Origin of the sequence: Corynebacterium sp. ED61 (assembly GCF_015233855.1) — a bacterium.
GTDB lineage: Bacteria > Actinomycetota > Actinomycetes > Mycobacteriales > Mycobacteriaceae > Corynebacterium > Corynebacterium dentalis.
On record NZ_JADGIT010000002.1, the window covers coordinates 1 to 230,686 of the forward strand.

208 protein-coding genes, 2 tRNA genes, 1 pseudogene and 1 riboswitch are annotated in these 230,686 nt (G+C 60.0%); of the genes and pseudogenes, 85 read left to right on the forward strand and 126 right to left on the reverse strand.

Features of this window, described 5'->3' with window-relative positions:
- On the reverse strand, nt 1-276 hold a 276-nt coding region (locus IM764_RS02100), incomplete at its 3' end, for an exonuclease domain-containing protein (protein ID WP_255510430.1).
- Between the two features lie 532 nt (nt 277-808).
- On the opposite strand from IM764_RS02100, the gene IM764_RS02105 reads away from it, so the two are divergent.
- A complete protein-coding gene (locus IM764_RS02105) occupies nt 809-2,137 on the forward strand; it encodes an HNH endonuclease signature motif containing protein (protein WP_194186735.1) in 1,329 nt (442 codons plus the stop codon).
- Nucleotides 2,061-4,172, forward strand: coding sequence for an NAD-dependent DNA ligase LigA (gene ligA / locus IM764_RS02110; protein ID WP_194186736.1), 2,112 nt, complete (start codon nt 2,061-2,063; stop codon nt 4,170-4,172). Before IM764_RS02105 ends, ligA begins: the two co-directional genes overlap by 77 nt.
- On the opposite strand, the gene IM764_RS02115 is transcribed toward ligA, so the two are convergent.
- From IM764_RS02115 to IM764_RS02135, 5 genes are read right to left on the reverse strand one after another with little or no spacing between them, the layout of a single operon-like run.
- Complete coding sequence (locus IM764_RS02115) at nt 4,135-4,698, reverse strand: TspO/MBR family protein (RefSeq protein ID WP_194186737.1); 564 nt, start codon at nt 4,696-4,698, stop codon at nt 4,135-4,137. The genes ligA and IM764_RS02115 overlap by 38 nt on opposite strands.
- A 10-nt stretch (nt 4,699-4,708) precedes the next feature.
- Nucleotides 4,709-5,029, reverse strand: coding sequence for a hypothetical protein (locus IM764_RS02120; protein WP_159460935.1), 321 nt, complete (start codon nt 5,027-5,029; stop codon nt 4,709-4,711).
- Nucleotides 5,029-5,952 carry a hypothetical protein gene (locus tag IM764_RS02125; RefSeq protein WP_099297254.1) on the reverse strand — a complete coding sequence of 308 codons (924 nt, stop codon included), beginning with the start codon at nt 5,950-5,952 and terminating at the stop codon, nt 5,029-5,031. The genes IM764_RS02120 and IM764_RS02125 overlap by 1 nt, the downstream gene beginning before the upstream one ends.
- Nucleotides 5,949-7,076: a tRNA 2-thiouridine(34) synthase MnmA gene (gene mnmA / locus IM764_RS02130; protein WP_194186738.1), complete on the reverse strand. Its 1,128-nt coding sequence runs from the start codon at nt 7,074-7,076 to the stop codon at nt 5,949-5,951. Before mnmA ends, IM764_RS02125 begins: the two co-directional genes overlap by 4 nt.
- Before the next feature lie 10 nt (nt 7,077-7,086).
- On the reverse strand, nt 7,087-8,244 hold the full coding sequence (locus IM764_RS02135) for a cysteine desulfurase family protein (protein WP_370551535.1): 1,158 nt from the start codon (nt 8,242-8,244) through the stop codon (nt 7,087-7,089).
- A gap of 98 nt (nt 8,245-8,342) precedes the next feature.
- Between IM764_RS02135 and IM764_RS02140 the strand changes: the two genes are divergently transcribed.
- On the forward strand, nt 8,343-9,446 hold the full coding sequence (locus tag IM764_RS02140; protein WP_194186740.1) for an ATP-binding protein: 1,104 nt from the start codon (nt 8,343-8,345) through the stop codon (nt 9,444-9,446).
- Here IM764_RS02140 and IM764_RS02145 read toward each other — a convergent pair.
- From IM764_RS02145 to IM764_RS02170, 6 genes are all read right to left on the reverse strand, one after another.
- Entirely contained in the window at nt 9,397-10,092 is a 696-nt protein-coding gene (locus IM764_RS02145) for a hypothetical protein (protein ID WP_194186741.1), read from the reverse strand. The two genes, IM764_RS02140 and IM764_RS02145, sit on opposite strands and share 50 nt — an antisense overlap.
- Nucleotides 10,093-10,184: 92 nt before the next feature.
- The gene (locus IM764_RS02150) at nt 10,185-11,138 is read right to left on the reverse strand and encodes an electron transfer flavoprotein subunit alpha/FixB family protein (protein WP_194186742.1); all 954 of its coding nucleotides are present in this window, start codon (nt 11,136-11,138) and stop codon (nt 10,185-10,187) included.
- Nucleotides 11,139-11,185: 47 nt separating this feature from the next.
- A complete protein-coding gene (locus IM764_RS02155; protein ID WP_194186743.1) occupies nt 11,186-11,974 on the reverse strand; it encodes an electron transfer flavoprotein subunit beta/FixA family protein in 789 nt (262 codons plus the stop codon).
- 99 nt (nt 11,975-12,073) lie between these two features.
- A complete protein-coding gene (locus IM764_RS02160; protein ID WP_194186744.1) occupies nt 12,074-13,240 on the reverse strand; it encodes an SAM-dependent methyltransferase in 1,167 nt (388 codons plus the stop codon).
- Between the two features lie 3 nt (nt 13,241-13,243).
- Entirely contained in the window at nt 13,244-14,149 is a 906-nt protein-coding gene (locus IM764_RS02165) for an NUDIX hydrolase (protein ID WP_099297265.1), read from the reverse strand.
- Nucleotides 14,146-14,949, reverse strand: coding sequence for an ABC transporter ATP-binding protein (locus tag IM764_RS02170; RefSeq protein ID WP_228073287.1), 804 nt, complete (start codon nt 14,947-14,949; stop codon nt 14,146-14,148). Before IM764_RS02170 ends, IM764_RS02165 begins: the two co-directional genes overlap by 4 nt.
- Nucleotides 14,950-15,118: 169 nt before the next feature.
- Here IM764_RS02170 and IM764_RS02175 point away from each other — a divergent pair, with 169 nt between their 5' ends.
- Together IM764_RS02175 and glgB are read left to right on the forward strand one after the other, a co-directional pair.
- A complete protein-coding gene (locus tag IM764_RS02175) occupies nt 15,119-17,152 on the forward strand; it encodes an alpha-1,4-glucan--maltose-1-phosphate maltosyltransferase (RefSeq protein WP_194186745.1) in 2,034 nt (677 codons plus the stop codon).
- A 24-nt stretch (nt 17,153-17,176) separates the two neighbouring features.
- A complete protein-coding gene (glgB, locus tag IM764_RS02180) occupies nt 17,177-19,342 on the forward strand; it encodes a 1,4-alpha-glucan branching protein GlgB (protein WP_194186746.1) in 2,166 nt (721 codons plus the stop codon).
- Here glgB and IM764_RS02185 read toward each other — a convergent pair.
- From IM764_RS02185 to rho, 18 genes are all read right to left on the reverse strand, one after another.
- Nucleotides 19,339-19,611, reverse strand: coding sequence for a hypothetical protein (locus tag IM764_RS02185; RefSeq protein WP_370551513.1), 273 nt, complete (start codon nt 19,609-19,611; stop codon nt 19,339-19,341). The genes glgB and IM764_RS02185 overlap by 4 nt on opposite strands.
- A 215-nt stretch (nt 19,612-19,826) precedes the next feature.
- A complete protein-coding gene (locus tag IM764_RS02190; protein WP_194186747.1) occupies nt 19,827-20,684 on the reverse strand; it encodes a tetratricopeptide repeat protein in 858 nt (285 codons plus the stop codon).
- Nucleotides 20,685-20,705: 21 nt separating this feature from the next.
- Entirely contained in the window at nt 20,706-21,419 is a 714-nt protein-coding gene (gene nucS / locus IM764_RS02195; protein WP_194186748.1) for an endonuclease NucS, read from the reverse strand.
- A 19-nt stretch (nt 21,420-21,438) separates the two neighbouring features.
- Nucleotides 21,439-21,882 carry a DUF2550 domain-containing protein gene (locus tag IM764_RS02200; protein ID WP_370551514.1) on the reverse strand — a complete coding sequence of 148 codons (444 nt, stop codon included), beginning with the start codon at nt 21,880-21,882 and terminating at the stop codon, nt 21,439-21,441.
- A gap of 168 nt (nt 21,883-22,050) precedes the next feature.
- Nucleotides 22,051-22,422, reverse strand: coding sequence for a F0F1 ATP synthase subunit epsilon (locus IM764_RS02205; protein WP_099297280.1), 372 nt, complete (start codon nt 22,420-22,422; stop codon nt 22,051-22,053).
- A 12-nt stretch (nt 22,423-22,434) separates the two neighbouring features.
- On the reverse strand, nt 22,435-23,880 hold the full coding sequence (gene atpD / locus IM764_RS02210; RefSeq protein WP_099297282.1) for a F0F1 ATP synthase subunit beta: 1,446 nt from the start codon (nt 23,878-23,880) through the stop codon (nt 22,435-22,437).
- A gap of 2 nt (nt 23,881-23,882) precedes the next feature.
- Nucleotides 23,883-24,863 (reverse strand): F0F1 ATP synthase subunit gamma, encoded by a 981-nt coding sequence (locus IM764_RS02215; RefSeq protein WP_099297283.1) that lies wholly within the window; start codon nt 24,861-24,863, stop codon nt 23,883-23,885.
- Nucleotides 24,864-24,924: 61 nt separating this feature from the next.
- A complete protein-coding gene (gene atpA, locus IM764_RS02220; RefSeq protein ID WP_099297597.1) occupies nt 24,925-26,562 on the reverse strand; it encodes a F0F1 ATP synthase subunit alpha in 1,638 nt (545 codons plus the stop codon).
- A gap of 56 nt (nt 26,563-26,618) precedes the next feature.
- The gene (locus IM764_RS02225) at nt 26,619-27,437 is read right to left on the reverse strand and encodes a F0F1 ATP synthase subunit delta (RefSeq protein ID WP_194186749.1); all 819 of its coding nucleotides are present in this window, start codon (nt 27,435-27,437) and stop codon (nt 26,619-26,621) included.
- A gap of 5 nt (nt 27,438-27,442) precedes the next feature.
- Nucleotides 27,443-28,006, reverse strand: coding sequence for a F0F1 ATP synthase subunit B (locus IM764_RS02230; protein WP_099297287.1), 564 nt, complete (start codon nt 28,004-28,006; stop codon nt 27,443-27,445).
- A 100-nt stretch (nt 28,007-28,106) separates the two neighbouring features.
- Complete coding sequence (locus IM764_RS02235; RefSeq protein WP_099297289.1) at nt 28,107-28,355, reverse strand: ATP synthase F0 subunit C; 249 nt, start codon at nt 28,353-28,355, stop codon at nt 28,107-28,109.
- 97 nt (nt 28,356-28,452) lie between these two features.
- Nucleotides 28,453-29,253: a F0F1 ATP synthase subunit A gene (gene atpB / locus IM764_RS02240; RefSeq protein WP_099297291.1), complete on the reverse strand. Its 801-nt coding sequence runs from the start codon at nt 29,251-29,253 to the stop codon at nt 28,453-28,455.
- 293 nt (nt 29,254-29,546) lie between these two features.
- Entirely contained in the window at nt 29,547-29,990 is a 444-nt protein-coding gene (locus tag IM764_RS02245) for a hypothetical protein (protein ID WP_099297293.1), read from the reverse strand.
- Between the two features lie 41 nt (nt 29,991-30,031).
- Nucleotides 30,032-31,207, reverse strand: coding sequence for an MraY family glycosyltransferase (locus IM764_RS02250; RefSeq protein WP_099297295.1), 1,176 nt, complete (start codon nt 31,205-31,207; stop codon nt 30,032-30,034).
- A 5-nt stretch (nt 31,208-31,212) separates the two neighbouring features.
- Nucleotides 31,213-31,872, reverse strand: a complete 660-nt coding sequence (locus IM764_RS02255) for an L-threonylcarbamoyladenylate synthase (RefSeq protein ID WP_099297297.1) — start codon at nt 31,870-31,872, stop codon at nt 31,213-31,215.
- A 9-nt stretch (nt 31,873-31,881) separates the two neighbouring features.
- Complete coding sequence (locus IM764_RS02260) at nt 31,882-32,913, reverse strand: HemK/PrmC family methyltransferase (RefSeq protein WP_194186750.1); 1,032 nt, start codon at nt 32,911-32,913, stop codon at nt 31,882-31,884.
- 11 nt (nt 32,914-32,924) lie between these two features.
- Nucleotides 32,925-34,001: a peptide chain release factor 1 gene (gene prfA, locus IM764_RS02265; protein ID WP_194186751.1), complete on the reverse strand. Its 1,077-nt coding sequence runs from the start codon at nt 33,999-34,001 to the stop codon at nt 32,925-32,927.
- A gap of 17 nt (nt 34,002-34,018) precedes the next feature.
- Entirely contained in the window at nt 34,019-35,647 is a 1,629-nt protein-coding gene (gene rho / locus IM764_RS02270) for a transcription termination factor Rho (protein WP_194186752.1), read from the reverse strand.
- Nucleotides 35,648-35,909: 262 nt separating this feature from the next.
- On the opposite strand from rho, the gene IM764_RS02275 reads away from it, so the two are divergent.
- On the forward strand, nt 35,910-37,646 hold the full coding sequence (locus tag IM764_RS02275) for a long-chain fatty-acid--CoA ligase (protein ID WP_194186753.1): 1,737 nt from the start codon (nt 35,910-35,912) through the stop codon (nt 37,644-37,646).
- Here the strand turns inward: IM764_RS02275 and IM764_RS02280 are convergent.
- The 5 genes from IM764_RS02280 to argS all read right to left on the reverse strand — a co-directional run bounded on the left by IM764_RS02280 (nt 37,597) and on the right by argS (nt 45,155).
- Nucleotides 37,597-39,573, reverse strand: coding sequence for a YPDG domain-containing protein (locus tag IM764_RS02280; protein WP_143341731.1), 1,977 nt, complete (start codon nt 39,571-39,573; stop codon nt 37,597-37,599). The genes IM764_RS02275 and IM764_RS02280 overlap by 50 nt on opposite strands.
- Before the next feature lie 145 nt (nt 39,574-39,718).
- Entirely contained in the window at nt 39,719-40,642 is a 924-nt protein-coding gene (gene thrB / locus IM764_RS02285) for a homoserine kinase (protein WP_099297309.1), read from the reverse strand.
- 18 nt (nt 40,643-40,660) lie between these two features.
- Nucleotides 40,661-41,995, reverse strand: coding sequence for a homoserine dehydrogenase (locus tag IM764_RS02290; RefSeq protein ID WP_099297311.1), 1,335 nt, complete (start codon nt 41,993-41,995; stop codon nt 40,661-40,663).
- Between the two features lie 94 nt (nt 41,996-42,089).
- Nucleotides 42,090-43,484 (reverse strand): diaminopimelate decarboxylase, encoded by a 1,395-nt coding sequence (gene lysA, locus IM764_RS02295; protein ID WP_099297313.1) that lies wholly within the window; start codon nt 43,482-43,484, stop codon nt 42,090-42,092.
- A 6-nt stretch (nt 43,485-43,490) separates the two neighbouring features.
- The gene (gene argS, locus IM764_RS02300; protein ID WP_194186754.1) at nt 43,491-45,155 is read right to left on the reverse strand and encodes an arginine--tRNA ligase; all 1,665 of its coding nucleotides are present in this window, start codon (nt 45,153-45,155) and stop codon (nt 43,491-43,493) included.
- 128 nt (nt 45,156-45,283) lie between these two features.
- On the opposite strand from argS, the gene IM764_RS02305 reads away from it, so the two are divergent.
- Nucleotides 45,284-45,356: transfer RNA gene (locus tag IM764_RS02305), tRNA-Arg, on the forward strand.
- A gap of 20 nt (nt 45,357-45,376) precedes the next feature.
- Here IM764_RS02305 and IM764_RS02310 read toward each other — a convergent pair.
- From IM764_RS02310 to IM764_RS02325, 4 genes are read right to left on the reverse strand one after another with little or no spacing between them, the layout of a single operon-like run.
- The gene (locus tag IM764_RS02310; RefSeq protein ID WP_194186755.1) at nt 45,377-48,154 is read right to left on the reverse strand and encodes an AAA family ATPase; all 2,778 of its coding nucleotides are present in this window, start codon (nt 48,152-48,154) and stop codon (nt 45,377-45,379) included.
- A 4-nt stretch (nt 48,155-48,158) separates the two neighbouring features.
- Entirely contained in the window at nt 48,159-49,391 is a 1,233-nt protein-coding gene (locus IM764_RS02315) for a metallophosphoesterase (RefSeq protein WP_194186756.1), read from the reverse strand.
- Nucleotides 49,384-50,361 carry a hypothetical protein gene (locus IM764_RS02320; RefSeq protein ID WP_194186757.1) on the reverse strand — a complete coding sequence of 326 codons (978 nt, stop codon included), beginning with the start codon at nt 50,359-50,361 and terminating at the stop codon, nt 49,384-49,386. Before IM764_RS02320 ends, IM764_RS02315 begins: the two co-directional genes overlap by 8 nt.
- A complete protein-coding gene (locus IM764_RS02325; RefSeq protein ID WP_370551515.1) occupies nt 50,358-53,393 on the reverse strand; it encodes a DEAD/DEAH box helicase in 3,036 nt (1,011 codons plus the stop codon). Before IM764_RS02325 ends, IM764_RS02320 begins: the two co-directional genes overlap by 4 nt.
- Nucleotides 53,394-53,582: 189 nt before the next feature.
- Here IM764_RS02325 and putP point away from each other — a divergent pair, with 189 nt between their 5' ends.
- From putP to IM764_RS02340, 3 genes are read left to right on the forward strand one after another with little or no spacing between them, the layout of a single operon-like run.
- Complete coding sequence (putP, locus tag IM764_RS02330) at nt 53,583-55,184, forward strand: sodium/proline symporter PutP (protein ID WP_099297326.1); 1,602 nt, start codon at nt 53,583-53,585, stop codon at nt 55,182-55,184.
- A gap of 53 nt (nt 55,185-55,237) precedes the next feature.
- On the forward strand, nt 55,238-55,870 hold the full coding sequence (locus IM764_RS02335) for an HNH endonuclease family protein (protein WP_228073257.1): 633 nt from the start codon (nt 55,238-55,240) through the stop codon (nt 55,868-55,870).
- A 39-nt stretch (nt 55,871-55,909) separates the two neighbouring features.
- A complete protein-coding gene (locus IM764_RS02340; RefSeq protein WP_228073258.1) occupies nt 55,910-56,398 on the forward strand; it encodes a hypothetical protein in 489 nt (162 codons plus the stop codon).
- Between the two features lie 94 nt (nt 56,399-56,492).
- Here the strand turns inward: IM764_RS02340 and IM764_RS02345 are convergent, their stop codons facing one another.
- Together IM764_RS02345 and IM764_RS02350 are read right to left on the reverse strand one after the other, a co-directional pair.
- Nucleotides 56,493-58,715 carry a DEAD/DEAH box helicase gene (locus IM764_RS02345; RefSeq protein WP_194186758.1) on the reverse strand — a complete coding sequence of 741 codons (2,223 nt, stop codon included), beginning with the start codon at nt 58,713-58,715 and terminating at the stop codon, nt 56,493-56,495.
- Between the two features lie 104 nt (nt 58,716-58,819).
- Entirely contained in the window at nt 58,820-60,145 is a 1,326-nt protein-coding gene (locus IM764_RS02350; protein ID WP_099297332.1) for an FAD-dependent oxidoreductase, read from the reverse strand.
- A gap of 218 nt (nt 60,146-60,363) precedes the next feature.
- On the opposite strand from IM764_RS02350, the gene IM764_RS02355 reads away from it, so the two are divergent.
- Nucleotides 60,364-60,855, forward strand: coding sequence for a hypothetical protein (locus IM764_RS02355; protein WP_143341732.1), 492 nt, complete (start codon nt 60,364-60,366; stop codon nt 60,853-60,855).
- A gap of 15 nt (nt 60,856-60,870) precedes the next feature.
- Here the strand turns inward: IM764_RS02355 and IM764_RS02360 are convergent, their stop codons facing one another.
- On the reverse strand, nt 60,871-61,665 hold the full coding sequence (locus IM764_RS02360) for a hypothetical protein (RefSeq protein WP_099297336.1): 795 nt from the start codon (nt 61,663-61,665) through the stop codon (nt 60,871-60,873).
- A gap of 118 nt (nt 61,666-61,783) precedes the next feature.
- Complete coding sequence (locus IM764_RS02365; RefSeq protein WP_099297338.1) at nt 61,784-63,316, reverse strand: carboxylesterase/lipase family protein; 1,533 nt, start codon at nt 63,314-63,316, stop codon at nt 61,784-61,786.
- A gap of 148 nt (nt 63,317-63,464) precedes the next feature.
- Here IM764_RS02365 and IM764_RS02370 point away from each other — a divergent pair, with 148 nt between their 5' ends.
- From IM764_RS02370 to IM764_RS02380, 3 genes are all read left to right on the forward strand, one after another.
- Entirely contained in the window at nt 63,465-64,190 is a 726-nt protein-coding gene (locus IM764_RS02370; protein ID WP_099297340.1) for a hypothetical protein, read from the forward strand.
- Between the two features lie 24 nt (nt 64,191-64,214).
- Nucleotides 64,215-67,661 carry an ABC transporter ATP-binding protein gene (locus IM764_RS02375; protein WP_234990692.1) on the forward strand — a complete coding sequence of 1,149 codons (3,447 nt, stop codon included), beginning with the start codon at nt 64,215-64,217 and terminating at the stop codon, nt 67,659-67,661.
- Between the two features lie 158 nt (nt 67,662-67,819).
- Entirely contained in the window at nt 67,820-71,515 is a 3,696-nt protein-coding gene (locus IM764_RS02380; RefSeq protein ID WP_099297344.1) for a multifunctional oxoglutarate decarboxylase/oxoglutarate dehydrogenase thiamine pyrophosphate-binding subunit/dihydrolipoyllysine-residue succinyltransferase subunit, read from the forward strand.
- Between the two features lie 65 nt (nt 71,516-71,580).
- Here IM764_RS02380 and IM764_RS02385 read toward each other — a convergent pair whose 3' ends face one another.
- Nucleotides 71,581-72,174 carry a hypothetical protein gene (locus tag IM764_RS02385; RefSeq protein WP_194186759.1) on the reverse strand — a complete coding sequence of 198 codons (594 nt, stop codon included), beginning with the start codon at nt 72,172-72,174 and terminating at the stop codon, nt 71,581-71,583.
- On the reverse strand, nt 72,161-72,385 hold the full coding sequence (locus tag IM764_RS02390) for a hypothetical protein (protein ID WP_194186760.1): 225 nt from the start codon (nt 72,383-72,385) through the stop codon (nt 72,161-72,163). The genes IM764_RS02385 and IM764_RS02390 overlap by 14 nt, the downstream gene beginning before the upstream one ends.
- Before the next feature lie 73 nt (nt 72,386-72,458).
- On the opposite strand from IM764_RS02390, the gene IM764_RS02395 reads away from it, so the two are divergent.
- From IM764_RS02395 to IM764_RS02405, 3 genes are read left to right on the forward strand one after another with little or no spacing between them, the layout of a single operon-like run.
- Nucleotides 72,459-73,754: a magnesium transporter gene (locus IM764_RS02395; RefSeq protein ID WP_194186761.1), complete on the forward strand. Its 1,296-nt coding sequence runs from the start codon at nt 72,459-72,461 to the stop codon at nt 73,752-73,754.
- A 6-nt stretch (nt 73,755-73,760) separates the two neighbouring features.
- Nucleotides 73,761-74,309, forward strand: a complete 549-nt coding sequence (locus IM764_RS02400; protein ID WP_194186762.1) for a DUF1003 domain-containing protein — start codon at nt 73,761-73,763, stop codon at nt 74,307-74,309.
- A gap of 54 nt (nt 74,310-74,363) precedes the next feature.
- Nucleotides 74,364-75,494 carry an Mrp/NBP35 family ATP-binding protein gene (locus IM764_RS02405; protein WP_194186763.1) on the forward strand — a complete coding sequence of 377 codons (1,131 nt, stop codon included), beginning with the start codon at nt 74,364-74,366 and terminating at the stop codon, nt 75,492-75,494.
- A gap of 12 nt (nt 75,495-75,506) precedes the next feature.
- Here the strand turns inward: IM764_RS02405 and IM764_RS02410 are convergent, their stop codons facing one another.
- From IM764_RS02410 to sigE, 3 genes are read right to left on the reverse strand one after another with little or no spacing between them, the layout of a single operon-like run.
- Entirely contained in the window at nt 75,507-76,040 is a 534-nt protein-coding gene (locus IM764_RS02410) for a twin-arginine translocase TatA/TatE family subunit (protein ID WP_194186764.1), read from the reverse strand.
- A 42-nt stretch (nt 76,041-76,082) separates the two neighbouring features.
- Nucleotides 76,083-76,457 carry an anti-sigma factor gene (locus tag IM764_RS02415; protein ID WP_099297358.1) on the reverse strand — a complete coding sequence of 125 codons (375 nt, stop codon included), beginning with the start codon at nt 76,455-76,457 and terminating at the stop codon, nt 76,083-76,085.
- A gap of 23 nt (nt 76,458-76,480) precedes the next feature.
- Nucleotides 76,481-77,080, reverse strand: coding sequence for an RNA polymerase sigma factor SigE (gene sigE, locus IM764_RS02420; RefSeq protein WP_268803734.1), 600 nt, complete (start codon nt 77,078-77,080; stop codon nt 76,481-76,483).
- Between the two features lie 169 nt (nt 77,081-77,249).
- Between sigE and IM764_RS02425 the strand changes: the two genes are divergently transcribed.
- Entirely contained in the window at nt 77,250-77,930 is a 681-nt protein-coding gene (locus tag IM764_RS02425; RefSeq protein ID WP_194186765.1) for an O-methyltransferase, read from the forward strand.
- A gap of 6 nt (nt 77,931-77,936) precedes the next feature.
- Here IM764_RS02425 and glgC read toward each other — a convergent pair whose 3' ends face one another.
- Nucleotides 77,937-79,154: a glucose-1-phosphate adenylyltransferase gene (gene glgC, locus IM764_RS02430; protein WP_194186766.1), complete on the reverse strand. Its 1,218-nt coding sequence runs from the start codon at nt 79,152-79,154 to the stop codon at nt 77,937-77,939.
- A gap of 120 nt (nt 79,155-79,274) precedes the next feature.
- Between glgC and glgA the strand changes: the two genes are divergently transcribed.
- The gene (glgA, locus tag IM764_RS02435) at nt 79,275-80,459 is read left to right on the forward strand and encodes a glycogen synthase (protein ID WP_194186767.1); all 1,185 of its coding nucleotides are present in this window, start codon (nt 79,275-79,277) and stop codon (nt 80,457-80,459) included.
- Between the two features lie 23 nt (nt 80,460-80,482).
- Entirely contained in the window at nt 80,483-82,024 is a 1,542-nt protein-coding gene (locus tag IM764_RS02440; protein ID WP_194186768.1) for a hydrolase, read from the forward strand.
- Here IM764_RS02440 and IM764_RS02445 read toward each other — a convergent pair.
- From IM764_RS02445 to dapE, 5 genes are read right to left on the reverse strand one after another with little or no spacing between them, the layout of a single operon-like run.
- Complete coding sequence (locus tag IM764_RS02445) at nt 82,021-82,893, reverse strand: methyltransferase domain-containing protein (protein WP_099297368.1); 873 nt, start codon at nt 82,891-82,893, stop codon at nt 82,021-82,023. The genes IM764_RS02440 and IM764_RS02445 overlap by 4 nt on opposite strands.
- A 50-nt stretch (nt 82,894-82,943) precedes the next feature.
- Nucleotides 82,944-84,401 (reverse strand): M17 family metallopeptidase, encoded by a 1,458-nt coding sequence (locus IM764_RS02450; protein ID WP_194186769.1) that lies wholly within the window; start codon nt 84,399-84,401, stop codon nt 82,944-82,946.
- Nucleotides 84,398-84,706, reverse strand: coding sequence for a DivIVA domain-containing protein (locus IM764_RS02455; protein WP_099297372.1), 309 nt, complete (start codon nt 84,704-84,706; stop codon nt 84,398-84,400). Before IM764_RS02455 ends, IM764_RS02450 begins: the two co-directional genes overlap by 4 nt.
- Before the next feature lie 5 nt (nt 84,707-84,711).
- Nucleotides 84,712-85,611, reverse strand: coding sequence for a TIGR00730 family Rossman fold protein (locus tag IM764_RS02460; RefSeq protein WP_194186770.1), 900 nt, complete (start codon nt 85,609-85,611; stop codon nt 84,712-84,714).
- Nucleotides 85,612-85,632: 21 nt separating this feature from the next.
- Nucleotides 85,633-86,796 carry a succinyl-diaminopimelate desuccinylase gene (gene dapE / locus IM764_RS02465; RefSeq protein ID WP_099297376.1) on the reverse strand — a complete coding sequence of 388 codons (1,164 nt, stop codon included), beginning with the start codon at nt 86,794-86,796 and terminating at the stop codon, nt 85,633-85,635.
- Nucleotides 86,797-86,915: 119 nt separating this feature from the next.
- Between dapE and IM764_RS02470 the strand changes: the two genes are divergently transcribed.
- The gene (locus IM764_RS02470) at nt 86,916-88,331 is read left to right on the forward strand and encodes an amino acid permease (protein WP_194186771.1); all 1,416 of its coding nucleotides are present in this window, start codon (nt 86,916-86,918) and stop codon (nt 88,329-88,331) included.
- A gap of 52 nt (nt 88,332-88,383) precedes the next feature.
- Nucleotides 88,384-89,367 (forward strand): 2,3,4,5-tetrahydropyridine-2,6-dicarboxylate N-succinyltransferase, encoded by a 984-nt coding sequence (dapD, locus tag IM764_RS02475; RefSeq protein WP_194186772.1) that lies wholly within the window; start codon nt 88,384-88,386, stop codon nt 89,365-89,367.
- Here the strand turns inward: dapD and IM764_RS02480 are convergent.
- The 7 genes from IM764_RS02480 to typA form a co-directional block, all read right to left on the reverse strand.
- Entirely contained in the window at nt 89,364-90,239 is an 876-nt protein-coding gene (locus IM764_RS02480; RefSeq protein ID WP_228073260.1) for a pseudouridine synthase, read from the reverse strand. The two genes, dapD and IM764_RS02480, sit on opposite strands and share 4 nt — an antisense overlap.
- A 6-nt stretch (nt 90,240-90,245) precedes the next feature.
- Nucleotides 90,246-91,382, reverse strand: coding sequence for a succinyldiaminopimelate transaminase (gene dapC, locus IM764_RS02485; protein WP_194186773.1), 1,137 nt, complete (start codon nt 91,380-91,382; stop codon nt 90,246-90,248).
- A gap of 1 nt (nt 91,383) precedes the next feature.
- A complete protein-coding gene (fdxA, locus tag IM764_RS02490) occupies nt 91,384-91,704 on the reverse strand; it encodes a ferredoxin (protein ID WP_194186774.1) in 321 nt (106 codons plus the stop codon).
- Between the two features lie 117 nt (nt 91,705-91,821).
- Complete coding sequence (locus IM764_RS02495) at nt 91,822-92,280, reverse strand: hypothetical protein (protein WP_099297388.1); 459 nt, start codon at nt 92,278-92,280, stop codon at nt 91,822-91,824.
- A 5-nt stretch (nt 92,281-92,285) separates the two neighbouring features.
- Nucleotides 92,286-93,203 carry an N-acetyl-1-D-myo-inositol-2-amino-2-deoxy-alpha-D-glucopyranoside deacetylase gene (gene mshB, locus IM764_RS02500; protein WP_312589032.1) on the reverse strand — a complete coding sequence of 306 codons (918 nt, stop codon included), beginning with the start codon at nt 93,201-93,203 and terminating at the stop codon, nt 92,286-92,288.
- Nucleotides 93,203-94,969: an ABC transporter family substrate-binding protein gene (locus IM764_RS02505; protein WP_194186775.1), complete on the reverse strand. Its 1,767-nt coding sequence runs from the start codon at nt 94,967-94,969 to the stop codon at nt 93,203-93,205. Before IM764_RS02505 ends, mshB begins: the two co-directional genes overlap by 1 nt.
- A 27-nt stretch (nt 94,970-94,996) precedes the next feature.
- The gene (typA, locus tag IM764_RS02510; RefSeq protein ID WP_099297392.1) at nt 94,997-96,919 is read right to left on the reverse strand and encodes a translational GTPase TypA; all 1,923 of its coding nucleotides are present in this window, start codon (nt 96,917-96,919) and stop codon (nt 94,997-94,999) included.
- A gap of 324 nt (nt 96,920-97,243) precedes the next feature.
- Between typA and IM764_RS02515 the strand changes: the two genes are divergently transcribed.
- Both IM764_RS02515 and IM764_RS02520 read left to right on the forward strand, forming a co-directional pair.
- A complete protein-coding gene (locus IM764_RS02515) occupies nt 97,244-97,918 on the forward strand; it encodes a hypothetical protein (protein ID WP_099297394.1) in 675 nt (224 codons plus the stop codon).
- A 6-nt stretch (nt 97,919-97,924) separates the two neighbouring features.
- Nucleotides 97,925-98,479, forward strand: coding sequence for a DUF402 domain-containing protein (locus tag IM764_RS02520; RefSeq protein ID WP_099297396.1), 555 nt, complete (start codon nt 97,925-97,927; stop codon nt 98,477-98,479).
- A gap of 83 nt (nt 98,480-98,562) precedes the next feature.
- Here the strand turns inward: IM764_RS02520 and IM764_RS02525 are convergent, their stop codons facing one another.
- Both IM764_RS02525 and IM764_RS02530 read right to left on the reverse strand, forming a co-directional pair.
- Nucleotides 98,563-98,847 (reverse strand): hypothetical protein, encoded by a 285-nt coding sequence (locus IM764_RS02525; RefSeq protein WP_194186776.1) that lies wholly within the window; start codon nt 98,845-98,847, stop codon nt 98,563-98,565.
- 250 nt (nt 98,848-99,097) lie between these two features.
- Nucleotides 99,098-100,267, reverse strand: a complete 1,170-nt coding sequence (locus IM764_RS02530; RefSeq protein ID WP_194186777.1) for an acyl-CoA dehydrogenase family protein — start codon at nt 100,265-100,267, stop codon at nt 99,098-99,100.
- A gap of 269 nt (nt 100,268-100,536) precedes the next feature.
- Between IM764_RS02530 and IM764_RS02535 the strand changes: the two genes are divergently transcribed.
- The gene (locus IM764_RS02535) at nt 100,537-101,223 is read left to right on the forward strand and encodes a DUF4232 domain-containing protein (RefSeq protein WP_194186778.1); all 687 of its coding nucleotides are present in this window, start codon (nt 100,537-100,539) and stop codon (nt 101,221-101,223) included.
- Between the two features lie 74 nt (nt 101,224-101,297).
- On the forward strand, nt 101,298-103,046 hold the full coding sequence (locus IM764_RS02540) for a hypothetical protein (RefSeq protein ID WP_194186779.1): 1,749 nt from the start codon (nt 101,298-101,300) through the stop codon (nt 103,044-103,046).
- A 23-nt stretch (nt 103,047-103,069) separates the two neighbouring features.
- On the opposite strand, the gene IM764_RS02545 is transcribed toward IM764_RS02540, so the two are convergent.
- Entirely contained in the window at nt 103,070-103,969 is a 900-nt protein-coding gene (locus IM764_RS02545; RefSeq protein ID WP_194186780.1) for a cutinase family protein, read from the reverse strand.
- Nucleotides 103,970-104,188: 219 nt separating this feature from the next.
- Between IM764_RS02545 and IM764_RS02550 the strand changes: the two genes are divergently transcribed.
- Together IM764_RS02550 and IM764_RS02555 are read left to right on the forward strand one after the other, a co-directional pair.
- The gene (locus IM764_RS02550; RefSeq protein ID WP_194186781.1) at nt 104,189-105,115 is read left to right on the forward strand and encodes a DUF808 domain-containing protein; all 927 of its coding nucleotides are present in this window, start codon (nt 104,189-104,191) and stop codon (nt 105,113-105,115) included.
- A gap of 39 nt (nt 105,116-105,154) precedes the next feature.
- Complete coding sequence (locus IM764_RS02555) at nt 105,155-106,030, forward strand: patatin family protein (RefSeq protein ID WP_194186782.1); 876 nt, start codon at nt 105,155-105,157, stop codon at nt 106,028-106,030.
- 7 nt (nt 106,031-106,037) lie between these two features.
- Here IM764_RS02555 and IM764_RS02560 read toward each other — a convergent pair whose 3' ends face one another.
- Nucleotides 106,038-106,691 carry a hypothetical protein gene (locus IM764_RS02560; protein ID WP_099297411.1) on the reverse strand — a complete coding sequence of 218 codons (654 nt, stop codon included), beginning with the start codon at nt 106,689-106,691 and terminating at the stop codon, nt 106,038-106,040.
- Between the two features lie 84 nt (nt 106,692-106,775).
- Nucleotides 106,776-107,195, reverse strand: a complete 420-nt coding sequence (locus tag IM764_RS02565) for a DUF488 domain-containing protein (protein WP_099297413.1) — start codon at nt 107,193-107,195, stop codon at nt 106,776-106,778.
- 99 nt (nt 107,196-107,294) lie between these two features.
- Here IM764_RS02565 and IM764_RS02570 point away from each other — a divergent pair, with 99 nt between their 5' ends.
- Entirely contained in the window at nt 107,295-108,338 is a 1,044-nt protein-coding gene (locus tag IM764_RS02570) for an FUSC family protein (RefSeq protein ID WP_159460936.1), read from the forward strand.
- A 75-nt stretch (nt 108,339-108,413) separates the two neighbouring features.
- Nucleotides 108,414-108,911: a GyrI-like domain-containing protein gene (locus tag IM764_RS02575; protein ID WP_099297417.1), complete on the forward strand. Its 498-nt coding sequence runs from the start codon at nt 108,414-108,416 to the stop codon at nt 108,909-108,911.
- A gap of 2 nt (nt 108,912-108,913) precedes the next feature.
- On the opposite strand, the gene IM764_RS02580 is transcribed toward IM764_RS02575, so the two are convergent.
- Nucleotides 108,914-109,396: a DUF4395 domain-containing protein gene (locus tag IM764_RS02580; protein WP_194186783.1), complete on the reverse strand. Its 483-nt coding sequence runs from the start codon at nt 109,394-109,396 to the stop codon at nt 108,914-108,916.
- A 116-nt stretch (nt 109,397-109,512) separates the two neighbouring features.
- Between IM764_RS02580 and IM764_RS02585 the strand changes: the two genes are divergently transcribed.
- On the forward strand, nt 109,513-110,454 hold the full coding sequence (locus IM764_RS02585; protein WP_194186784.1) for a cation diffusion facilitator family transporter: 942 nt from the start codon (nt 109,513-109,515) through the stop codon (nt 110,452-110,454).
- A gap of 2 nt (nt 110,455-110,456) precedes the next feature.
- Here IM764_RS02585 and IM764_RS02590 read toward each other — a convergent pair whose 3' ends face one another.
- The 3 genes from IM764_RS02590 to IM764_RS02600 form a co-directional block, all read right to left on the reverse strand.
- Entirely contained in the window at nt 110,457-110,966 is a 510-nt protein-coding gene (locus IM764_RS02590) for a 2'-5' RNA ligase family protein (RefSeq protein WP_194186785.1), read from the reverse strand.
- An 815-nt stretch (nt 110,967-111,781) separates the two neighbouring features.
- Nucleotides 111,782-112,564: a glycosyltransferase gene (locus IM764_RS02595; protein ID WP_228073262.1), complete on the reverse strand. Its 783-nt coding sequence runs from the start codon at nt 112,562-112,564 to the stop codon at nt 111,782-111,784.
- 302 nt (nt 112,565-112,866) lie between these two features.
- Entirely contained in the window at nt 112,867-114,987 is a 2,121-nt protein-coding gene (locus tag IM764_RS02600) for a glycosyltransferase (protein ID WP_228073263.1), read from the reverse strand.
- Nucleotides 114,988-115,432: 445 nt separating this feature from the next.
- Between IM764_RS02600 and IM764_RS02605 the strand changes: the two genes are divergently transcribed.
- Both IM764_RS02605 and IM764_RS02610 read left to right on the forward strand, forming a co-directional pair.
- Nucleotides 115,433-116,326, forward strand: a complete 894-nt coding sequence (locus tag IM764_RS02605) for a WcbI family polysaccharide biosynthesis putative acetyltransferase (RefSeq protein WP_312096747.1) — start codon at nt 115,433-115,435, stop codon at nt 116,324-116,326.
- Nucleotides 116,323-118,605: a glycosyltransferase gene (locus tag IM764_RS02610; RefSeq protein ID WP_194186789.1), complete on the forward strand. Its 2,283-nt coding sequence runs from the start codon at nt 116,323-116,325 to the stop codon at nt 118,603-118,605. The genes IM764_RS02605 and IM764_RS02610 overlap by 4 nt, the downstream gene beginning before the upstream one ends.
- 136 nt (nt 118,606-118,741) lie before the next feature.
- On the opposite strand, the gene IM764_RS02615 is transcribed toward IM764_RS02610, so the two are convergent.
- A complete protein-coding gene (locus tag IM764_RS02615) occupies nt 118,742-118,927 on the reverse strand; it encodes a hypothetical protein (protein ID WP_194186790.1) in 186 nt (61 codons plus the stop codon).
- A 544-nt stretch (nt 118,928-119,471) separates the two neighbouring features.
- Between IM764_RS02615 and IM764_RS02620 the strand changes: the two genes are divergently transcribed.
- Nucleotides 119,472-121,118, forward strand: coding sequence for an NAD-dependent epimerase/dehydratase family protein (locus tag IM764_RS02620; protein WP_194186791.1), 1,647 nt, complete (start codon nt 119,472-119,474; stop codon nt 121,116-121,118).
- Nucleotides 121,119-121,164: 46 nt separating this feature from the next.
- Nucleotides 121,165-122,346 (forward strand): alcohol dehydrogenase catalytic domain-containing protein, encoded by a 1,182-nt coding sequence (locus IM764_RS02625; RefSeq protein ID WP_099297439.1) that lies wholly within the window; start codon nt 121,165-121,167, stop codon nt 122,344-122,346.
- 771 nt (nt 122,347-123,117) lie between these two features.
- On the opposite strand, the gene IM764_RS02630 is transcribed toward IM764_RS02625, so the two are convergent.
- Together IM764_RS02630 and IM764_RS02635 are read right to left on the reverse strand one after the other, a co-directional pair.
- Nucleotides 123,118-123,414, reverse strand: a complete 297-nt coding sequence (locus IM764_RS02630; protein ID WP_194186792.1) for a hypothetical protein — start codon at nt 123,412-123,414, stop codon at nt 123,118-123,120.
- Between the two features lie 81 nt (nt 123,415-123,495).
- A pseudogene (locus IM764_RS02635) lies at nt 123,496-123,872 on the reverse strand (PH domain-containing protein).
- Nucleotides 123,873-123,985: 113 nt separating this feature from the next.
- Between IM764_RS02635 and IM764_RS02640 the strand changes: the two are divergent.
- From IM764_RS02640 to IM764_RS02650, 3 genes are all read left to right on the forward strand, one after another.
- Entirely contained in the window at nt 123,986-125,380 is a 1,395-nt protein-coding gene (locus tag IM764_RS02640; RefSeq protein ID WP_194186793.1) for a threonine/serine exporter ThrE family protein, read from the forward strand.
- A gap of 216 nt (nt 125,381-125,596) precedes the next feature.
- Nucleotides 125,597-125,974 carry a DUF3253 domain-containing protein gene (locus tag IM764_RS02645; protein ID WP_200818321.1) on the forward strand — a complete coding sequence of 126 codons (378 nt, stop codon included), beginning with the start codon at nt 125,597-125,599 and terminating at the stop codon, nt 125,972-125,974.
- A 793-nt stretch (nt 125,975-126,767) separates the two neighbouring features.
- Nucleotides 126,768-127,310, forward strand: a complete 543-nt coding sequence (locus tag IM764_RS02650) for a DUF488 family protein (RefSeq protein WP_194186794.1) — start codon at nt 126,768-126,770, stop codon at nt 127,308-127,310.
- 275 nt (nt 127,311-127,585) lie between these two features.
- Here IM764_RS02650 and ychF read toward each other — a convergent pair whose 3' ends face one another.
- Nucleotides 127,586-128,671 (reverse strand): redox-regulated ATPase YchF, encoded by a 1,086-nt coding sequence (ychF, locus tag IM764_RS02655; protein ID WP_194186795.1) that lies wholly within the window; start codon nt 128,669-128,671, stop codon nt 127,586-127,588.
- A 236-nt stretch (nt 128,672-128,907) separates the two neighbouring features.
- Here ychF and IM764_RS02660 point away from each other — a divergent pair, with 236 nt between their 5' ends.
- The 4 genes from IM764_RS02660 to IM764_RS02675 are packed head-to-tail and all read left to right on the forward strand — an operon-like array spanning nt 128,908 to nt 133,106.
- On the forward strand, nt 128,908-130,536 hold the full coding sequence (locus IM764_RS02660; RefSeq protein ID WP_370551516.1) for a sodium-dependent transporter: 1,629 nt from the start codon (nt 128,908-128,910) through the stop codon (nt 130,534-130,536).
- Nucleotides 130,537-130,541: 5 nt separating this feature from the next.
- Complete coding sequence (gene metS / locus IM764_RS02665) at nt 130,542-130,706, forward strand: methionine/alanine import NSS transporter subunit MetS (RefSeq protein WP_099297453.1); 165 nt, start codon at nt 130,542-130,544, stop codon at nt 130,704-130,706.
- Between the two features lie 43 nt (nt 130,707-130,749).
- Nucleotides 130,750-132,333: an AI-2E family transporter gene (locus tag IM764_RS02670; protein ID WP_194186797.1), complete on the forward strand. Its 1,584-nt coding sequence runs from the start codon at nt 130,750-130,752 to the stop codon at nt 132,331-132,333.
- Nucleotides 132,334-132,344: 11 nt separating this feature from the next.
- On the forward strand, nt 132,345-133,106 hold the full coding sequence (locus IM764_RS02675) for a DUF6542 domain-containing protein (protein ID WP_194186798.1): 762 nt from the start codon (nt 132,345-132,347) through the stop codon (nt 133,104-133,106).
- 3 nt (nt 133,107-133,109) lie between these two features.
- Here the strand turns inward: IM764_RS02675 and IM764_RS02680 are convergent, their stop codons facing one another.
- Entirely contained in the window at nt 133,110-134,111 is a 1,002-nt protein-coding gene (locus IM764_RS02680; protein ID WP_228073264.1) for a 4-hydroxy-3-methylbut-2-enyl diphosphate reductase, read from the reverse strand.
- 98 nt (nt 134,112-134,209) lie between these two features.
- Between IM764_RS02680 and xseA the strand changes: the two genes are divergently transcribed.
- Together xseA and IM764_RS02690 are read left to right on the forward strand one after the other, a co-directional pair.
- Nucleotides 134,210-135,541, forward strand: a complete 1,332-nt coding sequence (gene xseA / locus IM764_RS02685; protein ID WP_194186800.1) for an exodeoxyribonuclease VII large subunit — start codon at nt 134,210-134,212, stop codon at nt 135,539-135,541.
- Nucleotides 135,534-135,806: an exodeoxyribonuclease VII small subunit gene (locus tag IM764_RS02690; RefSeq protein WP_194186801.1), complete on the forward strand. Its 273-nt coding sequence runs from the start codon at nt 135,534-135,536 to the stop codon at nt 135,804-135,806. The genes xseA and IM764_RS02690 overlap by 8 nt, the downstream gene beginning before the upstream one ends.
- Nucleotides 135,807-135,812: 6 nt before the next feature.
- Here the strand turns inward: IM764_RS02690 and IM764_RS02695 are convergent, their stop codons facing one another.
- Nucleotides 135,813-136,379: a DUF4245 domain-containing protein gene (locus tag IM764_RS02695; protein ID WP_099297461.1), complete on the reverse strand. Its 567-nt coding sequence runs from the start codon at nt 136,377-136,379 to the stop codon at nt 135,813-135,815.
- Between the two features lie 131 nt (nt 136,380-136,510).
- Here IM764_RS02695 and glpX point away from each other — a divergent pair, with 131 nt between their 5' ends.
- From glpX to IM764_RS02715, 4 genes are all read left to right on the forward strand, one after another.
- Nucleotides 136,511-137,545, forward strand: a complete 1,035-nt coding sequence (gene glpX, locus IM764_RS02700) for a class II fructose-bisphosphatase (protein WP_099297463.1) — start codon at nt 136,511-136,513, stop codon at nt 137,543-137,545.
- A 72-nt stretch (nt 137,546-137,617) separates the two neighbouring features.
- Entirely contained in the window at nt 137,618-139,021 is a 1,404-nt protein-coding gene (locus IM764_RS02705) for a class II fumarate hydratase (RefSeq protein ID WP_194186802.1), read from the forward strand.
- Between the two features lie 140 nt (nt 139,022-139,161).
- Nucleotides 139,162-139,926: a TetR/AcrR family transcriptional regulator gene (locus IM764_RS02710; protein WP_370551517.1), complete on the forward strand. Its 765-nt coding sequence runs from the start codon at nt 139,162-139,164 to the stop codon at nt 139,924-139,926.
- Nucleotides 139,927-139,936: 10 nt separating this feature from the next.
- A complete protein-coding gene (locus IM764_RS02715; protein ID WP_228073265.1) occupies nt 139,937-141,499 on the forward strand; it encodes an MDR family MFS transporter in 1,563 nt (520 codons plus the stop codon).
- Here the strand turns inward: IM764_RS02715 and IM764_RS02720 are convergent.
- The 3 genes from IM764_RS02720 to IM764_RS02730 form a co-directional block, all read right to left on the reverse strand.
- Nucleotides 141,465-142,049 carry a GNAT family N-acetyltransferase gene (locus IM764_RS02720; RefSeq protein WP_228073266.1) on the reverse strand — a complete coding sequence of 195 codons (585 nt, stop codon included), beginning with the start codon at nt 142,047-142,049 and terminating at the stop codon, nt 141,465-141,467. The genes IM764_RS02715 and IM764_RS02720 overlap by 35 nt on opposite strands.
- Before the next feature lie 100 nt (nt 142,050-142,149).
- The gene (locus IM764_RS02725; RefSeq protein WP_370551536.1) at nt 142,150-143,538 is read right to left on the reverse strand and encodes a PhoH family protein; all 1,389 of its coding nucleotides are present in this window, start codon (nt 143,536-143,538) and stop codon (nt 142,150-142,152) included.
- Nucleotides 143,539-143,647: 109 nt separating this feature from the next.
- Complete coding sequence (locus IM764_RS02730; RefSeq protein ID WP_228073267.1) at nt 143,648-144,250, reverse strand: LysR substrate-binding domain-containing protein; 603 nt, start codon at nt 144,248-144,250, stop codon at nt 143,648-143,650.
- Between the two features lie 28 nt (nt 144,251-144,278).
- Between IM764_RS02730 and IM764_RS02735 the strand changes: the two genes are divergently transcribed.
- Nucleotides 144,279-144,659: a DUF5997 family protein gene (locus IM764_RS02735; protein WP_194186960.1), complete on the forward strand. Its 381-nt coding sequence runs from the start codon at nt 144,279-144,281 to the stop codon at nt 144,657-144,659.
- On the opposite strand, the gene IM764_RS02740 is transcribed toward IM764_RS02735, so the two are convergent.
- The 4 genes from IM764_RS02740 to IM764_RS02755 are packed head-to-tail and all read right to left on the reverse strand — an operon-like array spanning nt 144,656 to nt 148,880.
- On the reverse strand, nt 144,656-145,462 hold the full coding sequence (locus tag IM764_RS02740; RefSeq protein WP_194186806.1) for an ECF transporter S component: 807 nt from the start codon (nt 145,460-145,462) through the stop codon (nt 144,656-144,658). The genes IM764_RS02735 and IM764_RS02740 overlap by 4 nt on opposite strands.
- Complete coding sequence (locus tag IM764_RS02745; protein WP_194186807.1) at nt 145,459-147,153, reverse strand: ABC transporter ATP-binding protein; 1,695 nt, start codon at nt 147,151-147,153, stop codon at nt 145,459-145,461. Before IM764_RS02745 ends, IM764_RS02740 begins: the two co-directional genes overlap by 4 nt.
- The gene (locus IM764_RS02750) at nt 147,150-148,253 is read right to left on the reverse strand and encodes an energy-coupling factor transporter transmembrane protein EcfT (RefSeq protein WP_099297481.1); all 1,104 of its coding nucleotides are present in this window, start codon (nt 148,251-148,253) and stop codon (nt 147,150-147,152) included. Before IM764_RS02750 ends, IM764_RS02745 begins: the two co-directional genes overlap by 4 nt.
- A 6-nt stretch (nt 148,254-148,259) precedes the next feature.
- On the reverse strand, nt 148,260-148,880 hold the full coding sequence (locus tag IM764_RS02755) for a hypothetical protein (RefSeq protein WP_194186808.1): 621 nt from the start codon (nt 148,878-148,880) through the stop codon (nt 148,260-148,262).
- 138 nt (nt 148,881-149,018) lie between these two features.
- A riboswitch (cobalamin riboswitch) is annotated at nt 149,019-149,153 on the reverse strand.
- 459 nt (nt 149,154-149,612) lie between these two features.
- Between IM764_RS02755 and IM764_RS02760 the strand changes: the two genes are divergently transcribed.
- Entirely contained in the window at nt 149,613-150,818 is a 1,206-nt protein-coding gene (locus tag IM764_RS02760; protein WP_194186809.1) for an acyl-CoA dehydrogenase family protein, read from the forward strand.
- 42 nt (nt 150,819-150,860) lie between these two features.
- Here the strand turns inward: IM764_RS02760 and IM764_RS02765 are convergent, their stop codons facing one another.
- From IM764_RS02765 to glyA, 3 genes are read right to left on the reverse strand one after another with little or no spacing between them, the layout of a single operon-like run.
- Complete coding sequence (locus IM764_RS02765; protein ID WP_194186810.1) at nt 150,861-151,655, reverse strand: enoyl-CoA hydratase/isomerase family protein; 795 nt, start codon at nt 151,653-151,655, stop codon at nt 150,861-150,863.
- A 25-nt stretch (nt 151,656-151,680) separates the two neighbouring features.
- The gene (locus IM764_RS02770) at nt 151,681-152,289 is read right to left on the reverse strand and encodes an isochorismatase family protein (RefSeq protein WP_194186811.1); all 609 of its coding nucleotides are present in this window, start codon (nt 152,287-152,289) and stop codon (nt 151,681-151,683) included.
- Nucleotides 152,290-152,291: 2 nt separating this feature from the next.
- The gene (glyA, locus tag IM764_RS02775) at nt 152,292-153,578 is read right to left on the reverse strand and encodes a serine hydroxymethyltransferase (protein WP_194186812.1); all 1,287 of its coding nucleotides are present in this window, start codon (nt 153,576-153,578) and stop codon (nt 152,292-152,294) included.
- Between the two features lie 119 nt (nt 153,579-153,697).
- Between glyA and coaA the strand changes: the two genes are divergently transcribed.
- Nucleotides 153,698-154,651, forward strand: a complete 954-nt coding sequence (coaA, locus tag IM764_RS02780; RefSeq protein ID WP_228073268.1) for a type I pantothenate kinase — start codon at nt 153,698-153,700, stop codon at nt 154,649-154,651.
- Nucleotides 154,652-154,654: 3 nt separating this feature from the next.
- On the opposite strand, the gene IM764_RS02785 is transcribed toward coaA, so the two are convergent.
- Genes IM764_RS02785 through mca form a run of 3 tightly spaced genes read right to left on the reverse strand, consistent with a single transcriptional unit; the run spans nt 154,655 to nt 156,737 of the window.
- The gene (locus IM764_RS02785) at nt 154,655-155,425 is read right to left on the reverse strand and encodes an isoprenyl transferase (protein WP_370551518.1); all 771 of its coding nucleotides are present in this window, start codon (nt 155,423-155,425) and stop codon (nt 154,655-154,657) included.
- A gap of 10 nt (nt 155,426-155,435) precedes the next feature.
- Nucleotides 155,436-155,840, reverse strand: coding sequence for a hypothetical protein (locus IM764_RS02790; protein WP_099297497.1), 405 nt, complete (start codon nt 155,838-155,840; stop codon nt 155,436-155,438).
- Between the two features lie 18 nt (nt 155,841-155,858).
- Nucleotides 155,859-156,737, reverse strand: coding sequence for a mycothiol conjugate amidase Mca (mca, locus tag IM764_RS02795; RefSeq protein ID WP_370551519.1), 879 nt, complete (start codon nt 156,735-156,737; stop codon nt 155,859-155,861).
- An 82-nt stretch (nt 156,738-156,819) separates the two neighbouring features.
- Between mca and IM764_RS02800 the strand changes: the two genes are divergently transcribed.
- On the forward strand, nt 156,820-157,260 hold the full coding sequence (locus IM764_RS02800) for a DUF4307 domain-containing protein (protein WP_194186815.1): 441 nt from the start codon (nt 156,820-156,822) through the stop codon (nt 157,258-157,260).
- Nucleotides 157,261-157,369: 109 nt separating this feature from the next.
- On the forward strand, nt 157,370-157,891 hold the full coding sequence (gene greA, locus IM764_RS02805) for a transcription elongation factor GreA (RefSeq protein ID WP_099297499.1): 522 nt from the start codon (nt 157,370-157,372) through the stop codon (nt 157,889-157,891).
- Nucleotides 157,892-157,965: 74 nt separating this feature from the next.
- Here greA and IM764_RS02810 read toward each other — a convergent pair whose 3' ends face one another.
- A complete protein-coding gene (locus tag IM764_RS02810; protein WP_194186816.1) occupies nt 157,966-158,868 on the reverse strand; it encodes a Bax inhibitor-1/YccA family protein in 903 nt (300 codons plus the stop codon).
- 182 nt (nt 158,869-159,050) lie between these two features.
- Between IM764_RS02810 and IM764_RS02815 the strand changes: the two genes are divergently transcribed.
- Nucleotides 159,051-160,637, forward strand: coding sequence for a succinic semialdehyde dehydrogenase (locus IM764_RS02815; protein ID WP_228073269.1), 1,587 nt, complete (start codon nt 159,051-159,053; stop codon nt 160,635-160,637).
- Complete coding sequence (locus IM764_RS02820; protein ID WP_194186818.1) at nt 160,637-161,377, forward strand: methyltransferase domain-containing protein; 741 nt, start codon at nt 160,637-160,639, stop codon at nt 161,375-161,377. Before IM764_RS02815 ends, IM764_RS02820 begins: the two co-directional genes overlap by 1 nt.
- Here the strand turns inward: IM764_RS02820 and IM764_RS02825 are convergent.
- Nucleotides 161,364-162,074, reverse strand: a complete 711-nt coding sequence (locus IM764_RS02825; protein ID WP_194186819.1) for an SDR family oxidoreductase — start codon at nt 162,072-162,074, stop codon at nt 161,364-161,366. The genes IM764_RS02820 and IM764_RS02825 overlap by 14 nt on opposite strands.
- Nucleotides 162,071-162,937 carry an NAD(P)H-hydrate dehydratase gene (locus tag IM764_RS02830; RefSeq protein ID WP_194186820.1) on the reverse strand — a complete coding sequence of 289 codons (867 nt, stop codon included), beginning with the start codon at nt 162,935-162,937 and terminating at the stop codon, nt 162,071-162,073. The genes IM764_RS02825 and IM764_RS02830 overlap by 4 nt, the downstream gene beginning before the upstream one ends.
- Before the next feature lie 54 nt (nt 162,938-162,991).
- On the opposite strand from IM764_RS02830, the gene IM764_RS02835 reads away from it, so the two are divergent.
- The 3 genes from IM764_RS02835 (at nt 162,992) to IM764_RS02845 (ending at nt 166,363) form a co-directional block, all read left to right on the forward strand.
- Nucleotides 162,992-163,870: a PPK2 family polyphosphate kinase gene (locus IM764_RS02835; RefSeq protein ID WP_194186821.1), complete on the forward strand. Its 879-nt coding sequence runs from the start codon at nt 162,992-162,994 to the stop codon at nt 163,868-163,870.
- 94 nt (nt 163,871-163,964) lie between these two features.
- Nucleotides 163,965-165,206, forward strand: a complete 1,242-nt coding sequence (locus IM764_RS02840) for an acyltransferase (protein ID WP_194186822.1) — start codon at nt 163,965-163,967, stop codon at nt 165,204-165,206.
- Between the two features lie 80 nt (nt 165,207-165,286).
- Nucleotides 165,287-166,363, forward strand: coding sequence for a glycerophosphodiester phosphodiesterase family protein (locus IM764_RS02845; RefSeq protein WP_194186823.1), 1,077 nt, complete (start codon nt 165,287-165,289; stop codon nt 166,361-166,363).
- 6 nt (nt 166,364-166,369) lie between these two features.
- Here IM764_RS02845 and IM764_RS02850 read toward each other — a convergent pair whose 3' ends face one another.
- Both IM764_RS02850 and IM764_RS02855 read right to left on the reverse strand, forming a co-directional pair.
- A complete protein-coding gene (locus IM764_RS02850) occupies nt 166,370-167,587 on the reverse strand; it encodes an HNH endonuclease signature motif containing protein (RefSeq protein WP_194186824.1) in 1,218 nt (405 codons plus the stop codon).
- A gap of 172 nt (nt 167,588-167,759) precedes the next feature.
- Complete coding sequence (locus IM764_RS02855; RefSeq protein ID WP_370551521.1) at nt 167,760-169,502, reverse strand: cation:proton antiporter; 1,743 nt, start codon at nt 169,500-169,502, stop codon at nt 167,760-167,762.
- 123 nt (nt 169,503-169,625) lie between these two features.
- On the opposite strand from IM764_RS02855, the gene IM764_RS02860 reads away from it, so the two are divergent.
- From IM764_RS02860 to IM764_RS02875, 4 genes are all read left to right on the forward strand, one after another.
- Nucleotides 169,626-169,817, forward strand: a complete 192-nt coding sequence (locus IM764_RS02860; protein WP_228073270.1) for a hypothetical protein — start codon at nt 169,626-169,628, stop codon at nt 169,815-169,817.
- Between the two features lie 232 nt (nt 169,818-170,049).
- Complete coding sequence (locus IM764_RS10330; protein ID WP_228073271.1) at nt 170,050-170,226, forward strand: carboxymuconolactone decarboxylase family protein; 177 nt, start codon at nt 170,050-170,052, stop codon at nt 170,224-170,226.
- A 384-nt stretch (nt 170,227-170,610) separates the two neighbouring features.
- Nucleotides 170,611-172,110, forward strand: a complete 1,500-nt coding sequence (locus IM764_RS02870; RefSeq protein ID WP_228073272.1) for a DNA/RNA helicase domain-containing protein — start codon at nt 170,611-170,613, stop codon at nt 172,108-172,110.
- 120 nt (nt 172,111-172,230) lie between these two features.
- On the forward strand, nt 172,231-172,641 hold the full coding sequence (locus tag IM764_RS02875; protein ID WP_194186826.1) for a thioesterase family protein: 411 nt from the start codon (nt 172,231-172,233) through the stop codon (nt 172,639-172,641).
- A 4-nt stretch (nt 172,642-172,645) separates the two neighbouring features.
- Here IM764_RS02875 and IM764_RS02880 read toward each other — a convergent pair whose 3' ends face one another.
- Nucleotides 172,646-173,602 (reverse strand): Sir2 family NAD-dependent protein deacetylase, encoded by a 957-nt coding sequence (locus IM764_RS02880; RefSeq protein ID WP_194186827.1) that lies wholly within the window; start codon nt 173,600-173,602, stop codon nt 172,646-172,648.
- Between the two features lie 26 nt (nt 173,603-173,628).
- Between IM764_RS02880 and IM764_RS02885 the strand changes: the two genes are divergently transcribed.
- The 3 genes from IM764_RS02885 to IM764_RS02895 all read left to right on the forward strand — a co-directional run bounded on the left by IM764_RS02885 (nt 173,629) and on the right by IM764_RS02895 (nt 175,378).
- The gene (locus IM764_RS02885) at nt 173,629-174,222 is read left to right on the forward strand and encodes a GNAT family N-acetyltransferase (protein ID WP_194186828.1); all 594 of its coding nucleotides are present in this window, start codon (nt 173,629-173,631) and stop codon (nt 174,220-174,222) included.
- An 80-nt stretch (nt 174,223-174,302) separates the two neighbouring features.
- Nucleotides 174,303-174,602 (forward strand): hypothetical protein, encoded by a 300-nt coding sequence (locus tag IM764_RS02890; RefSeq protein ID WP_194186829.1) that lies wholly within the window; start codon nt 174,303-174,305, stop codon nt 174,600-174,602.
- Nucleotides 174,603-174,637: 35 nt separating this feature from the next.
- Nucleotides 174,638-175,378, forward strand: coding sequence for an NAD(P)H-dependent oxidoreductase (locus IM764_RS02895; RefSeq protein WP_194186830.1), 741 nt, complete (start codon nt 174,638-174,640; stop codon nt 175,376-175,378).
- 243 nt (nt 175,379-175,621) lie between these two features.
- Here IM764_RS02895 and IM764_RS02900 read toward each other — a convergent pair whose 3' ends face one another.
- From IM764_RS02900 to eno, 6 genes are all read right to left on the reverse strand, one after another.
- Entirely contained in the window at nt 175,622-176,020 is a 399-nt protein-coding gene (locus IM764_RS02900) for a hypothetical protein (protein WP_194186831.1), read from the reverse strand.
- Nucleotides 176,021-176,137: 117 nt separating this feature from the next.
- Nucleotides 176,138-176,211: transfer RNA gene (locus tag IM764_RS02905), tRNA-Leu, on the reverse strand.
- A 78-nt stretch (nt 176,212-176,289) separates the two neighbouring features.
- Nucleotides 176,290-177,261: a Ppx/GppA phosphatase family protein gene (locus IM764_RS02910; protein ID WP_194186832.1), complete on the reverse strand. Its 972-nt coding sequence runs from the start codon at nt 177,259-177,261 to the stop codon at nt 176,290-176,292.
- A gap of 3 nt (nt 177,262-177,264) precedes the next feature.
- Nucleotides 177,265-177,810 (reverse strand): DUF501 domain-containing protein, encoded by a 546-nt coding sequence (locus IM764_RS02915; protein WP_194186833.1) that lies wholly within the window; start codon nt 177,808-177,810, stop codon nt 177,265-177,267.
- A gap of 39 nt (nt 177,811-177,849) precedes the next feature.
- Entirely contained in the window at nt 177,850-178,428 is a 579-nt protein-coding gene (locus tag IM764_RS02920; protein ID WP_099297533.1) for a septum formation initiator family protein, read from the reverse strand.
- 42 nt (nt 178,429-178,470) lie between these two features.
- Entirely contained in the window at nt 178,471-179,748 is a 1,278-nt protein-coding gene (gene eno, locus IM764_RS02925; RefSeq protein ID WP_194186834.1) for a phosphopyruvate hydratase, read from the reverse strand.
- 278 nt (nt 179,749-180,026) lie between these two features.
- Between eno and IM764_RS02930 the strand changes: the two genes are divergently transcribed.
- Complete coding sequence (locus tag IM764_RS02930; RefSeq protein WP_194186835.1) at nt 180,027-180,209, forward strand: hypothetical protein; 183 nt, start codon at nt 180,027-180,029, stop codon at nt 180,207-180,209.
- 13 nt (nt 180,210-180,222) lie between these two features.
- Here IM764_RS02930 and IM764_RS02935 read toward each other — a convergent pair whose 3' ends face one another.
- Nucleotides 180,223-181,134: a lytic transglycosylase domain-containing protein gene (locus IM764_RS02935; protein WP_194186836.1), complete on the reverse strand. Its 912-nt coding sequence runs from the start codon at nt 181,132-181,134 to the stop codon at nt 180,223-180,225.
- Nucleotides 181,127-181,642, reverse strand: coding sequence for a FeoA domain-containing protein (locus tag IM764_RS02940; protein ID WP_194186837.1), 516 nt, complete (start codon nt 181,640-181,642; stop codon nt 181,127-181,129). Before IM764_RS02940 ends, IM764_RS02935 begins: the two co-directional genes overlap by 8 nt.
- Here IM764_RS02940 and IM764_RS10520 point away from each other — a divergent pair.
- Nucleotides 181,641-182,078, forward strand: a complete 438-nt coding sequence (locus IM764_RS10520) for a metal ABC transporter solute-binding protein, Zn/Mn family (protein WP_370551522.1) — start codon at nt 181,641-181,643, stop codon at nt 182,076-182,078. The two genes, IM764_RS02940 and IM764_RS10520, sit on opposite strands and share 2 nt — an antisense overlap.
- On the opposite strand, the gene IM764_RS02950 is transcribed toward IM764_RS10520, so the two are convergent.
- Nucleotides 181,973-183,193 carry a MazG nucleotide pyrophosphohydrolase domain-containing protein gene (locus tag IM764_RS02950; RefSeq protein WP_194186838.1) on the reverse strand — a complete coding sequence of 407 codons (1,221 nt, stop codon included), beginning with the start codon at nt 183,191-183,193 and terminating at the stop codon, nt 181,973-181,975. The two genes, IM764_RS10520 and IM764_RS02950, sit on opposite strands and share 106 nt — an antisense overlap.
- A 23-nt stretch (nt 183,194-183,216) precedes the next feature.
- The gene (gene mfd, locus IM764_RS02955; protein ID WP_194186839.1) at nt 183,217-186,942 is read right to left on the reverse strand and encodes a transcription-repair coupling factor; all 3,726 of its coding nucleotides are present in this window, start codon (nt 186,940-186,942) and stop codon (nt 183,217-183,219) included.
- Nucleotides 186,943-187,581: 639 nt separating this feature from the next.
- Between mfd and glmU the strand changes: the two genes are divergently transcribed.
- From glmU to IM764_RS03015, 12 genes are all read left to right on the forward strand, one after another.
- Nucleotides 187,582-189,063 (forward strand): bifunctional UDP-N-acetylglucosamine diphosphorylase/glucosamine-1-phosphate N-acetyltransferase GlmU, encoded by a 1,482-nt coding sequence (gene glmU / locus IM764_RS02960; protein ID WP_194186840.1) that lies wholly within the window; start codon nt 187,582-187,584, stop codon nt 189,061-189,063.
- A 58-nt stretch (nt 189,064-189,121) separates the two neighbouring features.
- Nucleotides 189,122-190,129, forward strand: coding sequence for a ribose-phosphate diphosphokinase (locus IM764_RS02965; protein WP_228073273.1), 1,008 nt, complete (start codon nt 189,122-189,124; stop codon nt 190,127-190,129).
- A 271-nt stretch (nt 190,130-190,400) separates the two neighbouring features.
- A complete protein-coding gene (locus tag IM764_RS02970) occupies nt 190,401-191,087 on the forward strand; it encodes a 50S ribosomal protein L25/general stress protein Ctc (protein ID WP_194186841.1) in 687 nt (228 codons plus the stop codon).
- Nucleotides 191,088-191,185: 98 nt separating this feature from the next.
- Nucleotides 191,186-191,752 (forward strand): aminoacyl-tRNA hydrolase, encoded by a 567-nt coding sequence (gene pth / locus IM764_RS02975; protein ID WP_194186842.1) that lies wholly within the window; start codon nt 191,186-191,188, stop codon nt 191,750-191,752.
- 51 nt (nt 191,753-191,803) lie between these two features.
- Nucleotides 191,804-192,475 (forward strand): aminoacyl-tRNA hydrolase, encoded by a 672-nt coding sequence (gene pth, locus IM764_RS02980; protein ID WP_370551523.1) that lies wholly within the window; start codon nt 191,804-191,806, stop codon nt 192,473-192,475.
- Between the two features lie 48 nt (nt 192,476-192,523).
- A complete protein-coding gene (locus IM764_RS02985) occupies nt 192,524-193,948 on the forward strand; it encodes a TrkH family potassium uptake protein (RefSeq protein ID WP_370551524.1) in 1,425 nt (474 codons plus the stop codon).
- Nucleotides 193,941-194,636, forward strand: coding sequence for a TrkA family potassium uptake protein (locus tag IM764_RS02990; RefSeq protein WP_228073274.1), 696 nt, complete (start codon nt 193,941-193,943; stop codon nt 194,634-194,636). Before IM764_RS02985 ends, IM764_RS02990 begins: the two co-directional genes overlap by 8 nt.
- A 35-nt stretch (nt 194,637-194,671) precedes the next feature.
- Nucleotides 194,672-196,321, forward strand: a complete 1,650-nt coding sequence (locus IM764_RS02995; RefSeq protein WP_194186843.1) for a peptide chain release factor 3 — start codon at nt 194,672-194,674, stop codon at nt 196,319-196,321.
- A 120-nt stretch (nt 196,322-196,441) separates the two neighbouring features.
- On the forward strand, nt 196,442-198,841 hold the full coding sequence (locus IM764_RS03000; protein WP_194186844.1) for an MMPL family transporter: 2,400 nt from the start codon (nt 196,442-196,444) through the stop codon (nt 198,839-198,841).
- A gap of 67 nt (nt 198,842-198,908) precedes the next feature.
- Nucleotides 198,909-199,463, forward strand: coding sequence for a TetR family transcriptional regulator (locus IM764_RS03005; protein WP_194186845.1), 555 nt, complete (start codon nt 198,909-198,911; stop codon nt 199,461-199,463).
- A gap of 157 nt (nt 199,464-199,620) precedes the next feature.
- Nucleotides 199,621-200,265, forward strand: a complete 645-nt coding sequence (locus IM764_RS03010; RefSeq protein WP_228073276.1) for a TetR/AcrR family transcriptional regulator — start codon at nt 199,621-199,623, stop codon at nt 200,263-200,265.
- 109 nt (nt 200,266-200,374) lie between these two features.
- On the forward strand, nt 200,375-201,112 hold the full coding sequence (locus tag IM764_RS03015; RefSeq protein WP_194186846.1) for a nicotinamide riboside transporter PnuC: 738 nt from the start codon (nt 200,375-200,377) through the stop codon (nt 201,110-201,112).
- Here the strand turns inward: IM764_RS03015 and IM764_RS03020 are convergent.
- Together IM764_RS03020 and ppk2 are read right to left on the reverse strand one after the other, a co-directional pair.
- Nucleotides 201,091-202,149 carry a 3-hydroxyisobutyryl-CoA hydrolase gene (locus tag IM764_RS03020; protein WP_194186847.1) on the reverse strand — a complete coding sequence of 353 codons (1,059 nt, stop codon included), beginning with the start codon at nt 202,147-202,149 and terminating at the stop codon, nt 201,091-201,093. The two genes, IM764_RS03015 and IM764_RS03020, sit on opposite strands and share 22 nt — an antisense overlap.
- An 82-nt stretch (nt 202,150-202,231) precedes the next feature.
- Entirely contained in the window at nt 202,232-203,326 is a 1,095-nt protein-coding gene (ppk2, locus tag IM764_RS03025; protein WP_370551525.1) for a polyphosphate kinase 2, read from the reverse strand.
- Between the two features lie 792 nt (nt 203,327-204,118).
- Here ppk2 and IM764_RS03030 point away from each other — a divergent pair.
- Nucleotides 204,119-204,775 carry a hypothetical protein gene (locus IM764_RS03030; protein WP_228073277.1) on the forward strand — a complete coding sequence of 219 codons (657 nt, stop codon included), beginning with the start codon at nt 204,119-204,121 and terminating at the stop codon, nt 204,773-204,775.
- 232 nt (nt 204,776-205,007) lie between these two features.
- Here the strand turns inward: IM764_RS03030 and IM764_RS03035 are convergent, their stop codons facing one another.
- From IM764_RS03035 to metG, 10 genes are all read right to left on the reverse strand, one after another.
- Entirely contained in the window at nt 205,008-206,462 is a 1,455-nt protein-coding gene (locus IM764_RS03035; RefSeq protein ID WP_194186849.1) for an L-serine ammonia-lyase, read from the reverse strand.
- Nucleotides 206,463-206,518: 56 nt separating this feature from the next.
- Nucleotides 206,519-206,842 carry a putative quinol monooxygenase gene (locus IM764_RS03040; protein WP_194186850.1) on the reverse strand — a complete coding sequence of 108 codons (324 nt, stop codon included), beginning with the start codon at nt 206,840-206,842 and terminating at the stop codon, nt 206,519-206,521.
- A 73-nt stretch (nt 206,843-206,915) separates the two neighbouring features.
- Nucleotides 206,916-207,491, reverse strand: a complete 576-nt coding sequence (locus tag IM764_RS03045) for a YdhK family protein (RefSeq protein ID WP_194186851.1) — start codon at nt 207,489-207,491, stop codon at nt 206,916-206,918.
- A gap of 30 nt (nt 207,492-207,521) precedes the next feature.
- Entirely contained in the window at nt 207,522-207,731 is a 210-nt protein-coding gene (locus IM764_RS03050) for a heavy-metal-associated domain-containing protein (protein WP_194186852.1), read from the reverse strand.
- 77 nt (nt 207,732-207,808) lie between these two features.
- Nucleotides 207,809-209,692, reverse strand: coding sequence for an ABC-F family ATP-binding cassette domain-containing protein (locus tag IM764_RS03055; RefSeq protein WP_194186853.1), 1,884 nt, complete (start codon nt 209,690-209,692; stop codon nt 207,809-207,811).
- Between the two features lie 30 nt (nt 209,693-209,722).
- Nucleotides 209,723-210,718, reverse strand: coding sequence for a 4-(cytidine 5'-diphospho)-2-C-methyl-D-erythritol kinase (locus IM764_RS03060; protein ID WP_194186854.1), 996 nt, complete (start codon nt 210,716-210,718; stop codon nt 209,723-209,725).
- A 3-nt stretch (nt 210,719-210,721) separates the two neighbouring features.
- Complete coding sequence (gene rsmA, locus IM764_RS03065) at nt 210,722-211,681, reverse strand: 16S rRNA (adenine(1518)-N(6)/adenine(1519)-N(6))-dimethyltransferase RsmA (RefSeq protein WP_194186855.1); 960 nt, start codon at nt 211,679-211,681, stop codon at nt 210,722-210,724.
- Nucleotides 211,682-211,805: 124 nt separating this feature from the next.
- Complete coding sequence (locus IM764_RS03070) at nt 211,806-212,960, reverse strand: transglycosylase family protein (protein WP_312587494.1); 1,155 nt, start codon at nt 212,958-212,960, stop codon at nt 211,806-211,808.
- A gap of 277 nt (nt 212,961-213,237) precedes the next feature.
- Nucleotides 213,238-214,113, reverse strand: a complete 876-nt coding sequence (locus IM764_RS03075; RefSeq protein WP_194186856.1) for a TatD family hydrolase — start codon at nt 214,111-214,113, stop codon at nt 213,238-213,240.
- Between the two features lie 27 nt (nt 214,114-214,140).
- Nucleotides 214,141-215,985: a methionine--tRNA ligase gene (gene metG, locus IM764_RS03080; RefSeq protein WP_194186857.1), complete on the reverse strand. Its 1,845-nt coding sequence runs from the start codon at nt 215,983-215,985 to the stop codon at nt 214,141-214,143.
- A 374-nt stretch (nt 215,986-216,359) separates the two neighbouring features.
- Between metG and IM764_RS03085 the strand changes: the two genes are divergently transcribed.
- On the forward strand, nt 216,360-216,821 hold the full coding sequence (locus tag IM764_RS03085) for an Rrf2 family transcriptional regulator (protein ID WP_194186858.1): 462 nt from the start codon (nt 216,360-216,362) through the stop codon (nt 216,819-216,821).
- 108 nt (nt 216,822-216,929) lie between these two features.
- On the opposite strand, the gene IM764_RS03090 is transcribed toward IM764_RS03085, so the two are convergent.
- Together IM764_RS03090 and rsmI are read right to left on the reverse strand one after the other, a co-directional pair.
- Complete coding sequence (locus tag IM764_RS03090; RefSeq protein WP_194186859.1) at nt 216,930-218,837, reverse strand: BCCT family transporter; 1,908 nt, start codon at nt 218,835-218,837, stop codon at nt 216,930-216,932.
- Nucleotides 218,838-219,012: 175 nt separating this feature from the next.
- The gene (gene rsmI, locus IM764_RS03095) at nt 219,013-219,891 is read right to left on the reverse strand and encodes a 16S rRNA (cytidine(1402)-2'-O)-methyltransferase (RefSeq protein WP_194186860.1); all 879 of its coding nucleotides are present in this window, start codon (nt 219,889-219,891) and stop codon (nt 219,013-219,015) included.
- Nucleotides 219,892-220,071: 180 nt separating this feature from the next.
- On the opposite strand from rsmI, the gene IM764_RS03100 reads away from it, so the two are divergent.
- A complete protein-coding gene (locus IM764_RS03100; RefSeq protein ID WP_194186966.1) occupies nt 220,072-221,532 on the forward strand; it encodes a dolichyl-phosphate-mannose--protein mannosyltransferase in 1,461 nt (486 codons plus the stop codon).
- A 16-nt stretch (nt 221,533-221,548) separates the two neighbouring features.
- Here IM764_RS03100 and IM764_RS03105 read toward each other — a convergent pair whose 3' ends face one another.
- From IM764_RS03105 to IM764_RS03130, 6 genes are all read right to left on the reverse strand, one after another.
- Nucleotides 221,549-222,343 (reverse strand): zf-HC2 domain-containing protein, encoded by a 795-nt coding sequence (locus IM764_RS03105; RefSeq protein WP_194186861.1) that lies wholly within the window; start codon nt 222,341-222,343, stop codon nt 221,549-221,551.
- A gap of 18 nt (nt 222,344-222,361) precedes the next feature.
- A complete protein-coding gene (locus IM764_RS03110; protein WP_194186862.1) occupies nt 222,362-222,781 on the reverse strand; it encodes a DoxX family protein in 420 nt (139 codons plus the stop codon).
- A gap of 15 nt (nt 222,782-222,796) precedes the next feature.
- Nucleotides 222,797-224,152 (reverse strand): gephyrin-like molybdotransferase receptor GlpR, encoded by a 1,356-nt coding sequence (glpR, locus tag IM764_RS03115; protein WP_194186863.1) that lies wholly within the window; start codon nt 224,150-224,152, stop codon nt 222,797-222,799.
- A 137-nt stretch (nt 224,153-224,289) separates the two neighbouring features.
- The gene (locus IM764_RS03120; protein WP_194186864.1) at nt 224,290-224,976 is read right to left on the reverse strand and encodes a GNAT family N-acetyltransferase; all 687 of its coding nucleotides are present in this window, start codon (nt 224,974-224,976) and stop codon (nt 224,290-224,292) included.
- A gap of 86 nt (nt 224,977-225,062) precedes the next feature.
- Nucleotides 225,063-226,370, reverse strand: coding sequence for a gephyrin-like molybdotransferase Glp (glp, locus tag IM764_RS03125; protein ID WP_194186865.1), 1,308 nt, complete (start codon nt 226,368-226,370; stop codon nt 225,063-225,065).
- 72 nt (nt 226,371-226,442) lie between these two features.
- A complete protein-coding gene (locus IM764_RS03130) occupies nt 226,443-227,390 on the reverse strand; it encodes a UTP--glucose-1-phosphate uridylyltransferase (RefSeq protein WP_194186866.1) in 948 nt (315 codons plus the stop codon).
- Nucleotides 227,391-227,530: 140 nt separating this feature from the next.
- Between IM764_RS03130 and IM764_RS03135 the strand changes: the two genes are divergently transcribed.
- The 3 genes from IM764_RS03135 to mscL all read left to right on the forward strand — a co-directional run bounded on the left by IM764_RS03135 (nt 227,531) and on the right by mscL (nt 229,712).
- Nucleotides 227,531-228,466, forward strand: coding sequence for a hypothetical protein (locus IM764_RS03135; protein ID WP_228073278.1), 936 nt, complete (start codon nt 227,531-227,533; stop codon nt 228,464-228,466).
- A 2-nt stretch (nt 228,467-228,468) separates the two neighbouring features.
- Entirely contained in the window at nt 228,469-229,107 is a 639-nt protein-coding gene (locus IM764_RS03140; protein ID WP_194186867.1) for a 5-formyltetrahydrofolate cyclo-ligase, read from the forward strand.
- Between the two features lie 119 nt (nt 229,108-229,226).
- Nucleotides 229,227-229,712 (forward strand): large conductance mechanosensitive channel protein MscL, encoded by a 486-nt coding sequence (gene mscL, locus IM764_RS03145; RefSeq protein WP_194186868.1) that lies wholly within the window; start codon nt 229,227-229,229, stop codon nt 229,710-229,712.
- A 299-nt stretch (nt 229,713-230,011) separates the two neighbouring features.
- Here the strand turns inward: mscL and IM764_RS03150 are convergent, their stop codons facing one another.
- Nucleotides 230,012-230,593, reverse strand: a complete 582-nt coding sequence (locus tag IM764_RS03150; RefSeq protein WP_194186968.1) for a molybdopterin-binding protein — start codon at nt 230,591-230,593, stop codon at nt 230,012-230,014.
- Nucleotides 230,594-230,686: the final 93 nt, after the last annotated feature.

The following is a 230,686-nucleotide window of genomic DNA, read 5'->3' on the forward strand; positions in this document are numbered from 1 at the left end:
GCCCTCCCACCCTTGGCGGATGCGGCGGATGGTTTCGGCGAGCACTTCATCGTGCGGCTTGCCATGCTCTCTGGCGTATTCCGTGGTGATGCCATGCACGGCGGAGGCTTGTTTCGGGATTTCGATCCCGGGATCTGCGAGCATTTCCAGGTCATCGCGCTCTTTACCGCGAATACTCACCAGGGCACTGGTGACGATTTTTGCCGTTTGTGGATCGACTCCCGTGGTTTCGAGGTCGAAGCTCAGCATGTGGCTTGGATCAAAATGCCCGTTCATGTCCCCCACTCTATATGGGGCTTAGACAAGCATGTCGTCGGCAATACGATCAGTGTTGTCCGCTTCGATGAACAGTGCTTCGTCGTCGCCGAAGAGGTAGTTGTTTGCGGAGGTGTCTGGGAAGAGAAACATTGTGGTGCTCCTTGTTTGGGTTGGTGTCAGTTGGACGGTTTTCACGCTAAAACCAACTGACGGCGCACGTCGACCCTGGACCCCCATGTAATTTCATCAGTAGAGTACCATTTTTGCAGCTCACGCCAGATCATCGACACCCCAGTTGTTATATTTTTCCGAATCACCCACTCCCCCTATTGTGGCGCAGCGCACACATTTAACCGCTGGTGAACTCCTGTTTTCATGGTTATCTCGCTAGAATTTTCCAGTTTTGACGTTCCTCTTGACAGCCCCTCCCCATGTACTATAATCGAACATATGATCTAATCTAGCGGGGGATTTTCAGAACTTGTCTCGCTCCCAAATACTCTGTTTTTCAACACTTCATTCACCACCACATCACGTCCTCGGGGGACTCGTGAACACAGAACAACCGTCGTGGCGCGTCTGCGATGCCACCGATCCACTCAGCCTCGCCACCGTCCAACGCAACATACTCGACCTCGCCATCGCCTCAAGCTGCCTTCCCGATTGGGAAGAATGTGTCGATGACGTGCGCTCCCGTCTCGCCGTCCGCATGGGTCTGACGGAAACAGTCGCCATGTATTTTGTCGACGCCAGCCTCATGCTCACCCGCTTTCCCCTCCTCGCCCAGCATCTGTCTGATGGGCACATGTGCTTTGACTCCGTGCGGCGGCTAGCCGAGTATCTCGAAGCCGTGCCTGACGAGCTCATTTCTACGGTTGAAGAGGACCTACTCAAGGAAATCGCGCCGAAGAAACCTCAGCAGTCCGTCCCCACCGGCCGCCGCTTGCGTGCAATTTGCCAGCGGATCATGGACAAACGTTGCCCACCTGCGCGCCCCAAGGAGGAGAAGGATTCGCCACCTCCACCTCCGGATGAGCGAGATCCGCTTCTGCACGTCGATGCCCGCAAGGACACGGTCACGGATTTCATCCTTCGTCTCAACAAAGCCGAGGCGCACGAGGTCACCCTCATGCTGGACTACGTCTGCCGCGAGCAGTTTTGCGACCGCGGCGAAGCCTTCATGCGCTTGCTACGCGGAGAGTCCCGCCCGGAGATCACGCTCAACATCTACCGCTCCGCAGACAGCGAAGACGGACAGATTCAAATCGCTGGGCACTGGCTGCACCCGCTTATCTCCCAAGACTGGATGCGTCGGGTCACCCACGTTTTCGCACCTGGCTGGGCACGATGCGAGGGTTACCAACCCACGCCGGGCATCCGGGCGTCGGTCATGGGACGCGACGGACACTGCCGCTTCCCCGGCTGTGACGTCCCCGCGGAGCGCTGCGACCTCGACCACGTGCAGCGCTGGGAGTCCGTTACCTCAACCGACAATCTTCACTGCCTTTGTCGCACCCACCACCGGCTTAAAACGGCTGGTCAATGGGATGTCACGCTCCGCCGGGACGGTACGGAAGAATGGACGTCGCACGGCGATGGACACACAGTCATTACCGAGCCAGGTGGCGTGCTGCAACGCGAAACCTTTGAACACCGAGCGGTTCGCCGCACCAAGGTACTCGCGGATTACAACCAACAGCGGGTCATCAATGAGGAGTGGAATTCTCGGGCGGCGTGTGCTGCCCGGATGGCGGCAAAGTTGGATGCAAAGGCAGACGAGACATCGCCTTCCCAGGTCATCGATGCTCTCGCCGCCGCGTACGAAGACAAATACGGCCCACTCCCCTCCAAGCTCCAGCGAGTATTCAGCTGCGGATAGACTCAGAAAGGTGACTAACTACGCAGAACAGTGGCAGCAGTTGGCGGACGAAGTGCGCACGCACCGCGACCGCTACTACTACGGTGACCCCACGATCACCGATGAGGACTTCGACGCTCTGTTGCGCCAGCTCAAGCAGCTAGAGGAAGAGCACCCCGAAGCTATCACGGGCACCAGCCCCACCGAGGAGGTTGCCCCTGCCCCGCCGGAATCCAGCCCGTTCCGCAACGTTCACCACCGCGAGCGCATGCTCAGCCTGGACAACGTCTTCGACAAGGAGTCGCTGCAGGGTTGGCTTGAGCGAACCCCGGCGAAAACGTATCTCACCGAGCTAAAGATCGACGGCGCCTCCATCAACCTGCTCTACGTCAACGGGACGCTCGAACTCGCACTGACCCGCGGCGATGGCACCACCGGCGAAGACATCACCCACAACGCCCGCACCCTCAAAGACATCCCCGACCAGCTCAGTGGCGACTTCCCCGAACTCGTGGAAATCCGTGGCGAGGTATTCATCACGGTCGAGGATTTTGCCACGATGAACGCCCAGCGCCAGGCCGAGGGCCTCAAGATGTTCGCCAACCCCCGCAACGCTGCGGCGGGTGCGATGCGCCAGAAGAATCCCGAAGATACTGCCAAGCGCCCACTGCGATTGATCTGCCATGGCATCGGCGCGCGCGAAGGTTTCAACGTCTCCAGCCAGCACGAGGCGTACAAAGCCATCGAGTCCTGGGGTCTGCCTGTCAGCCCGTATACCAAGCAAGTTCACACGGCGAAGGAAGTCGTTGACCAGGTCACGTACTGGGGCGAGCACCGCCACGACGCCGCCCATGAGATGGACGGGCTCGTCATCAAGGTGGACTCGCTGGACGAGCAGCTCGAACTCGGTACCACTAGCCGCGCTCCACGCTGGGCGATTGCCTACAAGTACCCGCCCGAAGAGGCGATGACCACCCTGCGCAATATCCGCATCGGCATCGGCCGCACCGGTCGCGCCACGCCTTATGCCGTGATGGAGCCCAAGTACGTCGCTGGCTCCACGGTGTCCATGGCCACGCTGCACAACCCCACGGAGGCCCACCGCAAGGGAATCCGCTTGGGCGATACCATCATGATCCGCAAAGCTGGTGAGGTCATCCCGGAGGTCCTGGGCCCCGTGGAGGATGCCCGCGACGGCTCCGAACTGGAGTTCGTCTTCTCCAGCATCTGCCCAGAATGCGGCACCTCGCTGGCCCCCACCAAAGAGGACGACGCAGACTGGCGCTGCCCCAACACCCGCTTCTGCCCTGGTCAGCTACACACTCGCCTGACTTACCTCGCCGGACGTGGCGCTTTCGATATTGATGCGCTGGGAGAAAAGGCCGCGTACGACCTCATCCACTCAGGGGTGCTCACCGACGAATCACGCCTGTTCAGCCTCACCCGCGAAGACCTCGAGCGCACCTCCGCGTACTCCACCAAGGCTGGCAACCTCAACAAGTCCGGCGAGACGCTGCTGGAGAAGCTCGAGGCTGCCAAGACCGTCGACCTGTGGCGCATCATCGTAGCACTATCCATACGCCACGCAGGTCCCACCGCAGCAAAAGCCCTGGCCAGGCACTTCGGTTCCATCGAGGCTATCCGCAACGCCTCCGCTGAGGACATGTCCGGCATCGAGGGCGTGGGCCCGATCATCGCCCAATCCGTGGCAGATTGGTTCACCGTCGATTGGCACCAGGAGATCGTTGATCGATGGGAGGAGGCTGGGGTTCAGATGTTTGTTCCCGACGCCGACTCTTCCGCTGATCTCCCCTCCCTAGAAGGTTTGACCATCGTGGTGACGGGCTCACTTGAGGAGTTCGACCGCACTCAAGCCAAGGAGGCGATTGAGGAGCGGGGCGGAAAGGCATCGGGAAGTGTTTCGAAGAACACGGACTACCTAGTGGCGGGCGAAAAGGCTGGCTCAAAACTCACCAAGGCCCGCGATCTCGGCGTGACGGTGCTAGATGAGGAGGGCTTTAAGAAGCTGCTCGCCGAAGGAATTCCGGCCGATTAAGCCACCAGATGGACCCAGTGAGGACGGTCGCGAAGCCCGTCCACGCCACATAGGGTCCCAGCGCCAAGGCGCGGGTGGGCTCCACCTGGCGGCTGCGCAGCATCAGGTCCACGGTCGAGCCGAAGAGCAATGCGGACTCGATGGTGGACAAAAACGGTGCATGGCCGCGGAAGAAGAGCAAGCTCCACCCCGCGTTCAGTGCAATGTTCGCGCCGAAAGATTCCTTGAGCTCGGTGAAGTGCTGTGCCTTGCCTTCGCGCTCCTCAAGGTCAGCGAGGCTATGCCCCACAACATGCCCGGTGGCCAGGAAAATGGGGTTCCATACCAGCGGAAACACCCAATTCGGCGGCTGGATGGCCGGCTTTATTAGGCTCCGGTACCACGTAGAATTCGGATCGGTGGCGACGATCCCGATGCCCGCGTTTGCGGCGATGGCCAAGGCGGTCGCGGTCAAGGTGCGGTGACGTCGACGCTGCTTGATGGGGCCGGTCTGAAACTTGTCGATGAATGAAGCCAAGGGGTTCATTGGCACCAGCCTAGCGAATGGCGCAGGATTCCTCGCCCACCAGAGGCCCCAGCTTGTGTCGGTTGATGGCCACCAATCGGTACGCACCGGCGAACAGCGGGGATAGCGGGCGGAACAGCAACACGGTACCGGCCGCACGAGACCATCTAGCCCGCCCGTGCTGCTTGAGCACAGCACCAATGGCCTTGTGGCCAAGCTCCTTGGAATCCCCGTTCTCGTAGACAGCAAAGTCATCGAGGCGCGCAGGTTTGACCTCCACATCGGCTAAGCCAGTGAGCTTGCGCGCGGACCACTGACAGAATCCGCAATCACCGTCATAGTAGAAAGCCATCAGTTCCTCCAGAGCTTCGCCGCTGCATGTCGTGCTATAGCAGCCAAGGTACTCGCTTCTGCAGGCGTGCGGACAGCCTCCGGAACCACGAAGTTCACCAGCTCCGGCAGCTGCTCGGCGGGCAAAGTCCACTGCTTCCACAAGCTCATCATGGACTTCGCCAGCTCGTCAGAGCTCATCCCGGATGGCACCCTCACGCCGAGCCGCTTGCCCTCCCCCAGCCGAGCGCCCACGGCATCCTTGATGGCACTGTCCTGCAAGGAATGGAGGCTGACGTCGGAATGAGAAAGCAACACGTCCACCTCAACCTGCTCATCGAACCGACGCCACACCGCCTCCACAATTTCCCGATCCACCGGATCCAGCTGGTGAAACTGCGTAGCCCCTGGCAGGCCCTCCAGCACATTGTTGACCTCCGGCTCGTGAACCCGAACCGCCACTTCCGCGCTAACGGCCCTGCTCAGGCGCTCGCAGTACTCGTGCACAGCGTCGCCCAAAGTCAGCGCCATGTCCTTAAACGCCGGCCGGTCCGCAATCACGGAATGCCCGCGGTACTCCACCTGCGCGCCCAAACTCCACGGCCCCAACACGTGCACCAGCACGCGCTCCACGCGCCCGGGCAGGATTTCCTCCGCCAGGTCCCACTGCTCCCGCAGGTACCCGGCCGTCCGCCGCGATTCCAAGCTCGGGTGCGCAGATAACTCCCACCCACGCGGGGTGGTGTGCAGCGGAATCTGCGCCATCGCTGCGGTGGTTGCGGCCAATTGTTTTCCGACGCCACCACTGACCCGCGGCAACGATAGAGCCGGAGCCACACCGATGTCTTCATCCACGTCCACTGTGCGTGTCAGCGCGCTGGCATAGGCAGCCCGCAGGTCAGTGTGGGTGGTGACGGTATCCTCCCACCAGCCGTAGCGGATCATGCCGTGGCGCGGATGGTTCCGGAGCCCAGCAGGATGTCTCCCTCGGGATCGCGTTGGTAAACCACAGCTGCCTGTCCGCGGGCCACGCCCTCCAACGGCTCCAGCAGCTCCAGCTCCATGCGCCATGGGGCTTCGTCTTCGCTCTTCTCGCGGCCGGCTGCCGTGACTGGTTCCGGGTCATCCACCAGCCGAGCTATCGCGGGCACCACACCACCGTGGGCGCGCACCTGCACGTCACACTCGAACTCGCGGCCGTGCTTGGCCGGGTCCAGACGCTTGAGGCGATCCGCCACAATCTCACGGACCTGCAGGTCTTCGCGCCGTCCAACCGTCACCGTGCCGGTGGCCGCGTTAATGTCCGTAACGAAGCGCGGCTGCCCATCCAGCTCTTCGCGCGGCAGGCCCAAGCCCTTGCGCTGCCCGATGGTGAATCCGTACACGCCCTCGTGCTCCGCCACGGTTTCCCCGGATGCGTCCTTCATAAGCCCTGGTCGCAGGCCGATCTTGTTACCGAGGAACGCTTGCGTGCGTCCGTCCGGAATGAAGCAGATGTCGTGAGAATCCGGCTTGGAGGCCACCCCGAACCCAGCGTCCTTGGCCTCTTCGCGAATCTCTGGCTTGATCGTGTCGCCCACGGGGAACATGCAGTGCTCCAGCTGCTCGTCAGTGAGCACGCCGAGAACGTAGGACTGATCCTTGTTGGCGTCGATCCCACGACGCATCACCCCGCCATCCAGACGCGCATAATGCCCGGTGACCACCGCATCGAAACCCAGCGCGATGGAGCGATCCAGCAACGCTTCAAACTTGATCTTCTCGTTGCAGCGCAGGCAAGGATTCGGGGTCTCGCCGATGGCGTAGGAATCCACGAAATTATCGATCACGTCGGCCTTGAAACGGTCGGAGAAGTCCCACACGTAGAAGGGAATGCCCAGCTTATCGGCCACGCGGCGGGCATCTGCAGAATCTTCGAGGCTGCAGCAACCGCGGGAACCGGCACGCACCGCCTCAGGGCTTTGGGACAGCGCCAAGTGCACGCCGATCACCTCGTGGCCCTCTTCCAAGGCTCGGGCCGCTGCTACGGCGGAATCAACCCCGCCACTCATCGCTGCTACAACTCGCATACGAGGCACCCTACGCCCCCGATGCCATACCGGCCAACCTGGCTTGCTCCACGATGCGCGGCAGCTTTTCCGCCAGCTCAGCAGCCTCTTGTTGGGTCACGTGTGGACCGAAAGTCAGGCGCAGCGCCCCGCGCGCCACATCCACGTCAACGCCCATTGCTGTGAGCACATGCGACGCCCGATTCACCCCCGCGCTGCACGCCGACCCGGTGGACGCATCCACGCCAGCCGCGTCCAGAAGCATGATCAGGCTATCGCCCTCCGCGCCGGGGAAGCTCATATGCAGGTGGCCAGGCAGGGCGGGCTCGTTGGTCCAGATCCGTACGTCGGGGATGTTTTCAGCCGCGGTGCGCACGAGGTCGCGTGCTGCGGCCATCTTCTTGTTTTCTTCCTCCATGTTCTTAAATGCCGACGCCAAGGCTGCCGCAGCTCCCACCGCTCCCTGCACGTTGACCGTGCCCGAACGTAGCTTGCGCTCTTGCCCACCTCCGCGGACTGGACTGAGAATCGTGGCGTCGCGGCGGGCCAGCAGAATACCGAGGGACTTCGGCCCTCCGAACTTGTGCGCGCTAGCGGCGAGCGTTGCCGCGCCGAGCTCGTGGAAATCGATGGGCAGGTGGCCGACAGCCTGCACGGCATCCGTGTGAAAAAGGATACCGTGGTCTGCGAACTGCTGAACGGGTTGGATATTTCCGGTCTCATTATTGGCCCACATGCACGTCAGCAAGGCAATCTCTTGCGGATCCAGCTCACTCGGAAGCTGGACGCGGCCGTCGGCATCCACCGGCAATCGCTGCTGTGTGAATCCGAAATCGATGGGCCCGTCGCATATCCAAGAGACGGATTCCATGACCGCGGGATGTTCAATATTTGCGCTTGCAATCACCGACGCACCGCGTTGCGCCTTGGATCCAAACGCTAGGCCCTGCACGGCAATGTTGTTGGCCTCCGTGCCGGATCCAGTGAAGATAACCTCCGCGGCATCGGCGCCGAGCAGCTCGGCGATCTGCTCGCGAGCATCTTCGAGGTGGCTGCGCGCGGCACGTCCCGTTGCGTATTGGCCTGCGGGATTGCCTTGGGCAGCCATGGCGTTCATGGCCTCCAGAGCCTCGGGGCGCAGTGGCTGGGATGCGGCATTATCTACGTACAGACGGTTCACGGTTGCCACCTTAGTCGGGGGATCTACAGAATCGCTCAACCGCTCGAAGATCTATCAGATCTACTCCGCCCACGAAGATCTATCAAATCTCTACTAGAGTGAGGGGCATGCGTAACCCCTTCCGCCCCAGCTTCGGCGCCTCACCCTACTTCCTCGCAGGTCGCGGAGAACTTTTGCGAGACTTCCAGCTGAGCCTCATGGAAGGCCCCGGCTCCCCCAACCGCGCACTTCTGCTCAGCGGCGTTCGTGGCGTGGGCAAAACGGTGCTGCTCAATGAGCTCGAAGATACCGCAGCTGCACAGGGATGGATCACGCTGCGCAGCTACCCGCGCTCCAACATGATCGAAGAACTAGTCAACACCACCATCCCCCAGACCATCTCCACCCTGGATCCACAAAAGGAGCGGACGGTATCCGGCGGCAGCATCGCGGGCGTTGGCGGTATTCGCACGTCAGACAATCCCAAGTTCTTGGAGTCCGCGCCCACTCTGATCACCAGACTTCGCGAACTCGCGGAACACAGCACCGGAATACTCATCACCTTGGACGAGCTCCAAGCCGCCCAACCAGAGCCTCTGCATGAACTAGCCACCGCGGTGCAGGACCTGATCCGAGACGAGTACGAGATAGCTATTGCGTGCGCTGGTCTGCCACATGGCGTCGAACAATTACTGCAACACGAAGGCACCACCTTCATGCGCCGAGCAACGCGCATTGACCTGCACGCGGTGGCCGATGACGACGTTTCTGAGACGCTGCACACCACCATCACCGACGGCGGCAAGACCATCGAACCTGCAGGTCTCGCACGCGCGACGGCGCTGTGCAAGGGCTACCCATACTTGATCCAGGTGGTTGGGTCGCTGGCGTGGGCGCAGGCATCGTTGGACGAAGCGGACACCATCACCGACCATCATGTTCAGACCATCGAGGCGGACGCCATCAAGCGCATGATGAGCCAAGTTCACCGCCCCGCCCTCACCCAGGTGCCCGACGGGGAGATCGCGTTCCTGCAGGCCATGGCCAATTACGGTGAGGATGACGTGCCAACCGCGGAGATCGCCCGTGCGCTAGGCACTTCGCCGAACGGTATTTCAGCCCGACGACAACGCCTAATCAATCGGGACTTGATCGAAAGCGCCGGCTTTGGCGCGGTTCGGTTTACTCTTCCGTATTTGGATGAATACGTTCGCTCTCATAGCGCCAAATAGCATGCTCGAACTCGATCAGCGAGGCGGTATTGCCGTCCTGCTTGAGCCATTCTTCGTGAGCGGCAATGATCTGCTCACGGGCCCCCTTATCGGTTCCAAGTGAACGCTCCACGAAGCGGTTGATCATGCGATCCGCCTTGACCCCGGGGACTCCCAGCAACATCAGGAAATATTCGAAAGTCACTTTGCCCAGGCCCACAGGTCCGGTATAGGCAGACATCAACTTGTTGCCGTTGTCCTCGCTACTAGTACGAAATGCCTCAAGGTCTTCAGCACTAACGATTCCTAGATCGACAAAGTTCTGCGCAGCTTCCAAAACAGCTATGGATTTAAAGCGCTCGTCATTATGCCCCGGCACAACTTTGCCTTCACCCATCACTGCTCGGATAGGCTCTTCTCCCAATTCCAACAGACGTACGAGATTGTTTGAAGGATCAGTTTCGTTGTCCATCCACCCGTTGCTAAGTGCAACGACTCGTGGACCAACGCCCTTGCCATTAGCGGTCTCATAACGCGCGCCCATGCTGAAAACAGCATCAATCAACGCAACAGAAATGCGACCTTCCCAACCGCCTCCATACTTCGTGAAGTTGTCTTTGGGAACTAGCTCCAGGCTTTGCAGCAGCTTCTCGGTGTCCGTAGTCATCTTTACCTCGCTCAATCTGAAATTCGTACCTACTAAGAGTACGAAAAAACCCGCCCCAAAGGGCGGGTTTCCAATTTTAAGAAGGCTAGGGCTTACTTACGGCCCTTGAGCTCCTCGGTAGCCTGTGGGGCAACCTTGAACAGGTCGCCAACCACACCGAAGTCGGCGATCTCGAAGATGGAAGCCTCTTCGTCCTTGTTCACAGCGACGATGGTCTTCGAGGTCTGCATACCAGCCTTGTGCTGGATAGCACCGGAGATGCCCAGTGCGATGTACAGGTTTGGAGACACGGTGGAACCGGTCTGTCCAACCTGGAACTTGCCTGGGTAGTAGTCGGCATCCACAGCGGCACGGGAAGCGCCAACTGCAGCACCGAGTACGTCGGCCAGAGGCTCGACGGTGGTCTCGAAGCCTTCGGCACCTGCAACACCACGGCCACCGGAAACCACGATCTTCGCCTCGGTCAGCTCTGGGCGGTCGCCACCCTCAGCTGGGGAGAAGGAGGTGATGGTGACGGCGGTTGGGCCTGCACCTGGCAGCTCCACAGCCTGCACGGTTCCTGCAGCAGCTTGTGGCTCTGGGTCCACAGCGCCTGGGCGCAGGGTGAAGATTGGGGATGCGCCACCAGCGGAGGTGGTCACAGTGTAGGAACCACCGAAGATGCTGACCTGCGCGTTGCGGTCTGCGTCCACGGAGGAAGCATCGTAGATCACACCGGAAGCAACGCGAGCGCCGGTACGACCAGCGATCTCGTTGCCGGTGGCGGTGGCGGACACCAGTGCAGGAACCTGCAGGTGAGCAGCCAAGGCGGACAGTGCGTCCACGGATGGGGTGACCAGCAGGGAATCTGCATTGTCGGACTCAGCTGCGTAGATGGTCTCAGCCCCAGCCTCAGCCAGAGCGGACTGCAGCTTCTCGGTGGTACCAGGGTTGCCCACTACAACAGCACCGACGGTGCCGAAAGCACGAGCTGCGGTGATCAGCTCGAGGGTGGTGTTCTTCAGCTCACCCTCGACATGGTCTACCAGAACCAAAACGTTGGTCATGAGGTTTACCTCTCCTATTTCGAATGTGTACTTGGGGGTGAACTGGCCTAGACCAGCTTTTCCTTGACCAGGAACTCGACGAGCTTCTTGCCGCCATCGCCTTCGTCGGTGATGATCTCACCGGCGGACTTTGGTGGCTTCGGGTTGTTGGCGGACACGGAGGTTGCCGCGTTTGCCAAGCCCACGTTTGCAGCGTCCACGCCGATGTCGGCGAGGGACAGCTCCTGGATCTTCTTCTTCTTTGCAGCCATGATGCCCTTGAACGCTGCGAAGCGAGGGGTGTTGGCCTTCTCCGTCACGGAGACGATGGCTGGCAGTGGAGCTTCCAGTCCGAACTTGCCTTCGTCGGTAACGCGCTCGCCGGTGACCTTGCCACCCTCAACGTTGAGGGTCTGCATGTGGGTCAGGGCAGGGATCTGGCGGTACTCGGAGAGCAGGCCAGGGATGGAACCGGCGCCACCATCGGTGGATGCATTACCGGCGATGATGAGCTCGATGTCATCGATCTGGTTCAGGGCGTTGGACAGGGTCCATGCGGTGCCCAGAACGTCGGAGCCTGCGAGAGCATCGTCGGTGACGAGGATGCCTTCATCAGCGCCGAGAGACAGTGCCTTGCGCACGGCCTCGGTGGCGCGAGATGGGCCGACGGACAAAACGATAACGTTGCGGGAGCTATCTGCTTCCTTCAGCTGGAGGGCTGCTTCCACGGCGTTTTCATTGATTTCATCCAGAACCGCATCTGCATTGTCACGATCCAGGGTGAAGTCATCGTCGGTGAGCTTGCGCTCGGAGTAAGTGTCCGGCACCTGCTTGACGAGAACAACGATGTTCGACATTCGTTGGCCTTTCCTGCTTGGGTTTACTTTTCCCAATCCACTATATAGATGTTTAAGTAACCGCCACCACAATAGTAGCAATATTTTTATAATCGCCAGCTAATTCACAGGTCGGCACACATAGGCCATGGCGTTAGATCCCACCCGGGTGATCACCACGGACCACGCTTGCTTCGGTCCTGCCCCACTTTTGAGCTTGAGTTTCTTGCGCAACTGGTCCGGATCCACGTCCACACCGCGCACCAAAATCTCCACGCTGGTGGCCCCCAACCCGTGCAGAGCAGCCTTCAACTTTTTCAGCTGCGCCTGCTCTACCACCTCGAACGCACGTAGCCCCGTCAGCCCCGCGGGCACGGCATCACCCGTCAGGTAGGCGATCCGCGGATCCAGCTGCCACAGGCCGTGCTTGTAGGCCACGTGCCGAACAAGTCCCGCGCGGACTATCGCACCGTCGGCGTCGAAAATAAAGGAACCAGCGGGCCCATCACCCACGTCATCGGGCATCGCGGAGGTCAACGTCAGCTCCTCCGCGCCACGAAGCACCACCGCTCGGCGCACGTTCCCCACCGACAGCCCCGGGGTATACACGCAGGATTCTTTGACGTCGCCGTCCACGCTGACCACGTCGATCTGCCCGGCCCAGTCCGCCACGTCCGCGAAGTCGATGCCCGGCGCGCACTTGACCGCCAGCTCTCGCCCGCGATGCGCTTGAACCAGCTCGGGCAGCGGCGGCATCAGCTGATTGATGTTGTGAATCCGCCCCGAACTGCCTCGACGCGCCGGATCCGCCACCACAACGTCCGCATCGATCACCGGACGCAAAGCATCCGCGCACACCACCGGCACACCCGGCACGTTGGCCCGTGCCATCCGCAGCCGCACCATGTCCAGGTCCGCGCCCACGGCATCGATCCCGGCGCGCTGTAGATGCGCCAGCTCGGTGCCCACGGAACACGTCACGTCCGCCACCCGGCGCGCGCCCATCTGCTGCAGGTGCTTCACGCGCACCTGAGCCACCGCGCTGGGCGTGGCTTGCTGCGCGCTGGGGCCATCGAGCAGCCACTCTGCTCCCCCGTCGATCTTTTTCGACGCCAAACGCCTCGCCTTCACCAGTTCCACCAACCCCCGGGCGTTCTCTCCGTACTGGTTGCGCAGGCTGGTCACGTTCGCCAGCTCGGTCTTCTTGCTCAGCTCCAACTGTTCCGCGTCCGCCACTGCCTCGGGGTGACTGCGCAGAAAGTCCAGCTCGCCTAAGGAATACGGCATGGCCTACTGCAGGTAGGAGCCAGGAAGGCTCTTGAAGGGATGCTCCGGCAGATCCGCTGGGTCCACCGCGAATTTCATGCCCGGCGCGAAGTGCCTGCGCGGGGTTCCGAACATCTTGGTTTCCATGAGGTAGTACTCGGCCATGTAGGGCTCGTCCACGGGTTCCTCCAACACGGGGTCAACGGAGAGGTTCGCGCTGAACTCCATGATCTCCTCCACCGTGCGGAAGGTATCCAGCAGCTTGAGCTGCGCCCAGGTGGGTGGCATGAGGTTGATCTTCCGGCTGCGCCATCCGTCCAGCAGCGTGGCGGGGCGGAACCATCCGGTGGAGGTGGCCTCGCGGGTGTCTCCGGTGGTGATCTGTCCCTGGGGCAGCTGGGCCACAAAGAATGCCGTGTCGTAGCGGATAGGCTGCTCCTTGGGGGTCACCCAGTTGGCCCAGGGGCGCAGCAGGTCCGCGCGCAGCACCAGATCATTGGCATCCATGAAGTCAGAGAAGGACAGCTGGTGGTTCTCCAGCTGCTTGCGCTCCTGCTGGAACACAGCGGTATCCGCCACGACCTTGCCGTCGGGTGTGCCGGCCAGCAACGTTCCGGACTCCTCGAACGTCTCCCGCACCGCAGCACACACCAACGCGCGTGCCATCGCGGGATCCTTTAGCAGGCGCTGGCTCCACCACTGCAGGTTAGGGCCTTGCCACTGCAGGCCGGGGGAATTGTGTCCGTCCTGATCCACGTCGCCGGGCATATCGCGGGCATCCACTCCGCCGCCGGGAAACACGGTCATCTCCGCGCAAAAGGACATGGTGGACGCACGCTCTTGCACGTAGACCTCCGGGCCGGAGAGCGTATCGCGCAGCAGGATCACGGTGGAGGCATGGCGGGGCTCCACGGGGCCAAGCATGTTCATCGGGCGCTCCTCCTGCTGCGGTGGGATCCGCCTCGTCGGGTGCGGCGGGCGAACCACCGTCCGTCGTCCTGGGTTACGCTAATTGGCTGGTGGAAGGCCTTGGTTAGGTGCTCGGAGGTCATCACGTCCTCCAGCACCCCCTGCGCCACTACTCCGCCTTCATCCAGCAGCATGCCGTGCGTAAAGCCGGGCGGGATCTCCTCCACGTGGTGCGTAATCATCACGATGGCGGGCGAATCCGGATCCTCGGCCAGCTGGCTCAGCAGGTGGATCAAGTCCTCGCGCCCACCCAAGTCCAAGCCAGCGCCGGGCTCGTCCAGCAGCAACAGCTCTGGATCCGTCATCAGCGCGCGGGCAATGAGGGTGCGCTTGCGCTCGCCCTCACTCAAGGTGCCCCACTTCTGATCAGCCAGGTGGTAGGCACCCACCTGCTCCAGGATCTCAATGACGCGCTCGCGGTCCATGTCCGCGTATTCCTCGCGCCAGCGCCCCAGCACGTCGTAGCCAGCAGAGATCACGATGTCCGAAACCATCTCGTCGTTCGGAATGCGCTGCGCCAGCGCGGAGGAGGACATGCCGATCGACGTCCTAATCTCGCGCAGATCCACGCGCCCCATCTGCTCGCCGATCAGCGTTACGGTGCCGGTGGTGGGGAACATTTGCGCGGCGGCCAGCCTCATCAGCGTGGTCTTGCCGGCCCCATTCGGGCCGATGATGATCCATCGTTCGTCCAGCTCAACCTGCCAATCCACCGGCCCGAGGATGGTCCGTCCTTCGCGCACTACGGAGACCCCGGCCATGTCGATGATGAGATCTTCGGCCACGGCGGGCGCGGTTGCGGGTGCAGAAATCAGAGGGTTGTTGGGATGCGTCACGCACTCCATGTTGCACCACCTGCAGAAAACACGCCACGCCTTTAATCTTGGGGGTAGCTGTCCATCCATTTCTTGTTTGAGGAGCCACCCTTCCATGCTCGGACGTCTTGGCGTTGACAACGTCTCCCCCGTTATTTCCCTCGGCCAGGTTCCCGCCAAAGCAACCGTGGGGCAGGTCTTCCCCGTCTCCGCGCAGGTCTGGCGAGAAGGCCATGACGCCATCTCCGCCACCCTCGTCGTCCGCCGCCCCGCTGGCAGCGAGGGCGGGCGCGCCAAGATCACGATGACCGCCGAGGAAGGCGACAACGTGGACGTGCGGCACGCGCTGTTCGTTCCTGATGTGCCGGGGTTGTGGACCTTTCGTGTCGACGCCTGGTCCGATCCTTTCGCCACCTGGTTCAATGCCATCACTAAGAAGGTCGACGCGGGGCAGGACGCTGCCTTGTTGGCCAACGATCTAGAGACCGGCGCCCGTCTGTTTGAGCGGGCCAAGGAGAAGGTCTCCCGTGGGCACGTCGCCACCATCGACAGTGTCATCGCCGCGCTGCGAGACGAGTCCCTCCCCCTGGAAAGCCGCATCGAGCAAGCTTTGTCCCCGCAGGTTCGCGCGGCGCTGGAGCGCCGCCCAGTGCGCGATATGCTCACCCGCGGTCAGGAATTCCAGGTGCTGGTGGAACCGCTGGAATCGGCATTCGGCTCCTGGTATGAATTCTTTCCGCGCTCGACAGGCGGAACTGATCACGCGGGGAATCCCCTTCACGGCACGTTCCTGACGTCGGAAAAAGACCTCCCACGCATCGCGGCGATGGGGTTCGATACCATCTACCTTCCTCCCATCCACCCGATCGGCAAGATCAACCGCAAGGGTAAGAACAACACCCTCACGCCCACCAAGGAAGATGTGGGCTCGCCGTGGGCCATTGGCTCGGACGAAGGTGGTCACGAGGCGATCCACACGGAGCTGGGAACCGTGGAGGACTTCGCGCACTTCGTGAAAACCGCCGAAGAGCTGGGCCTGAAGGTGGCGCTGGACTTGGCGCTGCAGTGCGCGCCGGATCACCCGTGGGCCAAGGAGCACCCGGAGTGGTTCACGGTTCTGCCTGACGGCAGCATCGCCTACGCGGAGAACCCGCCGAAGAAGTACCAGGACATCTACCCGCTGAACTTCGATAACGACCCAGACGGCCTGTACCTGGCAGTGCGCGACGTGGTGCGTCTGTGGATCCAGCGGGGCGTGCGCGTGTTCCGCGTGGACAACCCTCACACTAAACCCACGGAGTTCTGGCACTGGCTGATCAACGACATCCACCGCACGGACCCAGACGTGGTGTTCCTCGCCGAGGCATTCACCCGGCCGCCACGCTTGTACGGCTTGGCGAAGGCCGGATTCACGCAGTCCTACAGCTACTTCACGTGGAAGACCAGCAAGGAAGAGCTGGAGGAGTTCGCCACGGACGTGGCCGAGGGCGCGGACGTGTTCCGCCCCAACTTGTTCGTCAATACTCCGGACATCCTGCACGAATCCTTGCAGACGGGCGGGCGCGCGGTGTTCGCTATTCGCGCTGCGCTGGCGGCCACCATGTCTCCGCTGTGGGGCGTGTACTCCGGCTACGAGCTGTTCGAGCACGTCCCCGTGCACGAGGGCTCGGAGGAGTACATTGATTCAGAGAAGTACCAGCTCCGCCCGCGCAATTTTGCGCAGGCCGCGGCCGATGGCGATTCCCTAGAGCCGTGGATCACGTCGCTGAACAACTGGCGCAAGACCAACCCGGCTCTGCAACAGCAGCGAAATCTGCACCTGCACGAGACCACCAACGAGAACGTGCTGGCCTATTCCCGCATCGATGCCGTCAGCGGCAACGCCGTGCTGGTAGTGGTCAACCTAGATCCGCATAACGTCCAGGAAGGCACGATCACGGTGGATCTGGAGGTCGTGGGATTGGATCAAGGCGCGAACTACGAGGTGCTGGATCTGCCCACCAACCAGATCTTCCAGTGGAGCGAGGAAAACTACGTGCGCCTGGATCCGGACTTCCAGGTGGCACACATCCTGCGCCTGCCGGATGTACACGAATCCCGCCGCGCTGCCCTGGCCTTCCGCGACGAAGACTACGACCCGCGAGGCTAAACATTCCGGACTAGGCTGGTGGGCATGATCGAAACCCACCAACCCCTGCTGGATGTCTTCGACCGCGCTCGCCTGGTGCAGCGCAGGCACTATGCGCCGCACGATGTCTTGGGCAGGCACTCTGCTGATGGGCACTCCGTTTTCCGCACGGTGCAGTGCGGAGCAGACTCGGTAGAGGTTGTCACTGGTGGACAATCCATCCTCATGCACAACATCGGGGATGACATCTTTGAGCTGGTCACGCCCGCCTCCGAGGGCAAATACTCCTTCCGCGTGACGTGGGGACAGCACTCCGCCGAGGTGCAGGATCCATATAGCCACTGGCCCACCGTAGGCGAGTTGGATCTGCACCTGATTGGCGAAGGTCGCCACGAGCGTCTGTGGGAAGCACTCGGCGCGCGCGTCATGGACGGCGGCATCGCATTTTCCGTGTGGGCACCCAACGCTGCGGGCGTGTCCGTGATTGCGGACTTCAACGGGTGGAACCCCCGCCAGCACCCCATGCGCTCCCTGGGATCCACGGGGATTTGGGAGCTGTTCATCCCTGGGCAACGGGCAGGCGCGCACTATAAGTTCGCAATCACCACCGGCGACGGCGTGCAGTTAGACAAGGCCGATCCCATGGCGCGTTTCGCAGAACCGGCACCTGCGACCGCCTCGATCGTGGTGGAACGAGATTCCTACGCGTGGCAAGACTCCGCGTGGATCGCACACCGCGAATCCCAGGACATCCTGCACCAGCCCATGAGCGTCTACGAAGTGCACCTGGGCAGCTGGCGCAAGGGTCTGACCTACCAAGAATTGGCCACTGAACTGGTGGAATACGTTACGGAGAAAGGCTTTACCCATGTGGAGCTCATGGGAGTCTCCGAGCACCCCTACGAGCCCTCCTGGGGATATCAGGTCACCTCGTATTACGCGCCGAACAATCGCTACGGCTCCCCGGATCATTTCCGTGCCTTTATCGACGCCCTCCACGCCGCGAACATCGGCGTGATCATGGACTGGGTGCCCGGTCACTTCCCCCGCGATGCGTGGGCACTGGCCCGCTTCGATGGACAGGCCTGCTACGAGCACCCGGATCCCCGCCGCGGAGATCAGCCGGACTGGGGCACGCACGTGTTCAACTTTGGACGCAACGAAGTGCGTAATTTCCTGGTGGCCAACGCGCTGTATTGGTGCCGCGAGTTCCACATCGATGGCCTGCGCGTGGACGCAGTAGCCTCTATGCTCTATCTGGATTACTCCCGCAACGAGGGCGAATGGCTGCCGAACATCTACGGAGGCCGCGAAAACCTGGACGCAGTGGCATTCCTGCAGGAGATGAACGCCACCGTGCAGCGCGATGTGCCGGGCGTGCTGACCATCGCCGAAGAATCCACCTCCTGGCCGGGCGTGACCAAGCCCACCAGCGAGGATGGCCTGGGCTTTTCCCTGAAGTGGAACATGGGATGGATGCACGACACCCTCGAGTACATCCAGCGCGACCCCGCTCACCGCAGCCACCACCACGGCGAGATCACCTTCTCCATGGTCTACGCCTACTCCGAGAACTACGTGCTACCCATCAGCCACGATGAAGTGGTGCACGGCAAGGGCTCGCTCTGGCAGCGCATGCCCGCGGACTCTTCATGGGACAAAGCCGCGATGCTGCGCACCCTGCTGGCATACATGTGGACCCACCCCGGCAAGAAGCTCCTGTTCCAAGGCCAAGAATTTGGCCAGATCCAAGAATGGAACGAATCCCGCGGCGTGGACTGGGCAGATCAGGACGGCTGGGAAGGCGAATACCACCGGGGCTTGAGCCAACTGACCGCGGAGCTCAACGCGCTGTACACCGACAAGCCCGCGGTGGGCACCGACGACCACTCCCCCGACGGCTTCCGCTGGATCGCCGCCGACGATGCCGCCAACAACGTGCTGAGCTACCTCCGCCGCAGCGCCGACGGCAGCCAATGGATGGCCTGCGTGATCAACTTCTCCGGCTCCACTATCGACAACTACCGCATCGGCCTACCGGCAGCCGGCACCTGGCGGCAAGCCTTAAGCACAGACGCCGCCCGCTTCGAAGGCGCCGACCGCGCTCAGTGCAACCTCATCACGGCCACGCAAGGCTCGCATGGGTTCGCCCAATCCGCCGTGCTCACCGTGCCAGCGCACAGCGCTCAGTTGTTTATTTTCGACGCCTAGATGCGGATACCGAAGCCTGCCAGCCAGGTCTGCAACATCTTGAATAGATCCGGTACCGCCACGGTTCCCACGGCAGGAACGTTGACTACCTGAGCCACGGGAGCTCCAGGGATGACCTGCACGGCGAGAGGAGCTGATGCTGGATTGGTTGCTGGGGCACCACCGCCCTTGAGACCGCAACGGTTAGCGGCCTCATCGATGCGGGCAAGAGCAGCCAAAATGCGCGGACCACGAGGATCCACCAGCGCGAGGGCGCGGGCCTGAGCCACCTTGTTGTTATAGTCCGCAGTATTCGTCCAGTAGCTGCGGGCTTGCTGGCAGCTGATCTGTCCGGCCGGAAGAGCATTGAGCGCACGGTCAACTGCATCAGCGTTGGCAACGGCGGGAGAAGTGGAACACAGGACAGTGGCGAGCGCTGCGGAGGCTGCGAAGCGTTTGGTTTTGTTCGTAAACCCAAGTTGTCACACCACGGGCAGCCCCGCAACTAGAACAGTGCGCTGGAAAGCTTTGTGCGGGCGGCGATCACGTCCGGATCCCCGGCATCGAACATCGCGAACAGATCGAACAGCCGCTTCTTGGCTTCCTCGCGTTCGTCGCCCGTGGAATTCTTGATCTCCTCGATCAACAGGTCAAACGCTTCCGCGTTGCGGCCCTCTAGGAGCAACTTGTCCGCATCGTGAGCCTGCGGATCCTGCGCACGCTGCAACAGTAACGCGTTGGCGCGGGCCGCCTTGGCCTCTGCATGGCTTGGATCCTCCGCCAAAATCTCGTCATACGCCGCGATGGCCGCATCCAGATCGCCAGCCTCCAAGTGGGCTTCCTCTTCCACCATGCGCGGATCCGCAGGAGCTTCGCCGCTGCCCGGCAGTCCGGCAAGCTTGCCCTCGGTGGCCTCGAGCACGGCGTCGATCCACTGCTGCACCTGATCCTCCGGCTGACCACCCTCAAACTGCGCCAACGGGCGACCGGCAGCCAACGCTACCACGGTCGGCACGGCCTTGACCTGAAGCGCTTGGGCAATCTCGCCGTTGGTGTCCACATCCACATAGCGCGCCACCCACTGCACCGGCTCCTGCTGCATCTGCGCCAACCGGCCCAGCGTGGACTTCAGCTGCTCACTGGACTCCGAACGCGCGGTACCCAGCAACAAGACCACGGCCACCTGAGTGGAACGGACCACCAGATCCTGCTCGAAGGTCACCGGCGTCACCTCGGCAAAGCGAGCCACGTCACCGCTGTCCTCGGTCTGATTCGGCTGCGGACGGTTCTTCAGCTCGCCGAGGTCAATCGCGCCTCCAACAAAGCTAGGGCCAGAGTTCTGAGGATTCTGCGGAGAAGTCATGCCCCCATCCTAACCAGCCGGCTAGAACAGGCGGAACTCGGAATCATCCGTGCCGCGCATCGCTGCATAATCCAAGGTCACGCAGCGGATTCCGCGATCCTCGGCCAGAGTGCGAGCCTGCGGCTTGATCTCCTGGGCGGCAAAAATTCCCGTGACGGGACTGAGCAACTCATCACGGTTCAGCAAATCCACATAGCGGGTCAGCTGCTCCACACCATCGATGCCACCGCGACGCTTGATCTCCACGGCCACCGTCGTGCCATCCGCATCGCGGGAAAGCAGATCAACAGGGCCAATAGGCGTGGGATACTCGCGACTGACCAAGGTATAACCATTTCCCAGCAGCTCAATCTGCTCCGCCAGTAGCTCCTGCAGATGCGCCTCCACACCGTCCTTCACCAAGCCTGGGTCCTCCCCCAGCTCGTGCTCGAAGTCCGAGTGCACCGCGAAAAGCCGGATGCGCAACTGCTCCGCAGCTTTGTTCTCCACGATCCACAAGCGCTCGACACGCTCATCCTCGAACTCGGGATGCGTGCTTGCGTCGGGCGACGAAGGCGTCAGCTCCGTTAAAGAACACGGCGAGGTCATCCAATTCAACGGCTTGTACGCACGGTCGTCGGCATGAATCGACACAGAACCATCCGCCTTGACCATGACCAAACGGTCAGCTTCCGGCAAATGGGCCTCCAACCGGCCCATGTAATCCACACTGCAACGAGCAATTACTAAACGCATTACCTCAGGATACCGCTCGCTAGATCGGGCGCGGACGGTTGTACGCCGAATGACTATCGCGGCGTGCCGAAGGACCCGATTCCAACCACGCCACCAGCGCAGTATCCCCCGCACTATCCAGCGCCAGCTCCCACTCACGGTCCCGATGACGTACGCGAATCACGTGCATCGACCGCTCCAGAAACTGCGTCTCGCGCTCAGAGATCTCCCTACGCTGCACAATCTCTGTACCCAAACGAGTCAACGTCACATTCGACTCCGGACGAATGCTGCGCAGCTTATAAAACTTCGCGGACGTGGCACTATAAACCAAAACCCCGTGGCGCCAGTGCCGGCCATCTTTACTATCAGCCGGACGCATCACCACGGGGTAACCCTGAGAACGGAGCGTGAAAAATCGCCACAGACCCAAGGCGCAGACAAGCAAAACCATCACGGTCAGAATCGCCATAACGATCTCCACAGGTACGCCTCCCTCCATCGGGTCCCAAAAGCATCCAGTGAAAGTAAATCTACGCGCCCGCTCGCATATTGCAAACGGCAAGGGGGTACAAGCAAAGCCCGCCGCCGTTCATCCTTTTGCAAGGAATCACAGCGGCGGGCTTAACCACCAGTCAAGTAGCGCGAGCTACTAGTCCTGAAGTCGCTTCACAGCGCGCAACTCGGACTCAGCCTGTGCCTTATCGTGCTCATTTTCAGCACTCTGTACACGAGACTCAGCGTCCGCGGAATCGACCTCATCGGCCCAAATCGCGGAGTCCGCCAAGATGGTGATCTTGTCCGGCGAGACGGAAAGGAAACCTCCCTTTACCGACGCCACCTTCTTCTCACCCTCGCTGGTCCGAATGACCACTACGCCGTTCTCGACCAACTGGCCGAGCAGAGGCTCGTGACCGGGGAGCACGCCGATCTCGCCTTCGGTCGTCTGCGCGGTAACGGACGTTGCGGTACCAGACCACAGCGCACGCTCCACAGCGACCAATTGAGCGGCAATCTCAGCCATGTGCGTCTCCCCTTACTTTTCGTTGAGCTTCTTGTAGGCAGCCTCAACGTCATCCAGACCACCGAGGCCGTTGAAGGCCTGCTCTGGGTAGTGGTCGAAGTCGCCGTTGCAGATGCGCTCGAAAGCGTCAACGGTGTCCTTCAGTGGGACGTAGGAGCCCGGAATGCCGGTGAACTTCTCTGCGACGAAGAAGTTCTGGCCCAGGAAGCGCTCGATACGACGTGCACGCTGCACGGTGACCTTGTCTTCCTCGGACAGCTCGTCCATACCCAGGATGGCGATGATGTCCTGCAGTTCCTTGTTCTTCTGCAGGATGTTGATCACTCGCTGAGCGATCTCATAGTGGCGGTCGCCGACGATACCTGGCTCGAGGATACGAGAGGTAGAGGTCAGTGGGTCCACTGCAGGGTAAATACCCTTGGAAGCAATCGCACGGTTGAGCTCGGTGGTTGCGTCCAAGTGGGCGAAGGTGGTTGCCGGAGCAGGGTCCGTGTAGTCATCGGCAGGCACGTAAACGGCCTGCAGAGACGTAATGGACTTACCCTTGGTAGAGGTAATGCGCTCCTGCAGAACACCCATCTCGTCAGCCAGGGTTGGCTGGTAACCCACTGCGGACGGCATGCGTCCCAGCAGCGTGGAAACCTCAGAGCCAGCCTGGGTGAAACGGAAGATGTTGTCGATGAACAGCAGCACGTCCTGGCTCTGCACATCGCGGAAGTATTCCGCCATGGTCAGGCCGGACAGAGCCACGCGCATACGAACCCCTGGTGGCTCGTCCATCTGGCCGAACACGAGGGCGGTATCTTGCAGCACGCCCATCTCTTCCATTTCCAGGAAGAGGTCGGTGCCCTCACGGGTACGCTCACCAACACCTGCGAACACGGAAGTACCGGAGAACTCGCGAGCGATACGGGTGATCATTTCCTGGATCAGCACGGTCTTACCCACACCTGCGCCGCCGAAGAGGCCGATCTTGCCGCCCTTCACGTACGGGGTGAGCAGGTCGATGACCTTAATACCGGTTTCCAGAATCTCGGTCTTGCCCTCGAGCTGGTCGAAGGCTGGCGGCTCGCGGTGGATGCTCCACTGCTCGCCGTCGCGGCCCAAGCCTGGCTCGTCGATGCAGTCGCCCAGTGCGTTGAACACGTGGCCCTTCACGACATCGCCCACTGGGACGGAAATTGGCTTGCCGGTGTCCTTGACCTCCGCACCGCGGACAAGGCCGTCGGTAGGAGCCATGGACACGGCGCGCACGAGGTTGTCACCAAGGTGCTGTGCAACCTCGAGCGTGATGGTCTTAGCCACTGCTTCGAGGGTTACCTCGACCTGCAGGGCGTTAAACAGAGCCGGCTGCTCGCCGCGTGGGAACTCCACGTCGACAACCGGGCCGATCACTCGGACGACGCGGCCCGCAGCAGTCGGCGCAGCGGTGCTCTGCTCCTGAGTTGCTGTAGTCATAATTAGTCACTTTCTCCGCTATCGCCGAGTGCCGAAGCACCACCGACGATCTCTGTGATTTCCTGGGTAATCTGTGCCTGACGAGCCTGGTTGGCCACGCGAGAGAGCTGCTTAACCAGGTCAGTCGCGTTGTCAGTTGCGGCGCTCATTGCGGTGCGTCGAGCAGCAGACTCGGAAGCTGCAGCTTCCAACATGGCAGCAAAGATGCCACGGGAAACGTACTGCGGCAACAATGCCTCAAGCAGCTTGTCTGGATCTGGCTCGAAATCGTATTCAGCTCCAACGTGATCAACCTTATCGCTGACCAGGTCATCGCCGGATTCGATCTTCTCCTCTTCCACAACAGTCTCAATTGGCAGCAGGCGGGTGGCATGGGCCTTCTGAGTCAGCATGGACTCGAACTCCGTGTACACCATGTGAACCTCGTCGAAGCCCTGGATGCTGTCTCCCTCGGAACCAGCGACGCCTTCGCGCCACTCGGTGGATCCTTCGGAGCCAGCCAAAAAGCCTTCGATGAGATGATGACGAAGATCAGAGATGGCAGCGTAATCAGGGTCCTGAGAATAACCAGACCACGATCCTCCGAGAGGCTCCTCACGGAAGTTGTAGTAGGTAATTCCCTTGCTGCCGGAGACGTACAAGACGACCTCTTTGCCCTGCTCCTCAAGCAACTTGCGGAGCTCGGCGGTCTTCTTGAACACGTTGTTGTTGTAGCCACCGCACATGCCACGGTCACTCGAAATCACGAGGATTGCAGCTCGCTGTGCGTCCTCCTGCTCCTGCAGCATCTTGTGCTGCAAGGTGCTGACGGAGGCCAGACGCTGGATCACCTGGGTGATCTCATCAGCGTATGGCTGGGATTCAGCAACGCGAGCTTGCGCCTTCGTGATCCTCGAGGTGGCGATCAGCTCTTGGGCCTTGGTGATCTTCTTGGTTGAGTTCACAGACTTAATGCGTGTTCTCAGTTCGCGAAGATTAGCCATCGCTATCGCCTCCCTTCTTGTCCGTTAATGGTCATTGTGGTCACAATCCCTGTCTTTTCGCTTACTTGACCTTGCGAGAGACAGTGATCTGGGACTTCTTGACCTCGTCCTCACCCAGGGCGTCAGCCTCAGGCTCGTTGACGATGGTGTGGCCCTCGGTGGTCTGGAAAGAGCGCTTGAAGTCAGCAATGGCGTTCTTCAGCTCAGACTTAGACTCGTCGCTGAATGCCTTTCCGCCATCAATCTGCTCGTAGACACCAGCGTGGTTGGCATGCAGATCCTCCCACAGCTCGGCCTCGAACCGACGGACGTCCTCAACTGGAACGTCGTCGAACTCACCCTCGCCAGCCAAGTAGATGGAGACCATCTGATCCTCGACGGACTGTGGCTTGGTCTCGGTCTGCTTCAGCAGCTCCACCAGGCGCTTACCGCGCTCCAGCTGAGCCTTGGAAGCGGAGTCCAAGTCAGAAGCGAAGGCGGCGAAGGCCTCCAGGTCACGGTATGCAGCCAAGTCCAGACGCAGGGAACCTGCGACCTTCTTCATGCCCTTGGTCTGTGCAGCACCACCCACGCGAGACACGGACACACCGACGTTAATTGCCGGACGGACGCCCTGGTTGAACAGGTCGGACTCCAAGAAGACCTGGCCGTCGGTAATAGAAATCACGTTGGTTGGAATGAAGGCAGACACGTCGTTTGCCTTGGTCTCGATGATCGGCAGTGCGGTCAAAGAACCGCCACCGAGCTCATCGGAGAGCTTTGCAGCGCGCTCCAGAAGACGGGAGTGCAGGTAGAACACATCGCCTGGGTATGCTTCGCGGCCCGGTGGGCGACGCAGCAACAGGGAGATCGCACGGTAGGCCTCAGCCTGCTTGGTCAGATCATCGTAGATCACCAGAACGTGCTTGCCCTCGTACATCCACTGCTGACCCAGTGCTGCACCTGCGAAGGGTGCGAGCCACTTGAAGCCAGCGGAATCGGATGCTGGCGCAGCCACGATGGTGGTGTACTCCAGCGCGCCGTTTTCCTCGAGGGTCTTGCGGATGGAAGCGATGGTCGAGCCCTTCTGACCAATCGCAACGTAGATACAACGTACCTGCTGGGTGGGATCACCAGTCTCCCAGTTGGCACGCTGGTTCAGAATGGTATCGATACAGACCGAGGTCTTACCGGTCTTACGGTCGCCAATGATCAGCTGGCGCTGACCACGGCCGATAGGGGTCATTGCATCGATAGCCTTGATGCCGGTCTGCATTGGCTCTTCCACTGGCTGACGCTGCAGCACAGAGGGAGCCTGCAGCTCCAGCACGCGGTCGGAATCGGCTTCAATAGCGCCGAGACCATCGATGGGCTTGCCCAATGGGTTGATAACGCGGCCGAGGAAGTTGTCCCCAACCGGAATGGATAGAACCTCGCCGGTCCGCTTGACCTCGTCGCCCTCCTTGAGGGACTCGTAGTTACCCAGGACCACGACGCCGACCTTGTCGGTATCGAGGTTCTGCGCGACACCAATGATGCCGCCTGGGAACTCGAGCAGCTCGTTGGCCATCACAGAAGGCATTCCGCTCACCTGGGCGATACCGTCTGCTGCCGTCGTAACCACGCCGACCTCCTCACGGGAGGCCTCCGGGGAGTAGCTCGAGGTGTAGTTCGCAATCGCGCTACGGATCTCGTCGGAGGAGATCGTCAGCTCCGCCATGTTGTTCCTGCTCTCGGTGTTGTCTTCCAGCATTGCTACTAACAGTTCAGCCCGTCTTAGACGAGGGAGCGACGAAGCCTGCGCAGTTTACCTGCGGTGCTTCCGTCGATCACTTCGTCACCAACGCGGATCACGGCGCCACCGAGGAGGCTGGAGTCAACCTCGGAATGCACCGCAATCTTACGGCCGTAAATCTTTTCCAGCTTGTCCGCCAGACTGGACTGCTGCTCATCACCTAGCGGTGCAGCACTGCGAACGCGAGCAACCTCGCGACCACCCAGTGCGGCAACCTCGTCGCAGAGTGCATCCAAATCTTCCACCGGACGCTTCTGCACGCGACCCACGGCCTGCAGTGACAACGCCTCGGTCACAGAGGTGACCTTGCCGTACAGCACCTTTGCTAGCAGATCTCGGCGCGCATCAGAAGATACGGCCTTGTCAGCCAGCAGCAGTTCAAGTTGTGGTTCGCGCTCCACGATGCGTGCGAGTTGGTAAAGCTCATCCTCGACACGATCGAGCTGACCCTGAGCTTCCGCAGAACGAAGCAGGGCACGACGGCCCAAAGCAATCAATCCATTGCGGAAGTCACGAGTGTCAGACCAGGTCTGGGTCACAGCAGCGGACACGATCTCCTCGGTAGAGGCAGATACCTTGCCGGCCAACAGGCCCTTAATCAGAGCAACGCGCTGCTCCGGCTCAGCTGCAGCATCGACTAATGCGACGCGCAGGCTGCGATCGGAATCGAGAACGTCCACGACGTCAAACAATTCAGTTCCCGTCGTTGCTCCGATTTCAACCGTGTTGTCAGACTCGCGAAGGCCCTGATCCAGGGTCTCGTTGAGTCGTTCCAATGCCTCTCGGCTCGCTGCGTGCATACCAATCACTTCCTAGAGGTGCCGACTCGATCGAGATCGGCCAGGAAGGAATCGATGGTGCCCGAACGCTTCACATCGTCCGAAAGCTGCTCGCCCAGCAGGCGCTCAGCCAAGGAAATGGAGTTTTCGCCCATGTCCTTACGGAGATCAGATACAACTGCGGCACGCTGTGCCTCCAGCTGCTTGTTTCCGGATTCCACGATCCGGTTGGACTCGTCAGTAGCCTGAGCCTTCATATCAGCGATGATCTTCTGTCCCTGAGAACGAGCATCGTCGCGGATCTGAGCGGCTTCAGTGCGAGCCTCTGCGAGTTGGGCGTTGTACTTTTCCAGTGCAGCCTTGGCCTCAGCCTGTGCGGCCTCGGCGCGCTGGATGCCGCCTTCGATCTGGTCCTCGCGCTGGTGCAGAACTTCCTGGAACTTCGGAAGAATGAACTTCCAGAAGACGATCAGGATGACTGCGAACGGGATGAGGGACCAGACGACGTCGTACAGCGGCGGAATGAGCGGATTAATCTGCTCCTCCATTGGCAAGCCACCTTCGGCTGCCAGCAAAAACGTATTCGTCATAGTCTCCAGCTTTCGCTCTTATGCGTGTGTCGTAGTTGTAATGCGGTCGTGAATTCATTCGCACGGAACGTGGAATTTCCCACCACCGCGCACAACACGATTAGCCGAACAGGAAGCCGGCGACGAGACCGATCAGGGCGAGCGCCTCGGTGAAGGCGATACCCAGGAACATGGTGGTACGCAGCTGGCCGGCCATCTCTGGCTGGCGTGCCATAGCTTCAGCGGTCTTACCTGCGACCAGACCCACACCGATGCCTGGGCCGATAGCTGCCAGGCCGTAGCCGATGGAGCCGAGACCGGTCAGGGTGGTGGTGGAGGACTCCTGTGCCAGAAGAATGAGGTCGTTCATGAGTTTTACATTACCTTTCTGGTGACCGACCAGGATGAATATGTAGTCAAGTTAGGTTCCTGGTCGAGCGTTATGTGGTTGATAGTTACCCGGTGGCTTAGTGATCGTCTGCGTGCAAAGACAACTCGATGTACACGGCCGCCAGCAGAGCAAAGATGTATGCCTGCAGGAAAATGACCATGAGCTCGAAGAAGGAGAATGCAATCGCAAAGAGGATTGTGCCGCCAGCCAGCAATGTCCAGCCGTTGAGCTGCCAGAAGAAGAAGTTCGTGGCGCTAAACAGCATGACGAGGATGAGGTGTCCAGCCAGCATGTTGGCCATCAAACGGATGGTCAACGTGAGCGGACGAAGGACGAAAGTAGAGAAGAATTCGATGGGTGCCACCAAGAAGTGAAGGAAGGTGGGCAGCCCAGGAATAATCAACGAGGACTTCACGAACTTGCCGAAACCGTGACGCTTCACACCGGCGTAGATGAATGCCACGTAAGCGACGAGGGCCAGCACCAATGGCAGGCCGATTCGCGCACTAGGCGAGATATTCAAAAACGGTATGATAGTAGGCAGGTTTACTGCGAGAACGGTGAAGAAGATCGCCGCGATGATTGGAAGGAAGCGACGTCCTTCCTTCTTCCCCAAAATGTCCTCCGCGATGTGAATGCGGACGAAATCCAGAGCGAGCTCTGCGAAGTTCTGTACGCCACTAGGGATCAACTTCGGCTTGCGCATAGCAAAGAAGAAGAATGCAGTGACAACAAGAATCATCAGGATACGAATGAGCATCAGACGGTCAAGCGCGAACGCTCCACCGAGAAACTCGTCGAACCAGAGGCTATCCGGATTCACTTGCCCCGGGAAGAATTCGTGTTCCAATGAAGGGCTGTGAAACTCACCCTTCATGGCCAAGGTTGTTACGCTCAGCGTTCTCTCCCGTGATAGGGCCGCGGGACATGGGTTATGTCAAGCGGTGCGATGGAGGTCTGAAGTCGAGATATCTATCGGCATTAATGGGACTCCGTCGCACGTCCCTGTGTCATGCCAATAGGCGCCGCTCTTGGTGGCTCTAATCCACCTAGATGGCCCTCATGCACTTTATCAGTTCTTGATCTATTGTCGCTAAGCGACTTTCAGCCAGTCCCCCCGACTTTTTCACGCTCGTGCCACCTTCCTACAAGGAGAGGCACTGCGGATCGCTACACATAGACGCTCTGTGCCTTGGTCACGGACCACGTTTCGGCAGCTAGAAGCACAATCAGGCTGATCACAACGGTGCATGCAAGGGCCATTGGATCATAAAAATCCAGGTTCTTAATGGACAGCAGGATCACCAAGACCACGGCGATCTTTGCCAGCCAGCTACCCAGCACCACGGCCATGGTGGTAGCCGGGCTGGAATTCGACGTCATGAGCGTGACCACCACGGTGATCAGCATGAATGCGCCACCGATGGCCAGCCCCAACAGGGCTCCCCAAATACCCTCAGTGTCCTTGGCCCATCCCCACACAGCCAGGGAACCGATACCGATGATGACCAGAGCAATCGCGCTAATGCGCAATGCTCGGCGCAGCGGCCAGTTGTGGTCATCAGCGTGGGAGACGTCGTTTAGCTCTGGGAGTTCGTTTTGATCACTAGTCACGGCCAACCAGTGTATCGGTCAGCACCAACAAAGCGCGAAACTCAAAAGTTCTTCCACGAGTGGTCTTTCCACATTGGCACCACCGTCACCGCCGTGACGATCACCAGCGCCAGGCCCAGCAAAAGCAGCGTCAACTGCGGCGGAAGAACAGTGGAACCGACAGCACCGAAGGCAACCACAGCCACCCAGCTGTAGAGAACCAGAACCACGCGCTTATGGGTATGCCCCAAACCAAGCAGCCGGTGATGGAGGTGCTTTTTGTCGGGGGCGAAGGGAGATTTGCCGTTAGCTAGGCGTCGAACAACAGCCAACAACAAATCCAACAACGGGATGGACAGCGCGGCCAGCACCACGATCATCGGAGAAAGCAAAGCGAACATGTCCGCAGTGCCATACAGAGACATGTTGATGCGGCCGGACGCGGACACGCACGCAGCCGAAAGCAGCAGGCCAATGAGCATAGAACCCGAATCCCCCATGAAGATTCGCGCAGGCGAGAAATTGTGCGGCAAAAAGCCCGCACACATGCCCAGCAACACCGCGGAAATGATAGCGGGCGGGTACGCAGAGACCGTGCCACCTTGATCGTGCAGGATCGTCAGCGAATAAATCAGGATGGTCCCTGCCGCGATCGCACCCAGACCGGCAGCCAAGCCGTCGAGGCCATCGACGAAGTTCATCGCGTTGACAATGGTCACGGTCAGCAGCGCAGTCAAGACAGTGGACTGGACTTGATCCAGAATCAACGTGCTACCACCGCCTACCGGCACGCTCACGAGATACCACGAGAGCCCCATCAGGCTCATCACCACGGCACCACCCACCTGGCCGCCCAGCTTCAACATCCACGAAATGTCATAGAGGTCATCGATCACACCCACCACCACAATGATGAACGCCGCGGCCACCACCGCAGCCATATCCGGAGTGATTGGCGGAAAACCGCGAGTCAATGCGGGCAGCTGACTAGCGGTGATGATCGCAATAATCATGCCCGTAAACATCGCCACCCCACCAAGCCGAGGCGTGGGGACCTGGTGCACGTCGCGCTCACGCGGCGCATTGACCTGACCAAAGCGCATCATGATCGTGCGCACAATTCCCGTGGCCAAATACGTGATGGCACACCCCACGAACAGAACCAGAGCCAGCTCGCGCAAAGGCACACCAGCGCCGGCGCCGGACTGGGCGAGGTACGTAACGTCAGGGGTGGACACGGGTACTAGATCTGTCCTCGCAATTGAGCTGCGGACATGCCGAGCACTTCCCCGATCTTCTCGGCGGTGGTCGCGCCCTCACGAAGGATGCGTGGCTTGCCGCTGGACAAGTCCACGATGGTCGAGGCCTCACCAATGGTGGCTTCTCCCCCATCCACATACACGCCAACTGTCTCGCCGAGCTGTTCCATGGCCATATCCACGGTGGTCGCAGGGGGCTGACCGGAAATATTGGCCGAGCTCACGGCCATGGGGCCGGTCTTGTCCAAGAGTTCGAGGGCCACCGGGTGCATCGGCATGCGCAGCATTACCGTTCCCCGGGTATCGCCCAGGTTCCACGGCAGGCTCGGAGCTTGGTGGACCACCACGGACAGTCCACCTGGCCAAAAAGCCTCCACCAGGCGGCGCATGTTGAAGCTGTAGTCCCGCACCAGCCCTTGGACGGTGTTCCAGCTACCCACCAGCACGGGCACCGGCATGTCCGGGCCCCGGTGCTTGGCGCGCAGCAGTGCTTCCACGGCCTGGTTATCGAAGGCATCACAGCCAATGCCGTAAACAGTATCGGTGGGGATCACCACCAAGCGGCCACCCTTGACCGCACTTTCTGCTGTGGCGATGGCCGCATCCCGATCCTGCGGATTCGTTGCGTCTACGCGTTGCGCCATGTTGTGCCTCTAAGCCCCTTCACGATCTGTTGTTGCTGTATTCACTCTATCGTTGCGCTGTGCCCATGGGTCGTAAGTGGGGATATGACCTGGGTCTCGCCTAATGGTTGCGGTGACAAAGCGGTCCCGGTCCGCAAAGTCGTGGTCTTGAGCTACCTCCACCATTCCTGCCTCGCGCAGTACCTTTTGTACCTGCGGGCCGGTCGCATCATCGTGCTCCACGGCCACGCCCGCGCCTACCCGCGCCAGCAGGTCGATGAAACGCGCGAGGTCCGGCATCAAGCTCATCCCGTCCGCGCCGCCGAACACGGCATCGTGGGGATCTTGCCGCACTTCCACGCTGATGTGCCCCTCGTCCAGCGCCGTCTCCGGCACGTACGGCGGGTTGCTCAGCACCAGATCAGCCGTAGCAACCAGACCGTGACGTCCCAGCATTACTGGCTCCCGCACATCCATGCGCAGAAATTTCACCACGACAGAGTCCGCGAGCAAACCCCGGCGCCGCAGCTGAGCTTCGTTATCCCGCGCCAGTTGGATCGCCGCTGGATCTTTTTCGATTCCGATGATGGTCACTGGTGGCGTCGACAAGGAAGAAAGACGGTGCGCCAGTGCCAGCGCGATGGTTCCCGGCCCGCTGCACACGTCCACCACCGTGACGGGGTGTTCAAAGCCACGCAACCAGTGGTCCGCCCACTCCACCAGCAATTCTGTCTCCGGGCGGGGAATGAATCCAGCCGGCGAGGACAGGAAATCCAGCCCATCGAAGCTGGCCGAACCCACGATGTGCTGCATCGGTTCGCGGTCGATGCGCCTGCGCAGCCACTGTTGGTATTGCTCGGGAGCAGGTTCGTCGGCTCGCATGAACAAGTCGGTCGAGCTCACTGGGACGCGTGGGTCACCGAGTTTTGGTTCCGACGCCAAGGCGTAGCCCATCAGCGCTTTCGCCTCCACTGCCGCGGTTTTAATCCCCGCGTCACCCAAAAGTTGAGCACCCGCACGCACGGCCATGGAGACCGTGAGGCGGGTGTTTTCGCTAGTCATAAACGCGGTGTCTAGTCTTCCGCTTCCAAACGACGTGCGCGCTCGGAATCCTTTAGCGCCCCGAGCAGCGCCTCCAGGTCTCCACCCAGCACGGCGTCCAGGTTGTTCGCCTTGTAGCCGATGCGATGATCGGATACGCGAGACTCCGGGAAGTTGTAGGTGCGGATGCGCTCCGAACGGTCCATGGTGCGGATCTGCGCGGCGCGACCCTCGGCGGCCTCGGCCTCTACTTCTTCTTCCTTCATCTGCTGTAGACGAGCGGCCAGCACCTGCATGGCGCGGGCCTTATTCTGAATCTGGGAACGCTCCTTCTGACACGTGACCACCACGCCCGTGGGCAGGTGGGTGATGCGCACGGCAGAGTCCGTGGTGTTCACGCCCTGTCCGCCCTTGCCGGAGGATCGGTAAACGTCCACGCGCAGATCCTTGTCATCGATCTGCACGTCTTCTACTTCATCCGGCTCTGGGTAGACCAGCACGCCAGCGGCAGAAGTCTGGATGCGTCCCTGTGACTCGGTCACGGGCACGCGCTGCACGCGGTGCACGCCACCTTCGAACTTAAACTCGGACCAGGCGCCGTCGCGGGACGGCTGCTTGGAGCGGATGGACAAGGTCATGTCCTTCACGCCGCCCAGATCGGTCTCGTTGAGGCCGAGGATCTCGGTGGCGTAGCCGTGGCGCTCGGCGTAGCGCTGGTACATGCGCGCCAGCTCTCCTGCGAACAGTGCCGCTTCTTCGCCGCCTGCACCGGACTTGATTTCCATGACGATGTCCTCGCCATCATGAGGATCTCGAGGTGCCAGTAGGTCAGCGAGCTGCTCTTCCAACTGCTCGATCTCCGGCTCGAGGCGCTTGGCCTCTTCCGCAAATTCCGCGTCTTCGCTGGCCATTTCCAGGGCAGCTTCGCGGTCGTCCTTGGCCTGAGTCAGGCGCTGGTGAGTCTGGATGATCGGCTGCAACTCGGAAAAGCGCTTGCCAACCTTTCGCGCGGCGGCGGGATCATTGTGCAGTTCAGGATCACTCAACTGCATTTCCAGTCCTTGGTACTCGGACAGGATGTCATCGACCATTGATGGTGAATCAGCCATTGCTCTTCAGCAGCTCCTTACTCGTCCTCGTCCTCACCGGCGAGCGGTGCGGAGCTAGCAATCTGCAACATGAAATCGCGATTGGTCTTGTTCTTACGCAGCTGCTTGATCAGCAGATCGATGGCCGCCTGGGAATCCAGGGCGGACAAGATACGGCGCAGCTTGTGCAGGATGCGCGCCTCGTCCGGACCGAGCAGTAGCTCGTCCTTGCGGGTGCCGGACGGGTTGACGTCCACGGCAGGGAATACGCGACGCTCGGAGATCTTGCGATCCAGCTTCAGCTCCGCGTTGCCCGTGCCCTTGAACTCTTCGAAGATCACTGTGTCACCGGCGGAACCAGTCTCCACCATGGCGGTGGCGATGATGGTCAGCGAGCCTCCATTTTCGATGTTTCGCGCCGCACCGAGGAACTTCTTCGGTGGGTACAGTGCGTTGGAATCCACGCCACCGGACAGGATGCGACCGGATGCTGGCGAGGAGTTGTTGTAGGCACGTCCCAGGCGAGTGATGGAATCCAGCAGCAAGACCACGTCCTTGCCTTGCTCCACCAGGCGCTTTGCGCGCTCCACGGCCAGCTCAGCCACGGCGGTGTGCTCCCCTGGCGGGCGGTCGAAGGTAGAGGCAATGACCTCGCCCTTCACGCTGCGCTGCATGTCCGTAACTTCCTCGGGACGCTCGTCCACCAGCACCACCATCAGGTAGCACTCGGGGTTGTTGACCGCGATGGCGTTCGCAATGTCCTGCATGATCGTGGTCTTACCGGCCTTGGGCGGAGACACGATCAGCGCGCGCTGACCCTTACCAATCGGCATCACCAGATCGATCACACGAGTGGTGAGGACCTTGGGTTCCGTCTCCAAACGCAGTCGCTGGTTCGGGTACAGCGGGGTGAGCTTGGTGAACTGCGGACGCTGGTTCGCCTCCTGCGGGGACAGTCCGTTGACGGACTCCACGGAGTGCAGCGGCGTGTACTTCTGCCGGTTACGACCGCGGTTGCCGCGGTTGTTGTGGTGATTATTGTTGTTCTCATTACCGCGCGGGCGGATAGTTCCCACGATGGCATCTCCGTGGCGCATACCGAACTTGCGCACCATGTTGATTGGCACGTACACGTCCGTGGCTCCCGCGTGGTAGCCCGTGGTGCGAATGAACGCAGTGTTGGCATCAGCGAAGTCCAGGATGCCGGCCACGTTCGTCAGCTGCTGCTGTTGCTGCTCATTGTTGTGGTTGGTCTCGTGACCGCGATCGTCCTGCTCGTTGCGGTTATCGTGCCGATTACCGCCTCGATTGTCGTTGCGGTTTCGGCGATTGCGCCGGTTACGACGATTCCGTCGGTTGTTTCCCTGCCGGTCGTCCCCGTTGTGGCGACGTTGCTGATCGTTGATGTTGCGTTTGTTATCTTCCGACGCCACTTCTGCCTCCTCACGCTCCTGGCGCGCAGGTTCCTGCTGCTTGGGTGGCTGCGGCTGCTCCTGCTGGGAACGGCTGCGACCACCAGCGGTTTCAATAGCTGCGATGAGATCCCCCTTGCGCAGTCCAGAGGTGCCCTTGAGACCCTGGGCGGCTGCAACTTGGCGCAGCTCCGGCAACTTGAGAGAAGCTAAGCCGCCTGTTTCAGCCCGGGTGAGAATATCGGACAGGCTCACGAAAGTCCTTTCACGTTGCCGCCGTCAATGAACGTGCGGACGAAAATCGTCGCAGCGCGTGGCAACACGATGAGTAGATAAATCTTCAGATTGTGTGCTCCCCATACTCAAGTGGAATGGGAGCCTGTGGCGTTAGAGGTGGCGTCGAAAAAAGAAAGAAAGATAGACACACGGCCACGCTTCGCCCAAAAGAAAGGTTGCGAAGTTGCGTTCATCCTAACACCACTCCGGTAACAAAATCACAACGGTAGTCTTGTGAGTCATGAAGTCCACCATGCAGGAGATACCGTTTTCCGTAGCTCGCATCCTCGAGTTCGGAGCCACAGCCCACAGAAACACCACTGTGGCCACGTATTTCGGCAAGGACGCGGAAATCACCACGTTTGGCCATATCGCCGCCCGCGCGGGTGCACTAGCTAATGCGCTGCGGGACGTCTACCGCATCGAGATCGGGGACCGAGTGGGCACCTTTCTCTCCAATTGCGCTGAGCATATGGAATCCATGTTGGCGGTGCCTTCGATGGGCGCGATCTTCCATCCGCTGAATCGCTATCTGATGAATGACCAGATCATCCACGTCATCAACCATGCCGAAGACAAGGTCATCATCTGTGATCCGGCGTATAGCGAGCGCCTGATCCCCATGCTGACCCACTGCCCCACGGTTCGCGCCGTGATTCTGACTGGCTCGGACGTACGCTCGGTACAACTGGCCCGTGCGCTGGCACGAGAATTAAGCCATAACGTGCAGGTTCGCGCCTACGAAGAGTTGCTGGACGGCCGTTCCACCGAATACGCGTGGCCGGTGCAGGAAGAAACTGCTCCCGCGGCAATCTGCTATTCCACCGGCACGGAAGGCGCACCCAAGGGCGTGGTGTACAGCCACCGCACGTTGTGGCTGCATGCACTAAATCTCCGTACCGCCGATGCGTTCGGCATCCGCAACGGACAAAAGTTTCTCTGCTGCGTGCCGATCTATCACATCTTGAGCTGGGGCGTTCCGCTGGCTGCGTTCATGTGTGGCGCGCCGTTGGTGTTCACCGGGCGCTCGGCAACACCGGCACACATCGCTCACGTGATCACGGACGCGATGCCCCGAGCGGCACACGGCTCGCCAGCGGTGTGGACGAGCTTGCTGGAGTACTACTCCACGCATCCGCCCAAGAAGATGAGCTTGCAGGAAATCTACTCGGGTGGCCAGCAGGTTCCCCCGTCGCTGATCGACGGATGGGAGGAGCTCTACGGCGTGGACATGATTCACACGTGGGGCATGACGGAAACGGCTTCCCTCGGCACGGTTGCCCATCCGCCTGCTGGTGTCAGCGGTGAGGCCAGGGCCCGCTACCGCTACTCGCAGGGCAGGTTCCCCGCCTCCTTGGAGTACCGACTGGTGGATCCACAGGACAACGTACTGGAGATCAATGACCGCAACTCCGGCGAGCTGCAAGTGCGCGGCAATGCGGTGACCGCGGAGTACTACCACTCCCCGGTCCAGTCCGAGTTCCGCGGCAAACCAGTGGAAGACGCACCGGCGCGCTTCACCGAGGACGGGTGGCTGCGCACAGGCGACGTGGCCACGATCAACGAGGATGGATTCCTCACCGTCCACGATCGGATCAGCGATTCCATCCGCAGCGGGGGCGAGTGGATCTACTCCCCTGCCCTGGAAAACTATTTGATGGAATCCGAGGCCGTAGTGGAAGCCGCAGTGGTGGGAGTCCCAGACGACAAGTGGGGACAACGACCCCTGGCCGTGATTCGCCTCAACAAGAGCTTCGAGCCCACCGAGGAGACTGCACGGTCCCTCCACGCCGAGGTCGGCGCAAAAGTTCCGCGGTGGATGATCCCTGACTATTGGGTCTTCGTACCGACAATCTTTAAGACTTCAGTGGATAAATACGACAAGAAAGAACTACGACAGGCTTATGCCGAAGGCGAGTTCGACGTGCTTAGGATTCGGCGACGCGAATCTGACCAGAACGAATCCGCTCCAGAATAAACGGCAGTCCGGTGGCCACTAGATCCAGCATTCCGTCGAGCGTCACCAAGATCACCCGGTCACCCTCCGGCTTGACTGCTTGCCCATTGCCCGAAGCACCGAAGCCCGCGTGAATGCGATCTTCCACGTCATCCGGCAGTTCTTGGATGAGCTTGCCCGTGGTTGGATCCACGTAATCAGTCAGACCCAGACGATCGATGACCTCCGCCATCGATTGCTCGACCGGTTGCTGTGCGGGCTCTAGTTCCATCGCTGACTGCGTAGCGTGCGTGCCCGTTGCGAACTCAGCCTCGACGGTGGTTGCCGAGCGGTCCGGGAAAATCACCCGTACGGTGATGTCCTTGTTGTCTTCCGCGTCCTCGTTTTTAGGCGACGCCACGGTGAGCTGTCCGTGCTCGTCGATCTCCGCAGTCCACCCATCCCCCGGCTGCTCCACGATGTCAAAGGTGGTTTCCGCGGGTGCGCCTTGGATTCGAGCTTGTGCCTGCTCGCCGAATTCCATGGCGGTGGACGGATAGCGCAAACGCATATGTCCCGCGAGGTCCGTGACCTCGACGTGCACGTAGACCGTATCCGTACTGTCGTCCGAATAGGTGGCTTTCACTGGAATTTCGGTGGAGACGTCCACGATATTGTCGTGCACACGCACGTCCAACTCGCCAGAGTTTTCATCGACCGTCCAGGTCCAGCCCAAAGGTGCATCGCCTTCGACGGAGAACTCAGTTCCCGCCGGGACGTCCTCTTCCGTGCGCAGAGTGATCTTCTGCCCGAAAGGCACGTAGCCATTCGGGTATGACGGATCCACCCGCCCCGCGATGGAATGAGAAGGATCAATGATCGAAACCTGTGCCGAAGTAACATCAGCAGAACCGTCGGGGTAGCTCACTTCCACCATCACGCGCTTCCGGAGGCCGGGCTTGGCGGAGGAGTTGGGGATCAGCGTGAGCCGGCCGGTGTTGGCGTCGATAACAGAAGAAACCGGACCTCTGCGATCCGAAATAATACGGAAGAACGTTCCGGTTGGAAACGGCCCGCCCTTGACCTGGGCGGTCGCCAAATGGTCCGGTGACATGACCACGTCGCGCACTGTGGGATTCAGACGAGAAGCAACCGAACCGGGCTTGGCGGGAGGGGCGGTAGAAACCGTGGCATGCAGCTCGAGGCGGGATGTCGAGCCATCGGCGAACGTCACTCGAACCGGAACAGACGCCGCATCGCCCGCGGGCAAGCGATCGGAGGCGCCAATGCGTGCGGCACCGGTGGACTGATCCACTGTGATGGACCACAGCGCGGGAGGATCGCTGAGCAGGTCAAATGTTGCACCTTCGGGGGCCGATTGCCCTTGCCACTTCGGGGCGATTTCAGTGCCCTGACCTGGGTCAACACTCACCCGAGAGTACGCCGCCTGAAAACGCTGGCTATCGGTCCGCTGACGAGCGGCCACCACAAAGGCGGCGATAGCGGTATCCGAGCTGCCATCCGGATAAGTCACGTCAATGCGCTGCTTCAGCGAGGTTCCTTCAGCGAGCCGGGAATCCGTGGAAGCGGTGACGGCGCCTGAAAACGAATCGATGGATACGGTCCATCCGCCAGGCGGCTGCGAAGCTAATTCGAACCTGGCTCCTGCAGGAAAACTGGACCTCACCTCGGACGTCGCGGACTGTCCGGCTATCACCGTGGAGTTGGAGTACCGGGGCGAATACTCCTCGTCCATTGGACGTTCGGACTCGGTTGTATCCACAGGGGTCTCTTCGGTCGAGTCTTCTGACTCTTCCGGAGTTTGATAGAGCGTGACCTCTGGTGGCTGCTCAGCTTCTTCGGGGGTGCTGGTTTCCGCAGTGGTATCAGCGGTGGTCTCCGAAAGTTCCTGCGCCGTAGCATGCGGAGCCACGACGATGGAAAACACCATCACCGCACTGACTGCCACAGAAGGCAGTTTCCGCTGGAACACGAGAGCGCCCTTCTGAAGGCAACAGCCACGTAAATAGAAGTTGAAAACTTAGGCTCAGCTTACACTGAGGTAAAGCTGAGCGATAGGCGAACAGCCAGCGGAAGGTCGCAGATCACATCGTCTAGTTGACAGTGACCTCGACGGCCTGCGCGACCTCGAATTCCATCACTTTGATACCTCGTCCCCTCGCCTCTTCAACATGTGACTTATCAACCTTTTCCGTGGACAGAACCATGATGGTAGGGCCCGCTCCGGAAAGGAAGGCGGGATAGCCCTGGTTACGCAGACGATTGACCCATTCCGAGGTCACGGGAAGAACTTCCGCACGATACGGCTGGTGCATGCGATCCCTGGTGCCTTCCCAGAGCAACTCGGGATTATCGCGCAATGCCACGGTCATGACAGCAGTACGGGAGACGTTGAACCGAGCGTCCCGGTGGCTAATGTCTGTGGGAAGCACGCGCCGCACGGCTTCGGTGGAGGCATGGAAATCTGGCACAAACGCCGTGATCAAAATGTCTTTGTGCACATCGATGCGAGCTGCTGCGTACTGAGGGGCAGTATGACCATCGACGGGGATATTCGTCCATGAAACCACGGCGTTGCCCAGGATCGAGGCCGCCGCATTATCTGGGTGGCCTTCGAACGTTGATGCCAGCTGGATAAGCTGCGCATCGGTCAAGGTAAAACCTGCCAGTCCATTAGCCGCGGCAACTCCCGCCACAGCCGCAGCTGCAGAAGAACCCAGGCCGCGGGACTGCGGGATGGAGTTATTACACCGCACACGCAATCCAGGCACGGTGACATCGGCTGCACGGAGACCTTCGCGGATCGCGCGGACCACAAGGTGACGCTCGTCGAGTGGAACTTCCCCGCTGCCCTCACCGGTGACCTCAATATCCAGGCCAGATTCGATGACCTCCACGTCAACGTGGTCATAGAGGCCAACTGCCAGCCCGAGAGTGTCAAACCCTGGGCCGAGGTTGGCAGACGATGCCGGAACAGAGACGTGAACGGACTTTCCGACTGGAATTTCCACACTCATGGTTCTTACGCGCCCTTCCTAGCCTTCCATGCGGATGACGGAACGTACGGACTTCACCGCATCCAGTTCCTTCAGGTGCGCGACCGTTTCTTCCAAGTTGCGCTCCTTGGCCACATGCGTGATCACCACGAGGCGAGCGCCGTCTGCCAGACCCTCCTGGCGAACCGTCTTGAGAGAGACACCATTATCCGAGAAGGCGTTTGCCACCTCAGCCAAAACGCCCACGCGGTCTTCGACTTCCATGTCCACGTGGTAGGCAGTTTCTACTTCGCCGAAGTCCGCAATCGGCAGCTCGGCGTACGTGGATTCACCGGGGCCGCGTCCGCCCAAGACAATGTTTCGAGACACGGCAACAACATCGCCGAGCACGGCAGAGGCAGTTGGGCCTCCACCGGCACCATTTCCGTAGAACATGAGACCGCCTGCAGATTCGGCTTCAACGAATACCGCATTGTAGGACTCGGAGACGGAAGCCAGTGGATGAGAAAGAGGAACGAGAGCGGGGTACACTCGAGCGGACACAGATTCCTGTCCGGACTCGTCCTTGAGACGCTCGCAGATGGCCAGCAGCTTGATCGTGGAGTTCGCTGCCTTGGCCGCCTTGATGTCATCGATAGAGATCTCACGGATACCCTCGGTGTGGACATCGTCGCTGGACACACGAGTGTGGAAGGCGATGGAGGCCAGGATTGCTGCCTTGCTGGCAGCGTCGAAGCCGTCCACGTCGGCGGTGGGATCCGCTTCCGCGTAGCCCAGCTCCGTGGCCTCGGCGAGCATCTCGTCATAGGAAGCGCCACGGTTGTACATGGCATCCAAGATGAAGTTGGTGGTTCCGTTGACGATACCCATCACGGCGTCCACCTTGTCGCCAGCCAGCGAACGACGCAGCGGACCGACTAGTGGGATCGCCGCGGCCACAGCAGCCTCGAAGAATAGGTCTACTCCGGACTCATCGGCGGCAGCCGAGAGCTCGTCTGCGTGTGCTGCAATCAACGCCTTGTTCGCGGTCACTACGGACTTACCGGCTTGCAGAGCAGCAAGCACGACCTCGCGCGGGTAATCAATGCCACCGATAACTTCGATGACCAAATCAATGTCATCGCGCTGCGCCAAGCTCAGGGCATCGTCGGTGAGCAGATCAGGAGAAACGCCTGGACGAGGCTTATTGATATCGCCAACGGCCACGCCGCGAACTTCCAAACGGCCGCCAATGCGGGCGGCAAACTCATCGCCGCGCTCTTCGATCAAGCGCATGACTTCCGCGCCGACAGTGCCCATACCCAGCAGAGCCACACCAACGGTGGAGCCTGCGCCCTTGCCTGGGCGGAAAGAATAAGTCGACGCTTCAGTCATGTTTCTTCTCCGTTTTCTTTGAGAGTTTGTTAAGCAGGTGCTTTCCGTAGTCTAGCGTGATCCCCATCTCATGCAGTCAAGCGGGAGGGGCGCGCTACTCCTCCAGTGCCAGAGCATCTTCGATCGTCTCGCGACGAATCATCACGCGCGACTGCCCTTCGGAAACCACAATCACGGGCGGACGCAGCATCATGTTGTAGCGCGACGCCATGGAATAGCAGTACGCACCCGTGGCTGGAATGGCCAGCAGATCGCCGGGCACGAGGTCATTCGGCAGCGGAACGTCATTGACCAAAACATCGCCGGACTCACAGTGCGATCCCACAACTCGGGAGGGCACCAATTCGCCAGCTAGCTCACGGTTAACCACGCGCACGTCGTATTCCGCCTGGTAGAGAGCTGGTCGGATGTTATCCGCCATACCTCCGTCTACCGAGACGTACCGCCGCACTGCACGATCCGACGTTTCTACGTCCTTGACCGTGCCCACTGTGTACAACGTGACCATCGATGGGCCAGCAATTGCCCGGCCAGGCTCCACGTTCACCACGGGGCGAGGAACGCCCATCTTGTACGCGGCCTCGGCGACCTTTTCCAGCAGTTCTGCAGCGACAGCTTCCACATCAAGCGCTTCGTGATCCGGCATGTACGCGATGCCGTAACCGCCACCCAAGTCCAGAGTGTCCAAGGCCTTGGCCTGCTCCCCCTGCAATTCCTGAAGCAGCCCCGCCCACAGGCTAAGCAAACGCTCCGCTGCCAGAACAAAGCCATCGGCCTCGAAGACTTGGGAACCCACGTGGCAATGCAATCCGCGCAAGGTGACAGAGGTGGCGTCGACACACGAAAGAGCAGCACGACGCGCGGCGCCGGAGGCCAAAGAGAAACCGAACTTCTGGTCCTCGTGGCTGGTCGCGATGAACTCGTGCGTATCCACGTGCACGCCCGGGGTGACGCGCACCAGCACATCTTGCGTGCGACCGCAGCTGGTCGCCACTTCAGAAAGCGTGCCGATTTCCTGCAGGGAATCTACGACGATCAGCTCAACCTCGGCCTCGACGGCGGCGGTAAGAAACTCGCGGGACTTGTTGTTGCCGTGCACGGTGATGCGGTTGGCAGGGAACCCAGCCGCCAGAGCGACCTGCAGCTCGCCGTGGCTCGCGACGTCTAGGGACAGGCCCTCATCCTCGACCCACTTGCACACGGTCTTGGAGAGAAACGCCTTGGACGCATAGTGGACGCGTTCTCCGCCGCCAAACGCGGTAGCGAGCCGACGACAGCGATTTCGAAAATCAGCTTCATCCAGTACAAACGCGGCGGTGCCGTATTGCTGCGCAATGTCCGTCAGCTTCACGCCAGCAATAGATACGGCGCCGTCATCCTCGCGGGTGGTGTGCTCCGAGAACACGTGTGCCGGAATCTGGTTGAACTCCGCGGTGGTCTCCGTGCGGTGACGCAACGGGACGGGGCGGAGGCTGGTTTCAATATCCATGCGGAATTACATCCTCTCCGGTGCGCTGACGCCCACCAGCTGCAACGCGTTGGCCAGAGTCTGCTTGGTAGCAGCCGCCAGAGCAAGGCGAGCCCGGAACAGTGGATCGGCCTGCTCCCCGGTGGGTTCCTCGCCCTTCGGCAGGATCTGGCACGCATCGTAGAAACGGTGGAACGTGCCTGCCAGCTCCTCGGTGTAGCGAGCAATGCGGTGTGGTTCGCGCAGTTCAGCTGCGGTTCCCACCACCTTCGGGAACTCACCCAGGGTGCGGATCAGATCACCTTCGCGCCCATCGGTGAGCAGTGACAGATCTGGATCGGAATAGGTCACGCCCAGCTCTGCGGCCTTGCGGCCGATAGACGCGAGGCGGGCGTGACCGTACTGGACGTAGAACACCGGGTTGTCAGAAGTCTTGGAAGACCAGAGAGCCATGTCGATATCTAGCGAAGAATCCACAGAAGAGCGGATCAGCGCGTAGCGAGCCGCGTCCACACCGATGGCTTCCACCAGGTCATCGAGAGTGATGACGTTTCCTGCGCGCTTGGACATGCGCACGGCCTTGCCGTGCTGCACGAGGTTGACCATCTGTCCGATGAGAACCTCGACCTGGTTCGGGTCATATCCCAAGGCAGCGGCAGCTGCGCGTAGGCGGGCGATGTATCCGTGGTGGTCGGCTCCGAGCATGTAGATGCAGAGGTTATGCCCGCGCTCGATCTTGTCCACGATGTAAGCGATATCACCCGCAATATAGGCGGCATTGCCGTCGGACTTAATAACCACCCGGTCCTTGTCGTCTCCATACTCGGAAGACTTCAACCACCACGCGCCGTCGGCCTCGTAGAGGTTGCCGTTGGACTTGAGAGTGTTGATCGCCTTGTCCACTGCCCCGGACTCGAACAGCGAGTTTTCGTGGAAGTACACGTCAAACTCCGTGCCGAACTCAGCGAGCGTGCGCTTGATGTGCGCGAACATCAACTCCACGCCCTCGGAGCGGAACAATTCCCGAAGCTTCTCTTCCGGCAGTTCACTCCACTGCGGGTTCGCGGTGGTGACCTGCTGGGCGATATCGTGGATGTAGGCGCCGCCGTAGCCGTCTTCTGGGGTGGGCTCGCCCTTGGCTGCGGCGATTAGAGAGTTGGCGAAACGGTCGATCTGGGTGCCGTGATCATTGAAGTAGTACTCGCGGGTCACGTCTGCGCCCCGGTGTCCCAGCACGCGGCCGAGGGAATCACCCACGGCAGCCCAGCGGGTGCCGCCCAAGTGGATGGGGCCGGTGGGGTTGGCGGAGACGAACTCCAGGTTGATCTTCTGTCCTGCGAGCTCCTCACCCTTACCGAAGTCCGCACCGGCGGCGAGGATCTCTGCGACGATCTTGCCCTGCGCCGCAGCGGCCAAACGGATATTGATGAAGCCGGGTCCAGCCACGCTGGCCTCGTCGATGGCCTCTTCTTCGGCGAGGGCCTCTGCCAGCCAGGTTCCCAGCTGCCGCGGATTCGTTCCGGCGCGCTTGGCTACCTGCATGGCGATGTTGGTGGCGTAATCGCCGTGCTCAGAGTTGCGGGGACGCTCTACGGTGGCCGTTTTTTCGACGACGTCACTATCCAGCCCTTGGGCTTCGAGCACGTTACGGGCAACATCGGTAATCAGTGAGGAAAGTTCTGCAGGAGTCACACGGGCTAGCCTAGCAAGCGCCAAGGCAGGTATATGCACGGCGGTTTGGGATAGCGGATGGCGATTTATTGGCGGCCCGCGCCCGAGTGCTAGACTTTGCCCTCGTACTCACTTGGATGTGGGTGCGCGCCCTCGTAGCTCAGGGGATAGAGCACTGGTTTCCGGTACCAGGGGTCGGAGGTTCGAATCCTCTCGAGGGCACATTTTTATGCGTGCGTCTCCTAGACGGACTTCACGCTCTCGATAGAGTGCTGGGCAGCCCCGGCGATACTATCGAAGCGATCAACATCGCAGGTCAACACAATGATCTGATGATCTCTGCCTAGGCGTCCCAGCACCGCGTTCATGCTCTTCATACGGTGTGGATCCGAGAAGCCGAGCGCGTCGTCGATGAATATCGGCACGCTGTCTCCCCCACCAACCAGGGTCGCCACAGCGAGGCGCGCCAGCATCATCATCTGCTCTTGGGCACCGCCGGACAACGCGTCCGCCTCGATGTCCACGCCGCCTCGCACGCGCTTCTCAATGCTCAGATCCGTGCCAAAAGTGAAGCTTGTGCCATTGCCGAACACCGCTCCAGCCAAGCTCTCGAAGGCCTGCTTGAAGGGCTTTTCGTACTGCGCGCGAAGAGCTGCCCGCGCGCCCTCGATGGTCTCGTGGAGTAACTTCGCCGCCGCCCCCTGAGCTTGAACTTTCTGCAGCGCCAGTTCCTGAGTTTTCAGTTCCCTGTCTGCTTCTTCCTTCTCCGAGGCAGCACCATAACCGCGTTCGAGTTGGCCCTCCCGCTGCGCGCGATCCAGCTTCAGCTGCTGAATCCGATTGTCGATTTGCTGCACTCGAGCTTCCGCGCCGTCAAACTTCTCCCGCACCAATTGCACAGAGTCCGCGCCACCGCTTTGTTCTGCCTGCTCAAGTGCCTGTTTGGCTTGGCCAAAAGCTTCTGCCGCGGCCTTGTGCTCCTGCTCTAGATCCTCGTCGGAAGAGTCTTCTCGTGCAATGGAGAGAGTCTCCGCCTTGGAATGGTGCGAGGCTTGAACCTGTTCCAACCCCGCTTCCAAAGAGAAGTACTTCTTTTGCACTTCGGACATTCCACCGTCACGTTCTGGAAGGCTCCGCACAAAGTCTTTGACCTGGACGTTCCATCGCTGAACCTCCTCGCGAGCCGCGTTCACGTCAAAGCCTGACTCCTCGGACAGCTGCGTGATAGCTGCACTCCGCTCGACTGGATCAGTGTTCGTGTCCTTTACGGCGTACAGCTTCCTTGCATGCTTCAGAAGATCGTGCGGTTTCTCTACCTCCAGCTCGTCATACTCAGTGACCAACTCCTGCAGTGAATCGAGCGAACGCGCCATCGACTCCGCTGCATCCTCAGCCCTAGTTCCGACGTTCTCTTCTCCTCGGTCACCGACCTTCGAAGCCAGCTTGTTTTGCAGTTGCTGTAACTCTTCGGCTGCCTTTTCTCGGAGCGCAGCTTTGCTTTCCGCCGGTCCGAGTTCTGGAGATTCCAACCCCAATTCCGCGCACAGCTTGTCCACGTCCTTTGTTGCGCGCTGCACGTCGGTCTCGCTCTGAGACAAGTCCTGCGAAGGCGTGACGGTCACGGTGTATTCGCCCAGCGAGAGCTTTCTCCGAGAAGTGACGTGAATCTGCACTCCATCTTCCGCTAGCTCTAAGTCTTCACCTGCTTCATCGCCGATCGTCGCTCCGGACGGGCCATCAATGTGCACGCTGGTGGCCACAGAATCTCGGAAACGCTCCGCTGTACGCAGCTGAGCCACCGTTTCCCGGAAAGACGCCAGCTTCTTGGGTGTTGCAGGGTTTCCGTCTACTGCCTCCTTAACCTTCGCGCGCTGCTCCATCAGTTCGGCAATCTCCACAGATAGGCGATGCGCTGCAATCGCCTGGTGCGCGCGCTCCTGCACTTCCTCCACACCAGATACCACTGCTAGCAGGAGCTCGGACTCATCCAGCTCACGCATCTTAGCCTCGCGCCGTTGCGCCTGCTCGCGAGCTGATTGTTGTTCAAAATCAAACCTTTCTCGCGAAGCGACGAGCCCAGATTCCAACTCGCTGATCTTCTCGCCGAGTGCACCCACGTCGGCAATCAATTCCCGCCGAGCTACCACCCTGGATTCTGCAACTTCCCGCTGGCTCTCCGCTGCTCGCGCAATAGCTTCCAACTTCTGTCGCTTCTGTTCCACTGCCTCGGCTTCTGCAAGTTCCAGCTTCCGCTTTTCCAGCTCCTGGTGCGCAGCCGGAATGTTAGCCTTTTGCTCTTCGATGCTCTGGGTCAGTTGATCAATTGCTTCAATGTGACCTTGCGCCGCTGCATAGTTTTGTTGGGCTACGTCGGCTACCTCTTGGGCCTCTTCCACTGCCCGGCGCGCTGTCCGCAGCTCGCCCTTATTCGACTCTGCACCACCGTCGGTGAAATATCGTTTGTATTCCTTGTACACCCGGTTCAGCAGTTCCGAAGAAGCATCGGCAGACTGTGGCGCGCTGTCCACGGCGTCATCGTCTTCCAAGGCCTGTGCAAGGGAGTCCACGTCCGCAGCTACAAACGTCTCCAGGCTTTCGCCCTGCCGGATCGTCAGGGCATCGCGCAGCGTCCGGTCCATCCCTTCGGACAAGATCTCCTGTAAACGTTCCTCTGCTTGGCGTCCCGTCAGATTTTCCACCTGCGGTGCGCTGACTTGCAGAGTGGCGTGCCCCGCACGCTGCTTATACATCTTGGTTACCCGCAGCTCATAGTCGCCCACCGTCATCTCGGCGCTGATCTCCGGGGAGACATCTGCTTGCCGGGGATACATCCACTGCACGGCTTTGGCGCTACTGCCCACCTTGATGTCTCTCAGCAGGGTTTCGAAGGCCTTGAGAAGCGTGGTCTTTCCCGCCTCATTGGGACCATAGATCACTGAGACCCCGCGCTCGGCTAGCTCAATCCGGGCTGCATCCACTCCTGCCACATTCTTCAGGGTCAAACTGTGCAAGATCAGCATGGCCTCATGCACCTTCCTTTCGCACAGATGAGCTCAGCCGGTACAGCAAGCGCAGTGCATCCGATGCCGCCTGCTCCTCATTGCGCGCGCGTTCCAGCAGTTCCCTCGCTGCCGCATCTACGAATCCTTCACCAAAATTGGCCTCGGCCAATTCATCCATCTCCGGTACCACGTGCAAGTCCATCAGCCGTTCCCGCGCGTAAAGCCGCGCAAATCCGAGTGAAATATCTGCTAATTGCTCGTCCATCCACGCGGCAGTGTCCAAGTCCACCGTCCCCCGCAGCGCGTACTTCGCCACTGTGGTGCGCTTGTGCGGCAGATCGTTCAATTTCTCGACGAAAGCCTCCGCATCTTCCCGCGAATTGATCTCCGCCTCCAGTGCGATAAACGCCCACTGGCCCACATGCACTTCTTCTACCTGTACTTCGGCTGCGTCGGAGCCATCACCGGCGGTGATATCCACCACCAGTGCCTTTCCGGAATTGTTCTCGCCTCCCCCGTGTGGCTCCAGAAACGCCGTGACTTCGGGCGCTCCCGAGTACCACACGGTCCCTTCGGTGCCCAGCTTCATCGCCGAGTGTGTATCCCCGAGGGCCACGTAATCAATGACTCCGTCTGCGCATGCGCGCTCCGCGGCGGCCACGTCAACCTGGCTCAGGTCAAGTACGTCGCCGAAGGAACTCACATTTCCGTGTCCCACCAGTACGCGGATGTCAGCTTCATCATCCCGTTGTGCACACTCGGCAATAGCCTTCGCCACCAAATCCTCGTTGGGCTTCTTCGTCAACAACGGAGCCCCCACAATCTCTACGCGACCCTGCTCACTGTCTCGAACTACGCGCGGAGCGCTGTCATCCAGCACCACCACGGCAGCACCGTTGCCGCTGCCTTCTGCGAGCTCTGCAAACTCGGGCTTGCGATAGATGCTGGCGGCGTCGAATGGATCATGATTGCCCGGCAACAAGAACACAGGAACCGGACTGCGGCGCAGCACGTCCATGGCGCGGCGGTACACCTCGGGGCGCAGGAGGTTGTCATCAAAGACATCCCCTGCCACCACAATCGCCTCACACTCACGCTCAACTGCTAGCGCGAACAGCTTTTCCACCGCAGCGAGGCGCGCCTCGGCAAAACGAGCGCGGGCTTCATGATCTAGGTATTTCGTGGGCATACCCAGCTGCCAGTCGGAGGTGTGGAGGAAGCGGAACGTGGCGGTAGCGCCTTGGTTCTCAGTCATGCTGACCATTTCTAGCATCCAGCCCAGACAGCGGATCCTCGCTCCACGGGGGATTATCGAACACCAGCTGTGAATCAGTCAGCGTCTCATAGCATCGCTCCAGCTCATGGCGGATATACAGCTGATCCACGCCAGTGAAGGACACAGTCCGCAGTGCACCCATTAACGCCTGCTCGTCGCCCTTTTCCATCCCCCACTCCTCTGCGAACGGCTCCCAGGTCACATCGTCAGCACCCTCGCCCCAAAACGCCTTCGTGTCCACGATCTCCGGGGTTTCATCCGCAGCATCTGTCTTCAGTGAATCTTGCTGCTTCTCCGTCTCCGCACCGCGTGCCAGCGGCACCACTCCCGCCGCATGATCTGCCTGCCCCAGTTGCTGCAGCAACGGCGCCGGGTCAATCCCCCGCAGACGCAGAATGTGCAACGGGTAGCGAGTCAACCGCGCAGACACCGCGTACATCACACAGACCACGTGCTTACACACCGCAGATTTGTCCGGACAGGTACAGGAAAGCTGCCCAATGTGATCCCGGCGCAACAGGATGGACGCCACGTCATCGCCCGGCGCGCTACCTCGGGCCAAGCTGCGCATGTGCGAGGCATCCATCAGCAGTTCTTGCTTCACAAACTCCCGTTGCCTATCTCCCAACGGCCGCAGACGCACAGTGACATCGAAAGGCTCTAATTGCGTGCCCGCCACCAGCCCGCTAATCATGTTGGCCAGTAGCTCGACACCCAGCACTTTGTCCGCGCGGTAGTACTCGCGCCCACGCGCCAGCCTTCCCGAGTCCGCGTTCTCCGCCACTGCTTCCATGAGCAGGTTCGCCGCCCAACTTTCCGTGTCCCGATGGGGAAACTTTGGTTCGGCTTTTCCTGCGGCCATTTCGCGCCTGCGTCGGGCACCAAAATCTGCGAGGACAACGTTGTCACCCCAGGTGGCGTACTTACGTCCCTTTTTCTTCTCACTCATGGTTGCCCCTCGCTCGCCTCTTCGGATGCGGACTTCAATCTCCACAATTCACGCAGATCGGCATCGTCCAGGTTGGCGATCCAGCCCTCACCCGCCCCAATCACGGCGCCGGCGAGCTCTCGTTTACCCACGATGATGTCATGAATGCGCTCATCCAATGTGCCCTTGGACACCAACTTATAAACGGTGACGTCCTTATCCTGCCCGATGCGATACGCCCGGTCCGTAGCCTGGTCTTCCACCGCCGGATTCCACCAGCGGTCGATGTGGATGACCACCGAGGCCTCCGTCAGCGTGATGCCGGTACCACCCGCACGGACAGACAGCACCATGATCGGCGGCCCTTCCGGAGATTGGAAATCCTCCACCATCTTCACGCGCGCAGTACGTGTCAGCCCGCCGTGCAGCATGGGCACGTCCACCTCGTAACGCTGGTTCATTTCCGGAATCAGCATCCGCCCAAAGGACGGGAACTGCGTAAATACCAGCACCTTGCGCCCGGAGGCTCGCGCCTCGTCGATGATTTCAAACATCCGCTTGACCTTGTTCGAGCGATGCCTGCCCAACCGCAACAGCGCGGAACCATCCCCGGCGAAGTGCGCGGGGTGGTTGCAAATCTGCTTGATTTTGACCAAAGCCCCAAGGATTAGCCCGCGTCGAGATTCCTCCCGGTCCCGCAGTTTCTGTTCCATGTTGTCCGTGTACGCCTTGTACAGCGCGGCCTGCTCGTTGGTCAGTGGGATCAATTCCACGTGGTCGCGCTTGGTGGGCAGGTTGAGGCCCACTCCCTCGTCGGTTTTTAGTCGACGCAATACAAACGGCTGCACCACGCGCTGTAAACGATCCCGCGCGGCCTCGTCTTGGTAGCGCTCCACGGGGATAGCCAACCGGTTTTGGAATGCCGCGGGGCTGCCCAGAATGCCCGGGTTGGCGAAGTCCATGATCGCGTACAAGTCCGAGAGCCGGTTTTCTACAGGCGTTCCTGTCAGCGCGATCCGATTTCGAGCGTGCAAACTCCGCACTGCCCTGGACTGCTTGGTTCCCGGATTCTTAATGTTCTGTGCCTCATCGGCAACCACCCGGTGCCATTCCAGCTGTTGGTAGCGCTCCGGATTCCGCGAGACCGTTCCATACGAGGTCACCACCACATCGTGGCTCCGCGCATTCTCTTCGAATTCCGCATCGGCGACCTTAACGGAACCGTGGTCCACCAGCACGGTCAGTGACGGCGTATGCCGTTGCACTTCCCTGCGCCAGGATTCCAAGACGCTAGTCGGTGCGATCACCAACATGGGGTCGACGGCTTTTCCCGCGGCCTTTTCGCATGCCAGCAGTGTCAAGATCTGCAGCGTTTTACCCAGACCCATGTCGTCGGCCAGAATCGCGCCGAGCTGGTGCTGGCTCATCCACGCCAGCCAATTCACGCCGCGCTGCTGATGATCGCGCAACGTCGTGACCACTGTGTCCGGCACCGTCACCGACTGCGGTGGCTCTACGGGTTGGTCGGACATCAGCCGTTGCATCCATCCGCCAGCCTCCACTCGGAAGTGGTGGTCGCCGTTTTTTTCTTGGAAGTCCGACGCCAAGGCGTCCGCCTCCATCACGTCCCGCAGTGTCACCTGGGATTCGCCGTCGGTGGACTCCTCCGAGTCCTTATCCCCTTCCTGCTTTTTCCGCACTGCTTCGATCCACCCGCGAGCACGAGTCAGAGAGCTGGTGTCTAGAAATACGAATTGCCCGTTAACCGCCACGATATTGCTTGCGGAATTCAATAGCCCTTGTCGTTCTTCTTCACTCAGGCTGGCGCCCTCTACGGACACGTCCCATTCGAAGTCCACCAGCTGGTCCATCCCCAGCTTGCCCGAGCCCGGTCCGGTTCCCACGGGATTGACCGCTACGTTCACCCGGGGCACCGCCCTGGTCCAACCACGGGGGACCATCACTTGTACTCCTGCTCCGCGCAGGGTCCGCACGCCCTCGGCTAGAAGCTGCTCCACCTGGCGAATCGTCAGCGCCAGGGATATCGTTCGGGTGGCATAGAGCTGCGGCTGCCACACGCCGGTGGCAAACCACTGCTCCACCGGCGCAATCATCTCCGCCAGCGGCGTCCACGAGGCACGCATGTGGCTCAGCGCGCGGTAGAGGCGCGTGGACTGTGCTTCTGTCACTTCCGCGGGGACTAGTACTTCGACTGGCCCGTCATTCATGCTCAGGCCAATGTCCAAGCGCCAACGCACGTCGTCTAGGTCCACCTCGTCAGCATCCAACTGGGCGAGGGTCTCGGAGTGGCCGGAGGAGGCGAGTGTGGCGTCGGAAGGAGAAGAAAGAATAAGGACCACGTTGCTGGCGGCGTCGGCGGCGGAGACTCGCCACCGATTCAGCATGGACACCGTGTCTGCTGTCACCCGGCGCGCGGGCTTTCCCGCAAGGATTGCACGCATGAACGGAGTATCGATCTCGTCGCTGGCCCCCAAGTGGTCACGGAGGATGCGCACGGTCATCCAATGCACCAGCTCATCAACGGCATCCCCCACCACATCGCTACTGCCGTTGAGCTCCAGCACCTGCGGCACACGTTCCCGGAGCTGCTGGATCACTCCGTGGTGGGAGCCTGCGGTGGACGGCATCCATCGCGGCATCCATTCCTGATCCACCCGATCCATCCGCAGCATCACACGGCCGGCGCGGACAATATCGAACGCCAAACGATACAAAGTAAGAAGAAATTGAACGTCTGCGCCCCACACCACGCCCGCATCGGAGAAATTCTCAGAATTATTTTCCACCGATTCTACGGCCCACTCATTTAACTGATGCAAAACCGCCAAAGATTGCTCTGGCGTATACGCAACGGTGGGCACAGAAATCTTCTTCAGCTTGCCCTTCGGCGTGGCCAGACTCACCGATCCCCGATGACGAAAAGGCCTGACCTGCACCAATCGAAGCACCTCGCGAGGCAAGTCGGTTTCAGTGAGATCTCCCGCATCAGCGATGACCACGTGTCCGGCCACTCGTTCGACCCATAAGTGCACGCCGCCTTGAGGCGGCAACAAGATGTGCAGCCGACAGTCGAATTCCATGTGTCGGTTTTACCATGTGGCTGTGACGGCAGTCTCTTTTAGCTACGGTGGGATGGCACACATATTCATTGGAGTTAGCTGAACCCCACACAGGGAATTTTCAGCTGCTGCGCAATTGACGATTCAAGGAGTGTCAAGAACGTGTCAGACTTAACATGGTTTGTCATAGCCATGGTGATCTATCTGATCGCTATGCTCCTCATCGGTTTGTATTCCTTTAAGCAAACTGACGAGTACGAAGATTTCATGCTCGCCGGACGCAATCTTCACCCTTTCCCCGCCGCACTGTCGGCCGGAGCCTCGGATATGTCCGGCTGGCTCCTCATGGGTCTCCCCGGTGCCCTGTATGTCTCCGGCTTCTCTGAGATTTGGATGGCTTTGGGCTTGCTGGTGGGTGCAACGCTGAACTGGTGGCTGACCGCCCCACGTCTGCGCGCCTACACCGAGGTCGCGAACAACTCGATCACCCTGCCCTCGTTCTTCGAGAACCGCTTTAACGATCGCACCCATACGCTGCGCATCATCGCCGGCATCGTGATTCTGGTGTTCTTCACCTTCTACGTCTCCTCCGGCATGGTAGCTGGCGGTCGTTACTTCCAGTCCACGTTCGAGGGCGATTACATCACCGGCCTGATCGTGGTGGCTGCGGTCACCGTGGCCTACACCTTCGTGGGCGGCTTCTTGGCTGTGTCCTACACGGATACCGTCCAGGGCATCATCATGTTCATCTCGCTGATCTTGGTGCCAATCATGGCCCTGCTGCACATGAGCGATCCCGGTGCCATCTGGACCTACCAGACCGAGAATGCCTACGGCGTGGGCACCATCGAGCCAAACCCACACTGGTTCTCCTTGTTCACCGGTGTGAGCTTCGTGGCCATCGTTTCCAACCTCGCATGGGGCTTGGGCTACTTCGGCCAGCCACACATTATCGTGCGCTTCATGGCACTGCGTACCCCATCGGATGCCAAGGCCGGCATGCGCTACGGCGTGACCTGGATGTTCTTGTGCCTGATCGGCGCCATCGCCGTGGCGATCATCGGACCTGCATTCTTCGGAATGGATCCAAGCATCGCGATCACTGACCAAGAGAATTTCGAGACAATCTTCCTAGATATGGGACGCATCCTGTTCCACCCACTGATTGCTGGTCTGGTTCTGACCGCTGTGCTGGCTGCGATCATGTCCACCGTTTCCTCCCAGCTGCTGGTGGTTTCCTCCGCGCTGATCGAAGACATCTACAAGGGCCTGATCAACAAGAATGCCGACGACTCTTCCCTGAAGAACCTGTCCCGCGTCTCCGTGATCGTCGTGGCTCTGCTGGCCGGTGTGATCGCGTGGAACCCAGATTCCGGCATCCTCAAGCTGGTGGAGTTCGCATGGGCTGGCTTCGGTTCGGCCTTCGGTCCTATCGTGGTCGGAGCGCTGTACTGGCGCCGTCTCAACGCTGCAGGCGCTGCAGCCGGCATGTTCGCTGGTGCGGTCGTGGCGTTCATCTGGGGCGGTCTTCCAACCTTCGGCATCATTGACAAGCCATTTGGTTTGTACGAGATGATCCCTGGCGTGGCAGCAAACATCATCGCCATGGTGATTGTCACCTACGCCACCAAGGAGCCTTCTGAGGCAGTGACCTCCACCTTCGACAAGGCCGTGGCTCTGTCCCACGCTGCGAAGAAGGATCCAGAAACGGACTTCGAGGAAGCTGCGAAGTCCGACGAGGTTCGCCAGGCTGGCACCGTCTAGTCTCCCCAAGAACCTTCGGCCCCTCGGCGGAGTCTGATGCTCATGTGTTGTTATTGAGCGTCAGCGCCCATCGCCGGAGGGCCTTTTTCTATGCCGTCATCGCCGCCTCGTTGTTGGTTACGTGCGTGCGTTTGCCGTGGTCTTTGTCCTCTTTTCCCGACGCCAACTCCGTCGCCTCCGCCTTGAGCCAGCTGCAGGTGGTGGCCTATCGGCCGCGCGTGCTGGGCTACTCCCGAGATCAGTTCGGCAACGGATGGGCCATGCGGCTTTCCTCAGACGGCGATTATCTGGACACCCGAGACATCGTCCTGCGTCAGGCCGCAGTGGGTGCACAGCCTAGGCAAAATCCTGCCGAGGCTACGGACGGATACACGGGAGCCACGGAATTGGCGTCGACAATGGAGATCGACCACGTCTACCCCCTGGCTGCCGCGTGGGACATGGGCGCATGGAGTTGGGAGGCAGAGCAGCGGCGCCGGTTCGCTAATGACGTCGACATCAACTTGGTGGCCACGGCGGGGGCGATTAACCAGGACAAATCGGATAGCACCCCAGGGCTATGGCTGCCTCCCCCAGCGGGCGGGCACTGCCACTACGTTTCGCAGTTTCTCACGGTGGCGCTGCACTACCGCCTCGCCATCAGCTCGGCGGACGCACAAGTAGCTCGGGATGTCTGTGGGCTGTAGATGTGCCGATCTGACAAAGCCAGGCAACTCTGATTGAGTATGGGTATGGAAACAATTGTTGTCGGACTGCACGTTATAGCAGCAATCATGTTGATGGGCCCCGTGATGGTGGCCACGTCAATGTTCGCCCCACAACTGCGCAAGGTCACCGCAGGTAACGAATCTGCAGGCACTCTGCGCCTGCTGCACAAGATCACTCGCGTCTACGGCTTGGCTTCTGCCATCGTGCCCGTTCTGGGCGTCATCGCCATGTTTACCTCTGAAGGTGCCCTGAAGGACGGTCGCTTCCACGCTTCCATCCTGCTGGCCGTCATCGCATGGGGCTTGCTGGTCTTCCTGGTGATCCCTCGCCAGCGCCTGGGCCTGGTTGCTGCCAACGCGCTGCAGCCAGCTGACGACCCCGCCACGGAGAAGGAAACTGCCGCGGTTCAGAAAACCGATGCTTCTAAGCTGCCTGGTCAAGCAGCAATGTTCGGTGGCATCTTCAACCTGCTGTGGGTCATCATCGCGATCCTGATGGTAATCTAGCGTCCACTTTCATCACAAACGCCCCGCACCGGCAGCCACTCTCCACGAGAGCGAGCACCAAGTGCGGGGCGTTTATTGTACGGGGACTCGCTGTTTAGCGATCCCACTTTCCACGGCCGCGTCCACCGCGGTCACCACGGAAGTTGTCCTGACGGTCGTTGAAACGTCCGCCTCGGCCACCGCCACGGCGATCATCGCGACGGTCATCACGATCGTTGAAGCGACCACCACGGCCACCGCCACGGCGGTCGTCACGACGATCGTTACGGTCGCCATCGCGTCGACGGTCGCCGCGGAAATCTCCACGCTTACCGCCACGGTCACCACGATCTCGGTCACCACGATCTCGGTCACCACGATCTCGGTGGCTGGCAGGGCGACCATTCGGTGCCCCCGGATCCGGCTCAATGTTGATCAGCTGACCGGACACGCGCGTGTCATCCAGCTGACGGAACACGTCTTCCGGCAGATCCGCAGGCAGTTCCACCAGTGAGTGCTCAGCGAAAATGCTGATACGTCCGAAGTCGCGGGAGTTCAGGCCACCTTCGTTAGCCAAAGCGCCCACGATGGCACCCGGGCGAACGCGCTGGCGGTGTCCCACGCTGAGGCGGTAGACGGCCAGTTCGTTGCCATTGCGATCCGCAACCTTAGGAGCTTCCTTGTTGAAACGCTCCTTGAAGTCGCGGGCAGATCCACCACCGTTGCGACGGTCATCGCCGTAACGATCATCGTCCCGACGGCGCTGCGGACGCTCGCTCTTGGGCTGCTCCTTCATCAGGAACTTCTCGCCAGCCTGCAACTGGGTAGCCAACGCTGCAGCGATGTCTTCCATCGGCACGTCGTTTGCAGCCGCGTACTGAGTAACGAGCTCGCGGAAGACCTGCATCTGCGGGTCACCGAGGGACTCAGTCAGCTGATCGTTGAACTTTTCCTTGCGCGACTCGTTGACCTCGTCAACGGAAGGCAGCTGGATCTCGTTCAAGCGAGACTTGGTCGCACGCTCAATAGCCTTGAGCAGGCGTCGTTCACGAGGGGTAACGAACAGCACGGCGCGACCGGTACGGCCAGCACGGCCGGTACGGCCAATGCGGTGCACGTAGGACTCGGTATCGTGCGGGATGTCGTAGTTGAACACATGGGTGATGCGATCCACGTCCAAGCCACGGGCTGCCACGTCGGTAGCAACCAGGATGTCCAGACGGCCATCCTTGAGCTGGTCAACGGTGCGCTCGCGCTGCGCCTGGGCAATATCGCCATTGATCGCTGCAGCGTTGAAACCACGAGCACGCAGACGTTCTGCCAGCTCTTCGGTCTCATTCTTGGTACGCACGAACATGATCATCGCGTCGAACTCAGTGACCTCGAGGATACGGGTCAAAGCGTCCAGCTTTTCGCGGTGATTCACCAGCAGGTAGTCCTGCGTGATGTTCTCCGAGGTACGCTGCGTGGCCTTGACCGTGACTTCCACGGGGCTCTTCAAGTACTGCTTGGACAGGCGACGAATGCCGTTAGGCATGGTCGCGGAGAACAGAGCAACCTGCTTGTCCTCTGGCGTGTCCTCCAGAATGCGCTCCACGTCTTCCTGGAAGCCCATGTTGAGCATTTCATCGGCCTCATCCAGCACCATGAAACGCAGCTTGGAGATATCCAGGCTGCCCTTCTTCAGGTGATCGATGACACGGCCCGGGGTGCCCACCACGATGTGAGCGCCACGGCGCAGCCCGGACAGCTGCACGCCGTAGGCCTGACCACCGTAGATAGGCAGCACAGAAATGCCGCCCAGGTGCTCAGAAAATGACTGGAAAGATTCCGCGACCTGCAGTGCGAGCTCACGGGTTGGGGCCAGCACCAACGCTTGCGGGTGGCGGTCCTTCGGATCGATCTGGGACAAGATGGGCAGTGCGAATGCGGCGGTCTTACCCGTACCGGTCTGCGCCAGTCCCACTACGTCCTGACCATCCATCAAAACTGGAATGGTCTCCGCCTGGATAGGTGATGGCTGTTCGAATCCAACCTTCTTCACCGCTGCCAGGACTTCCTTAGGAAGACCCAGACCCTCGAAACGAGGGCCCTTATCGGCCTTCTCCTGGACATCTTCAGCTTCTTCGGCTTTCTCAGATGCTCCTGCGTTCACATGCTCCGTGGTGCTGTGTGCTTCCTCAGAAGGCACAACTGCTTCGGGTTCTCGCCCGAGCACATCGACCACGTCCAATGGCTTTGCGCCATTGTCCTCACCGTGCAGATTGTTCTGAGATACCGACTTATCGTCTTCCACCGGCTGGTTTACGTCGCCGGCGACGTTTTCAGTATCACTCATTGCCTGCTTACCCTACGCGATTGCGCAGCTAAAAGCGATTTTGCAGCGTCCGGGAGTGAGCAAACTGATCCCACAGCCCCCAAGTGAGTGCTAGATCACTTAAGCTATGAGCCCATTAATTCAATGACCTTTTGGGCCGCGCGCTGCCCACTACGCAGGGCGCCGTCGATGGACGGAGTGGCATGTTGTGCCCCGGCCAGGATGACACCACCATCCACCACCAGATCCTCCTCGGCGCTATGCGCCGCACGCTCTGGGGTCAGCACGGGGAAAACATCTGTGATTCTTTGACGAGTCACTAGTTCCCATCCACTGGTGGGTACGTCCAGAATCTCGCCCATGTACCTGCGCATCTCCACCTCGTTGGGGATCGCTCCCGGCTGCAGCGCACGTTGGCTTCCGCCAAAAGCAACAGTTCCTTGGATGAGGTGACGGCCGGGCGCATAAGAGGGAGCTGCGGCGGTGAGTTCGGCCACGCTGGCAACCGGTGTCCTGCCGGTGCCGTCTACGGTGATGACCGGCCGCTTTCCTATTGGCTCGTCGGAGACAAACCAAAACGTTTCCATGCCCCGAGCAGGCAATACTGGTCGGTCCAGCAATTCTGCTTCCATCTTCTGTGGCAGAGCCAACACGACATAGCGGAAGGTCTCTGTGCGGTCATGCTCACCGAAGTGCAGGGTCACCCCAGCGGATTCCGTGGAATTTCCCGGATTGGTTTTTAGCGCGGTTACCCGTGCGTTCGTCTCCGTGATCACGCCAGTGTTCCGCCCCAACAGGTTAGCCACATCGCCCATGCCTTGCGCTGGAACCGTCGGTGCTCCACGCAGCAAGGTGGCAAAGACCCACTTCGCCGTGATCGCGGAGGTCTCACCGTCCGTGTCCAGCAAGAATGCTCGCATCGCAGGGTCCGCAGCCGCCGTGCGCATCTGGCGGGTCACACCGGACTTATCAAGGCTTTCGCACACCTTCGAGTCCTTGGCTCGCCGCTTTTCACTGATCTTGCGCATCTCCAACGAGGAACGATGGGACAGCTCGGAACCGAACCACTTGCGCAGACCCATGATGTCTCGGAAGCTCATCGCTGAGCGGGAGTTTTTGCTCAGCAGCTCACCGAGTAGACGTGGGGTGCGGACGGGGTCACCAATGAACACCTGGCCCTGCGACGTGTGCGTTTGAAATCCCGATTCGAAGTTGCACTGGTTGAGCGCAGCGTATTCGCCATTGCTGAGCAATTCTTTCAAGGACGGATACCAGGAGTTCAACAGCTGGAAACCGTTGTCCACGGTGATGTCCCCGAAGTGCTGGGAGCGCGCTCGACCACCCAATTGATCCGAGGCTTCGAACAGCGCGCACCTCACTCCCGCGTTTCGGAGTGTGCGGGCAGCTGCCAGGCCCGGCAGTCCTCCGCCGATGATCGCCACGTCGCTCATTGCTGTCCACCTTGATCGCTTCTTAGTGCTTTAAACATAAGCCATGCTAATTGTCCGCAGTCGGTTGCGGTAGTTGTTTGCCTCCCGGTATGTTTAGAACAATTGTTCGATTTATTTTCCGACGCCACCCTCTCCCTGTCTCACCCCTGTCCTAGATTGACACTCGTCACTCGGCCTACCGGGCCTAGCTCACCACTTACATTGATAGGAGATAGCCGATGTTGAACCTTCGTATACCCACTGTGTCCCACAAGGCTTTCCCGTTGTCCAACCTGGCACCTACTTCGCTGATCAGCGAATACGGAGAGCAGATGAAGGCGCTGTTGCGGCATCCCCGCAGCCGCATCCGGATCACTCCCGGTTGGCGCGCACCTTATATTTCTGCGGAGCTCAACTCTGCGGACGCTCTGGTTCACGTATCTCGCCACCGCGTCACACCCGTGTTGTGGGAAAAGCTCAACGGAGTTGAAGCCCCCAGTGAGCAACCCATGTTTTTGGTCACTCTAAGCGCCACGGTGGATGCGGATTCCGTCTCGGGAAGCCTCGCGAGCGTGACGTCGGAAATCCATTCTCTGTTTCGCGCGGTCACCGGAGAAAGCTGGACGCAGCGCGAACACGTGGGAGACAACCTGACGTGGACGTGGCACAGCCTGATGACACAACGTGACCTCGATGCCGACACAAAACACGCGCAGCCGCACGTCGCTTAGTCACTCACCCAGGTTTTAGTCTTCTGATTCGTCCTCGAAGTAGTCATCGTCATCGAGATCTTCCTCGTCGAGGTCCTCGTCAAAATAGACGATGCCACGCGCGCCGTCGTCCAACGGAACCAGCATCTCCTCCCACTCGTAGGCCTGCTGAGAAGCCACGGCAAGGGCGTCAAACATCAATTCGAAATCGTCGAAAGTGCCCAGTTCCAAGACCTCACGGGTCTGCTCCCCCACGTCTGCGACTGCTGAGCGGAAAATCTCCTGCTTTTCACTCTCAGTGACTTCATCATCGGCCTCGATCAGCTCTTCAGTGGCCTGTTCCAGCAGCTCGTCGAAATCATCGCCATAGGTCACGAAGCTGACGTTGCCAGTGGGAGCGATTCCCTCGGGATCCAATTCCACCGTCAGAACGGAGCCTTCTCCCACCGAGGCGTAGACCACGAAAGGTTCAGACGGATCCTGCTCAAATTCAAGCTCTTCGAGCCGCTCGTCCTCGCCCTCCAGCAACTCGTTGAGCACACTGATCACATGGTCAGTGGCCATGTAACTGGCCACTTCTTGCATGGCAGATTCCACGGAAAAGACCACGCCCACCAGCGCGGCATCGAACTGTTCATCCTCATCGGAGACATCAGCCATGGCCACAAAAACATTGGCAGCCTGAATGGACTGGGCGGCCCCCACGCCGTGAATCTGAACAAACTGGATTTCCAACTCCGGAGCGATCGGGACGAACAGCGTGTCCTCCGCGATCCTGGACTCGATGCCCTCTAGATCTAGCGCATCAGCAATGTCTTCATAGAAACCCACAACAGGTCCCTTCCTACGGGTCAATTCCGTGTGTTGTGACAGTCACCCCGGCAAGCACCGACGCTACGACCTCATCGTAACCGCGCTAGCCCGCCGCTGCTAGTGCCCCTGAGTATGACTACCGGCCAGGACGAGGCAGCGGGATCCCCTCCGGCGTGCCCATCCAACCCTGCATGCGAAAACTCTCCCACGCCAAGCGATGTTCCCGGCGCGGATCGTTCTCCGTGTGAGAACTGCGTTCGATGATGCGCGTGGCCCGGGTATCTTCGGTGTACTTCTCCCAACCTGGAGAGTCGCCCCAGATGAAGCCTGCCCATGCTTCCTGCATTTCCTCAGTGACTTGCTCCATCTCCGCGCCCAACAGCACCCGGGCCTTGGAGGCATGCGCATCGCCGAATACCGCGGATAGCTCCATGGAATGCATCGCGCCCACACCCAGCCTGCGTAGCAACGCGGGGGCGTAATCGAAGCGATACATCCACACGTCCAGGCCCGCTCGAGCGTGCAAGTCTGCTAGCCGCACCGACTGCGCCCAAAAGACTGCATCCGCCATCAGCTGGGCAAATGCCTGTCTGGATCCCACATCGCCGTATGCCGCTTCCACCTTCTCGGCCAGCTCTGGATCGTGCGCACTCAGCATCTTTCGCACCGCTTTGGCACGCTTGCCCTTGGAGAAGAACAACACTTGGGCAGCGCTGAGCTCGTCGTCGTTAGTACCAATGAGCATGGGAACGCGATGTTGATGCACGTTTTCAAACGCGGTCAAAGGATGTTCCGGAAGCAAATCCCCGTCCACCGCGTTGCTGAAACAAGAGTTGAGCTCCCACAGCCCTCTGCCTCGCCACAGCATCTGCTGCCCGGCGCGCACCAAGTCTCCTGCCGCCATGCTCTCTAGGTCCCGAACCTTCACCGTGCGGGGAGTAAGTCCTGCGTACTGCACCAGCTTCTTAGACCAAATGCGAGATTGTTCTCTGCCGTGAACCGTCAGCACGGGGGCAGATTGCAGGATCGCTCGATGAAACAGGCCATTCGCGGAAGGAGTTGCCATCAGCGCCGCAATGGCCGAGCCCCCAGCGGACTCTCCCATTAGCGTGACTCTATCCGGATCCCCACCGAACGCGGCAATGTTCTTCTTCACCCAGCGCAGCGCCAACATTTGGTCGCGCAACGCGGGATTTGGCTCATAGTCCTCTGCGCCCTCCACTCCCAGTGAAGACATGTCCAGGTACCCAAACACACCCAGGCGAAAGTTCACCGCCACATAAACAGCATTGACTCGCTTGGCAAAAGAAAAGCCCCGCAGCACGGCTGTGTGGCTGGCACCAGCGAAGAACCCACCGCCATGCAGGTAGACCACCACGGGCAAGGTTTCCTCGGTGTCCGGACGCACCACATCCAGGTTCAGGCAGTCTTCGTCCCCCACCACATCATCTTTCAGGGTGTAAGTGGTTTGCGGTGCCACGTTGCCGTACTCGTCTGCCTGCCACACCCCCTCCCACTCCACGGGGCGCGGTGCTTTCCACCTGTCTGCCACTCCATAGGGCACGCCCCGCCAGGTACGCACGCCCTCGGTAACCAGACCGCGGAGGGCTCCTCCGTCCACGGTGGCGTCGATAAAATCCCCCTCTGCGCGCCCGTCGACTGTGTTCATGAGAGTCGATAGTAAGTCCACCGCGCCTCCAACGCAGCTATCTTCAGCCTTTTCACACGCATTCGATTGTTGCATTAGTGTTGCAATGCATAGACCAGCACCATTCGGTGGTCAGCTCACTGGCAATAAGACAAGGAATGTAGGACTCATGGGGATCTTTTCCAAGAAGGACAAAAAGCAGGAATCGACGAACCTGGCGGATCGCTCGGATTACCCTAGCGGCCCCATCGCCGGTCGCTTCTTTTCGGCCGTTGATAGCGCGGCGTCCGTCCAGGGTCCTGCCGTGCGCTCGTATGTCAAGAAGCTGGAATCCAAGCACTCTGCAAAGTCGCTAGAGGAAAAGCAGCAGATCCTGGATAAGCACTTCCGCACCCTGGCCACCGGTTCTGGCCTGGGCACGGGTGGTCTTGCGGCGATGCCGGGAATCGGCACGCTGCTTTCTCTGGGAAGTATCGCTGGCGAGTCCGTGGTTCTTTTGGAGGCCTGTGGCCTCTACGCTCTGGCTTCCGCACAGCTGCACGGAATCAACATCGATGACGAACAGCGCCGACGCACCATCATCCTCACCGCAGTATCCGGCGCCTCGGGCAACGAGCTGGTCCAGGCGCTCACGGAGGACGGTGCCCTTACTTCTATCAAGTCGCTGCGCGGACTGAAGAACGCCTCGGGCAAGGATCTCCTTGCGGTGAACTCCATGCTCGGTCGCATCGCGTTCAAGCAGATGCGCAAGCGCTTCGGCGGTGCCTTGGTGCGCAAGATTCTGCCATTCGGTGTGGGTGCTGTGCTGGGTGCACGCGCTAATCGTAAGATCGCCGACGGCATGATTTCCCAGGTCCGTCGCTTGATGAGCGAGCTGGACTCCTCTGCTGCCTAGAGCTGCATGTAACGTCTTTCCATTGTGACCCGCACCCTTCTGGACTACCTCAAGCAGCATCCGTGGCTGTTCGCGTGCGTTACCATATTCAGCGCACTGGTTCCCATTGCTGCGGTGGCCTCGCCACTGTTTGCGGGTGCGGCGATCGATGGGAAGCAGGGTGCCATCGGTGGGCTGTTAATCGCAGCTACCGTCCGCTTCGCCGTTCACGGTTCGAGGCGTTTCCTCGCCGGCACGCTCTCAGTGCGTGTGCAGCACACGCTGCGCATGTCCGTGATGCGTCGGCTTCTACACATCGATGCCATCCAGGCAACGTCTCTGCGCACGGGTCATGTGGTGTCGCGGACGATCTCTGACCTCAATCAGGTCCAGTCGATGCTTGCCACTCTGCCCATCATCGCCTCGGGGCTCTTCGAGGTGGTCTTGATCATCGGCATCGTATTGTGGATGTCCGTCCCTGTGGGGCTTCTGGTGCTGGCCCACGTGCCGCTCATGTTTGTGGTTGCCGCGCGTTCCCGCCGCAGGCTGTATCCCGCCACGTGGCGCGCTCAGCAACAGACAGCGGACATCGCCGCCCACATCGAGCAGTCCGTGGCGGGCGTCCGCGTGGTGAAGAACTTTGGCCAGCAGCAGCGCTTGTATGAGCGCTTTGCGGTGCTCGCGCGGGAGTTGTTTGGCTTGCGCATGGTGGTCAGCCGTATCACTGCTACGTTCCAACCGCTGCTGAATACGCTGCCCAACGTGATGCTGGTGGGAATTATCGTGGTAGGTGGTTGGATGGCCATGCGCGGGCATTTGTCGGTGGGCGAGTTCCTTGCCACCGCGACGTTTGTCACGATGCTCGCACGGTTGACTCGCATGACTGCGGCGATGCTGGTGGAAGTCTTTGTGGCTCGCGCCTCGATGCGACGGATCGAGGATCTGTTGGCCATGGACGCTCGTCCCACTCCGTCCGGCACGTCACACCGCGTGGTGGCTATCGAGGGCTGCCTTGACGGGCTTGATAGCAGCCTCCTTCAGGTTTCCGTTCCCGCAGGCCAGACCACGGTCATTAACGGTGATCCGGCAACGGGAAAGACGTATCTCGCGCAAGCGCTAGCGGGCTTGAATTCGCAGGCCGCACGGGACTTCACGGCAGTCTTGTCCGACGGCACCCGCACCCCACTATTGGACGTCCCCGAGTCCGCTCGCCCGGTACTGGTGGTGGACGAGCCCTTCCTGTTTTCCAGCAGCATCCGAGACAACGTCGCGCTTGGCTTCGCCGCCTCCGACGAGCAGATTTGGGATGCTCTCGCCGTGGCGTGTGCGTTGGATTTCGTCGCCGAGCTCGGCGGACTGGACACGGTGGTTGGCGAGCGCGGGCTCACCTTGTCCGGCGGTCAGCGCCAGCGCATCGCTCTAGCGCGTGCGGTGTTGCGCCGGCCGTCGTTCCTCATTCTCGACGACGCCACCTCCGCCATCGACACTGTCACCGAACGCCGCATCATGGCTGCCGTGGCGGAGTCTGGCCCGATGACTCTGGTGGTGATCACCCATCGTCAGGAAACTCTGGCCTCCCCCAGCTCTACTCCCGCGCACACTGTCCAGCTTTCCCCGGCAGCCGAGCACGAGCTCTGGCCCGCAGACCCTCCTGCTCCCCTCGAACCCGCCCAAGACATTCCGCCCGGCGCCACGGAGATCGATCCCCACGGCTCAGAACCCGCGGTAGCTGACTACACCGCGGCCTTCAGTCTGCGCTCGTTGATCGCGCTGATCCGCGTTCCGCTGATCGCGGTGGTGGCAACATTGCTGGTCACCGTCCTGGCAGACATCACCCTGCCCAGCTTCATTCGCTACGCACTCGATGCGGGTATCGCTCAGGGCAACGAATCCGTGGTCTATTCCACGGCCGCGGTCGCCCTACTGGTGGTGTTGCTCTGTTGGGCTGCCCTGGCCGCCAACACCGTGCTAACGATGCGCGCGGGCGAAAGCCTGCTGTATGCCCTGCGTTTGCGCTGCTACCGGCACCTCAATCGCATGGACATCAGTTGGTTCGAGAACAACTCTTCCGGCCACATAATGACACGCCTGACCACGGACATCGATTCGCTGTCCCGATTCCTCTACAACGGCCTATCCCAGACCATCGTCAGCCTCACCGTGTTGCTCGGCGTGCTGGGCATGTTGCTGTACACGGATATCACGCTCACGCTGATCACCGCCGCGTTTCTTCCCGTCATCGCGGTGGCTTCGTGGGTATTCAAGCGCACGGCTGCACGCTTGTACACGTTGTCCCGCACTCAGGTCAGCCAAGTCAACGCCACCTTCCAGGAATCTATTTACGGCCTGGTGACCAGCCAGGGCTACGGCTATGGATCCACGCTACAATCGCGTTTGGATGCCGAATCCGCTGGCTACCGTCGCCTACGCACACAGGCCCAAGCCGCGGTGAGCGTATTTTTCCCCGGCATCAACTGGCTCACAGAACTTGCTCAGGCCAGCATCTTGGCGGCGGGCACGTCACTGATCGCCGAGGGCCGCACCACCGAGGGTGCGGTGGTGGCTTTCAGCCTTTACTTGTCGATCTTCTTCGGCCCGGTTCAGCAGCTGTCACAGATCTTCGACAGCTTCCAGCAGGCCTCCGTGGGCCTGTCTCGCATTGGTGATTTCCTCCGCACCGAGCCCCGCGTGGTCAATTCTTCCTCGCCGCGGTCCGTTCCTGCCGGCAGTGCTCCACGTCTTTGTTTCGACGCCACGCGCTTCTGGTATTCCTCTACTTCCCCAAATATGCGTCCTGAGTTGGATATCGACACGACTTTCACGGGTACCACGGCGGTGGTCGGAGCCTCGGGCGCGGGAAAGTCCACGCTGGGCAAGCTGGTGTCCCGCTGGTACGACCCACAACAAGGTGCTGTGGTGGCGGAGTTCCGTGACACGGGGCAGTCGCATGTCTTGCCGGTGAAAGAGGCGGATATTCGGCAGTGGCGTCGAGAAATAGGAACGGTGCCGCAGGAACCCTACTTCTTCCCCACCACGGTGGCGCACAACATCGCCTTTGGGCGACCGGATGCCACCCGCGAGGAGATTGAACAAGCGGTCAAGGACATTGGTGGCCAAGAAATCCTCGCCAGCATCCCCGGGGGCTTCCTGGCGCCGCTGAACGAACGAGCGCACAACCTTTCGGCCGGACAGCGACAGATCGTGGCGTTGGCTCGCGCCCAACTGCTGGGGCCATCGATCATGGTGCTCGACGAAGCCACCTCGACCCTGCCTTCGGAGGTGGAGCGAGCGGTGGTCTCCGCGATTTCCAAGGCAGTGGCAGGACGAACGGCCATCATCATTGCCCACCGACTCTCCACGGCGGTGCACGCGGACCGCGTGGTGGTGATGGACGGCGGAAAAATCGTGGAATCCGGCACCCACGGCGAATTGCTGCGGCATAAAGGTGTCTATGCCGACCTTTGGGCTAGCCATATGGGACTCATCACCTAAGTCTTAACGCAGGTGACTTGTTCTGAGAGCAAAAGTCGCCATTCATCTGCACATATATACATAAATTCCTCGCCCCCTGCCCCGCGGCGGAGTCTCTGATTTGTAGTAGGGTGGGGCGACGAGACTGAAGTCATTAAGAAAAGAGGCGAGGACCTGCCGTGAGCAGCGCGAATTTTGGTCAGAATGCATGGCTGGTGGATCAGATGTACCAGCAGTACAGCAAAGACCCACAATCAGTGGATCCAGAATGGCGCGACTTCTTCAAGAAGAATCCTCAGGGGAACGCAGAGGTCAGTTCTGCCGAAACCCCCAAGGAATCTGCCGGAAGCCGGGTGTCCTCTGAGGATGCAGTACAGCAACAAACAGTTGCCCAGGCTGCCTCTGAGGTCATTCCAGATTCAAAGAAGCAGCAACCCGAGCACACCAAGCGCTCGGTCATTCCAGAACGCAAGGCACCACCTGCACCTAAGGACGTGGTGGATGCTCCGGAGGCTGGTAAGTCTGTCATCCGTGGTGCTGCCAAGGCCGTGGTGAAGAATATGGATCTGTCTTTGGAGATCCCTACCGCGACCTCCGTGCGTGACATGCCAGCCAAGCTGATGTTCGAAAACCGCACGATGATCAACAACACCCTGCGTGCACGCGGCGGCGGAAAGATCAGCTTCACGCACATCATCGGCTACGCGCTCATCCGTGCGGTCATGGCTCACCCGGACATGAACAACTCCTACGAAGTCGTGGATGGCAAGCCCACCCTCGTGACCCCGGAGCACATTAACCTGGGACTTGCCATCGACATGGTGGGCAAGAACGGCACCCGCTCCCTCGTGGTGGCAGCCATCAAGGAATCCGAGACCCTGAGCTTCTCCCAATTCGTGGAGAAGTACGAGGACATCGTGGACCGTGCTCGCCACGGCAAGCTGACGATGGACGACTTCTCCGGAGTCACCATCTCGCTGACGAACCCAGGTGGCATCGGTACCCGTCACTCCGTACCTCGCCTAACCAAGGGCCAGGGCGCTATCATCGGCGTGGGCTCCATGGATTACCCAGCCGAATTCGCCGGTGCATCCGAGGATCGCCTCGGCGAAATGGGTGTAGGCAAGCTGGTGACCATCACCTCTACCTACGATCACCGCATCATTCAGGGTGCTGAATCCGGCGAATTCCTGCGTACCATGAGCCGCCTGCTCATCAACGATGAGTTCTGGGATGACATCTTCAAGTCCATGAAGGTGCCTTACGCTCCTGTGCGCTGGAGCCAGGACCTGCCAAACGCCGGCGTGGACAAGTCCACCCGCGTGATGGAGCTGATCGAGTCTTACCGCTCCCGTGGTCACCTGATTGCAGATATCGATCCCCTGCACTGGACCCAGCCGGGTCTGCCTGTGCCGGATCACTCAGACCTGTTCATCGAGAACCACGGTCTGACTCTGTGGGATTACGACCGCACGTTCAACGTGGGCGGATTCCTTGGTCGCGAGACCATGACCTTGCGCGAGGTGCTCGCAGCACTGCGCAAGGCTTACACCCTCAAAGTCGGCTACGAGTACACGCACATCCTGGATGCCGAGGAGCGCTCTTGGTTGCGCGAGCGCATCGAGGCTGGTCAGCCTCGCTACTCCCAGGCCGAGCAGAAGTACATCCTGCAGAAGCTCAACTCTGCCGAGGCGTTTGAGAACTTCCTGCAGACCAAGTACGTGGGCCAGAAGCGCTTCTCCCTCGAGGGCGCTGAAACCCTGATCCCGATGATGGATGCCGCCATCGACCGCGCCGCTGGTGCGGACTTGGATGAAGTTGTGATCGGCATGCCACACCGTGGCCGCCTCAACGTCCTGGCCAACATCGTCGGCAAGCCATACTCCAAGATCTTCACCGAGTTCGAGGGCAACATCGACCCAGCGTCGGCTGGCGGTTCCGGCGACGTGAAGTACCACTTGGGCTCCCGTGGCCACTACCACCAGATGTTCGGCGAGGGAGACATCGAGGTCTACCTGGCAGCCAACCCATCCCACCTCGAGGCTGTCGACCCAGTCATGGAGGGCATCGCCCGCGCCCGTCAAGATCAAATTGATCGAGACGACGAGCGCACCGTGCTGCCTATCATGCTGCACGGCGATGCCTCCTTCACTGGCTTGGGCATCGTGCAGGAAACCCTGAACCTGGCCAAGCTGGACGCTTACGAAGTGGGCGGCACCGTGCACATCGTGGTGAACAACCAGATCGGCTTCACCACCACCCCAGATGCTGGCCGCTCCACCCACTACGCCACCGACCTGGCCAAGGGCTTTGATTCCCCTGTCTTCCACGTCAACGGCGACGATGCCGAAGCCGTAGTCTGGGTTGCTCAGCTGGCTGTGGACTATCGCAACCGCTACGGCAAAGATGTGTTCATCGACCTTGTGGCCTACCGTCGTCGCGGCCACAACGAGGCCGACGACCCATCGATGACCCAGCCGCTGATGTACAAGATCATCTCCGAACTGCCGACCTCCCGCGCGCAGTACACGGAAACCCTCATCGGTCGCGGCGATCTGTCCGAAGAAGATGCCGAGCGCGTCCAGCGAGACTTCCACGAGCAGCTGGAGACAGTGTTCAACGACGTTCGCCAGGCGGAAAAGGGTGCAAAGCCCAAGGAACAAACCGGCATCACCGGCTCGCAGGAACTCCCGCACGGCTTGGACACGTCCATCTCCAAGGACCTGATCGCCGAGATCGGTGACAAGTTCTACAACACGCCTGATTACCTCAAGATCCACCCTCGCGTGGCTCCGGTAATTAAGAAGCGTAAGGAGATGTCCGAAAAGGGCAATATCGACTGGGCTTTCGGCGAACTCATCGCCTTTGGTTCGCTCGTAGAGCGTGGCAGGTTGGTCCGCCTGATCGGTGAGGATACGCTGCGCGGAACCTTCACCCAGCGCCACGCCGTGCTGTTCGACCACGAAGATCTGGATAGCTACAACCCACTGCAGACCCTGGCCGAAGAGGCCGGCAACGGCGGATCCTTCCGGGCCTACAACTCCGCACTCAGCGAGTTCGCTGCCGTGGGATTCGAATACGGCTACACCGTGGGTAACCCGGATGCCGTGGTGGCATGGGAAGCTCAGTTCGGCGACTTCATCAACGGTGCCCAGACCATCGTCGATGAGTACATCTCCTCCGGCGAGGCCAAGTGGGGACAGAAGTCCTCCCTGATCCTGCTGCTACCACACGGTTACGAGGGACAGGGACCAGACCACTCCTCTGCTCGCATCGAGCGCTTCCTGCAGATGTCCGCCGAGGGTTCGTGGACGGTGGCTCAGCCCACCACCCCCGCGAACTACTTCCACCTGTTGCGCCGTCACGCGCTGGGTGGCCTGAAGCGCCCACTTATCGTCTTCACCCCGAAGTCCATGCTGCGCAACAAAGCCGCGGTGTCTTCCATCGAGGACTTCACCGAGGTCAAGAAGTTCCAGTCGGTGATCGATGATCCAAACCAGAACGGCGTCAATAAGGACATCAAGACCGTCCTAATGTGCTCCGGCAAGGTCTACTACGACCTCGAGAAGAAGCGCGAGGCCGATGGCCGCGACGATGTCGCCATCGTCCGCGTGGAGATGCTGCACCCTGTTCCTTACAACCGGATCCGCGACGCGCTGGGCAACTACCCGAACGCCACGGAAATCCGCTGGGTACAGGATGAGCCAGCAAACCAGGGCGCATGGCCATTCCTGGCTCTGCAGTTGCCTGAGTACCTGCCTGGCATTCAGCTCAAGCGCGTATCCCGTCGCGCTCAGTCTTCCACTGCAACTGGTGTGGCCAAGGTCCACCAGATGGAGCAGAAGGCGCTGATGGAAGAGGCCTTCGAGGACTAATACCCCGCCCCCTCACCCGCTTGCTGGTTCTCCAGCAAGCGGGTTTTTCCTTTGCCTTTAGGAAGCTAGCCCTTGTCCGCAAACGCTTCCTCAGATGTGCCGCCCGCCACGTTGTTCAGGGCTTGAGTGTCCTCGCGATCAATATCCACCGCGCGATACACCGCAACGATATTCTGCGGCAGAGTCTCGTCTTCACACACTTCGGCGATACCTGGATTGGACAGCGTCACACCGCCTGGCATCGTGCCCAACAGCGTGGAATGGACGGCGTCGCGCCAGGTCACTGGATCCGGATCCTCCTCGGCGGCGTACTCGGAGCGGAGACGATCGGCCGCATTGGCGTCGGCAAGATCTAACAACTCACCCACACACCCGAAGGTCACATCCACCTGCCCGTTACGGACGTCCTCGATGCGCTTGGCATCAGTGACCGCCATGGAACGAACCGGATGGTCTGTGCCTTCCAACTTCTCCACGTAGGTGGCGCGGATGCCCGGCAACAGTGACGGCTCGATGGTGTCCGAATCAGGCACTCCGAGGATTAGACCGGCTTTGGGATCAGGCGCGGTGTCGTCGGCCATCTGCATGCCGCACCCCGCGAGTCCATGAACGCTGACCGCAACGACGGCGCTGCACACGTAGAGCTTAGAACCACGCATAGAAATACACCGCAATCAGAGCGATCACCGGCACCACCAACCACAGGCGGGAACTACGGCCCTGCCGCTCCCCCACAGCGGCAATCATCACGGCAACAAAGGACACGGCCGCAGCCACCGCATGGGCGATCCACATGGAATGGCCAAGCACTGCCAGCACGCACGCAAAACCGACTAATCCACCGGTGATCAATCTGCTGAGAATCTTCATCGCGCACCGACCTCCATGCGTACCAACCTCCATCAAACCTACGACACAACCACATTACCCGCGTGCAGTAGTCTTGAGCGTTATGACTGGTATGCGTGTGTTTGCCGGCCGGCTTGCCGGCATGGTGGTGTTAGGACCCGATGGCGATTCCGTCGGACGCGTGCGTGACATGGCCGTTTCCATCTACGAAGACAAGGCCACTGCCTTGGGGGTTGTCGTAGAGCTGGCCACAAAGAGGAAGATTTTCCTTCCCATGCTGCGCATCGCGGCCATAACGGAAAACGAGCTGACCACGGTCAGCAGTACGGTCAATCTTCGTCCCTTCAAACCCCGTTCCGGCGAAGTCTCCCTCATGGATGACCTCATGGGTGCGAAGGTGCATACTGACGATCCCGAGCACCCTGAACTACACGGCAAGGCCGTGGAAATCGTGGACGTGGAGATGGAGCGCAACCGCACCAGGGATTGGCGTATTCGCCGCGTTGCGGTGGCGCAGCGTTCTCGTTTGGGTCGACGCACACGCGTGACGATTATTCCTTTGGATCGTATCCAGGGTCTGCATGCCTCGGGTACGGGCACGGTCAACCCTGATGCGGAGCTGATCGCCTCCTTCAACGAGATGCGCAACGCAGACGTGGCAAACACTCTGCACGATCTCCCCGAAGATCGCCGCGTGAAGATCGCCCAAGAGCTCGACGATGAGCGCCTGGCGGACGTGCTGGCCGAGATGCCAGACGATTACCAGGCGGACATCCTCAGCCAGCTGAATATCGAGCGCGCCGCCGACGTGCTGGAAGAAATGGATCCGGATGACGCGGCAGACGTCCTGGCCGAGCTGGGTGAGGATAAATCGGACGTGCTGCTGGAGCTGATGAATCCCGAGGATTCCGAACCGGTGCGCCGATTGATGACGTTCTCCCCGGACACGGTAGGTGCTTTGATGACCCCGGAGCCCATCATCTTGATGCCGCGGGCCACTGTGGCAGAGGCGCTGGCGCACGCCCGCAACCCCGAGCTTCCTACTTCTCTGTCCTCGATGATTTTCGTCGCGCGTCCTCCGCAGGCCACGCCCACCGGCAAATACCTCGGCTGTGTCCACCTCCAGAAGCTGCTGCGCGAACCCCCATCCACGCAGATCGGCGGCATCCTGGACCTCGAGCTTCCCGCCCTCTACGCCGAGGACAACCAGGAGACAGCGGCTCGGTACTTCGCCACGTACAACCTGGTGTGCGGCCCCGTGCTGGATCAGGACAACCACCTACTGGGTGCTGTGGCTGTGGACGACCTGCTGGATCACTTGCTGCCTGAGGACTGGCGCCAGCAAGATTGGCGCGTGGACACCACCGACCAGATGCGAAAGGAGGCCTAGTCCCCTATGGCCAACAACTACAAGAAGGCCGATCTGGACACACCGGTTCAGTCTGTACGGCGCAAGAAATTCAGCCTCAATGGCGACAGCGTGGGACGTTCTGCAGAAAAAGTAGCCCGCTTCCTCGGCACCGGCCAGTATCTGGCGTGGCAGTCCATCTTCGTGATCGTGTGGGTGCTGCTCAACGCAGGAATGTTCGCGTTTGCCTGGGATCCGTACCCGTTCATCCTGTTGAACTTGGCGTTTTCCACCCAGGCTGCTTACGCCGCACCGCTGATCCTGCTAGCCCAGAACCGCCAGGATGACCGCGACCGCGTCTCCCTGGACGAAGACCGCCGACGCGCCGCAGAGACAAAGGCCGATACAGAATTCCTCGCCCGCGAGCTCGCCGGCGTGCGCATCTCCGTGGGTGAGACGGTGACCCGCGACTACCTGCGTCGAGAATTGGAAGAACTCACGGACCTGATGCACCGCATCGAGGACAAGCTCGAGGACACGCGCCACGACGAAGCCTCGCTGCAGGATCCACCGCAGGCCGACGACCGGCAACGATAAGGGTCGCCACGGAAGTTTAAGCACGCTCTGGGGCTGCGTTAGGATGGATTCATCATGTCTGTTGTCACTGAATCCGCTGTCCGCAGCGCGCTGTCCCGCGTAGAGGATCCCGAGCTCAACCGCTCCATCACCGATCTGGGAATGGTAAAATCCATTGACATCGACGGCTCGTCGGTCGCCGTAGAGATCTACCTGACCATCGCTGGTTGCCCGATGAAAACGCACCTCACGGAATCCACGCGCGAGGCAGCCCTCGGCGTGGAAGGCGTGGAGGACGTCACTGTCACCACGGATGTCATGAGCGACGAGCAGCGCCGCGAAATCCGCATCAAGGTGCGTGGCGAATCCGCCGAGCCAGTGATCCCTTTCGCACAGCCGGACTCCACCACGCGCGTCTACGCCGTGGCCTCCGGCAAGGGTGGCGTGGGCAAGTCGAGCGTCACCGTGAACCTGGCCGTTGCGCTGGCGCAGCGGGGGTTGAATGTGGGAATTGTCGACGCAGACATCTACGGACATTCCGTTCCCCACCTCATGGGTTCTACGGACAAGCCTCATCAGGTGGACGAGATGATCATGCCGCTGCAGGCGCACGGCGTGAAGCTGATTTCCATCGGCCACTTTGTGGACGATAACTCCCCGGTGGTGTGGCGCGGTCCGATGCTGCACCGCGCGATTCAGCAGTTCTTGGGCGATGTGTTCTGGGGCGATCTAGACATCCTGCTGCTGGATCTTCCACCGGGAACCGGCGATGTTGCCATCTCCGTGGCTCAGCTGGTTCCGAACGCGGAGCTGCTGATTGTGACGACCCCGCAGGTGGCCGCGGCTGAGGTGGCGGAGCGCGCTGGTTCAATTTCTCAGCAGACTCGCCAGCGCATCGGTGGCGTGATTGAAAACATGAGCTGGATGGATCTGCCGGACGGCTCCCGCATGGAGCCTTTTGGCTCTGGTGGTGGACAGTTCGTGGCGGATCGCTTGAGCCAGCTGACTGGCTCGGAGATTCCCCTGCTGGGACAGATTCCGCTGGATCCTAATCTGCGCGTCGGCGGAGATGTGGGTAACCCCATCGTCAAGGCTGAACCGCAGGCGGAGGTCACTAGTGCCTTCGGAAAGATCGCGGATCAGCTGGCCAAGCGCCGGGATTCTTTGGCAGGTAAGTCGCTGAACTTGGGCGTGACAAACAACTAGAAGATTGCTGGCCTAGGTGACATCGTCCCAGTTGCCGGCGATTCTTCCTTGGCCTTCGGCGGACGAGAGATCCTGTGTCATATCCTGCGCTGCGGACTGAATGGGACGGTCCGCTGCTTGAGATTCGCCCGCGGCGGCTTGCTGCTGGACGGGCACTGCGCCATCGGAGCTGCTATTTTGTGGGCTGCGCAGAGCGTCCCGCAGGTTCTTCTTGCGTACGCCATCGACGGTGCTCTTCACGTCATTCTTCGTGGAATCGAAGCTGGTCAGGAAGGAATCATCTCCGTCTAGCAACGTCTTGGTGATGAATCCACGCGCACCCATTTGGCGCACGCTGTTGAGCTCTGAGATGGGCTTGGAAAATTGCTTGAGTTCATCACCAAATTCGCCGTCCAGCTGCTCTTTGGCTTCGCCTACCGCGTTGCGGATTGCGAGCAACACAGCGCGCGCTTCGTTGATGAGACCGGGCAGCCGCTCTGGTCCAATGACCAGCAAGCCCACCACTAGGAGAACAAGAACTTCTCCCCATCCGACACTTGAAAACACCCGTTTACCTTATCGCACTTAGGCCCCATCGGGGCGGTCAGGTTACTTCGAACGTCGTGGCAAGCGTTGCAGCTTGCGCACCCAAAGATCCACGCTGTCCACAAACGTTTCCGGGTGACGGCACCCGTCTACACCGAAGTCTCGTGAGCGAGGCGATTCCCCGGCCGCTTCTGGAATTCGGGACAGTCTTTCGATCAGGCTCCCAGAGGCCTTGACTTCGCAGTTATCGCGCAACCTTTCAGAGGCCTCTCGCTGCCTGGTCACTTCTTCTCGGCAAGTCACGCAGTGCACGAGGTGCACCTTGGCTCGATGCTCAGCGCGGCGGGACAGCTCACCATCGGCCAGTGCGGCGATCGCCTCGCATGACAGGTGCTCCACGGATAACTGAGTATCTGGATTTTCTACATGAGATGTCATGGTTTCCGATGCTCTCCTTCCGTTCAGCTTCCGATGTAGCTCAGGTGTCCAAGCTCAACGTCCCGCTCCAGCATGTCGCGCAGTTGTGCTCGTGCTCGGTGGATTCGGGAACGCACAGTTCCCATTTTTACACCGAGTGTCTGGGCAATTTCATCGTAAGTCATGCCGAGCACGTCACAGAGCACCACGGCGACGCGGAAATCGGGCGCGAGTTGGTCCAGCGCCTTCTCTAGCGCCGGGTCCAGGTGGCTCATCGCGAAGTGCTGTTCGGGATCGGCCAGGTTGCCTTCGATCCGGTCGTAATCCTCGGGCAGCGCTTCCATCCGAATGGAGGAGCGGTGGCGCACCATGTCCAAAAAGAGGTTTGTGGTAATGCGGTGCAGCCATCCCTCGAACGTTCCGGGGCGGTAGTTCTTGAGGCTGCGGAACACGCGCATGAATGTGTCTTGAGTGAGGTCTTCGGCATCGTGCTGATTTCCGGACAGCCGGTAGGCCAAGCGGTACACGCTATCTGCGTGCTGCTCCACCAGCTCGCTCCATGAAGGCATCGCGCCGTTTCCGGCGTCGAATTCAGCGGTGGAGGCAGGTTCGTGTGAGGACATACTCATCATATTGAACCACACATGTGCGGTTGTTCTCTCTTTCCGCTGTACGTTTGCTGTGAATGATTTTGCCACGTGAACCGTCGTGTTTTTGGTCACTGCTTTCACACGCGTTTACTCTCGTTTCTTTTTTTCGACGCCACCCCTGACACTCCGGCTCACCACCCCCACATGCAGCAGGTATTCCCCTATGGTTGCCGTTGTGAATGCTGCTCAGAACTCTCCCCTCGATGCGATCCGCTCTTTCGTCGACCGCACTGCGCCCAACGATGAGAACATCGATGCTGCTAACGAAGCCGCTGCGGAATTCGGACTGTCCACCCCGGACACGATGACCACTGAATTTCTCACCTTCTTGGCAGCGCGCGCTGCGGGAACGAGTACGCAGACGGGGCACACCCCTACCGCAATCGTGATGTCTCCAGCGTGCGGAGTGATCGGACTACATTTGTTCCGCGGTCTCGGCGCTGGCCACGTAACGTGCATTGAGCCGGAGGTGCAGCACCAGCAGCTGGCGCGCAATGCTTTCCAGTCCGCCGGTGTGCGCGCGAACATGTTCCGCTTCCTGCCCAGCGCTCCCCTGGATGTCGTTGGGCGCCTAGCGCAGGATAGCTACGACATCGCCATCGCCGACGCCGCGGAAGAAGATCTCCTGCGCACCGTAGAATCCACCCTCCCCGCACTGCGCCCCGGTGGCATTTTGGTGCTGCTGGACTCTCTCTTGGATGGCCTGATCGCGGATGAATCGCGCACTGATCGGCAGACCACCGCTGCCCGCGAGGCCGATGCTGCACTGCAGGAGATGGATGGCATCAGCGTCAGCCGCCTGCCACTTGGCGCAGGCCTGACGCTGATCACCAAGTCAGCTTAAGTCAGGCTAGACCACTTCGTTCTTGCCCACGCACACCACTCCGCCTTGGGAGACGGTGAAGCGCTGCTCGTCGAGTTGACGATCCACGCCCACGATCTGCCCGTCGGTGATCTGCACGTTCTTGTCGATGATGGCGTGGCGAACCACCGCGCCCTTACCCACGCGTACGCCCGGCATGAGTACGCAGCCTTCGACGGTCGCACTGTCCTCCACGATCACGTTCTCTGAGATCACGCTGTTGCGCACGGTACCTGCAGAGATGATCGATCCTGCAGCCACCATGGAGGACTGGGCGATACCACCCTTGACGAACTTGGCGGGAGGCAAATTACCCGTCTCTGCGGTGTGAATCGGCCACTTCAGGTTGTAGAGGTTAAACACTGGGTGCACGGAGATCAGGTCCATATGCGCCTCGTAGAAGGCATCCACGGTTCCCACATCGCGCCAATAGCCCTTATCGCGTTCCGTCTCGCCCGGCACGTAGTTGTCTGAGAAATCGTAAACGTAGGCCTCTCCGCGGTCCACGAGCATCGGAATGATGTCTCCACCCATATCGTGGTTGGAGCTTTCATTTTCCGAGTCCTCCTTGAGCGCGTCAATCAGCGTCTGCGCGGTGAACACGTAGTTGCCCATGGAAGCAAAGGCCACGTTCTCATCATCCGGAACGCTCGGAGGGTCGGCAGGTTTTTCCAGGAATTGCTCGATGCGGTTGTCCTCACCTGCTTGGATCACTCCAAACGCCGTGGCTTCCACGCGAGGAACGCGCAGGCCCGCGACGGTGACTCCGGCGCCCGAGGCGATGTGTGCCTCGACCATCTGCTCTGGATCCATGCGGTAGACGTGATCCGCACCAAAGACGATGATGTATTCCGGCTGTTCGTCGTATACCAAGTTCAAGGACTGCAGGATGGCATCTGCGGAACCGGTGAACCAGCGGCGTCCCAACCGTTGCTGTGCTGGAACTGGGGTGATGTACTGCCCGGTCAAGCCAGACAACTGCCAGGACTGGGAGATGTGGCGGTCCAGCGAGTGACTCTTGTACTGGGTGAGCACGCAAATCTTGTGGTAGCCCGCGTTGACCAGGTTGGACAAGACAAAGTCAATGAGGCGGTAGTTGCCGCCGAAAGGCACGGCTGGCTTGGCGCGGTCTGCGGTGAAGGGATACAGACGCTTTCCCTCGCCGCCCGCAAGGACAATGGACAGAACGTTCGGAGTAGTCTTCACACCTCCTACGGTAGTGAGAATCAGTGACGTTCGCCGGACAACTTTTCGGGCTGCTCTCCCCGATCTACCCCAGCACTGATTGCACGGACAGGTCTGCGCCCGCGCACTACTGTGGGTTTTATGCGAATCGCGATGCTGACCAAGGAATATCCCCCAGAGATCTACGGTGGCGCTGGCGTACACGTCACAGAGTTGACTCGTTTCATGCGAGAACTCGAGCCCGTTGACGTGCATTGTATGGGCGCACCTCGCGATGAGCCCAACGTTTACGTGCACGGTGTGGATCCGGCTTTGGAGGAGGCGAATGCATCCCTGAAGACACTGTCTACCGGTCTGCGTATGGCCAATTCCTTGGGCGATGTAGACGTTGTTCACTCCCACACGTGGTACACCGGCTTGGGTGGCCATGTGGGCGGAAAACTGTGGGGAATCCCACACGTTGCTACTGCGCATTCGTTGGAGCCGCATCGCCCGTGGAAGCGCGAACAATTGGGTGGCGGTTACGAGGTGTCTTCGTGGTCAGAGAAGAACGCCATGGAACACGCGGATGCGGTCATCGCGGTATCCGCCAAGATGAAGCACGCCATCTTGGATGCCTACCCGGCAATCGATCCGGAGCGCATTCACGTAGTGCTCAACGGCATCGATTCTCAGCTCTGGCAGCCGCGGCCTACCTTTGCTGTCGCTGCTGAAGAAACCGGACGAAGTGTCTTAGGTGAGCTCGGCGTGGATCCGAACCGTCCCCTGATCAGCTTTGTTGGCCGCATTACTCGCCAGAAAGGTGTGCCCCACCTTCTCAAAGCAATCCGGCAGATGGATCCGGAGATTCAGGTGGTGCTGTGTGCCGGTGCTCCTGATACCCCGGAGATCGAGGCCGAGGTCACCGAGCTGGTACAAACGCTGCAGGCCGAGCGTGACGGCGTTCACTGGGTTAAGAACATGCTGGACAAGCGCTACTTGCAAGAGATCCTCACGGCCTCAGATGCGTTTTTGTGCCCGTCGATCTACGAACCGCTGGGCATCGTCAACCTGGAGGCCATGGCTTGTGGCACTGCTGTTATCGCCTCGGACGTCGGCGGTATTCCCGAGGTTGTCGTGGACGGGCAGACAGGAATCCTCTGCCACTACGAAGAATCCGATCCTGAAGGGTTCGAACGCAGTCTCGCCGAAGCCACCAACGCCCTCGTCGGGGACTCTGCCAAGGCCAAGGCATTCGGCGAGGCGGGGCGCGAGCGAGCCGTCACCACGTTCTCTTGGGAGAACATCGCTGAGCAAACCATCGAGGTCTACCGCTCCCTGATGTAAATTTCGCTGGTACAAAAGACGGTATGTCAACTTCCTCTGTTCAGCCCCAAGCAGAAACCTCCACCAGCCGTCCGGAACTTCACGTCACCGCGGAGCTGGGTGTTTTGGAAGCACCCGCTGGAGCGATAGTTGCCGATGGAAACCTCCACGTCTTCCACCAGTTCCGCCCCCGCGCGGACGAAGGATCCCGTTGGGCTCACCAAGTGGCCTCCGAGGTTCCTTATGACTGGGATGTTTGCGATGACGTGCTCACTCCTGCAGGCAACGAGGTGGATGTCCTCGCCGGTTCGTCCGTTTTGTTGTCCGCAGACCCTCAGGCGGCAGGCGCCGAGGACAACAATGCGGTGGAACTGTTCTTCGTGACGTCGACGCCAAAATCAACCGGTTCCGCTTCCCCTGATCTCTTGGGCAATCGCATCCACCACGGGGATCGGGGCGATCGTTCATTCCAGATTCAGCGCGCTTACATCCCCGATGTCGCAGACATGCTGGATGTGTCTGATGATCCGACCGAGGCGGATAGCCGGGTGGAGCGCTTGGGTGCTATCGATATCGATGACAGCGCCTACCCCATCGAGGACTTGGTGACTCCAAACGTCCTCTTTCACGAGGGATCCTGGCTAATGATCGCACTGAGCCTGTCCGGCGAGACCGATGCCGAGATCGTAGTACTTCGCTCAACTGACCGTCAGCACTGGAAGGTAGTGGGCCCGCTGCAGATTGCTGGTGAGGCCAATCTCCCGGCGGTGCGGCCATTCTCACCCCGCATGGTCTCCATGACGGACGAGTCCACGGGCGAGGTTCGCGACGTGCTGTTTGTGACATACCCAGAAACCAGTGGGTCGTCTGAGTCCACCGGCTATGTTGTGGGCACGCTCCAGGAAGCGGAATTCACGGTGTCCACTGCGTACACGGTGCTGGATCACGGTCACAATTTCACTCGGCCCCGCGTCATTTCCGGCGACCAACCGCTCCTCTTCGGACTGGTGGGCGCGCATCCAAATCTGGATAGCTTGTGGGCTAACTGCCTGACCTCCCCGCGCTATTTGAGCTTGGTGGACGGTCACGTCTACCAAGACATCGTGGGAGCACCTCGCGCAGTCAAGGGATACTCCGATCGCGCGGTCATTTGGACCGGCCAGTTGGATTGCACCGATGGATCAGTGACTGCGGACGTGGTGGACAAGGAAGGCAATGCCCTCGTGCACATCACGCACGACCAATCGTCTGTCTCCGTCACCCGCGGCGAGGACGATACTGTAACCGCTCAGCTTGGTGATACCAGCTCCTCCAGCTTGGCTATCTTCGTGGATGGCCCACTGTGCGAAGTCTTCGTGGATGGCGGCGCCACCTCCCTCACCAGCACCATCCCCGAGGGAGCGACGGACGTGCAGGTAGAAGTCTCCGGTGAAGCCAGCATCATCAATTCCATGGTCACCGTGGGGCAAGAGCTGCTGCTCACCCGGGTGGGCTTGGATTCCCCCGAAGCCCAGGAACGATTCATGGCAGAAGCGCTGGTCGCCGACCGCGAAGTTGCTGAAGGCTTGTTCTCCGAAGACGACTAGCGCAGCGGCTTCAAGCGCGTAATCGCGGCGCGCGCCGTGACTTCCATCGAGTCCGGCAGCTCCGCGATGCGCTCGCGCAGCACGTCCGGATGGATGTGACGGGCCGAAGGGCTCATCCCAATCTGCGCGGCGATGGATGCCTGATCCAAGTTCATCGTGAACTCAACGATCTGTGAGGACGCCACGGGCTCCAAGTGGCCAGATGCCTGGGCAATCATGCGCTCCACCTTGCCCTTTTCCACGTCGATGATGCCCAAAGGCTCGCGCAGCTCAGCCAGGTGGCCGGCATCCGCAGTTAGCACCACCACCTCGCCCTTCGGCGAGAGCACGCGCGCGAACTCAGCGGCGTTACGCGGAGCGAAGACTACCATGATCGCGTCGGTGCTGGAATCACGCAGAGGCAGCTGAGACCATGCGTCGGCAACAACGGCACCGACCCGAGGATGCGCCGAGGCTAAACGCTTCGCCGCCGCAGTGGAGACATCCAAGCCCACGCCGCGAGAGTTCTCCACCGTATCCAGAGTGTGCGAGAGGTAGTAGCCAGTACCTGCGCCCACCTCCACGATCGCAGGGCGAGCATCGGCGCCGAGGGCAGCATCGTCCAGCACCGCTTCCACGTTGTGCGTCACGCTCTCCACGAACGGCGCGAAGTGACCGCCAGACAGGAAGGTCTCGCGGGCATCGATCATCGAGGCATCGTCGCCCGAGTAGCGCAGCCCGGATCCGCCAACCAACGTGACATAGCCTTGGCGGGCGACGTCGTAGCTATGTCCTGATTCAGAGACCACCGTGCGCCATTGCTCATCGCCAGCAGACAAATCCGTTCCATCCACTGGATCGGCAAGCAAGTCAATGACATCCGAAAGCACCGGCTGCACTCCTTAGAAAGTAGTAATGATGGGGCGCTGGTGAAGAGCCTCTAATGTGACAACCACTGTACAAGAGTGCGCGCGGCGAATCCGGTTCCCACTGGGTTAACCTCATCGAAGGTAGATTCCGCCCGCCCGGGGCCGGCGATATCCAGGTGGATCAGTGGCGAATTGCGGGTAAACCGGCGCAGGAACATCGCCGCCGTGACAGCCCCTGGACCACTTGGCGCCTGCTTAACGTCCGCGACCTGGGAGTCCACGTTGTCCTCGAGGTAGTCCAGCATCGGCATCGGCCACCAGCGCTCGCCCACTGCAGCGCCTCGGCGCGCAACTTTCACGGCTCGCGACCACGTCGGTGCGAAAACAGCGCCCGTGCGGGTTCCCAGCGCCACCTTGGCCGCACCTGTGAGCGTAGCTACCGTCACCACGGTTGACGGGCGGAACTTCTTGCATCCGTAACTCAACGCATCGGCAAGAATCATCCGGCCTTCTGCATCCGTATTGGCCACCTCAGTGGTGATTCCACCGTAGTGCTCCACCACATCGCCCGGACGGTAGGAATTGCCGTCCACCATGTTTTCCGCAGCCGGAATCAGCGCCACGATCTTGCGAGGAACTTGGCGTTCCGCCAGCAGTTTGAATGCGGCAATCACGGATGCACCGCCGGTCATGTCGGTGCGCATCGTATCCATTCCCGACGCAGGCTTGATGCTAATTCCGCCAGTGTCGAAAGTGACACCCTTGCCCACCAACAGCACGGTGTTGCGGCGGCGCTTCTTGCCTACTTCTTCTGGGTCCCACACCAACTGGATCAGGCGAGGCGGACGCGTGGAGCCATTGCCCACCGCGAGGACTCCGCCGAAGCCCTTGGATTCTAGCCACTGTTCGTCGCGGATCTTGACCTTGACTCCAGCGACGTCACGGACAGCGCGCTTTGCCTGGTCAGCCAACCATTCTGGTGACTTGACGTTCGATGGGGTGTTGGCCAGATCGCGGCTGAGACACGTGGCTGTGCCCATGTCTACGCCTTCTTCCACCGCCCTGTTCATCGCATCCACGTTCAGCGCAGAGGCCGCAACGATATGGATGCTGCGCACTCGCGCTGGGCGCTTGCGATTGGTGCTGACAAAGGAATGTCCGCCGACGGTCAGGCCAATGGCCAGATTGCGTAGGTTCTGCGCACTGGTGGTGGCGGGCAGGGAGATTTGTACCACGTGCTTCTTGGCGCGCACTGGGTGGCCCTCGATGATGGTGTTGATACGTCGCACCAGCGAGGCGCCCGCTCCACGCCAGCCTTCCTCAAAGAATTCTGGATTATCGGAAAGATCCACTAGTTGCGTCGGCTCTTCATCAACACCGACCTCCCACGTACCGTCGGCTTGCAACTCCACACCGCGAGCACCGGGAACGATGCGCACATCAATGACCTCGCTGCCCTCAATCCGCGTGGAGGGCTCGCCGTAGGTCACGGTAGGAACGGGCTGGGGAATGCTGGGAATCGGGGTCATTGTGCTTCTCCTCGGATCTCGATCGCGGTGTCCCGCGCCTCGTACTCAGCCAGACGCGCCGAAATGCGGCGCAGATAGGCATCAACTTCCTGCTGGTTATAGCCTCGCACAGCGGTGGCGAATCTCACGTTGTCCACGCTATCTGCAGACACTGGGGCCTGCTCCAATTGTGCGCGGTGTTCTGGCTCCAACGGTCCTCGGGTGGCGGGAGGCAGATCCTCGCCGCGCCCGAAAGAGGTGGATAGCAGGTAGGTGAGCAATGCGCCCACCAAAACAGCTCCGCCGAAGGAAAACAACCAGTACATGGCTCTTAATCTACCTGCCGGTTAAAGCGATCGATCTCCCGGTCCAATTCGGCGGACTCTTGGCGCAGCTCCTCGCGACGCTCCAGGAGATCATCCATACGCTGCGCATGGGCCTGCACGCAGAAATCCACGGCCTCCTTCGGGTCATCGGTGACGAAAAACAGATCTGGGTCATCCGCGTTGATCATCTTCTCGTCCACCAGGCGGGCGCGAATCCAGTCCACCAGGCCGGACCAGAACTCGGTGCCGATGAGGATGATGGGGAAACGCTGGATCTTTTCGGTCTGCACCATGACCAGCGCTTCAAACATCTCGTCCAAGGTGCCGAACCCGCCCGGCAGGCAGATATATGCCTGGGAGTACTTGAGGAACATGGTCTTGCGCACGAAGAAGTAGCGGAAGTTTAGGCCCAGGTCCACCCAGTGGTTGAGCCCTTGCTCCATGGGCAGCTCGATGCCCAAGCCGATGGATAGACCGCCGGCTTCGCTTGCTCCGCGGTTGGGGGCTTCCATGAGCCCTGGTCCACCGCCGGTGATGGTGGCATAGCCTGCTTCCGCGATGAGCTTGCCCAGCTCCAAGCCGGTTTCGTAGTACGGGTGATCCGGCCTCACGCGCGCCGAGCCGAACACGGTGATGGCCTTGGGGATCTTGGCCAGAGCGCCGAAACCGTCCACGAACTCGGATTGAATACGCATGACGCGCCAGGGATCCGTGTGCAGCCAATCCACGCTGGTCTGCTCGCCCAAGAGGCGCTGGTCCGTGGTGGATTCCTGCTTGCTTCCCAGTTGGCTGCCGCGTAAGACAACCGGTCCACGTAGGCCAAATTCACTGCGGTTGTCCGACCGCTGGGCGTTGGAATCTTGGTCAAATTTCGGCTTGTCGTTCACTGATTTTTCCTCGTTCATGTTGGTGATTGTGTGCTCTGTCTAGGCAGTGGTGAGGAACTTCAGTAGCTGATCAGAAACGGTGGTTATCTGTTCCACGGGACACCGCTCATCCTTGGTGTGGGAAAGTCCTGGGTCGCCCGCCCCAAAGTTCACCGCAGGAATTCCCAGTTCGGTGAAGCAAGCAACGTCGGTCCATCCAAACTTTGGGTGGACTTGGCCTCCTGTGGCCTGCACCAGCGCCTGCGTGGCGGGCTGATCCAACCCGGGTAAGGCTCCGCTCGCCGTGTCATCAATCTCAATGGTGAATCCCTCTGCGGGATCTTCCGAGGTACCGATGCCGAGCACCTCGTAGGTGTGCGCGAGTGCTTCGTCCACCGTGCGGTTCGGGGCGAAGCGGAAATTGACGAAGGCCCATGCCTCGTCCGGGATGGTGTTGGTGGCCACTCCGGACTCTGCGACCACGAAGTTCAGCCCCTCGCGGTAGGTCAATCCGTCAATCTCCACTGCGGCAGCCTCATAGTCAGCCGCCCGCACCATGACGCGAGCTAGCTTGTGTAGGGCATTGTCACCCAGCCAGCTGCGTGCTGAATGGGCGCGCTGGCCGTGGGCGGTGACGCGCAAACGCAGCGTGCCTTGGCAACCCGCCTCGATCTGTGCGTTGGAGGGCTCTCCCAGCAGCGCCACGGAACCATCAAAGAGCTCCGGGTTAGTGCGGACCAACCGGTGCAACCCGTTGTACTTGGTGGAGACTTCCTCGCACTCATAGAGCACCAGGGTGAGGTCCCGTCGCAGATCTGGAGAATTCGCCAGCGTGGCAAATGCGTGAATGTAGCAGGCTGCGCCGGACTTCATATCCACGCTACCCAGGCCGAACAACGTCTCCTGGCCGGTTTGTTCGTCCACTCCGATGCGCGAAGGCAGGTTGTTAGCAGGCGGCACGGTATCGATGTGCCCGGCGAGGATCACACGGTCGCCGAGGTCACGCTGCGTGCGGGCGATAATCGTGTGTCCTTGCCGAACCACCTCAACCTCTGGGATCTCCCGCAAGGCGGTCTCGAGGACATCGGCAATGACCTGCTCATTGTGGGATTCACTGTAGATATCCACGAGCGCTGCGGTGAGCGAGATTGGGTCATCCGTCAATGTCAGAGATCCGGTGCCACGGAACTGATGATAATCGGTTGGTTGCTCATTAGTAGCCATCGGGTTTCATCGTATAGATAAGCCAGACATCGCACATGGGTGACAGTGTGCCCCCGAATTTTTTGCGCGAAAACCTAACTTTTCCTTCAACGTCCTGCTCGTGTGCGACAATTCTCGCTATGACTACACCTACAGCAGAGTCTCGCGGGCAACTTGGCCACGGTCTAAAGACTCGACACCTCACAATGATGGGCTTGGGATCTGCCATCGGCGCGGGCCTCTTCCTCGGCACCGGCGTTGGTATCCAAGCCGCAGGTCCGGCAGTTCTCCTGTCTTATATCGTCGCCGGCATTCTGGTGATCTTCGTGATGCAAATGCTCGGGGAGATGGCGGCTGCTCGTCCGGCCTCAGGCTCCTTCGCCACCTACGGCCGTCTGGCCTTCGGTGACTGGGCCGGATTCTCCCTCGGCTGGCTGTACTGGTTCATGCTGATCATGGTGATGGGTGCGGAAATCACCGGCGCTGGCGCCATCATGGGTGAATGGTTCGGAGTCCCCGGCTGGATTCCCGGCTTGGTCGCCGTCTGCTTCTTTACCGTGATCAACCTGGCCGCCGTGCGCGGTTTCGGCGAGTTTGAGTACTGGTTCGCCTTCATCAAGGTGGCCGTATTGGTTCTGTTCCTCATCATCGCCGCAGGTCTGCTGTTCGATCTCTTCCCGAACTATGAGTCCCCGGGCATGTCCAACTTTGAAAACTTCATGCCGAACGGCATTTCCGGCCTGGCTGTCGGCTTGCTAGCCGTGGCGTTTGCTTTCGGCGGCATCGAGATCGTCACCATCGCCGCTGCTGAGTCCGAAAAGCCCGGCGAGTCCATTGCGGCTGCTGTGCGCGCCGTGATCTGGCGCATCTCCGTGTTCTACTTGGGCTCCGTGTTCTTCATCGCTGCGCTACTGCCTTCCGACTCTCTGGGCGAAGCATCCAGCGCTGCCGAGTCTCCCTTCACCCGCATCTTGGCGTTCGCTGAGATCCCTGGTGTGGTCCGCTTCATGGAGATCATCATCGTGATCGCGTTGCTGTCCGCGTTCAACGCTCAGATCTACGCCACCTCGCGTTTGGTCTACAGCTTCTCCCACCAGGGCTTCGCACCGAAGTTCTTCCAGAAGCTCAATTCTTCCCGCGTTCCAACCCTTGCGGTCATCTCTTCCCTGGTGTTCGGCTTCCTGTCCGTGGCTCTGCAGGTATGGGGACCGTCCAACCTCATCGGCGTACTGTTCAACGCTGTGGGTGGCTCTCTGCTGGTGATCTGGGCCATGATCACGCTCTCCGCAATCCGCTTGCGCCCACAGTTGGAAGCGGCTGGCCCCATGCCAGTACGCATGTGGGGCTATCCAGTTCTGCCGTGGATCACGTTCGTCATGGTTCTCGGCTTGGGACTGCTCATGCTGTGGGATGAAAGCGCTCGCATGCAGGTGCTCACGGTCGCTGTGGTCTTCGTAGCCCTGTCTGCTCTGGGCTGGCTCATCACCCGCGGGCGCACGGCTCCGGCCTACGATGATTCGCTTTCGGACCGCGTAGACACCTCCGCCACCTCTTAAGCGACCACCTCCCAGACGTCCCTGTCTCGAACATTCTGTAGGATTTCCCACTATGACAGCTGCAATTGGTAATGGATTCGCAACTCTGACCGAGCAGGGCACAGTCCTGGATGCGTGGTACATCAACTTTGATCTCACGGACAGCCCCGAGGGCTCCGTGGGATCCACCGAGGTGGAGCCTTCTGAGATCGACCCACAGCTGGCTGAGCTGGCTGGTGTGGATGAGGTTCGCCAGGTTCGCCGCGTTGCCGTGCGTACCGTCATCGCTGATATCGACGCAGCACCTGCCGATGCCTACGATGCCTACCTTCGTCTGCACCTGATCTCCGGTCGCAAGCTGCAGCCGCATGGATGCAACCTGGACGGCGTTTTCGGCCTGCTGACCAACGTCGTGTGGACCAATCACGGACCGTGCGCCGTGGAGGGCTTCGAGACCACCCGTGCGCGCCTGCAGGCTTCGCGCGGTGCTGTGAGCGTGTACTCCATTGACAAGTTCCCTCGCATGGTGGATTACGTAGTCCCCACCGGCGTGCGTATTGGCGATGCAGACCGCGTTCGTCTCGGCGCTCACCTGGCTGAGGGCACCACCGTGATGCACGAGGGCTTTGTGAACTTCAATGCCGGCACGCTCGGCTCCTCCATGGTGGAAGGCCGCATTTCCGGCGGCGTTGTAGTGGGTGACGGCTCCGACATCGGCGGTGGCGCGTCCATCATGGGCACCCTGTCCGGTGGCGGCAAGCAGGTCATCTCCGTGGGCCAGGGCTGCCTGTTGGGCGCTAACTCCGGCGTAGGAATTTCCTTGGGTGACAACGTGACCGTAGAGGCTGGTCTCTACCTCACCTTCGGCACCAAGGTCACCGCTCGCGGCATCATCGCCGAGGAAGCAGACGTGGAAGACGGCGGCCTGGTCAAGGCCTCCGAGCTCTCCGGCAAGTCCAACATCTTGTTCCGCCGCAACTCTGTTTCCGGCGCTGTGGAGGCCGTTCCTGCAGCAGGCCTCGGCGTGCAGCTCAACGCTGACCTGCACAAGAACTAAATTTCCCAACTCCCGAGCTGACCATCGGGAAGCTTCAGCTCCAGCCGCACTGCCCGCAGCTGGAGCTTTTTCGCGTCTGCATCCCAGAGGTCTGCGTCACGCACGTGGGGATATGTGTCATCGCCAGCAATCGGCATGCCCAGATGATTCATGAGCACGCGCAGCTGGTGCGTGTGCCCCGTGCGTGGCTCCAACGCGAACTCCCTGTCCCCCACTCGTGTCACCCACGTCTCGGTCATCTTTCCATTTGGGTGCACGCTCACGTGCGGGTTTCCTTTGTCCTTGCGCATTGGGAGGGTCACCCTCGTTCTTTTTCCCGACGCCACCGCTGCCCCCACGTCCGTCCTCGTGCCCAGCACTGTGTCCACGTCCACTTCGGTTCGCGCTCGGTAACACTTGGACACTTCATGCCTTTGGAATTGGGTTTGTAGGAATCCGCGGGTGGGTTGGCGTCGAGAAAAAAGAAGAAGACCACCCGTCAACCGATCCAGGCGGTGCGCGGCGACCAGATCTGGCTCCTCGCGCCTAATGCGCAACAGGGTCTGCGCGGTGGCTCGCATGAGGCGCCCGTTCGGTGTGGAGGGCAGGCCGTGGGGCTTGTCCACCACCAGCACGTCCGGAGTTTCGCCGACGATGGGGGCATCACTGTTGAGCAGGTGCGGGGGCTCGTCGCCGGTGGTGGGATGAAACCAGGCGGGAATCGGATGTCCCAGAGGGGTGCCGGGTTCCAAAGGCTCGCCGGGGGCAAAGGGAGAGTCCCCGGCTGCAGCGGCCAGGTAGGCCACGCCGTCGTCCGGGACGCAGCCGGAAAGCTTCACTCGCTGGGCGGAAATACCCTGTCGAGGAGTGGGCGACCAGCGCTCAAGAGGCATCGGAGTTTAGCGGGAAGCCGCCCCGAAGGCCTCTGCAATGCGTGTGGCGGCGGCCTCGATCTGCTGATCGGTGGCAGTCAGGCCGACACGCACATACTGGGCGCCATTCGGGCCATAAAACTCGCCTGGAGCACAGAGAATGCCGATCTCCGCCAAACGGGACACGGTCTCCCGGCCGTCGCGGCCTTCTGTGGCCCACAGATACAAGCCCGCCTCGGAGTGTTCGATGGTGAATCCGGCCTCGGTCAGGGCAGAACGCAGGATCTCGCGGCGGTGCCGGTAGAGCTCCTTCTGCAGCTGCTCGTGGCCATCTTCCTCCAGCGCGGCCACCATGGCGGCCTGGATGGGGCCGGGGTTCATCAGGCCAGCGTGACGGCGCACTTCCAACAGCTCCTGAATGAGCTGCGGATCGCCCGCCAGCCAACCAGCGCGGTAGCTGGCCATGTTGGACGTCTTGGACAGGGAATGCACGGCGATGAGGTTGGTGAAATCTCCGTCGCAGACCTCTGGATCCAGAATGGAGCGCGGACGCTCCCTTTCCCAGCCGAGCCCCAAATAGCACTCGTCTGAAACCACTATGGTGCCGCGTTCGCGGGCGAACTCCACCATCTTGCGCAGGTGCTCCACACCCAAAACCTTGCCGTGCGGGTTCGCCGGGGAGTTGAGGTAGAACAGCGCTGGCGCAGAAGGCCCCAAACGAAGGGTGGAATCGCTCCGCGTCACCTCGGCACCCGCGAGCTTCGCGGAGACCTCATAGGTGGGATATGCCAGCTCAGGGATAACCACCTGGTGACCCTCGCCCACACCCAGGAGGGTAGGAAGCCAGGCGATGGCTTCCTTGGTGCCGATCACCGGCAGGACGTGCTGATCCGCGTCCAGTCCCGTCACGCCAAAACGGCGCTCCATCGCTTGAGCAGTGGCTTGGCGCAAGCGAGGCGTTCCCTTGGTCTGCGGGTAACCCGGCACCGCCGCTGATTCCGCGAGTGCCAACTGAATGTTGGGAGCTACAGGATCAATAGGTGTACCTACGGACAGGTCGATGAGACCTTCCGGGTGAGCCTTCGCCGCTGCGGTGGCCTCTGCCAAGGAGTCCCACGGGAAATCTGGCAGCCGTTGGGATACAGGGACGCGGGACTGGGCCATGCTACTCGGCCTGGGGAGGAAGCTTGGCGATCAGCTCGGCGTCGAAGTCCTGAGGACCCAACTTGGCCGCACCGCCCGGGGAACCGAGATCGTCGAAGAACGCCGCGTTGGCGTCGTTGTACTCTTCCCACTCCTCGGGCACATCATCTTCGTAGAAGATGGCCTCAACGGGGCAGACTGGCTCACAAGCACCGCAGTCCACGCACTCGTCTGGGTGGATGTAGAGCATGCGCTTGCCCTCGTAGATGCAATCGACGGGGCATTCTTCAACACATGCGCGGTCCAAGACGTCCACACAAGGCTGCGCAATGGTGTAGGTCATCGTCGTTTACCGACCTTTCTTTCGCTGAGCGTTTCGCAAAAGTGATTCGTCACTCCGTTCAGAGTCACCTGAACAGATCTGTCTATTTAGTGTATACCGCAATTTTAAACCAGTGTCCTATTGTTCCACCGTAGGGGGGTCAAAGGAAAACCGAGTTAACAGGGGCAATGATCCACCCACCATGCCAAAGATCATCAGCAGCATGGACCACAGCGAGCCCGGCACCACGGTATCTCCACCTAATGGAAGAGCTGGCCACGCGGCGAGGATCACAAACCCGCCCACCCAGGCGGCCAGAGGAATTCCGGCGATCAGCTTATTCTCGGTCCACAGCAACGCCGTGGAGCTCAAGACATACAGCATGAACGGGGCAAAGAGGATCGGCCAGGGAACAGGAATATTGACCGACCCAAACGTCATACGAGTCCCGATGTACAGCACACACACGAACAGGCAGAACAGTGCGCCGATGGTCAGCCACGCGATGCCAGAAATCCGCTCGGCCTGAGTGGTGTCACGTCGTACCTGGGATTTCGTTGGATGCCCCCAGTTGGGTTCGTCTGTCTCTATGCTCATGACGCCTAAAACCGATCGATTCCAAGTTGTTGGACGGAATAGTCTTGGCTGATTCCCTCCGCGGTATATCCCACTGAATAGCATTCGGTATCCAGCAGCGGTTGGGCAATCAAATTACTCAGCGCCCACAGCATTGGCGAACCCTCTGGTACTGCAACGGTATGGGGCTGCGCCGGGCTGGGTTGTCCGTCCGCGAACCAGACCTGTGTGGCGTGCGCCCGCATGGCGCGATGCTTGGTTGCTACGTCCGCTGAACTTCCCTGCACTCGCAGCGACGTCTCGGACTTATCTACGCTGGCGATGTCTCCGTCCGCAGGAGCACTCCACTCCTCCGGAACGTGTGCTCCCTGCATACCGTCCTGCACATCCTGAGTCACGGTACGAGGCCACAAGATCTGCTTAACCGACGGCACACCCCCATCACTGACTGCCGCGTGCGTGATCTTGTGGGCACGAATGTGATCCGGGTGGCCGTAGCCGCCATCCGGCGCATATGTCAGCACGATGTCTGGCTGTATGCGCTGCAACGCAGTAGTCAGGTGCTCGACTTGATGGTGGAATGCTTCCCCATCCTCCGGGTTGGCAAAGGCACCGGCGCGTTGTATTGAGTCAGAACCGGCCATGCCGGAATCTTTCCACCGGCCCACTCCGCCCAGGAAATCCGGCTGTGGCTGCGCACCCAAGGCTTCCAGTGCTCGCTCCAGCTCCGCAATGCGATAACCGCCGAGCAGCCCGGTGTGTTCTTCCACCAGTGCTTGGTAATCGCCAATGACTTCGCCCTGCTCCCCCATCGTGCAGGTCACCACGTGGGTGCGCGCCCCGCGCCGCGCTAACTGTGCGAGCAGTAACCCCGTCCAAATGGACTCGTCATCTGGATGGGCATGCACCGCCACCACCGTCAGATTGTGCAGGTCTTGTGACACTACTGCTCCCCTTCCAAAGATTCGCTCGATTCATCCAAATTGAGCTTCTTCCAATCCGGTGCGGAGACCATCACGCCGCTCAAAGGATCCGCCGCCCACTGTTCGAGCGCAGGAGCAGCTCCTTCGATCGCCGGGCCTGTGGCCACCACTTGCGTATCCCGCACCAAGGGGACCACGACGTTGGCCTGCGCAATGCGCTCATTGAGCTTGTCTTGCTGAGCGGCGAAGGCCGTTTTTCCTTCGATAGTGTCCAACAGACCCTGATACAGCTCTTCACTGCAGTAGCCAGTGATGTTTCCGGACAATGGAATGAGACTATTCCGCTCCGCATCCGCACCCTCAGTGCTAGTTCCGCCCTGCTTCGGTGAGCAATAGAACTGGTTGAAGTAATCCGTGCTGCTCTCTGGGGTCTTCTGCCAACTCACTACGGCATCCACGGTTCCCTCAGGAATATCCTTAGCAAACAGTTCCGCTTCGTCTTTCGTCACCACGCGAGTAGTGATACCTGCGGAGTTCAACTGATCGGCAGCCACGCGTGCTGCTGCCACGGCCCGATCGTCGTCCGACGGTGCACCGATAACTACCGCCCCGTCGCCGCTGAGGCTACCGAGGGCACGCGCGGGGTCATTCGTTTGCTCATTCGTCGATTCCGTCGCCGCACCTCGGACCGCAGCCGCCTCAATCGGCGGGTTCGCTGGCCGGACCGTGTGGGTACTTTCCGTGGCTATCTGCGCGATGCGGTCTGGGTTCAATGCCTGCATGATCCGTGCGCGATAATCAGTCATAGCCATAGTTGAGCTGTGGGTATTCAACAAAAAGCTCAAATCCACGTGACGTTCAATAGCTCGATATTGCACGCCCGGAATCGATTCGAGGGCAATGGTGCTGATATCGCTGGGCTCCGAGACCATCATCTCGATCTGGCCGGTACGCAGCATCTGCATGCCCGTCGGAAGATCCGGAATCCGATCGAAAATGAGCCGGTCCGTGGCCGCGGGAGTATCCCCCCAGAAGCGGTCGTTCCGGCGCAGTTCAATGCGTCCGCGGCCTTCATCGATGCTGGTGACGGCATACGCGCTGGCAGAAGCAGCCAAATTACCGTCCATCATCGTGGCAAACGGCTGATTCTCAGCACCGTAGATATGGCTGGGCAGCAGATGCCGAAACAGCGACTGCCACCCAGCAAACGGTTGGCTAAACGTCACTTCGATCTTCCCGCCGGACACCGGCTCGATGGACTTGATCAGTTCATACGAGGCAGCTTCAGCCGTGGAAGGATTCTGCACGATCTGCTGGCGGAGATAGCGGAAATCGCTAACGTTTACCGGCGTGCCGTCTGACCACTGAGCCGACGTGTTCAGCTGATAGGTGACCTTTATAGGAGTCTGTGGATCGTTGGGAGTCACACTTAGAAGCAGATCAGAGTTCATCTCCCACGCGCCGTCGCGCAGGTTGTGAGTGCTGGGCAGAGTGAGATCTGCGATGCCCATCACCGTGGCACTAACATTGCCCGTCAGGTGCGGGTTGAGATTGCCGGTAAACGAGCCGATGCCCACATGCAGCTGCAGGTCATCTTTATCGGGAGGAGCTGTCGGCGGTGCGGATTCAGCGGTCGAATCCACCTGCTCAACAGTCGGAGCGTCACCGGGATTAGCTTGGCAGGCAGCAAGCATGACGGCCAGAAGTGGCGTCGCTAAGAAAACACCACGTCGTCGCCAGCTCACCCGAGCCTCTGCTCGCCCACCGTCACCAAAAAACGCTCCCACGCGCGTCTCACCTGCCGCTATGTCGCTTTAGGACTGAGCGGCCTGGTTGCGCTGCTTCTCGCGAGAACGAGCACGACCACGCTCGGTAGCGTTCAGAATCACCTTGCGGACGCGCACGGTGTCTGGAGTTACCTCAACACACTCGTCAACACCACAGAACTCCATGGCCTCTTCCAAGGTCAGGTTCTTAGCCTTGGCCAGCGTCACGGTGGCATCAGCCGTTGCGGAACGCATGTTGGTAAGCTTCTTTTCCTTCGTGATGTTGATGTCCATGTCCTCATCACGGTTGTTGGCGCCCACGACCATGCCCTCGTATGCATCGACGCCAGGCTCAACGAAGAACGAGCCTCGGTCAGCCAGCTGCATGAGTGCATATGCGGTGATCTGACCGGTGCGGTCTGCCACCAGGGATCCAGAGGCGCGATCCTTGATCTCGCCTGCCCACGGCTGGTAGCCAGCGGAGTAGTTGTTGGCGATGCCGGTGCCGCGGGTTTCGGTCATGAACACGGTACGGAAACCAATCAGGCCACGCGCAGGCACGATGAAGTGCATGCGGATCCAGCCGGAGCCGGAGTTGTCCATGCTCTCCATGCGGCCCTTGCGGGCGGCCATCAGCTGGGTAACTGCACCGAGGTGCTCTTCTGGCACGTCGATGATTAAGTTCTCGTATGGCTCGTGCAGGGTGCCGTCGATGGTGCGGGTAACCACCTGTGGCTTACCCACGGTCAGCTCGAAGCCTTCACGTCGCATGGTCTCCACGAGCACTGACAGTGCCATTTCGCCACGGCCCTGGACTTCCCAGGCATCCGGACGGTCGGTGGGGAGAACGCGGATGGACACGTTACCGATGAGCTCTTGGTCCAGGCGAGCCTTAACCACGCGGGCGGTGAGCTTGTCGCCGCCACCCTTTCCGGCCATCGGGGAGGTGTTCACACCGATGGTCATGGAGATAGCTGGCTCATCCACGGTGATGCGTGGCAGCGCCTGAGGATCTTCTGGATCGGCCAAGGTATCACCGATCATGACGTTATCGATGCCAGAGATTGCGGCGATGTCACCGGCGATAATTTCCTCAGCAGGGATTCGGGTCACACCGACGGTACGCAGCAGCTCTGCGATCTTGGCGGTCTTAATGTGTTGGTTGCCTTCATCGTCGTAGTGAATCCATGCAACCTGCTGGCCCTTGCGGAGCTTGCCCGCGAAAATGCGGACCAAGCCGATTCGTCCCAGGAAGGACGAGGAATCCAGGTTGGTGACGTGTGCTTGCAGAGGAGCGTCGATGTCTGCAGAAGGCTCTGGGAGGACATCGTAGAGAACGTTGAACAGTGGCTGCAGGTCCTCAGAATCGGGGACGTTGCCGTTGCCTGGGTTTTCGGTGGAGGCCTTGCCTTCGCGACCGGAAGTGTAGAGCACTGGCAGATCCAGCAGCTTCTCGGCTGCAAGGGCTGCGTCTTCGTCCTCGAGGGTAGAGGCCAGCTCCAGCAGCAGGTCCTGCGCTTCTTCCACCACATCGTCGATGCGCGCATCCGGACGGTCAGTCTTGTTCACGCAGATGATCACGGGAAGCTTGGAGGCAAGTGCCTTGCCCAGCACAAAGCGGGTCTGAGGCAACGGGCCTTCAGATGCGTCCACCAGCAGAACCACGCCGTCCACCATGGACAGCGCGCGCTCCACCTCGCCGCCGAAGTCGGCGTGGCCTGGGGTGTCGATCACGTTGATGATCAGATCCTGACCATCCTTGCCGGCTCCCTTGCGACGGATGGCGGTGTTCTTGGCAAGGATCGTGATGCCCTTTTCCTTTTCCAAGTCACCTGAGTCCATCACACGATCTTGCACTTCACCGTGGGAGTCGAATGCTCCCGACTGGTGCAACATGGCGTCCACGAGGGTGGTTTTGCCGTGGTCAACGTGTGCGACGATGGCGACATTACGGAATTCAGTGAGGGTCACAGATCCAAAACTTCCTGATAGCTAAAGCGGGTAACGGTTAAATGCTACTCTCTTCCGCCCCAAACCTCTCATCCGGAGCATCACGAAGAGGTAATTGTCAGGGGAATTCAGGAAAACCTACGGGAATTTACCGTTTCGCTACAGTTGTAGTTTTAGTAGTGATACCATATTGCCATAGCAACGAAGGTTGTTATCAATGTGACATTTGTTACTGGTGTGACTATTGTTAATTCGCGATATGTCATTTGAGCTGCACATTTGCTCAGCACTAGCGCGAATTCATACGCTTTACCCACGATTTTCAAAGGACATGAAAGGTTGACCGTGGCTATTTCACGACGCACCTCACGAGCAGTCGCTTCCATCACCACTGCTATCGCCCTGGCCGTTCCCACCCTGTTTGCCCCGGCAACCGCTGCAAGCCCACTCGATGAACTGGGTCGCCCCAACGAGCAGATCCTCACCCAGATGGAAAACCTGGCTGAGAATCCAGCGACCCCAGAGAGGCTGCAGCCAATCCTGAAGCGCCTGGTTGGCTTCTTCCGTGGCGATGGCGAGCCTGGCGTCGACATCCCACAAAACGGCCCTGTGTTCACCCAGTTTGGATGGCCAACCATCGCCGGTTCCTGCATCGACGGCAAGAACAACGCCGTCGGCACCGCAGCCGCCGTGCCTGGCCCTGCCGCACTGCCACTGCCCGGCGTGGGTCGCGGCGAAGTCAACTTCGTCTTCACTGCCCTGGGCACCGGAACCGTCGCTCAGCGCCAGACCACCCAGATGAACGTCCAGTGGGTCAACATCAACAACGGTCGCATGGGCACCACCCGCTTGGGCTACAACGGCATCAACCCTAAGGGTCCGGCAACCGTCAACGGCGCAGCCAAGACTGGCAGCGGCACCGTGCTGGCTGTCGTTACCGGTGGCGTGACCACCAACAATGACAACGGCCCTTCGAACTGCAACTTCCTGCCTACCGCAGCAATCATTCCAGTTCGCTAAGCACCCATGGCCGATCTGCACCCAGTCAAGCTGGAGTCATTTCAGATCGCCGAGCAGGTCAACGTAGACCCCAAGGGGTTTACTCACCCCGTGGATCAGTTTTCGATCCAGCGGGGCGCTTTGTATATGGCGCGGCCGGCTGATCATCCTCGATTCCACTATCTAGAATCCTGGCTCTACCCGAGTCTGGATATCCGCGTGACCTGGTTTCACTTTCGCGAACAGGCCCGCAAGGATGTGCCCACCCAGGAGATGTACGTAGACATCGCCACGGTGGACAATTCCGATCCAGACAATTGGACAACGCGGGACCTCTACATCGACGTGGTCACACATCGTGGCGGAAGGTTGGAAGTGCTAGATCTCGACGAGCTGGGCCTTGCGCTCGCCGCCGGATACATAGACGCCGAAGAGGGCAACCGAGCGCTACACGCCACCCAGCAGCTGTTGGACGGCATTAATACCCACGGCAATCTCCACTCGTGGCTATCGCGGCATGATTACCCGCTGGCCTGGCACCAGGACATTCCCCGCGAGTCCGACCACCCACCCAAGCCGTAATTCGATCGACTCGCCGAACACAAAAATAGCCGGCCTATCCACAGCGACTTGCTGCAGATAGGCCGGATTTGTGCGTTGAGCTATTAGCCAGCAGAGCCTAGGATGGAAGGCAATGACAGGCCGCAGATGTTCTGGTCACCATTGCTGGAGCCCAACTCAGGAGCGAAATCGCCGAAGCTGGAGCCGAAGTTCTGATCACCGAAGGAAGAACCAAAGTTCACGTCACCAACGGTCTCAGGACCAACCTGAACGTCTACCGGAGGCAGCTGAGGAGCGGGAGGCAACTGGAACAGCGGGCCGGTGATCTCGAGGAACAGGTCCTTGATTGGACCGGAGACAATTTCCTGGATTTCGAGGATGAGAGACATTGTGTACTTCCTGTCAAAATATGAACGGTATAAACATTTATCTACCGCGATACCCTGAGTTTTTGCTACACCCTACCGAAAAATTCTTACCCCCGGGGGGGGTTTCTATACACCGCTTGCATGGCGAAACTAACTTTTTCATGTTGCGTAACGATTTGCATCAGGGTGTACACTTCCCCATTTCCTCGGTAACGACAAAGCCGGCACCCTCCTTCAGGAAGATCCCGGCTCGTGTTATTAAAAGTCCCTGCTAGCCGAGGATCTGGCGGCCCATGACCATGCGGCAGATCTGGTTGGTGCCTTCGTAGATCTGGGTGATCTTCGCGTCGCGCATCATGCGCTCCAGTGGAAAATCACGGGTGAAGCCGTAGCCACCCAGCAACTGGACTGCATCCACGGTGACATCCATGGCCACGTCAGAGGCAAAGGCCTTGGAGCCTGCTGCCAGCAGACCCAGCTTCTCTCCGCTTTCTGCCTCGCCGCGCTCAGCGTTGGACGCTGCGGTGTAGATCATCAGGCGCGCAGCATCGATCTTCATCTTCATGTCTGCCAGCATGAACTGTGTGTTCTGGAAGTCCGCGATGGCCTTGCCGAACTGCTTGCGCTCCTTGACGTAAGCCACGGCGTTATCGAATGCGCCCTGAGCAATACCCAAAGCCTGCGCGCCGATGGTTGGGCGAGTGTGGTCCAAGGTCTGCAGAGCAGTCTTGAAGCCACTTCCCTCTTCGCCGATCATGCGGGAGGCGGGGACACGGCAGTCCTCGAAGTACAGCTCAGCTGTCGGGGAACCCTTGATGCCCAGCTTGTGTTCCAGTCCGCCCACGCGGAAACCTTCGTCATCCTTGTGCACCATGAATGCGGAGATGCCGCGAGCGCCAGCATCTGGATCAGTCACGGCCATGACGGTGTACCAGCTGGAGCGTCCGCCGTTGGTGATGAAGCACTTGGAGCCGTTGATGACGTAGGAATCGCCATCGCGCACCGCGCGGGTCTTCATAGCACCGGCATCGGAGCCGGCCTCACGCTCGGTCAGTGCATAAGATGCCATCTCGCCGTTGGCGATATCTGGCAGCACCTCACCCTTGAGTTCGTCGGAACCGTTGAGGATCAAGCCCATGGTTCCCAGCTTGTTCACTGCGGGGATCAGAGAGGAAGATCCACACACGCGAGCCACTTCTTCAATGACGATGACTGCGGCCAGGGAATCTCCGCCCTGTCCACCGAACTCATCTGGAACGTGGATAGCGTTGAAGCCAGAGGCGTTCAGAGCCTTGAGAGCCTCTTCCGGGAAGCGCTCGTTTTCATCAACATCCGCAGCATAAGGAGCAATTTCCTGCTCTGCGAGGCCACGGATGGCGCTGCGCAGCTCCAGGTACTCGTCGGGAAGGCGGAAGGGCTCGAAATCCGGGTTAAAACCCATAGTGGTGAACAACCTTTCGTAAGATCTGTCGTTTGTGGCCGGACAGAACGCCACCTGTCGAGGGTGCGTGTACCGGCAATTGTGCACGAGAACGGACGTACTCCAGTGTAGCCGGAGCGGCTGACGATATATTCTGTTCCCCGTTTCTTTATCTTTCCGCGCCATCTCAGCCGGTTTTCATTACAAATTGGAATCAATTTGCTCACTTTGCAGGGTGAACGCCCCTTTTCACTTTTATCCCACTGGCCCCTCCTATTAACGTATGGGACATGAATACACGGTTGCAGTCCGTTTCCTCCTCACCCAGCACAGCCCCTCGTGCCAAGCGCCCCGTGCGTTCCACTCGGAAGGCAGCGCTGGTTTTCGCCGCACTCACCGCCTTATCGAGCACCGCTTTGGCCGCTTGCTTCCCCGAAGATGGCACGAGCTCAGATTCTTCGTCAGAGTCCACCAAGTCTGCCGAGTCTTCCGATGCACAAACCAATGCAGCGCTGACAGCACAGGGCGGTCAGACGTCGGAAACAAACGATGACAACATCTGCGCCACCAACGCCCTCGATATCACCACGACCGAGCCACACGGCGCCGCCGGATCCACTCTGTTTTCCATTAAGTTCACCAATAAGGGCGATGCCCCGTGTGTCCTCAACGGCTTCCCCGGCGTCTCTTTGGTGACAGATAACAACGGAACTCAGCTGGGCGCCTCGGCGACGCGGGAAAAGAATGTTGAGTACCAGCCGGTGACCATCGACAAGGGTCAATCTGCAACCGCGGACCTGAAGGTCACCTCCACCGGCCCGCTGGATCCTTCCGAGTGTGATCCCACCAAGGCGGACGGACTGCGCGTCTACCCTCCAGCGCAGACCTCTGCTGCTTTTATTGCTATGGAAAACCTCGAAGGTTGTGCCGGCGATGTGCCAGTATTAAGCATTCAGCCTGTCGTCGAATCTGAGTAGTTCCTGCTACTCCACTTGTGCGCCGGGTGCTTGGCTCTTGGCGTCGACGATATTTGAGGAACAACCCGCACATCATGCCCACCATCAAGTCCCGTTCCCCGTGGGTATGGCTCACGGCCATTGCGATCGCCGCGCTGTGCCTGCGGATTTATCAACTCTCGCAACGCACGTTCTATTGGGATGACTTGGTTATTCCGGCTCGCTTCCGGGACGCGAGCTTCACGGATTTCTTCCAGTCTTACGACGGTCATGTGATGCCGGGCGCGATCGGCATTCAGGTTCTGGCTGATGCGATTGCCCCGCTGAATTTTGTGTTTCCAGCGTGCGTCATCGTGGTGATGACCGCGGCGACGTATGGCTTTTTTGCCGCCGCGTTGACTCGGCTGTTCCCGCGGCAGAAGTCTCGTGACCTGCGCGGACTGTACACGCTGACGTTCGTGGCGTTAACATTCTCGCCGTTTTTGATGACCGCCTCCGGCTGGTGGTCCGCGGCTCTAAATTCTTTGGGCTGGCAGCTGGGCTTTGCGGTGACTTTGTGGTGCGCCAGCATCGCCGTGAATTCTCCTCACCGCCTGGTGTGGCCCTCAGTAGTGGCTTCCCTCGCCGTCTTGGGCGCTCTGACGCTATCCGAAAAGTCCTTGTCCATCGCTCCGCTGGTGGCCTTTACCGTGTGGATAATGCATCGTCGCATCAACTGGCTGTTCTGGTTGGGCCCGCTTGCATTGTCTATCGCGTGGGCCTTTGTCGTCTTTAGCAACACCACCGTGTTCCGTTCGGATTCCCCGCAAAACCTGATGGATTTCCTGCCCGAGACTCTGGGCAAAGCCGTGATACCGGGAATGCTGGGCGGCCCGTGGGTCTGGGAAAGGTGGACTCCATCGCAGGCCTTTGCGAGCCCTCCCACCTGGCTGCTGATATTGGCGGTGGTTGTGGCAGCGGTCCTGGTCATCGGATGGGTGTTTCGGCGCCCTCGCCGCGGTGCAGAGTTGGTTGTTTCCTTGGCCTTTTTCATGGTCCTGATGTGGGTGTTGGGCAATGCGCGCACGGGCCCTGGTGCTGCCGACTTGCTGACGCGTACGCTGCACTATTACGCCGAGTGGTGGACGTTGAGCGTCCTGATTCTGGCCGCGGGAACGTATCGTTGGCCTTCTTCCCGACGTCACCTCCCCCACCTACGCATTGTTCTCGCAATCCTGCTCGCTGTTTCTTCCACGATCACCACGGTGTCCTGGGTCAACGCGTGGAAGGATGACCCCACAGGTGACTATCTAGCGAACCTCCAGCGTTCTCTCGACCAGACTCAAGAACCAATCCTGGATCAGCCGGTTCCGCTGGAAGTGCTCACTCCGCTGATGCATCCCTACAACACCATTTACTCGGTCACGGGCAAGGAGAAGGAAAACCTCACCACTCGCCCGCAGGTCATCGATGTGCAGGGCAATGTAGTGCCCGCGGCGGTTTTGCCTGCAGCACGCACGGAACACGGCGATGCTGAACAGTGTGGGATCCGCGTGCAATCGGGACAGTGGAAGATCGTGAAAATCGATAATCCGCTTCCATTTGGGCTGTGGGTGTGGGAGCTCAACGCGGTGGCGTCGACTCCAGGGACCACGATGACCATCACCACGCCGAACGGGCTGGAGACTGCCGAACAAACGAGATCTCGGGCTGTTACCGTGCCGGTCAGCACGGATCTTCAGCCCGAGTGGGTTAGCGTGCCCGGTGGCGGCGGCACGATCATGGTTGAGGTTCATGGGGCGGATAGCAACGCCCATATCTGCCTGGGGGCGGGAAACATCGGGCCGATGGTGCCGCAGGGCTAGCCCAGAAAACTATGCCCTGAAAACTAAGCCAGGTGGCTGCGGATGTAGTTGGCGGACAGGCCCGTTCCGTTCACCGCCGCGTAGTCGATGTGGATGGGGAATCCCGTGATCAGCGCTGGCGCTGCGACCAGCTTGTCTGCAGGGCTCAGGCTGTTGATGGAGGTCAACGCCGCGCCCAGGTTGGTGTGGGAGGTCAAGATTGCGGTCTTCGCCAGCTGCTTTGCCACGGTCGACGTTGCGTGTGGCGTGTCGCAAACGATATCTCCACGGCGGCAGATGTCCACCGCGCGGTCGGTCGCTTCGCCGTAGCCGCCGGGCAGCGCGCCGAAGGCACCTTCGGTGTGGCCAGGAGCTCCACCAAGTTGTTCGACGCCAGGCACGCCGCGGTTCGGGCTCGCCATGAAGACAGCAGAGCTGAGTCGGTCAACGGGAATTGGTCCCCGGCCATGGCCAATGTCGCGAACCAGCAAGGAAGCCACGTCAGCTCCTAGGGAGTAGCCGTAGATGCTGAACTTGGCGTCTGGGCACTTGGCTGCATCGCGCGCGATCAGGTTCCGGGCGGATTTGAGGGCACCGTTGCGGACGGTCTCATAGTTACGGAATCCGCCGGGCAGAGAATCGAAGGACGCGTAGTGGTCCACGACTCGGCCACCCGTGGTGTTGCGCAGCTGCGGGCCCACGTCGGTGGTGTACAACCCGTGCGGCACGTTGTCTGGAACTCGTGCACTGGAGTTCGCTCCACCGGGAACGCTAATCACCATGTTGGCAGCGCACTGACGACTGCTCAGATCAGGAAGGCCGACATTGGAACTGCCCAGAGTCTGCGCGGAGGCGGCGGCGGTTCCGCCAGCCACTGCAGTGACGGCGAGAGCGAGAGTAGCGCACGCTCGGGCAAAACGGTGCTTCATGTGTGATCCGATCATGGGTTTCTAATTTTTCCTCTTTAAATCGAGTTAATAATAGATGCAGTTGCGACTAAGCGCGAGGAGAGGAAGTAAATCTGTGACAGATTCCTCTCTTTAAGGGGGCATCATTTATTATCTGAAGACTCGTTGGTGCCCAAGAGCCACAGTTAATGCCGTATCTTTGAACAGATTGCACTCCCCTGTTGTAACAATTTTCGGAGATCGGAGCCCTCGCCCATGGCCATTGGTCTAGCCGCCCTACTCGACGATGTGGCACTCATTGCAAAAACCGCCGCTGCCAGCGTGGATGACGTGGGGCTGGCAGTGGGCAAAACATCCGCGAAGGCTGCCGGTGTGGTGGTCGACGATGCAGCCGTGACTCCACGGTTCGTGGCGGGAGTCAAGCCCAACCGCGAGCTGCCCATCATCTGGAAGATCACCAAGGGCAGTCTGCGCAACAAGCTGCTGATCATCCTGCCGATCGCCCTGATTCTGAGCTGGCTTGCCCCGTGGGCGCTGACTCCTCTGCTGATGTGTGGTGGCACGTATCTGTGCTTCGAGGGTGCGGAGAAGATCTGGGAAAAGCTTCTGCATAAGGATGCCGCAGAAGATGCGGAAGAGGAAAAGGCAGCCAAACCAGAGTCCGAGATTGTCCGCGGAGCAGTGATGACGGACTTCATCCTCTCTGCGGAAATCATGGTCATCTCCCTCAACGAGGTAGCGAACCAGCCTTTCCTCAACCGGGCAGTGATCCTAGCGATCGTTGGTTTACTGATCACTCTGGTGGTGTACGGAGCTGTGGGCGCGTTGGTGAAGATGGACGATATCGGCCTAGCCATGGCGCAGCGAGACTCGGAATTCTCGCAAAAGGTCGGACGGGGCCTAGTCAAGGGTATGCCTTATGTCCTGCAAATCATCGCCGTGATCGGCACCGCAGCCATGCTGTGGGTTGGCGGCCATATTCTGGTCGAGGGACTCTATGAGCTGTTCTGGCAGTGGCCTCATGAGCAGATCCACCACGCGGAAGAAGCGGTCGGCGACAATGCTGCCCTCCGGTGGATCGTGAATACATTCTTTTCGATGATTTTCGGATTTATCGTGGGTAGTATCGTGGTCGCGATCGTGCACTTCTTGCCTTTCAAAAGCAACAAGCACGAAGAATAAATTGCAGGATTAACCTGCCCCACACGTCTGAGGTTTCCCATGGTTGATGCCCCTAATGTAGCCCTCGTCTTCGAAGGTGGAGGGATGCGCAACAGCTATACGGCTGCCTGCGTGGATCAGCTCATCGTTCATAATGTGTCCTTTGGCTGGGTCGGTGGAATCAGCGCCGGCGCCACTCACTCCGCAAACTTCCTCTCCCACGACCGGTGGCGTGCCACGCACAGCTTCGTGGAATTCGGGGCAGATCCTCGCACTGGCGGGGTGCGCAGTCTTCTGCGCGGCACCGGCTACTTCAATGCGGAGTACGTTTTTGAAATCGCGGGCGCGCCAGGCGAAGATTTGCCCTTTGACTGGGAGACCTTCGTTAATGACCCCACGCCCCTGCGCATCGGCGCCACCCGGGCAGATAACGGAGAGACGGTCTACTGGGGACGCGAGGACTTTAACGATCTCAAGGATTTCATGCGCCGCATGCGTTGTTCCGGCACCCTGCCGGGCCTGATGCCCACGCCCACGATCGACGGCGTGGATTACGTGGACGGCGCCCTTGGCCGCTCCGGTGGTTTGGCCGTAGACGCCGCGATGGATGACGGCTTTGAGAAGTTTCTCATCCTGCGCACCCGGCCTCGCGGTTTCCGCCGCACGCCCCCGCGCAGCCCGCGGCTGATTCGCAGGTTGTTGCGCTCCCGTCCCGCCGTAGCTGAGGCCATGCTGACCCGGCACGAGCGCTACAACCACTACGCCGAAGTTATTGAGCAGCTAGAAAGCGACGGCAAAGCACTGGTGTTTTATCCGGATGACATGCGCATCCAAAACACCGAACGCAACCTGCAGAAACTCAAGCAGTCTTTCAACGCAGGCATGGCCCAAACCGTGCGCGAATGGGACAGCTGGATGGAATTCCTGCAGCAGTGATCCACCACTAAAGGTACAGGATGCCCAGCAGGATCAATACCACGGCCACGACATATCCCGAGGCCGCAATGGTGGCATCCTTGTGCGTCCCAAGCCGCTCGATGAATAGAGCGACGGGGGAATCAGGGTGGCGTCGAATAAAACCAATGAGTAACCCGAACAGGGCCGGAAGACTCAGCGCCAAGCTGGCGTACATCACCACGCCGAGGTAGCGCGACCAGGTGGCAAGCCCAGAATCGCTCAAGTACGCAAGGCCCACAAAGAACGGAATCGACGTCACGGACTGGATCAACCCCAGGCTCATGCCGGTGAAGAATGTTTTGCGCGAGGCGGTCTGCAGGGGTGCGGACACTCGCTGGATCATGGGCGTGGGGTCGCCGCCGCGGAAGGTCAGCACCGCACTGAGCAGGCCGGTAGCGATCAGCAAGACACCCAGGATCGGCGAATGGAGGAAGCGCTGGACGAGGTCGCCGATGCCGTCGAACACCAACATGGTGAACAGGGAGAGGATGAATACGCCGAACCAGTCCCCGGCGATCAGCAGCGTGGCCACCTTGCCGTAGGTCGGCTTCCGCGCGTGGAGAACCGCAGCGGCAAACAGGACCCCGATGAGCAGCACATTGAGCGAATCGATCAGCGCGAAGCTCACGGCGTGCAGCATGTACTACGTTCTCCATCCGGTGGTAGTTGCGGGGACAGTCTCCAGAGATTGTAGCGCGAGCCGGGACGATGTCCGCACGCTGCGCTACTTCTGTTTGGTCAGCCAGTCTGCCAGCACGTTCGCATGATTTATCTTGCGATCCTTCGCCGCGTACACCAGTACCAACGGCGTGGTCTTGCTGGACTTCTTAGCCAGCTTCAATAGCGTGTCTAAATCCTTCGCGGCATCAGAGAGGTCCTCGGAGTCTGCAGAATCGAGCTCTTCTGCATGCTCGTCCAGCTCCGAGCGGTACTTCTTGCTAAACGCGGCGAACTTGTCCTTCTCGTGGTCAAACCACTTGCGGAGATCCGGCGACGGGGCAACATCTTTCAGCCACTCCTCCAGATCTACGTCGTCCTTGGCCACTCCCCGAGGCCACATCCGGTCCACCAGCACGTTGGTGCCGTGCGGATCGTCCTCACCGGAGCGCAGGTCATGGATCTTGACTGTTTCGACGTGGTACATATCCTCCAACGTAGCCGTGTCGCCGGAGCGGTGCGTTCCTGCGATTCCCAGAGGTCTACCATCGACGACGTTGAGGACAAGCAGAGTAAAGGAGCGCGCATGCAGTTTCGGGAGTTGTTCGGCCTTGCCCCAGCGAACCGAGATCACATTCCCGCTTTCCGCATCGCCTTCGGCGTGGCCATCCCGCTGCTAATTCTTCTCGCCACGCATCGTCTTGACCTGGCCATTTATGCCACCTTCGGCGCTTTCACTGGCATCTACGCACGTCACGAATCGCCGCAAGCGCGCTTCTTTAAGCAGTCCCTGGCCGGCGCGTTGCTCACGATGTGTGTGACGGTGGGCGCCACGCTCAGCTGGTTCGCCGCCGGGCCGTGGATCGTCATGCTGGTGACCTCCGTGTTATCAAGTTTCACGGCGATGATGGCGGCTCGTTTCGCTCTGGTTCCTCCGGGTTCCGTGTTCTTTATCTTTGCGACGGCAGCAGTGGGCAGCGTCCACGGTGGCGTTCATCCTGGATTGGCCTTCCTCATCGCGGCCGCATCCGCGGCCTTTTGTGTGGTGCTGGGATTGGGCGCACATTTGATTGGAGAAGGTCGTGGCATTCCCGAATTACCCACGCCCGCTCCCCTGTCCACGAAGGAAATCCGCAGCCATGGGCTTCGTTTCCTGATCGCGCCGTTAATCGCGGGAACCATCGGAATACTCTCTGTACAGGGCATTCCTGGCTTGTCACATTCCTATTGGGCGATGGTGGCGGCGGTCGCGCCGATTACTCCGCCGCGTCATCGCGACAGGTTTGTGCGCTCTCTGCACCGCATTTTCGGCAGCTTTGGCGGCGTGATGCTCGCTGGCTTTTTGCTTTCTTTTCCCATCGATCCGTGGCAGTTCGTGGTGTGGATCATCATCTTGCAGTTCTTAGGAGAGCTCTACATCGCCCGTAACTATGCGCTGGCGTTGCTCTTCATCACTCCGGTGGCGCTGATGATGACGCAGATCGCTGCTCCCGTGGACGTGCCGGATCTGCTTCTCGCTCGCTTTGTGGAGACGGTCATCGGCGCCACCGTGGCCATCGGTGTGGTTGCGTTTGGCTATTCGGCGGAGAATCCGGAGAAGTTCCCCTTCACGCGCTTGCGCAAGACGTAACGTGCTTGAGCCTCTGCCGCGGTCACCGAAGTCTCGCTACCCTCGAACGTGACCTCTCACCGACAAGGAGCATTCATGAGCACCATTGATCCAATCCAAACCATCGATTTCCCCGGCATGTCCACGGTGGTCGTCCGCGTGGAGGACTGGCCGATGGCGCGGATTCATGAGATTTTCGACGCCACTTTCACCGCCCTTGGTCAGGCCATTTCTCAAGGCAAGTTCACACCCACGGGTCCGGCGTTCGCGCGCTATGACGCTCCCCCAACGGATACCGCGACGATGGAAATCGGCTTCCCAGTCAACGACGGTCTGACGGAAGACATTGCTGCTGGAGATTTCACCATCAGCAATTCTTCTCTCCCGCAGGGCCGGATTGCCATCACCAAACACCGTGGAGGCTACGACGGTCTACCGCAGGCATGGGAGGATTTCCTCGGCGAGATTCACACGTCCGGCATGGAATTCGGTGCGCCGTCCTGGGAGGCCTATGACACGATGCCCACCCCGGAGACGGATCCCGCCGATCTGATCACTGGCCTCGCGGTTCCCGTCACCGGCGAGACGGAATAGTTCTAGATGGCGCAGGTCTCACAGGCATCGGGAGGAAGGATGCCTGCGCGCTGGGCGTGGCGGTAGATCCAGCAGCCAGCGCAGAAACCAAGGAAGGCCTCGGCGGAGGCTGCGGCGACGAGCAGAATGAGGGTTACTGACGTCGCCACAAAAAGACCAGAGACGCTAAACAACAGGGCCACCACGGAGAACACCAGGCCGATGCCCTGGGCGAACTGCTTGGGCGCGCCGGAGACGATGCGCGGCTCCCCGAACGCGGCGCTGGCTAGGTAGCGCACGGACAGCTGGCCGAACAGCGAGTACTTTGGCCCTGCCCACAGGCGTAGCGCGAAACCGATCACCAGCAGCAGGTTCAGGGCGATCGTCACACCACCTTGAATCGACAGCGCACAGGCAATGGTGACCACGGCAAGCGCGATGACGAGCATGGCGGTGGTGCGGGCTGCGTGCTCGTTGACTCGTTCAGGGAACTCTCCAAAAGGCATTCTCTCACCATAGACCGATCTGTCTGGTTTGCAAAGCGACGCTCGGCTGTTTCACCCGTCATCGCCCAGTGATATAATCACCGCAGATAAGAAGCTGTTGCAGAAGGGAGCTTCACTTGAGCGCCGGACATTCTCACGATCACGGAGCTGCGGACGCCGCAGGCCCCGGCGACCACCGCACCAAGCTGTGGATCGCGTTCGGCATCACTGCGGGCATCGTGGTGGCACAGGCCATCGGCGCGCTCCTCACTGGCAGCCTCGCCCTGTTAACCGATACCGCGCACGCACTCACGGACGCTTCCGGCCTACTCATCGCCCTGATAGCAGCCAACCTGATGATGCTCCCGGCCGATCCGCAGCGCACGTGGGGATTCCGTCGCATTGAGGTGATCGCTGCCCTCGGTCAGTCCACATTGCTGCTGGTGGTGGGTATTTACGCTGCTGTCGAGGGCATCAAGCGGCTTTTCTCCCCGCCCGAGGTTCCCGCCACCGAACTGCTGATTTTCGGCGTGATCGGCCTGTTGGCCAACGTCGCCGCCATCGTGGTGCTCTCCTCCTCCCGCGGCGCCAATTTCAACATGCGCGCCGCGTTCCTCGAGGTCCTTGCGGACGCGTTGGGATCCCTCGGTGTGATCATCGCGGCAATTGTGATGGCGACCACCGGGTTTCTTCAGGCCGACGCCATCGCGGGTCTCTTTATCGCATCTCTCATTGTTCCCCGCGCAATAAAAATCATGCGGGAGACCACCGCGATCCTCATGGAGTTCACCCCTCAGGACCTAGATCTTTCCGAGGTCCGGGAGCACATAATGGGCATTGATCATGTGCTGGACGTCCACGATCTACATGCCTCCACGGTGGCCACGGGCTTGCCGACAATTTCGGCGCACATCGTGCTGGCGGACGAATGCTTCGCTGATAGCCATGCTCCCGAGATCTTGCGGGATATCCAGAACTGCGTAGAGCACCACTTCCCTATCTCCATCGCGCACTCTACGTTCCAGTTGGAAACGCAGTCCGCCAGCGAGGCCGAGAGCCCCGCAATCCGCCACGAATAGCCCTACGCCTCACTGTGGGCGAAGACCGTCAGCTCCTGGGTGCGTGGCCGCCACAGGGAAGCTCTGGTGGCGGTCATGTTTTTGAAGTGCGAGGACGTTTCCTCGTCGAGGGCCATGATGTATTCGCCGACCAAGTGTCGCGGGATGCGCAGACCCATGGTCAGATGTGGGATCCACTGCTTTCCTCGGCCGTCAGGGTTGGCGGCACCGACTTCGCGCGCAGCCTCTTCCACCTCCTCGGAGGTTTCCAGCAGCCAGGCGATCGTCTGCTTGCCCTTGGTCCCAAACACCACGGTTCCCGCGCGACGAAACTGTGCCGGGATTACCGGCGGAAGCAGCTCCGCAGCGCGCTCAACAGCTTTATCGCTCATGAACGGCGAGAAAGTGATGGTGATGTGCGGTGTCTGCCGTTGCTGGGGAAAACCACGCTCGGACATAGCAGCGAAGATTGAACGCACCTGTTGTTCCTCATCTTTTGACAGGTGGAGCAGTATGTTATCGGGTGACGTCATGGGTTCTTAACTAACCACAACCCACACATTGTGTTCGCACCGAATGGCACCCGCCGCCGCAAACTCATCCAACCAGCCACGCATGGGCCACTGACCCCACTTATCGTGAAATCGGTTTGCATTGGTAACGATATCCTCCAAGTGTTCCCACGGTGGCGAGGACACTGAATGCCACATATGGAACGCGTCCGCGCCACCCACCCAGCAGAGAGATACGTCCATGGCCCGAAGATTCCAGGCAAAGTCTGTGTCCTCGCCTCCATACCCCGTGAACTGTTCGTCAAAGCCAATGCCATGATCCCGGAGGGTTCGCCAAAATTGGGCGCTCACACAAAAGTTTAACGACCAAAAGAGATCATATTCACCGTGGGTAGCTTGGCGAACCTCGCCCGGTTCGAGGTCAGGACGGGCTGGGTGAGGATTCCTCAACTCGTGTAAACGCTCTGGCTCCGTAAGAGCATCCTCCGGCAAGTACGTAACGGGGCCGCTCAGCACGCTGTTTGGATACTGGGAGAGGGCCTCCAGATACCATCCCTGGAGCTGTTCGGCTGGGAGACAATCAACATCGAGAAAAACTATGGCCTCCCCACCTGTACTCGCTTGAGTTGCTGCCCAATCGCCTGCCAAGTTGCGAGCCCGAGAAAGGTTGACTGGAGTGTCCTTCACGTGAGCGATGCATTCCACGCCCGCGATATCCAGCGATTCCTTTCCGAGAATGACGACGCCATGCTTGACGCTCGGCGAGCCCAGCTCAACATGCCTGCGCTGTTCAGCTAACCGCTGTGCCCGGTCGGCACTAGCGATACTAACGACGATCATGTCCAGTTCTCCTTACCCAGGCGGGCAGAAGAACATAATTCCAAGATCACGCATGCCGCTCGCCTCGCTGCACCCTCAACCCGCCATAGCACCCATTCCGGATTCATGCTCACGGCTTGCTCTAAAAGTGAAGGGAATTCGTGCGGTTCAGGCAGATCCGCACACTGTAAAGCAAGACCGAGTCGCGCTACAGCGGAGGCAGTGGCATGCTGCTCATGAAATGCTCTGTCCTGAGGAATCAGAATGCAGGGCTTCCCGGTGAGGGCGATATCAGCCACTGAATTTTGCCCAGCGGCACTAACAACCACATCAGCACCGCCCATGTCACGTAACGGGTTGTCACTGAAAACTCGGCCACCGAGGAAATTGAAAGTCCACCCAGGACAAGCTCGTTGCACGTCTATCCAGTATTTTTCCGTCCATTGCGTACCTCCCGCTCCTTGAAGAACCACAACACGACGTGCGGAGATGTCACGCGGGGTGTCTTTTGCGGTCGGACGGGTAGGCGTGTCGAATCTACTTATTCCACCGACACAACTCACCACATTTCTATATTCCTGCAGATGTGCGGGCACACCAACATCTTCTGGCCACGCAGCAATGATCGCAGCAGCCTGCTTATAAGCCATTTGATGAGTCCTGTCGACTCGCTGCCCGGGCATAGCAAGAGTCACAACGGGAATCCCGAGCAAACGGATGAATAAAGCGACCTCAACTGAAACATCCACATAGAACACTTCCGGGTGATTCTCGGCAACCCACGCTGCCAAAGCCAACATCCGCCGTGTATAACCGGGATGGTCCGTGGGTGCCCAGTGTAAAGTTCCATGGGCCGTGGGATCTTCAGCCGGAGGCCCCTGGGTTGAGACATCTTCCGCTCGGTCAACATCCAGTGGGATAAACCGTTCCTCATAAGGTCGTCTGTCAGGTGCGCTGTCGTACGCGGTCCGTGGAATGGCAGAGGAAAAGATAGTGACTTTAGCTCCCCTCGCAGCCAATTCACATGCGATGGTTCTGCACCTGTGGAGGTGCCCTGATCCCTGGTGATGGGAGTACATTCCAACGACCGGTTGCTCGCTTGTCATTGCGTCACCTGCGAACTGAAAGCCACTGTTTCAAGGATCTCTGTGTAAATGTTCGCTAAACGGCGGCCGCTGAAGTTCTGACGGGACCACTGAGCCCAGTCCTCCCGCCTGAACGACATCACGTAGCGAGCGGCTCTGACCAGTTCAGCGACCGGATTGGCGGGGTCGGCTAGGGCTTGCGGGAAATCCGCCAGGATTTCCGCAATTCCCCCGCGCGCCAATGCAGCCACAGGCGTCCCGCAAGCCAATGCTTCGACCACAACCAAACCGAAGGGCTCGTCCCAAACAGGGGTTACTAAACACAACTTACTGCCGCCCACCAATGCAGAGAGAGTTTCCTGTGAGGATTCACCTACCCAGTGGGTGTCCGAACCTAGCCGTGGAAGAATTTCCTCTTCGTAATAGCTCTCATTTCCAATTCGTCCGGCAATGTCCAATTCCAATCCAAGTTCACGGGCAGCGTCGATCGCGAAATGCAGCCCCTTTTCCGGCACGACACGACCGAACCACACAGCGCGCTCCCCACCAGCCCCCGGCATCCAGATGTTCTCATCGAAGCCGTTAGAGACAACAATTGGCTCTTCCGGCAGGTCCCACGTTGATGATGCTGCCCTGCTAACTGAAGCAAAGGCACCCGCCCCACGCGACCCGCGCTCAGAAACAGCGGTGCTGATTGCGTTCTGCATGCGTTCATCCACCGGGGTGTGAATCGTGGTGAGCATGGGCAGGGGCCGCTTAGTCTGAAATGGGGCGGGGTGGAGACAGTTGTTGTGAATAACATCGTAAACACCCGCTTCGACCGCCTGCTCCAAGTGGGCGATAGTACGGGCAAAAGCCGCATCTTCTCGATCCATTTCACCAGGCGGGTACGTATGGTCAGTCCGAAACTTTTCGTAACCCGACCAATTAACGCCAGGGAATTCCCATTCCCGCTGGTGGCCATCCGAACCGGCGGCGGCATAGAGGTCTACTCGGTGCCCGAAGTGCCGGTACGCCTGCACCATCATCGCGCAGAATGCTTCCAAGCCTCCCGCATAGGGCTGGGCGATTGGGAAACGGGCAGGTGCGATGAGGGCGATATTGAGTTTGGGTGTGGACATCGCCCGATAAATCTGCTCATGCACATCGAGAACGAACGAACGTTGGGCTTGGCGATCTACAGCCAGCGGGGCTGAACCCGCCGAAGCTAAACGCACTGCCGCATCGGCGGCTGAGCAAGCATCGGCAACCCGGTATGATTCACCTGCGGAGGAATCATCCAGTTGACTGAAATAACATCCACAATCCGGGTAAGCCACAGGCACACCTAAGTCACGGCACATCTCTAACCACCCAGAATGCGTACCTCGAAGATACGGCAGGATGACAGTGGAACACTCTGCCACTGTGCTGAAGAGGGTGGCGTCGGAAAAAGGTTCATGGAGTACAAGGTGCACTGCGGGGGAATCGGAGAGCAATCGATGAAGAACGGTGCCTTCCTGATCGCGGTGGAGGAAGACGGTGACACGACGGCCCTTCTCGACACAACGCTCCGCAATGCGGATATAGAAGTCCGCATCCGTAACCACGTTGGCACGCACCGATTTCAGGAATATCCCAATGTCCGTTCCCATCTGTGCTGCCACCACCGATTGTGGATCCTCAATAATTCTCGGGTGAGGAACGACGGTTATGCGTTGCGGGTCGATCCCAAAGTCTCGGGTCAAGCGGACCCGGGCAGCCTCAGTGAGTGTAAGAATGCGGGCCGCATCGTCTGAAAGAATTCGCAACTGCGCATGAAACGCCTGCTGATCAACCACGTGAGGGTTGTCGATATCGTGCACCGTCAAGACCAACGGAATGCGCCGCATGCGAAGCAATTCCACAAAGTCCCGAGTCTGGTGAACCGTCAAGTGCTCAAAACCGAAGTGCACGTGAACGAGGTCAATCCTCTCCGAAGTCCCTATACGCTCCCGATCCAGCCACCAATGTGCGTGGAAAGCGGGATGAGGCCACCACTGGGCAGGTTTATCCGGATTGACCACAGGGTCCGGCAACACATGCGTAAACGACCACCCACCACGAGGCTGAATGGATTGGACGTAAGGGTGCGCGCTAGGTATGGAAAGGATTGCCATGAACCGACTCCTCCCACACTAGGCATATACGCTTTCTTAAGCCGAGTGCCCACGAAAGGCCCTCGGCTTAAGTAAGTACATTAGCGGAAAACATGCACGCTGTATGCAGCCGGGTTGCCGTGGAGCTAACCCTACGGCAACCGGTTGCTGCTAGTAGAGAATCGCTACAGAGCGCATACTTGAAGTAAAGAAAGCCTCCCGAAGTTATCAAGACTCCCCTGCAAGGATGCAAGCAATCGACACGCCAGCTACACCCCCATCAACCGCTGATTCTGTCACCGCGTCCGGTGGCGCACCTAGGCGACCCATTCTCTCCTCAGGAGTTACGGACCGGACTCGCCACTACGGGCAGTTCTACGGACTCCTTCCGCTACCGGGTTCCACAGACGCGGCCGGTACCTCTAACGCTACGTCTACGGCCACTGCCCGCCCGCGAGTTGTAGTGGTGGGAAATTGCCAAGCGGAGTCCCTCCGCATCGTGTTAAACAGTTCAGAACCTATCGACTCATTCCGGATCCCGCCGATCCACGAATGGACGCAGGAAGATATGCCGTTTGTGCATCACGCACTCCGGTGGGCAAACGTTCTCGTATCCCAACCAGTACGGGACAATTACCGCGGCTTGCCCTGCGGCACAGCTCAGCTTGAAAAGATGCTCCGCGCGCAGAATATGGACAATGAAGGCGAGGCACAGGTCATCCGTTTCCCAGTTTTGCGATTCAGCGCGCTCAATCCAACGTGGGTCATTGTGCGCTCCCCCGCAGATACCTCCCTCAACCCGCCAGTTGTTCCATACCACGATATAACTATCCTCGCGGAGCTGGGTGGATTGACTCGAGTGAATCCCGCTGACTACCCAGGCATTCTTGATTTAAATGTGAAACAAATGGGAGAGCGCGAACGCGCACATGGCACGGTCATCATGTCCGATTACCTCAGGACGTGCCCCACATGGCACACCCTCAATCACCCGGACAATGCCACGTTGGAACGACTCGGTGTGCAGGTGCAGCAGGCAATCGCAAAGCGGAGAATAGAATGGGCACATCTCGCCGAACCCTCTGACCAAGTCAGTGCCCCGATGGATCGAGAAATGCTGGGCCACCTACGCGAACCTGTCGATACTGCTGCCTGGGAAACACTCGTCCCGAATAACCCACAGGTACCCGCTGACCGCGATTCTTGGACCCTGCACGGCAGACCCCTAGACCCCGAAGAGATCGCCTTCGCTCACCGCCGCTTCTACACCGATCATCCAGAATTCGTAACCTCAGCCATGACGCGCCACGCCACCCTCCTTCGACTACTGGGTTATCAACACGAGGGGGCCCGGGCATGACTTTGCCTACTCATCTCATCGTTGGCCCAGAACAGCACGGGGTGGTTGAATACGGTCTCCTCCTCGCTAAGCACGCTGGGGGACGCGTTGTGCGATTCGACAATTGGACTGCTCTGCCCACAGATCCTCGTGAATTTCCAGCTGGGCCGCTACAGATCTACTTCACCGATCACCTCTTCGGCAGTTCACCGTCTGAGGCGCTCACCCGCGTCCTTAACTTGGTGGGGAATCACCCACTCAGTGTTTCTTTTCATGATGTCCCCCAACTAGAGGAGGGAGCTGACCGCTTTGCGCGCCGAGCCAAGGCCTACGTTGAGCTCGCTCAACGCGCCGATGCAGTGGTGGTGAATTCGCAGCACGAGGCTCGATTCTTCACCCAGCGTCTTACCCAGAATCCACACCCAGCACTGCGTGTGGTTCCGCTTCCTCTTCCGCAGCGCGTCACCACTATAAAGCCCTCATCCTCCACCCCCCCTAACCCTCCGAGTATTCACGATGACATTGCCATCATGGGATTCATCTACCCGGGTAAGGGGCATATGGAGCTCCTAGATTCTCTATCGAAGAACCCCGCACATGGCATTCACAGTCTGAGAGCTCTGGGCCGCATAGCCGATGGCCACGAGTGGCTGGCTGATGACTTACGTTCGGCCAGTATGCGCGCCGGCGTCGACCTTGAGATCACGGGCTTTCTCGATCCGGAAGAACTCGAACAAGAAATGCTCCGGGCGGGCATTCCGGTCTGCGCGCATCGCCATTTCAGTGCATCCGGTTCTTTGATGAAGTGGATTAGTTTGGGACGTAGAGTTCTCGTGGCGGACGGTCCCTACCCTCGAGAGTTGCGGGAACGGTGGCCAAATTTCATAGTTCTTGTGAAAGACGACGCCTGGCCTGAAGCTATCGCTGCTCTTCCTTCAGATTTCTGTGATCCTTCTGACCCGCCGAGCGACTGGACGTGGGCGCAGGTGGCTTCTTCCTATCACCAGGTGTGGATGAAGGAGCCTTTTGATGTGATGAAGAACTACCCGCTGGTGGGAAGAAACCCAGAACATTGGCCACTGGTGAGCGTAGTGATCCCTTACTTCGACAACCCGGAGGGATTGCGGGCAATCCTGCGCGCACTTGCGGAGCAAGACTATCCCGGCGAATTTGAATGCGTGGTGGCAGATGACGGCTCTAGCTCTCCCCCCACCTTCATCCCAGAGGAGTACAGTTTCCCCATCCGGGTTGAGCGGCAAGCGGATCAGGGATTCCGAGCGGCTGCTGCCCGGAATTTGGGTGCAGGTGGTGCCCGCGGTGAGGTTCTGGCGTTTGTCGACGGAGACACGATTCCGAGTCGCGCTTACCTACGCGAAGCTGTCCGATTACCCGCGCTCGATCCACGCGGTTTAGTGGTGGGTCGGCGGGTACACGGTGAGGTGGGGGACGGCAATGCTCAGGAGCCCGCCTGGTTGCGCGACGCGTGGCTTCGTACTGGCAATCTAACAGGTGCTGATGACACCTCGTGGCGCTTCATAATCTCCGCAGTGTTGACATGCCACCGGCAGTTGTTCGATCGTGTGGGGGGATTCGATACCACCATTGTTGGATATGGAGGGGAGGACTGGGAGTTCGGATGGAGGGCTTGGAATGCAGGCGCACTCTTCCACCACAACCCCGCGGCACTTGCATTTCATCCAGAACCGGATTGGTCGGGTCGGCAAGCTGGGTGGGAAGAAGCGTGTTCCCAGAAGAATCCGGAGACGCTCGCTCTGGCGAAGAGGATTACTCACCCCTTAGCCCGACCAGAGGGTGTGATCTTCGACGACGCTGACGTTCTCGTTCAGTTGCCCGACAACGCTGGAGAGTGGCCGCCCGGGGTTGCCATCGCGGTGATCACCGGATGGCTGGCAATCCCCTACGTCCACGTCGTGGTGCCCGCTAGCGCATTGCATTCGGAGGAGACGGGCTTATTCGCAGATGACCCGAGAGTGAGAGTAGTGGACCAACGTCCGGCCCTGGGCCGCATCAACGTGGACTTACAGCAAGCGGCCTGGCCGACGGATCGTTCGTCCGCTCAGTGCATCTTTGGAGTTGATGGCTTAGGGGGAAAGTGCACGGTGTACACCAGCTCCGGCCGTAGCGGTCAGGAAGAAATTCAGGTCGGCACGATCACCACTGCTCGATATAGATCGCTGGAGGTTGCGGGGCATCTTTCCTCTACTGCCACTGACGTGTTCGTGACGTGGAACACGGCCCGCGAACCTATCCGTTTGGAACGACAATTTGCGGGCTGGTGAGGGGGTCTTGCTGCGGCTTATGTTTCTGTTGGGACTGGAAAGCTAACGAGGCAAGCCAGCGAGAAGTGGGTGGGGAATTAAGAGGGACTTGTACAGAACCCTGGTTCGTTGGGCACGCCACGCAACCAGTGAGGGTCTAAAAGTCGCCTGCCAGACCCCATTCGCCCTCACGTTCGACGGGGGTATCGCCAAGAACACGGGCGGTGGAGTTAGGGCCGGCCACGGCAAGTGCCAAACCTGGCTTTACTCCCCATGCTTCGGCCCACAAATTCTGGCCAATGGAGACGGCTGCCGGTGCAGAGAAGTTCTTGGCGTTAGTCACTGCAGTTCCACCCTGAACGGAAACCCCCAAGGCGATGGCGTCCCACGCTTGGGCTTGAGTCTTGCCTTACTGAGCTGACTGCTGCGGCAAAGCGCCCGCAAAATCCACCCCGTTAACGGTTGGTTGTGGAAGCGGAGACACTGCCGGGGCAGCTCCGGCGGCTCCCATTCCGAAAAGGAGACGGCGGGGATAGTGAAGAGTCCTGCTGCGATGCGCGAAGAGCGAAGCGTCGGAGACATGGGGGATTCCTTTCAGAGTGAGCGCCGTGAGGCGGTTCAGTTGAACGTAGGTGATGCACCGGTGAGATTTTCCCGCCTGCACAAGGCTGTTCGAAGCTGAATCCACTGGGTGGGTTCATTTCGAAGCGGGCCACCCATACGGGGGTACTGGAGCAAAGACTGGTCATTTCAATTCGTGTTTTAGCAGGCAGAGGGCTGGATGGACCTGATTGTCGGCGCGGGCAAGGATGCTTCGTCGGCGTGTAGTCTTGGGCCAACCCACTTACACACCAATGCACGTGCAAGCCGTGCCGAGGGAGCAAGAAATGCGCATAGCAGTCATAGGCGCCACCGGAAATGCGGGCACGGCTGTCCTCCGTGCGCTCCAACGTCGGTCGGAGGTCACGCATGTGTTGGGCATCGCCCGCCGTCTCCCCGATCACACCGTCGAGCCTTATGATTCGGCCGAATGGGCTTCCATCGATATCGCGGCGGCTACCGCTTGCGACGAGGCCATCGCGGAGCTGACAGAAAACCTCCGAAACTACGACGCAGTCATTCACTTGGCTTGGCTAATCCAGCCCAATAACCGACGCGAGTTGCTCCACCGAGTCAATGTGGAGGGCACCCGGCGCGTGGCCGAAGCGGTCGCAGCGGCCGGCGTACCGCACTTGATAGTCGCGAGCTCTGTAGGTTCTTACTCCCCTGATAATGCCCGGACGACCGCCGGAGATCTCCCTCTTCGTGATGAATCTTTCCCTACGGAAGGTATTAATTCCTCGCACTACAGCTCCGATAAAGCTGATCAGGAAGATGTTTTGGATGCTTTCGAGGCCGCCCACCCTGAGATTGCAGTGACTCGTCTGCGGCCAGCTCTGATTTTCCAACGGGACGCAGCCAGCGAAATTCAACGCTATTTCATCGGTTCTGCGGTGCCTGGCCGCAAACTACGGCCCGGAGCTCTGCCTTCGCTTTTACTACCGAAGGGATTGCATATTCAGGTGATTCATTCCGATGACGCTGGTGAGGCGTATGCCGCAGCTGCGGTGACGGGTCGTGGCGGGGCGTTCAACATCTGTGCCGACGATATCCTCTCCCCACGAGATCTAGCCACCATTCTCACTGGTTCGGACTCCGTTGCCGAGGCACCCGCCGCACTGGTTCGTGCTGCCATGGTTACCGCTCATGCCACCGGAGCGGTCCCGGCCGACGCCGGGTGGCTCGATATGGCCATGGGTGTCCCCATGATGGACAACTCCCGCGCTAAGCGAGAGCTGGGGTGGACTCCCCGCCACGGTGCTGCCGATACAGTTCGAGAGATCCTCGACGGGATGGCAGACGGTGCTGGACACTCCTCCCCTCCTCTGCAGCCGCGAGATGCGGGCCAGCGCAATGTGCAGGCCATACATGAAAACGCGGAGGAAGGTGCCAATGCAGGAACGGGAACATCCGCTCCCAAGCCACTGCCGGAGACGATTGGCCATGATCTCTTGGAGCTGTATCTATCCGACCACCTCACGGGAGCAACCGCTGGGGTCAACCGAATAAGCCGCATGGCAGCGGACTTCATCGACACTCCCGTTTATGGGCTGCTCGGGCAAATGGCTGAGCAGATCACCGCCGAGCGCGATTTTCTTGCGCAGCTCATTAATGATCTGGGAATGCAACGCAAGCCTTATCGCCAAGCTGTGGCGTGGGTGGGCGAACGTGTGGGTCGGTTGAAGCTCAATAAGCGCGCTGTGGAGCGCTCACCCATGACGTTGCTTCTCGAAGCCGACCTTATGCGCGGCGCAGTGCAAGCCAAGATGGGCGGGTGGGAAGCCTTACTTTCACACGCTGAGGACTTGGGACTGGATCCCGGTGTATTTGAACAGCTCATTGACGATGCGAAACAACAGCTAAAGAACCTCGAAGAAGTCCACGCCTATGCGGCGCCGCGCGCATTCACAGAAGACGGCACTACGGACCGTTAAGAAAAACTCTCCCACCACCACAAAGACCAAAGGATAAGAAGAAAAAATGAAGGCTCTTACTTGGCAAGGAAAGCGGAAACTCAGCGTTGAGACCGTTCCTGATCCCACCCTCCAGCAGGATACGGATGCAATCATCGAGGTCACCTCAACGGGTATTTGCGGTTCCGACTTGCACCTCTACGAAGTTCTCGGCCCATTCATGACGGAAGGTGATGTCATCGGCCATGAACCAATGGGTCGCGTAGTTGAAGCGGGCAGCGCATCCGGGCTCACCGTGGGTGACCGCGTGGTAGTCCCATTTACAATCTCTTGCGGTTCATGCTGGATGTGTCAACGTGGACTCTTCTCTCAATGTGAGACCACTCAGGTTAAGGACTTTGGCTCTGGTGCTCAGCTCTTCGGGTACTCCAAGCTGTACGGATCCGTTCCCGGTGCGCAGGCACAGTTCCTCCGCGTCCCTCACGCGGATTTTGGTCCGGTCAAGGTGGGAGAAGAACTCCCCGATCACCGCTACCTATTCCTTAGTGATGTTCTCCCCACCGCATGGCAGGCAGTCGCTTATGCCGATGTGAAAGAAGGTGAGACGTTAGCTGTTTACGGTCTCGGACCCATCGGTCAAATGTGTGCTCGTATCGGACGCCACCTAGGCGCGCGAGTGTTCGGCATCGATCCCGTTGTGGAACGCAGGAACATGGCAGCTCGTCACGGGATTGAGGTATTCGACGGTGGTGAAGATACCGCTGACGAAATCCGTGATGCCACGCAAGGACGTGGTCCTGACGCTGTGGTTGATGCGGTGGGCATGGAAGCTCACGGGTCTCCGGTGGGTAAGTTTGCGCACGATGTCGCTGGTCTTCTTCCCGACGCTATTGCCGAACCCTTCATGCAGAATGCCGGCGTGGACCGCCTCGCTGCTTTGCACTCCTCCATCGATTTGGTACGCCGCGGCGGAACCATTTCCCTTTCTGGTGTCTACGGAGGCACAGCCAGCCCTATGCCACTGTTGACAATGTTCGATAAGCAGATTCAGCTTCGAATGGGGCAGTGTAATGTCCGTAGCTGGATTGATGATTTGCTCCCGCTCGTTGAAGACAGCGCCGACCCGCTAGGTCTGAATGATTTCGTTACGCACCGCATGCCTCTTTCTCAGGCGCCTGAAGCATACGACATGTTCCAGGAAAAAGAAGACGGTTGTGTGAAGGTAGTTCTCGACCCAACCGCTGGTTAAAACGAAATCGCTTCTACCATGAGTCTCCGGCTCTCCTCGGGTAGGTTGTTCCTATGGAGAGCCGACATTATTCATGTGTAGTTAATTAATGTCCCGGCCAGCGATGTATACGAGTTCGTTGCCACACCTGGCCATTTACTGCAATGGGCAGCGGGCCTAGCGCTCTCACAGGTGGAGATCGATGGGGCTGACCTTCTCGTAATGTACCCGATGGGGAACGTTCGCGTTGTTTTGTGCCACGGGATCTTTTTCTTATTGCAGATCACGACGTCATGCCCCCACAGGCATAACTGTCACCAACCCCTTGCGGGTTATGCACCATCCTCACGGGTGCGAGGTAATTTTCACGGTACGGCAGCTTCGATTCGGCGATCAGGAGTTTGCCCGAGATTGCGAGATGGTGGCTGGCGATTCAGCTGCGCTTAAAGATATTCGCGAGAAAAAGGCCGATTAGACGGGCAGCAGGATGTAGTTAGTTTGGTTCAACGCGATTCGCACGAGTGCTGCTGACAGCCTGGGAAGATCTTCCGTATTCACCATTTGCCCAAGGGTTTATGGGCCTGCGGAATGCCAAAGTCTTTTGGCGCCTTGAATTGCTTTGGTATTTAGTGCCGGTGCGAGTGCCGGCCACACGGCTTGGACGTTGCGGGCGAACATGTCTGCGCAGGGGAACCCACACCACTGATTTTCTATAAATCTTTTTTGATATTTCCGAAAGTTCGTTGATCGCGGAGGTCCCCGCCCTATTCTTTGAGCACATGCTCTGTGGCCTCATGCAGGTAGGTCGCCGAGCTTTCGTCGTAACGAGCGTGAGCCGCTCTTTTGAAGGGCCGCAATCATGGTTCGCCGAGACGCGGAATGCACATTTTCCGCGGTGTCCAGGTCCTCTTTATTGAGTCCAAGGAGTGCCTGAACTGCGATGTCCGCACCGATCGGTTTGGCTCGTAGCATGCTGAGGGTGAGTAAGCGAAACAACGGGGAGGGTTCGTTCTTCAGAGTGATGTGGGCTTGTTCGGCAAAGGTTGTCCCGTACTTGTCCAACAGTGTGGTAACTAGCTGTTCTGACATTAGGAACCTCCTTCACGCGAATCTGGCTGCCTAAAAACCGGCGGTGCTTACTCAGGCATTCCAATTGCAGTAAGTGTGGGGCTAATGAGAAGCAAGCAAGACGTGAGCGATTAGAGAGTCCATGCGACGAACGTCCACATCGCGACCCTAGCTAATTTTGATTTTTCCTGCTCGCGTCCACAATTTTATTTCAGAATTGAGATCGAACGTCCCGGCATTCTCAGAAGACCACATGTTGATTGAGGAGCAAGGAAGGGAATAGAGTTCCACTTTCTTTACTCGCAAGCCGCGAGCATCACGGACGACGAGTCGACGGTCTGTGAACAACGCGGAGTCACGGAAGATTTAGTAGTCCGCCATAGCCTTTTCACCGGGGACGAGGAGCGGCCCGATATGTTGCGGAACGGGGATTTCTGAGGGAAAGTCCACGCGGTATTTTCTGCGATTTCAGCTGACACGTTTCGAGTCAATACATAAAGGCTCCGAATCACGAGGGGAAACGCGACAACCCTTAACCCGACCTAGTAGAACCCCCATTCAACTTCAGTGGATGCGGGTTAGACTGTAGCTAATGTCTAAACCTTCGCTGCACAGTGTGTTCATGTTTGCCCTACTCGCTGGCTCCATCATGACCCGCAACGGTGCCCCAGCTGCCACAGTCACCCACACATTGCTCGCGGTCGCGCGCACTTTTGGCAGACCAAATGCGTCCGCTACCGTCACGATGGATCAGTTGACGATGTCTGAGATTAGCCCGGACGAGGACCGGTCTATTTCCATCAGCCACGCCGTGGGAACCGCCGAATTCAATTTGTCGGCCATCCGCGCCGTGGAGTCCACCACCAAAGATGTCATCCGTGGGGATATTTCCCTAGCAACAGGCACACAGCGCCTAGAGGAAATTGAGTACACCCCTCTTGGCCATCATGCTGTCATTCGCTTGCTTGGTTGGGCGCTTATGTCCGCAGGATTCGCTATGTTGCTCGGCGCAGGATGGGTCAGCATGCTCTTGGCCGCGATAATCGCTTTCGTCATGGAAGGAATTTCGGGATATTTATCAGAACAAGAGATGCCGATTTTCTTCATCCATGTAGCCACCGGAGCTCTTACCACGGGGGCTGCACTCTTAATAGTGGAGTTCACCACCGAGGCCAGTCCTGCAGTCGTTATCACAGCAGCATTGGTTGCTAAGCTCGCCGGTGGAGCGGCACTTGGCGCTGCTCAAGATGTCCTCACCGGCTGGTATTTAACTGCAACGGCGCGCATCCTCGACGCGGCACTCGTCACCGCTGGTCTAGTGGTGGGTGTCATTGGAGCGTTGTCCTTCGCTGCCCGTTATGGCCTTAGCCTGGATCTTACCGAAGAGCCCGAGCAGGAAAGGGCACTACTCATCGTCGCAGTTTCCGCTATCCTAATCGCCGGTGGTTTCGCGTTGGGTAGCCACGCGCCTTGGTCCCGCGTGCCGGTGATCGCTGGGCTTGCGGTTGGTGCTGCTACGCTCTCTGAGACTTTAACACGCGTAGGGCTGTCTACGGTGACCTCACTTGTCATCGCTGCAGCAGCCCTCGGCGCAGTTGCAGTGCTTGGCACCAGGTGGATCCAGTTGACTCCTACTGGTGCCCTGGGCGTGGCGCTAGCGCCGTTGCTTCCCGGCATGCAGATTTACCTTGGATTCGTTGACCTTTCGAACGATAAACCTGCTCTCCCCCGCTTCGGACTTGCTCTCTTGTTAGCCATGGCGCTCGGATCGGGCATTGTGCTGGGTCAATACATTGCCAGCCAAATTCTATGGAACGGCATGAAGGCGCGAAACTTCGGTGAACAGTATCTGCATGGAGAAATTACTACTGACGCACGGCATCTCACTGCAGAATGGCTCAGCACCCCTCTGTTCAGACGACCCTTCTTGGTTGAGGAGTTCCAGCCTCAAGCAAAGGGGATGACCGACGATCGTAAAGAGGTTTAGCCACGCTTACCAACCAGCAAGTCGAGGAAATGCCCACGCCATCATCCCAGTGCTATGGCTAGTTGAGCGTGTACCGTTGCTCGAGTGAGTGATACAGCTGCTGATGGACCGGAGCGCACCCCTGATGGACGCCACATCATCGTGAACGGAAGGAAATGGCGAGCAAGCGATCCGTCAATTCCGGACCAATTACGCTCCCAGCTAGTAGAAGAACTAATGACCGCACGACGATTGGTGAAGTCCCACGGAGATTCCGTGCGTTTCCGAGTTCAAGACGCGAAAATCGCTCTAGGCGAGCGCGGGGAACCATGGTGGGAAGCCACCGACGAAGGTCGACGAGAAAGGCTAGCTGCGACGATACGAGTTCTATTACGACATCGGGATGCAGGCAACACAATCTGTCCTTCGGAGGCTGCCCGTGTGGTGGGAGGCGATCAATGGCGAGATCTCATGCCTATTACCCGTGACGTAGCAGGGGAACTCGTGAGGACTGGTGAGGTGACGGTTCTGCAGAAAGGGGAGCCTGTTGACATCGATGCCGTTTCGGGTCCGATCAGAATTGGGGCTGGGTTTCAGTTACGTGACCTCTCCTGAAGGCACCGTTCCACCCATGTCCACCGCTGCTTATCCCTCATCACCATCCGAGCCGGTCTGATGGATTCCGACTGGAGCTAGCCCACCTCAATTGATAAAATTGCTCATAGCAAGTCAGTAATAAGTCGCTTCAGAATTTTCTCGCCATGCACCCATCTCGTTGTAGGGCTTCAACACTGGCGACGGGGCAGATTCTAACGAAACCGCCGCGTTGAAGACTGCTATGGATGGGAAGACCGCACTACATGGGCGGTAACCCATGTCCTTCACGTCGTGCCCATAAAGCTAGGTGCAATCGGCTTTCACATAGGCATTAATCTGACTTCTTCCGAAAAACTTTCGCTGACGACTACGGCCGAGTCTTCGGTGCGTCGCTAGACGTTAAATTTAAACTCCACGACGTGTCGTTGCAAAGTCACCTTCTCATTCGTGAAAAGCAGCTAAAAACCACCACACCCGGCTATGTGCGGCAAAGATAGAGTGCACACCAGGTAGCCTCAACCCCCGCTCCTCGTGCAGCAGCGTCCTTTAGCAAGACATACATGGGATTCACCCCACATACGGTTAATTCAGGCTTCCGATGTCGCCCAAGCGACCCGTTGAAACTTAACCGAACGGTCCGTGCGGAACGCTCGGCAGTAAATAGGATTGATGCCGCGCAAAGGCGGGCGCGAATGCATTAAACGTCCTGTCTGCTACTCCCCCCCCCCGTTCTACCGGTCCGACCACCTGCCGATGCGCGATACCTGGACGCCGATGTGGGTGTACCCGCTTGGCGCGTAGCATTGACGACATGCGCATTTTCACCGTGGGCCACTCCAACCTCGAGTTCGAGGACTTCGCTGAAATGATCAAGGCTGCCGGTGTGGCATCCATCGTGGATGTGCGCAAGCTGCCCGGGTCCAGGAAGTACCCGTGGTTCAACGGCGACCACCTTGCCGAGCACCTTCCCACATGTGGCATCACTTACAGCAGAAGCGAGGGCCTCACCGGGCGGCGCAACGTGTCCCACTCGGTGCCGTTTGAGGTTAACGGCAACTGGCGTAACCGCAGTTTCCACAATTACGCCGACCATGCGCTGGGTGGGGAGTTCTCGGACGCGCTCTCGCAGCTACGGGCGAACGCCGCCGAAACCCCCACCGCGATCATGTGCTCCGAGGCAGTGTGGTGGCGGTGCCACCGGCGTATCATCGCCGACCACCTCATCGCCCACGGTGACGAGGTTGGCCACATTATGGGCCTGGGTGCAGCCGGGGCGAAGGTGAGCGAGGCGACGCTCAACGACGGCGCAGTCATCGGCAACGATCTCCTCGTGCGCTACCCCGAGCGGGGCTAGCGCGTACACCAGAGGCCAGGGGTGCGGAATCTCGGACTACGCCTCAGTCAGCCACGGCATCCGCCTCGGTCTGACCTCAGGCGCGACCTACGCCTTGTATTCATGGAGCGCCCGCCCCTTATGAGCAGCAGCATCGGAGGCACACCAGCGAATAGCACGCTCAAACGAGCTTTAGGTTAGGAAATCTGAACCGCTCAGCCTAAGAAGACCACCGGTAGCCCCGGTAGTGCCCCAAAGCGTCGAATCGAAAAACGTGCTACCGACTTGCCACGGACCTAGACGTTGAACTTGAAGTCCACCACGTCACCATCGTGCATGACGTAGTCCTTGCCCTCCTGGCGCACCTTGCCGTGGGACTTAGCCTCAGCCATGGAGCCAAGCTCGTCCAAGTCATCGAAGGCCACAATCTCGGCCTTAATGAAGCCGCGCTCGAAGTCGGTGTGGATCACGCCCGCGGCCTGTGGAGCTGTGGAACCCTTGCGGATCGTCCACGCGCGGGACTCCTTCGGACCAGCGGTCAAATAAGTCTGCAGCCCCAGCGTGTCGAAACCAGCACGCGCAAGCGTTTGTAAGCCCGGCTCATCCTGGCCCACGGAAGCCAGCAGCTCGGCGGCCTCTTCGTCATCCAGCTCAAGCAGCTCGGATTCAGTAGCGGCATCCAAGAACACACAGTCGGCAGGTGCCACCAAGTCGCGCAGCTCCTGCTGCTTTGCCTCGTCCGTCAGCACCGACTCATCAGAGTTAAAGACATAAAGAAAAGGCTTGGCCGTCATCAGGTGCAGCTCCCGCACCGATGCCAAGTCGATCTCACCCTTCGCAGCAGCGGAGGACAAAGTGCGTCCGTCATCCAAGATCTCCTGAGCCTTTTTGGCTCCCTCGACCTGCTCGGTCAGCTCCTTATTCTTCCGCGCTTCCTTCTCCAGACGAGGCACTGCCTTCTCAATCGTCTGCAGGTCAGCCAGGATTAGCTCCGTCTCAATGACGGAAATGTCAGCGCTAGGATCTACCCGGCCGTCGACGTGAATGACGTTGTCGTCGGAAAATGCACGAACAACTTGGCAAATCGCATCGGCTTCGCGAATGTTGGCGAGGAACGCATTACCCATGCCTTCGCCGTCGGCCGCACCCTTGACGATGCCGGCGATGTCCACAAAGGACACGGTCGCAGGCAGGATCCGCTCCGAACCGAAGATCTCGGCCAACCGGTTCAAACGAGCATCCGGCAGCTCCACCAAGCCCACATTCGGCTCGATGGTGGCGAACGGGTAGTTCGCAGCCAATACGTCGTTGCGAGTCAGGGCGTTAAACAGGGTGGACTTGCCCACGTTTGGCAGTCCAACAATTCCGAGAGTAAGAGTCACGAGGGCTATCCTATCGCGTCTGCCACCTCCACCAAACGCCAGCACCCCACCTCCAGCTCACCGCCCCCGCAACAGGCGCACCCACGTTTTTCCCTAGGAATTATCAGGAAAAATTACGCTCGCGGGCTCCAAGACAGATATATTCATCTTCAGCATCTTCGATGTGACCTAGCTCAAAGTATGTGAAGTTGGGCGAACATCTTCACCAGAGCCAGCGCCTACAAGTAAGAAAGAGCATGAGTATGGCTGAAGCCACCGCAAAGTCTCCCGCAAAGAGAGACACTTTTGACTCGCGCCTCGTGTTTCTCATGGCCGCCATCGGTTCTGCCGTCGGCCTCGGAAACATTTGGCGCTTCCCCTACGTCGCCTACGAAAACGGCGGCGGCGCCTTCCTGATCCCCTACCTGGTCGCACTGCTGACCGCGGGTATCCCCATCCTGTGGTTCGATTTCACAGTCGGCCACCGCTGGCGCGCTTCCGCTCCCCTGGCGTTCCGCCGCCTCTCTGGAAACGGCGAGGTCATCGGCTGGTTCAAGGTGGGCGTGAGCTTCTTCATCGCCGTCTACTACGCCGCGATCGTTGCCTGGGCCGCGATCTACACCGTCAAGGCCTTCACCAAGGCGTGGGGCAATGACCCAGAGACCCACTTGTTCAATGACTTCCTGCAGATGGACGGCACCTCCACTTTCTCCGGCAACTACGTACTGCCCATTCTGTTCGTGATGATCGGCGTATGGCTGTTCTCTATCGTGGTTCTGGCGCTGAATGTCAACAGTGGCATCGGCAAACTGACCGTGGTGTTCGTGCCTGTCCTGGTGGTTCTCTTCACCGTCCTGGTGGTCCGTTCCCTGTTCTTGGAAGGTTCGACGGAAGGCTTGAACGCTTTCTTCACTCCTAACTGGGAAGCGCTGAAGGACTCCAGCGTATGGATCGCCGCGTATGGGCAGATCTTCTTCTCTTTGTCCGTGGGCTTCGGCATCATGATCACTTACGCGTCCTACCTCAAGCCACGTACGAACCTGGCCAACACCGGCCTGGTGACCGCTTTTGCTAACTCCTCCTTCGAGGTGCTGGCTGGCATCGGCGTGTTTGCCACGCTGGGCTACATGGCACACGCTGCGGGCGTGGGCGTGGATGAGGTCGCTACCAGCGGCATCGGCCTGGCCTTCGTGGCCTTCCCGACGATCATTAACAACATGCCGTTCGGCGAAGTCTTCGGCGTGCTGTTCTTCCTCACCTTATTCTTGGCTGGCGTGACTTCCCTGATTTCCATCATGGAAGTGGTCTTCTCCGCTATTAACGATAAGCTCGGATGGGGTCGTGCCAAGACCGCGATCATCATCGGTTCGATCATGGGTATCCTGTCCACCGTACTTTTCGCTTCCACCTCCGGCCTGGTCGCCCTGGACATCATGGATAAGTGGACCAACAACTTGGGCATCGTGTTCTGTGCCGTGGTTGCCCTGGTGACAGTGGGTTGGATTACTGGTCGACGCAACGAAGTCACCCAACACCTCAATGCTGTGTCTTCGGTGCGCGTGGGCGGGCTCTACCAACTGTGCGCATTCATCGCTACTCCCCTGATCCTGATCTACTTCCTCTACGAGGAGGTTTCCACGCTGCTGACTGAGGGTTACGGAGATTACACAACCTCTCAGCTGGGCATCTACGGCTGGGCCGTGGTGGCGTTCATTATCGTCAATGCCGTGGTGTGGACGTTCATCCCGTTCAAGAACCAGACCGTTCTGACTGGCGTTCCAAGTTCTGATTACGGTGTGCCTTCCAAGGGTCGCCCAAAGGGTGAGCCGAACCCACTTGCTCAGGCAACCGCCACTGAGTCCACCCCAGCTAGCGAAAGGATTTAACCAGTATGTCTGCAACTGCAATCGTGCTCATGGTTCTGTTCATTCTCATCATTTGGGGCGGCTTGGTGGCCTCCGTCGTGATGCTCAATAGCACCAATGACGACATCTCCGGCGAACTTGGTGATGCACCTGGTACTGATGATCGCGCTCTGACAGCGTCGAATCGTTAAGTATTTCTTTCCCACTTCCCAGTCATAGTGCACAATAGGGAGAATGAGCCCTAACAAGCGTGATGATGAGCCACGCTCTGAGCACAATGGCCGGGATTTTGCTGACTTCCTCGCAGGATCAGAGCGACTAGATCCCGAGGCAACGCTGCCTCTTCCAGAGTCCCCGGATAGCACCGCCCTCGGCGGCGATCCGTCCGAGCCTCCCACCGTCCCTACTGGGGTAGATGGCGATGGCTCCGATGACCGCTCCGATGCCGAGCATAGTCTTCCCGTGGATGATTCCGCCGAAGGCAAAGCCGTCAAGGCCCACGATCTGGATCCGGACGATGAATCCTTGCAAAAGGAACTGAGAGAGAACGAAGGCCTGCGCCCTGAGGTTCGCGACCGCGCGGAGGTCATCGGCACCTCCGTCCGCTGGTTCGCCGGCTGGTGCTTGCGCTTCCTCATCATGGTGGCCGCGGGCTACGTTCTGTTTAACGTCATCGGCAAGCTGTGGGCAGGCATCCTGCCTATCCTGCTGTCGCTGATCGTGTGTACGGTGCTATGGCCAGTGGTAAGCACGCTGCGCAAGTTCCACATCCCGAATGCCCTCGCGGTGCTACTAACCATCGTGGGATTCTTCGCCGTCATCGGTGGCGTGTTCTGGATGATCGCCCCTTCTGCGGTCTCCCAGACGAGTGATCTGGTGGACAAGGCCAACCATGGTTTGACCACCATCCAGGACTGGATCTCCGGACCTCCGTTGAACCTCGAGGCCACGCAGCTCAATGACGCGCTGGATAAGGGCACGGCTTGGCTTCAAGAGCGCTCTGGCACTATCGCCACTCAGGTCGCCGCTGGTGCCTCCGCTACGTTGTCCGCTCTGGTGACCTTGCTGATCGTGCTGGTGCTGACCTTCTTCTTCCTGAAGGATGGCGAGCACTTCCTGCCAATGGTGCGCCGAGTGACCGGTCGCCGCGTGGGCTGGCACCTCACCGAGGTCCTGACCCGCATGTGGAACACCCTGGGCGGATTCATCCGCACCCAGGCGCTGGTGAGCTTCATTGATGCGTTCTTCATTGGCATCGGCCTGGTGATCCTGGGCGTTCCACTGGCAGGCTTCTTGGCCGTGATCACCTTCTTCGCCGGCTTCATCCCGATGATCGGTGCGTTCACCGCTGGTGCGCTGAGCGTGTTGGTTGCGCTGGTGGCCAATGATTTCACCACCGCCGTAATCGTGCTGGTGATCATCATCGCAGTGCAGCAGCTGGAGGGCAACATCCTGCAGCCGGTGCTGCAGTCCCGCGCGATGAACGTTCACCCCGTCATCATCCTGCTGGCCATCACCATCGGTTCCACCCTGTTCAGCATCATCGGCGCTTTCCTGGCTGTGCCTGTCGCGGCCATGGTCATGGTGGCCTTCCGCTACATGGGCGACCTCACGGATTTGGCCACGGGAGAAAAGACTTCGTCGGAGATCAAGTTCTCCACCACCGCAGGTGCGCTCACCGGCGCACAGAGCGAGGAAGCTGCTAAGCGTCACTTCGCCAAGTCCGAGCAGAAGCGTTCCATGGCAGAGAAGCTGAATATCACGTCTCTTCTCAATCCACTGCGGGGCAATGACAAATCTGCGAAAAATGAGAAGTAATATTCCTACCTGTGTCTGAATCCAATCAAAATCGATCTCGCGCTAAGTCTCGCCACTCCGCGCCGTCTGATCGCCCGTTCTTTCCGGTATGGGCTCCCCTACTGGTGATGATTGCTGTCGCAATCACCGGATTGGTTTTTGCGTTTGAGAAGGACGCAGCCCCGCTGTCTTTCTTTGTTCTCTTCGCTATCGCCTGCGTGGTCTGCACCTTGTTGGTGGAGCCGCGTGGGCTGTTTCTCATTGTGGTCACGCTGCCGATTTACTACGTGATCGGCACCATGCTCATCGGCTGGATTGCTGCTCCCGCAAACAGCGTCGGTGGGAAGAAGACCATGTTGTTGACCACGGCGTATCCTGCCGTGGAGCACTTTTTGTGGCTGGCCGTGCCGTTCGTTATTTCGATCATCATTGCGGTGGTGCGGTTCCGTCGTTTTAAGGCCGACGCCACCCGTGCCGCCTTTGCTGATGCCGAAGCCCGGCAGCGTCGCCGTGCTGCGGACGAGTCCAATCGCTCGAGCTACACCACCGTTCGCTCGCGCACCACGCGCACTGAGCCCCGAGAACCCCGCACCACAGAGGTGCCTCACACCCACACTGTCGATGAGCTGATGCGCCGCGCAGAAGAAAGGCGCGCCGCCCGTTCGGAATCTATGCAGACCGAAAGCGGCGCGCGGAGGACGGAATCTGAGCTGCCCCGCCCAGCTCGCCGATACCAGGCGTCGAACAAAAAGCCCTTCGAGGACTCAGAGTTCCGCTTCGACGACGAGCGCTAGAACCTACTCGCGATTGGTGCGGGAGGGGCGCAGCTCGCGTGGCAGGGAGAAGATCAGATCTTCCGTGGCCGTGGTGACCTCTTCCACGGTGGGGAAGCCCTGCTCAGCGAGCAGATCCAGCACGCCGCGTACCAGGATCTCCGGCACGGAAGCGCCACTGGTCACGCCCACGCTGTTCACTCCCTCGAGCCACGCCAGGTCGATCTGATCGGCGTAGTCCACCAGGTAGGACTCCTTGGTGCCGTGCTGCAACGCGACCTCCACCAAGCGCTTGGAGTTGGAGGAGTTCTGCGAGCCCACCACGATCATCAGCTCCACCTTTGGTGCGATGGCCTTGACCGCGACTTGGCGGTTCTGGGTGGCGTAGCAGATGTCATCGCTCGGCGGATCCTGGATGTGTGGGAACTTCTCGCGCAGCATCTTGACGGTGTCCATGGTCTCGTCCACGCTCAGCGTGGTCTGGGACAGCCAGATCAGCTTGGTGTCTTCCGGGAAGTCCAGTGCGTTGACGTCATCCTGACCGTCAACCAGGTGCACCACATCGGGCGCCTCGCCTGCGGTACCTTCGACTTCCTCGTGTCCGTGGTGGCCAATGAGCACGATCTGGTAGCCCTGCTTGGCAAAGCGTTTAACCTCGTGGTGCACCTTGGTGACCAGCGGGCAGGTGGCATCCAGGGTGTTCAGTTCCAGCTTGCGGGCCTCCTGGTGCACCATCGGCGAGACACCGTGGGCGGAGAACACCACGTTGGCGCCCTGGGGAACCTCGGTGGTTTCGTCGACGAAGATCACGCCGCGGTCCTCGAAGGTCTTCACCACGTGCTTGTTGTGCACGATTTCCTTGCGGACGTAGATCGGTGCGCCGTACTTTTCGAGCGACTTCTCCACAGTCTCCACGGCGCGGTCAACACCAGCGCAGTAGCCTCGCGGTGCTGCCAGCAAAACCCGCTTGTCAGCGTGGGTTGGCTGGCCAGTATCGGCGGTTTCGGCGGTGTTAGTAATGGTCATGTCAGCCATCGTATAACACGGAGCAAACCTCAGGCAGTGACCCTTGTTGCAGCCGGGTCTCCCGGCCGTTGTCTCGGCTGCCCATACAATGAATAACCGTGACTTCACTTAGCCAAGATTCTTCCGGCCCCGATTCCCCGCCCAGCGAGGCTGCCCCCTGGCCAGTGGCGGAACTCAATGCCAAGGTCAAGCAATGGGTGGAACGCCTCGGCCACATCTGGGTGGAAGGTCAGGTCACCCAGGTCAACATGAAGCCCACGTGGAAGTTGTCCTACGTGACCTTGCGCGATGTGGAACAACAGGCGTCCGTGCAGGTGACGTTGAGCACGTCCACGTTGCGGTCCATGACCACGCCGTTGAAGAACGGCGACCGCGTGATCATGTATGGAAAGCCCGCGTTTTATGCAGGTCGCGGCTCGTTTTCCCTATGGGTAACGAAGGTGCGCCACGTAGGTATCGGCGAGTTGCTGGCGCGCATCGAAGAGCTCAAGCGGGCGCTGGCTGCCGAAGGCCTGTTTGATCCACGTCTGAAGCGCCCCCTCCCCTTCCTGCCGCGCCGCATCGGACTGATCACCGGCCGCGGTTCGGCGGCAGAGCGCGACGTGCTCTCCGTTGCCCAGTCCCGCTGGCCGGCCGTGCAGTTCGAGGTCATCAACACCGCCGTGCAAGGCCCCACCGCAGTCCCTCAGGTGATCGAGGCATTGGAAAAGCTGGACCGCGATCCCACCGTGGACGTGATCATCATCGCCCGTGGTGGCGGTTCGGTGGAGGATCTCCTTCCTTTCAGCGAGGAGGCTCTGGCGCGTGCGGTGTCTCGAGTCTCGACGCCAACCGTCTCCGCAATCGGCCACGAGCCCGACAACCCGGTTTTGGATAACGTCGCTGACCTGCGCGCCGCTACCCCCACCGATGCAGCGAAAACCGTGGTTCCGGATGTCCTGGCGGAAAAGCAGCTGCTCATTGAGCTCCGTGGACGCGCCTCCGGCGCCCTACGCGGATGGGTGGCCAACGAACGCCGAGGCTTGCACAACATCCGCAGCAGGCCAGTGCTCGCGGATCCACTTCTGCCGGTCAAGCAACAGCAGGACATCGTCCGGGAAACCATGCAACGCAAGGATCGCGCTCTCGGGTTGGCCGTCCGCGAGCGGCGCAATCACATCTCTTCCCTGAAAGCACAGGTCAACGCCCTGGGTCCGTCCCAGACATTGGCGCGTGGCTACTCAGTGCTGCAAGTAGTTCCTCGGGACGGGTCGGGGCCTGCGGTGGTGACGGGCGTGGAGCAGGTGCAACCCGGAAGTCAGCTGCGCATTCGCGTGGCGGATGGGTCCATCACCGCAGCGGCGATGGGAGTGCAAGTAGCACCTGGTGGCGTCGAGAAAAAGAACACAACAACATCCAACAACAATGAAGCGGACAACATCGATGACTAACCCACAACAGGACAACGAACAGCAGCAGTTCCGTCCACTCGAGGAACTGAACTACGAGCAGGCGCGCGATGAGCTGGTGGAAATCGTGAAGATTCTGGAGCTCGGACAGATGAGCCTGGATGAATCGCTGAATTACTGGGAACGCGGCGAGGAGCTCGCGGCGTACTGCGAGCGCTACCTGGACGGTGCGTCGACCCGCATCGAGCAGGCGCTCGAACATCGCGGGGCAGGCGACGATGCCGACAGCGAGGACTACGAAGACTAGCCCGGTTTAGGAGATCGGTTCGGCCTTCACGGACGCTTCCGCGGCCTGACGGGCGAGGTCATCGGTGGCCATCGCCTCGATGATCAGGCGCACGTCGCCGAGGTCGGTGACCCAGATGGGGCGGGCGTCGTCACCCTCGAAGACGTTCCATTCCTGACCAGCGATGTCCTCCGTGCGGATTTCCTCGCGGTAATCATCATCTGGCTGCTCGGCCTTCTTCATCGGCGCGGGAGTCTGCGTAAGAGAAATGAACTTGTCACCATCAATGACCCACCCGGTGACCACGGAGGTCTCCTGACCAATCGTGGTGCGGCGCTGCGAGTTCGGGACCCAACCGTCCGGCATGTCCGGGTAGCGGATGGGGAAATTCAGCGCGCGTGCATCCATCGTCAAAATGCCCCGAGCATCCACCTCCTGCACCGGCCCATTGGCCTCTGGCGCCCCCGGATCCACCGAACACATTCCAGTGAAGCCCACCACCAAGAACATGGCAAACAGGAGCACTCCCAAAGTCAGGAAAACATCCTTGGCGGACTGGAATACACGAGGCTTTTCGATACGCACGGGTGTCATTATCGCACTAAATGGTGCCCCACCCCCCAATCGGTGTTTCGGTTAGTGCCCGAAAGCCCACAACGGTGCCACAATGGACACGATAGACACAGGCAACCCAGACTTGATGACAACGAAATGAGTTGGTGCAGATGACCGCCCAAGCAAACGTTAACCCTTCCGCGCAGCGCACCGGTGAAGCGCCAGACCGCAACCTGGCAATGGAACTGGTGCGCGTCACCGAGGCCGCAGCGCTGGCCTCCGGCAAGTGGGTTGGCCGCGGACAGAAGGAATCCGGCGATGGCGCGGCTGTCGATGCCATGCGACAGATGATCAACTCGGTAACCATGCAGGGCGTGGTTGTCATCGGCGAGGGCGAGAAGGACGAAGCCCCCATGCTGTTCAACGGTGAGGAAGTGGGCAACGGACAAGGCCCCGCCGTGGACATCGCCGTGGATCCCGTGGACGGCACCACCCTGATGGCCGAAGGCCGCCCCAACGCGATCTCCGTGATCGCTGCTGCTGAGCGCGGTTCCATGTACGATCCATCCGCCGTGTTCTACATGAACAAGCTGGCCGTAGGGCCAGAGTCCGTGGGCAAGGTGGATATCGACGCGCCTGTGGCACACAACATCAATGCCGTGGCCAATGCCAAAAACACCGTTCCTGGGGACATTACCGTGGTGGTGCTGGATCGCCCTCGCCACGCTGACCTGATTCGCGAAATCCGCGAGGCCGGCGCCAAGGTGCGTCTAATTGGCGACGGCGACGTAGCCGGTGCCGTTGCGGCCGCGCAAGATGACCTGACCAACTCCGTGGACATCATGATGGGTATCGGCGGCACACCGGAAGGGGTGATCACTGCGGCCGCCATGAAGTGCATGGGCGGTGAGATCCAGGGAAAGCTGTGGCCTAAGGACGACGCCGAGCGCCAGAAGGCGATCGACGCTGGCCATGACCTGGACCGCGTGCTGACCACCTCGGATCTGGTCAATTCCGAGCACTGCTACTTCGTGGCCACCGGCGTGACCAACGGCGACATGGTTCGTGGCGTTTCCTACCGCCAGAATTCCGCCATCACCCGCTCTCTGGTGATGCGCTCCAAGTCCGGCACCATCCGCCACATCGAAAGTGTCCATCAGCTCAACAAGCTGCAGGAGTACTCCGTGTTGGACTACACCCGGTAGGCACCTGCCCGCGCCGGAAACGGCGAGTATTCTGGTTAGCAAGTTTTCACGGACAACAAAGGTGGATTTTTAATGAGCGAGCAAGAGTTCCGCATTGAACACGACACGATGGGCGAGGTGAAGGTCCCAGCCAAGGCGCTGTGGCGAGCACAGACCCAGCGTGCGGTAGATAACTTCCCTATCTCCGACCGTCCTCTCGAGGCCGCGCAGATCCGCGCCATGGGTCTGCTCAAGGCAGCTTGTGCCCAGGTCAACAAGGATCGCGGCCTGCTGAGCGACGAGCAGGCTGATGCCATCATCACCGCTGCCAAGGAAATTGCCGATGGCAAGCACGATGATGAATTCCCTATCGACGTGTTCCAGACCGGTTCCGGTACTTCCTCGAACATGAACACCAACGAGGTCATCGCTTCCATCGCCAAGAACAACGGCGTGGAGGTTCACCCTAATGACCACGTGAACATGGGCCAGTCCTCCAATGACACCTTCCCTACTGCGACCCATGTGGCCGCAGCGGTTGCTGCTGCGGATGACCTGATTCCTGGCCTGAAGGTTCTGGAAGAGTCCCTGCTGAAGAAGTCCAAGGAGTGGGAGAACGTGGTCAAGTCCGGCCGCACCCACCTGATGGATGCCGTTCCCGTGACCCTCGGCCAGGAGTTCGGTGGCTACGCCCGCCAGATCACCCTGGGCATCGAGCGCATCGAGGCCACCCTGGGTCGCCTCGGCGAGCTGCCCATCGGCGGCACCGCTGTGGGTACCGGCCTGAACACCCCAGCTGACTTCGGTGCCAAGGTCACCGCAGAGCTGGTCAAGCTCACGGGCAACCAGTCCCTGAGCGAGGCAACCAACCACTTCGAGGCGCAGGCTAACCGCGACGGCCTGGTGGAGTTCTCCGCTGCAATGCGCGGCGTGGCTATCTCTCTGAACAAGATCGCCAACGACATCCGCTGGATGGGCTCCGGCCCGCTGACCGGCTTGGGCGAGATTCACCTGCCAGACCTGCAGCCTGGTTCTTCCATCATGCCGGGCAAGGTCAACCCTGTTCTGTGCGAGACTGCCACCCAGGTAGCGGCTCAGGTTATCGGCAACGACGCTGCTGTGGCTTTCTCCGGTGCCAACGGACACTTCGAGCTCAACGTGTTCATCCCAGTGATGGCACGCAACGTTCTGGAGTCCGCAAAGCTCATCGCCAACACGGCACGCCAGTTCGCTACCCGCCTGGTAGACGGCATCGAGCCAGATGAGGACCGCATGCGCACCCTGGCTGAGTCCTCCCCTTCCATCGTGACCCCGCTGAACTCCGCGATCGGCTACGAGAACGCCGCGAAGGTCGCCAAGACCGCGCTGAAGGAAGGCAAGACTATCCGCCAGACCGTGATCGACATGGGCTTCGTTGATGGCGACAAGCTCACCGAGGAAGAGCTGGACAAGCGCCTCGACGTGCTGGCTATGGCGAACACGGACCGCGATAAGTAGTCCCCATCTGCACCGAAAAAGCTCGGAACCCGAATACGCTTCGGGTTCCGAGCTCTTTCGTGCACCCACTGCCCATTCTGTAGTAAGTGTATTTTTACACCGGTGGAATTATTTACACGGAGCGCGTTATACTGTGCGTCGTGGAAACTCGAACTCATTCACCAACAAAAAGCAGAACTGCCCAACACGTCAGCTCACAGCTGGAGTCTGACTACAAAAACATGGGATTGCGCGAACGCAAGCGCCTCGAGACGTATTTGCGCATCGAGGACAAAGCCACGCAGCTGTTCCTCGAGCGGAACTATGACGATGTCACCCTCGAGGAAATCTGCGAGGCAGCAATGGTCTCGCGTCGTACCTTTTTCAACTACTTCCAGTCGAAAGAGCACGTCGCCGTGGGCTCCACCCCCGTCAGCTTCGGCGACCATGACTACGACAAGATCGAGAACATTAAGGTCCCCGAAGGCTCCTCGCTGATTCACGAGCTCATGCGGATCGTCGGTGCCGCTCGCGTGGCACATGCCCGCGATATCGAACAAAACTCGATCAACCCTCAGATGACAGATGAGCTCTCCCAGCGTCGCATCGAGCTGTTGCGTCGCCACCCGGCGCTTGGCCTATCCAAGCTCAGCGCGTTCGAAAAGACACGCAATCGGTTGGCCGTCGCGGTAACCAAAAACCTCGAGAAGTACCCCGAGCACCGCATGCTTCCCCATCGCTCCACCGCGCAGGAAGCCCGCTTGGTGGTCACTTCGTCCACGATGACGCTGTGGGCCGCCTCCATCCTCCCAACCCAGCCAATTTCGGCGTACCTGACCGAAGAATCAGTAGACAATACTGCCTCTGACTTCGCGGCCATCTACACCGCTATGTCAGAAAAATCCCTGTTCACCAACGCAGATTAGGTCTTTGTAATTGTCCACTCCAGCTTCATCTGTTGAAACCCCCGCGAACACCACGTCGGAATCCAATAACGTCCCGGTTGTGGTTGCCTGCCTGATGCTGGGCATGTTGATGTCCTCGCTGGGGCAAATGATTTTCTCTACCGCGCTTCCCACACTGGTGGGTGAGCTCGGCGGCGCAGCTCAGATGAGCTGGGTCATTACTATTTTCATGCTCACGATGACGGTGGGCATGCCGGTTTACGGCAAGTTGGGCGACCAGATCGGTCGCAAACCGCTGTTCCTCGCCGCGATCGTCCTGTTCTTGGTCGGGTCCGTGGTGGGTGCTCTGGCCCAGAACATGGGCATGATGATTCTCGCCCGTGGCATCCAGGGCCTCGGAGGTGGCGGTTTGATGGTGCTCTCGCAGGCCATCATCGCCGACGTGGTTCCAGCCCGTCAGCGCGGTAAGTACATGGGCGTGATGGGTGCTGTCTTTGGCATTAGCTCGGTGCTGGGTCCACTGTTGGGTGGTTTCTTTACGGATGGCCCGGGTTGGCGTTGGGCGTTGTGGTTCAACGTTCCTCTGGGTCTTATTACGCTGGTCATCGCTGCGGTGGTGTTAAAGTTACCTCGACGCCATACTGATTCCCGTCACGATATCTTCGGAACCGTCGCGATGGTCATCTCCACTTCTGCACTGATTTTGACGGTGACGTGGGGTGGAAGGGATTACGCCTGGTCTGATCCGGTAATCTTGGGACTCATCGCCACCACCATCATCGCCGGTGTGCTCTTTGTATTCATCGAATTGAAGCACCCTAATCCGCTGATCCCGATGTGGCTGTTCAAGGCGCGCAACTTCGCGTTGACGGTACTGGCGGGCATCGTGCTGGGCGTGGGCATGTTCGGCACGCTGAGCTACTTGCCTACCTACATCCAGATGGTGCACAACTTGAGCCCCACTAAGGCGGGCTTAATGATGATTCCGATGATGGCGGGCATGATTCTGACGTCCATCGTGGTGGGCCAGATTGTGACTCGCACGGGTAGCTACAAGTGGTTCCCTGTGTTCGGCATGATCATCATGGCTGGTGGCTTGCTGTTGCTGGGCCAGATGAAGGCTGATGACACGCTGGTGCACTTGGGCCTGGTGGAGACCGTGATGGGCTTGGGCCTGGGCATGTCTATGCAGACGCTGCTGTTGATCGTGCAGAACACGTTCCCCATCAAGATGGTGGGCACGGCTACGTCGTCGAACAACTTCTTCCGCCAGATCGGCGGCGCGGTCGGTGCCTCGGTGGTGGGCTCGCTGTTCATGCACCGCGTGTCCGAGTCCTTGCGAACGAAGCTGCCGGAAGCTCTGTCCAAGCTCAGCCCTGCCGACGCGGCGTGGGCGAACAACTTCTCCGGCGGCGCAGATTCCATGACACCGGCGCTGGTGCACCAGGCACCGGAAGCGCTGCGTGAGGTCATCATCAACAGCTACAACGATGCGCTGGTCCCCATCTTGGGTTCTCTTGCCCCGCTGGCGATCTTCAGCGCTCTGGTGGTCTGCTTTGTTAGGCCGGAGAAGCTGAAGGAGACTCTGGACTAACTCCGCGGTCTGCGGGTCCTCCGTCGAGGATCCGCTCCAGCATGACCACGCCTCGCCACTGTCCGGCCTTGGAGCCGTGCTCCATGTAGCCCATTTTGTGGAACTCTCCTACTTGGGTGAACTTACGAGACTCGTGGAGTTTGATGGATCCCACATTTTCGGGGAACACACTGGAATGCATCCCCCAGTATCCCTGCTTGACTGCTTCCTCCAGGAGGCGATCCAGCATCTTGCCCGCCACGCCCTTGCCTGCGGCGCGGTTGGCAACGTAGATCGAGTCTTCAATCACTCCGCTGAACACTGCGCGGTGACCGATCGGAGAGGCAGTGACCCATCCGAGGATCTCGGGTTCGCCTTCGACATTTTTCTCTTCAGCTACGAATGCCAAGTCCATGATGCGGTGAGCGGTAAAGCCATCCCAGTCCGGTGCGACGCGTTCATACGTCGCTTCACCGGTGTCCATCCCTTTTTGCAGGATGTCCTTGACCTGGGGATAGTCGTTTTCCGTCATTGGGCGGATGTCAATGACAACATTCTCAGCGGAAGTCATAGGCATGATTTTGCCTTATCCCTCCACGGTTGTGCCAAGTTTTCTCTACCGGCGAACGTATTCACAATCCCGCACATCGCATTTGCCCTGCTCGCGTGGCCTACCCGTTTTCCAGCAGGTTCGTCACCAGCTCGGCGATTTCCGAACGCTCGGAGCGGGTCAGCGTCACATGGGCAAACAGTGGATTACCCTTGAGCTTCTCAATGACGGCTTGAATGCCATCGTGACGGCCCACGCGGAGGTTGTCACGCTGTGCCACGTCGTGGGTCAGCACCACGCGAGAATTCCGACCCAGGCGGGACAGAACCGTCAACAAGACGTTGCGCTCCAAAGACTGAGCTTCGTCTACGATCACGTAGCTATCGTTCAGGCTGCGTCCGCGGATGTGAGTCAGCGGGAGAACTTCCAGCAACTCGCGGTGGATAACCTCGTCGATGACGTTATCGCTGACCACTCCCTCCAGGGTGTCGAACACCGCCTGCGCCCATGGGTTCATCTTGTCTGATTCGCTGCCCGGCAGGTAGCCCAGATCCTGGCCACCCACCGCGTACAGCGGGCGGAACACCACGATGCGCTTGTGCAGACCGCGTTCCATGACGGCCTCCAAACCAGCACACAGCGCCAGCGCAGACTTACCGGTACCGGCACTTCCGCCCAGCGACACGATGCCGATGTTTTCATCCAGCAGCAGGTCCAGAGCCACGCGCTGCTGAGAGCTGCGTCCACGAATGCCGAAGGCTTCTAGGTCAGATGGAACCTGATCCACCAGGCCATCTCCCACGACGCGTCCCAGCGCGGACTGGCTCCCGGCAGTCAGCTGCATGCCGCAGTGCACGGGAAGCTCGTCGATATCCACTCCCTCGATAGTCTGGATTCCGGTCAGATCCGCTTCCCCATTGGCGTACAGGCTGTCGATGATCGTGCTGGGCACCTCTGCCCGTGCCATGCCGTTGTACCCGGTCAGCACCACGTCCTGTGCCTTGTATTCGTCTGCATCCAGCCCCACGGAACCAGCCTTAACGCGCAGTGGCACATCCTTGGTAACCAGGGTGACGTCATGTCCCTCCGCGCGCAGATTCAACGCGCACGCCAAGATCCGGTGATCATTCTCCGAGCCGCGTAGCCCGGAGGGCAGCACCGACTGGTCCACGTGGTTGAGTTCCACCTGCACCGTGCCTTGTTCTTCGTTGACCACGGACGGCAGATCCAGGCGGCCGTGCTCGTTGCGCAGGTCTTCCAGCAGCCGCAGCGCCTGGCGTGCGAACCAGCCGAGCTCTGGGTGGTGACGCTTACCCTCCAGCTCGCTGATCACCACCACGGGCAGGATGACGCGGTGTTCGGCGAACTTCTGCAGAGCAAAGGGGTCGGAAAGCAAAACGGACGTGTCCAGCACGTAGGTCCTCACGTCGATCTCTGAGGAGGTTGTGCGGTCCACGTCCGTGTGGGCGGTGGTGCCAAAGGCATTGTCAGGCTGCCGCGTGGCAGTCAGTTGTGGTGTGGTGTCCATGGCCTCAACGCTAAGAACTCACTATGTAAATTACATGAGTGAAAGTTGAACTCTGCGTTAATTTGCCCAAGGGTTTACTAGACGTTGAAGGCTACTTCCGTTTCCGCGATTTCGCGTTCTGCCGCGAACTATCAGCCTTTCGGCCTCGGCAAATGCCCACGAAGTCCTGAATCACGTCCGAATCGGAATCCCGCAGCCACACAGCGGCAACGCGGGTCGAGCCCACATCCTTGGCGTCGAAAAGATCACGATGCACCACTCCCCGCGCATTGATCGCACGCAACAACGGACGCGGCGCAATCGCCACACCAACATTCGCCGCGACCACGCCCAACGCCTCGCGCACTGCAGCCACGTCCACCTCGCCATCGGCCGGCGTGGAATACATCTCCATCTCGCCGTCCAGCTCCGCGTACCGCACGCGATCCATCACCTTGATGGGGTGCTCCTTCGGCGCCGCCACGCCTAACTGTTCGTCGTAAAGATCCACGATGTGGAATGTGTTTTTATCGACGCCAGCAGCTCCCACCCGCACCAAAGCCACATCGGCAGCTGCTGCCCGGATGTACTTCAAAGGATCGTCGGCTTGGGCTCCAGCTACCCGCCACCACGGAACGCGCTCGTCAAAGCGCCCAAACCACTTGTCCGGCTGAACACCGGGGCTGAACACGACGCGAAGAAACTGGGAAGCCATGGTGATCATTGTAGGCTCCGGCGATAGGATGGCCGGTGTGAGCTCTCAAAATCCTAAATCCGGACCGCCCATGAAGCCCCTAACGGCCGCCAAGAAGCTGGGCATTTACCTGCCCGCCGCGCCGCAGGAATTTCAAGAATCCGCGCTGACCCACGAGCAGTTCGTGGAGCTGCAGAACAAGTCGCCGGAGTGGCTGGAGACGCTGCGCCGGGAAGGCCCGCACCCACGCCCCGAAGTGGCCCGCAAACTCGGCATCACCATCACCGCACTGAAGAAGCACAACGTGGATGACTCCATGACCACCGCGCAGATCAAGACCCTGCTAGAGGACCAGCCCGAGTGGCTGCGGGAATCCCGCAAGCAGCTGGCCGAAGAGCGCGAACGCCAGCAGCAGGCGCAGAAAAACTAGCGCTGCTCCGCTTCTGTAAAGCACACGGGTGCCGCAAAAGCCGCCCGGCGCGCGGCGCGGCGTAGCACTCCCAGCACGGCGGGTGCGGCGATCGCTAGAAGGATCGCGGTGAACACAGCTCTGCCGATGTCCCATCCCAGGGACGTGGCGAGGGTAAACAGCAGGAATCTATGCAGATTGTCCGGGATGCCCGCCCCTGGCTGAAAACTGATCTCTGTGCCCGCACCCAGAGCGAATGGCCAGAAACTCAAGTTCAGGGCAAGCCCATAGAGTAGTGACGCTGCAGTGCCGTAGGCCAACAGCAGGCCAACTTCGGCTTTGCCTCTGAATTGCGGCAACACTCCCGCTCCGAGCGCTACCCACGCACTGGCGAGCATTTGGTAGGGCAGCCACGGCCCTATTCCCCCGGTGAGCAGTGCTGATGCGAACATTCCGGCGCATCCTAGGACGAACCCAAAGGCTGGCCCAAACACGCGGCCGCCTAAGATCAAGACCACAAAGACCGTTTCAAATCCTGCGCTTCCCGCACCTAGCGGACGCACCGCAGCGACCGCCGCAGACAGCACTCCCAGCATCGCTATGGCCTTGATATCGAAGCCGTCCTCGCTAATCTCAGCCAGAACCAGCGCCAAGATCAACGGAATGAGCACGGCAAAGTACAGAGGCGCGGTTCCGTCATTTCCCGCCAAAGCCCCAGGCTGAGCGAACAGCGGCCAGGCGAACAGCACCACGCTCGCGAGCGCCACGATGCCCAGAAACACCATCGACTTTCCGCGCAACACAATAGCCGGCTTCTCTTTCATCGCGTCTCCAAGGCTTTGCGGACATCACTGACGGTCAGCCACTGGGAATCGTGATGCAACCCCGCGGTCACCTTTGCTACTTGCGGCGCATATGCCAACGAACTGGCCAGAATCTCCCGTGCTGGCCCCTGGGCCACGATCTCTCCTCGAGCCATCTCCACTACTCGATCCGCGCACAGTGCAGCGAACTCCACGTCGTGGGTGGCAATGACCACTGCGTGTCCGAGATCGCGCAAGTGTTTCACCGACGCCGCCAGTGCCTCCTTGCCCTTATAATCCAGCCCGCGGGTTGGTTCATCACAGAGGAGCACTCGGGGTTGCGCGGCGAGCTGGATGGCCAAAACTACGGACAGTCGTTGCCCTTCCGAGAGATCGCCGGGGTGAATATCGTGTGTTATCCCCGGAGCAATCCGCTGGAGAATTTCCCGTGTGCTTCCTTCCGGCACGCCCGCTTCCTGATCACTGACCTGCAGTTCTTCGCCAATTGTGGCACGGTAAAGCAAGTCTGAAGGAAATTGTGGCACCAGCCCCACTTCCTGCCGGCGCTGCGCGGGCTTCGCCGTTGACGGATCCACTCCGCCGCGCACCTGAACTATCCCGGCGGTGCGCTTCCCTGTCCCCTGTAACGCCCACAGAAGCGTGGATTTTCCACATCCGTTGCGTCCCATCAGCGCAGTGACCTCACCGGCCCGCAACTGGAGGTCGACATTGTGCACCGCCCGGATACCTGGAAACTCCACTGACACCGAGTGCGCGTTCAGCAGCACCTCACCTGTAGTTTCCCTACCGGGTTCTGGGCGAGAATCCGCTGCAGTATGGAGTTGGCGTCGTAGAGAAACTCCCGCCCTGCGCGCATCGCGAACCGACAGCGGCAACGGCGACCAATCAGCCCACCGACCCAGCTCCACCACCGGTGGCGCAACCTCTGCATACTGCATGATCTCGGCCGGGCTCCCCACGTGCACCGCACCAGTCGCATCCACGTGCGCTACTCGATCCACGTACTGCAACACTCGCTCAATGCGATGCTCGGCAAGTACCACCGTGGTGCCCATTTCGTGGGCGAGGTGCTGGATGATGGACAGAACGTTGTCCGCAGCGTTGGGATCCAGGGCGCTGGTAGGCTCGTCCATGACAATGAGCGCGGGGTTAGAGGTCAATACCGCGCCCATCGCCACGCGCTGCTGCTCGCCTCCCGATAACGTGCGCAGCGGCAGATCGCGCAACTCTGCGATGCCCAGTAGATCCATGATCTTCTCCACTCGACGTCGCATCACGGCCGGTGGAAGCCCGATCTGCTCCATTCCATACGCAAGCTCTTCTTCCACAGTGTCCGTCACAAAAGTGGCGCGGGGATCCTGGCCAACAGTACCGACTGCATCGGCGAGCAAGCGCGGAGGGAAATTGCGGGTATCGCGCCCAACTATTGTCACGTGTCCCGCCAGAGTGCCACCGGTGGAATGGGGCATCGCCCCAGTCATCGCATTCAACAGCGTGGACTTTCCCGAGCCAGTGCGCCCGACGACCAGCAGGATCTCACCCTCCTCCAGTGACAGGTTCACGTCGCGCAGGACGGGGGCACTTTGCGCGTAGCTGATGGTGACGTGTTTCATTTCGACGACAGGTTCTGTCGACCACGGTGGCCGAATCGGAACCGCCGCGTCCGGAGCAACTCGGGAATGTTCACTCATGTCTGAGCCTCCTGCAGAATTCGGGTGCTGCGCTGCGCTATGGGCTGCCGCGGAGTCAGAAAGGCCGGCGCGACTGCCACGACTAATGCGCCGAGTACTAGCCACGGCACCCCGGGGACCGCCAGCGGAAAGTTGGGCATCCGCAGCGATAGCGGATCAGTGGCTTGCGTGACGAGCACAGCGCCCAGCACGAGGATTCCGCTGGAAGCGGTGATCCATTCTGGGAATCGCCAGGGTTGGCGTCGATAACGGGTGGTGATGGTGCGCTGACCTTGCAACTTGAGTGCCACGAGCACCAGCACACACCCGCCTGCCAGCACGCCCAAGTTGAGCAGGGGCGATACCTCCGCCCCCAACAGCAGATAGGCGCCGATGCACAACGCAGATAGTCCTACGAAAGACGCGGTGGCATTCACTCTGCGCCTGCGGGCACTCACCATTGCTCTCCTGCCATAGCCTCGCGCGTCCATGCTGCTAGCCAGTTTCAGTGCGCCGTCCAGCGCATCTTGGAGGACCGGAACAATCAGACTCGGTACGTTGCGCAGCCCGGTGGAGTCATCGCCGCGCAATTCACGTGCCTGGCGGACTCGCACCACGGATTCCGCCAGCTGCGGGGCCAAGGACAGGGCTATCACCATGGCGGTGCCAACTTCGCCCAGTGCTGCTGGTAGGGACCTGACCATCTGTTTAGGGTTGGCGACACTATTCGCCGCGCCACATGCCACGATGATCGCCCCAAGGCGCAGGCCGTCGAGCCCTGCTTGCGTCAACCCTTCCGCATATACCGTGCCAAGCAGGTTGATGCCCGCTGCCCATTCAGGCATGTGCACGCCGGGAAGGTGAAACAGGCTGACTTCTCCCCGCTTGGCCCCCACCACTACGTACATGCTGATGCGGAAAATGACGATAAATCCCGCGACCCAGAGGTACATCCCAAAGGCCTTGGCCCACGGGGAGTTACTGCGCCGCTCTGCGACGACGAGGCACAGCACTGCATAGACCAGGGCAACCGCCAGTGGGTTGGTGATGAGGCTCGCTGCGGCGGCGATGCCCAGAGCCCACGTCCACCACGCCCACGGGTTGAGTTCCCTCGAGGTCACTGGCGGCTAGCGCTTCCGCTCTGATCGCTTGTAGAAGAAGTAGACGGCCAGGCCAGCTGCCAGCACCAGCAGTGCGCCGAGAATCGAAGTCCACGCATTATTGTCTTTTTCCGACGCAGACTCTGCCTCATTCGAGCCGGAGTCCTGCTCGCCTGCTGCGCCCTGTTCAGACTTGGTTGGCACGGCGGATGGCTCGGCGCCATTGCCGAAGGCCCAACCTTCGGCCTTTCCTGCTTCCGCGATCTGCTCATTGGCACCCTTTTGACTGAAGTTCCATTCTCCGCCGAGCGGGGCGCTGTAGTAACCCCAGTAAGCATCCATTTCTGGCGCCTTGCTGCAGTCCGCGTTGGCGGGCTTTTGGTTGATCTGGCAGACGAGGCCCTCGAACTTCTCTACTGGAGTGACGTCGAAGCCCGCTTTTTCCAGGGCTTCCCAGCCGGTGACACCGCCGGGAGCGCAGCCCTGTCCTTCTCCTTCAACGACCACCGTGACTTCATTATCTGCGCAGGTGGAAGGCTCTGCGGCGGCTAATGGAAGAAAGGTTCCGGTGGTCAGTGCGCTGGCGGTGAGCAGGCCTGCGGCTCCAGCGGTGGCGGCAATTCGGCGGGCGTGGGAGCGGGTATTCATCGCGAGTCAGTCCTCAAGTTCAGTGATCATGGAGTGAACCTCGGGAATGTTTGCGATAAGAATCCCGCAGGCTGGCCCTACCTAGGGGGTAAGGCAACTGCGGGGCTCAGACGAAACTGTATGTCCCGACAGTTCGTGAGCCGCTCCTCGGGTTGCCCCAGGCATTCGGGCTCGTCCTCAGGTGAGTGGGAACCTACCGTTGCGGAGTCAGCGCCGGATTTGGACCGGCTTCCCCTGGGGCACGAGGCTGCAACAGCATCATTCTATAGGTAAGGCAAAGAAAAACCGCCCTCGGCCACAACGGCTCGGGGGCGGTCTTTCGTGCAAGTTTCGGGTGACGAGCCTGAAACCGTGCCATTCATTGTTGAAGCGTCCGGCTGTGCGGGTGACGAATCCACACAGTGACTCTCTGGACACTTCGCCACGTTCGGCTCGCGCCACGGTGCGGTATGAAACTCCGTGGGGTGCCGCGCTACCCAGGAGAAGAGGTCTGGGAAACGAGTGGCTATTCCACAACTGCAGTGCATCTCAGGTGACTAGCCTGTGACACATTATGTAAGTTAGCCGGACCTCACTTCGGTTGTCAATATTTCCGCAACACGAATGTTGTTTTATTAGATTTCTAGAAAATTGCCCAGCGAAGTACTATGGTTATAACTAATGCGAGGCACAGATCACACTGAACTCGATTTGTCCTCATCCGCCACATTCCTTGAACAGTAAGAGGGAGCTATGAAGAATTACCTGCCACGCGAAATTTTCGAAGAAGAACACAACATGTTCCGCGAGACGGTGCGCGATTTCGTCAATGCCGAAATCAAGCCAAACGTCGACCGCTGGCACGAGCAGGGCTACTGCGACCGTGAGATGTTCAAGAAGGCAGGCGACATGGGCCTGCTGGGCATCATGGCACCGGAGGAGTTCGGCGGCGGCGGCATGGCCAACGACTACCGCTTCAACGCAATCGTTTCCGAGGAACTCGCCGAAGCTGACTCCGGATCCGTCATCGTAGGCATCCAAACCGTGAACGATTTGGTCATCCCCTACCTCGATCGATTTGGCAATGACGAACAAAAGCGTCGATTTCTAGCGCCGCTGATTGCGGGCGACAAAATCGGCGCTCTCGCAATGACCGAGCCAGGTGCCGGTGCTGACCTGGCCGGAATCCGATCCGTTGCGCGCAAGGATGACAACGGCGATTTCATCCTCAACGGAGCCAAGACCTTCATCTCCAACGGTGTCCAGGCAGATTTCACACTCGTCGTTGCTGTCACCAACCCTGAAGCTGGTCGCGGCGGTGTTTCGATCCTCATTCTCGAAAAGGGAATGGACGGTTACACCCAGGCCGGCCCTCTGAAGAAGGTAGGTCTGAAGTCTCAAGACACTGCTGAGCTTTCTTTCGAGGATGTGCGCGTGCCCAAGGAAAACCTTCTGGGCGAAGAAGGTGCTGCCTTCGGTTACCTTCGCACCAACCTGGCACAAGAGCGCTTGTCAATCGCCGTGGGTTCGATTGCGACTTCCCGCCGTGCGTTCGACCTCGTTTTCCAACACAGCCAGGATCGAAAGACCTTCGGTAAGCGCCTCATTGACCATCAGGCGTATGGCTGGGAACTTGCCAAAATGGCGACCGAAATTCAAAGTGCTCAGTCCTTCGTTGACGCGTGCATCATGGAGAAGGTTAGAGGGAAGCTGGACGAAATCACCGGTGCGATGGTCAAGTATCTGACGACCGAGTTGCAAATTAAGGTGGTAAACCAAGCCCTTCAGATGCACGGTGGCTACGGCTTCATGTTGGAGTATCCAATCGCTACCCACTATCTCGATTCCCGAGTTCAACCGATCTACGGTGGCCCCAACGAGATCATGATCGAGATCATCGCGCGGCGTATGGCTAAGGGCGACAAGAAGAACGTCCCGACTGACGCTCGTCGCGACTAGATTTAACTCAACCCACATTGCGTGGGCAGAGCATCGCCGCTTCTATTTTCCGTGGAAATGGGGGCGGCGTTTTTCTACGAAAGCTGAAACAGCTTCCGAGTGATCCCTTGTATGAAAGAGTCTTTTCTGCGCCTCGGCCTCAGCGGCAGCGGCCTGGTTGACCGTTTCGGCCCGCTTGACCAGCGCTTTCATTTCTCTGTACGACGCAGTCGGTCCCATCGCCAGCTTGCCCGCGAACTGAGTGACCACGTCTTCCAGTTCCGCTGGATCCACCACGGACTGCACCAGCTGCATCTGCAGCGCTTCCTCGGCAGAGATCTTCTGATCCATCAACAGCAGCTGCAGAGCACGGGAGCGTCCTACCGTGTCCACCAGTGTTTGTGACAGGCCGGAATCCGCGGCCAGTCCCACACCAGTGAAAGCGCCCTTGAACGAAGCAGCGGACGTCATGAAGCGGAAGTCGCAAGCCATCGCGATGCCCCACCCTGCACCTGCCGCAGGCCCTTGGATGGCGGCGATGGTGGGAACGGGGATCTCCAGCAGAGCGGCAACCATCGGGTTGTACTCTTCGACGACCTTTTCCGTGCCCGTGCCCGTCTTCGTATCCTGCAGCTGTTCCTTGAGATCCTGGCCAGAGCAGAACGCCTTGCCGGCGGCGCGTAAGACCACAGCTCGCACGGGGCGGCCTGGCTCGCGGGAATCCTTTACGGCCTGCTGGAATGCATCCAGCAAGGCCAGGCGCAGATCGCGGTTCAAGGAGTTGAACGCGTCCGGACGATTAATGGTGATGAAACGGACGCCGTGTGCGTCTTCCACGAGAACAAGTTGATCATTCATGCCTTCCAACTTACCGCGCTGGGAACTAACTGATCAGCACACCCGCGGCGCGCAGCTCGGCGAAAGCCTCTTGCGCGCCCTCATCACTGACGGGAGCGCACAGCTGCTCGATCACCGTCGTATGGAATCCAGCGGACTGGGAATCCAGCGCGGTGGCCTTCACGCAGAAGTCCGTGGCAATACCCACCACGTCCACGTGAGAGATCTTCCGGTCTTGCAGCCACTGCTCCAGCCCGATCGTCTTGCGCTCCACCTTCAGCCAATCAGCCTCCGCGAACGCTGGAGCTAAATGCCCTTCAAACCCGGAATATGCCGGGGTGAATTCTCCCTTGCGGAACCAAGCTTCAATCGCGGAGGTATCCAGCGCCGGATACGTCGTAGCGCCTTCTGTGCCCGCCACGCAGTGCACCGGCCACGTCTCCGAATAATCCGGCTGCTCACCAGCTGCGACGAAGTGCCCGGCCGGATCCACGTGCCAATCCAAGGTGCCCACTATGTGTGCGTACTTGTTGGCGTCGGAGGAAAGGAAAGAGGAAATGGCGGCGGCCACCTCGGCACCACGAGCGGTACCCAAAGACCCGTCCACAAAATCCTTCTGCACGTCCACGATGACCAGTGCGCGGCGAGGAGACATTGTTACACCAGCTTCCAGTCCTCGAGACCGTCGTACAGTGGGAAATCGTTAGCGACCTTGCTCACTCGAGCCTTCAGGTCAGCCACATCAGCTCCGCCGGTCAGAGCCAGCGCGATGATGTCTGCAACCTCGGTGAAGGCAGCAGCATCCAGGCCACGTGAGGCCAGCGCGGAGGCACCGATGCGCAGGCCGGAGGTGACCATCGGCGGACGAGGGTCGAAAGGAACGGCGTTGCGGTTAACGGTGATGCCCACCTCGTGCAACAGATCCTCGCCCTGCTGACCATCCAGCTTGGAGTTGCGCAGATCCACCAGCACCAGGTGCACGTCCGTGCCACCGGTCAGAACCTGCACACCAGCGGCCTGTGTGTCCTCGGCATTCAAGCGCTCCGCCAGGATCTGCGCGCCCTCGATGGTGCGCTGCTGACGATCCTTGAACTCCTCTGTCTGTGCCACCTTCATGGCCACAGCCTTGGCAGCTACAGCGTGCATGAGAGGTCCACCCTGCTGACCAGGGAACACAGCGGAGTTGAGCTTCTTGGCCCACTCCTGCTTCGCCAAGATCAGACCAGAGCGCGGGCCGCCCAGCGTCTTGTGCACGGTGGTGGAAACCACGTCAGCGTGAGGTACTGGAGAAGGGTGCAGACCAGCGGCCACCAGACCAGCGAAGTGCGCCATGTCCACCCATAGCTTGGCTCCCACCTCATCGGCAATAGATCGGAACGCAGCGAAGTCCTGGTGGCGAGGGTACGCGGACCAACCCGCGATCAGAACCTGCGGCTTTTCCTTGATGGCCTGCTCGCGGATCTGATCCATATCCAGGCGCATCGTGTCCGGATTAACCTCGTATGCAGCAACCTCGAAGAGCTTGCCGGAGAAGTTCAAGTGCATGCCGTGAGTCAAGTGACCGCCGTGAGCCAGGGACAGGCCCATGATCTTGTCGCCGGGGTTGGCCAGGGCCATCAGCACAGCGGCGTTAGCCTGCGCACCAGCGTGAGGCTGCACGTTGGCGAACTCTGCGCCGAAGACCTCCTTGGCACGATCCCGGGCCAGATCTTCCACCACGTCAGCGAACTCGCAACCACCGTAGTAGCGGCGGCCGGGGTAACCCTCTGCGTACTTGTTGGTCAACACCGAGCCCTGAGCCTGCAGCACCGCACGAGGAACGAAGTTCTCCGAGGCGATCATTTCCAGGGTGTCCCGCTGACGGCCCAGTTCTCCAGCGATGGCCTGTGCCACCTCTGGGTCGAGCTCTCCAAGCGGTATGTTGTGCTGGTGTTGATCCGTCATGTGATCCGGCCTTTCGTAGGTTGCATTACGCTCGTTAGTCCTATGATAGCCACGGTGCGGACAGCCACTAAGCCATCTGAATTTCCTCTACCACTTAAAGAGGGTGCACAATGGTTTGTATGACGCGTCCCGCACCGGTGCCGACGGATCAAAACCTGCCTACGGCCAGCCCCTACATTGAGCTCAAGCGCAGCCAGTGGCAGAAACTTCGCAAGTCCATGCCCCAGGTGCTCACAGAAGATGAGCTGGAGCAGCTCCGCGGTATCGGCGACGAGATCGACCTCGAGGAAGTCTCAGAGATCTACCTCCCTCTCTCCCGCCTGATTAACCTGCGGGTCGAGGCGCACCGCATGCTCAATGAGGCCTCCGCCACCTTCTTGGAAGAAAAAGATTCCAAGGTGCCCTACATCATCGGCGTATGTGGCTCCGTGGCCGTGGGTAAGTCCACCACCGCCCGCGTGCTGCAAGTGCTGCTGCAACGGTGGGAGTCTAGCCCTCGAGTGGATTTGATCACCACCGATGGCTTCCTCTACCCCACCAAGGAACTTGAAGCCCGCCGCCTGATGCACCGCAAGGGTTTCCCCGAAAGCTACGACCAAGCGGATCTGCTGCGCTTCGTCACCCAAGTGAAGTCCGGTGCCCGCAACGTTCAGGCACCCATTTACTCCCACGAGGCATACGACCGGATCAAAGACAAGTCGATCACCGTGGATCAGCCGGACATCCTCATCGTGGAAGGCCTCAACGTGCTGCAAACCGGCCCCACGCTGATGGTCAGCGACCTCTTCGACTTCTCCGTGTACGTGGATGCCCGTCGCGAGGATATCGAGGACTGGTACATCGACCGCTTCCTGCGGCTCAAGAACACCGCGTTCAAAGATCCCAACGCGCACTTCCACCACTTCGCTGACCTCTCGGACGAAGAAGCCACGGTGGTCGCCCACGAAATTTGGCAGAACGTCAACCTCCCCAACCTCACGGAAAACATCCTGCCCACCAAGGTGCGGGCCTCACTGGTGCTGCGTAAAGGTCCGGATCACGCCGTACAGACCGTGCGCATGCGCAAGCTCTAGCCTTTATAGCCCAAAGCGGCGGTGGCGCTCACTATAGGAGCGCAGAGCGCGCAAGAAGTCCACGCGGCGGAACGCCGGCCAGTAGGTATCCGTGAAAAAGATCTCCGAGTACGCGGACTGCCAGAGCAGAAAGCCGCTGAGCCGCTGCTCGCCGCTGGTGCGGATCACCAGATCCGGATCCGGCTGACCAGAGGTGTACAGGTGATCACCCAACGCGTCGGCCGTGATGCGCGATGCCATGTCCGTGGCCGGCACGCCCTCTTCAGCGAGCTCGTCGACGAGCGTCTTGACGGCGTCGATAATCTCCTGCCTGCCCCCGTAACCCACGGCGATGTTTACACGAACACCGGTGTGCCCCGCGGTGGCTTCCTCGTTGGCGCGAAGGCGCTTGGTGAGGCTGTTGGGAAGCAACTCCAAATGCCCCACGGCGTGCACGCGGAAGCCAGCAGCATCGTTGGCCAACTCCTCGGCCACGTCCCCGATGATCGTGCACAAAAGATCCAGCTCTTCTGCGGCACGCTTGAGGTTTTCCGTGCTCAGTAGGTAGATCGTGACGGTTTCAATACCCAGCTCATCGCACCAGTTACACAGCTCGGCGATCTTCTGCGCCCCCACGCGGTGGCCGTGCGAGACATCCGTAAAACCGTTTTCCCGCGCCCATCGCCGGTTGCCATCCGCCATGATGGCGATGTGGCTCGGGCTCGGCTTATCCCGCAACGAGCGCGCAAGTTGCGACTCGTATGCGGGATAGAGAATCTTCGGGATGCTGTTCACGCCGTCGAGTCTAGCGCTCGTCGGCGTTCGAGTCCCCGTGTGCCCGGCGCGCCTCTGCATCGATGGCAGCGGGGCCGGTGGCGATGCCGGAGGACGGCTGGAAGCGATCATCGGTCTGTGGCACCTCGGTGCGGGCAAACATGGAGCCGCCCTTGGCGGTCTCGTCGTACCCGGCCTCCGCCATGGCCTGATCCAGGCGCTCGGTATCGAACAGGTCGATGCCGTGTGCGTCCGCAAATGCTCGACGGCGCTCCAATCGACGCACCCGCTTGTTCATCAAGAAGCCCAACGTCAGCACCACCAAAAGCAGCGCCAAGATCACGAACAGGCCGATGGGCGCGGCCTTGCCGAACTCTGGCCCCATGGGACCTTCGTTGATTTGGCTCTGCGCGATGATCAAGGAGTGGGTGTTCATAGTCCTAGTGTGCTCCGTTTATAGCCCTGCAAACAAGTCAGTCTCGGGAATTTGTGTCTCCACGCGAGACTTCGCCAGTTCGAATTCTTCGGTCGGCCACACCTTGCGCTCCATCTCCGGCGTGGTGATGAAAAACGGGCCGTCGGGATCCACCTGGGTGGCGTGCGCCCGCAGTGCATCGTTGCGACGTTCGAAGTAGTCGCCCACCTTCACTCGCGTGGTTACTCGCGGGAAGATGTCCGGCATCTTGCGCCACAAGGAGATCCGGTCCAAGGCATCGCGAGGGATCTCCGAGCCGCTGGATTGCTCCAGCGCGGTTTCCAGCTCCTGTTCCAGCAGCTCGAAGCGCCTGCTTACGAATCCGTGCGTGTAGTAGAGCTTCTTGATCTCCCACGGTTCGCCCAGTTCTGGGTGGAATTTTGGGTCTGCGGCCGCATCCCATGCGCGCACCGAGACCGCGTGCACCTTGATGTGGTCTGGGTGCGGGTACCCGCCGTTTTCGTCGTATGTGACGACGACGTCAGGCTTGAACTCACGGATGGTTTTGACCACCGCAGCAGTAGCCTCTTCGGTGTTCTGCAACGCGAAGCAGCCTTCGGGCAAGGGCGGAAGCGGGTCACCTTCTGGCAGCCCGGAATCGACGTATCCCAGCCACTCGTGCTCCACGCCCAGGATTTCTGCTGCCTGGGCCATTTCCTGCTGGCGGGTGCCGATCATGTCATCGACGTGCAGGATGTTGGGGTTCAGGATGTCCCCGCGCTCGCCACCGGTACACGTCAGCACGCGCACCCGGTGACCTTCGTCTGCATAGCGGGCCATGGTGGCCGCGCCTTTGCTCGATTCGTCATCCGGGTGTGCGTGAATGGCAAGAATGCGGTGCTGGGTTTCTTGTGCCACGGGAACGTAGCCCTCCTGAGGTTCTTGGGACTGTTACACAATGTACTCCCCTGCCAGACGGTGCTATACGATGGGTTTCATCATGAATACCGTTGATACCCCTGTGCTGAAAGACCGTTATGGACAATCCCGTAACTCCAACTTCACGGGCAAAATTCTCGTAGTGGTCTTTGTCGCCATGATCATCGCCGCCGGTATTTACATTTTCTCCATGGTCACCCGCACCAGCGAGGCGTCCGTCACCGCTGTGGAAACTGATGGCCGGATCATTTCCGATTCCAAGATCACCAGCCAGATCGATATTTCCCGCGATGATCCTTCCCAGGCCGCATACTGCATTATCACTGCGCTGAACTATTCGAAGGATGAAGTTGGGCGTCGGGAGGTCTTCTTACCTGCCGGCGGGGACGCAATCACCCGCATGGCCTTGGGCATCCAGACCCGCGAGCGCGCCCACGCCGCCAAGGTCTACGGCTGCTCCACCACCATCCCGCCGCATCTGGAAACCAGCGGCGACAGCTAAGCAGCCAGCGTCCGCCGGAATGCTAGACTGGCTCGGACTCGAAGCGGCGAAACAGCTACACTGTCGTGCCGCATTGATAAATAACGCAACATAAGGATGTGTACGCACCATGGCTGATGACCAGACACGCTGGCTCACGCAGGAAGCATACGACCGCCTGAACGAAGAGCTCGTCTCCCTGAAGGAGAACCGTCCCGCATTGGCTGCGGAGATCAACGAGCGTCGCGAAGAAGGCGATCTGAAGGAGAACGGCGGCTACCACGCTGCTCGTGAGCAGCAGGGGCAGGAAGAAGCTCGCATCGTCTACCTCGAGGAGCTGCTGGACAGCGCCACGATCGGCGAGGCTCCCAAGGAGTCCGGCGTGGCTCAGGTCGGTTCCGTTTTGCACGTCTACTACGACGATGACGAGGACGACAAGGAAACCTTCCTGCTGGGTACCCGCGGCCTGGAGAGTTCTAACCCTGATTTGGAGACCTACTCCACCGATGCCCCTCTGGGTGCCGCGATCGTGGGCGCCAAGAACGGCGAGTCTCGTACGTACCAGACCCCTAACGGCAATGAGGTGAAGGTCACGCTGATCTCCGCTGAGCCTTACGATCCGGATCTGGACGTTCCTCGCGACCAGCAGTAGGTCTTTCTTTTTCGACGACAAAAGCCCTGCCCTAGATTTTCTTCTAGGGCAGGGCTTTGTTGTTGTCTAAGGTGTTAGTCCCTCTGCAGGTAGCTCAGCAGACGCAGGATTTCGATGTACAGCCAGACCAGGGTGACGGCCAGGCCAAGGGCCACACCCCATGCCATCTTGGATGGAGCTCCGGCGCGCACCAAGCGGTCTGCCTGGTCAAAGTCCAGCAGGAAGCTGAAGGCGGCCAGGCCGATGCAGACGAGGGAGAAGATGATAGCCAGTGGGCCGCCATCGCGCAGTGGGCCAGCTTCGCCGGTGAACAGGCCGAAGACCAGGTTGCCCAGTGCCAGCACTAGTACGCCGATCAGTGCGCCCACCATGAAGCGGGTGAACTTCGGGGTCACGCGGATAGCGCCGGTCTTGTAGACGAACAGCATGCCCACGAACACGCCGATGGTGCCGAGGACTGCCTGGCCAATCAGTGCGCCCGCATCCGCACCGGAGACGGTGACGTTGGCGAACATGAAGCTGATGCCACCCACGAAGAGTCCTTCGAACAGGGCGTAAATAATGGTGACGGCAGCGGAACCGTACTTCTTACCGAAGGTGGAGACCAGCACGGTGACGAAGCCACCGATAGCGCCCACCAAGGTCAGGATCATGCCGATGTTCGGGGAGGTAACGGACAGGAAGTAGTTCACTACGGCCATGACCACGATGATGCCCAGCGTGATGCCGGTCTTAGCCACCACGTCATCAACGGTCATGGGGCGATCAGAGGTGCCCGCATTTCCGTAGTTCGCAGCGTTCTGCATGCCCTGGTGGTAAGCAGCGCTCTGCGCACCACCCTGCGCGGTCGCCAGGTTGCCCATGGTGCCGTAGGGGTTCTGCCCCTGCTGGCCACCCTGCTGCTGGTTGGACTCAGCAAATGGGTGCTGGCCTTGCTTGGCCAGGGATCCCATCACCGGGTTCGTGGAACGATTCATGTGACATTCACTCCAATTGTGCGCTTTTGTTGACTTCTAGTGGTTCTAGAACTCCAAGTGTCACATTGTAAACGCATCAGCGTCACGATTAGTTCCCTATGGGCAACATTTTTTCCAAATATCTTTAGTAGTCTTGCACTCTCGTGTCCACAGGTCAGATGATTTCGCTAGTATTCGGAAACATGACACCTCAGCGACTGGAACTTGGACCGCTTCCTACCGACCTCGCGCAGGAACTGCGTGACCTCACTGCCAACGCTCGCTTCGGCACCCTGGATGAAAACGGTTACAACCTCGTCATCGAAGCTCCGATGACCGGCGAGACCATCGGCTGGGTAGGCTCCGGCGATGAGGAGCTCGTCAACAAGGCCTTCCGTGCTGCACGTCGCGCCCAGCAGTCTTGGGTGCACGTGCCGTTTTCCGAGCGCAAGCGCATCTTTATGCGCTTCCACGATTCCGTACTCAAGAACCGCGAGCTCCTGGCAGACATGGTGCAGCTGGAATCCGGCAAGAACCGCACCGGCGCCTTCGATGAAATCCTCGACGTAGCCAACAACGCTCGCTACTACGCCGGCCGCGTGGAAAAGCTCATGTCTCCGAAGTCCCGCCGCACCGCCGTGCCCGTGCTGGCTAAGCCACGCGAGTACCGCCACCCGCTGGGCGTGGTCGGACAAATCTCCCCGTGGAACTACCCTCTGACCTTGGGCATCTCCGATGCCATCCCAGCCCTGCTGGCCGGCAACGCCGTGGTCTCCAAGCCGGACTCCTCCACCCCGTTTACCTCCCTGCTGGTATTCAAACTGCTCTTCGAGGCAGGCCTGCCCCGCAACCTGGTGCAGCTGACCACCGGCTCTGGCCGCGTGGTGGGTTCCGCCATCGCTGAGCAGTGCGATTACTTGATGTTCACCGGTTCCACAAAGACCGGCAAGCTGCTGGGCGAGACCATGGGCCGTCGCCTGGTTGGCTTCTCCGCAGAATTGGGCGGCAAGAACCCACTGATCGTGGCTAGCGATGCAGACATGGAAAAGTCCGCTCGCGGCGCCGTAGAGGCCTGCTTCTCCAACACCGGCCAGCTGTGTGTGTCCGCGGAGCGCATCTACGTGGAGCAGGACAGCTACGAGGAGTTCCTCACCAAGTTCGTGGAGCGCACCAAGGCGCAGTCCATCGGTCCCGGCTTTGATTGGGAGACGCAGGTCGGTTCCCTGGCCAGCGCGGATCAGCTCAAGACCGTGGACGAGTTCGTGGAGGATGCCCGTGAGAAGGGTGCCACCATCGCCGCGGGCGGCAAGGCTCGCCCTGACTTGGGACCTTACTTCTACGAGCCCACCATTCTCACGGACGTTCCCGAGGATGCTCGTCTGCTCAACGACGAGGTCTTCGGCCCCGTCGTCTACGTCCAGCCTGTCTCTGACCTGCAGGAAGCTGTGAAGCTGGCCAATGACACCCCTTATGGCTTGAACGCTTCCGTCTGGGCCGATCCATCCACCGGTTGGGATGTCGCTCCGAAGATCGCCGCCGGTTCCGTGGGCATCAACGATGGCTACGCCGCAGCATGGACCGCCATCGGTGCACCGTCGGGCGGCATGAAGGAATCCGGCATGTCCAACCGCCACGGTGATTCCGGCCTGCTGAAGTACACCGCTGGTCAGAACGTCACGGAGCAGCGCGGCATGTCCATGCGCGGCCCTGAGTCGCTGAGCCGCAAGGCGTACTCCCGCATCATGAGCCGCGCGATGCTGTTGGGCAAGACCCTGCGCCTGCTGCCTTAGTGGAGCACGCCGATGCCCGGGTCAGCCGGGCTCACTGGGATTCGGACGCTGCTCGGTACGTCTCCGAGCACGCCGATTACTTAGATGATTTCCACTGGTGCCCCGAGCGCCTCACCGAGGATCAAGCCCACTTGTTGGGCGATGTCCGTGGCAAGCGCATCCTCGAGCTCGGCGCTGGCACTGCCCCGTGTTCCGCGTGGGTCGCCGCGCACGGCGGTATCGCCATCGCGCAGGACATTTCTCGCGGCATGCTGAGCCGGTCTGACCGTTCCGCGGTGTTCGCCGTGCAATCTGATGCGGCGGCATTGCCGTTTGTTTCGCAGAGTTTCGACGCCACCTTCTCCTCCTTCGGCGCCCTCCCCTTCCTCGCGGATCTCCCGGGTGCTTTGCGAGAGGTCCGGCGCGTACTCAAGCCCGGTGGCCGCTGCGTGCTGGCCAGCAATCACCCCATGGCGTGGGTCTTCCCCGACGATCCGGGGCCCATCGGCCTGCTGGCCCAGGTTCCGTATTTTCAGAGCGTGTATGAGGAATTCGCCGAGGACGGCGAGCGCACGTATGCGGAGTATCACCACACCGTCGGCGATTGGATCCGCGCCCACGCTGCCGCCGGCTTACTGCTCGAAGACGTAGTGGAACCGGAGTGGAGGCCGAGCACACCCGCGTGGGGTCAGTGGTCTGAGCTGCGCGGATCCGTGTTTCCCGGAACCGCGATCTTCGTCTCGCGCGCTACTTCCCGTTAGCCGGGCGGATCACCAGCTCCTCGATCACGGAGTCATCGCCCAAGTCCACGGCCACGCGTACTGCCTGAGCGATGGACTCTGGCTTGATGAACTCGTCTGCGTCGTATTCGTTGCCGCGCTGAGCTTGGATTTCTCGCTGCATATCGGAATCAGCCTTGCCAGGGTGGATGGAAGTCACGCGGATCGCATCCCGCTGCTCATCCCGGAGCGCGTCGGTGTAGGCCTTCAGCGCGTGCTTGGTGGTGGCGTAGGGGCCGTAGCCCGCGCCCGAGTGGTTGCCTGCGCCGGAGTTCATGGCCACCAACGTGCCGCGCGTGGCCTGCAGCGCGGGAAGCAGCAGTCGGGTGAGCTCGGCGACGCCGAAGAAGTTGACGTCGAAGGCTCGCTGCCACTCGTCCGCGGTCGTCTCCGTAGTGGCCTTGTGCGCCGTCACGCCCGCGGCATGGACCAGCACATCGACCTGCTCCAACCCCATTGCGTCTACTTGCTCCCGCACGGCGTCGAGGTCAGCCAGGTCCGCGATGAACGGCTCCGCGCTGGGCAGTTGCTGCGCCACTTCTGCAGCGGTGTCACTGGACCCTCCCACGATGATGTGGTGATCCTTGCTCAGCTCTTCCGCGATGGCTTTGCCGAGGCCGCGGGAGGCGCCGGTGATGAAAGCGATACGCGGATGGGTGGATGCCTGTTGATTTCTCATACGTCCGTTGTACCTAACTTCGCCATTGCTGCGGGGATGGCTTCAGCGATGCGAGAGGCGCTGGTTGGAGCCAACCCGAACTCTGTCCGGGCGGACAGATGTGCGGCAACGGAGTGGATTAACACCGCGGTGGTTGCTTCCCGCAAGCCCCCGGCCTGCCCCGGCCGGGCGATAAGGGCGCCAATAATTCCGGCCAGCACATCACCAGAACCGGCAGTCGCTCCCCAGGACGAGCCCGCGTCGATAACGTGCGCGTGCTCCCCTTCAGCGATGATCGTCTCGCGCCCCTTGAGGAGCAGGGTGCAGTTCAGTGCGCGGGCCAACTGACATGCAGTCTCCACTCGGTCGTGCTGCTCCACGGATTCGGCCTCCGCCAAACGCTCGCACTCCCCGGCGTGTGGGGTCAGCACGGTGCATTCCCTGGTCCGCACCAACTCACGAAGATCGGCACGCTGTGCAAGCAGCGTCAGCGCATCCGCGTCCACCACCACTGGCCCGTCACGTTCCAGCACCGCCCGGAGCTCTGCTGCCGCGGAATCGTCCGTTCCTCTGCCTGGTCCAATCACCCACGCCTGCGCCCGTCCTGCACTATCCACATCCTCGTGCCCCACCACTTCCGGGTTTGCCGCGATAGCGGCCGAAGAGTCACCGATGTAGCGAACCATGGAGCTGGTGGTGCGCGTTGCTGCCGTCGTACATAACACACCGGCCCCAGGAAACGCCGGGCTACCAGCGCAAATCGCAACCACGCCGCCACTGTATTTGTCGTCGTTGGCGGCGGGTTCACCGGGCAGCGGGCTGGCGTATGTTTCGTCGACGCCAGACTCCAGCGCGTTCCAGCTACGAAGTTCACGATTGCTCATGCGTTCCAGCATATGCACGAAGCGTGTCCCGGTAGCCCGCTAAGCTTGTGCCCCATGAGCACACTGACCATCGACGATGCACTCAAGCTGCAAGTAGGGGCCGATATCTGCCTCGCGGACATCGACCCCGCCTCCACGCCGGGTTTGAAGGGTTCCGGGGACAAGCTGGACAAGCGGCTCGATAAGTCCCAGGACAACATCGAGGACGAGCTGGAAGATCTGCAGGAGCGTCTGTTCGCCAACCACCGCGCCGGCACCAACCCGGGCAGCGTGCTGATCGTGCTGCAGGGAATGGACACCTCGGGCAAGGGTGGCGCGGTCAAAGCGCTGTATAAAGCGCTGGACCCACAGGGCGTCCAGTTGGCCTCCTTCGGCAAGCCAACCGAGGAGGAACAGCAGCACGATTTCCTCTGGCGCGTACGCAAACAACTGCCGGAACCGGGGATGATCGGCATCTTTGACCGCTCGCACTACGAGGACGTGCTGATCCAGCGCGTGGAGGAAATCGCCACGCCGGAGGTCATCGAGCAGCGCTACACGGACATCGCCGAATTCGAGAAGGAGCTGGCGCAGCAGGGCACGCGGGTGCTGAAGTTCATGCTGCACATCTCACCGGAGTTTCAGAAGGAAAACCTCATCGAGCGGCTAGAGAAGCCAGAGAAGCACTGGAAGTACGACCCTTCCGATATCGAAGCGCGCCTGAAGTGGGAGGACTACCAGCGCGCCTACGAGATCGCGATCCAGCGCACCGCCACGGACGAGTCGCCGTGGTTCGTGGTGCCCAGCGATAACAAGGACTACGCGCGCCTGGTGATTCAACTGGTTTTGCTGGACACGCTGCAGAAAATGGACCTGGAGTGGCCATCTGCTCCGGTGGACGTCGAGGCCGAACTGGAGTGGGTCAAGGCCTTGCCTGACGACCCCCGAGACTGATCTCCCCCAATTGGGCGCGTTGCTTTTGGATTGACGGGGCGCGAGGAGCAGGCTATCCAGGTGTCTCTCGCGCGATGAAGGAATCCCGCCAGTTATGCCTCGTCCCGTTAATGCAAGTCACCGCTATGTTTCCGGCCTCGTGGGCCTGCAAACAATCGACGTTGCCGTGGTGATTTTGTACCACCTCAACGTCCCCAGGTTTTGTAGGCGGCCTGCTGGGCGTGGGCGGGTTTTCACGCTCGCCGGTTATCTGATAACGGCCAACCTGATGCGTTCATGGGACAAGAACGGCAACCTCGACTTGTCCACGTTCTGGCTGCGCCGATTCCGCCGCCTACTGCCTGCCGTGATCCATACTTTGGTTTCCGTGCTGATTCTTACGGCCTCGCTGCGCAAGCAGGACCTAGGCTCCACGTTGGCCGAGCGTTCCTACGGCATCTATCTGTGGCACATGCCCGTCATCGCGTTCATGCCGCATTCGTGGCTGGAGCAGCACCGATTCTGGGCGTCCTTGATCACGGTCGTCGTCTCTGTTTTGCTCGCGGCTGCTAGTTGGAGCTGGGTAGAGGATCCTATTCGGAAAAATGGGATCGTTGAGCCGGTTCGAGCATGGCGTCGGAATCAAAACGAACGCCCCTTCCCCACCCTGGTGGGCGCGGGTGCGGCGGTGATCCTGGCAGCGATCGTGTCGGTGGGTGCGGTGCCTGCGATTGTTGGTTCGACGCCAACCTCGTCCGCCGCCCCCGCCATGGAATTAGACCCGAGCGAACGCCCCACCGCTCCGGCACCAACAACCGAAACCGCCGCCGGTGACGAGCAGGACACGATGAGCTGCACGCAGGTGATCCACGTGGGAGATTCCACCTCGATCGGCATGTTCTCTCCGGCGATGGTGGACGATCCCAACGAAACCGCATTCACCACGTACCTCGAATACGGGGCGAAGGACGTGCGCGACAGCGTATTCGGCGCACGCGCGACAACCGAGGGATGGAGTGACCCGAAGACGGGCTCGACGTATCCGTCGGCAATCGAATCCGTCACCCAGCTCAAGGAAATGTACCCAGCTGAAGGCACGTGTTGGGTCTTCGCGACGGGTGTCAACGATGCCGCAAATATCTCCGCTGGTGCCACCGCGCAGTACGACGAACGCGTGGAGGCGATGATGGATCTGCTGGGCAACGACGCGCTAGTGTTGTGGCCAATGGTGGCCACAAACACCAACGAGGGCAATACCCAGCGCCCGAAGTGCTTCGCTGCGGCCTTGGCCCGAGCGTTCCCGGCTTCGAAGGATGACGAGCCTTCGAACGAGAAGACCGTAGGTTCGGGGCTGTAGCACTCGCCCTGCGCACCCCACCGCCCTGCCTTAGAGTTACGCGTGGAAAGTTTTCCCACTGAATTTTGCGAGGAACTGCAATGCCCACCGGACTCACCACCACCCCGCGCTCGAGCTGGCTCAAGAAGCTCGCGGTATCCGTCTCCACTTCTGCCCTCGCGCTCGGCTCAGGGGTTATCGTCGCCCCGGCCGCGCACGCCACTGAATCTTCCTTGGGCTCTGCTGGCTCCCTAAACTTCGGCAGCAGCTTGGGTTCCTCCGCTCCAGACTCCACTCCTGCGCACGATTTCGACCTGCAGTCCCACCGCGGCGGCCGCGGCGAGTGGACCGAGGAGTCCGGTCATGCTTTCGAGCAGTCCTTGAAGCTGGACGTCACCACGCTGGAACTGGATATCGTCCTGGCGGAGGACAACACCCCTGTGGTTTGGCACGATCCATCCATCCAGGAAGACAAGTGCTCGGACACCGAACCGGCCACGCCTAACGATCCCGAGTTTCCTTACGTGGGCAAGCTGGTGCACGAGCTGAACTGGGACCAGCTGCAGACCCTGAACTGCGACAAGAAGCTCTCCGGCTTCCCCGATGCCGAGCCCGTCGAGGGAAACAAGTTGCTGCAGCTGCAGGACGTCTTCGACATCGCTGCCGCCGATCCCCAGGTCCGCTTCAACATCGAAACCAAGATCGAAGCCGAAAACCGCGAGGACTCCGCGACTCCCGAGGAGTTCGTGAACACCATCGTGCCCGTGATCCAGCAGAACAACGCCGTGGACCGCTCCGCCATCCAGTCCTTCGATTGGCGCTCGCTTCCGCTGGCTCACCAGGCCGCCCCTGAGCTGGACATCGTTGCGCTTTACGACGAGACCACGTGGAAGGCTAACTCCGTGTGGACCGAGCCGATCAATTACGACGATGTGCACGGCGATGTCGTGGCAGCCGCCGAGCAGCTGGGAGCCAACGTCCTGTCCCCCAACTTCAAGCTGGTCAACCAGCAAAATGTGCAGTGGGCGCACCAGCACGGCATCCAGGTCATCCCGTGGACCGTCAACGAGTCCGATGACATCAACCGCATCATCGACACTGGCGTAGACGGCCTGATCACGGACTACCCCACCCGCGCGACCGAAATCCTGAACAGCCGAGGCATCACGATCGCCTAGCAGGCCTTAAGCGATGCTCCTTTCTCGCGGTTCTTGGTGTTCCCGTCGGTTTTCTTCTCGACGCAATGCTCGCCGCTGCATCGTGCGTTCCTCCCAGCTCTGACGCCACCGACCATCCAACATCCGCTTGCCAGGCCACACGATCGGGCCGTCTGGCAACGTGACCACCACGGATCCGTCGGGGAAGATCCAGTGATCCGCGCCTTGGGCGTCCATGATCACTTTCATCACGCCGTCCGTCTTCCGGTTGTGGCAGGTACGGCAAAGGGTGTGCAAGTTTGCCGGAGTGGTCAAACCTCCCTCGTCGAAGGGGATCCGGTGGTCAATATCGCAGTTGGCGGCAGGTATCGAACATCCAGGTCCGCGACACGTTCCGTCGCGCCCCCGCACGTAGGCGGCCATGGCGGCAGGCACCACGTAGGCATCCACGATCTGCTCTGCAATGCCTTCGCGCAGATCACGGATGCTCGTGACATTCGCGGCCTGACGTGCGGCAGCCTCAGGCGACAGCGGACCGGCACCATCCATGTAGTCCGGATCCGCATTCGCTCCCACATCCGCATTGGAATAGATGTTGAGCACCACGCGAACATCTACCTTCTCGTGCACCAGCTTGATCAGCGCATCCACCAACGAGCAGTCGTGCTTGCGCGCGATGGCCTTCAGAGAATCGTGCACCGTCTTGGCTTCATCAGCCGGCAGGTAGCCCATCATCTTGGCTCCCCCGCCGCTGGTTGGTGTGAACCCCAAACTCCGGCGCGACTCATCCTCATCCCGCTCCGCCGCCTCCGGATCAAGCTCCAACACAATCTTGCGCACCCGATTACGAATCGCCGTCGCCCCCGGCAAATGCTGCCCCTCGTATCGCGGCGTGAGGTAGCGTGTAATCTCCCGGTCCACCGCCTCCAGCGCGTCTTCTTCGACGCCAATCACCGCCCGCTCAATAGCTCGCAACCGCCACAAATCAATGTGCGCCATCTGCTCAATCAACGCCGCCAACTGCGGAAACGAGTGCAACATCAACAGCGCATCAAAGTTCTGCCTCGCCAACGTCTCCGAAGTCCCCAACCTTGATGCAATGCGGCAGGAATGCACCCCCACATCGTCGAGAACAGGATTCGGCAGCACTGAGCGCCAGGCCGCGTAGTCAGCGCGATTAGTGTTCATGTAGTGAATGGATAGTGGATCGTCCGGCGCGCAGGCGTCGAAAAACAACTCCCCCATAACAACCAAGCCCCTCGTGTAAAAGATCGTGTGTAGTGGTGATCAACGAATCGAAACAACGTTCACACATGACTATACGAACGGGCAGGACAACTATTTCGACAACATGTAATGTTTAGAACAGATGTTCGATTAAGTACCCGCCGCTAAACGGTGGATATGGCCCAAAACGCTAGCGCTGCGCCGTCGCTGCAATCAGCATGCGGTCGATGTCCCGAAGAACTTGGTCAACGATCGCGGGGTCCTGCCCCGGCTCGCGTCGTGCGGCCAGCACCGTAGACTGCGCAGCCTCCAGGGCAACCTTCCTAATTTCGGTGGCCTTGACCCGCATTTGCGAGGCATAGGCCATTCGTTCAGAAATTAGTTCGGATACATCCACGTCGACCTCCGCATCGCGCAACAGGGTATCGCCAGTGCCCTCCACGCGTTCCTCAACTAGACGCTCGCAACGGGCGTCCACTGGCTGACCATCCTCATCCAGTGTGATTTCCCCTTCTGCAACCAGCGCCTTTTTCGCCTTTGCCCGGCGAAAAGCCTCAAGAGACGCCGAGGCATCCATGCGCGCATCGGCTTCCTCTGTCAACCAGTGTTCAATCGAGGCCACAAATTGTGGCGACAGGTCATTGGCATGTCGATAGAGTTCCTTTAATGCGGCCCGATGTCCGCGCGCAATCAGTGCCTCCCGAGCCTGATCATTGAGGGCGTCTGGTCCTTGCGTGAGGTCCAGCTTGTTCAGCAGCCACGGCAACGTCATGCCGGGGATCACCATGGTGCACAGCAGCACCATCAGTGCGATAACGGAGACTTCATGCGCATTGGTCAATGCGCCACCAGGGATAGACAGGATCAGCGCCAGGCTCACCAGCCCACGCATGCCACCCCAGGTCAGCACCACTACTTCCTTCATGCGCAGTGGGGCGATGTCCCTGCGCGTCTTGTGCTTGTTGACCTTGTAGAACCCGAACATCCAGCAGAAACGCACGGCAATCAGTACTAGGGACACGATCAACCCCACGTACACGGCGTGCCACAGGTCAGTGCCCACTTCGTGGATCGCATCGCGGACAGTCAGGCCGATCAGTCCAAAGGCCAGACCGGTGAATACCATCTCCACCGTCTCCCAAAATGCCTGGCCGGACAGCCTATCTTCGGCACCGATGTTCAATCGGGAATTCATCTCCACGGCTGCAATAACGATGGCAATCACGCCAGACGCATAAAGTTCTTCGGCAACGATGTACACCGCGAATGGAACAATCCAGCTAAACGCGGTGCGCGCTGTGGTGGAATCCATCATGTTGGACATCTTCGCCGCCCCCAGCCCACCCAACACACCGATCAGCACGGCCACAGCAACGGAAACCACAAAGTCCCACACCCCCTGCGCGATGGACAAATCGCCGCCAGCGAGAAGAGCCACGAGGGCGACGTGAAAAGCGACGATGGAGGCGGCGTCGTTAAAAAGACCTTCCATCTGCAGCGCGGACGTGAGGCGGCGGGGAACCACGGTGGTCTCGGCGACGGCGTCCACAGCCACGGGGTCTGGTGGGGCCAGCGCCGCACCGATGACCACGGCGGCAGCCACGCCCAGGGTGGGGTACATCAGCATCAAGGTGCCGGTCACGGCGGCGATTGTGGCGACGACAAGGAGCACGGACAGGCTGATCACCGTCGAAAGCTGCGAACGGATGACCGCCCAGCTGGTACGTCGCGCGAGTGCCCACAGCAGGGGTGGGAGGAAAATCGGCAGGATCATGTCACTGGGCACGTCCAGGCTGGGGAGCCCTGGCACGAAGATGGCGCCCGCGATCACCACGGTCAGCAAAGTGGGCCACGGTAGACCGAGGCGTTCGCCGATGGCTACCATGACGATGCTGACGAAGATCAGGGCAACGATGCCGATCAGAATTTCCACAAGAACCTACTTCAAAACCCGCGCGACGAGAAGGGAACGGTTTGAGTGTACTTGGGAGCGAGACGGCGATTTCTCGCTATAGGGCTTGCGTTGAAGCGCGCTCGAAGACTTAAAGTTTTCAGCATGGATGACGAGGCACTAATCGACGCTTTGCGGCTCGCTGTGGATCCGCCAGGCGAGGTAAACATCGAAGGACTTCGAGACTTGGCCCGGGACGACGAATCGTGCGCCTGGGACATACGCACTACTGCCGCTCATTTACAGATCAATCCGCATACCCTGCGTTACTACGAACGCATTGGCCTCAACCAGTGACCCTAAATCAGCATGACATTGACTCACCGGAAGATATTGCCCGCCGTCTTCACGGGCAGAAAGTTTTATCTGAGATTGATGGCCACCAAGGAGAGACTGTCATCGATTCACTCACTGACATCTATCCTGCTCTCGGCCACCATGTCGCAGCTTTCGGTTTCGGTAGTATCTACGCCGGCCAGGGCGCGATGCTCGCTCACGGCAATTTGTAACTCTCGGAAACTTTACTGCCTTGGGTGGATGTGAACCACAATTGAAGGTCCACGTTGGTGCAGCACTTAATATAGGAATTAGTAGAGATGAAATCACCCAAACGATCTTGCACGCAGCAGTCTATGCCAGCTTCCCACGAGCACTCAACGCCACCTTCGTGGCTAAGGAAGTCTTTGAAGAACGAGACGACTCCTAGAGTCATTTCTCCGGCCTCATGGCAGGAGTCCGGTCTACGACTAAACTTCCCTAGAGTTGTTAGCAATACGCAGAAACTGGTGTCATGAGCAGACTCACTCCCTACATCCATGAGGTTGAGTATTCAAAAGAAGACCTCAAGCGGCTTAAGACGGAGTTTGCAGAGCGTCAGGACACAAAGGGGAACCGAGAGCATCAAGTTCTGTTCCGCTTCCCCACCGTTTATGTGGTGCATGACCAACCAAAAGTTCGAAATCCTGAGCCGGAGTACTCGGTGTACATCGGAGAGACCTCCAACATTGAGGCACGCACTAGTCAACATCTCACGGTAGATACGAAGTCTCGGGAAGATTGGCTCGGACTAGCCCACTCAGAGACAGCGAAGATGTTCATCATTGGCCATGAGCATTTCAACAAGTCACTAACCCTGGATATCGAAAACAGGTTGATGACCTACATGCTCGGCGTGAACGCCGTAAAGCATCTCAACAATCGGCGAACGAACCAACAGCTGGATTACTACACGCGGGAAGAATTTGACGAAATTTTCACCCACGTGTGGAACGGCCTGCGTTCCAAAAACAAGAAGCTCTTTCCCGCTGAATCAATTGTCCGCGATTCAGCTCTATTTAAAGCGTCTCCATTTCACAAGCTCTCCGAACAACAGCTCCTCGCCAAACAAGAGATTCATAGTGCAATTCAAGAGGCTCTCGCAACCGGTAAGCGCGGGCAACTAATCGTCGTTTCTGGTGACGCTGGCGCCGGTAAGACCGTCTTGCTCAGCAGCTTATTCTTCGAGCTCTTCCAAAATGAAGACAACAAAGACGACCTGTTCGCTTACCAAGACCTCGACGCCTACATGCTCGTCAACCACGATGAGCAAGTCACGATCTACAAAAATATCGCCCGTCGACTCGGCGTATTGGACAAGGAAGAAACGAGGGTAAGCAAGCCAACCAAGTTCATCAATGACAAACCGACGTTCGAAAGTGGCGCTGAAATTGCAGACGTAGTTCTCGTCGACGAGGCTCACCTCCTGTGGACCCAAGGCAAGCAGAGCTACCGTGGCAAGAATCAATTGCTTGACCTCTTAGACAGAGCGCGTGTGGTGGTCGTGGTCTTCGACAAGAGCCAGATCATGGCGGCGAATCAATACTGGGAAGAGCATGAATTCGAAAAGCTCAGAGAACGAGCCGCTGCTTCCATTCATCTGACGAATCAAATGCGGATGGATGCTAAACCGGAGACCGTGCAGTGGGTTCGCGACCTCGTGGACAATGGCGACATCAGCCCCATCCCCGCGGACAAAGAATACGACCTGCGGATTTTTGATGACCCGACCAAGATGTGGGAATCCGTCAAGGCCAAGAGCGACAAGACTGATCAGGGCTTGTCTCGAGTCCTTGCGACCTTTGACTGGGCCTACTCCAGCACTCCCAAAGGGGCGAACGGAGAAACATGGAACGTAGAAGTCGGTGACTTCAAGCTGCCGTGGAACACCGAAACTCGGCTTACAGGATCCGAGAAGCGCAAGGTCAAGGGGCTTTCTTGGGCTGAGCAAGAACACACCATCAATGAGGTTGGATCGACGTTCACTATCCAAGGATCCGATCTCAACTACGCAGGGGTCATCCTAGGGCCTTCGGTGAAGTGGCGAGATGGCAAGGTTGTCGTCGATCCAAAGGCGAGCAAGAACAAGTATGCGACGAACCGGCGCACCCTGGCGGATGGGCGCAAGGTCGTGGTCTCGGATGAGCTGCTGCGAAATGAGATCAATGTGCTTCTCACCCGCGGTGTTCACGGGCTCTACATCTATGCAGTGGATGAGCAACTGCGCGAAGAGTTGCTACGTGCGCAGGAGGTTCGCAACCTCCAAGCTAGGTAGGCACTTCGTCGATTTCCCAAACTGCGCCACACCTCCACCTCACCGGCCTACACTCTAATGAACGGCTCAGCACCACCACCCCACCCACGCTGAGCCACAGTTCACACTAAGGAGACGACCGTGAAGGACTCACTCACCACCGGTATCGAACACACCATGACCTACGTGGTTCCGGGGAATCGGACGGTGCCGAATCTACTGCCCGAGGCGTCGGACTTCACCGCCATGCCCGAGGTGCTTGCGACTGGGTACATGGTTGGCATCATCGAGTGGGCCTGCATGGAAGCCATCCGTGATCACCTCGACGAGGGCGAAATCTCGCTGGGAACGCACGTGAACTTCTCCCACCAAGCGCCCACCGTGCCCGGCGACACCGTCACCATTGAGGTGAAGGTCATAGCCGTAGAAAAGCGGGCAGTGACATTTGAGATCAGCGCTCGGGATTCGTACAACACGATCAGCGTCGGCACGCATCAGCGTGGCGTAATCGGCAAGGAGAAGTTCGAATCTCGGTTGCCGACGGTGAGTTAGCCACTTAAAGCTCCAGCTCATCGAGCAGCGCATCAAACGCGCTGGCCACGTCGGTCCGCCACAGCACGTCCACGCGCGCATCCGCCCGGCCCGGTCCCCCGTTGATCACCACCACGGGCTTGCCGGCGCGCCGAGCGTCCAGCACAAACTTGAAGCCGCTCATCACAGCCAGCGAGGATCCGGCGACGAGGAGGAAGGAGCTGGCGTCGAGAAGAGAAACGGCCTGTCGCCTGCGCGTGGAAGGCACCGACTCACCGAAATACACCACGTCCGGCTTCAACAACGGCGAGCCGCAATGCGCGCAACCTGGCATCACGAAACGGGCGACCACGGACTCGGGCAGGGTGACGTCGCCGTCCGGATTGACCATGGAATCGTCGACGAGGATGGAATCGATGTAGCCAGGGTTGGCGGCCTCGAGTCGGCGGTCGAGTTCGCGTCGGTCTTCCTTGTAGCCGCAGGTCAGGCAGGCTACGGTCGCAAGGTCGCCATGCAGGTCGACGACACTTCTGGCACCCGCACTCGTGTGCAGACCGTCTACGTTTTGGGTGACAACGCCGGTGATGAGCTCTGCTCGCTCCAGCTCCACGAGGGCGAAGTGCGTGCGATTCGGATCCGCCTCGTGCATGGTGCGCCAGCCGACGAAACTACGCGCCCAATAGCGATGAGAAGCCGCAGGATCGTGGCGAAACTCCTGATAGGTCATGGGGCGATGACGCTTGAGCGAACCATGGGGGCCGCGGTAATCAGGGATGCCGGAATCGGTGGACACGCCCGCGCCGGTGAGGACGAGGGCCGGACCCTGGCGGAACAGTTCGGCAGTGCGCTTGAGGGCCTGAGCAGGAGGCGTGGGCTCAGCGGTTTCCGCGACGACGCGCTCGATGGAGCGGATGGCCGCACGGTGAGTCATCTCCACGGCTTTGGTGAAGCGAGGATTGCGGGTGCTGTGGGCGTTCGGCATCAGAGTCCATTGTGCATTATGGAGGTATGAATTCTTCTGCATATACCGCGCCAATTCACCTCGAAGGTGAGCGAGTGACGCTGGAGCCATTGACCGTTGAGCATCACGACGAGCTGGTGGAAGCGGTGAAGGATGGCGAGTTGTGGAAACTCTGGTTTACGCGGGTGCCGTCGCCGGGACAAATGGGCGAAGAGATTGCCACGCGGCTGCGGAGACTGGATGAGGGAACAATGATCCCGCTGGTCTTGCGCTCGGCGCCTACTGGGCAGGTACTTGGGATGACGACGTATTACGACCCGGACGTTGCGAACCGAAACATTGAAATTGGCTACACGTGGATGCGCGCGTCGGTGCAAGGCTCGGGTGTGAATGCAGAAGCCAAGTTGCTCATGCTGCGGCATGCTTTCGAGGTGATTGGATGCGAACGAGTCGAGCTGCGCGCGCATCACATGAATCAGCCTTCACGTCGAGCGATCGAGCGTCTGGGGGCGCACTTGGATGGAGTGCTCAGGCGCCACACCCTGCTGCCGAATGGAACGTGGCGCGATACCTGCGTGTATTCGATCCTGAAATACGAGTGGCCAGCCGTGGAGATGGGGCTGCTGGCGCGGTTGGGGTGAACGCCGATGAACGACCTGAATAGCATTTCGTACCAGCCGATTCTCGAAACAGAGGAAGAGCATGAGGAAACCCAATGAACATGCCTATCAAGGCGATTGCCCGTTTCGTTCTAGGATTCGTCGGAGGGTTCGCGTTCCAATGGCTTACTCAAGGAACTTTCGACTCTATTTTCACCGGACTATTCGGCTCAACAATCTCGTTCTACTTGATCAACGTTGGCATCCCTTTGGTTGCTTTTGGAGCTTTCCTACTCTTTCGGCGCAAAGGGCAACTCATGAGTTGGGGCGCTGCGGGAACAGCGCTAGGTATCTTCACGTTCCAGCTCATCGTGTTCTACCTGATGTGGCTTGTCGCTGGTGCGGGCGACATCTCGCACTAAGACTATCCCCTGAATCACATAGGTAGTGTGGGTGCATGAAGGTTTTCGTTGTCCTCGCTCACCCAGACCCCCAATCTTTCAACGCCGCAATGAAAGAAACAGCAGTTGAGACATTCTCCCAAGCAGGTCATGAAGTACGGGTGACAGATCTCCACGCTGACCATTTCAAGGCCATCAGTGATTCCTCTGAATTTGCTGATGTCATGCAACCTGGCGAGGGCTTGGCACCAGATGTCATGCAACAACGGCAAGCGGAAGCCGAAACAATCCCGGCTGATGTTCGAGAACAATTGGACAACATCGAATGGTGCGACCTACTGGTACTCCAGTTCCCAATCTGGTGGTTCTCAGCACCCGCAATCCTCAAGGGCTGGTTCGAGCGAGTTCTCGTCAAAGGCGTGGCATACGGAGGCGGGCGCAAACACGGCAAGGGAGTGTTCAAAGGCCGCCACGGTCTCATCAGCTGTACCACTGGCACTCCCGCCGAAACTTACGCTCCTGATGGAATCGAAGGCGATATCGAACGGTTGCTGTGGCCGATCAACAACGGCATTTTCCACTATCTCGGCATGACTCCCTACAAGCCCTTCGTCAGCTTCGCTCCACGGTCTCAAGACGATGAAGTACGCGCCAAAGAACTGGAAAAATACTCCAGCTACCTGCAGAATCTTGGACCTGCTTCAGAATTGCCAATGCACGACCAAGAAGACTACGGCGACGATGAACGGCTTCTACCCGATATCACGCCCAAGAGCGGATTTCAGTACCGGAAATAGCTCAATGCGAACCCTCGGTCAAGCTATTGATACTTCTTCGCGACCTCTCGAACCCTCTGGCTGATTTCCATAGTGGACTTGCCCTCTTGTTCACGCTTCACCATAAGCTTGGCGGCTGCGATCTGGCCTCTGGTAGGCGTGCGACGGTTACTAGCGTTGCTTCGGCTCATTGCGTTTGATGTGGTCATCTATCCCACCTCCAAAATGATGTATTGAAAATCAGTATAGCCACAAGCGGAGAGATCAAATAGTGTCCTCCAAGTCGCTGGCAACGACACTCAGAATTGCGTCAATCATGGCCTGCTCTTCGACGGTCAGATCCGGTTCATTATCAAGTGCATCTAGGGTCCGCACTCCGATCAAGACATTCAGATCTGAACCACTAGCAACGTGGTCGGCAGCCCACCTGACACTCTTGATCCACTCTTCTCGGCGCTTCTGCTCTTTCTCATGCATACGGTGTGCTTGGCTTTCCAACCGCAAATGTTCGCGATGGTCGAGATTCCCTTTACGATCGCTAGCTATTTCCGTCTCTCTTCGCTGCTCTTCCCTGTTCAAACGCCGTTCTTGAATGACAAATGTGCATAGTTGAGTGAGTAGAGCTACGCCCAAGGCAAGAACTACAGCTCCCCAAATTGGCATAGTCCCGCCCAATCGAATCCCCTACCTCATTCGAAAACTCTATAAACTTCCCAGTGAAAACTGCCCTAAGGGTTGGACTCCAACGAGCGGATGGAAGTTCCGCCCACCAAAAAAATGTGCCCCCAGTCGGACTCGAACCGACACTGAATGGATTTTAAGTCCACTGCCTCTGCCAATTGGGCTATAGGGGCGTTGATCCTGCATCACCGTGTGCGGCAACCAACAAGTACAACTGCAGTCACCGAAACAAGCAGGCCAGCTACCAGAAACTAGCCGTTCCGGCGCACGACCTCCGCCAGGATCCCGTCTAGAATATCCTTTTCGCTCACGGTGATGAACTTCAGCCCCTGCTCTAGGAACAGCATGGTGAAAACGTCCACCACAATCGCGCCGCCACCAATCACGTCAGCGCGCCCGGGGTGCATTGGCCCCAGTTCCATCCGCTGCTCAGTCGTGCGGGCAAGCAGGTCACGGGCGGTAGCGCGGAAATCTTCCAGCGAATGCTCGGACATGTGATTGCGCTCAGGATCGTACTCGGTCAGCCCAAGAGTCAGAGAGCTCATCGTCGTCATCGTGCCGGCCACACCCACCACGCGATCCACCGCAGACAGATCCACGGCCTCCTGCACATCGCCCATCATCTGCTGCACAAACGCCTCAGCCTCGGCCACCTCCGAAGCAGCAGGTGGCTGAGTGTGCAGGTAGCGCTCCGTCAGCCGCACGCAGCCCATATTCGCGGAATAGGACTCGTTCACAGAGCCAGAGGCCGTGCGCACCACAAACTCCGTGGAGCCGCCGCCCAAGTCGATCACGCACACGCGCTCCTCGTCCCCCAGCGCGCCCAGATCAGTCACCGCCCCGTTGAAGGACAGCTCCGCTTCTCGCTCGCCGGTGATCACCTCGGCACTCAGGCCAGAGCGGATGCGCCCGAGGTGGCGCTTCGAAATCTCAAAGAACTCCTCCCGGTTCGCCGCATCCCTAGTCGCGGACGTGGCGCCCATCATGACGTCCTGCACGCCGAACTCAATCATGCGGTCGGCGTACGTCGACAGCGCCGCATCCACACGCTCCAGCGCCTCGTCGGCGAAGCGACCGGTAGCGTCCACGCCCTGCCCCAGGCGCACGATGATGTTGTCCCGATTCAGTTCATTGAGGCTGCCATCAGGAAAAACCTCAGCGATCAGCAGACGAATCGAATTGGTGCCGCAATCAATCGCGGCGAAGCGTGGCGCAGTGGTCATCGTTTATTCCTCCGTGCTGGCTTTCTCCATGGACGTTCCCAAGCTTTCCGACGCCGGCCAGTCGGCAGGCAAAGCCGTGCCCACCAGCTTGGGGTTATTCTCCGCAGCAAGTGCCACGGCCTCCGTGCCCAAACGCACGCGATCCGGGCCTTCGGCCAGCGCGTAGGCAATCAAGACGTGCAGGCACTTCACCCGGTCCGGCATGCCACCGCCAGAGAAATCCGTGCCCAAGTCCTCCATCGCATTGCGTTCGGCAAGGAAGTGCTCATGCGCTGCCTGGTAATCGGCAGCCAACTCCGCATCTTCCGCCAGGCGAGCCTGCATCGTCTTCATCACGCCGGCGACTTCCAAGCGGGAAGCCTCGGCGGTCAGGCGAGGATCAGTCAAGTAGTACAGCGTGGGAAACGGCGTGCCGTCGTCCAAGCGGGGCAGCGTCTTAACCACTGCGGGCTTTCCATCCGGCGTGCGGTAGGACACCTCCACCGCTCCGCGGGGACGGCGGCCCAGCTGGGTTTCCATGGTGTTGAGATCGGCTTCAGAAACCGCCACGCGGTTCTCCTTAAAAAATTTTCGGGGACTGCTGGCAGGCTATTGGCCAGCAGGAGGTTCTTCCACGGTTGGCAGATCGTTGTTCTGCGCTGGATCGTCCTCAGGCGCTGCAAGTTCCGGTACGGAGATGGAATGCCATAGCTGCTGGTACCACTCGCCGCGCTGCGGCACGTCTTCGTCGGCACCCGGGGTGGATTCCGGCGCGGTGGCGTTGATCTCCGGGCTGATGATGCGGAATGCGGACTCGCCCTTTTCGATCAGCCCCAGGCGCGTGCGGGCCTGCTCGCGGATGTAATCCTCGTTGTTGTAGCGATTGAGCTCGTCCGTGAGCCGCTCTTTTTCCTGCTGCTGTTGCGCAATCTGCGCATTGAGCTCCGCCAGCTCCGCACGCTGCTCAAAGTAGTTGCGCAGCGGCGAGGCGATGGACACAGCCAAGAAAATGACTAGCAACAAAGCAGCGATCAGCACCGCAGGGCTGACCTGGCTGGGAAGTTGGATGAAGCTGCGAGCGATGCGCTTCGGAGCGGCCTGCGCACGCTCGCGCAAGCGTTCCTGGCGCTCGACACTGCGAGCGCGAGGAATGCCTCCGCGGGTTGGTGCGCTATCGGTCTCAGTCATACTCCCTCACACCATACTCGCCGGTGCGCGCAAGCCCAGCTTTTAGGCCTTGAAGCGTGGGAACGCGTCGCGACCTGCGTACTCCGCAGCGTCGCCCAGGATCTGCTCGATGCGCAGCAGCTGGTTGTACTTCGCCACGCGCTCGGAGCGAGCAGGTGCGCCGGTCTTGATCTGACCACAGTTCAGGGCCACGGCCAGGTCGGCGATGGTGACGTCCTCGGTCTCGCCGGAGCGGTGGGACATCATGGTGCGGTAGCCGTTGCGGTGTGCCAGTTCCACGGCGTCGAACGTCTCGGTGAGGGTGCCGATCTGGTTCACCTTCACCAACAGGGCGTTGGCGGCCTTCTTCTCGATGCCCTCGCGGAGACGCTCTGGGTTGGTGACGAAGAAGTCGTCGCCCACGATCTGCACCTTGTCGCCGATTGCGGCGGTGAGGTTGGTGTAGCCCTCCCAGTCGTCTTCCTGCAGTGGGTCCTCGATGGAGACGATGGGGTACTGATCGATGAGGTCGCCGTAGACCTTGGCCATCTCCTCGGCGGTGTGCTCTCCGCCTTCGAAGTGGTACTTGCCGTCCTTGTAGAACTCAGAGGATGCAACGTCCAGCGCCAGTGCCACGTCGGTGCCCAGCTCGTAGCCTGCAGCCTTGACTGCCTCCACGATCAGGTCCAGTGCAGCCTTGGTGGAGTCCACGGACGGTGCGAAGCCGCCCTCGTCGCCCAGGCCGGTAGACAGTCCCTTGTCTTTGATGACCTTCTTCAGGGAGTGGTAGACCTCGGTGCCCACGCGCAGTGCTTCGTGGAAGGTCTCTGCGCCGATTGGGGCAATCATGAATTCCTGCACGTCCACGCCGGAATCTGCGTGTGCGCCACCGTTGAGGATGTTCATCATTGGCACAGGAAGGACGTGACCGTTCGGGCCGCCGACGTAGCGGAACAGTGGCAGGCCTGCGGATTCAGCGGCGGCGTGAGCCACGGCCATGGAGACACCCAGGATGGCGTTGGCGCCCAGGCGGGACTTGTTATCGGTGCCGTCCAGAGCGATCATCGCGTTGTCGATCAGGCGCTGGTCGTCAGCTTCGAGGCCCACGAGCTCGTCGTCGATCTCGTCGAGGATGTTGGCGACAGCCTCCTGCACGCCCTTGCCTAGGTAGCGATCATCTTCGTCGCGCAGTTCGTGTGCTTCGTGCACGCCGGTGGATGCGCCGGAGGGAACGGCTGCGCGGCCGATCGAGCCGTCGTCCAAGCCGACCTCAACCTCGACGGTGGGGTTACCACGGGAATCGAGAATTTCGCGGGCGATGATCTGCATAATTTCGGCCATGTGTGAAGCCTCCTCAGGCTCGTGACGTTGTTGGGCACAGCAAAACTGCGCCGTGCGGTCTGCCCCTATTGTTCCATTAAATCTTTGTTGGATGCGCCGAGTTTGCCCCCGTTGCGGGGTCTCTTTTTCTTTCCGACGCCAACCCTCCCCTAATTCGATCCGTCTCTCCAGTCTCATTTTTTCCAATAATCACTTGCGTAACACTTAGAAAGCTTTAAGATTCTCTGAGTCCTCTAGCTTCCCTCCCCCGACTTCGCCGGAGCTCGAAAGGCCCTGACATGACTTCCAGCTCCACCTTCTCCCGCGTGGCTAAGCGCGCTTCTGCCGTGGCTGCGGCCGCCCTCCTCGCGACCGGCGTGGCAGCCCCTGCCGCTCAGGCGCAGGACCTCGGCACGCTGCTGCAGGGCCGGGGCACTGCCAACAACCTGAGCGATCAGGCGCTGGCCGGCACCCAGCGCTAATCTCCCTTAACCGCTAAACCCCTTCCGGCGGCTGATTGAGCCCGTAGTTAGCCGCCGCATCGCGCACCTTTAGGACGTACTCGTCGCTCAAGTTGTAGGAGCGGATCGCGCGCGTCCATCCTTCCGGCGTTCCCATGTCGCGCTCGTAGTCGCACAGCAGGCGCACGGCAGATGCGGCCGCGTCGTCGATATTCTGCGGTGACGATTGTCCGTCGCCGTTGGCGTCCACGCCGTAGCGCTGCCAGGATTCCGGAATGAACTGCAGCGGCCCCATGGCACGGTCAAACTCGCTATCGCCATCCATCTCACCGTTGTCCGTGTCCTCCACGGTGGCGAACTGGCCGCCATTGAGCTGCGGGCCGAGGATCGGCGGAACGGCATAGCCGTTGTCGTCGAGCTTGGAGACACCGTATTTCACACCGTCATAGGTGCCGTGCACGGTCTCTACGTAACCCAGCCCGGCCAGCGTGTTCCACGTGATTCCGCACTCGGGACGCGATTCCCGGGCGATGACCTCGGCGTTGCCGTAGGCGATCAGCGCTTGGACGGGAATGCCCGTGGCCTCGGAAATTGGGGTGGCCCAGTCCATCAGCTGCAGGGCGGTACGCCCAGCGGTGTGGATGTTGATTGACGGCGCAGGTTCCGCCGCCGCTGGGGGCACGTCGTCCGGCACCTGGATGCGATCCTCGTTGGAGTCATTGACCGCGGCCATGCCGGAAATAATGAAGCCCACCATCGCGATAACCAGCAACAACGCGGCGATTACCGCGAAAACTCCGCAGCCGCTGAGCAGGCCAGCGCGCCGGCGCTCACCAACTGGCTTTGCTGGAGGCTGCGCCCGATGGCGCGAGGGCTGGCGCTTTGGCGCAGGCAGATCGCTCACTTTCTTGCGCGGCGATTGCCGATGAGTACCACGCTCAGGCATTGTCTACCTCCCTGCACAGCACCGCACCCAGCGACCCAACCGGCAGTTGCACATGCTCTCCCTTCATTGCGGAATCAGCGTGCTCCGCAGATACGTCCACAAACAGCAGATCCGCAAGCTCTGGATACGGCCTCGGCAATACCTCGACGGTGACTCCCAGGAGCAGTCCGCGGGTGGTCAGATAGCGCAGCAAGGCGGGATCGCGATCGCTGATGCGGTCGATGATGAAATGGTCGCCGAGCTTGGCGTCGGCCAAAGAAAACACTTCGGGAACGGTGACCATGCCACGCGCATCTGGAATCGGGTCCCCGTGCGGATCGCGGGTCGGGGTGTGCTCCACGAGACCTTTGGCGGCCAGGCGCTTGATGGCCTCGGACGTGGTGGAGGTGCGCTGGCCGAGACGCTCCGCGATGCGCCCGAGGGTCGCGGAGCCGTCGCCCCATTCCTGCAGGTCAAAAATGGCCTTCAGGTGATCCTGAGACTTATCGGGCAATTCTGTGACGTGCATGCGTGAAAGTGTACGGGACAACATCATCAACGCGCTGGCCCGTCTACAGCGGGAGTTCACAGCGACATTCCGTAGCAACGGCGAGCACTACAAGCAACCGCTCGAGGAGGTAGATCGCCAGCTCAACGAGGGCCTGTCCTCCCTGTCGAAGAACAAGCGCACGCTCGTGACCTGCGAGGGAGCCTTTTCCTACCTGACCCGTGAGGCGCACATGCCTGCTGAGCTATTACCTGGATATCTCCAGTGGCGGCACGATCGTCAGCGTACAGTCCGCGATCTTCGCTGCTGCGTTCCTATTTACCCCGCGGGAGGGGCTGGTCACGCGTCAGTTTATCCGCGCTGGGGCTTGAGCGAGGCGCGGAAGTTCGCTACCGCATCGCTCAGGCGGCGGTCGGCCTCGCCGGGCTTATCCATCTCCAAGCCGACCATCGGGTAGCGCACGTCCATGGGGATGTCCGCATCCTTGTAGCCCAGCTCGCGGGCTTCCACGATGACCAGCTCCGCATCCTCCAACACCGAGGCGCCGCGAGGTGTCGCTGGAGTGCTGGCGGTTGCGGGCTGCGCTGGGGCTGCGGGTGCTGCGGCTGGGCTGGCGGCAGCTTCGTGGGAATCTCGCGCGGCTTGGTCCTTGAGGCCAACCAGCTTGCTGTAGTCCTCACCGAGGTTCTTCTTACGCTCGGCGCGCTCGGATTCCTTGCCCTCTGCCCACAGGCGGTCTTGCTCGTTCTTCGGCACCTGTCGCTCCACGGACTCGAACAGGTAGGGCGCCCGCGAACGCAGCTTCGCCACAAAAGCACCAGCCACGTGTCCGATATCGAAAGCGCCCCGACGGTTCGCAATCTCCGCGTGGAACAGAACCTGCAGCAGTACGTCCGAGAGCTCCTTGCACAGCTCTTGCTCCAGCCACTGCGGCGTCTCTTCTGCATCACCCATGGCCTGGACGATCTGCGCCAGTTCTTCGGTTTCTTCGCGCAGGTACGGCAGCAAGGACTGGTGGGTCATCTCCTGCTCCCACTCCCCTTGGCGCAGCGCCCGGGCCATCAGCGCCACGGCGTCTTCGATTTCGTCCATGACGGAGGCGGGTACTTCGGTGCGTGTGGTTCGACGCAAACCTGCCACCGCAACGGTGTGTTCATCAGTACCAACGATTTCCCCGTCAACCACTTGGCCGCCGGAGTGCTCGATCTTTTCTTCGGGCTTGCCGAACTCGCCTTTGATGGCGCTTTCACTGGGCATGCCGGGCTGTGCGGACTCCGCAGACGCAGGAGACGAGGTGCCTTCCAGCTGGCGCTGTGGTTCCATCTCCACCATCAAAGAAGGTGCTGTGATCAGCTCGGATCCGGAGTCCAGGAGCTTTTGCACATCGGGGTTGGTGATATCCGTGGTGACGAGCACGTCGGACTCGTCGACGGTGTGGCCGCCCAGATCAGCGATGATCCAACGGACGCGCACGGGCACTTCCTCGGTGTAGGAAACGTCGCTGGAAAGCAGCGCGACGGCATCAACCGGGATCATCGCGGGGAAACGGGGATCGAGCAAAACCACAGACATGGTTAATAATCCTACCTGCCTCTTTAACGCACTACTTCAGGTTGACCCCTCATATCGCGTTCTGGGAGTCCCGCGATGGATGTCAGGGCGTTGGCACACCACTGCACCATGTCCTCATCTCGCAGGGGCACGGCCCGCATTCCGGAGCCTTCCTTCGGCGCGGGAATCAGCACAACCTTGGTGGTCGCGCGGTAATTCGCGGCGGGGAATAGACGCTTGAGACGCACCTGTCCCGAGTCCGGCAGCTCGATGGGGCTGAAGCTGATCTTGGTGCCAGCTTGGACCACTTCTCCCACGTGCAGATCGCGGCACAGCATGCGCAGACGGGACACAGATGCCAGGCGAGTGACCTCCACGGGCGGCTCGCCGTAGCGGTCGCGGAGCTCCTCGAGCACCTTGAGTACGTCGTCTTCGGTCTGCACTTCCGCGAACTTTCGGTAGGCCTCCAAACGCAGACGTTCGGAAGCCACGTACTCCGGCGGTATGTGCGCATCCACAGGCAGGTCCACGCGGATTTCCTTCTTCTCCTCTTCGCGCCCGTCCACGGGTTGACCATCGGCCATCGCACGGAAGGCTTCCACTGCCTCGCCCACCAGGCGAACGTAGAGATCGAAGCCCACTCCGGAGATGTGTCCGGACTGTTCGCCGCCCAGCACATTGCCGGCGCCGCGCATCTCCAGGTCCTTCATTGCCACGGCCATGCCCGCGCCCAGATCATTGTTCGCCGCGATGGTGCTCAGGCGGTCGTAGGACGTTTCCGTGAGCACCTCGCCCTTGGGGTACAGGAAGTACGCGTAGCCGCGATCGCGGGAACGTCCCACTCGGCCACGCAGCTGGTGCAGCTGCGACAGACCCATGTGGTGGGCGTTTTCCACGATCAGCGTGTTCGCATTCGAGATATCCAGCCCGGTTTCCACGATCGTCGTACACACCAGCACGTCGAATTCTCGGTCCCAGAATCCCTTGACCGTGGTCTCCAGCTGCTCCTCGGACATCTGACCGTGCGCCACCACTACGCGCGCCTCGGGCACGGACTCGCGGATTTCCATGGCCGTCTTCTCAATGTCGCGCACGCGGTTGTGCACGTAAAACACCTGGCCGTCGCGCAGCAGCTCGCGCCTAATCGCTGCTGCCACGTGCTTCTTTTCCTGCGGCCCCACGTAGGTCAGCACGGGGTGACGATCCTCGGGCGGGGTGAGAATCGTCGACATCTCGCGGATACCCGCCATCGACATCTCCAGCGTGCGCGGGATCGGTGTGGCGGACATGGTGAGCACGTCAACGTGCGTGCGCAGCGCCTTGATGTGTTCCTTGTGTTCGACGCCAAAGCGTTGTTCTTCGTCCACCACGATCAGCCCGAGATCTTTCCACTGCACACCGGTTTGCAGCAGCCGGTGGGTGCCCACCACGATGTCGACCGTGCCATCGGCCATGCCCTTGAGCACTTCCTTGGATTCCTTTGCGCTGGTGAAGCGGGATAGCTCGCGGATGGTCGTGGGGAAATCCTGCATGCGCTCACGGAAGGTCGCCAGGTGCTGCTGGGCCAGCAGCGTGGTGGGTACCAAGATGGCCACCTGCTTTCCGGACTGCACGGCCTTGAAAGCTGCACGCACAGCCACCTCTGTCTTGCCGTAGCCCACGTCGCCGATGATCACGCGGTCCATCGGCACGGCCTTTTCCATGTCCGTCTTCACAGCCTCGATGGCAGAGAACTGATCCTCGGTTTCCGTGAATGGGAAGGCCTCTTCCATCTCTCGCTGCCATGGGCTATCCGGGGCGAATGCGAAACCCGGTGCGGCTTGGCGCTTGGCGTAGAGCTCCACCAACTCTGCGGCGATCTCACGAACCGCACCGCGGGCTTTGCGCTTGGCGTTTTTCCAGTCCGCACCACCCATTTTGGACAGCGAGGGCTTCTCTCCACCGACATAGCGGCTGAGCATGTCCAGCTGATCCATCGGCACAAACAGCTGATCGTTCGGCCCGCCGCGCTTGGACGGAGCGTATTCCAGCACGAGGTACTCGCGGCGCGAGGCATCCGCGCCGCGTCCGATGGTGCGCTCGGTCATCTTGATGAAACGGCCAATGCCGTGGGAATCGTGGACCACCAAGTCCCCTGGCTCCAAGGCCAAAGGATCCACTCGATTGCGCTTCTTGGCGGGCTTGCGTTTACCCGTCGCCGCCGCGTCCACGCGGTTACCCGTCAGGTCCGTCTCAGTGAGGAACAGCAGTGGTTCAAGCTTGGCATCTCCGGCAAACGGGAACTCGATGCCCGCAAAGGCCGTGGCGTGATAGATGCTGACGTTTGCAGCAGGCGGCTCATCCGTGGTGGAGAGCTTGGAGGGCTTGATGCGTCCCAGCCCGCGCTGTCCCTGCAGATCCACGCCGATCGCTTCGGCGTGGATACCCGCTTCCTGCATGCGACGAAGCATGCGGCCGGCAACTGCTGGCGTCGGGGCGGCAAAGGCCACCCGACCACCAGCCTCAACGCGCCGACGAATGTCCGTCATCAGGGTGCCGATGGCGTCCAGATCGCCGTGCGGGGCGGGAGCAGCTTTATAAGAAAGCTCGAGCACGTCGGCGGAGAAGCCTGCGTCGGCATCAGACATTCCCATCGGCGATAGCGTCCACCACGGACGGTCACCTTGAGAGGTGCGCACGTCATCGACCTCGAGGTAGGCCACGCCCTGCATCGGCGCGGTGCCACCCATGGCAGCCGTGTCCCAGCCCGCTTCCATGAACTGCTGCCCGGTCTCAATGAGGTCCTGGGCGCGACGGTAGACGGTGGCAGGGGCCGTGATCAGCGTGTGAGCGTTGTTCGGCATGAGTTCGGGCAGCGTCACCATGGTGCCCCCGTGGAGCAGGGGGATCAGCGATTCCATACCGGGCGCGGCGATCTTCTGGCTGATCTTGTCCAGCAGGTCTGCGAGTTCCGGGTTTCCTGCCCGCTCGACGACAAGCTCGCTGGCCTTTTTCGCTACCTCATCTGTCAGCAGCAACTCTCGGCAGGGGAAGACTTCCACCGCGCGCTCGATCTGGCCGGGGATGGTGCGCTGGTCACCGACGGAGAACGCGCGGACTTCGCTGATCTCGTCTCCCCAGAACTCCACACGCACGGGGAAATCTTCGGTGGCGGGGAAAATATCGACGATGCCACCACGCACCGCAAAGTGCCCGCGCTTTCCCACCACGTCGACGTGGGAGTAGCCAAGCAGAACGAGGCGTTCCTGCAACTTCTCAAAGTCCAGTTCTTCGCCCTCGATAAGGCGGACAGGCTCAATCTTGCCGAGCCGATCCTGGATGGGGTGAACCAGCGAACGAGCAGGGGCGACGACAACTCGCAGCGGCGGCTGCGTGGGGCTCGATTCCTGCGGTTGTTGAAGCAGCTGGAGCCGACGCAACACCCGCATACGCTGGGACACCGTCTCCACGCCCGGCGAGAGCCGCTCGTGCGGAAGCGTCTCCCATGCTGGGAACACTTCTACGACATCGCCCAACATGTGCCTGAGCACGGCAGCGACGTCCTGTGCCTGACGACCGGAGGCCGTGACCATCAACACCGGCGCGTGCTGCGCCATCGTTCCCGCGACGAATGGCCACACGCCTTCTAGAGCCTGCATGTGCAGGCTCTTTTCTCCAATGTGCGTGACTACTCCCCGCAGCTTGGAATCCCGCGCGGCCGCGCGCAGAACCCCCGCCAAGCTGGGCTGTGACGAGGACAAGGATGCGGAAGTTGGTGCACTGGAGCTCATGGGTACTTAGTGTAACGAGCCGCGAGACAACGTCTCCGGACAGCGGTGGTTGCTCGCAATGCCTGCACGAATCGGCTCGCCCAGTAGCCGGGTTTCAATCTGCGAACCCGCCTGATGTATTCTGTGCTCTGCGCGTCTACAGCGCGCGTTCTCCCATGGTGTAATCGGCAACACTACGGTTTTTGGTACCGTCATTCTAGGTTCGAGTCCTGGTGGGAGAGCTTTTTTTATGGCTTGGTTGCCATGGTTTTTCCGTCGCGCTTTCTTCTAATGGGGACGAAGAAGTAGACGATATCTTTGACGAGAAAGGCGATCCTCAGAGAAGTTGCCTGCTCCCCCAACGCTTTCCATCGTCGATGATGCGAAAATCGCCATGCCTGACCAGAAAAATCCGGGGATGGGCAGTATTCGAGGTTCCTTCATCATTTCTCCCTAAACGACGATGCTTCACATTCGATACTATGAACAAGCACAATATGCGCACGCTGCGATTAGTTGAGCAGTGAATTCGGTAAGAGCACGCTACTTTGATCGATCTCCAGACAATCCAGCCCGCCCACCCGTTAAAGTGGACGCATTGCATAAGCCTCAACCACGCAGTGCACCCTGACTGTCGACCACCAAAGGACCTGCCCCATCGTGACTAACTCCCCCGTAGCTGTCGTTGTTCTCGCCGCTGGCGCTGGTACGCGCATGAGGTCGAAGACGCAGAAGACCTTGCACGCCATTGGCGGCCGTACTCTTCTTTCGCACTCACTTCACGCCGCCGCTGGCATCAACCCAGAACGCATCGTCGCGGTAGTCGGGCACGGACGCGAGCAGGTCGGCCCTGCAGTGGACGCCGTGGCAAGCGAGCTGGATCGCACCATCGACAAGGCAGTTCAGGAAGAGCAAAACGGCACCGGTCACGCAGTGCAGTGTGCGCTCCCCGCACTGGAGGGCTTCGAGGGAACCGTCATCGTCACCAACGCTGACGTTCCCCTCCTGCAGGCAGAGACCCTGGCCAACCTGCACACTGCCCACACCGAAGTCCCCACTGCGGTGACGGTTCTATCCGTCAACCAGGACAATCCCAAGGGCTACGGTCGCATCATCCGCACCGACGACGGCGAAGTCACGGGCATCGTCGAGGAGAAGGATGCCACCGAAGGTCAGCGCCTCATCACCGAGGTCAACTCCGGTGTTTTCGCCTTCAACGCCGGTCACCTGCGCTCCGCACTGAGCCAGCTAAACACGGACAATGCTCAAGGCGAGCTCTACCTCACCGATGTACTGGGCATTGCCCGCGGCGAAGGCCACCCGGTGCGCGCCTACACCGCTTCCGATGCCGGCGAGCTGGCTGGCGTTAATGACCGCGTCCAGCTCGCAGAAGCGGGAACCGTACTCAACCAGCGCAACCTCGAAGTCGCTATGCGCGGCGGCGCCACGATCATAGATCCCCGCACCACGATGATCGATTCCGAAGTGGAAATCGGCCAGGACGTCACGATCCTGCCAGGAGTACAGCTCAAGGGAAAGACGCGGATTGGCGACGGCGCTGTCGTCGGACCAGATAGTACGCTGGAAAATGTCACCGTGGGCGAAGGTGCCACCGTCATCCGCACCCACGGCATAGATTCCAGCATCGGGAAAAATGCCAACGTCGGCCCATTCACCTACCTTCGCCCCGGCACACAGCTAGCCGAAGACGGCAAGCTCGGCGGCTTCGTGGAGACCAAGAACGCCAGCATCGGCCGCGGCTCCAAGGTTCCCCACCTGACCTACGTGGGCGATGCCACCATTGGCGAAGGCTCCAACATCGGCGCCTCTTCCGTGTTCGTCAATTACGACGGCGTGACCAAGCACCACACCACAATCGGCTCCCACGTCCGCACGGGTTCAGACACGATGTTCATCGCGCCGGTCACCGTCGGCGATGGTGCGTACTCGGGTGCGGGCACGGTGATTAAGGACGACGTCGCCCCCGGCGCACTCGCGATTCGCGAAGGTCACCAGCGAAACATCGAAGGCTGGGTAGAGCGCAAGCGCCCCGGAACCGCTGCCGCCGAGGCTGCAGCAGAGGCCAACCGCAGGGTCGCGGACGGTGGTTCGCCCGCCTCCTCGGGAGAGATCGAACAATAGGTATTTGTTCCATGATTCCAACGCCACTATCGTTGGAATCGACAATAGATTTCCGCCAATGGATATCCATCGCCAAGTCTGGAAGGGCTCACACTTGTCCACCACCCACTGGATCGACAATCAAAAGAACTTGATGCTGTTTAGTGGCCGCGCGCACCCTGCATTGGGTGAGGCTGTGGCTCGCGAGCTGGGTGTGGAGCTGACCCCCACCACCGCACGTGATTTCGCCAACGGCGAGATCTTCATCCGCTTCGAAGAATCCGTCCGCGGATCCGATGCCTTCGTGCTGCAAGCTCACCCGCAGCCCCTCAACAACTGGCTGATGGAACAGCTCATCATGATTGATGCGCTCAAGCGCGGTTCCGCCAAGCGAATCACCGCCATCCTGCCCTTCTACCCCTACGCTCGTCAGGATAAGAAGCACCGCGGACGCGAGCCCATCTCCGCCCGCCTGATCGCTGATCTGCTCAAAACCGCTGGAGCGGATCGCATCGTCTCCGTAGACCTGCACACCGACCAGATCCAGGGCTTCTTCGACGGCCCAGTGGATCACATGCATGCCATGCCGATCCTCACGGACTACATCCAGGAAAACTACAACCTGGACAACATCTGCGTGGTCTCCCCGGACGCAGGTCGCGTGAAAGTTGCCGAGAAGTGGGCCAACGTGCTGGGCGATGCCCCACTGGCCTTCGTGCACAAGACTCGCGACGTAGACGTGGCCAACAAGGTCACCGCCAACCGCGTCGTCGGCGATGTCAAGGGGCGCACCTGTGTGCTGATCGACGACATGATCGACACCGGCGGAACCATCGCCGGCGCCGTGGGCGTGCTGCGCGAAGCAGGCGCAACGGATGTCATCATCGCCACCACACACGGCGTGTTCTCCGGACCAGCCCGCGAACGCCTCAGCTCCTGTGGTGCCCGCGAAATAATCACCACCGACACCCTCCCGCAGTCCACCGAGGGCTGGGAGAACCTCACGGTGCTGCCTATCGCCCCTCTGGTTGCTAAGACCATCCACGAGATCTTCGAGAATGGTTCGGTGACTACTCTTTTCGAGTAGTCACTCGTCCTCGGTTCGCCCGCCCCACATGGCATTTTTCTCCACGAAGCGACGATGCTAAACTAACCAGCTGAATCTCTCGGCGAGGGCTGGAACCGCGACCATGTTGCGGAACTGGCCGTTATCGGCGCGAACCCCCACTCCCAGCCCACGGCTGCGGGAGGACTTGACGCCGCGAGACACCGCGGCGTTTTTTCATGCCCGGTTGACGCGATTCGTGACAAACTACCGCAGCTGGCCCCCAGCTGAATGAAGAAATAAGGAGTGACACATGGCTAACACCCAGACTGTTCTTGCAGCTCAGCCACGTAACGAGTTCGGTAAGGGCGCTGCACGCCGCCTGCGCCGCGATTTCCGCATCCCCATGGTTGTCTACGGCTTGAACCTGGAGCCAATGCACGTACACGTGGACATCCTGGAATTCCACGCCATCCTGCGTAACGAGGGCACCAACGCCGTTATCGAGCTGGACCTCGAAGGCGACAAGCACCTCGTGATGGTCAAGGCCGTGGATCAGAACGTTCTGACCCTGGACGTTGACCACGCTGACCTGCTGCACGTGAAGCGCGGCGAAAAGGTAGAGGTAGACATCCCAGTTGTGTCCACCGGCGAGGCTGCCCCAGGCGCCCTGATCACTCAGGACGCAGACGTTCTGACCGTCCTGGCTGACGTTCTGAACATCCCTGAAGAGATCACCATCGACGTTGAGGGCATGGAGATCGGCACCCAGGTCACCGCTGCAGACATCCAGATGCCTGCAAACTGTGAGCTGGTTTCCGAGCCAGAGACCTTGGTCATCAACATCGTTGAGCCTGAGGAAGAAGAGCTTCCTGAGCCAGGCGAAGAGGGCGAGGATGACACCACCGAACCTGAGGCTGAGAACGACGGCGACGCTGCCGACGGCTCCGCTGACGAGCCTGAGAACTCCCCACGAGGCAACGCCGAGGGCGACGAGTAAGTCTCTCTCCGTCGTCACGGCGGGTAAGTTGAGGACAAAGATCCTGGCTTGCCCGCCGTTTTTCTGTATCTACGGTTCTGTCCCCACCGTGTGGGACAATGGCAGGCGTGGATACAGTACAGCGTTCCCCGTGGCTCGTCGTGGGACTCGGCAACCCCGGCCCGAAGTACGCCTTTACCCGCCACAACCTGGGCGTGATGGTGATTGAAGAGCTCGCCAGCCGTCAGGTACCCACGCCGAACCTCAGCGCGCACAAGCGTTCAAACGCCAACATCGCCGAGTTCTCACTGGGTGGTGCCAAGGTCATCCTCGCCACCCCGCGCACGTATATGAATGTCTCTGGCGGCCCGGTTAGGGCACTCGCGGATTTCTTCAAGGTTCCCGCCGAGCACATTATCGTTGCCCACGATGAGCTCGAGCTAGACCCCGGCCAGGTGCGACTGAAAAGTGGTGGCGGGGACAAGGGACACAACGGCCTGAAGTCCATCACCAAGGCCCTGGGCACCAAGGACTACTACCGTTTGTCCTGCGGAATCGGCCGCCCACCTGGCCGCATGGATCCGGCCGCCTACGTCCTCAAGCCGTTTGCCTCCTCGGCCGCCGCGGATGTTGCGATTCTTTGTGCCGACGCAAGCGACGCCGCAGAACAGCTCATCCAGTCCTAAAACACGCTTGCCTTTTCCTGGGCGAAGCAGGCCTGTGCCACACTAGAGCTCGTGGCTACACTCAAGGATTTCATCTCCCGCATTTTCGGCGCTGGTTCTACTTCTACTCCGGCTTCCGAGTCTGCGAATGCCATGCCTACTTTCCCCGCAGGAGTGACTCCATGGCTGGTCATCGGCTTAGGTAATCCCGGCGCGGAGTACGAGGCCACGCCACACAACGTGGGCTACTTGGCCATCGATGCGCTGCTGGTTCGCACGGATTCCCACCTGACTCCGCTCACGGGTTTGCACGCCCACGCGGCGGCAACGGAGCTCGCGGGAAAACCGGTTTTGCTGGTGCGCTCCACCACGTTCATGAATGAGTCTGGCATCGCAGTCAAAGACATCGCGAAGCACTACGGCATTAGCTTGGATCAAGTAATCGTGGTGCATGACGAGCTCGACCTGCCCTTGGGCAAGGTGCGCGTCAAGCAAGGCGGCAATGAAAATGGGCACAAGGGGCTGAAGTCCACCACCGAACACATGGGGTCTAGGGACTATTTGCGCGTGCGCATGGGTATCTCCAGGCCCCCACAAGGAGTATCCGTCATTGATCACGTTCTCGGACCCATCGAGGCTGGTCCAGAGCTGGATTCCATGATCGATGTAGCAGCGGATGCAGTCACGGAGATCGTGGACAACGGCCTGGCCGCGGCCCAGCAGAAGATCCACTCCCGCAAATAGGAGCGCGAACACTTCCCCCTTGTCCCCAGCGGGAGTAATATTTCGTGGGTGATTGAGGAGAAAGACTCTCAACAAGCGCCGTCGACAGCCTCCAAGGGGCGAAAACACACGGCCTCCCCCAGCTTGCAGGCAGCTCGATTAACTGCAGGCTCGTTTTTGCTATTGATCGTTATAGGTGCGGTTCTTCTCTCCCTGCCCATCTCCACTCGCGGTGAGGGCTCGGTTCCTCCCCTCGAAGGAATCTTCACCGCCACCTCCGCGGTATGCCTGACCGGACTGGTGGTGGTGGACACCGCCACCTTCTGGACTCCTTTTGGGCAGGCCGTGATCCTGGGACTCATCCAGGTCGGCGGTCTGGGCATCATGACCCTAGCCTCCCTGACGGGCATGCTCCTGGTGCGCAAGGTTTCCATCCGCTCTCGCCGCTTAGCTCAAGCAGAGAGTCGCCCGTTCAGCATGGGTGGCGCCAAGCGCACCATTCTGGCCACCGTTTTGCTGACCGTGGTCACCGAAGCGGTCATGGCTCTCATCCTGGCTTGGCGGTTCATCACGGAATACCAATTACCCGTGGCATATTCCCTGTGGTCTGGCACGTTCCACTCCATCTCCGCGTTCAACAACGCAGGTTTCGCACTTCGCTCGGCAAACATGATCGACTTCCAGGACGATTGGTTCATCCTCTCGCCAATCATGATCGCCGTGGTGCTGGGCGGCCTGGGCTACTCCGTGCTGGCGGAAATTGTCCGCCGAGCACGGCACCGCTGGCGGATGCGGCACTCGCGCAGCACCACCGCAGTCGGTCATTTGTCTGTCACTTCGCGCATCACGCTGATTGGCACGGCCGTGCTCCTCATCGCCGGCTTCGCCATCTACTTGGCGGTGGAATGGCACGGGGCTTTTGAAGAGTTTGGCGTCGGGAAAAAGATCCTCAACGCACTTTTCGCCACGGTCACCGCGCGCACCGCCGGCTTCAATGCAATCGACTACTCGCAGCTATCAGACACCAGCCTCCTGGCCACCGAGGGTTTGATGTTCGTCGGCGGCGGCAGCGCGGGCACGGCCGGTGGCATAAAGATCACCACGATCGTGGTGCTGCTGTACGCCATGTGGACGGAGTTCAGCGGCGAGAAAGAAGTCATCGTCAGCAAGCGCCACGTGCCAGACAGCGTCATCCGCCAGGCCATGACCGTGGCCGCCGCCGGAGCCCTGGTGGTGTGGCTGTCCATCGTGATGTTGCGGGTGCTCAATCCGCATCTCGACGCAGACCACGTGACCTTCGAGGTGGTCTCCGCGTTCGGCACCGTGGGCCTGTCCACGGGAATCACGGCCGCGCTGACGGGGCCATCGCAAGTCATCCTGTGCGTGTTGATGTACTTGGGACGCATTGGACCTATCACCATGGTCGCCGCGCTGGCGGCGCGTAAAACCACTCGACATTTCCACTATCCAGAAGAAAGGCCCCTCATTGGCTAAGTTATTTGGACTGTCCAGGGACAACCAACCGTTTTCCCTGCGTCCCGTCACTGTTATCGGTTTGGGCCGCTTCGGCTTGGCGCTGTCCAAGGAGCTGACCAGCTACGGCGTGGAGGTGTTTGGCATCGATGACGATGAGAAGCTGATCAGCGAGCACACCACGGAGTGCACGGACTTTGCAGTGGCGGACACCACGGACCCGCACGCGCTGAAACAGCTGGGCGTGGACGAGGCCGAGTGCGTGGTCATCGGCATCGGCTCGGACTTGGAAGCCAGCATCCTGACTGCCTCCAACATCGTGGAATTTGGCGTGCCCGATATTTGGGCCAAAGCGGATTCCGATGCCCACGCCCGCATCCTCAAGCAGGTGGGCGTGCATCACGTGCTGCGCCCGGAGCGCGATACGGGCCGCCGCGTGGCGCACCTGTTGGGCGGGCGCTTTGACGAGTTCGCCGAGGTGGATTCAGACTACGGCATGATCAAGCTCTCCGTGCCGCGGGAGCTGGTGGGCAAAGCAATCGATTCCGAGGCGCTGTGGAAGAAAAAGAAGGTGCACATCGTGGCGGTGAAGTCTCCCGGATGCGAATGGCGGCCGTATTTTGAGACCACTCCGTTGAACGCCAATGACCTGATGGTCGTGGCGGGAAGCCCGTTGCATCTGGAGACGTTCTCACTGCGACCTCACTAGGTCTTCAGCTAGGGCGCCCAGTAGGGTTATGTTCTATGAATTCCCCTGCTGTTGCCCAAGAATCGCGCCGTCGCCGTACCTTTGCTGTCATCGCTCACCCTGATGCCGGTAAGTCCACGCTGACGGAGGCTCTTGCGCTGCACGCGCACGTGATAAACGAGGCCGGCGCGGTCCACGGCAAGGCGGGACGCAAGGCCACGGTGTCTGACTGGATGGAGATGGAAAAGGACCGCGGTATCTCCATTGCTTCGTCCGCGCTGCAGTTCGAGTACGCGCCCGAGGGGCACGAGGGCGAGCCGTACATGATCAACCTGGTGGATACCCCGGGTCACGCGGACTTCTCGGAAGATACCTACCGTGTGCTGTCCGCGGTGGATGCTGCGGTGATGCTCATCGACGGTGCGAAGGGCTTGGAGCCGCAGACGCTCAAGCTGTTCCGCGTGTGTAAGGCGCGTGGTTTGCCCATCGTCACGGTGGTCAACAAGTGGGACCGTCCGGGCCGTACTCCGCTGGAGCTGGTGGATGAGATTGTCAACGAGATCCAGTTGCAGCCCACTCCCCTGTTCTGGCCGGTTGGTGAGGCGGGAGACTTCCGCGGACTCGCCCGCATCAACGATGAGGGCGAGGCTGAAGAGTACATCCACTTCACCCGCACGGCCGGTGGCTCCACCATCGCGCCGGAGGAAAACTACTCCCCTGACGAGGCCGAACAGCGCGAAGGCGATACCTGGTCCACTGCAGCCGAGGAAGTGGAGCTGCTGACGATGGACGGCGCTCAGCATGATCAAGAGCTGTTCGAGCAGTGCGTGACCTCGCCCATGATTTTCGCCTCTGCGATGCTGAACTTCGGCGTGCACCAGATTCTGGACACGCTCGTGGCTCTTGCTCCTAGTCCCGCGGGCCGTAGTTCTGATCCGAAGGTGTTGGAGGCCGCCAGCGGCGCGAGTGCGGCGATCCAGGAGTTCCGCGAGACCACGGATGACTTCGCCGGAATCATCTTCAAGGTGCAGGCCGGTATGGATACAAAGCACCGCGACCACTTGGCGTTCATGCGCGTGGTCTCCGGTGAGTTCGGCCGTGGCATGCAGGTCACGCACGCTCAGTCCGGCCGCAGTTTCTCCACGAAGTACGCGTTGACGGTTTTTGGCCGCACCCGTTCCACCGTGGAGGCAGCCTACCCGGGTGACATCGTGGGCCTGGTCAACGCAGGTTCGCTGGCTCCGGGTGACACGATCTACACCGGCAAGAAGGTGCAATTCCCACCGATGCCTCAGTTCGCCCCCGAGCACTTCCGCACGCTGCGCGCGAAGTCTCTGGGCAAGTACAAGCAGTTCCGCAAGGCTTTGGAGCAGCTAGATTCCGAGGGCGTGGTGCAGATCCTGCGCAACGACCTGCGCGGAGATGCTGCCCCAGTGATGGCCGCCGTGGGCCCCATGCAGTTCGAGGTCATGCAGGCCCGCATGGAAGTCGAATACAACGTGGAGACCATTACGGATCCCATCCCTTACTCCGTCGCGCGCAAGACCGATGCGGAATCCGCCGCCGAGCTGGGCCGTCAGCGCGGTGTGGAGATTTTCACCCGCACGGATGGCGAGCTGATTGCTCTGTTCGGCGATAAGTGGAAGCTGGCGTTTGTGGAGAAGGAGCACCCGGACCTCACCCTGGAGCCGATGGTCGCGGATTAGTCCGTTTCTTTTTCTCGACGCCAACTCCGCGCTACATCACGATTGGATGAAAAGTTGCGCAGGATCTGATTGGTTGCGCAAAACTCGAAAAGTTTCTGAACCCTTGTAATAATTTCATACATGGCTACTTTCCTGTATCGCGTAGGCCGCTCCGCCTACGCCCACCGCTGGCGCTTTATCGCCGTCTGGCTGCTGCTCATCATCGGCATGGGCACCGCAGCCGCCACCTTGCAAACATCCACGACCATGAACTTCAGCATTCCAGGACTGGAATCTGTCGAAACACAAGACAAGATCAAAGAACGCTTCCCAAGCGGAGGCGAAGATGACCCAATGCAGGCCCCCAAGGGCAGCGTGGTCATTCAGGCTCCAGAGGGCTCTGATCTGACCGACCCTGGCGTCGACAAACAGGTCAATGACCTCATCGCCGCCATCAAGGGCGTCGATTCCTTGACCAAAACGGACTCCATCGTCCCACCTGTACAGGCCGCCGAAGGCCTAAAGATGCAGATGAGCAAGGCCATGGCAGCGCAGAAGATGCCGCAAGAGCAGATCGATGCGAACATCGCCGCCACTTCCCCGTTGAGCCCGGACAAGACCACCGGCATCGTCGAGGTGAACTTCGACGCCAAGACCAACATGGACATCACGGAAGAACAGCGTGATGAGCTGATCCAGGCCATCGAGGACAACAAGGGTGACCTCAAGGTGGCATGGAACGGCCAAGCCTTCCAGTCCAGTGAGCCCGGCGGTAGCGCAGAGCTCATCGGTATGGCAGTGGCTGCCATCGTGCTCATCCTGACCTTCGGCAGCTTCGTGGCCGCCGGTCTGCCACTGCTGACCGCAGTGACCGGCCTGGGAATCGGCATGGCGGGCATCTTCGCCATGACCCACTTCACGGACACCATTTCCAGCATGACCCCCACCCTGGCCTCCATGATCGGCCTGGCCGTGGGCATCGACTACGCACTGTTCATCCTCGCACGCTTCCGCAATGAGCTGATCAGGCACATCGGCGGGCAAAACCTCTCGCCAAAGGAACTGGCAGTAGAGCTGAAGAAGATCAGCCGGACCGAGCGTGCCCACCTGGCCGGACTGGCCGTGGGCAAGGCAGGCTCCGCCGTGGTCTTCGCGGGACTGACCGTGCTGATCGCACTGGCTGCGCTGTCCATCATCAACATCCCATTCCTTACCGCCATGGCTCTAGCCGCAGCGGCAACCGTCGCCGTCGCCGTACTGGTTGCCACCACCCTCCTGCCCGCCATCATGGGCTTGTTCGGCACCAAGGTCTTCGCAGGCCGCGCCCCATTTGTGCAGGCTCCGGATCCAGAGAACGAGACCCCAACCATGGGTCTGAAGTGGGTACGTACCGTTCGCAAGCGCCCAGTCATCTTCGCGCTGACTACCGGCGTGCTGCTGGTACTGCTGGCTATCCCGGCCATGAACCTGCGTTTGGCTATGCCATCCGACGGCTCGATGTCGCCGGACTCCCCTAACCGCATCGCCTACGAGATGATCAACGAGAGCTTCGGTCCTGGCCGCAACGCCCCAATGATCGCCCTGGTGGACTACAAGGACCTCAGCGATCAAGAAAAGGCCGCTGCCACCCAGACTGCAATCAAGGATCTGCAAAGCACCGACGGCGTGGTCAACGCCCAGGTGATCGCCACCAATGGTGACCCGAAGAACCCTGCTGATCTGGGCGATGCCGCGCAGGTGCTGGTGACCCCGGAATACGGAGCCATCGACGAACGCGCCGCAGACGTTCTGCATTCCCTGCGCTCCAACGAGTCCAGCTTCGAGGAAGCCACCGGCGCTTCCTACGCCGTTACCGGCACCACTCCGATGTACGAGGACATCTCTCAGCGTTTGACTGAGGCACTCTTGCCGTACATCGCCATCGTGCTGGCGCTGGCCTTCCTGCTGCTGATGGTTGTCTTCCGCTCCCTGTGGGTTCCGCTGATCGCCGCCTTGGGCTTCGCTTTGTCCGTTGCTGCCACCTTCGGTGTCACCGTGGCTCTGTGGCAGTTGGGCTTCGCCGGCATCATCAGCGATCCGCAGCCGATCATCTCCTTCTTGCCGATCATGCTCATCGGCATCATGTTCGGCCTGGCAATGGACTACCAGGTGTTCCTGGTGACCCGCATGCGCGAGGGCTGGGCACACGGCAAGACCGCAGGAAACGCAGTGTCCAACGGCTTCAAGCACGGCGCCCGCGTGGTCACCGCCGCTGCGTTGATCATGATGTCCGTGTTCGCAGCCTTCATCCTGATGGACGAGCCATTCATTAAGGTGATGGGCTTCGCGCTGGCAACGGCCGTTTTCTTCGACGCCTTCATCATCCGCATGACCTTCATCCCTGCGGTGATGTTCCTGTTGGGAGAGCGTGCATGGAAGATGCCGAAGTTCCTTGACAAGCTGATTCCTTCCGTAGATGTGGAAGGCGAAAAGCTGCAGTCCATGGATCCCGAAGCTAAGGACGCCCCTGCCCAGGGCGAGCGTTCCGTAAACCATGGCTAGTAGTTACACTCCGGGCATCCGCGAGCGAAAGAAGAAGGAGACCCGCAACCGTCTCGCCAAGGCGGCTGTGGATCTCATCACGGAGGAAGGTTTGGATGCCGCCACCATCGCGGCAATCTCCCAACGTGCCGACGTGTCCTCGCGGACGTTCCACAACTATTTCCCTCATCGTGATGCTGCCATCATGCACTTTTTGGAGTACACGGTGGACTGCGCGGTGCAATGCCTAGAGCAACAACCGCGCGGGCTGCACGCGGTCGATGTGATACAGAATGTGCGCGAGGCGTTTCTCTGCGAAGATAATTCCAGCGATCTCGCCAATGCTTTCGCCCAGGTAGAAGCCGCGATGCTCAACGTTCGCGGTTCCCACCTGCTGGACATCCAGCACCCGTGCTTCGATTTAGGAAAGCGGCTGGCACAGGCGCTGAGTGATTACAGCGAGGGTCGGCTCGACCTTTTCGAGGCCTATATCTTTTTGAACATCAGTGTCGTAACATCGAAGGCGGCGCACGCAATCCAAATGTTTTCCGACAATGATGAAGAAAAGGCTTTTGGCTGCGGTTCAGAGAATGCGGAAGAAAAAGCCTTCAACATTTTGCGCTCCGGTTTCACGAGTTACTGAGTTGTCGGTTACTATAAAAGGGACTTTTTGCCACCTAAAATACCCTAGGGGAGTATTCCTAAGCTCTCCTCACAGGATATTCGCCACCGATGACCCTATGGCAGGTCGGTAAAAACCAAAGGATCCCCGAGTTTCGTAACACCGAAAGAACGACTCTATGGCTGTCATGCATATTCCCCCAGCACAAGAAGGCACGTCTGATAACGCCCGCACGCAGTCCTTGCGCGAGCGAAAGAAGGCGGAAACTCGCGATCGCTTGGCTCGCGCGTCTGTCGAGTTGCTGTTGGAATACGGCGTGGAGCAAACCACGGTCTCGGAAATCACGGCACGCGCAGGTGTGTCCACCCGCACGTTCCACAACTACTTCGCCCACCGCGATGATGCATTCCTGCACTACATCGATGGATTCTTCACTCAGCTGGGCGAAGCAGTGGAAAGCTACCCGGAGCCAGCTCCTGTCGTCGAGATGTTGAAGAACATCCTCTGGGACTTCATCGATAACCCAGACGAGGGCCTGGACTCCGCGCGACAGATCATCGCCGTCGCGGAACAGCTCAGCCTCTCCCTGCCCCAGGAAGAGAAGAACCGCACTAACGAGATCTTCGACGAGCTCGGCGATACCCTCTTCCGCAAGACGGACGGCGGACTGTCCCGCTACCAAGCACACCTGGCTGTGCACTTGGTTCTGGCCGCGGCCACCACGGCCATCGAGGCGCACATCACCAAGTCCATCACCGGTGGACGCGATCTGAAGAGCCTCTTCGACGAAGCCTTCGACCTTCTGCACCGCGGCTTGGGATAATGCCCAGCGCCCTACTCACCCGCTTCATTTCCGGAGTGGGTGTTTTTTATATCCTCATGCACCTTGACAACAATTCTTTCGACTGCCGGGGCGTGCAATAATCAATAGCATGTCTGATGTCCTCAACAGCCTCCTGAATGCCAGTTTTGTCATCGGTGGCTCCCCCATTCTCTGGCGGGAAATCATCGGCAACTGCTTCGGCTTGGCCTCCGCCATCGGCGGGATGAAACGCGTGGTCTGGGCCTGGCCCGTGGGCATCATCGGCAACGCACTCCTGTTCACCGTATTCCTCGGTGGCGTGTTCCATACTCCTCAGAATCTAGACCTGTACGGCCAAGCCGGCCGCCAAGTGATGTTCCTGCTGGTCAGCGTCTACGGCTGGTGGAAGTGGTCCCAGGCCAAGAAGAAAATCCAGGAACCAGCGGGCACGGATCCCAACCGCTCCATCTTCACCGAGCCCCACGAGGACAAGGCCGCGGTCCAGCCTCACTGGGCGACCACTCGGCAACGCATCGGACTGTGCGTGGCGGGCATCGTCGGCACGGTCGGCTTCGCCCTGATCTTCGAAGCGATCGGGTCGTGGGGACCGTGGGCGGACGCCTGGATCTTCACCGGCTCCATCCTCGCCACCTACGGCATGGCGCGCGGGTGGACGGAGTTCTGGCTGATCTGGATGGCCGTGGACATCGTGGGAATCCCCCTGCTGGTCTTCGCCGGCTACTTCCCCTCCGCCGTGCTCTACCTGGTCTACGCGGCCTTCGTGCTGTGGGGCTTCGTGGTGTGGAACGGCGTGCAGCGCTCCAATGACCAGGAAGCCCGCCTGCGTCAGCTCAGCAGCTCAGAGTAGGTTTTCGGGTCCACGTCTTCCGCCCGTGCGGGATCGAAGCGTGCCGTGCGGTCCTTATCTACCAGCACCGCCCGCACACCTTCCGCGAAGTTTCCTTCTCGACGCAAGTGCCCACCGACCGCCAACTCATTCTTGAGAGCCGTCGCGAGATCCGTCTGCGCGCTGCGACGGAACACCTCCACGATCGCCACGAGACTCGAAGGGTTGGCAGTCTCCAAAGATTCCCGCACGGCCCGTAAGAACTTCGCGTGGTCTTCGGCATTGACATCCCCACTGGCCTCATCGGACTCTGCGATGCGACGCTCGATGTCTACCCACGAGCCATCCGCGAAGGTGTCCACGATCCACTTCTGATGCTTCTCCAGCACGGACTGCGGCTCATCCAGCTCCGACTGATCGATGCGCGCCGCTTGCAGCGCCTCGCGCAGAGACTGGGTGGGAAGTTGTTCGGCCAAGGCGTTTGCGTCGTCAACTAATACGTTGCCCAACCCGGTGAACAACATGTCCGCAGGCGACAACCGCCAGCCCGTGCACCCGATGAACAACCCAATTGCCGGGTCCACGTCCAGGTGCGTGAGCGCGTGCGACATGCCCACGTCGGGCACGAAACCGATGGCAGCCTCGGGCATTGCGCCCAGGGTCCGCGGGGTAATCACGCGGTGAGAACCGTGCGCAGAAATACCGAAGCCGCCACCCATGCACACCCCCTCCATCAGGGCGACGATGGGCTTGTTGTACTCCGCGAGCTGCAGGTTCAGGGCGTACTCATCGCGGAAGAAATCATCGCCGGGCTGATAGTTGCCTTCCATGTCAGTCTCGCGAACGCCACGGACATCGCCGCCCGCGCAGAAAGCGCGCTTGGCCGTGGAGCGGATGATCACCACCTCGATGGAATCATCGCTTTCCCACTTCGACACAGCCTGCGTGATCCCGGCGATCATGTCCGGAGTCAGGGAGTTCAGCGCTTTCGGGCGATCCAGCTCGATGACACCGGCATGGCCCTCAACGCGCGCAACAATATTTTTGTGATCAGACATACCCCAACAGTGCCAGAAAATCCTTGGGCTCGGCTTAAGACCTGATAGTCCTAGACCTATGCGGCTGTGTGGATCTATGTAGCTACTTCTTCGCCTTGCCGGACTTAGCTTTTGCCTTGGAGGACTCGCTGGACTTCTTCGCTTTGTCGGCCTTCTTCGCCTTGTCTTTGTCAGCCTTATCCTTGCCCGACTTCTTCACCTCAGCAGACTGGGCAGCCTTCTTCTTGTCTGCCTTGTCCTTGGCGGCTTTCTTATCCTTCTTGGACTTCGCAGACTTCTCCTCCGCCTTCAGCGCTTCCACGTGCTCCTTTTCCAACTGTTTGGCGGCGTCGGGAACATAACGGAACTGCGTACGAGAAGGACGCTCATACGACGACGCCGACTGCGGACGCGGCGGGATCTTCGGCACCTGCTTCTCCACGTACTCCCACGGGATCGTATTCAACACGTGATTGATCACGTTGATACGCGAGCGCTTCTTATCCTCAGACTCCACCGTGTACCACGGTGCCGACGGGATATCCGTGTGGATGAACATCTCATCCTTCGCACGCGAGTAATCCTCCCAGCGCGTGATGGACTGCAAATCCATCGGCGAAAGCTTCCACTGACGAAGCGGATCCTCGCGACGAGAGGTGAAACGACGGATCTGCTCGTCGTCGGACACAGAGAACCAGTACTTACGCAGCAGGATGCCATCCTCCACGAGGAGGCGCTCAAAGATCGGGGCCTGATGCAAGAAGCGGCGATACTCCTGCGTGGTGCAGAAACCCATCACGCGCTCTACACCAGCGCGGTTGTACCACGAGCGGTCAAAGATGACGATCTCGCCGGCGGTGGGCAGCTTCTCGATGTAGCGCTGGAAGTACCACTGACCCTGCTCACGGGAGTTTGGCGCGGGCAACGCTTCCACGCGGCAGGTGCGCGGGTTGAGATACTGGGTGATGCGCTTGATGGCGGAGCCCTTACCGGCGGCGTCGCGGCCCTCCATGATGATGACCACGCGGGCGCCGGTCTCCACGACCCACTGCTGCATTTCCACGAGCTCGGCCTGCAGGCGCTCTAGCTCTTCCTCGTAGGCGGCCTTGTCCAGCTTGGGCGGTTTGGTGGTGGCTGGTTCGGTGGCGCTGGCGGCGGTAGTGGCGCGTTCAGTGGAGGCGCGTGACTCGGGGCTCATAAATGCTTATGTTACCTGCGCACTTAGGGTTTTCTTCAATTTCCGCAAAGGTGCGCAGCCCTCGCTTCTACCCCGCCTCCGTCCGACCTCTGCTCTGCTCTCGCCGCTGCTCTGCCTTCTATTCCGCTCCCGCGCTTGTGCTCTGCGCTGCTCTACCTTCTTCTCCGCTCCCGAGCTTGTCCTGCTCCCGCCACTGCCCCCGCAGCCGCCTAATTCTGGCGTAGCCTCATACTTCTGTACCAAAACTGCTCACGGCGGATCACTCCTGCAACCTTCAACTGGGGAAATGTAGAACACATTTTGAGAATTGGTACGAAACTATGGAGGCTCCTGACGTCGAACCGAATCGACACATAAATCGCCCCCAACCCGACTTCGAACACACCAACTCACACCCCAACCAAAGATTCTCCAACTCGCAAGGCGAATTCCAAGTCAACATGAGATCTTTAAGTCATGGGAAAGGTTGGGGGACCACTCGTGCTACTAAGGGATACTAATACAGCAGGCAGACAACAGATCCACGCTAAGTACGCTTCGGGGGAACTCGTCCGCGTACGTAGAGGCGTATATCTGCCCACGCAAAAGCACCGACGGTTGACCAGAAGGCAACGAGAAAAACTACACATCGTAGCCACCGCCCTGACACGGCCGAGGTGCATATTGACGGGAAAATCGGCAGCACTCATACACGGCCTGGCCACGCCTTCATACACTTCAAATGGCATCACCGTAGAAATAGGCAATGCGACCAGCACTGGCAGGACGGAAAGAGGGTGCAAGTATCGCAACGTGCCAAATGACCATGAAAGCCGGGCGCAAACCGTCCAGACAGAATTCGGGGAAGTCAGAGCCAGCTCACTGATCGATACCTGCGCCGAGATGGCCCTATGGCATTCCACCCAGGCCGCAGTGACAGCGATCGAATCTGCGTTCCAACGAAGACCGTTGCACGTTGGTGAATGGGAGAAAATGGTTGAGCTCATCATTGAACGGGTAGCCGGCCGGAAAGGTGCGGCTCAAGCACGACAGGCATTGAAGCTGGTCACGCCGTTTTCTGAGAGCCCACGGGAATCAGAGCTCAAAGTCGCTTTGTGGAGAGCCGGGTTTCCTGTGCCCTACCAACAGGTCAATATCTATGCACGCACAGGCGAACTACTCGGCCGCGTAGACTTCATGTTTGAGTGCGGCCTGGTAGTGGAATACGACGGGCGCGTGAAGTATGACAACAGCCTAGGTACTCCCCTGGACCACGTACTTCTGAACGAGCGAAACAGAGAGAAAGCCCTGCAAAACGAGGGATTCGTGGTTCTACGCGTGGATGCGGATAGTTTTTGGGATCAGACTTATCTAGCGCAGATCCATAACTTGCTCAAGCACATGCAGAACGCAGGTTTCTCAGCACCCAAAGCGCAATGGCGAGCTGCTGGGCGCTCATGGAAGGAGTGAAAATCAACTGGGATTCATACTTCTGTACCAAAACTCAATCGGACAGAGCCATTCCCCAAGGTAAATGTCGTGCATGTGACTGGAACCTGCGAGTTTTGGTACGGAAGTATGACGCTTCCTCACCCCCCACTCACTGGCGCTTCCCCAATTGACCGGCATCAGACCCACATGGAGAAGCGCGCCACACCCGCGCCAACCCTCACACCAACACCCCCCACCAGCGCACAAAACCTCAGCACTCTGGCACGTTCACCGCGACGTTCGTCGCCAGTCCGCCACCCGCGGTCTCCTTGTACTTGTCGCTCATATCCGCGCCGGTCTGCTTCATCGTCTCGATCACCTCGTCCAGGCTCACGTGGTGTTCACCATCGCCGCGCAGAGCCATCTTCGCCGCATTGATGGCTTTACCTGCGGAGATAGCGTTGCGCTCGATGCACGGGATCTGCACCAGCCCGCCGATCGGGTCGCATGTCAGGCCCAGCGAATGCTCCATCGCGATCTCTGCCGCGTTCGCCACCTGCCGTGGCGTTCCGCCCAGCACTTCTGCCAAACCGGCCGCCGCCATGGATGCCGCGGATCCGACCTCGCCTTGGCATCCCACTTCCGCCCCGGAAATGGATGCGCGCTCTTTGTATAGCGAGCCCACAGCTCCCGCGGCCAGCAGGAATCGCCGCGCGGTATCTCGTTGCGATGCGCGCCCCGCCGGGGTGTAGTGCTGCGCATAGAACAGCACCGCCGGGATGATCCCCGCCGCCCCGTTTGTAGGCGCGGTAACCGCTCGCCCACCCGCGGCATTTTCTTCGTTCACGGCCAGCGCAATCAGGTTCACCCAGTCCTCGGAGAATTCCGCGGTTCGCCCGGGGTCCTCGTCCATGAGCTGGTCGTACCAGCGCTTGGCGCGTCGCCGCACTTGCAGCATGCCGGGCAGTAGCCCATCGCTCGCTACGCCGCGCTTGGCAGAGTCGCCCATGGCTTGTGCAATGGCATCGAGTCCGGCGTCGATTCCTTCATCGTCCCGCAGGGTGCGTTCGCACCGGCGTTGAATTTCTCCGACGCCAACCTCTCCCGCCTCCGCGAGTGCCACCAATTTCGCACCGGATTCAAAGACTGCCTCTCCGGTGATTTCTTCGAGTTGGGGGATGTCGTCTTCGGTGCGGATGAAGCCTCCGCCGATGGAGTAGTACGTCTGTTTGTAGGACGGTTGGCCATCGCCGAGGTTGGCTACGAACGTCACGGCGTTGGTGTGGATGGTTCGGCGGACGGCGGGGCGCAGGATGATGTCTTGGAAACCGCAGGTCACGGGGATGGACTCATCGCCTGCGAGCCGAAGTGCGCGACCGTCGCGGATCTCTTTGACCCGCACGGTGGAATAGTCCGGATCGATTTCGGAGGGGTCAGCGCCGTCGAGGCCTAGCAGGCAGGCTTCGAGGGTGCCGTGTCCAGTGCCGGTGGCGGCCAGGGATCCGTAGAGGATCACGCTGATGCTCAACCCGGAATCTGCGTGCGGGGTGACTACGTCTGCGAGCTTGCTGTGGTTGGTTTCCACATCTAACTTGGCCCTCGTGCCACCGCGCACCACTGTGCGCAGCTCGCGGGCGAAGCTCAGCCCGGCGCGCATCGGTCCGACGGTGTGCGACGAGGATGGGCCCACACCGATCCGGAACAGGTCAAAGACGCTGACTGTCACTTATTCGCCACCTTCTCCGCTGGATAGAACACGTACCGAGCCACCTGAGTGTGGGGTTAGTCGACCTGGAATTCGGCCATGCGGTCCCAGTGCGTCTTGCCTTCGATCAGCGTGTTGATGATCTCTGGGGTTTCCTTCAGCACAGTGGGGAACAGCTCGGTGGCCTTCTCAAAGTGCTCGGAGTTGACGTGCGCTTCCGCTGCGTCGTCTTCGAATCCTTCTACCAGGATGTATTCGGCTGGGTTGTCCTCGCTGCGGTACCAGTCGAAGAAGAGGTTGCCCTCTTCGGCGCGGGTGGCATCGGTGAATTCGGCCACCACGTCGCGGAAGTTATCCACGTATTCCGGCAGTGGCTTGAAGCGTACGTTGATGAGAATCATAGGGTTGGCCTCCTGTGCATTGTGAGCATGAGTGTCGCCCATCGTACTCCGCGCACAGTAGGGCTTTGTCCAACTAGTCCAGTGGTTCGATTTCGCTTTCCACGACCCACTTGTGGTTCTTCATGGTCATGCCATCGGCCTGGTAGTCCACCATGTAGACGGTCTCGTCCGTGGAGTAGGCGATGTCTCCCTTGGCGCCCTTCATGCCTGCCATGTGGTCGGCGAGGATGGTCACGGGCGTGCCGTCTGCGAGGCGCTGGTCGCCTGCGTTTTCCAGCTCTTCTTGCACGACCCATCGGTGGTCTTCCACGCGGGCGCCGCCATCGGTGGGGTCATAGTTCACCGAGTAGGTGTAGGTGTTAAACGCTCCGACGATGGTGGCTTTCGCCCCGTCCATGCCTTCCATGTGGTCGGCTGTGAGTCGCACGTCGGTGCCCACGGGGAACTTCGGGTCGGTGGCATCGGTGATGCCTTCAGGTGCCGGTCCGCCGTCCATTGGATGTTCCATGTCGTGGCTCGCGTTGTTTTCCATGGTGCTGTGATCATGGGTGGTTTGTTCCGCAGCTTCTTCAGCTTGGGAACATCCGGTTACCAACCCGCCGGTCAGCATGGCGCTCAGAGCGAGGCCGGTCAGCGTTCGCTTGTTCATTGTTCTCCTCGTTGCTCGTGGTTGTGCGGTCTAGCTGCGGGTGGCGCTGTATCCTGCTTCGTCTACAGCGTCGATGACGGCCTGATCGTCCACGGGCTGTTCGCTGGTGACCACGAGACGTCCGGTGTCTGCGCTGACCTCGATTTCGGTGACCCCATCGATGCCAGAGACTTCCTCGCGGACGGCGTTTTCGCAGTGTCCGCAGGACATTCCGGTGACGGTGTATTCAGCGGTAGCCATGGTGAATCCTCCTCGTTGATGATTGCTTCACCAACAAGCCTATACCCCCATAGGGTATACGGCAAGGCTCTCAACAACTACCCTTCGCGCTGCTCCGCTATCTCCAACCACCGCATTTCCAGCTCCTCGTGCTGCTCCTGCGCTTCCCTGACCTTGGCATCCAGCTCCGTTAGCTCATCCGCCGCCGAGGCATCGCTAGACATACGCTCGGCCACCTCTGCCATCTTTGCCTGCAGCTTCTCCAGTTCCTTGGACACCTTGCCCATCTTCCGTTCCACGGCATTCATCTCTTTTTGCAGCTCGCGGTCCTCTTGCGCGCTCAGCGTGGTTCTCGGTGCGCTGTTGTGGTTTTCCGACGCCACCTCAGCGACCGTCGCACCTCGATCCGTAGCCTGCGCCGCTTCCCCGCCCAGTGCCTTGTTATCGGGCGCCGTGGAACCCTGCTTCTTCCGGCGTTCCAGGTACTGCTCAATTCCACCCGGCAAGTTCGTCAGATTTTTATCCCCAAACAGCGCCCACGTGGAGTCACACACGCGCTCGATCAGATAGCGGTCGTGGGAGATCACCACCATGGTGCCCGGCCACGAGTCCAACAAGGACTCCAGCTCCTGGAGGGTGTCAATATCCAAATCATTCGTGGGCTCATCCAACAGCAGCACGTTCGGCTCAGCCATCAGCACGCGCGTCAGCTGCAGGCGGCGGCGCTCGCCACCAGACAGATCACCCACGGGCGTGCGCTGCCGCTTGGCGCTGAATCCCAGGCGCTCAGCCAGCTGCGAGGCGGACATTTCTTTGTCGCCAATAGTGACGTAACTGGCCACATCCTGGACTGCGTCGAGTAGGCGTCGGGAAGGATCAAGATCATCCAACTCCTGCCGCAACCAACCCAAACGCACCGTCTTGCCCTCCACGCGACGGCCGGAAACCAACGGATTTTCACCCGCGATGGTGCGCAACAACGTGGTCTTGCCAGAGCCATTCACGCCCACCAAACCAATGCGCTCACCGGGACCAAGACGCCAGGTCAGATCGTCCACCAAGGTGCGCCCGTCCGGGGTGGCCACCTCAGCATCCACCAAGTCGATGACCTTCTTGCCCTGGCGGCGAATAGAAAACTTCTGCAGCTCCACCGAATCACGCGGCTGTGGCACATCTGAAATCAGCGCCTCAGCAGCCTCAATGCGATAGCGCGGCTTGGACGTGCGCGCAGGAGCTCCGCGGCGCAACCACGCCAGTTCCTTGCGCGCCAAATTCTGCCGACGCTGCTCCGCCGCATCCGCCTGGCGCGCACGCTCCGCGCGGGCAAACGTCCAATCGTTGTAGCCACCCTCGTACACGTCCACCACGCCGTCGTGAACTTCCCACGTGGTGGTGGCAATCGTGTCCAAGAACCAACGATCGTGGGTGACCACCACCAGCGAGGTATTGCGTTGCAGTAGGTGCTCCGCCAGCCACTGCACGCCCTCCACGTCCAGGTGGTTTGTCGGCTCATCCAGAATCAACAGGTCCAGGTCCTGCACCAAGGCACCTGCCAGGCCGGTGCGGCGGCGCTCACCACCCGAAAGCTCGCGGACCTTCGTGTCCAGCCCCAACTCCGCGACGCCCAGCCCATGCAGCACCGCACGAATCCGCGGGTTGGACGCCCACTCGTAGGTCTCCACGCCCAACGGCTTGAGCACAGCATCCCCCACGGTGGTCTCGGCGAGAGTGTCATCGGTGAGCACTTCGCGAAGCACGTCCTGGTTCACCATCGCCATGCGCAGGTCATTGTTGCGCGACACACGACCGGAATCCGGCGTGTCCGCGCCGTACAAAATGCGCAACAACGTGGACTTTCCTCCACCGTTGAGGCCCACCACCCCCACACGATCGCTGGAGTTGATACCCAAGCTCACGCCGTCGAGGAGAGTCTTGAGGCCATAGGACTTGGACACGTTCTCCAAGTTGATGAGGTTGGTCACGCAGTGAACCTTTCGGGGTTGTGTGGTTATTTATTCGGTCAAGCCAGATTCGCGGATGACCGCAGCGTCCGCCAGCCGCGCATGTCCCGCAGGAGTGGTGGTGGTCATCGTCGCACTGGCCTTGCCAGACACGGACACGGCGGTGGCCACCTCGAGTGCATGCTCCGCATCGCGGCAAAGCATCGCGATGGTGGGGCCCGAACCAGACACGATACTCGCCAACGCGTCTGCTTCCTTGGCCGCGGCCAAGGTTTCTCGCAGCGAGGGAAGCAGGCTGATGGCTGGCGCTTGCAGGTCGTTGACCAGCAACGGAGCTAGTTGTTCAGGATCGCCACTGTGCAGCACGCGGATCAGCTCATCAGTAGAGCCCGCGTGGGAGTGCGAGCGCCCACTCTCCCGCTGCTTGTCTAGCTGCGCAAACACCTTCGGAGTGGACAGCCCGCGCTTGTCCGTGGCGATCGCCCAATGGTACGGGCCGCGAGCCATCACGCTGACCAGCTCATCGCCGCGTCCGGTGCCCAGAGCAGTCCCGCCCAGAAGGCAAAACGGCACATCGGCACCCAGGCTGGCTGCAATCCGATATTCCTCGTCCCGGCTCAGCACCACGTGGTCCCGGGTCTCATGATGCCGCGAGCAGTAGAACTCCACGGCCGCTACCAGCGCCGCAGCCGCATCCGCCGAGCCTCCGGCCATGCCCCCGGCCACCGGCACACCCTTATCTATGTGGATGGCCACGGGCGGGACCTGAAAGTCCGCGCCCATCTGCTGCGCCACGCGCTGCTGCACCGCGGCCACTGCGCGCACCGCGAGGTTCGTTTCGTCCCTGGGCACCAGATGTGCGTCATGTCCTTCCACGGTCACGGTCGCTCCTTTTTCCGACGCCACCTCCGTCAGATGCACCGTCTCCTGCAAAGCCACAGACTGAAAGACTGTCTCCAGATCGTGATAGCCATCATCCCGCACATCGGAGACTCCCAGATGCAGGTTGATCTTGCCGTGCGCGATCGCCGAGATAGTGATTGCCATCTGTTAGCCTTCCTGTCCTGCGCGTTCTGGGGCGTGGATTCCCTGGTGCATCGCCACCTTAGCCAAGGCAACAAACTGGGTAGTGGAGAGCTTCTCGCCGCGCTCCTTCGGGTCAATCTCGGCCTGCACCAAAGCCGCTTCCGCAGCCACACCAGAGCCGAACCAGCCAGAAAGTGCTGCGCGGAGAGTCTTGCGGCGCTGGAGGAAGGCGGCGTCGGCAAGAGAAAAAACGGTGCGCCGAAGATCCTCCTCGCCGGTGCCTGCGGGCAGGTCCTCCAACGACCACGGGCGGGTCTCCGCGGTCCACCGAACGATCTTGACTAGGCCAGAATCGATCTTCGGAGCCGGCCAGAACACATTCTTGCCAATGGTCGCCGCGCGGGTGACGCGGCCGTAGAATCCGGCCTTGACACTCGGCACGCCGTAGACCTTGGATCCGGAACCGGCTGCGAGTCGATCCGCGACCTCCAGCTGCACCATCACCAGCACTCGATCAATCGTCGGGAACTCGTGCATGACGTGCAGCAAGACTGGCACGGAGACGTTGTACGGCAGGTTCGCCACCAGTGCAGTGGGTAGTGGGCGATCCGCGGATTCGAAATCCTGCCGAGTGATGCGCAGCGCATCCTTGGGGATCACGTGGAAGCGATCCGCGAAGGGCTGCGCGAAATGCTCGATGGTTGCCGGAAGGCGCTGGGCGAGGCGCGGGTCAATCTCTACTGCGGTGACAGAGCCCACCGTGTCCACCAAGGCGAGGGTCAAAGATCCGAGGCCGGGACCGACTTCCACCACGGAATCTTCCGCGCCCACTTCCGCGGCACTGACGATCTTTCGCACCGTGTTGGGATCGTTCACAAAGTTTTGCCCCAGCTTCTTGGTGGGGGAAATGTCCAGCTCCTCGGCTAGTTCCCGCACCTGGATGGGGCCCAAAAGTTGCGCGCGGGCGGTGTCCGGGTCAGTCATGTGTCTCCTTTGCGACTTCTCACATGAGAATAGCCCAGCAAAGCGCTGGGCTAAATTTCTCGATGCACGTGACTGACGGCCCCTTGGGCTTGCACCTCAAGACTTGTGGGTGGTGGCGTGAAAGTTAGCTCAGGCCCATCTTGGAGGTACATGCAGGCCATGCGCCCCAACCCTGTGCAGCCTGTACCTTTTCTGCCACGGCGATCTGCTGCTCGCGGGTAGCCAGGTCAGCACGTGGAGCGTACTGGGTGCCGCCGAAGCCCTCCCACGTCTGCTGGGTGAACTGCAGGCCGCCGTAGAAACCGTTGCCGGTGTTGATGGCCCAGTTGCCAGTGGCCTCACACTGAACGAGCTCGTCCCACACGGTTCCGCCAGCAACGGCTGGAGCGCTCGCGGCTGCTGGTGCGGCAGGCTTGGTGCCCACGCTAACCACGCGCTCGCGCGCTGGGGTGAGCTCATCGCGCTTGATGACCTCGCGACCAGCCTCTTCACCGTTGACCTCGCGGATACGCACAGTCACGCGCTCGCGACCTGCCGCACCTGGGTTGACCACGGTTTCTTCGCCCTCAGGAGCGTTGGGATCCTCCACGCGACGAACTGGAGGCTCGATGTCTCGTTCTTCCGTGACTTCCTTGTTGCTCACGCGAAGCACGTCGACGTGCATGTTCTCCGTCAGTGGGGTGTCCGCGGAAGGGGTGACCTTATCGTCTGGACCCAGCGGAGTGCCACGCAGCTTGAAGATATCGCCCACGGTGGCTGCAGGAAGGCTCATGCGGCCTTCCTTTCCGCCATCGTTAATGGTGAAGAACTTGTTGGTAGAGATCTTCAGGTCCATGCCCTCCAGAGGGATGGACTGGTTGGAAGCGGTAGACAGCGCATCATTAGAGTCGCCGCGACCAATCTGGTTCAGCAGGTCGCCGACGGTCAGCGCGGTGGTGTCTACTTCGCTGGCTTTGCCGTCGATGATGAGGTTGACCTGACGGGTAGAGCGGACGGTGATGGTCTCGTCATTGTCCACGGACTCGCCGAGGGCTGGGGTAACCAGATCTTGGTCGCCCACGTTTACGCCGGCAGAATCCAGGATTCCCTGCACGTCGGAGGACATGGATGAAGCCTGCATGATCTCGCCGTTGACGTCGAGCGTGACGTCCTTCTGCGTTGCCACTGCAGCTCCGCCGCCAACCACCAGGGTGGCCAGCATGCCGCCCGTTGCTAGGCGCAGCGGGGTGGAGTTGGTGTGGTTAATGCGGTGCAGGTGGGACTTCTTCTTTGGTGACACTCGGTTCTTGCCTCTCACAGCTTCATCGCCGTTGTGTGGCGACGAAGAACTTCAGAAATTTCCCGCCTCGCAGAGGCAGGACTCGGGATCCTTCAAACAATCTTTTGTCACAATACGATAACGAAATGGTTACGTCCAAAATCTCGGCAAGATTGTCAGACAAATCACAGAAATCGCCCCCATCTGCACAAACAATCCAGTCACACGAGTTAACAGGCGTAAACATGAGCGCACAGCAGTAAGCGTGCGCCCCGTTTTATAACAAAAGCAACACGGATTACATCTCCGTAATTTCCCCGAGTCCGTAGATCCTGCGCGCATTTTCCGTCACCTGCGCCGCCAACGTAGCGGCGCTCACGTCACGCACATCCGCCAGCATCCGCGCGGTGTAGCCCACGAAGCTGGGCTCATTGCGCTGTCCGCGGAACGGTTCTGGGGTCATGTATGGCGCGTCAGTCTCCACCAGAATCTGCTCTGCTGGTGCGATCCTCGCTGCCTCCCGCATCTCCACATTGCGCTTGAACGTGGAATTGCCAGCAAAGGAGAGAATATAGCCACGCTCCAACGCTTCCTTCGCCACATCCAACGGCGAGGAGAAGCAGTGCAGGATGACGTTGACCGGCCGCGGCGCATCGTCCAGCACCCGCATCAGGTCCTCATCTGCTTCGCGATTGTGAATCATCAATGGCTTGCCGGAGCTGACCGCCAGATCGATGTGCCAGCGCAGTGCTTCTTCTTGCACGTCCAAGCTTGGCGTGGACTCGTCCTTGCCCAGCCAGTACGTATCCAACCCGGTCTCTCCGATGGCCACGCAACGTGGGTCGTCGGCCATCTCCGTCAGCCGAGCACGGGCCGCTTCATCGAGCTCGTGCGCGCGCGTCGGGTGGATCGCGCAGGCTGCCCACACTCGCGGGTGGAAGTGTGCAGCCTCGAGAGCACGTTCGGTCTCCTCGAATCCATCCCCCACTGTGCACACGCCGACTAGACCAGATCCCGCGGCACGATCCATGAGACGCTCCACCCCGTCGCGATATGTCTCAGGCGAGCCCCCTTGTTCGCTCTTGCGAAACGCGGAGTACAGATGCGTATGCGCATCAAACAGCGGGTAATGCTTTTCCGGAGGGACTGCAACTGGCCGAGACTTCTTAGACATGTCCCCCAACTTAGCGCGCTCAGCGCACTATTCGACAGGCGCTACCGGCGCCCACTCCGGCCCGGTAACACCCAACTCAGGATCCAGCTTCGGAAACAGCGGCTTCGGCTTAGACAGTGGAGTTCCCGGCTGCAGGTCCCGGCGGGCCCAGGTGGCCTGTTGGTCGTCGTAGTCTCCCATGATCACGGGGTACGAGCGTCCTTGTTCTGGCAAGCCGACGCCAACAGGTGTCCGTGGAGACTCATCCGTAACTTCCACGATCTTCGGCTGTGCGGCCCACACGCCCTGGCCACCTAAGGTTTCGAAGATCTTCTGCGCGCTAAACGGCAGATAGGGGGTCAGCAGGGTGTTGACGTCCGAGACAATCTGCAGCGCCACGTACAAGACAGTCGCCAGGCGCTCGCGCTGCGTTTCATCCTTCGCCAGCTTCCATGGCTCCATCGCGGCGATGTACTGGTTGGTACGCCCTGCGATACGCATGGCTTCGGTGATGCCCGCCTTGAAGCGGGACTTATCCAGCGCCTGTCCCACCACATCGAAAGCCTGGGCTGCTTCGTCCAGCAGTGCCTGATCCTCGGCCGTGAATTCACCGGGAGTGGGAACTTCCCCAAAGTTCTTATGCGCCATGGAGACGGTGCGGTTAACCAAGTTGCCCCATTCGTTGGCCAGCTCACCGTTGATGCGGCGTACAAACTCGTCCCAGGTGAAGTCCGTATCCGTGGTCTCTGGACCGGCCATGGCGATGAAATAACGCAGGGAGTCTGGGCCGAATTCGCGGAGAAAGTCGCGCACGTAGATCACGACGCCCTTGGAGGAACTGAACTTGGAACCAGACATCGTCAAGAATTCCGAGGAGACAACCTCCGTCGGAAGGTTCAAAGCCGGCTCCCCCAACGGACCGGGTTTTCCACCCTTGGTTCCCTTGCCGTCATAGCCGAGCAGCTCTGCTGGCCAGATCTGGGAATGGAAGGTGATGTTGTCCTTGCCCATGAAGTAGTAGCTCAGAGCCTCGGGATCATTCCACCACTTACGCCATGCTTCTGGTTGGCCGGTACGCCAAGCCCATTCGATCGACGCAGAAAGATAGCCCACCACGGCGTCGAACCACACATAGAGCTTCTTGGCATTATTGTCTTGCCAGCCCTCGATGGGAACGGGGATGCCCCAGTCGATATCGCGAGTCATCGCACGGGGACGCACGTCCTTGAGCAGGTTCAAAGAGAACTTCAGGACGTTCGGACGCCAGTCTTTGCGCTCGTGCAGCCACTCCTCGAGTGCACCAGCCAGGGACGGCAGATCCAGCATGATGTGCTCGGTGTCCACAAACCCTGGGGTCTCGCCGTTGATCTTGGAGCGCGGATCGATCAAATCCGCTGGATCCAGCTGGTTGCCGCAGGTATCGCACTGATCTCCGCGGGCATCCGTGGCGCCACAGATGGGACACGTTCCCTCGATGTAGCGGTCCGGCAGGGTGCGACCCGTGGATGGACTGATAGCACCGCGGGTGGTCTCCTTGACCATGTATCCATTGTCATTCAGGCCGGTGAACAGTTCCTGCACCACGGCGTAGTGATTGCGCGTGGTGGTGCGAGTGAACAGGTCATAGGACAGACCCAGTCCTGCGAGATCCTCAACGATGATGCGGTTGTAGCGATCCGCGAGTTCCTGAACGCTCACGCCTTCCTTCTCCGCCTGTACCAGCAGAGGGGTTCCGTGCTCATCGGTGCCGGAGACCATCAACACCTCGTTGCCCACCATGCGTTGGTAGCGGGCGAAAACATCCGAGGGGACACCGAAGCCTGCAACGTGACCGATATGGCGAGGGCCATTGGCATATGGCCAAGCAACGGAGGTGAGAACGCGTTTCGTCATGGCTCCTAGCGTATTAGATGGCGCGACAGATGGTGAATGCGGGCTGGGTGCACGCCGCGAAAGTCGGGCCGTTCCCCCATATCCATATCTTGCCTTCCAAAAGAAAAAATTTTCTCCAATATCTAAGATTACACCCGAGGGCAAGGATGAAATTGCACGTAGCAAACGTTTCTGCCTGCAGTTCTTGCACTTAGTAAGTAGCCACTTTTTTATTTCAGAACAAAACTAATAGTGTGAGGTTTTCAACGTTCTGCATCATTTCTTTACCCCTGTTTAATCCACTAGTGTAAAGTTTCTGTTTGTTTGTCACACCCAGTCCGGCGCAAGTTGATCTCCTTCCGCTGGGCTCCACCTGCTTTTCCTGAAGGAAATTTGTGCATCTCTCACGTTCGACCAACCTAGGTCTGCAGATCATTGCAGAGCTTTCTCGCCAGCAAGTACAGGCGGGTGAGACAACCCGGCTGACCGCCGCAGGCATCTCAGAAGCTCTCGGTGCCTCCCCCACTCACGTCGCCAAACTCACCTCGCGACTCGTGGAAATCGGCATCATTAAATCCTCCCGAGGTCGCGCCGGAGGCATTCACATCATCAAGGGCGGCTTGCGCTTCCGTCTCGGGGAATTGATCCGCAAGCTCGAAGGCCCAGTGGAACAGGTTGACCGATACATTCAGCCTCTCGTCGCCGAATCGAACGGCTCCAGCTCCGAGGCGCAGAGGTCCTTCGAACTCGTTCTGCAAGAAGCCGAAGATCGCTTCTACGCCGAGCTGGATAAGTTCACGGTGGCAGACGTTCTCGATCTCGATATTTCCGGCCAGCACTTCCTCATGAAGGACTAACGGCAAGATCTCGGTCTCCCCAGACAAAAAGGAGGCGCTCCGCACTTAGTGCGGAGCGCCTCCTTTTGCATTGCGCCAGGAAACCCGAGCGCTCGCTAGTTTAAGAACCTAGGACTTGTCCTTGACCACGCTAGGCGTGGTGGATTCGTAGGCTTCAAACAACTCTTCATCGGAGTAGGAACCAGCATCATCAGCAGCGGCAACAGCAGTATCAGCTGCCTGCCGTGCATCGTGCACAGCAGCCTGTGCTTGCTCCACGATGTCCTGAATGTCTTCCACCTTGATGACGTTGACCACGCCTTCATCCGTTTCCACATCGTGGATCGGCAACACGGAGCCTTCCTCTTCGGTGGTACCCACTGCAGCAGCGGGTGACTCACCGAATTCTTGGCGGTGCCAGGTCTCCTTTTTCTTCTGACCGATCCGGCGTATCTGGGACTGACGCAGCGTGTACTTGCGGTACTCCTTTTCTGCAAGGTGCGCAGGATCGTTCGCGAGACCGCGGGCGATGGCGAAGGTCAGACCGATGATGATCAGCACGAACGGGCTGGCCGCGATGATCGTCAGGTTCTGCAGGTTGGTCAACGCGTCTTCTCCACCGGTCGTCAGCATGACCACGGCGATCAAAGCCGTCAACAGGCCCCACACGACGGTGACCGAACGAGAAGCTGTTTCCTTACCGTTTTGCGACATCGAGCCCATCACGGTGGATGCCGAGTCCGCGGAGGTAATGAAGAACGTCGCCAGCAGCAGCATGGCGATGAGGCTCACGACCACGCCACCTGGGAACTCGTGCAGCAGCGTGAACAGCTGGGAGGTAGCGTCGCCGTCTCCCCAAATGGAACGACCTTCCTTCTCGAAGGTGATCGCCGTGCCACCGAAGATGGAGAACCATACGACGGAAACGATCGTTGGCACCAAGAGCACCACGATGACGAATTCGCGAATCGTGCGACCGCGGGAAATGCGGGCGATGAACATGCCCACGAATGGGGACCACGAGGTCCACCATGCCCAGTAGAAGATCGTCCACGCGTTCAGCCAAGACTCAGTTTCTTCACCAGCATTGGCAGAGCGGGATGCCATGTCAAAGAACTCAGATAGGTAGCTTCCCAAAGCGTTCGGGAAGTAGTTCAGGATGATCACCGTAGGGCCCACGATGAACACGAATAGCGCGAGGATCAGTGCCAGCACCATGTTGAAGTTGGACAGGTACTGAATTCCCTTGCCCACGCCAGAAGCAGCGGACACCAAGAAACACAGACCCAGCACGGCAACGATGGCGACGATAACCATCTGGCTTGGGTTGGTCACCAGATCATTAACTTCCAGACCAGAGCGAATCTGCAGGGCACCAAGACCCAGAGATGCCGCAGTACCGAACACCGTGGCGAAGATCGCCAAAATATCGATGACCGAACCAATAGGCCCCTCGGCGCGCTTCTTGCCAATCAGCGGGATGAAGGCAGCGCTCAGCAACTGCTTGTTACCCAGGCGGTAGGAGGAGTAGGCAATGGCAAGCGCCACGACGGAGTAGATCGCCCATGGGTGCAGGCCCCAGTGAAAGATTGTGGAGGCGAAAGCAGGTCCGGCCTGTTCCGCTTCATGTCCTGGCACGCCGTTGCGGAAGAACGTCAGTGGCTCGGTGGTTCCGTAGAACATCAGGCCAATGCCCATGCCAGCAGCAAACAGCATGGAAATCCAGCTCACCGTGCTGAATTCCGGACGCTCGTTTTCCTTGCCCAAACGGATGTGGCCGAACTTGCTCATAGCCACGAAGAGGACGAATCCCACGAAAGCAGTTCCGGCCAGCATGAACAGCCAACCGAAGTCTTCCACCAGGTAGTTCAGGACGTTTCCTGATACTTCCGCGAAGGAATCCTTGCCGATGAGGCCCCACAGAACTACCGCAGCCACCAACACTACGGCCGTGATTGTCACGACCCAGTTGATGGACATATTGTCCTGGTCTGCCTCGCTCTCTACATGTCTCGTATTATCCTGAACGTCAGTCATTCCTTCTACACTGCTGTGTTTCGGCTCACTAATCAACTTCTTAGAACCCAGATTTCGGTCTATGAGCTGCGGTTTTCCAATTATTACCCCGGTAAACTGCAGGTCAGGCGCAAGACCATGCCCGTTCATCAAGAATCGATAAACTTATACTGACAGACTGCGAAACGGCCAGAAACTAGCCGTTCCGTTGCCCCAACACCGCCTCATAAAGCTCGCGCTTGCTGGCGCCCATCTGTTGCGCCACTTCTCCGCACGCGTCCTTGAGCCGCTGTCCCCCAGCCACCTTGGCCTCCACCTTGTCCACCAACTGCTCCGGGTCCACCGCAATGGCCTCGGTACGGCCCTCGATGACCACGCTGATCTCGCCCTTGACACCCTCGGCCGCCCATTCCGCGAGCTCGCCCAGGGTTCCCCGCTTGACCTCTTCAAAGCGCTTCGTCAACTCCCGGCACACAGCGGCAGGCCGATCCCCACCCATCACTTCAGCAGCGATGCCCAGCGTGTCCGCCAATCGGTGCGGCGATTCGAAGAAACAGGTGGCATGGGTGGCGTCGAGAAAAGTAGAAAAGAACGTACGGCGCGCACCGTCCTTGCGGGGCGCAAACCCCACGAACGCGAACTTGCCCACTCCCAATCCGGACAAAGCAAGGCTGGTCGGCACGGCAGAAGGACCCGGCAAGCAAGTCACAGGCACGCTAGCTTCGTAGGCAGCCTGCACCACCGGGAACCCAGGATCGGACACAGACGGCATGCCCGCATCCGTGACCACCAGCACGCGCTTGCCCTCACGGGCGAAGTTCACCAACTGGCTGGCCCGGTCATTCTCGTTGTGATCAAAGTTGCTGAGCACCAGCGCCTGGATCTGAATCCCCAGGGCATCTGCCAGAGCCCGCGTCCGCCGCGTATCCTCCGCGGCGATGACATCCGCACTGCCCAACGCATCGATCAAGCGAACCGACGCATCCAGAGGATTGCCCAGCGGTGTGGCCGCCAAAATGATTCCACCCTGTGGCAGCGGACGGCGAGCAGCAGCGGTGGCCAACAAACTTTCCATGTGCCCCACGGTACTTCACGGTGTCCGCCAGGTTCACTAGACTAAGTCCTCGTGCCTCTTGCCACCCTCGCTCCCCCGCCCTCGTCCGCGCGTGCTGCTCGCACGCCAGCCCGCGGACTGTCGCGGTTTCTGCAGTGGAGCCGGTGGCAAGCAATCTTAGGCAGCCTGGCGGTGCTGGCGATGGCGCTGCGTCTGCCGATGCTGAGCCGGCCAACGGATGCCGGAACCCCCATTTTCGACGAAAAACACTACGTCCCCCAGGCGTGGCAGATCCTGCGTGGGTTTGACGGGCTGTTTGTCGGCGGGATTGAGGACAACCCCGGCTTTGGCCTGGTGGTGCATCCCCCGCTTGCCAAGCAACTGCAGTCAATTGGCATGTGGGTGTTTGGCTACACGCCGGTGGGATGGCGCATCGTCACGGCGTTGCTGTCTGTGATGGTCATCCTTCTGATCGCATCCATCGCGAAGCGGATTTCTGGTTCCGAGTGGGTCGGCTTGCTGGCGGGCATTCTGGCACTTTCGGACGGCATCCTGTTCGTCACTGGCCGCTCTGGCATGTTGGATCACACCCAGACTCTGTTTGTGGTGGCTGCGGCCTACTTCGCAGTGCGAGACCACCAGCAGATGGACACCGTGTTTTCCCGGGTGCTGGTGCAGGGGCGCATCTCGGACTTTCCCGTTGGTCCGCGCGCGGGTTTCCGCTGGTGGCGGTTTGCCGCCGGGGTGGCGCTGGGGCTGAGCCTGTCCGTGAAGTGGTCTGGGCTCTATTACATGGCCTTTGCCGGGGTGGCTTTTGTGGTGGCGGATTATTTGCGACGCAAGCGCTACGGCGTGCGCAAACCTCTTCTTGGAATGCTGGGCTTGGATGCTGTCTCCGCGTTTGCCTCGCTGGTCATCGTTCCGGTCATCATCTATCTGCTGAGTTTCCGTGCGTGGTTCGCGGGCGATTCCTCTGTCTATCGGCACGCCGTAGAAGCGGGCAAGGCTGGTGGCTTCAGCGCAGACGGCCTAGTGGGGTTGCTTCCCCAGGCGCTGCAGAACTTTCTGTACTACCAGCAGTCCGTGCTGCAGTTTCACACGGAGCTGACCAACTCTGCGGGGCACGTGCACCCATGGGAATCCAAGCCGTGGTCCTGGCTGGTCAGCTCACGCAGCCTGATGTATTACAACCCGGATGTGGATTCCGAAGGCATGCGCCACATCGTGTTGTTGGTCGGCACTCCCGCCATTTGGTGGCCGTGCGTGCCGGTGCTGTTGTGGGGTCTGTGGTGCTGGTTCATTCACCGCGACGGCCGTTGGACCATTCCATTGGTGGGCTTTGCCGCAGGATTCCTACCGTGGCTTCCAGTCATGGACCGGCAGATGTACCTGTTCTACGCAGTGAACTTGGCGCCGTTCTTGATCCTCGCCTTGGCCTTAGCGCTGGGACAGATCAGCACGTGGCGGATTGCTCAACCCGGCCAGGTCCCTTCGCAGTACAAGGCCGTCAATTGGTGGAAGAAACACACGGGGCGGATCGTGGTGGTTTTCTACGTGGCGTTCTGCGTGTGGAACTTCCTGTTCTTCCTGCCCATGTACACGGGCATGCCGCTGACCGCGTTGGATTGGTACTCGCGGATATGGCTGCCTAGCTGGGCATAACCGGTCTGAAAGCTGGTTAATCGCCGGCGCGGAAAGTGGAGTTCGTCTCCACATCCAACCGAGAAAAGCTCACTGGCTGGGCCGTCAGCCACCGCCAGTACTGTCGCAGCGGCGTTACCGTGTGCACTCGCGCGAGCCAGCACGTGATCAGAGCAATAACGGCCACCAAGTGCAGAGCCAAGGTGCCCAGCACGCTCGGGACATCCACGGAAGTCTCTACCAGCCCCATCACGATGTCCCGGGTGGCAATGCCCGCGCCGAATGCCCACATCGCTAGGTAGATCGGCAGCAAAGCCCCCGCCACCCGTGGCTTCCACGCGGCCCACGCCAAGCCAATCCCCAGCGCAAAACGAGTGGTCGCGGCATCCATCACCAATCGGGCTATCGCCGCATCCTGGGTATCGGAGGTGTCCACAGTGGGCAATGAGCCGGTCCCCGTGGGAAGGCTGGCTCCTAGCGTCGAGCCAAACAACAACACGCCCGCCCACACCAAAAACGCCACGGCCAGCCCGGCCAACACCACACGAGACAGCGTCAGCGGCAGTGAACGCGCGCGCATAGTGCTTGCCACCTGCGGGAAATCGACTGTCGCATCGAGGACGCGCGCGGCGGCTTCATTCGCGTCGCGGGAGGGCTGTGGCTCGGGGGCCAAGTTGAATTTCAGCTGGCGGCCCAGCGAAGAGACCGTGGAAAACCAGCGCTGGCACTCCTCGCAGCCTGCTAGGTGCGCGTCCACCACATCATCGGGAAGAGTGGGAGTTTCGCCATCCAGCCGCGCGGACAACGCGGTACGCACGTCATCACAATTCATGACTGGTCACTTCCTCCCTCACGCAAAGCGGGACAGTGCGCGATCCAAACTGGCTCGTCCAGCTCCGAAGACAACAATAATCAGGCAGCAGACAAGCAACACAAGCGGCAGCTCAACGCCGTTGTCCACCGCGTAGAAACCGTGCGGCATGTGCAGGAAATAGAAGTTAATCAAGGTGACGATGGCCAGCGCTCCCGCCGCGGCGGTGGCCAGCAAGCCGGTAATGAGCAACGCCCCACCCAGCATCTGGGTGATTGCGGAGAGCCATGCCATCACTTCCGGGGCAGGAACCTCCGCGGCCCGGTGAAGCTCCACGGTGCCTTCAGTCCCGTCCATGCCACGCTGAAACACCATCTCCCAGCCATGGGCGATAAAGCTCACGCCCAGAACGAGGCGAACGAGCAGCAAAACGGCATCGCGTAAAACCTGGTGGTTCATCGTGAGAACAGAACCTTAGACAGCGTGAATGCGCTGCTGGGAGCCGTAGTTCGCGCGACCGTAGGCGGCATCGTCAGCGTAGTAGGAGTCTTCGTCGTGGTAGTCGAAGTAATCGCGGGAATCAATGTAGCTGAGGTGATCGAACTCGGGATCAGCATCGTCAGCTTCCACGATCACGGCACCCGGACGGCGCAGGCGGTCAGGCACGCCAAGCTCCTCGTCCTCCGTGTTGCGCACGCCCAGGCGGGCGCGGCGCATGCGGGCGATACGACGCCGGCGCATCTTCGCCTCCTCGATCGCGCTGCGGCGTAGGAAGTACAGGTACATCGCGGTCACGCCCAGGGCAATCACGGGAGCAATCCACGCGGCAGATCCGAAGATCATGCCGGCGCCCACGGACACGATGCACAGCACCAGCAGGGCAAGCAGCATCTGCTTACGTCGCTTCAATCGGCGCTGCGCAGCCGCCTGCGAGGCCACTGGGTCGTAGACGCCGCGACCCTTGCGCGCGGCCAGGTACTGCATGTCTTCATCGTCCAGCTCGGCGCGAGTGGATTCCTCTTCCTCGCGCAGCTTCCGCGCCATCGCCGTAGCGTGCGCGGCGGCTTCCTTTTCCCCATTTTCGACGCCACGCTCAGCCTCTTCCACTGAAGCTTCCGGGTCCAGGTCTGAGCCGCGGAAGTATGCGTCGGAAATACTGCGGACCTGGCGGCGAGAGGTCTCGGCTTGGTCGTCTTCCGCGTCGTGGGCCTGGTCATCTTCCTCAGCTTCTGCCACCAAACGGATTGGCGCGAAGGAGCCCGTATCGGCTTCGCTGTGGGAGCGGAACGTGGAGGACTCAGCTGCATCAGCAGACTCAGCCTCAGCTTCTGCCTCTGGGTCTGCGTCTGATTCGACCACTTCGCCATCGATAGTCTCCGCAGCTGCCACAGCGGAATCCTCGTCGGCGGTCTCGGTCACGATCTCTGCATCAACTGGCTCTGCCTCGACAGACTCCGCGTCCACGGTCTCTGGCTCCGCTGCCTCAGCGAAATCCTGGTTCTTGGCTGCACGGGAGAAGTTGCGGCCGCGTCCGGACAGCCCGGCCCGGTCCTTGAGGCTCAGCGGACGTGACTCGTCCTCGTCGTCGAGCAAGAAGAATTCCGGCTCCGCGTCCACCAGCTCCAGCTCTTCGTCGGCATCGGAGAAGCGAAAGCTCTCCGCCGCAGGCGCGAGGCGCTTTTTACGGCTCATCGTCTCGCCACCCTGGTGCAGAACACGGGTCTCGGTGAGTGCCTTCGCGGTACGGCGAACGGGCGACTGATTACGGAGCAGAAGTGGTGCGAGTAGCACGATCCACACGACGGCAATGAGCAGTAATGATCCGGACACGGCGAGATGTCCTCCCAACAGGTTATTGAATGCGGCAGCAGTTGGATTCCAAGTTATCGCTACCGCGCTGACCTATGGCCGTGCCACGCCGAAGACTCTTCTGGGAACTCGCTGTGAGCCGTCCGAGCCACCGGATTTTAGGACTTCTTACGCTTCCCTGGCGGCACGTAGACAAGCTCGCCCTCGTGAACCATGCGCTCCACGAGTCCGCGGGATTCCTCGCCGAAAAGCTCCTCGCGAGTGACGGCCATGAGGTAATGATCGGTCCACTCACCGTTGATGTGGAGATTGCGCTTGAGGAAACCTTCCTCGCGGAACCCCGCCTTCTTCAAAACCGCACGGGAGGAGGCGTTTTCTCCCATCACCGTGGCTTCCACCCGGTGGAGTCCCAAGGTCTTCATTGCATGATCGACGCCAAGCGCCACCGCAGCCGTGGCTACTCCCTGACCCGTTTGCTTTGAGTGGACCCAGTAGCCAATCCAGCAGCTGGAGACTATGCCGTGCTGAATGTTTCCCAGAGTCAGCTGTCCGGCGAAGGCACCGTCAACTTCAATGACGGCCGGAACCACAGTTCCTTCCTTGGCCACACCCTTGAGGTTGCCCCAGGTCTTGCGCCACTGGCTGGATGAGTGTGCCTCCGCCCAGTCTCCATCCACCGTAGGCTCCACGGCGCGCAGGTACTTTTCATCTTCGATGCGCATTCTGCGCCACTCCACGCCGTCTTTACGGCTCAAAGAACGCAGGCGGACTTCCACACCATCTCCACCACGGGTCAGCACAGTTGTGGTTCCAAACGGCCAACCGGAGCGAGGAGTCTTACTCATTATTTCCTCCCTGGATGCAGAAGGCACGCGCGACGATAATTTGACCGCACGCCTGGCTGCGGAGAACTTTTCTTATGCATTCCAGATTAGGAGCGATTCGATAGGAACATCACATCGACTACCTGTCCAGGGGCGACGTTCGTGGCATCCGCAGGGATGATGATCAGGCAGTTGGCCTGGCCGTGGCTGCCCAGCAAGTGCAGTGGCTCACCGCGTCCGGTACCGGCGCCCAGTGGATCCACGAGGAACTCACGGGTGTCGCGGTCGCGCATCAGTTGGCCGCGGATGAATCCGCGACGGTAGGCGGCGGATTCGATGGAGGCGATAGTGCGGGCCTTGATGATCCGACGCCCGGATTGGCGCTGACCGCGGATGAGTTGGATCAGCGGTCGAACCATCACCTCGAAGGCCACCAACGCGGCGGATGGGTTGGAGGGCAACAGGAAGGTCGGGACCCGGTCCGGACCGAGCTGGCCAAAGCCCATCACAGAGCCTGGGTGCATGGCCACACGGGAGACATCCATGTCCCCCAGTTCCCCGAGAACTTCCCGCAGGCGATCGGAGGCTTCTCCGCCTACCGCACCACTGATGACCACCACTTCAGAGCGCAGCAACTGGCCTTCGATGATGTCTTTAAGTCTGCGCGCCTCGCCAGAGATGATGCCGATGCGGTGCACTTCCGCGCCAGCTTCTCTGCCTGCCGAGGACAGGGCATAAGAATTGACATCGTAGATTTGACCCAAGCCTGGGTCGCGATCGATATCCAGCAACTCCGGACCAAAACTCAGCACGGATAAGCGCGGACGTGGATATACGAGCACCTTGGAACGGCCGACAGCAGCCAACAAGCCCACCTGGGCAGCGCCAATGACGGAGCCTTGCTCCACCACGACGTCGCCGGGCTGAACATCGGAACCCTTGCGGTGCACGAACTGGCCGGAATGCACCAGCTCCAGCGGCTCCATGCGGCGCCCCTGTACGTCAGCCCAGTCCAGTGGAATCACGGCATCGGCCAAGGTGGGCAGCGGAGCGCCAGTGTGCACGCGCACAGCCTGCCGGGGCTGCAAGCGCACTGGCCGGTGCGAACCGGCGGTGACTTCACCCACGATGGGCAACACTGGGCGCACGTCCTGCGGGACGATATCTGCAGGCTGATCTGCAGAGTCTTCGGCAGGCGCCCCATTGCGTCGGGCAACATCGAAGGCCTGGCGAACGTCCACGGAACGCACCGCGAAACCATCGATGGCGGCCTGATCGAACCCGGGGATCGGCGAGGTGCCCTCGACCTGCTCGGCGCAGCGCAGACCCAGCGCCTCAGAAATGGCGATGCGGACGGGCTCTGGGGTCACGGCCGCAGCGGTGATCAGAGCAAGCTGCTCCTCGACTGATCTCACGGTGCCTTCTACCTTTCTGAAACGCTGTGGTGGGGTACCAGCGACACGATGCTGCCGCTGGTATAACGGAAATTAATCGCGCTGAGCGAGCTCCAGGCCGCTGACTACTTCCTTGTCATCGGGCTGCTCGATGCGCTCTTCGAGCCAGCGGCGAAGCGACGGACCGTAAATATCGTCACGCAGGGCGAAGTCCACGCAGGCGCGAATGTAGCCGCCGGGGTTGCCCAGATCATGACGGGATCCGTTGTGCACCACGATGTGCACGGGGTGGCCCTCGTTGATCATCAGCACGATGGCATCAGTGATCTGGATTTCTCCGCCCTTGCCTGGCTCGGTGCGGCGCAGCGCGTCGAACACCTTTCGATCCAGCAAGTAGCGGCCGGTTGCCACCAGGTTGCTCGGGGCATCCTTGGTGTCTGGCTTTTCCACCATGCCGGTGACGCGGCGCACGTCATCGCGTCCGCACTCTTCCACGTCAAACACGCCGTAGTTGGAGACGTCCTCTTCTGGCACTTCGAAAGCGCACAGCACGGAGCCGCCGAACTCCTCGCGGATGGCCTGCATCTTTTCCATCACACCGAAGGGGAGAACCAGGTCATCCGGCAACATCACGCCGAAGCAGTCCTCGTCTTCATCCAGCACCTGCTCGGCCAGACCGATGGCATGGCCCAAGCCCAATGGCTTTTCCTGCTCCACAGCCTGAGCGTGGATCATGCCCTTGACGCCCTTGACGCGGCGCAGTTGGTCTTCCTTGCCGCGTGCTTCCAACGTGGCTTCGAGTTCCTCATCGGTAGCAAAGTGCCCCATGACACCTTGCTTCTTCGGTGCGGTAATCACCGCGAGACGCTCTGCTCCGGCGGCGACTGCTTCGCGGGCGATGAGCTCAATGCCTGGAGTTTCGACGACTGGCAGCAATTCTTTAGGCACCGTCTTGGTGGCAGGCAGGAATCGGGTTCCCAGTCCGGCAGCTGGAACCACGACAGTGCGCAGACCAGCGATCGTCTGTTCATCGGAAGTCATGTGGCGATGGTACCGCCTGAACGGCCCAGACAGTTGGAACTGCATCTACTGCGTGCCGTTTTCTCTGTATTTGGGCACGAAGGCGCTACCATGTGCCTAAAGTTAGAGGTAATTCACTGTCTCTAAGGAAATGGGGCTCCATGTCGCACGCGGATCAGCACTCCGGACGCGTTGATACCTGGACCAGTAATAGACACAAATCGCTGCCCTACTCCAATGACCCGAACTTCGCGGAGAGGCACAATCTAGTCGACCGCCCCACGTTCCGCCCGATTCCGGAATTCGAGGGTGTCCACAACGTGTGGCCCCGCGGCGACCGCCTGGCCGCTATTCGCGAGGCAGCTCAGAACTACCGCGAGCGCTTCATCAACCAGGGCACCGTCCTGGGCGTGAAGTCCTTCGATATCGCCGCGGCTCCTTATCCTTCCCAGTACGCCTTCCAGAATTACTCGGGCTACGTCAACCCATTGATCAGCATCATCAACCGCATGATGGTGATTCAGTACAAGGACTTTAACGGTGTTCCTCGCACCTTGGTGTGGGAGCCCACGGTGGCAGACGGCTCCAAAAAGGCTGGTTTCTACAGTAACTTGATCGGCTCCGGTAACGGCCCCAAGTGGTTCAACAAGACCATGCGCGGCGTGGATCGCGAGGTCCTGGCCACGTTCCCGGGCGATGTGGAAGTTGGCGTGGGTATTTCTCTGCTGTGGACTCCCCGCCACACGGACGGTAACTACTCGCTGTGCATCAACACTTCCGATGGCGTGTGGATTTCTTCGGAAAACGGCATGGCGAGGGATTCTTGGCAGCCTGAGCTCTCCAAGATCCCCGGTTTGAAGTCCAACTGCGAGTTCTATGAGCGTGAAGTGGTGCTGAAAGCCAACACGCTGGAAGATTCCATCGATCAGTACGATTCGATGATCAAGGAAAAGGAGATGGCCTCCTACAGTCCACAGAATCCGGAGTGGAAGCAAATTCTCCCGTCCTCCGCGTGCGCACCGTGGATGCGCCAGTGGCCGTTGAATCCGGCCATGGAACACTGCGGTATCAATTACGGTGAGCACAAGCGTCGTTAACGTTGAATTTCGATTTTCCTGACGCAAACTCCGATCACTCCCCAAAATCGGATAGTGCCCAGCGCAAGCAGCAATTGCGCGCCACGATTCGAGGTGATCGGCGTGCGCTTTCCTCTGCAATCAAGGCGGACAAAGATTCCCTGATTGCTTCACATGCCGTGGAGTATCTGCGCACCCATGACATTTCGGTGGCCACTGCCTTTGTCCCTATGCGTTTTGAACCCGGCGGTGCGGAGCTTCCCTTTGCCTTGGCTAACGAGGTGCAACACCTACTGTTGCCGCGGATCGCGACGGCCAACGATGGGCCTCCCCTGATGGACTTTTGCGCGTTCGATCCACGCACTGAGCAACTAGTGCCCGGCCCGATGGGGATCTTGGAACCGCCTGGACCCGCATTTTCCGGCTTTCCTGCTGGCATTGACCTATTCTTCATCCCTGCGCTCGCGGTGGATTCAACAGGAGCGCGGCTAGGTCAAGGTGGCGGCTACTACGATACGAACCTCGCCGAACTTGCTCCGGATGCCGAAGTGTGCGCCATAGTCTACGCACACGAGTACCTCGATCACGTGCCGACCGAGCCGTGGGACCTGCGCGTCACTTCAGTGCTGACAGAAGATGGTTTCACGAGGCTGCAGGTTTAGGTAATATTCCTTAGTAAGAATTGAAGGTAAGTAACATCACACCTTCGTCAATCGTATTGTCTACCGAGACTCTCCAGATTGGGGACGTCAGAGTTACTACTTTTAAGGAAGTTTCTTACATGGTCAAGGGCTTTAAAGATTTCATTATGCGAGGCAACGTCATAGAATTGGCAGTTGCTGTGGTCATGGGCACCGCCTTCACCGCTATCGTCACCGCTTTCACTTCCGGCCTCATCGAACCCCTGCTCGCTGCCCTGGGTGGCAGTCCAGAGGTGGGTCTCGGCTACCGCATTCGGGACGATATCCCTGCTTCCACCCTCGACTTCGGCGCTATCATCACCGCAGTGATCAACTTCCTGATCGTTGCTGCAGTCATCTACTTCCTGATGATCGCCCCAATGAACAAGTTCGCCGAATTGCAGGCACGTCGCAAGGGCATCCAGCCAGAAGAAGCGGGTCAGACCGACCTCGAGCTGCTCGCCGAGATCCGCGACCTACTCAAGGAGCAGCAGGCAGGAAACTCCACCACCGGCAGCGCTGCTGCATACGACGCTCTGAACAACAACGTCGACCCATACGGCGCAGGTAAGCACTCCGCGGAGTAATTTCCGCAGAGTAATCGCCGAAACAACAAAGGCCAGCAGGGGTTTTCCCGGCTGGCCTTGGCTCTTGCCAAACATTTCGCCGCAACTAGTAGTGTGGCGGCCTCTGCTCTTTCCAGAAGTCCTCGCTGATGGGACGAGCTTCCTCCGGCGTCTCTGGTACGTCGGTGCCGTCCACAGAAGATAACGCGGATCCTTGATTATCGGCGCTCTCCCCCTCGCGGGCCCCTAGCTTGCCGAAGGTCCGGCGCGGAACTCTGCGAGCGTGGCGTCGAGAAGAAGAACGGTCCCCCACGGCGAAACTAACGATTCATGTCCGCGATGACGTACCGGGCCAGAGGGCACAGGGTCGCCATGCCGTCGCGGATCGCGCTACGAGAACCAGCGATGTTGACCACCAGGGTGGAACCGGACACGCCCGCGACACCGCGGGACAAGCCAGCCTCCAAAGAATTCGCAGCCAGACCGGAGGAACGCAGCGCCTCCGCGATACCTGGCACCTTGCGATCCATCTCCGCGTGAGCTGCCTCTGGGGCCTTATCTCGCGAGCCCATTCCCGTGGCGCCCACCGTGATGACGAGGTCCGCGCCTCCCACCACAGCGGTCTGGATCGCCTTGCGAATCGCCGGCTTGCGGGATTCCACGTGCACCAGTGCGTCCACCAAGAAGTTCTCCTCGGTGAGCAGCTCTGTGACCAGCTCGCCGGACTGATCCTGACCGTCCGTGCGGTCTGAAACGATGACCACCATGGCGTGCAGCAGGCTGTGATCGCGGCGCTCACCGTTGCTGCGAGAATTCATGTCTAGCTGGTGAAAGACCTGATCATCGGGCTCTTCAACACGAGCATCGAGACGGTCGATATCCTCTGGGTTCACGTTGTCCATGACGGGCAGGCGAACGTCCTCGGCCACCTTCGCGGAGTGGTGAGGGCTCATGGAATCGGGCTCCAATCGGGTGTTCGGTCAATGATTAACAGT

What these genes read in the sequence shown, in the direction of transcription:
- IM764_RS02745 (WP_194186807.1), bottom strand. Translation starts at nt 147,153, where the DNA reads ATGAGTGAACATTCCCGAGTTGCTCCGGACGCGGCGGTTCCGATTCGG.
- IM764_RS02415 (WP_099297358.1), bottom strand. Translation starts at nt 76,457, where the DNA reads ATGACATCTCATGTAGAAAATCCAGATACTCAGTTATCCGTGGAGCAC.
- IM764_RS02155 (WP_194186743.1), bottom strand. Translation starts at nt 11,974, where the DNA reads ATGTCGAACATCGTTGTTCTCGTCAAGCAGGTGCCGGACACTTACTCC.
- IM764_RS02900 (WP_194186831.1), bottom strand. Translation starts at nt 176,020, where the DNA reads ATGCCAATTTGGGGAGCTGTAGTTCTTGCCTTGGGCGTAGCTCTACTC.
- IM764_RS03135 (WP_228073278.1), top strand. Translation starts at nt 227,531, where the DNA reads ATGTCGCACGCGGATCAGCACTCCGGACGCGTTGATACCTGGACCAGT.
- IM764_RS02930 (WP_194186835.1), top strand. Translation starts at nt 180,027, where the DNA reads ATGACTTCCAGCTCCACCTTCTCCCGCGTGGCTAAGCGCGCTTCTGCC.
- IM764_RS02890 (WP_194186829.1), top strand. Translation starts at nt 174,303, where the DNA reads ATGCCTATCAAGGCGATTGCCCGTTTCGTTCTAGGATTCGTCGGAGGG.
- IM764_RS02140 (WP_194186740.1), top strand. Translation starts at nt 8,343, where the DNA reads ATGCGTAACCCCTTCCGCCCCAGCTTCGGCGCCTCACCCTACTTCCTC.
- IM764_RS02620 (WP_194186791.1), top strand. Translation starts at nt 119,472, where the DNA reads ATGCGCATAGCAGTCATAGGCGCCACCGGAAATGCGGGCACGGCTGTC.
- IM764_RS02555 (WP_194186782.1), top strand. Translation starts at nt 105,155, where the DNA reads ATGGTTGATGCCCCTAATGTAGCCCTCGTCTTCGAAGGTGGAGGGATG.
- IM764_RS02660 (WP_370551516.1), top strand. Translation starts at nt 128,908, where the DNA reads ATGAGTATGGCTGAAGCCACCGCAAAGTCTCCCGCAAAGAGAGACACT.
- IM764_RS02315 (WP_194186756.1), bottom strand. Translation starts at nt 49,391, where the DNA reads ATGACTGAGAACCAAGGCGCTACCGCCACGTTCCGCTTCCTCCACACC.
- IM764_RS02425 (WP_194186765.1), top strand. Translation starts at nt 77,250, where the DNA reads ATGGTTGCCGTTGTGAATGCTGCTCAGAACTCTCCCCTCGATGCGATC.
- IM764_RS03000 (WP_194186844.1), top strand. Translation starts at nt 196,442, where the DNA reads ATGGCTACTTTCCTGTATCGCGTAGGCCGCTCCGCCTACGCCCACCGC.
- IM764_RS02350 (WP_099297332.1), bottom strand. Translation starts at nt 60,145, where the DNA reads ATGAGCGACGTGGCGATCATCGGCGGAGGACTGCCGGGCCTGGCAGCT.
- IM764_RS02595 (WP_228073262.1), bottom strand. Translation starts at nt 112,564, where the DNA reads ATGTTGGCTTTGGCAGCGTGGGTTGCCGAGAATCACCCGGAAGTGTTC.
- IM764_RS03090 (WP_194186859.1), bottom strand. Translation starts at nt 218,837, where the DNA reads ATGACTGACGTTCAGGATAATACGAGACATGTAGAGAGCGAGGCAGAC.
- IM764_RS02355 (WP_143341732.1), top strand. Translation starts at nt 60,364, where the DNA reads ATGTTGAACCTTCGTATACCCACTGTGTCCCACAAGGCTTTCCCGTTG.
- IM764_RS02730 (WP_228073267.1), bottom strand. Translation starts at nt 144,250, where the DNA reads ATGGCTTCCCAGTTTCTTCGCGTCGTGTTCAGCCCCGGTGTTCAGCCG.
- IM764_RS02390 (WP_194186760.1), bottom strand. Translation starts at nt 72,385, where the DNA reads ATGAAGATTCTCAGCAGATTGATCACCGGTGGATTAGTCGGTTTTGCG.
- nucS (WP_194186748.1), bottom strand. Translation starts at nt 21,419, where the DNA reads ATGCGTTTAGTAATTGCTCGTTGCAGTGTGGATTACATGGGCCGGTTG.
- IM764_RS02550 (WP_194186781.1), top strand. Translation starts at nt 104,189, where the DNA reads ATGGCCATTGGTCTAGCCGCCCTACTCGACGATGTGGCACTCATTGCA.
- IM764_RS02170 (WP_228073287.1), bottom strand. Translation starts at nt 14,949, where the DNA reads ATGGCCGGGGTCTCCGTAGTGCGCGAAGGACGGACCATCCTCGGGCCG.
- IM764_RS02230 (WP_099297287.1), bottom strand. Translation starts at nt 28,006, where the DNA reads ATGACGAATACGTTTTTGCTGGCAGCCGAAGGTGGCTTGCCAATGGAG.
- IM764_RS02520 (WP_099297396.1), top strand. Translation starts at nt 97,925, where the DNA reads ATGGCCGATCTGCACCCAGTCAAGCTGGAGTCATTTCAGATCGCCGAG.
- IM764_RS02790 (WP_099297497.1), bottom strand. Translation starts at nt 155,840, where the DNA reads ATGAACACCCACTCCTTGATCATCGCGCAGAGCCAAATCAACGAAGGT.
- dapE (WP_099297376.1), bottom strand. Translation starts at nt 86,796, where the DNA reads ATGGCTACTAATGAGCAACCAACCGATTATCATCAGTTCCGTGGCACC.
- IM764_RS02740 (WP_194186806.1), bottom strand. Translation starts at nt 145,462, where the DNA reads ATGAAAGAGAAGCCGGCTATTGTGTTGCGCGGAAAGTCGATGGTGTTT.
- thrB (WP_099297309.1), bottom strand. Translation starts at nt 40,642, where the DNA reads ATGAGTGTGGAAATTCCAGTCGGAAAGTCCGTTCACGTCTCTGTTCCG.
- IM764_RS02455 (WP_099297372.1), bottom strand. Translation starts at nt 84,706, where the DNA reads ATGTACTGGTTGTTTTCCTTCGGCGGAGCTGTTTTGGTGGGCGCATTG.
- IM764_RS03045 (WP_194186851.1), bottom strand. Translation starts at nt 207,491, where the DNA reads ATGAACAAGCGAACGCTGACCGGCCTCGCTCTGAGCGCCATGCTGACC.
- IM764_RS02215 (WP_099297283.1), bottom strand. Translation starts at nt 24,863, where the DNA reads ATGGCTAATCTTCGCGAACTGAGAACACGCATTAAGTCTGTGAACTCA.
- pth (WP_194186842.1), top strand. Translation starts at nt 191,186, where the DNA reads ATGGCAGGCGTGGATACAGTACAGCGTTCCCCGTGGCTCGTCGTGGGA.
- atpD (WP_099297282.1), bottom strand. Translation starts at nt 23,880, where the DNA reads ATGACTACAGCAACTCAGGAGCAGAGCACCGCTGCGCCGACTGCTGCG.
- IM764_RS02680 (WP_228073264.1), bottom strand. Translation starts at nt 134,111, where the DNA reads ATGACCATTACTAACACCGCCGAAACCGCCGATACTGGCCAGCCAACC.
- IM764_RS02115 (WP_194186737.1), bottom strand. Translation starts at nt 4,698, where the DNA reads ATGAACCCCTTGGCTTCATTCATCGACAAGTTTCAGACCGGCCCCATC.
- eno (WP_194186834.1), bottom strand. Translation starts at nt 179,748, where the DNA reads ATGGCCGAAATTATGCAGATCATCGCCCGCGAAATTCTCGATTCCCGT.
- IM764_RS02935 (WP_194186836.1), bottom strand. Translation starts at nt 181,134, where the DNA reads ATGCCTGAGCGTGGTACTCATCGGCAATCGCCGCGCAAGAAAGTGAGC.
- coaA (WP_228073268.1), top strand. Translation starts at nt 153,698, where the DNA reads ATGACGCGTCCCGCACCGGTGCCGACGGATCAAAACCTGCCTACGGCC.
- IM764_RS02495 (WP_099297388.1), bottom strand. Translation starts at nt 92,280, where the DNA reads ATGAGCATAGAGACAGACGAACCCAACTGGGGGCATCCAACGAAATCC.
- IM764_RS02290 (WP_099297311.1), bottom strand. Translation starts at nt 41,995, where the DNA reads ATGACTGAAGCGTCGACTTATTCTTTCCGCCCAGGCAAGGGCGCAGGC.
- IM764_RS02895 (WP_194186830.1), top strand. Translation starts at nt 174,638, where the DNA reads ATGAAGGTTTTCGTTGTCCTCGCTCACCCAGACCCCCAATCTTTCAAC.
- IM764_RS02870 (WP_228073272.1), top strand. Translation starts at nt 170,611, where the DNA reads ATGTTCATCATTGGCCATGAGCATTTCAACAAGTCACTAACCCTGGAT.
- IM764_RS02525 (WP_194186776.1), bottom strand. Translation starts at nt 98,847, where the DNA reads ATGTCTCTCATCCTCGAAATCCAGGAAATTGTCTCCGGTCCAATCAAG.
- atpA (WP_099297597.1), bottom strand. Translation starts at nt 26,562, where the DNA reads ATGGCGGAGCTGACGATCTCCTCCGACGAGATCCGTAGCGCGATTGCG.
- glgA (WP_194186767.1), top strand. Translation starts at nt 79,275, where the DNA reads ATGCGAATCGCGATGCTGACCAAGGAATATCCCCCAGAGATCTACGGT.
- IM764_RS02310 (WP_194186755.1), bottom strand. Translation starts at nt 48,154, where the DNA reads ATGCTGATCTTGCACAGTTTGACCCTGAAGAATGTGGCAGGAGTGGAT.
- prfA (WP_194186751.1), bottom strand. Translation starts at nt 34,001, where the DNA reads ATGGCTGATTCACCATCAATGGTCGATGACATCCTGTCCGAGTACCAA.
- IM764_RS02540 (WP_194186779.1), top strand. Translation starts at nt 101,298, where the DNA reads ATGCCCACCATCAAGTCCCGTTCCCCGTGGGTATGGCTCACGGCCATT.
- IM764_RS02920 (WP_099297533.1), bottom strand. Translation starts at nt 178,428, where the DNA reads ATGACTGAGACCGATAGCGCACCAACCCGCGGAGGCATTCCTCGCGCT.
- IM764_RS02625 (WP_099297439.1), top strand. Translation starts at nt 121,165, where the DNA reads ATGAAGGCTCTTACTTGGCAAGGAAAGCGGAAACTCAGCGTTGAGACC.
- greA (WP_099297499.1), top strand. Translation starts at nt 157,370, where the DNA reads ATGGCTGATGACCAGACACGCTGGCTCACGCAGGAAGCATACGACCGC.
- IM764_RS02460 (WP_194186770.1), bottom strand. Translation starts at nt 85,611, where the DNA reads ATGAACGAGGAAAAATCAGTGAACGACAAGCCGAAATTTGACCAAGAT.
- IM764_RS02705 (WP_194186802.1), top strand. Translation starts at nt 137,618, where the DNA reads ATGAGCGAGCAAGAGTTCCGCATTGAACACGACACGATGGGCGAGGTG.
- IM764_RS02345 (WP_194186758.1), bottom strand. Translation starts at nt 58,715, where the DNA reads ATGAGTGATACTGAAAACGTCGCCGGCGACGTAAACCAGCCGGTGGAA.
- IM764_RS03040 (WP_194186850.1), bottom strand. Translation starts at nt 206,842, where the DNA reads ATGATTCTCATCAACGTACGCTTCAAGCCACTGCCGGAATACGTGGAT.
- IM764_RS02145 (WP_194186741.1), bottom strand. Translation starts at nt 10,092, where the DNA reads ATGACTACGGACACCGAGAAGCTGCTGCAAAGCCTGGAGCTAGTTCCC.
- IM764_RS02630 (WP_194186792.1), bottom strand. Translation starts at nt 123,414, where the DNA reads ATGTCAGAACAGCTAGTTACCACACTGTTGGACAAGTACGGGACAACC.
- IM764_RS03020 (WP_194186847.1), bottom strand. Translation starts at nt 202,149, where the DNA reads ATGTCTGATCACAAAAATATTGTTGCGCGCGTTGAGGGCCATGCCGGT.
- IM764_RS10520 (WP_370551522.1), top strand. Translation starts at nt 181,641, where the DNA reads ATGCGTGAAAGTGTACGGGACAACATCATCAACGCGCTGGCCCGTCTA.
- IM764_RS02205 (WP_099297280.1), bottom strand. Translation starts at nt 22,422, where the DNA reads ATGGCTGAGATTGCCGCTCAATTGGTCGCTGTGGAGCGTGCGCTGTGG.
- IM764_RS02940 (WP_194186837.1), bottom strand. Translation starts at nt 181,642, where the DNA reads ATGCACGTCACAGAATTGCCCGATAAGTCTCAGGATCACCTGAAGGCC.
- IM764_RS02470 (WP_194186771.1), top strand. Translation starts at nt 86,916, where the DNA reads ATGACTACACCTACAGCAGAGTCTCGCGGGCAACTTGGCCACGGTCTA.
- IM764_RS02970 (WP_194186841.1), top strand. Translation starts at nt 190,401, where the DNA reads ATGGCTAACACCCAGACTGTTCTTGCAGCTCAGCCACGTAACGAGTTC.
- IM764_RS02810 (WP_194186816.1), bottom strand. Translation starts at nt 158,868, where the DNA reads ATGAATCGTTCCACGAACCCGGTGATGGGATCCCTGGCCAAGCAAGGC.
- IM764_RS02530 (WP_194186777.1), bottom strand. Translation starts at nt 100,267, where the DNA reads ATGGGTTTTAACCCGGATTTCGAGCCCTTCCGCCTTCCCGACGAGTAC.
- dapD (WP_194186772.1), top strand. Translation starts at nt 88,384, where the DNA reads ATGACAGCTGCAATTGGTAATGGATTCGCAACTCTGACCGAGCAGGGC.
- atpB (WP_099297291.1), bottom strand. Translation starts at nt 29,253, where the DNA reads ATGAAGGGTGAGTTTCACAGCCCTTCATTGGAACACGAATTCTTCCCG.
- IM764_RS02450 (WP_194186769.1), bottom strand. Translation starts at nt 84,401, where the DNA reads ATGACCCCGATTCCCAGCATTCCCCAGCCCGTTCCTACCGTGACCTAC.
- rsmI (WP_194186860.1), bottom strand. Translation starts at nt 219,891, where the DNA reads ATGGAAAGTTTGTTGGCCACCGCTGCTGCTCGCCGTCCGCTGCCACAG.
- IM764_RS02365 (WP_099297338.1), bottom strand. Translation starts at nt 63,316, where the DNA reads ATGAACACAGTCGACGGGCGCGCAGAGGGGGATTTTATCGACGCCACC.
- IM764_RS03105 (WP_194186861.1), bottom strand. Translation starts at nt 222,343, where the DNA reads ATGAATTGTGATGACGTGCGTACCGCGTTGTCCGCGCGGCTGGATGGC.
- IM764_RS02190 (WP_194186747.1), bottom strand. Translation starts at nt 20,684, where the DNA reads ATGACTTCTCCGCAGAATCCTCAGAACTCTGGCCCTAGCTTTGTTGGA.
- IM764_RS02840 (WP_194186822.1), top strand. Translation starts at nt 163,965, where the DNA reads ATGCCTCGTCCCGTTAATGCAAGTCACCGCTATGTTTCCGGCCTCGTG.
- IM764_RS02880 (WP_194186827.1), bottom strand. Translation starts at nt 173,602, where the DNA reads ATGCCGAACGCCCACAGCACCCGCAATCCTCGCTTCACCAAAGCCGTG.
- IM764_RS02815 (WP_228073269.1), top strand. Translation starts at nt 159,051, where the DNA reads ATGACACCTCAGCGACTGGAACTTGGACCGCTTCCTACCGACCTCGCG.
- glgB (WP_194186746.1), top strand. Translation starts at nt 17,177, where the DNA reads ATGATCGAAACCCACCAACCCCTGCTGGATGTCTTCGACCGCGCTCGC.
- IM764_RS02440 (WP_194186768.1), top strand. Translation starts at nt 80,483, where the DNA reads ATGTCAACTTCCTCTGTTCAGCCCCAAGCAGAAACCTCCACCAGCCGT.
- IM764_RS02690 (WP_194186801.1), top strand. Translation starts at nt 135,534, where the DNA reads ATGACTAACCCACAACAGGACAACGAACAGCAGCAGTTCCGTCCACTC.
- IM764_RS02965 (WP_228073273.1), top strand. Translation starts at nt 189,122, where the DNA reads ATGGATATCCATCGCCAAGTCTGGAAGGGCTCACACTTGTCCACCACC.
- IM764_RS02885 (WP_194186828.1), top strand. Translation starts at nt 173,629, where the DNA reads ATGAATTCTTCTGCATATACCGCGCCAATTCACCTCGAAGGTGAGCGA.
- IM764_RS02160 (WP_194186744.1), bottom strand. Translation starts at nt 13,240, where the DNA reads ATGCCGTATTCCTTAGGCGAGCTGGACTTTCTGCGCAGTCACCCCGAG.
- mscL (WP_194186868.1), top strand. Translation starts at nt 229,227, where the DNA reads ATGGTCAAGGGCTTTAAAGATTTCATTATGCGAGGCAACGTCATAGAA.
- IM764_RS02845 (WP_194186823.1), top strand. Translation starts at nt 165,287, where the DNA reads ATGCCCACCGGACTCACCACCACCCCGCGCTCGAGCTGGCTCAAGAAG.
- IM764_RS02260 (WP_194186750.1), bottom strand. Translation starts at nt 32,913, where the DNA reads ATGACTAGCGAAAACACCCGCCTCACGGTCTCCATGGCCGTGCGTGCG.
- IM764_RS03120 (WP_194186864.1), bottom strand. Translation starts at nt 224,976, where the DNA reads ATGAGTAAGACTCCTCGCTCCGGTTGGCCGTTTGGAACCACAACTGTG.
- IM764_RS02670 (WP_194186797.1), top strand. Translation starts at nt 130,750, where the DNA reads ATGAGCCCTAACAAGCGTGATGATGAGCCACGCTCTGAGCACAATGGC.
- IM764_RS02650 (WP_194186794.1), top strand. Translation starts at nt 126,768, where the DNA reads ATGCGCATTTTCACCGTGGGCCACTCCAACCTCGAGTTCGAGGACTTC.
- fdxA (WP_194186774.1), bottom strand. Translation starts at nt 91,704, where the DNA reads ATGACCTACACCATTGCGCAGCCTTGTGTGGACGTCTTGGACCGCGCA.
- IM764_RS02835 (WP_194186821.1), top strand. Translation starts at nt 162,992, where the DNA reads ATGAGCACACTGACCATCGACGATGCACTCAAGCTGCAAGTAGGGGCC.
- IM764_RS02695 (WP_099297461.1), bottom strand. Translation starts at nt 136,379, where the DNA reads ATGACACCCGTGCGTATCGAAAAGCCTCGTGTATTCCAGTCCGCCAAG.
- IM764_RS02735 (WP_194186960.1), top strand. Translation starts at nt 144,279, where the DNA reads ATGGCCGGTGTGAGCTCTCAAAATCCTAAATCCGGACCGCCCATGAAG.
- mnmA (WP_194186738.1), bottom strand. Translation starts at nt 7,076, where the DNA reads ATGCGAGTTGTAGCAGCGATGAGTGGCGGGGTTGATTCCGCCGTAGCA.
- IM764_RS02535 (WP_194186778.1), top strand. Translation starts at nt 100,537, where the DNA reads ATGAATACACGGTTGCAGTCCGTTTCCTCCTCACCCAGCACAGCCCCT.
- IM764_RS03010 (WP_228073276.1), top strand. Translation starts at nt 199,621, where the DNA reads ATGGCTGTCATGCATATTCCCCCAGCACAAGAAGGCACGTCTGATAAC.
- IM764_RS02570 (WP_159460936.1), top strand. Translation starts at nt 107,295, where the DNA reads ATGCAGTTTCGGGAGTTGTTCGGCCTTGCCCCAGCGAACCGAGATCAC.
- IM764_RS03130 (WP_194186866.1), bottom strand. Translation starts at nt 227,390, where the DNA reads ATGACTTCCGATGAACAGACGATCGCTGGTCTGCGCACTGTCGTGGTT.
- IM764_RS02370 (WP_099297340.1), top strand. Translation starts at nt 63,465, where the DNA reads ATGGGGATCTTTTCCAAGAAGGACAAAAAGCAGGAATCGACGAACCTG.
- IM764_RS03100 (WP_194186966.1), top strand. Translation starts at nt 220,072, where the DNA reads ATGGCGCTGCGTCTGCCGATGCTGAGCCGGCCAACGGATGCCGGAACC.
- IM764_RS02560 (WP_099297411.1), bottom strand. Translation starts at nt 106,691, where the DNA reads ATGCTGCACGCCGTGAGCTTCGCGCTGATCGATTCGCTCAATGTGCTG.
- IM764_RS02575 (WP_099297417.1), top strand. Translation starts at nt 108,414, where the DNA reads ATGAGCACCATTGATCCAATCCAAACCATCGATTTCCCCGGCATGTCC.
- IM764_RS02755 (WP_194186808.1), bottom strand. Translation starts at nt 148,880, where the DNA reads ATGAATACCCGCTCCCACGCCCGCCGAATTGCCGCCACCGCTGGAGCC.
- IM764_RS03050 (WP_194186852.1), bottom strand. Translation starts at nt 207,731, where the DNA reads ATGGCTACCGCTGAATACACCGTCACCGGAATGTCCTGCGGACACTGC.
- IM764_RS02255 (WP_099297297.1), bottom strand. Translation starts at nt 31,872, where the DNA reads ATGGCGCAACGCGTAGACGCAACGAATCCGCAGGATCGGGATGCGGCC.
- IM764_RS02850 (WP_194186824.1), bottom strand. Translation starts at nt 167,587, where the DNA reads ATGGGGGAGTTGTTTTTCGACGCCTGCGCGCCGGACGATCCACTATCC.
- IM764_RS02400 (WP_194186762.1), top strand. Translation starts at nt 73,761, where the DNA reads ATGGCCAACAACTACAAGAAGGCCGATCTGGACACACCGGTTCAGTCT.
- IM764_RS03110 (WP_194186862.1), bottom strand. Translation starts at nt 222,781, where the DNA reads ATGAACCACCAGGTTTTACGCGATGCCGTTTTGCTGCTCGTTCGCCTC.
- IM764_RS02175 (WP_194186745.1), top strand. Translation starts at nt 15,119, where the DNA reads ATGCTCGGACGTCTTGGCGTTGACAACGTCTCCCCCGTTATTTCCCTC.
- IM764_RS02950 (WP_194186838.1), bottom strand. Translation starts at nt 183,193, where the DNA reads ATGTCTGTGGTTTTGCTCGATCCCCGTTTCCCCGCGATGATCCCGGTT.
- IM764_RS02235 (WP_099297289.1), bottom strand. Translation starts at nt 28,355, where the DNA reads ATGAACGACCTCATTCTTCTGGCACAGGAGTCCTCCACCACCACCCTG.
- dapC (WP_194186773.1), bottom strand. Translation starts at nt 91,382, where the DNA reads ATGGCCCAGTCCCGCGTCCCTGTATCCCAACGGCTGCCAGATTTCCCG.
- IM764_RS03060 (WP_194186854.1), bottom strand. Translation starts at nt 210,718, where the DNA reads ATGGCAATCACTATCTCGGCGATCGCGCACGGCAAGATCAACCTGCAT.
- IM764_RS02610 (WP_194186789.1), top strand. Translation starts at nt 116,323, where the DNA reads ATGACTTTGCCTACTCATCTCATCGTTGGCCCAGAACAGCACGGGGTG.
- IM764_RS02910 (WP_194186832.1), bottom strand. Translation starts at nt 177,261, where the DNA reads ATGACCACTGCGCCACGCTTCGCCGCGATTGATTGCGGCACCAATTCG.
- IM764_RS03015 (WP_194186846.1), top strand. Translation starts at nt 200,375, where the DNA reads ATGTCTGATGTCCTCAACAGCCTCCTGAATGCCAGTTTTGTCATCGGT.
- IM764_RS02580 (WP_194186783.1), bottom strand. Translation starts at nt 109,396, where the DNA reads ATGCCTTTTGGAGAGTTCCCTGAACGAGTCAACGAGCACGCAGCCCGC.
- lysA (WP_099297313.1), bottom strand. Translation starts at nt 43,484, where the DNA reads ATGGATATTGAAACCAGCCTCCGCCCCGTCCCGTTGCGTCACCGCACG.
- IM764_RS02640 (WP_194186793.1), top strand. Translation starts at nt 123,986, where the DNA reads ATGTCTAAACCTTCGCTGCACAGTGTGTTCATGTTTGCCCTACTCGCT.
- IM764_RS02830 (WP_194186820.1), bottom strand. Translation starts at nt 162,937, where the DNA reads ATGAGCAATCGTGAACTTCGTAGCTGGAACGCGCTGGAGTCTGGCGTC.
- mfd (WP_194186839.1), bottom strand. Translation starts at nt 186,942, where the DNA reads ATGAGCTCCAGTGCACCAACTTCCGCATCCTTGTCCTCGTCACAGCCC.
- IM764_RS02480 (WP_228073260.1), bottom strand. Translation starts at nt 90,239, where the DNA reads ATGCCTCTTGAGCGCTGGTCGCCCACTCCTCGACAGGGTATTTCCGCC.
- IM764_RS02760 (WP_194186809.1), top strand. Translation starts at nt 149,613, where the DNA reads ATGAAGAATTACCTGCCACGCGAAATTTTCGAAGAAGAACACAACATG.
- IM764_RS03150 (WP_194186968.1), bottom strand. Translation starts at nt 230,593, where the DNA reads ATGGACAACGTGAACCCAGAGGATATCGACCGTCTCGATGCTCGTGTT.
- IM764_RS02720 (WP_228073266.1), bottom strand. Translation starts at nt 142,049, where the DNA reads ATGACTTCCGCTGAGAATGTTGTCATTGACATCCGCCCAATGACGGAA.
- rsmA (WP_194186855.1), bottom strand. Translation starts at nt 211,681, where the DNA reads ATGACTGACCCGGACACCGCCCGCGCGCAACTTTTGGGCCCCATCCAG.
- IM764_RS02590 (WP_194186785.1), bottom strand. Translation starts at nt 110,966, where the DNA reads ATGACGTCACCCGATAACATACTGCTCCACCTGTCAAAAGATGAGGAA.
- glpX (WP_099297463.1), top strand. Translation starts at nt 136,511, where the DNA reads ATGACCGCCCAAGCAAACGTTAACCCTTCCGCGCAGCGCACCGGTGAA.
- IM764_RS02405 (WP_194186763.1), top strand. Translation starts at nt 74,364, where the DNA reads ATGTCTGTTGTCACTGAATCCGCTGTCCGCAGCGCGCTGTCCCGCGTA.
- IM764_RS02150 (WP_194186742.1), bottom strand. Translation starts at nt 11,138, where the DNA reads ATGACCAACGTTTTGGTTCTGGTAGACCATGTCGAGGGTGAGCTGAAG.
- metS (WP_099297453.1), top strand. Translation starts at nt 130,542, where the DNA reads ATGTCTGCAACTGCAATCGTGCTCATGGTTCTGTTCATTCTCATCATT.
- IM764_RS02120 (WP_159460935.1), bottom strand. Translation starts at nt 5,029, where the DNA reads ATGGCTTTCTACTATGACGGTGATTGCGGATTCTGTCAGTGGTCCGCG.
- IM764_RS02825 (WP_194186819.1), bottom strand. Translation starts at nt 162,074, where the DNA reads ATGAGAAATCAACAGGCATCCACCCATCCGCGTATCGCTTTCATCACC.
- IM764_RS02995 (WP_194186843.1), top strand. Translation starts at nt 194,672, where the DNA reads ATGAATTCCCCTGCTGTTGCCCAAGAATCGCGCCGTCGCCGTACCTTT.
- IM764_RS02320 (WP_194186757.1), bottom strand. Translation starts at nt 50,361, where the DNA reads ATGAGTGAGAAGAAAAAGGGACGTAAGTACGCCACCTGGGGTGACAAC.
- IM764_RS02600 (WP_228073263.1), bottom strand. Translation starts at nt 114,987, where the DNA reads ATGGCAATCCTTTCCATACCTAGCGCGCACCCTTACGTCCAATCCATT.
- IM764_RS02770 (WP_194186811.1), bottom strand. Translation starts at nt 152,289, where the DNA reads ATGTCTCCTCGCCGCGCACTGGTCATCGTGGACGTGCAGAAGGATTTT.
- IM764_RS02545 (WP_194186780.1), bottom strand. Translation starts at nt 103,969, where the DNA reads ATGATCGGATCACACATGAAGCACCGTTTTGCCCGAGCGTGCGCTACT.
- IM764_RS02385 (WP_194186759.1), bottom strand. Translation starts at nt 72,174, where the DNA reads ATGCGTGGTTCTAAGCTCTACGTGTGCAGCGCCGTCGTTGCGGTCAGC.
- IM764_RS02565 (WP_099297413.1), bottom strand. Translation starts at nt 107,195, where the DNA reads ATGTACCACGTCGAAACAGTCAAGATCCATGACCTGCGCTCCGGTGAG.
- IM764_RS03075 (WP_194186856.1), bottom strand. Translation starts at nt 214,113, where the DNA reads ATGTCTAAGAAGTCTCGGCCAGTTGCAGTCCCTCCGGAAAAGCATTAC.
- IM764_RS02340 (WP_228073258.1), top strand. Translation starts at nt 55,910, where the DNA reads ATGGGTATGGAAACAATTGTTGTCGGACTGCACGTTATAGCAGCAATC.
- IM764_RS02125 (WP_099297254.1), bottom strand. Translation starts at nt 5,952, where the DNA reads ATGATCCGCTACGGCTGGTGGGAGGATACCGTCACCACCCACACTGAC.
- IM764_RS02275 (WP_194186753.1), top strand. Translation starts at nt 35,910, where the DNA reads ATGAAGTCCACCATGCAGGAGATACCGTTTTCCGTAGCTCGCATCCTC.
- ligA (WP_194186736.1), top strand. Translation starts at nt 2,061, where the DNA reads ATGCTCTCGCCGCCGCGTACGAAGACAAATACGGCCCACTCCCCTCCA.
- IM764_RS02165 (WP_099297265.1), bottom strand. Translation starts at nt 14,149, where the DNA reads ATGAACATGCTTGGCCCCGTGGAGCCCCGCCATGCCTCCACCGTGATC.
- IM764_RS02800 (WP_194186815.1), top strand. Translation starts at nt 156,820, where the DNA reads ATGAATACCGTTGATACCCCTGTGCTGAAAGACCGTTATGGACAATCC.
- ppk2 (WP_370551525.1), bottom strand. Translation starts at nt 203,326, where the DNA reads ATGAGCCCCGAGTCACGCGCCTCCACTGAACGCGCCACTACCGCCGCC.
- metG (WP_194186857.1), bottom strand. Translation starts at nt 215,985, where the DNA reads ATGACGAAACGCGTTCTCACCTCCGTTGCTTGGCCATATGCCAATGGC.
- glyA (WP_194186812.1), bottom strand. Translation starts at nt 153,578, where the DNA reads ATGACGGATCAACACCAGCACAACATACCGCTTGGAGAGCTCGACCCA.
- IM764_RS02860 (WP_228073270.1), top strand. Translation starts at nt 169,626, where the DNA reads ATGGATGACGAGGCACTAATCGACGCTTTGCGGCTCGCTGTGGATCCG.
- IM764_RS02765 (WP_194186810.1), bottom strand. Translation starts at nt 151,655, where the DNA reads ATGAATGATCAACTTGTTCTCGTGGAAGACGCACACGGCGTCCGTTTC.
- IM764_RS02645 (WP_200818321.1), top strand. Translation starts at nt 125,597, where the DNA reads ATGACCGCACGACGATTGGTGAAGTCCCACGGAGATTCCGTGCGTTTC.
- IM764_RS02225 (WP_194186749.1), bottom strand. Translation starts at nt 27,437, where the DNA reads ATGCACGCAGCGAGCCGAGAGGCATTGGAACGACTCAACGAGACCCTG.